The following is a 180,682-nucleotide window of genomic DNA, read 5'->3' as shown; positions in this document are numbered from 1 at the left end:
GCCGCTGTAAGTGATTTATTCTTACGACGAATTTTAATCGCTTAATAAGATTAAATTTTTGGGGATTCCTCAGCCCAAAGGGAGAGGAAAGCCCACACTACTGTGGCTTAAACTGCGGATTCGCCAGCATAAACCCACCGTCGACGATAAACGACTGCCCGGTGGTGTAGCTGGCATCGCTATCGCAAAGCCAGGCGACCAGGCTGGCAATCTCCTGGGTACGCCCCGGCCTTCCCAGCGGAATTTCCGGCATCGAACCCTCCTTGACCGCGCTCTCGTCCATGTCGTTCATCGGCGTGGCAATCGCGCCGGGCGCAACGGCGTTAACGAGGATCTTATGATGTACCAGCTCCATCGCCATCGATTTGGTTAAGCCGCCCAGGGCGTGTTTCGCCGCCGTGTAGGCGCTGGCGTCCGGCAGCGGCGTGTGTTCATGCACCGAGGTGATGTTCACGATCCGCCCCCCTTCCCCCTGCTTCACCATCTGACGGGCGGCAATCTGCGAGCAGAGAAACGCGCCGTCAACGTCCACGGTAAAAATGCTGCGCCACGCCTCGAACGTCATTTCGAGGAAAGGCGATTTGGTCATTGCGCCGGCGTTGTTCACCAGCACGTCCAGCCGCCCCAGCCTTGCGATCAGCGTTTCAATCGCGTTTGCGCCTTCAGGTAGCACGCTCAAATCCAGCTGGATAGCCTCCGCCCGCTGCCCGCGCGCTTCGACTTCGCGGCAGGTTTCCAGCGCCCCTTTTTCGTCGGAATGCCAGGTGATGCCAATATCAAAACCGCGCTCGGCCAGCATCAGCGCCGTGGTTTTGCCAATGCCGGAATCCGATGCGGTCACAATAGCCACTCGAGTCATGCTTACCTCCAGAAGAGTCACAAAGAGGTAAGTATAGATAATGCGTTTTTTTAGCCGTGGTGATAGCCGCCGCCGAGCGCGGAGGTGAGCTGGAGCGTGGCGTCAACGTACTGCCCTTTCAGCGTCAGCCCGGCGATCTGCTCCTGCAATGCAGGAATTTTCGCTTCGTTTACGCGCGACCCGGCAATCAGCCCGGCGTTAAACCGCGCCTGCGCCAGGGTCACCACCCGCGCCGCGTCGTGTTCGACCCGCTGCTGCTGCTGCGTTTTGGTCGCCAGGGTTTCGACTTCGCTGGCGGTGCGCGCCACCTGATTGACCGCCTCCACCACCGCTTTGTTGTAATCCGCTATCGACAGGTTGCTCTGCGCCTGAGCGATATCCAGCTGGGCGTTCAGACGACCGCTGTCAAACACCGGGAGCGTAAACCCGGCGGTGACGCCCATCTGCTGCGCGGAGTGGCGGAACAGATCGCTTAAGTGCAGCGCATCCTGCTGTAAAAAGGCCATCAGGTTGAAATCCGGGTAGAACGCGGCTTTCGCGGCGTCGACGTTGCTCATGGACGCCTCAATGACCCAGTGCGCTTCCTGCAAATCAGGGCGGCGCGCCAGCAGCGCGTAGCCGAGCGTGGACGGCAGCGAGGCCTCAACCGCCGGGAGATCGCGACGGGTCAGCTTCACCGACGCGGTGTTGGTCAGCGCCTGCAGGCGCGCCTCTATCGCCTTCATCTTGCCGTGAACCTCCGCGATGCGTTCGTCGGTTTTGCTGGCGTTAATGTCGGTTTCAACCCCTTCAACGGACGACGTAATGCCGTGCTGGTACAGTTCTTTGTCGGCGTCAATGATGGAGGTTTGATCCTGCTTAATGGTAGCGAGCACGCTGTCGATGGCGGCCTCCGTCTGCCACTCCCAGTACAGACGTGCGACGCCGGTGGCGAGCAGCTGGCGGGTCTGCTCCAGCTCGGCTTTTTGCGCGTTCACCTTGCCGATCCGCGCCTCAACGAGGTCGCGGTTTTTGCCCCACAGATCCAGATCCCAGCCCGCGCTGAGGCCGAAGGTGCCGTTGGTGTACCACGGCCCGGTGGTGCCCGCCGCCGGATCGGTAATGGCAAACGGCCCCATGACCCCCTCCGCGGACATTTTTTGCCGTTCGATATCGCCAGACAGCTCAACCTGCGGGCCGTCGGCGGCCATGGTGGCTTTGGCCTGGGCTTCGGCAAGGGTAATGCGCTGGCGGGCAATGTGCATGTCCGGCGCGTCGCGCAAGGCTTTGGCGATCAGCGAGGTGAGCTGCGGATCGTGATAGGCCGTCCACCAGTCGTTTTTCGGCCAGTCGGTGTGGCTAAGCCGCGTATTCACCGACGCATTTACGCTTTGCGTTTTTTCAGGTGACACGGTGGGATGCTGGGGGGCACAGGCCGCCAGAATTAACGCCAGCGGAGCACTCAGAGATAAAATAAGAGAACGTTTCATTACGCCATTCACACAAAAAATAAAGGCGCAAATTACGCCTGCCGCCGGGCCTTTTTTTAGTAACGCGTGGCAATCCGCAATTTGTCATACATTTATATATTCGGAAAATTATTCATGGCGAGAATGCGTTAATTCAACACATTCAAATTAATCATTAATTCGCTGCTACACTTAATCAGGACATACACGAGCAGGAGAAGGGAATGAAAATATTACTGTGGGCAATTTTGATTATATTTCTGATTGGGCTATTGGTGGTTACCGGCGTGTTTAAAATGATCTTCTGATGTTATTGCCCGGCTTAGCACCGGGCAACGTCACTTCTTTTACGGCTTCAGGGATGCGCCCTTCGTCGCAATCACCTCTTTATACCAGTGGAAACTCTTCTTACGGCTGCGCTCAAGCGTGCCTTTGCCGCTGTCGTCGCGATCGACGTAAATAAAGCCGTAGCGCTTGGACAGCTCCGCTTTTGACGCGCTCACCAGATCGATAGGCCCCCAGCTGGTGTAGCCCATCACCTCAACGCCGTCTTCGATGGCTTCCCGCACCTGCACCAGATGATCGTTAAGATAGCTAATGCGGTAATCGTCCTGCACCACCCCGTTCGCGTCCGGTTTGTCCTTCGCCCCGAGGCCGTTTTCGACTATGAACAGCGGCTTCTGATAGCGATCCCACAGCACGTTCAGCAGCGTGCGCAGGCCAACCGGGTCAATCTGCCAGCCCCACTCGGAGCTTGCGAGGTGCGGGTTAGGCACCATGCTCAGAATATTGCCGCGCGCCTGCTGGTTCAGGGCTTCATCGGTCGTCACGCACCCGGTCATGTAGTAGCTGAACGAGATGAAATCGACGGTCGATTTCAGCGCGTCGCGATCCGCGTCGGTGATGTCGAGCTCAATGCCGTTATCGCGGAAGAAGCGCAGCATGTAGCCCGGATACACGCCGCGGCACTGCACGTCGCCAAAGAACTGCCAGGTGCGGTTTTCCTGCAATGCTTCCAGCACGTCGTCCGGCTTGCAGGTGAGCGGATAAACCAGACCGCCCAGCAGCATATTGCCGATTCTGGCGTCCGGGATAATCTCATGGCAGGCTTTAACCGCCAGGGCGCTGGCCACCAGCTGGTGGTGGATCGCCTGATACACCTCGCCCTTGCTGCTGCTTTCCGGCAGCCCCACGCCGGTCAGCGGCGCGTGCAGGGACATGTTGATCTCGTTGAAGGTGAGCCACAGCTTCACTTTCTCTTTGTAACGGGCAAACACGGTGCGGGCGTAGCGGTCGAAGAATTCAATGACCTGACGGCTGCCCCAGCCGCCGTACTGCTTCACCAGCCCCCACGGCATTTCGTAGTGCGACAGCGTCACCAGCGGCGTGATGCCGTGCGCCGCCAGCTCGTCGAACAGCCGGTCGTAAAACGCCAGGCCCGCCTCGTTCGGCTGCTGCTCATCACCGTCAGGGAAAATACGCGTCCAGGCAATAGACACGCGCAGGCAGCTAAAGCCCATTTCGGCGAACAGCTTAATGTCCTCCGGATAGCGATGATAGAAGTCGATCGCCACGTCCTTGATGCCGCTGTCGCCCGCCACGCGCTCCACCACAGGGCCAAACACCCCCTGCGGCTGCACGTCAGAGGTGGACAGCCCTTTGCCATCGTCCAGATAAGCCCCTTCTACCTGGTTTGCGGCAACCGCGCCGCCCCATAAAAAATCATCCGGGAAAGTCTTCATCACGTTCTCCTGTTATTGATGGCTGACGCTGAGCAGCGGGGCTCCGGCGCTGACGGACGTTGCCGCCACGGTCACCACCTCGCGGTACTCATCGCTGTTACTGATAATAATCGGGGTCGCCAGGTCGTATCCGGCATCGATAATCGCCTGACGGTCAAACTCCAGCAGCAGGTCGCCCGGCTGCACTCGGTCGCCCACCTTCACGTGGGCGGTAAACGGCCTGCCGTCGAGCTTCACGGTGTCGATACCCACGTGGATCAACACTTCGATGCCGCTGTCGCTCAGCAGGCCGATGGCGTGTTTGGTCTGGAACAGCGAGGCCACCTCGCCCGCAAAGGGGGCAATGACTTTGTTATCGGAAGGAATAATCGCCGCGCCGCTGCCGAGCAGGCCGCTGGCAAAGGTGGTGTCCGGCACCTGGTCCAGCGCCAGCACGGTGCCGCTCATCGGTGACAGCACGTCGTTTTCGCCCACGGTCGCCGGCACAGCGGCATCTGACGCCGCGCGCTTTGGCATTCCGGCCACCAGCGTCAGGGCGCAGCTCAGCACCAGCGCGACGACGGTGCCGAGAATGCCGCCCCACAGGGTCGCATCCACGCCGCCCGGCGGGATCATCTGGGCGAAGGTAAAGATATTGCCGAAGCCGAAGGAGTAAACGTGGGTATCGCTGAAGCCGACAATCCCGCCGCCAATCGCCCCCGCCACGCAGCCGAAGATAAACGGACGGCGCAGCGGCAGGTTCACGCCGTACACCGCCGGCTCGGTAATGCCGAAAATCCCCGCCGTGACGGACGAGCCCGCCAGCATTTTCAGGCGCGCATCCCGGGTGCGCAGGAAGACCCCCAGCGCGGCGCCCACCTGGCCGAACACGGCCGGGAGCAGCATCGGCAGCATCGAATCATGACCCAGCACCGCCAGGTTGTTGATCATCAGCGGCACCAGCCCCCAGTGCAGGCCGAAGATCACGCACACCTGCCACACCGCACCCATCGCCGCGCCCGCGAGCCACGGCGCCAGGACGTAAATCGCCAGGTAGGCGTTCGCCAGCATCTGGCTGAGCCAAGTCGCCACCGGGCCAATCACCAGGAAGGTCAGCGGCACGGTAATTCCTAAGCAGATCAGCGGCGCAAAGAAGTTTTTCATCGACGACGGCAGCAGCGCCATGCTCTTTTTCTCCAGCCAGCAGCTGACCCAGGAGGCGAGAATGATCGGGATAACCGACGAGCTGTAGTTGAACCAGGTCACCGGAATGCCGAGAAAGCCGTCGGCTATCGCGCCCGGCTGCTGGCTGGCGTCGAAGGCGGCGATCATCACCGGGTGGGTGAGCGCGCCGCCAATCACCATGGTGATAAACGGGTTGCCGCCAAACTTTTTCCCGGCGGTGTAGCCCAGCACCAGCGGGAAGAAGAAGAACAGCGCATCGCTGGCGGCGAACCAGATTTTGTAGGTTCCGCTGTCGGTGGTCAGCCAGCCGCAGACCACGGCCAGCGCAAGCAGGCCTTTAAGGATACCGGAGGCCGCCAGGATGCCGATAAACGGCGTGAAGATCCCGGAGATGATGTCGATCAGGCTACCGAGCAGGCTGCTCTTTTCGCCTTTTTCGCTGCTGACAGGCGCGTCGTCCGAGAGCCCGCCTTCGCTGCGCACCGCCTGCCAGACGTCGTGAACGTGGTTGCCAATCACCACCTGAAACTGGCCGCCGCTTTCGACCACCATAATCACGCCGGGATTTTTCTTCAGCCCTTCCGCATCCGCTTTTTGGTTATCCTTCAGCTTGAAGCGCAGCCGGGTGGCGCAGTGTACAAGACTGACGATGTTCTCTTTTCCGCCAACGTGGCCGAGAATATCCTTTGCTAAAGCCTGGTATTGCATCTCGCTTTCCTTAACATCCGATGTCCGAAGACACCTGTTGACTGAGTTTAAAAATAAAAAAAACCCGAGAACGTCCTCCTTGCGAAGGCCGCGCTCAGGTTTTGCCTGCGTAGTGCAGTAACAATCCAGCGTTGGGGCTTAGCGCCCCTCTTTTCTTACCCGCTCAATATGAATGGCGAGGAACATAATCTCTTCGGTGGTCAGCTCGCGCTGATAGCTTTTCTGCAAATGCTGCGCGATTTTCTCGGCGCACTTCCAGGCCTTCGCGTAGTTGTCCTTCACCGCCGCATGCAGCGACACATCGTCGTCGTCCACCACGGTGCGGGTTAACATCCGCTGGGCGAAGAACTTCAGATGGGTGACAAAACGCTGGTAGCTCAGCGACTCCTCGTCGTACTCAAGATGCAGCTGATACTTCACCAGCTGCAGGATCTCCTGCATTACCCGGGTCACGTGCATCACCTCGGGCATTTCGCTGTTCAGCTGCGCCGTCACCAGATGTAGCGCGATAAACCCGGCCTCATCTTCCGCCAGCTCCACGTTCAGGCGCCTGGCGATAATCGCCCGCGCCTCCTGCCCCAGCTCGAACTCTTTGGGATACAGGCGCTTAATATCCCACAGCAGCACGTTTTTGATGGCCAGCCCTTTCTTCTGCCGCTCAATCGCAAAGTAGCAGTGGTCGGTCAGCGTGATGTACAGGCTGTCCTGCAGCTTGCCCAACCGCTGCGCCGCCAGCCCGATGATGCGGTCGCAGGTGGTCATCACCTCCAGCGGGATCTGGTTTAGCAGTTCCCCCAGGCGGCGCACCAGCTCATCGCTTTGCAGCGCGAAGACTTTTTCTATCAGCGCGGTATCCAGTGCCTCACCGACGCGCTTCTGGAAGGCCAGCCCTCGCCCCATCACCACCTGTTCGCGCCCGCGCTCATCCTGAACAACCACCACATTATTATTTAGAATTTTGGCGATTTTCATCGGAACCCCAGAAACAAAAAAACCTGACCTCCGGCGGATGCCAGAAAATCAGGTTTTGCCTGCCGAAGCAGTAACAATCCAGTGCCCGCACTGTATCAGTTTCGTTCGCAGCCTCAAGGTGCCATGAGTAAAAAACGTGACGCAGATCGTTTAACGTCGCCTATTTTGACTGGATCACCCGCGCAATCTCCGCCGAGGTTTGCAGCGTGCGGATCTCCTGAAAAAGCCCCAGCGCTTCAACGTATTCTTTACGCAAATAGCTCAGCCACTGTTTGATACGCGCGACGTGATAAAGCCCGGTATCGCCCTGCTTTTCCAGGCGGCTGTACTTTTGCAGCAGGGTGACCACGTCGGGCCAGGCCATGCGCGGCTCGTTGTACTTCACCACCCGGCTCAGGTTCGGCACGTTGAGCGCCCCGCGCCCAATCATCACCGCGTCGCAGCCGGTCTCTTTCATGCAGGCTTGCGCGCTGTCGTAATCCCAGATCTCGCCGTTGGCGATAACCGGAATGTTCAGCCGCCTGCGGATCTCGCCAATCGCCTGCCAGTTGATGCGCTCGGCCCGGTAGCCGTCCTCTTTGGTACGCCCGTGAACCACCAGCTCCGTGGCGCCGGCCTGCTGCACGGCGTCGGCAATTTCAAACTGTTTATCGCCGCTGTCCCAGCCCAGACGCACCTTCACCGTCACCGGCAGATGGGAAGGCACCGCTTCGCGCATGGCCTTCGCGCCGCGATAGATAAGCTCGGGATCTTTCAGCAGGGTCGCCCCGCCGCCGCTACCGTTGACCATTTTCGACGGGCAGCCGCAGTTGAGATCGACGCCGTAAGAGCCCAGCTCGACCGCGCGGGCGGCGTTTTCCGCCAGCCACTCGGGGTACTGGCCCAGCAGCTGAATGCGCACCAGCGTGCCGGAGGTGGTGCGGCTCTGACGATGCAGCTCCGGGCAGAGCCGGTAGAATGATTTGACTGGCAGCAGCATATCGACCACGCGCAAAAACTCCGTCACGCAGAGATCGTAATCGTTCACCTCGGTCAGCAGCTCGCGCACGAGGGAGTCGAGCACGCCTTCCATTGGGGCCAGTAAAACACGCATTCTGAGTACCTGTGAAAAAAGACGCGCTATGGTAGCCGCTCTCCAGGTATGTGGGAAGCCCGGCGTTACGCCGGGAGGCTCTCTTCCGGGCGCAGGGTTAGGACTTCAAAGCCGTCCGCCGTCACGGCAACGGTGTGCTCCCACTGCGCGGAGAGCTTTTTGTCCCGGGTGACGACCGTCCAGCCGTCTTTTTTGGTTTTGATGCGGCTGTCGCCCTGATTGACCATCGGCTCGATGGTAAACACCATTCCCTCTTTTAATACCGGGCCTTCGCCGGGCTTACCGTAGTGCAGCACCTGCGGATCTTCGTGCATCTCTCTGCCGATGCCGTGCCCGCAGTACTCGCGCACCACGCTGTAGCCGTTGCCTTCAACGTGGCTCTGAATGGCATGGCCGATATCCCCAAGCGTGGCGCCCGGCTTCACCGCCTTAATGCCCTTCCACATCGCTTCGTAGGTCTTTTTCACCAGCCGACGCGCCAGCGGGGAGACGTCGCCAATCAGGTACATTTTGCTGGAGTCCGCAATCAGGCCGTCTTTCTCAAGCGTAATGTCCACGTTCACAATCGAGCCGGTCTTCAGATGCTCGGACTCTTTCGGAATGCCGTGGCACACCACTTCGTTCACGGAGGTGTTCAGCACGTAGGGAAAATCGTACTGCCCTTTACTCGCGGGGCGGGCGTGCAGCTCGTCAACGATGAACGCTTCCACGCGGTTGTTAATCGCCATGGTGGTGACCCCAGGCTGGATAAATCCGTCTAACATTGTAAAAACAGAGGCTAAAAGCTCGCCCGCGTGACGCTGCTTTGCCAGCTCGTCGGCGGTTTTGATGATGATGGACGACATGGTCATCTCCTGCGTCGTTCTGCTTAATCGATTGATTCATATATAAATCAAATACTGGCATTTAAACGAACGCCTGTCCATTTGTGGAATTGCCAGACGTTCCATTCAGGAATGTCTGGTATGCTCAAAATTCATGATGTGATCCGTGGCACATTTCTGGGTTTAATTGTATGATGAATGCGTTTCATCAAGGACTTTCACCATGAGCAAATCATTGAATACTATCTGGCAGTATCTGCGCGCATTCGTCCTGATTTACGCCTGTCTCTATGCCGGGATCTATATCGCGTCACTTCTCCCTATCACCATTCCTGGCAGCATTATCGGCATGCTGATCCTCTTTGTTCTGCTGGCGCTTCAGGTGCTACCGGCCAAATGGGTTAACCCCGGCTGCTTCGTGCTTATCCGCTATATGGCGCTGCTGTTCGTGCCTATCGGCGTCGGAGTGATGCAGTATTACGACGTGCTCAAAGCGCAGTTCGGCCCGATTGTGGTCTCGTGCGCGGTCAGCACGCTGGTGGTCTTCCTGGTGGTGAGCTGGAGTTCGCATCTGGTGCATGGCGAACGTAAAGTGGTTGGGCAGAAAGGAACAAAACAATGATGGCCAATATCTGGTGGTCGCTGCCGCTAACGCTGGCGGTGTTCTTCGCCGCGCGTAAACTCGCCGCGCGCTTCAAAATGCCGCTGCTGAACCCGCTGCTGGTGGCAATGGTGGTGATAATTCCTTTCCTGCTGCTGACGGGGATCCCCTACGAGCGCTATTTCGCCGGCAGCAAAGTGTTAAACGACCTGCTGCAGCCCGCCGTGGTCGCGCTGGCGTTTCCTTTATATGAGCAGCTACACCAGATCCGCGCCCGCTGGAAGTCCATCATCACCATCTGCTTTATCGGCAGCCTGGTGGCGATGATAACGGGCACAACGGTCGCCCTGCTGATGGGCGCCTCCCCGCAGATTGCCGCCTCTATTTTGCCCAAATCCGTGACCACGCCGATTGCGATGGCGGTTGGCGGCAGCATCGGCGGCATTCCGGCCATCAGCGCGGTGTGCGTCATCTTTGTCGGTATCCTCGGGGCGGTGTTTGGTCACACCCTGCTGAACGCGATGCGTATTCATACCAAAGCGGCGCGCGGGCTGGCGATGGGTACGGCGTCCCACGCGCTGGGCACCGCGCGCAGCGCCGAGATGGACTATCAGGAAGGCGCATTTAGCTCGCTGGCGCTGGTGATTTGCGGGATCATGACCTCGCTTATCGCCCCGTTCCTGTTCCCGATTATTCTGGCCGTGGTGGGCTAAAATTTGCGATGCGTCGCGCAAATTTCATTTTGTTTTCATAAGTTGCATACATAATTTGAAGTGGATCACATATTAAGGCCCAGTGGCTCCGTACACTACCGATCCATTAACCTTTATGAGGCTTCGCCATGCACCCACGTTTTCACGCTGCTTACGCCCAGCTTGCCGAGAATTTGCAGTCAGCCCTGGCCCCGGTTCTGGCGGATGCGCATTTCCCCGCCCTGCTGACGGCAGAGCAAGTCACGACGCTTAAAACCGCGACGGGGCTTGACGAAGACGCGCTGGCCTTCGCGCTGCTGCCGCTGGCTGCCGCCTGCGCCCGCGCCGATCTCTCCCACTTCAACGTTGGCGCCATCGCGCGCGGCGTGAGCGGCACCTGGTATTTCGGCGCGAACATGGAATTCCTCGGTGCGACGATGCAGCAAACCGTTCACGCCGAGCAAAGCGCCATCAGCCACGCCTGGCTGCGCGGTGAAAAAGCGCTGAGCGCCGTTACCGTAAACTACACCCCGTGCGGCCACTGCCGTCAGTTTATGAATGAGCTGAACAGCGGGCTGGAGCTGCGCATCAACCTGCCGGGCCGCGAGCCGCATACGCTTGGGGATTACCTGCCTGACGCCTTCGGCCCCCGAGATCTGGAGATCAAAACGCTGCTGATGGACGCGCAGGATCACGGGTTTGCGCTTTCCGGCGACGCGCTGAGCGAAGCGGCGATTACGGCCGCGAACAAGAGCCACACCCCGTACAGCCATTCCCCAAGCGGCGTTGCGCTGCAGTGCCGCGATGGCCGCATCTTTATCGGCAGCTACGCCGAGAACGCCGCGTTCAACCCAACGCTGCCGCCGCTGCAGGGCGCGCTGAACCTGCTGAGTCTTAACGGTTACGACTATCCTGATATCCAGCGAGCGATTCTGGCCGAAAAAGCCGACGCGCCGTTAATTCAGTGGGACGCCACCGCCGCAACCCTGAAAGCGCTGGGCTGCACCAACATAGACCGCGTGCTGCTTGCATAACCCCTTCCCGGGCGGGCAGAAATGCCCGCCCATCTGATGAAAAAGCCCTCAGTTGAATCGCTGTTTCTTGCTCTTACCTGACGGGTACAGTAGCCTGAGTTAATTCTCATCTACGGAACGAGCCATCTGTATGTTAAAGCGCGTTTTTTACAGCCTGTCTGTCCTGGTCGGCATACTGCTGTTGATCGTGCTGGGTCTTGACCGCTGGATGAGCTGGAAAACAGCGCCTTACATCTTCGATGACCTGCAGGACCTCCCCTATCGCCAGGTGGGCGTGGTGCTCGGCACCGCAAAATACTACCGCACCGGCGTGATTAATCAGTATTACCGCTACCGTATTCAGGGCGCGCTGAACGCCTACAACAGCGGCAAGGTTAACTATCTGCTGCTCAGCGGGGACAACGCGCTGCAAAGCTACAACGAGCCGGTGACGATGCGTAAGGATTTGATTGCCGCAGGCGTCGATCCGGCGGATATCGTGCTCGACTACGCCGGGTTCCGCACCCTCGACTCCATCGTGCGCACCCGCAAGGTGTTCGATACCAACGATTTCATCATCATCACCCAGCGTTTCCACTGCGAGCGCGCGCTGTTTATCGCCCTGCACATGGGGATTCAGGCGCAGTGCTACGCGGTGCCTTCACCGAAAGATATGCTGAGCGTTCGCGTGCGCGAATTTGGCGCGCGTTTCGGCGCGCTGGCCGACCTCTACCTCTTCAAGCGTGAGCCGCGCTTTTTAGGCCCGCTGGTGCCCATCCCGACAATGCATGAAGTGCCCGAAGACGCGCAGGGTTACCCGGCGGTCACGCCTGAGCAGCTGCTGGAAATTCAGAAAAAAGCAAAATCCCAGACAAATTAACGCGTAATATTTCACGCATTAACCGCCTTCTCAGTTGCTAATGAGTAATAAACTACACATTAATTGCCGTACTGGTATTTAATGCGTAATATTGTACGCATTAGCGATTCGGGAGGCGAAATGGAAACCTTGACTGTACAGGCATATCTGGACGAGCAGTGGACGGATGTGGCGATCGTGACTTTTCCTGAAAGCGACGCTGGAAACTGGCAAACGACCCGGGTCGAATACCTCACCGAATATGCTATCGCTTTCCTCGACCGCGATGATAATCACGCCGTGTCAGTTAATTATCCCGTGTCTCTGTTTTTTGACGACCAGGGTCAGCCCGGCTGGCTGAGGTTTATCGACGACATTATCCCGAGCGGTGCAAGCCGCCGTTACTGGATTAATGCGCTGGATATCAGCGAACTTCCGGCCGGCCAGCAAAATTTTATTTTGCTGAAGTTTGGCACCATGTCGCCGGTGGGCAATCTGCGTATTAAAGAGTCCGTGCCGGAGTGGAGCGAATCGGCGAGCACAAAAACCTTCACGGTTGAGGATGTCATTAACAGAGCCGCGGACTTCCTGGATTATGCGCAGGAAAGAGGCGCCGCAGCGGGCGGGGCAACGGGCGCAGGTGGCGAAGCCCCAAAATTATTACTGCGCTGTAGCGATAGCGAGGCTATCTGGATCGATACCTGGCAAGACGATCCGGGCTGTCAGGATCGCTACTATCTGGTGAAATATCCCCGAGGCGGCAGAACGGAAGTTGACTGTAATATTCTCAGAGCCGAATACCACTATTACCATGAACTCACCGAAATGGGATTTTCTACCATCCCCACGGCCACAATGCGCCTCGAAGAGGGTCAACATTATCCTTCGCTGTGGCTGCCGCGATTCGATCTCAGACGAAACGAACAGGGGCAGCTGATCAGGCTGGGAATGGAATCGGTTTATTCAATCTTGCAGAAAGCGCCGGGTACGATGCTTGACCACGTAGCCACATTGCATGCGTTGATCGAAAAAATAGTGACCAGCAATACGGTCACCGAACAGGGATACCAGTTCGATGTGCAGGGCTTTGTGATCGAGTGGGTTCGCCGGGATCTGTTAAATATTATCTTTGGTAACAGCGATAACCACGGGCGAAACACGGCGTTTATCAGGGACGATGGCCAGATTAGGCTCTCCCCTATTTATGATTTTGCCCCAATGAAAGCCGATCCCGAGGGCATACCCAGAACGATAAAGTGGCCGTTAAGCTGTGAATCTGGCGGAGAGTATAATTTCCACGCGATTGCTCAGTCGCTATCTGAGTGGGTTCCGCCCGCGGTTTTGCTTGATGCACTGCATGACACAGCCACCCGGCTGGTCGACCTCCCGGAAAGGCTGGCCGCGCGCGGCGTTCCGGCGCAAATAATGGATATGCCCGCCATTGGTTTCAAATATGTTCCGGACAAACTCACACGCTGGGGACTGGTATGAAAGCACCCGAGAAAAAAGCGGAAATCTCCCGCGTAACCAGACAGCGGGTCTCACCCGGCCTGACCAGAGTGGCAACGCTGGATCGCCAGTCGGTCTTGCACGCGGTAATCCGCGATATTCTGCTGGGGGAAATAACTCAGGGAGAGGCCCTGAAAAAACTCAGGGTCGATGTGCTGGGGCTAAAGCAGGACCAGTACGCTGAACTGGTCAAGGTATCGCGCAAGACCTTGTCGGACGTGGAGAATGACAAAGGCAACTACTCCGTTGACGTTATCAACAAAATCTTTAAACCCTTCGGGCTCGAAACGGGCCTGGTGCCCACCTCAAAAACGCTGATGAGTTCACTTCTGGCATAAAAAAGCCCGCTACAAGAGCGGGCTTTTTCACGTCACGACGATTATTTCTTACGGGCGTATTTCAGCGAATCCAGCGCGACCGCGAAGATAATGATTGCGCCTTTGATGATGTACTGCCAGTACGGGTTCACGCCGATGTAGGTCAGGCCGTAGTTGATGACGGTGAAGATGATCACACCGGTCACCACGCCGAGCACCGTACCCACGCCGCCGCTGAAGGAGACACCGCCCACCACGCAGGCCGCGATGGCGTCCAGCTCGTACATGAAGCCGAGGTTGTTGGTTGCCGAGCCGATACGACCCGCTTCCAGCATCCCGCCGAAGGCGTAGAACACACCGGACAGCGCGTAAATCATCAGCAGGTTCAGGGCAACGTTAACGCCGGAGACTTTCGCCGCTTCCGGGTTACCGCCGATGGCGAAGATGTTTTTACCGAAGCGGGTTTTGTTCCACAGGATCCAGACGAAGGCCACCGCAATCAGCGCATAGAAGGTGATGTACGACAGGCGGAAGCTGCCCAGCGCGACAAACCCCTGCGTGAAGGTCGAGAATCCGCTGTCGAAGCCGGAAATGGGGGACGCGCCCACAAAGTCGTAGTACAGGGAGTTGATACCGTAAACGATGATCATCGTACCCAGCGTGGTGATGAACGGCGTCACGTTCAGGTAAGCGATGATAATACCGTTAATCAGGCCAATCACCGCGCCGATGGCGCACACGATCAGGATCACCACGAAAATCGGCATGGTCGCCATTTCCGGGAACACCTTGTTGGCGTTTTCCATCGACTGCAGCAATGTCGCCGCAATAACCGCTGCCAGCCCCACCTGACGACCTGCGGACAGGTCAGTACCCTGGGTGACGATAAGCCCCGCCACGCCCAGCGCAATGATGATACGCACGGAAGACTGGGTCAGAATGTTACTCAAGTTCAGCAGACTTAAGAACGTAGGATCCTGGAAAATAATGATGGCCAGTAATACTAAAAGAACAACGTAAATACCGCCTTCTTTCAGATAAGTGAGAAAACTTTTTTTATTTAACGCACTCATGAGGAGCCCCTGATCTTAAAGGTGCAAAGACGCAAGACGGAGAATTTCGTTTTGCGTTGTTGTTTTAGTGTCAACAATACCGGCAACGAGACCATTGCTCATAACCAGAATACGATCTGTGATCCCTAACAATTCCGGCATTTCGGAAGAAATAATAATGATCCCTTTATTCTTTTTCGCCAGCTCCGCAATCAGCTGATAAATCTCAAACTTTGCCCCCACGTCGATACCGCGGGTAGGTTCGTCCAGCATCAGAATTTCTGGCTGAGTTAATAACCAACGACCGATAATGACCTTCTGCTGGTTACCCCCCGACAGCGACCCGATTTGCGTGCGGTGGCCTGGCGTTTTCACGCGCATTGAGTCGATAACCCACTGGGTATCACTCTTCATGCGGGAATTATCCAACAGGCCGATTTTGCTTTTATAGTTGCGGATATTAGAAATTAACGAGTTAAAGTTAATATCCAGGTAGGCATAAATACCGGTCGAGCGGCGCTCTTCGGTCACCAGCGCAAAACCATTATTGATGGCTTCGTTGGCGTTGTGGTTATTAATTTTCTTCCCGTGCAGCGTAATGGTGCCGCCCGATTTTTCACGGATACCAAATAAGGTTTCCACGATATCGGTACGTTTGGCGCCCACCAGCCCGGCGATCCCCAGAATTTCGCCCTTGTGCAGGTCGAAGGAGACATCGCGAATAGAGGGCTGACGCAGGGACGTGAGGTTACGCACCTCCAGGATCACTTCCCCCGGCTTGTTTTCTTTATCCGGGAAGCGCTGGTTCAGGGAGCGACCGACCATCATGGCGATGATCTTGTCCATATCCAGCCCTTCAAGAGGCTGGGTGGCAATCCACTGACCGTCGCGCAGAATGGTGATTTCGTCGCACAGCTGGAAGATCTCTTCCATTTTATGCGAGATATAGACAATGCCGCAGCCGCGATCTTTCAGTTTACGGATAATAGTAAAAAGGTGATTCACCTCTTTTTCCGTTAATGAAGACGTGGGCTCATCCATGATGACAATTTTGGCATCATAGGAGAAGGCTTTCGCAATTTCGATCATCTGCATCTGGGAAACGGATAAGGTTCCCACGCGGGCGCGCGGATCGATATCAATATCCAGTTCGTCGAAAATTGCCTTGGTGTCGCGATACATTTTATCCTGATCGACGAAGACACCTTTGGTTGGGTAACGCCCCAGCCACATATTATCCATAACCGAACGTTGCAGTACCAGGTTCAATTCCTGGTGAACCATTGAGATGCCGTTTTCCAGTGCTTCTTTCGCGGAATGGAAATCGATCTCTTTCCCCTGAAAAAGGATGCTGCCAGAATCTTTTTGATAGATCCCAAAAAGACATTTTAATAATGTTGATTTACCCGCACCGTTCTCCCCCATTAAAGCGTGAATAGAGTGAGGACGGACTTTTAAATTAACGTTATCGAGTGCCTTAACACCGGGAAATGACTTGTTAATACCGCTCATTTCCAACAAGTATTCACCGGACGACTGAGTAGTTGTGCTGACCATAATTATACCTTGTTGGCCTCGCATATCGCGTTATAAAAGGGCGCAACGAATTGCGCCCAGTGAAGACATTTTTACCCGACATACTTCACGTTGCAGATGCGATGGCTACGCGAATTATTCAGGGTATCTGGCACTTATTTACCGATAAACTCAGCCAGGTTGGACTGGTCTACGCCCACGTAAGGTACGCGAACGATTTTGTTTTCAATTTTCCAGTTAGTGCCGTCTGCTGCACCTTTACCGTCGGCCAGGTTTTTCGCCAGGTCGAAGGTGGCTTTCGCCTGGTTGTTCGCATCGTTCAGCACGGTACCGGCCATTGCGCCAGATTTAACCAGCGCCAGCGCTTCTGGCAGGGCATCCACACCGAACACTGGAATGGAGGATTTGTTGTGCGCTTTCAGCGCTTCTACCGCACCCATTGCCATTGCATCGTTGTTGGCGATAACTACTTCGATTTTGTTCGCATTCGGGCCAGACAGCCACGCGTCCATCTTATCTTTCGCCTGAGCGGTGTCCCACATGGCGGTATCTAACGCCAGCTGCTGGGTTTTCAGACCTTTGTCGTTCAGCTCTTTGATAACGTAGGTGGTACGTGCTTCAGCATCCGGGTGACCGGGTTCGCCTTTCAGCAGAACGAACTGGATCTGACCGTCTTTGTTCAGGTCCCAGTTAGGGTTTGCCGCCCAGTGCTTCGCGATCAGATCGCCCTGGATAATACCGGACTCTTTAGAGTCGGTGCCCACGTAGAACGCTTTGTCATAGCTATCCAGCGCTTTACGGGAAGGTTCTTTGTTGAAGAAGACGATTGGCACGTTCTGCCCGCGCGCTTTCTCAATCACGGTGCCTGCTGCCGCCGGGTCAACCAGGTTGATTGCCAGCGCTTTCACGCCTTTTGCCAGCAGAACGTCGATCTGGTCGTTCTGTTTGGACTGGTCGTTCTGGGAGTCATTCATCAGCAGCTGAACGTCTGGCGCTGCTTTAGCATCTTTCTCGATAGCTTTACGCACAACGGACATGAAGTTGTCGTCGTATTTATAGATAGTCACACCGATGCGGGTATCCGCAGCGTGCGCTGCTGCACCAAAAAGCATACTTGCCATAACAGCGGACAGGGTCAACACCTTCTTATTCATGGTATCTCCGGTTTTTTTATGCAGGGTAGTTCTTGTGAATAACGGTCGGCGGGCAGGTGTTAATGAAACGTTACTGTCAGCCGAAGTTCACTTATAAAATTTCTATCTTCCGTGTTCGGTAACGCTCCAGAAATGCGTTTTATTGGTTGTTTGGGGCGTATTGGCTATGGTTAAAGTGATTAATCACCGTTACATAGCGTTTCAGCCCCTAAAACGCTGACATCATAGTAAGCGTCTTGTTAAGATACTGTGAATTTACTCACAGATTGAAAACGGTTACATCACCTCGTGTAATCAGTTAGTGATCGGAACCACAGTTTGCCGAATGGATACCGAATGACGACGCACTAAAGTCGGCATGAAACAGTGCGTTGCGCCGGGATCGAGCAGCCCTGCCGCGCCCTGTAACGCCAGCTCAGTGGCCAGCTTCGCCATTGAGGCAATCGGGTAGCGCACGGTAGTGAGCTGCGGGTCGGTGTAACGGGCAATGGGGATATCGTCAAAACCAATCAGCGATAAATGCTGCGGCACCGCAATGCCATTATCTTTCAGCGCCGTCAGCGCCCCTGCCGCCATGCTGTCGTTGTAGGCAAAGACGGCGGAAAGCTGCAGGTTGCGCCCGAGCAGTTCGACCATCGCCGCTTCCCCGCCCTGCATGTCCGGCGAGCCGGTGCCAATCCAGCTTTCAGATGCCGCAATGCCGTGCTCTTTCAGCGCTCTCTGCCAGCCTTCGCGGCGCATATCATCGTCTTCAATATGGTGGCTGGACGCCAGATACCCGATGCGCTGATGGCCGTTGTTGATGAGCATTCGGGTGGCCATCATCGCGCCGCTGACGTTATCCAGCCCGACGCAGCGGTGCGCGTAGCCCGGCACAATGCGGTTGATCAGCACCATGCCCGGGATCTGCTCCATAAAGCCGGCAAGCTCCTCATCGCTCAGGGCTTTTGAGTGAACAATCAGGGCATTACAGCGCTGGCGGATCAGCACCTCAATGGCATGACGCTCTTTTTCAGCCTCATGATAGCTGTTGCCGATCAGGACATATTTTTGATGCTGCTGGGCGACCACATCGACCGCCTTCACCAGCGCGCCAAAAAATGCGTCCGACACGTCCATTACCACCACGCCGATGGTGTCGCTCACCTGGGTGGCGAGCGCCTGGGCATTAGCGTTTGGCCGGTATCCGAGCTGCGTAACAGCTTTCATCACGGCTTCACGGGTATCAGGGCTGACCAGCGCGCTGTTGTTCAGCACGCGGGATACGGTGGCAACAGAAACACCCGCCTGGCGGGCGACGTCACGAATGGTGATCATATTCACCATCCTTCAAAGGATTGCAGCAACTCACAGACACCCCCTGTGTTAAGCAAGGTGGCTATTCTGGCAGCGAGAGAAAGGGGACTACGTGAAGAAGGTCACACAGATGAAAACGCTTACATCCGTTTTGTTAATGATTGTGATCCAGATCGTTATCTGGATGTATTATTCAATGATACACCCGAAGCATGTGCGGTTAATTGTCGCCAGAGCCATTCCAGCGGTCCCTGGCGGAAATAGCGCAGCCAGATAACGGAAAACGCCACGTTTACCGCCCACACCGGAACAACAAACGCCAGCAGCGCCAGCCGGTCGAATTTCATAAACAGACCAAACCGGTAGAAAAGCGTGGTGCATATCAGGGTTTGCAGCAGGTAATTGCTTAATGCCATCCGCCCGACGCAGGCAACGGCGTTAACGAGCCAGACGCGACACAGCTGCGGCCAGAAGCCGTAAATCAGCGCCGCATAGCCAATGGTCTGGAACGGCGCGCCCAGTTCGCGCGGCACCTGAAGCAGGAACGCGCACCAGCGGTAGTCCCAGTTGAGATGCCACTGGGCGATAATTGCCGGGAGATTAATCACCACGCCAGTCAGCACCAGCCCTGCCCCCACGCGGCGGTAGTGGCGCAGGCTAAATTCCCCCTTCAGCCAGCCGGTGCGCATCAGCGATGCGCCCATCAGCATCATGCCCGCCAGCTGCCAGCCGTACTGCGCCCCCAGCGCCAGCAGGTTATCCCCCAGCATATCGGCGCGATTGCTTATCGCCTCCGTACCGCCCTTGAGCTTCCAGAACTGCTCGTACTGAAGGTTGGCGGCGTCCGGGATCCACGACCGGTTAGTGGCGTCTCCCGAGATCGCACCCAGCAGGATCAGCACGCCAATGCCCATCAGATAGAGCATCGCGCCGGTATTAAAGAGGCTCTTGACGCTGTGCGCGTCGCGGATCAGCCGCCAGCAGATCAGCCCCACCAGCCCGTAGGCCAGCAGAATATCGCCGTCCCAGAACAGCAGGCCGTGGATAAAGCCGAGGATCACGAGCAGCGTCAGGCGCGACTGGATCCAGCGCGTGCCGCGCTTAAGAAGCAGCTGTAAACCTGCGCCAAACAGCAGCGCAAAGAGGGTCAGGAATTTAACCTGGGCGAAGAGATCAAGGATCGCCCATGTCCAGGCGTCGCTGCGGGTAATGTCGCCATACCACGCGGGATTAAGATAGGCGGCCTTCGGCAAGCCAAAGGCGCTGATATTGAGCAGCAGGATACCGAGAATGGCGACGCCGCGAACAAAATCGAGCGTGACGTTTCGCTCCATGGTCCCTGCCCTGCCTGATTAGTTGTGGTGACGTACCGCGCGCAGGAACTCCTGGCGAGTGTTCTGGCTGGATTTAAACAGGCCACCCAGCGAGGTGGTGGTGGTTGCGCTGGTGGCATCGCGCACGCCGCGCGCCTTCACGCAGTAGTGAACGGCATCGATAGAGACCGCCACGTTGTTGGTGCCAAGCAGCGTTTGCAGCGCGGTCAGGATCTGCTGCGTCAGGCGCTCCTGCACCTGCGGACGCTGGGCAAAGAACTGCACGATGCGGTTGATTTTGGACAGGCCAATCACCGTATCTTTTGGAATGTAGGCCACGGTGGCTTTACCGTCGATGGTCACAAAGTGATGCTCGCAGGTGCTGGTCAGGGTGATATCGCGAACCGTCACCATCTCATCCACCTTCATCTTGTTTTCGATGACGGTGATTTTCGGGAAGTTGGCGTAATCCAGGCCTGAGAAGATCTCGTCGACGTACATCTTGGCGATGCGGTGCGGCGTTTCCATCAGGCTGTCATCGCTCAGATCGAGATTCAGCAGTTGCATGATCTCGGTCATGTGCCCTGAAATCAGACGTTTACGTGTTTCATTGTCCATCTCATGAACCGGTGGACGCAGTGGCGTTTCGAGGCCGCGCGCAACCAGGGCTTCATGGACAAGGGCAGCTTCTTTACTGAGTGATGGCATTTTGTTCTCCTGCAGGTGTGGCTGTCTTTCGCCCTCGTTGTGGCAAAAGTGTGCGCTCATTGTGCGTGAGGCGGCGCACATAATCCAGTATTCACGACGATAATTATTGCAATTGATGCTGTCTTTCAGGATGGCGGTTCCAGACCAGCGCGCCCCCGATAAACAGCGCAATCCCCGCAAGGCCTAGCGCGGGTTCAAGCTGATGCATAAGCCAGGTGGATAATGCCGAGGTCATCGGGCCGACCAGCTGCCCAATGGCATAGCCCGTGGTCAGCAGTCCTGCCATATACCGCGTGTGGTTAGGGGCCAGCTCGCGGCCGTACAGCAGCGAGAGCTGCACGGCGCAGAGGAAGCCCCCGCCCACCAGCAATCCTCCCAGCAGCAGGCCCGCAATTCCCGGCACCAGCCAGGCGGCGAGCACGCCCACGCCCTGCAGCCAGAGAACCATCGCCAGCCTGCGGTTAGACGTTGAAATGTGGCGCAGCAGAATACTCAGCCCAATACCAACCACCGACGCCGCGCCGAAAATCGGCCAGACGAACTGGGCAAACAGGCTGCCGGGAAAACGCGCCACCGCCATTTGCGACAGAAACGTTGCCGGAAGGATGTAGCCGAAGCCCGCCAGGCTGTAGCTCCAGACCAGACGGCGCAGATCGGGCGTCAGCACCAGCGGCTCGGGCGCGGTGTCAGGCCGATGAAGCTGCCCGCCGCGAGGAAGATAGCGCGCCACCAGGGTAATTAAGACCAGCGCCAGCACGCCGTAGATTTGCCACGCCGCCCCGGCGGAAAGCGAACGCGACTGGATATACACCGCGAGCAGCCCGCTCAGGGCGATACCCGCGCCCGGCCCGGCAAACACCGCCGCGCTGAGGCCCGGTTTTCCCAGCTGCCCCAGCCGTTCGTTGGTCCAGGCGGCGATGAGCACCATCGACCAGCCGCTCATGCAGCCGATGACAAAGCGCATCAGGCCGTGAACCACGGCGTTATCCGCAGCGGCAGAGAGCAGCGTCAGCGCCACTGCGCCAGCAATTCCGAGCCACAGGCGCCCTTCCACAAAGCGGTGCGCCCGCATGGCGTCCCAGGCGCCCACCAGGTAGCCGAGATAGTTCATCGCCGCCACCAGGCCGGCGCTCGTCAGCGTAAGCTGTCCGGCGGCAATCATCAGCGGCACCTGAGGCGTAAAGGCGAAGCGCCCTATCCCCATCGCCACCACCAGAACCACAAATCCGCTGAGCGCAATACGCAGCGCCATGACCGCTCCAATTGTTAAAAATAAGTTAATTTATGATGCAGCATCTGACCGCCGAGCGAAAGTGAAAGTTACTCACAGGTAAATGAAAACTCTGTATTATGGCCTTAATGAATATCACTTCGTATAAGGAGCCTTGCATGGAACTGCTCGAAGAGCACCGTTGTTTTGAAGGTCGACAGCAGCGCTGGCGGCACGACTCCACCGTTCTCAACTGCGCCATGACGTTCAGTATTTTTCTGCCTCCCACCGCGAAAAACGCAAAGCCGCCCGTGCTCTTTTGGCTGTCGGGCCTGACCTGCAACGACGAGAACTTCACCACCAAAGCGGGCGCGCAGCGTATTGCCGCCGAGCTGGGCATCGCCCTGGTGATGCCGGACACCAGCCCGCGCGGCGATGAGGTTGCCGACGATGCCGGATACGATCTCGGCAAAGGCGCGGGCTTCTATCTGAACGCCACCGAACAACCCTGGGCCCGCCACTACCGCATGTACGACTACATTCGCGATGAGCTGCCCGCGCTTATCCAGGCGGAGTTCGCGGTGGGCGATCGCTGCGCCATCAGCGGGCATTCGATGGGCGGTCACGGCGCGCTGGTCATGGCGCTGAAAAATCCGGGTAAATACGTAAGCGTGTCGGCATTTGCGCCGATCGTGAACCCGACTCAGGTGCCGTGGGGACAGAAAGCCTTTACGCATTATCTGGGCAATGACGCTGAAAAATGGCAGGAATGGGACAGCTGCGCGCTGATGCTGGCGGGTAAAACGGAAGACGCGATCCCGATGCTTATCGATCAGGGCGATGCGGATCAGTTCCTCGCCGGACAGCTCCAGCCCGCAGTGTTTGCCGAAGCGGCGCGCCAGAAGGACTGGCCGCTGACGCTGCGCATTCAGCCGGGGTACGATCACAGCTATTACTTTATGGCGTCCTTTATTGAGGATCATCTCCGCTTCCATGCGGAGCATTTATTCGGCTAACGGCGGCCTTTCTTGCCCGGTGGCGCGTCGCTCACCGGGCGTGTCCCCTTTTGCAGGCCGGGTAAGGCGCTGCCGCCCCCCCGGCACGTTGCCGCATCAGAACCTGTAATCCACCGCAACAAAGTAACGACGGCCGTCTTCCGTATAGCTGTAGTCATCGCGGCTGAGGTCTTTATCCCCGAGGTTCAGCACGCCGGTGCGCAGCTTCACGCTCTTCGTGGCCTGCCAGGCCGCGCCCGCATTCCAGATAACGTAGCCGCCCACGTTTTTATCCGTCGCGCTGACGGCACGCTTTTCACCGGTATAGTTGCCTGAAACATAGAATGACCAGTCATCAAGCGGCTTCCAGTCCAGCGTGCCGTTGGCGGTGTGGAACGGCAGGGTTTCAAGCGGCTTGTTTCCGCCATCGCTCAGGTCGCGACCGTCGGTATACGTGTAGTTCAGCGACAGCTTCCACTCGTCGCTGAACGGCACTTTCAGCTCGGTTTCAACCCCGGTGATGCGCGCTTTGTTGACGTTGTAATAGCGGAACACCGGCACGCGTTTGCCGCTGCTGTTGGTGTACCAGCCGACAAAGTTCGGGTAGCCCGGCGCGGCGCTGGCGTCGGCGGTGCGGTTGATGTTAATCATGTCATCAACGTTGTTCTGGAAGGTGGTCACGCTGGCCTGAACGCCCTCGAGGATCCCCTCTTCACCGCTGTAGTACAGCCCCACTTCGAAGCTTTCGCTGGTTTCCGGTTTCAGGTCCGGGCTACCCACGATGCGGCAGGATCCGCGGCAGGAGTTGGTCGCCCAGTCCGGGCTGAGCTGCAGCAGCGATGGCGCCTTGAACGCGGTCGCCCAGCCCCCTTTCACCGTCACGGTATCCGTGGCGTTGTAGACCAGATACGCGCGCGGGCTCCAGTGATCGCCATAGGTTTCGTGGTCGTCCATGCGCACGCCGGTGGTCAGCGCCAGCGGCTCGAAGATCCGCCATTCGTCTTCTACAAACAGCGCGTACTGGCTGGCGGAGGTGTTGCTGCTGTTGCCGCCCGTCAGGTTAACTGGATCCTCAAGCTTATCGTGACGCCATTCGCCGCCGACGGTCAGAACCTGGTTAATAACGCCCAGCGGCAGGACATATTTGCCGTCAATCGCGTTGCTTTCAGAGGTGATTGTGCCGGCGTTTTCCGGGTTCTTGTTGTCGACCTTCTCGCCGTAGAATTTCAGCTCGCTGTTGCCCGTGCCCCAGCGGCCGTTGTGGCTCAGGGAGTAGTTCTGGCGCTCAAGGCGGTTTTGGTTCAGGGAGTCGGAATCGCGATCCTGACGATCAAACCCGTAGCCTGCCGTGAAGTCATGATTTTCCGACGGCGTCCAGGCGAATTCCACGTTAGCGTCGCGGCTGGTGAAGCCTTCAATGCGCGGCGTTTCCCCGGTGGCAGTGGTGGAGGACGTTTGCTGATCGTCTTTTTCACGCTTCGACAGGTTGCCGTAGGCCTTCAGCCCCAGCACGCCATCCACCAGCGGGCCGCTGGTATAGAACTGACCGTTGTAGGTATCACCGCGATCGCGATGCTCCTGAATAGTGCTGTCGGCGCTGAGGGTGCCGGTCCATTTCTGGCCGATTTTTTTGGTGATGATGTTCACCACGCCGCCCAGCGCATCGGAGCCGTAAAGCGATGACATCGGCCCGCGCACCACTTCGATACGCTCGATGGCATCTACCGGCACCCAGTTCAGATCGAAATCGTTATGGCGGAAGACGGCGTTGCGGGAGTTCACACGTTTGCCGTCGATCAGGATCAGGGTATAGCTGCTGTCCAGGCCACGAATACTTACCCCTTTGCGGTTATCCCCTTCGCTCGTGAGCTGCACGCCTGGTACATCCTGTAACACATCTTTCAGGTTCTGGACGGGTTTACGCTGCAAATCTTCCTGGGTAATGACGCTGATGCTGGCCGGGGCGTCTTTCAGGTTTTGCTCGGTCGCGGATGCCGTTACAACCAGTGTGTCGCCAGACTCCGCAGCGATGACGGGCAGTGCCAGGGACATAGCGGACGCGCACAGTCCTCCCCTGACGAAGGGATTCAACCTAAACATTCCATATCTCCATGAGGTAAATACAACTAAATCAAAAAATTATTGCTCAGATTGCTTTATTGCCCGCCTGCATCTCCGGCAGGTCTGGGGGTCTTTATTTGAGCGTAACGATAAAGCAAACGATAACCATTATCAATTTAATTGTTAAAATTTATATCCGTTTTGCATACTCAGGACATAAAAAAGCCCGCTCAACCGAGCGGGCTAAAAGAGAGGAAGTGCGTTTATTTTTTGAATCGTTCCGGGAAATCCATTTCGCTGTAGCGAACGAATCGGGTTCCTTTCGTCAGTTTGTAACCAAACCAGATGACCAGGAACAGCGGAATACCAATGTAGGTGGCCGTGACAGCGCCCCAGTCAATGGTGTCCGCAAGGAAAGCTTCATAGTTCTGTCCCAGGGTAATGATCAGGCACAGAATGAAGGCGAAAATCGGCCCCAGCGGGAAGAAGCCTGAACGGTACGGCAGGTTGTTCAGATCGTGCCCCTGCATTACGTAGCCGCGACGGAAGCGATAGTGGCTGATGGCAATCCCGAGCCAGGCGATAAAGCCCGTCATACCCGAGGTGTTGAGCAGCCACAAGTACACGGTCTGGTTGCCGAACATGGAGGTCAGGAAGCACAGACCCGCAATGACCGTCGTAGCGTACAGCGCGTTGCGCGGCACGCCGCCGCGGGACAGCTTAGCGAAAATGCGCGGCGCTTTGCCATCGCACGCCAGGGTGTAGAGCATACGGGTGGAGGCGTACATGCCGGAGTTACCCGCAGAGAGCACCGCCGTCAGGATCACGGCGTTCATCACCGCCGCCGCCGAGAGCAGACCCGCGTGCTGGAAGACCAGCGTGAACGGGCTGACGCTGATGTCTTTCACATCGTTACGCAGCAGGCTCGGATCGGTGTAAGGAATGATCAGGCTGATAATCAGGATAGCGAACACGTAGAACAGCAGGATTCGCCAGAACACCTGACGCACCGCGCGCGGAATGTTTTTCTCCGGATCTTCAGACTCACCCGCCGCGATACCAATCAGCTCGGTGCCCTGGAAAGAGAAGCCGACAATCATCGCCACGCCAATCATCGCCGATAGCCCACCGGCAAACGGCGCATCGCCTATCGTCCAGTTGCTCCAGCCCGCAGGCTCTGTGCCTTTGAAGATGCCGACAATCATCGCCAGGCCGACGACGATAAAGATAATGACGGTCGCCACTTTGATCAGGGAGAACCAGTATTCCGCTTCACCGAACCCGCGAACGGAGATGTAGTTCAGCAGGAAAATCACCGCCAGGAACAGGGCGCTCCAGATCCAGCCCGGCGTATCCGGGAACCACCAGTTCATCACCAGCTGTGCGGCCACGAGGTCAACGGCGATGGTCACCGCCCAGTTGTACCAGTAGTTCCAGCCCAGCGCGAAGCCGAAGCCTTCTTCAACGTATTTTTGACCGTAGGTAGAGAAAGAGCCGGACACTGGCATGTACGCCGCCAGTTCGCCCAGACTGGTCATCAGGAAGTACACCATCAGGCCAATCAGGATATAAGAGAAGAGTGCCCCGCCCGGGCCTGCTGCCGAAATCGTTGCGCCAGAGGCAACGAAAAGACCTGTACCGATTGAGCCGCCAATCGCGATCATCGTCAGGTGACGCGCCTTGAGTTCGCGACGTAGCGCGGGCGCTTCTGTGGTTTTAGTTTCTGAAACCATGTGAAAATGCTGTCCATTTAATAAATGAGGCGCGATTGTAGCAGACGATACGCGTTCCTTCCGGCAGAAATACCCAGTTATAAGAGAGCTTCATGACGCGGCCTGGATTATAAGTAAAGCATAAAAAGACGGGGCGAAAAGATCGCGTAGCCCCGGTAAGCGAAGCGCCACCGGGGAACAGATTTTGCTCATATCTCGCAATAGCGCAGAAAGCGCTGCAGCGAGCTGGAAAGGTGTTTCTGGCGATGATGAATGCACCACAGGGTACGCACCAGCTTCGGCAGCGGCACCGGTATTTCCACCAGCGTGCCGGACTCGAGCTGCTCCGCAATCACTCTTCGGGAGAGGCAGCTGATCCCTAATCCGTGGCGCACCGCGTGCTTGATGGCCTCGGAATTGCCGAGCTCCATCCCCAGCTGAAACTGCGGCAGGTGCGACAGCAGCAGGTAATCGACAATCTCGCGCGTGCCGGAACCCTGCTCACGCAAAATCCACTGCGCCTTCGCCAGCCGCTCCAGCGTCACCTCCCCCTGTAATAAAGAAGAAGCCGGAGACGCAAACACCACCAGCTCGTCCTCAAGCCAGGGCTCGGCAACCACATCGACGTTATGGCACGGCCCTTCGATAAGCCCGATGTCGACGCGAAAATCAATCACCGCGTTAATCACGTCCTGGCTGTTCCCCACGCTCATCTCCAGCGGCAGGGTCGGGAAATCGCGGCGATAGCGGGCGATCACTTCCGGCAGGATGTAGTTCCCGATGGTGCTGCTGGCGTACACGCGGATCGCGCCATTCTCTTCACGGAACAGCTGTTCTATCTCGGTCGCCTGTTCCAGCAGCGCCAGCGCGCGCGGGTAAAGCAGGCGGCCATGTTCGTTCACCACCAGGCGCTTCCCTACCCTGTCGAAAAGCTGAACGCCGAGCTGACCTTCCAGATCCGTTAACGCGGCGCTGACCGCAGACTGGGACAACGCCAGCATCTGCGAGGCCTGGGTTGTCGATCCGCATTTCAGCACTTCGGCAAAAACTTCCAGCTGACGCAATGTAATGTGCATGGTTTCTTACCACTTATTCAGATTAATTATAAATATATAATCAATTTTATTTTTAAGCCAGAGGGCCGTAACCTTTTAGCCAGAGAAAGGAGAAGGTTATGACAGATATCACCCTACACAATCATCGTACAGTGTGGCACTTCGTGCCCGGTCTGGCGCTCAGCGCCGTCGTGACGGGCGTGGCGCTATGGGGCGGCAGTATTCCCTCGGTCGCGGGCGCCGGTTTTAGCGCCCTTACGCTGGCTATTTTGCTCGGCATGGTGGTGGGTAACACCGTTTACCCGCAGATCTGGAAGGCCTGCGACGGCGGCGTGATTTTCGCCAAGCAGCACCTGCTCCGCCTGGGGATTATCCTCTACGGCTTTCGCCTGACTTTTTCGCAGATTGCGGACGTCGGCGTCAGCGGCATCGCCATTGACGTGCTGACCCTAAGCAGCACCTTTTTGCTCGCCTGCTTTATCGGGCAGAAGATCTTCGGCCTCGACAGGCAAACCAGCTGGCTGATCGGTGCGGGCAGCAGCATCTGCGGTGCCGCCGCGGTGCTGGCAACGGAGCCCGTAGTTAAAGCAGAATCCAGCAAGGTCACCGTGGCGGTCGCAACGGTCGTTATCTTCGGTACGCTGGCCATCTTCCTTTATCCGGCGATGTATCCGCTGGTCGCCCACTGGTTTACCCCGGAAACCTACGGCATTTATATCGGCTCAACCATGCACGAAGTGGCGCAGGTCGTGGCGGCCGGGCATGCGATTAACCCGGACGCCGAAAACGCCGCGGTGATTGCCAAAATGCTGCGCGTAATGATGCTGGCTCCGTTCCTGATTTTCCTGGCAGCGCGCGTTAAGCAGCTTGCCCCGGCGGGCAGCAGCCAGAAAAACAAAATCACCATCCCGTGGTTTGCCATTCTGTTCATCGTGGTGGCGATTTTTAACTCCTTCCACCTGCTGCCGAAAGCGGTCGTGGATATGCTGGTGACCCTGGACACGGTGCTGCTGGCGATGGCGATGGCGGCGCTGGGGATCACCACCCACGTTAGCGCGCTGAAAAAAGCCGGTGCAAAACCGCTGCTGATGGCGCTGGTGTTATTCATCTGGCTGATTGTGGGCGGGGGCGCCATTAACCTGGCCGTTCATAGCCTGCTGGCATAAACCATCTCGTCCTTCTCCTGTTAACCCGCTATCATAAGCGTTTCGGGTTAACAGGAGTTTTTTTATGAAATATGTTGGAGCGCACGTTAGCGCTGCCGGTGGCCTCGCGAATGCCGCCATTCGCGCCGCCGAAATCGAGGCGACCGCTTTCGCCCTGTTCACCAAAAACCAGCGTCAGTGGCGCGCGGCCCCGCTCACCGCGGAAGTGATTGATGATTTCAAAGCCGCCTGCGAAAAGTACCACTTCGGGCCTGGGCAAATTCTCCCCCACGACAGCTATCTGATAAACCTCGGCCATCCCGTTGAAGAGGCGCTGGAAAAATCCCGCGAAGCCTTCCTCGACGAAGTGCAGCGCTGCGAACTGCTGGGGCTGACGCTGCTGAACTTCCATCCGGGCAGCCACCTGATGCAAATCGACGAAGACGCCTGCCTGGCGCGCATTGCCGAGTCCATCAACATCACGCTGGACAAGACCAAGGGCGTGACGGCGGTGATCGAAAACACCGCAGGCCAGGGCAGCAACCTCGGATTTAAGTTTGAACATCTGGCGGCCATTATCGACGGCGTGGAAGACAAATCCCGCGTTGGCGTCTGCATTGATACCTGCCACGCCTTCGCCGCCGGGTACGATCTGCGCACCCCTGAGGCCTGCAAAGAAACCTTTGACGATTTCGAACGCATCGTGGGCTTCAAATACCTGCGCGGAATGCACTTAAACGACGCGAAAAGCGCCTTTGGCAGCCGCGTTGACCGCCACCACAGCCTGGGTGAAGGCAACATCGGCCACGATGCCTTCCGCTTTATCATGCAGGACCCGCGCTTTGACGGGATCCCGATGGTGCTTGAAACCATCAACCCGGATATCTGGGCCGAAGAGATTGCCTGGCTGAAAGCACAGCAGACTGAAAAGGCGGTTGCGTAATAATGAACGACAGAGAGAAGCAGATCCTCAAAATCCTGCGGCGTAACCCTCTGATCCAGCAGAACGAAATCGCCGATATTTTGCAGATCAGCCGCTCGCGCGTGGCGGCGCACATTATGGATTTAATGCGCAAAGGCGTGATCAAAGGCAAAGGCTATATCCTGACCGAGCAGGAATACTGCGTGGTGGTCGGCGCCATCAACATGGACATTCGCGGCGTGGCGGATATCCACTACCCGCAGGCGGCGTCTAATCCCGGCAGCATTCAGTGTTCCGCGGGCGGCGTGGGGCGCAACATCGCGCACAACCTGGCGCTGCTCGGTCGCGACGTGCATCTGATCTCTGCCGTCGGCAGCGATTTTTACGGTGAAACCCTGCTGGAGCAAACCCGTCAGGCGGGGGTGAATATCTCCAGCTGCATTCGCTTGCACGGGCACAACACCTCGACCTATCTGTCGATTGCCAACCAGCAGGAAGAAACCGTCCTGGCCATTAACGATACCCATATTCTGCAAAAGCTGACGCCGCAGCTGCTCAACGGCTCGCGGGATCTGATCCGTCACGCCGGCGTGGTGCTGGCCGACTGCAACCTGACGCCGGAAGCCATCGAGTGGGTCTTTACCATTGCCGATGATATTCCGGTGTTTGTGGATACCGTTTCTGAGTTTAAAGCCGAAAAAATCAAGACCTGGTATTCGCGCATCCACACCCTGAAACCGACGCAAAAAGAGCTGGAGATCCTCTGGGGTCAGCCGATTACCTCCGCTGACGAGCGTATCAAGGCGGTGAACTGGCTGCACGATCGGGGCATTGAGCACATCTACGTGTGCCTGAAAGATGAATCGGTGTTTTGCAGCCAAAAGAACGGCGAGCAGTTCCTGCTCTCCCCGCCAGCACACACGGTGGTGGACAGCTTTGGCGCCGACGACGGCTTTATGGCGGGGCTTATCTACAGCTTCCTGGAAGGGAGCGATTTTCGCGACAGCGCGAACTTCGCGATGGCCTGTGCCGCGTTATCCCGCGCCAGCGTCAGCATTAACAACCCGACCCTCTCCGCGGATAACGCGCAGTATCTGATCCAGACAGCCCAGGCATAGCGCCCGGGCTGCAGTTCATTACAACCCAATAAAGAAACCGGCTATCGTGGCGCTCATCAGGTTGGAGAGCGTCGCGGCGGCCAGCGCGCGCATGCCAAGCTGGGCAATTTCCGGCGCGCGCTGCGGCGCTATCGCGGAAAACGCCCCTACCACCACCCCGATGGAGCCGAAGTTAGCGAAGCCGCACAGGGCGAAAGAGATAATCGCTATCGTTTTGACGTCCAGCGCCCCTGCGGTTTGCAGATACGGTGAGAAGTTGAGGTACGCGACAAATTCGTTAATCGCCAGCTTTTGCCCAATCAGGCTTCCGGCAAGCGTTGCATCGCTCCAGTCAACGCCCATGATCCACGCCAGCGGTGCCAGCGCGTAGCCGAAGATGCCTTCAAGCGTTGCGTGACCAAACCCTAGCCAGCCGCTAACGCCGCCGATAATGCCGTTAATCAGCGCAATAATCGCAACGAACGCCATCACCACCGTGGCCACGCCCGCCGCGATTTTCAGGCCGGTCATCGCCCCGCTTGCCGCCGCTTCAATGATGCTTTTTGGCGGCGTTTCGGTGAACGACAGGTTTTCAAACGTGACCTGTGACGCTTCCGTTGCCGGACTGAGCATTCTGGCGAACAAGATACCGCCAGGAATCGCCATCAGCGACGCCGCCAGCAGGTAATCAATCGGCACGCCCATGCCCGCATAGCCGATCATCATCGACCCGGCGATAGAGGCCATCCCGCTACAGATAGCGGTGAACAGCTCGTTGCGGTTCAGGCGGTCGATAAAGGGTTTCACAATCGCCGGGATCTCGTTCTGCCCGAGGAAGATCGTGGTAACCGCGACAAAGGATTCAATCTTGCTGATGTTAAGCGCTTTCTGGAAAATCCCGCCAAGAATGCGGATCAGCAGCCCCATTACGCCGATGTAGTAAAGCAGGCTAATCAGCGCGGTGACAAAAATGATGGCAGGCAACACGCGGAAGGCGAAGATGAACCCCGCGCCGTCGAACAGCACGTCCATTTTTGGCCCCACCAGCGAACCAAAGATAAACGCGCTACCCGCATCGCTGTAGGACATGACCTTGTGAACCCCCAGCGCGGCCTGCTCTACCAGCCACTTACCCGGCGGGAAGTAAAGCATGATCCCGCCAATAGCGATTTGTAACACCAGCGCTGCGCCTACGGTTCTCAGGCTGATGCGCTTTTTGTTTACTGACAGCAGGAACGCAATTGCCAGTAATACCACCATCCCCACAACACTTCTTATGATGTCCATAATGAATTCCCTTCATGCCAGGAAACCCGGCGTAACCGCCAGGTTTTGGTATGTGTGACAGGCGTGGGCGACAGCTTTCTGCCCGACGGTTTTATCAGACGAGGCGTTGATACTCTTTCGCGATCTCGCAGGCCAGAATGGCGTTGTTGAACACCAGCTGAATATTGGACTTCAGGCTGTCGCCGCCGGTGAGATCCGCCACGCGCGCCAGCAGGAACGGCGTGCTCTCTTTGCCAACGATGCCCTGCTCTTCTGCTTCCTGCACCGCCTGGTCGATTGCCGCATTGATTTTCCCTTCCGCCATCGCGAACTGTTCCGGGATTGGGTTCGCCACCACCAGGCCGCCGTTCAGGCCGGTTTGCCACTTCACCGCCATCGCGCGGGCAATTTCTTCGGCGCTGTCCAGACGAATGCTCACCTCAAACGGGCTGGTACGGCAGAAGAAGGCCGGCAGCGCTTTGGTTTGATAACCAATTAGCGGCACGCCGAAGGTTTCTAAATATTCCGTGGTTAAACCGAGGTCGAGAATAGATTTCGCACCGGCACAAACGACGGTGACATTGGTGTGCGCCAGCTCCTGGAGATCGGCGGAAATATCAAAGGTATGTTCAGCACCGCGATGCACGCCGCCGATACCGCCGGTGGCAAATACCTTAATTCCGGCAAGGGCGGCAATAATCATGGTAGATGCAACCGTAGTGGCACCATTTTTCTTCGCGGCGACCACAAAGGGTAAATCACGACGGCTGACTTTGGTGACGCTATGCCCTTCACGACCCAGCAATTCAATTTCTTCTTTGCTCAGGCCAACTTTCATGACGCCGCCAATAATAGCAATCGTCGCCGGAACCGCACCGTGATTACGAATAGTTTGTTCAACTTCAATTGCCGTCTGCGCATTTTGCGGGAAAGGCATGCCGTGAGAAATAATAGTGGATTCGAGCGCAACAATTGGTTTATTTACTTTAAGCGCTTCCTGTACTTCCGGTGAAATTTGTAATAATTCAGCGTTCAGCATTAATTCAGACATTCTGTGTTCTCCACTAAGGATGTAACATTTTCAACAGATAAATCAGGGTTATTGGTATAATCACAGGCCAGCGCCATGGATGAACAACCCTGTGCAAATCGAACGGAATCAATAAACGAGCGGCCTTCAACCCAGCAGGAAACCAGCCCTGCCATCATTGCGTCCCCGGCGCCCGTGACGTTCACCACCTGGGTTTTAACCGGTAACGACCAGCCGCTTTCACCGTTTGCGTGGCTGTAATAAACCCCGTCGCCGCCCATACTCAGCACCAGACGCGTCAGCCCGTGTTCGTGGAACCAGGCGGCAACGTTCGCCACATCTTCCCGGCCAGAGAGGGTAATGCCGCTCAGCGTTTCGGCTTCAAGACGGTTCGGCTTCAGAGTGTGGATTTTGCTTAGCCGCTCGCGGATTTTGACGCACTTCCAGGCCGACACCGGGTCAACAAACACCGGCGCATCGCCCGCGTTTTCCAGTAGCCAGGCCAGCGTGTCTTCGCTGATATTACAGTCCGCCACGATAGCCGCCGCGCCGCGAATAAACGCCAGATGTTGTTCTAAAAACGCGACCGAAATATGTTCTGAAATTGACATATCGTTAATCGCCACCAGCATTTCGCCGGTATTATCGAGCAAGGATAAATAACAGGATGTGTTTTCCCCTGGCACCAGCAAACATTTATCAACATGCACGCCATGTTGACTGGTTTGTGCCAATAATGACTGACCGTAAAAATCGCTGCCCACCGCCGTAAGCAGCCATGAGTTTTTTCCAAGCAGCGCCAGATTATGTGCAATATTCCGCCCTACGCCGCCTGGCGTAAATTTTATTTTTCCGGGGTTTGAATCCGCATAATTTAATAAGGCATGAGAATATCCGGCAACATCCATATTTGCCGAGCCAATCGTTACTATGTATTCCTTTCCACGCATAGCACATCCTCTGGCAATAAAGCGCCATAACAATGAGTTCGTTAAGAATATTTACGACAACACCTAACAACTTTTAGAGCACGTGTTCACTTATGAACATGTGCTCATAATATGCGTGTTTTTAATAAAGTAAATCCGTCCGCAAGCGCGAAAGCGAATAGATATGAACAGAGTCACAATTTTTTAGAGATACAGTTCAGGCGGGGAAATAAAGTTGCGAGACAGTGCACAAAACGCAGGCATAAAAAAGGGCAGAGAAATCTCTGCCCTTAATGAGTGGGGTGAACTTAGGCGACTTTTGCCGCCGCAGCCGCGGCGTCCACTTCCGGACGTTTCAGTACGGCATAGGACAGGCCCGCCACCAGCGTACCGGCGATAATCGCCAGCAGATATCCCAGAACCGGCGTGATCGCGCCAGGGATCAGCAGAACGAACAGGCCGCCGTGAGGTGCCATCAGCTTCGCGCCAATCGCCATAGAGATAGCGCCGGTTACCGCGCCGCCAACGATGCAGCATGGCAGGACGCGCATTGGATCGCGCGCCGCGAACGGAATCGCACCTTCGGTGATGAAGCACAGACCCAGCACCAGCGCGGCTTTACCGCCTTCCTGCTGCGCTTTATCGAACTTACGGCGCGCAATGATGGTCGCCAGACCCAGTGCCAGAGGCGGCACCATGCCCGCAGCCATGATAGCGGCCATTGGCGCATAGGTTTGGGTACTCAGCAGACCCACGCCAAAGGCGTATGCCGCTTTGTTCACCGGGCCACCCATGTCGGTACACATCATGCCACCCAGGATTGCGCCCAGCAGCACCGCGTTCGCCGTGCCCATGGTTTGCAGCCAGTGGGTCAGACCTTCCAGAATGCCCGCAACCGGTTTACCAATCAGGTAAATCATGGCCAGACCGACCACCAGGCTGGAAATCAGCGGGATGATAAGGATAGGCTTCAGCGCTTCCATGCTCTGCGGCAGCTTCAGCTTCGAGCTAATCAGCTTCGCAACGTAGCCCGCCAGGAAGCCCGCAATGATACCGCCGATAAAGCCAGAGCCGGTGCTCACCGCCAGCATACCGCCGATAAGACCCGGGGTCAGACCCGGACGGTCAGCGATGGAGAAAGCGATAAAACCAGCCAGAACCGGCACCATCAGCGCGAAGGCTGAACCGCCGCCAATCTGCATCAGCGCCGCTGCCAGCGTGCCCTGCTCTTTGAAAGCTTCGATACCGAACGCGAAGGAGAGCGCGATACACAGACCGCCCGCCACCACCATCGGCAGCATGTAAGACACGCCGGTCAGCAGGTGACGATACGCGCCCGCAGACTCTTTCTTACCTTCGGTCGCCGTCTGGGCTTTGCCCGTTGCCTGATACGGCTTGGCTTCCGCCAGCGCTTTATCAAACTCCTGCGCCGTTTTCTTCAGCGCGAGGCCGGTTGAGGTGCGGTACATCGGCTTACCGGCGAATTTCGCCAGATCCACTTCGATATCCGCCGCCACGATAACCAGATCCGCTTCAGCCACTTCTTCCGGGGTGATGGCATTGCCAGCGCCCACGGAACCGCGGGTTTCAACTTTTACCCACCAGCCGCGTTTTTTCGCTTCGGTTTCAATGGCTTCAGCCGCCATAAAGGTATGGGCTACGCCGGTCGGGCAAGCCGTAACCGCCACCACGCGTTTCGGGCCAGCTGCCGCAGCCGGAGCCGCCGCCGCAGGGGCGCTGTAGACAGACGCATGGCCTTTGGCTTCGCTCAGGAACAGCTCAGGATGTGCCACCGCGCGATTGATATCGCCCAGCCACACTTTTTTGCCGTTCAGGGCGCTATCCGCAGGAATTTTATCGCCCAGCACGATCGCCATTTCGGCATCGCCCGGATTATCGATAAAGTCCAGATGTGCTTTGCTTGCAGCCGCTCCCAGTAAGGTCTTCGCCATATAGGCGCGGGCCTGTCCAAGACCGGAATCAATGATCAGCAGCGTTTTCATTGTGCCTCTCCTGCTGTTAGTTAAAAGGTTTCAAGTCAACGCGCGCCATCATCGCGGCCAACTGGGGACGATCGGTAATGCCGACATTGCTTTGGCTCACGGCCAGGGCTGCAACGGCGGTAGCAAGACGTAACGTGTGTTCGCTGGATTCACGCATCAGCAGGCCGTAAATCAGGCCGCCAACCATGGAATCCCCTGCGCCAACGGTGCTGACAACGTCAACAGACGGCGGCTTGGCAATCCACTCGCCAGAGGCGTTAACCCACAGCGCGCCTTCTGCGCCAAGAGAAATCACCACGTGCGCAATACCCTGCTCGCGCAGCGCATGGGCAGCTTCAATCACATCTTTTAATTCTGGCAGCTTACGGCCGGCCCAGATCTCCAGCTCGCGGCGATTTGGCTTAACCAGCCACGGAGACGCCTTCAGGCCGGCAACCAGCGCGTCGCGGCTGCTGTCGAAAATGATGCACGGACACTGGCTGCGCAGTCGCGTCATCCAGTCGGTGAAGGCTTCCGGGCTGACGCCGGACGGCAGGCTGCCGCTCACGCAAACCATGTCGAACTGGCCCAGCCAGGTGAGGGAGTCAGCGACAAAACGCTCCCAGTCAGCCGGGGTCACTTCGAAACCGGAGAAGTTCAGGTCTGTCACTTCGCCATCTTTCTCAGTCAGCTTAACGTTGATGCGGGTACGGCCCTGCACCACCTGGAAACGGTTAGCAATGCCCAGCTCGCTGAACAGCTGCTGAAAACCGTCCTGATTATCTTTGCCGAGGAATCCGCCTACGGTGACATCGATACCGAGATCCTTGAGGACTTTCGCGACGTTAATCCCTTTACCGGCAGCATGCAGGCCGGTGGTACGCACGAGGTTGACTTCGCCGCGCTCAATTTCCGGGCAAAAACCGACCAGGTCGTAAGCCGGGTTCAGCGTAATAGTCGCAACACGTCTGCTCATTATGCGCCCTCCCCAAGACCGGCGGCGATGGCATCGCCAATCGCTTTCAGCGCCTGTTCAGCATCGGCACCCTGCGCGGTGAAACGCAGACGGTGGCCTTTTTTCACGCCCAGGGCGACAACCTTCATCAGGCTGCGGCCGTTAGCCGGTTTGCCTGAACCATCGAGGTTGGTCACGGTGATTTCGCTCTGGAATTGCTTGATGGTATTGACCAGCATCGTACCCGGACGGGCGTGCAGGCCGTGTTCGTTACGCACCACGAATTCTGCGTTCAGCACATCGTCAGTAAGCGCATCGTCGCTGGTCAGCAGGGCCAGCACGGTTGCGGCATCGGCCGTCAGCAGCTTTTCAGCTTTGTTGTTCAGCAGCAGGTCGCTCAGGCGCTTCAGCACGGCTACCGGCTGGTCGTCGGTCATGGCAACGGTCACCAGCATCGCGGCGCGTTCGCCTTCAACGTCGAAAGCGGTCGCAGCACGGCTCACGGCCACGGCGCTGCGCAGGTTGCCTTCAGCGCTGTCGTTCAGCCAGATGCCCTGACCGAGGTTCAGCGGTTTATCGTTGATGACGTGCGCCACAAACGCCGCATCGACCGCGCCGGCTTCTTTCAGGCGGCCAGCGTTCAGCGCCTGCAGGGTGACTAGGTCGGACGCAGACGCGTCCAGCGTCAGCGTGTCGTTGTCGAGTTTCAGCGCTTCACTCTGTTTTTCGCCCATCAGCAGCGCGCGCAGCTCTTCTGCGGTGGTTGCGGATTTCAGCTGTTCTGCCACGGAGTCATCGCTCAGCACGTGCGTCAGCTGGCGCAGCAGGCCTAAGTGTTCGTCGCTGCTGGCGGCAATACCGATAGCCACGTAAGCCACCTGGCCTTCACCCCAGACCACGCCCTCAGGGAACTGGTAAACCTGAACGCCGGTTTTCAGCACCTGGTCGCGGGTGTCGGTGGTGCCGTGCGGAATGGCGATACCGTTGCCAAGGAAGGTAGAGGTTTGCTGCTCGCGGGCAAGCATCCCGTTGACATAGCCGTCAGCCACGTTGCCGGCCTGTACGAGCGCGGCAGCAACCTGGCGAATGGCCTCTTCTTTATTCCCGGCGCGTTCGCCCGGGTGGATATCCTGAACAGATAACTGGAACATGGTTCTCCTCTCCTGCTGAACTTGAATCGTTTCAGCTTAACTGAGAAAAAATGCGCTAACCTGCTCCGTCAGTTAAAACAAGATAGCGCTGAAACGTTTCAAGAAGTCTTGCGCTTTCTGCTGAAGCTTGCAAGAAAAGTTACAAACTGCTGTTCAGAATTTAGAAGTGCAGCACATTTCCACAACCGTTGAACAACATTTGCTGAATCTGCAACGACGTCAGCAGATAACTTTCAGCAAGGTTCAGCTTGCGTTTTTGTTTTGAAATGCCATTTTGATTTTTTGTGGCGAATTTGATCCCGCTATCTGTTTATTTTCTGACAAGCGGCGTACACTCCGCGACACTCAAGCAATCACTGATATAGAAACATGCACAACACCCCCGCTGCCGCCTCACCAAAGCCATTTGATTTGACGTCAACGGCGTTTTTGATTGTTGCCTTCCTCACCGGGATTGCCGGTGCGTTACAAACGCCAACGCTGAGTCTGTTCCTGACTAACGAAGTCCATGCCCGCCCGGCGATGGTCGGCTTCTTCTTTACCGGAAGCGCCATCATCGGCATCCTGGTGAGCCAGTTTCTGGCCGGACGCTCCGACAGAAAAGGCGATCGCAAAAGCCTGATCGTTTTCTGCTGCCTGCTCGGCGTCTTTGCCTGCCTGCTGTTTGCCTGGAACCGTAACTACTTCGTTTTGCTGTTTGTTGGCGTGTTTCTGAGCAGCTTTGGCTCTACCGCTAACCCGCAAATGTTTGCCCTCGCCCGCGAGCACGCCGACCATACCGGGCGCGAAGCGGTCATGTTCAGCTCTATTCTGCGTGCGCAGGTCTCTCTTGCCTGGGTGATTGGCCCGCCGCTGGCCTACGCGCTGGCGATGGGGTTTGGCTTCACGGTGATGTACCTGAGCGCGGCGATTGCCTTCGTGGTGTGCGGCGCGATGGTGTGGTTTTTCCTGCCGTCGATGCGCAAAGAGCCCAAAGTGGCGACCGGTACGCTGGAGGCCCCGCGCCGTAACCGTCGGGATGCGCTGCTGTTATTCACCGTCTGCACGCTGATGTGGGGCACCAACAGCCTGTACATCATTAATATGCCGCTGTTTATCATTGATGAGCTGCACCTGCCGGAAAAACTGGCGGGGATCATGATGGGCACCGCGGCCGGGCTTGAGATCCCGACCATGCTGATTGCAGGTTACTACGCGAAGCGCTTCGGGAAACGTTTTCTGATGCGCATCGCGGCGGTGGCCGGACTGCTGTTTTACGTTGGAATGCTGACGGTTCATACCCCTGCGCTGCTGCTGGCGCTACAGCTGCTGAACGCCATTTATATCGGCATTCTGGCCGGGATCGGGATGCTCTATTTCCAGGATCTGATGCCGGGCCAGGCGGGCTCTGCCACCACCCTTTATACTAATACCACCCGCGTGGGCTGGATTATTGCGGGTTCGATGGCCGGAATTGTCGCCGAAATCTGGAACTACCACACGGTGTTCTGGATTGCACTGGCGATGTGCGTCCTGACCCTTTCCTGTCTGGCCCGCATCAAAGACGTTTAAGGCGCGGTGAGCGACTCTAGCTCAAGAAGATAGATCATCGCCTGCGCCCGCGTGCTGCCGCACATTTCAGCCGAGGGCTGCAGCCCGGCGCACACTTTCGGGCGCAGCGGTGAGCCAAAAATCATGCACAGGTTGGTTTCAGAAAGCTGAACGCAGCGCGTATTGGCAGGCTTGCCGTCAGGCATCCCGGGAATGGGGCTGGAAATGGACGGTGCGGTGCAACATGCGCCACAGTCCGGGCGGCAATCCATACGTGTTCTCTTTTGGCGATGAATGCCCGTGCAGCCGGGCGTGTGGCGCACAGTAACACCTTTTATGTATTGATAGCAAAAGCCGCGAATTCCGCTTGCCTGAAAGCCCGCGCGCGAGTAATTTGGCGCGATATTTTTGACCTTCCGTAGACAGGATTACTGCAATGCCAAGAGCGAACGAAATTAAGAAAGGTATGGTACTGAATTACAACGGCAAGCTGCTGATTGTGAAAGATATCGATATTCAGGCCCCGAGCGCCCGTGGTGCAGCAACGCTGTACAAAATGCGTTTCGCCGATGTTCGTACCGGCCTCAAAGTTGAAGAACGCTTCAAGGGCGACGATATCGTGGATACCGTGACCCTGACCCGTCGCTACGTTGATTTCTCCTACATCGACGGCAACGAATACGTGTTCATGGATAAAGAAGACTACACCCCGTACATCTTCACCAAAGATCAGATTGAAGAAGAGCTGCAGTTCATTCCTGAAGGTGGGATGCCAGACATGCAGGTTCTGACCTGGGACGGCGTGCTGCTGGCGCTGGAGCTGCCGCAGACCGTCGATCTGGAAATCGTGGAAACGGCACCGGGCATTAAAGGCGCGTCAGCAAGTGCGCGTAACAAACCTGCGACCCTGACCACTGGCCTGGTAGTACAGGTGCCAGAGTACCTGTCAGCAGGCGAGAAAATTCGTATCCATATCGAAGAAAAACGCTATATGGGCCGTGCTGACTGATTACGGCATTTGCCCGGGGCGCTACGCTTACCGGGCTAACGAAAAAAACCGGCCTCAGGGCCGGTTTTTGTGTTTTTGTAGGCCGGGTAAGACGAAGCCGCCCGGCAATTCCGGTTACAGAAGTTCCGGATACTTCGTCATTTTCAGCGCCAGCTCAACGCCGCGCACTTCTGCCATCCCTTTCAGGCGGCCAATGGCGGAATAACCCGGGTTGGTTTTCTTACGCAGGTCGTCCAGCATCTGGTGCCCGTGATCCGGACGGAACGGAATCGGACGCAAATCGCCCGCCGCTTTACGGCGCTTCTCTTCGCTGAGGATCGCATCCACCACCGCCACCATGTTCACGTCGCCGTTCAGGTGAGCCGCTTCGTGGAAGGTTTTCGGGTTGTCCTCGCGGCACGTTGCGCGCAGGTGCGTAAAGTGAATACGGTCGCCGAAGGTTTCAATCATCCGCACCAGATCGTTATCAGCGCGCACGCCGTAAGAGCCGGTACACATGGTGAAGCCGTTATAGATGCTGTTAACGGTTTCTTTAAGCCACTGCATATCTTCGATGGTTGATACGATACGCGGCAGGCCGAGGATCGGACGCGGAGGATCGTCCGGGTGAACCGCCAGGCGCACGCCCGCCTCTTCCGCAACCGGCACAATCGCGCGCAGGAAGTGGGCCATGTTTTCGCGAAGCTGGTTTTTATCGATATCGCCGTATTCAGCGAGGCGCGCGCGGAACTGATCCAGCGTGTAGCCCTCTTCTGCGCCCGGCAGGCCGGCGATGATATTGCGGGTCAGTTTTTCAATGTCGGCTTCGCTTGCCGCGTTAAACCAGGCCAGCGCTTGCTGCTGCTCTTCTGCGGTGTAGTCCGCGTCAGCGCCTTCGCGCTTAAGGATGTGCAGCTCGAACGCCGCGAACGCGATCTGGTCAAAGCGCAGCGCTTTTGAACCGTCCGGCAGCTGATATTCCAGGTCGGTACGCGTCCAGTCCAGAATCGGCATGAAGTTATAGCACACGGTGTCGATACCGCAGGCCGCCAGGTTACGAATGCTTTGCTGATAGTTAGCAATCCAGGTTTCACAGTCACCGGAACGGGTTTTGATATCTTCGTGAACCGGGATACTTTCCACCACAGACCAGGTTAAGCCTTTCTCCGCAAGCAGCGCCTGACGCGCTTTGATCTCTTCCACCGGCCAGACCTGACCGTTAGGAATATGGTGCAGCGCCGTCACAACGCCCGTCGCGCCAGCCTGACGCACATCATCAAGAGAAACCGGATCGTTCGGCCCGTACCAACGCCAGGTTTGTTCCATAGCCCACCCTCTTAAGTTGTTATACCAATATGTGTTAGTGCAATGACGACTACCATACATGTTTAATATGGAGGGTCAATATCTCACGCCACATTGATTGATCAAACTCACAGAACGGGGATATTTACGGCTCACCAATTTAATTTGTTGTCATATAACTTTACACTGCCATTGTTAATTAATGGTTAATCAGGTGTGTACTTAATGAAGACTATAGCCTCCACTTCGCTCCCCGCCCAGGTTCAGCAACCGCGCTACGACCGCCAGCAGCTGCGTTCGCGCATTGTGCATTTCGGGTTCGGCGCATTTCACCGCGCGCATCAGGCGTTATTAACCGACCGCGTGCTGAATGCGAAAGGCGGCGACTGGGGGATTTGCGAAATCAGCCTCTTCAGCGGCGATGTGCTGATGAGCCAGCTGCGCGCGCAGGACCACCTGTTTACCGTTCTGGAAAAAGGGGCGGACGGCAATCAGCCGATTATTGTCGGCGCGGTACGCGAATGCCTGAATGCAAAGCTGGATTCACTGGCAGCCATTATTGAGAAGTTTTGTGAGCCGCAGGTGGCGATTGTTTCCCTGACCATCACCGAAAAAGGCTATTGCATCGATCCGGCAACCGGAAAGCTGGATCTGCACAACGCGCGCATTATTCACGATCTGGAGAACCCGTCCGAGCCCCATTCGGCGCCGGGCATTCTGGTCGAAGCCCTGAACCGCCGCCGCGAGCGCGGCCTGCCCGCCTTTACCGTGCTGTCCTGCGATAACATCCCCGACAACGGGCATGTGGTGAAAAACGCGGTGCTGGGCATGGCGCACAAGCGCTCCGCCGCGCTTGCCGACTGGATAAGCGCGCACGTGAGCTTCCCCGGCACCATGGTTGATAGAATTGTGCCCGCCGCCACCGAAGAGTCTCTGGCGGAAATCACCCGCGAGCTGGGAGTGGAAGATCCGTGCGCCATCAGCTGCGAGCCGTTTATTCAGTGGGTTATCGAAGATAATTTCGTCGCCGGTCGCCCGGCGTGGGAAGCGGCTGGCGTGCAGATGGTGCAGGACGTTTTGCCCTGGGAACAGATGAAGCTGCGGATGCTCAACGGCTCCCACTCGTTCCTGGCCTACCTGGGCTATCTGGCGGGCTATGCGCATATTAATGAATGCATGCAGGACGACGATTTTCGCGATGCGGCGCGCCGCCTGATGCTGGACGAACAGGCGCCGACGCTGCGCATCACCGATGTGGATCTGACGGCCTACGCCGACAGCCTGATCGAACGCTTTGCCAATCCGGCGCTACAGCACCGCACCTGGCAGATCGCTATGGACGGCAGCCAGAAGCTGCCGCAGCGCATGCTGGACGGCATTCGGGTGCATCTTCAGCGTGACAGCGCGTGGCCGCTGCTGGCGCTGGGCGTTGCGGGGTGGATACGCTACGTCAGCGGCGTGGATGACAGCGGTCGTGCGATCGACGTTCGCGATCCGCTCAGCGAAAAGATCAGCGCCATCGTTGAAGCCAGCAGCGATGAAAATCGCGTGGCCGCCCTGCTGACGCTTAATGAAGTGTTCGGCCAGGATTTAGCCCAGTCCCAACCGTTCGCTGACGCGGTCAGCCAGGCCTATCAGCGTATTGTTCAGCACGGCGCGCGTCAGGCCGTTATCGAAACGTTAAAAATTTAGCGATAGTTGCGTTTAAGGCGAACGGCAAACTGCTCCGTTCGCCCCCCCTCTTCTCATCGCGCTCTTTTTTCGTCAGGATGATGGATAATTGTTACAGCATCACACGATTATCTGGAGCGCACGTGACCAAAACCAACCTCATCACCGGCTTTCTCGGCAGCGGTAAAACCACCTCTATTCTTCACCTGCTGGCAAATAAAGATCCGGCGGAAAAATGGGCCGTACTGGTTAACGAATTTGGCGAGGTCGGCATCGATGGCGCACTGCTGGCCGACAGCGGCGCGATGATTAAAGAGATCCCCGGTGGATGCATGTGCTGCGTGAATGGTTTACCCATGCAGGTGGGGCTGAATACCCTACTGCGCCAGGGCAAGCCGGACAGATTGCTGATTGAACCCACCGGGCTTGGCCATCCAAAGCAGATCCTTGACCTGCTCACCGCCCCGGTTTACGAGCCGTGGATCGACCTGCGCGCTACCCTGTGCCTGCTCGACCCGCGCCAGCTGCTTGATGAAAAAGCCGTGAACAACGAAAACTTCCGCGACCAGCTCGCCTGCGCGGATATCATCGTCGCCAACAAGGCGGATCGCGCCACGCCAGAAAGCCAGGCCGCATTTGACGCCTGGTGGCAGCAGGCGGGCGGCGGGCGTCAGTATGTTCAAACCACTCAGGGCAATCTCGAGAGCGCCCTGCTCGATCTCCCGCGCCTGAACCAGACAGAACTCCCAGCCAGCGCGGCGCACAGCCACGGCAATAGCGTGAAGCAGGGCCTGGCGGCGCTGAGCTTGCCCGAGCACCAGCGCTGGCGTCGCAACCTGAACGGCGGCCAAGGCCATCAGGCCTGCGGCTGGATTTTTGATGCCGACACGGTTTTTGACACCATCGGTATTCTGGAATGGGCCAGACTCGCTCCGGTCGAGCGCGTTAAAGGCATTATGCGCACCCCGGACGGGCTGGTGAGGATCAACCGCCAGGGGGAAGACTTTTTCATTGAAACGCAAAATGTCGCGCCGCCGGATAGTCGTATAGAGTTAATTAGTGCGCTTAACACCGACTGGAACGCACTTCAGTCCAGCCTGTTGAAGCTTCGTTTAACTTTGGGCGGCTAACGTTGCCCCTGATTTCACTGCCTGCAGAATAATGATGACAACTCGATTTCCCCTGATTTTGCTGCTTAACGCCGCTGGCTTTGCGCTCTTTTTCTCCTGGTATCTGCCCGTGGATCATGGTTTTTGGTTCCCGCTGGACTCCGCGATTTTTCACTTCTTCAATGAAGCGCTGGTGAAAAGTCAGGCGTTTCTGTGGCTGGTGGCCATCACCAATAATCGCGCGTTCGACGGCTGCTCCCTGCTGGCAATGGGCGCATTAATGCTCTCTTTCTGGCTTAAAGAAGATAAAGCAGGCCGCAGACGTATTCTGATTATTGGTCTGGTGATGCTGCTTTTCGCGGTGATTATTAATCAGCTGGCGACCGCCATTATTCCGGTTAAGCGTTCAAGCCCGACGCTGTTTTTCACCGATATTCATCGCGTCAGTGAATTGCTGCATATTCCAACGAAAGATGCGTCCAAAGACAGTTTCCCGGGCGATCACGGCATGATGCTGCTTATTTTTTCCGCAATCATGCTGCGTTATTTCGGTAAAAAAGCCTTCGCCATAGCCCTGATTATTGTTGTGGTTTTTGCCTTCCCGCGGGTAATGATTGGCGCGCACTGGTTCACCGATATTGCCGTCGGCTCGCTTTCCGTTGCGTTGATTGCGCTGCCGTGGTGCCTGATTACGCCGCTGAGCGATCGTCTGATTGCCCTGTTTGACCGTTTTCTGCCGGGCAGAACGCAACAAATTAAAAACAAATAAATAACGTTAATTAACACCATCCATCAGGGATCATTTTCGATCCCTGCTGTTTTTTTCACTGTTTCCCGCCCGTGTTGTCATACTCCCGTCATCTTATTCGTGATAAAAATGAACGCGTTGCGCGATTTTTAACCTAAATTGACGGCATTTTGAGCAAATCGATTTATTCACTTTCTGTATCACTTTTTCTTATAAAAAAACGGTTATTTTTGCTCGCAATACCCCTTGCAATCGGTTACTCTCGAACTCGTTTTGCCCCATAGAGACAATTATTCTCACGGTGAATAAAATTGTGCGTTGTTCCACAAAATTGACCATAAAGAATTGTCTCATTGTGAACAGATAATTAGTCTCGTCACGTTTGGCATTTTTATAACGATATTTATCGTTAAGGACTTCAAGGGAAAATAAACAAAATGGTCAAATCTCAACCGATTTTGAGATATATCTTGCGGGGCATCCCGGCGATTGCAGTGGCGGTTCTGCTTTCAGCTTGTAGTACAACGAACACCGCGAAGAATATGCATCCTGAGACGCGTGTTGTGGGAATGGAAGATTCCTCTTCACTGCAAGCCTCTCAGGATGAATTTGAAAATATGGTACGTAATCTGGACGTGAAGTCCCGCATTATGGACCAGTATGCTGACTGGAAAGGCGTGCGCTATCGTCTTGGCGGCAGCACTAAAAAAGGCATCGATTGTTCCGGTTTCGTACAGCGTACATTCCGCGAGCAATTTGGGTTAGATCTTCCGCGTTCAACTTATGAACAGCAGGAGATGGGCAAGTCGATTTCGCGTACCAAACTGCGCACAGGTGATTTAGTCCTGTTCAAAGCCGGTTCTACAGGTCGACACGTTGGCATCTACATTGGTAACGACCAGTTTGTTCATGCCTCCACCAGCAGCGGTGTGACCATCTCCAGTATGAATGAACCTTACTGGAAGAAGCGTTACAACGAAGCGCGCCGCGTTCTGACCCGCAGTTAATCTGTCATGTTGCCGGTTATCCCTTGGCTGGTAACACGATAAAAAAAAGCACTGCTCCGGCAGTGTTTTTTTTTGCCTGTCACCCGAAATACGCTTAATGCTATTCCAGGCTATAGTCTTGTAATTACGTAAGTTTAGCCGTCCCGGCGGCGCAGATGGTAATCCAGGAACGACAACCTCTATGTTTACCCGCTACTTCTCCAGTAACCGCAAGATACTGACGCTCAGTATTCTCACCGGCTTATTCATCGCCCTTCTGCTCGGGACATTGCAGTTTTTCTGGAGCGACCACAAGCGGGAAGCCAAATTCGATGCGTTAATCCTCGATTTACGCGTGTACATGGAAAGCTATTTCGGCGAGCTGAAAACCTCTATCGATACCCTCCAGCCGCTGACGCTGAATAACTGCCACGACGTCAGCGCGGAATTAACCTCCCGCGCCGCCTTTAGCCTGAACGTTCGCGCTTTTTTGCTGGTGCGCGATAAGAATGCGTTTTGCTCCTCGGCCACCGGGGCGATGAACGTCCCGATGGAGGAGCTGATCCCCGAGCTGCACATCAGCAAGCCGGTTGATATGGCGCTTCTGCCCGGCACGCCCATGCTACCTAAAACGCCCGCCATCGCGATCTGGTACCGAAACCCGCTGGTGAAGGACGGCGGCGTGTTCACCTCGGTCAATCTCAACCTCACGCCGTATCTCATCTATACCGCGCGTCAGGACGAGTTCACCGGCATTGCGGTGATTATCGGCAAGTACGCGCTATCCACCAGCTCGGACGCGCTGGTGAACGCGCAGGATTTACATCAGGCCCCTGCCCGCACCGCCACCCTGAAGGACATCCCTCTTACGATTAACCTGTACGCCGAGCGGTGGACGACGGATGAGATCCTGTTTGCGATCCTCTTTGGCCTGGTGTGCGGGATTGCCGCCGGATCGCTGAATTTCTATATCCTGACCATCCGCCTGAATCCGGGTAAAGAAATTTTAACCGCCATTAAGCGCGATCAGTTTTACGTGGTCTATCAGCCGGTAGTGGATGCCAAAGAGCTTAAAATGCGGGGCGTTGAAGTGCTGATGCGCTGGAAACATCCGGTGATGGGCGAAATCCCGCCGGATGCGTTTATCAATTTTGCCGAAGCGCAGAAGCTGATTGTCCCGCTGACGCTGCACCTTTTCGATCTGATCATTAAAGACGCGCCGGTGCTGCAAACCCTGCTGCCGCCGGGCGCCAAGCTCGGCATTAACATTGCCCCTGGCCATCTGCATTCCGACGGTTTTAAAGAGGACATGCGCGCCTTTAACGCTGCGCTGCCGCCGGATCATTTCCAGACCGTGCTGGAAATCACCGAACGCGACATGATCCAGCAGCGCGAGGCCAACCAGCTTTTCGAGTGGCTCCATCGCGAAGGTTTTGAAATCGCGATCGACGACTTCGGCACCGGGCACAGCGCGCTGATTTACCTTGAGCGCTTCACCATGGACTACCTGAAGATTGACCGGGGCTTTGTGAACGCGATCGGGACCGAAACCGTCACCTCCCCGGTGCTGGACGCCGTGCTGACCCTGGCAAGGCGGTTAAATATGTACACGGTTGCTGAAGGCGTTGAAACGCCTGAACAGGCGGCCTGGCTGCGTGAGCACGGGGTTCAGTTCCTGCAAGGCTACTGGATCAGCCGCCCGATGCCGCTGGAGCAGTTCAAAAACTGGCAGCCGGACGTGCCGCCGGGCAGTGAATAATTTCACAACCGCGGCGGCGTCACTTATTATTCAGCTTAACAACGTGCGCCGAGGCGCATGATTCAGAATAAAAGAGGGAAACGCCGCGAGATGTTTATGCGCTCCGTACTGATGCTGCTGGCGCTGGTGAGTTTTTCCGGCCAGACGCAAACCATCAAAGAAAGCTATGCGTTTGCCGTGCTGGGCGAGCCGAAGTACGCCATTAACTTTACGCATTTCGACTACGTTAACCCCGCGGCGCCCAAAGGCGGAAACGTCACGCTGTCGGCCATCGGCACCTTCGATAACTTCAACCGCTTCGCCCTGCGGGGCGTGGCGGCGGCGCGCACCGAATCCCTTTACGATACGCTTTTTGTCACCTCTGACGATGAGCCGGGTAGTTACTATCCGCTGGTGGCAGAGAACGTCCGCTACGCCGATGACTTCTCCTGGGCTGAAATCGCGATAAACCCGCGGGCCCGCTTTCACGACGGCACGCCGGTTAAGGCCAGCGATGTCGCCTTTACGTTTCATAAATTCATGACCGAAGGTGTGCCGCAGTTCCGCCTGGTGTATAAAGGCGCCACGGTGAAGGCCATCGCCCCGCTGACCGTGCGTATCGAACTGACCGAGCCGAACAAAGAGAACATGCTCAGCCTGTTCACCCTCCCCGTCATGCCGGAGTCATTCTGGAAAGCCCACAAGCTGAGCGACCCCATCTCCACGCCGCCGCTGGCGGGCGGGCCCTATCGCATCACCGACTGGCGGATGGGACAGTACGTGGTCTATTCCCGCGTCAAGGACTACTGGGCGGCGGATCTGCCGGTAAACCGCGGGCGCTGGAACTTCGACACCCTTCGCTACGATTACTATCTCGATGACAACGTGGCGTTCGAGGCGTTTAAAGCAGGCGCCTTTGACATGCGCGTGGAAAGCAGCGCTAAAAACTGGGCCACGCGCTATATCGGGAAAAACTTTGCCAATGGCTACATCGTCAAGGATGAGCACAAGAACGCGTCGGCGCAGGACACGCGCTGGCTGGCGTTTAATATTCAGCGTCCGGTGTTCACCGACCGCCGGGTTCGCGAAGCCATTACCCTGGCCTTTGATTTCGAATGGATGAACAAAGCGCTGTTTTACGGGGCCTACAGCCGCGCTAACAGCTATTTCCAGAATACCGAGTATGCCGCGCGGGGCTATCCCGACGCCGATGAGCTGACCCTGCTCGCGCCGCTGAAGGCGGAAATCCCGCCCGAGGTGTTTACCCACGTCTTTGAGCCACCGGCCTCCGACGGTAAAGGCTTCGATCGCGAAAACCTGCTGAAAGCCAGCAGGCTGCTGGATGACGCGGGCTGGGTGTTGAAGAATCAAAAGCGGGTTAACGCGCAAACGGGCAAACCGCTCAGCTTTGAGCTGCTGCTGCCGTCGGGCGGTAATGACCAGTGGGTGTTGCCGTTTAAGCAGAATCTGAGCCGCCTGGGGATTAGCATGGAGATTCGCCAGGTGGATATTGCCCAGGTAACCAACCGCATGCGCAGCCGCGATTACGACATGATGCCGCGCCTGTGGCAGGCCATGCCGTGGCCGAGCACGGATCTGCAGATCTCGTGGGCCTCCAGCTACATTAATTCGTCCTATAACGCCCCCGGGGTAAAAAGCCCGGCTATCGACGCGCTGATCGCCAAAATCGTTGCGGCGCAGGGCGATAAAAGCAAGCTGCTGCCGCTGGGACGCGCCCTGGACAGGGTGTTAACCTGGAACTACTACATGCTGCCGATGTGGTACATGGGCGAAGACCGCCTTGCCCGTTGGGATAAATTCTCTCAGCCATCCGTGCGCCCCATCTATTCCCTGGGGTTCGATACCTGGTGGTATGACGTCAATAAAGCCGCAAAATTACCCGCAGAGCGGCGGTAAGGGATCGAGATGGGTGCTTACTTAGTTCGCCGTTTACTGCTGGTGATCCCCACGCTGTGGGCGATTATCACCATTAACTTTTTTATCGTGCAAATTGCCCCCGGCGGCCCGGTGGACCAGGCGATTGCCGCCATTGAATTTGGTCACCAGGGCGCGATGCCCGGCGGGGGCGGTGAAGGGCTGGGGGCAACCCACGCCAGAACCGGCACCAGAAACATCAGCGAAAGCAACTATCGCGGCGGCCGCGGCCTTGATCCGGAGGTGATCGCCGAGATCACCCACCGCTACGGCTTCGATAAGCCTCTGCACGAGCGCTACTTCAAAATGCTCTGGGATTACGTGCGCTTTGATTTCGGCGACAGCCTGTTTCGCAGCGCCTCGGTGCTGAGCCTGATCGAACAAAGCCTGCCGGTGTCCATCACCCTTGGGCTGTGGGGCACGCTGATTATCTATCTGGTGTCGATCCCGCTCGGGATCCGCAAGGCGGTGTACAACGGCAGCCGTTTCGATATCTGGAGCAGCACGCTGATTATCGTCGGCTACGCGATCCCGGCCTTCCTGTTTGCGGTTCTGCTGATCGTCTTTTTCGCGGGCGGGAGCTACTTCGACATCTTCCCGCTGCGCGGGCTGGTGTCAGCCGATTTCAGCAGCCTGCCGTGGTACAAAAAAATCACCGACTATCTCTGGCACATCACGCTTCCCGTGCTGGCAACGGTGATTGGCGGATTTGCCGCCCTGACGATGCTGACCAAAAACGCCTTTATGGATGAGATCCGCAAGCAGTACGTGGTGACCGCCAGAGCCAAAGGGGTGAGCGAAAAGCAGATCATGTGGAAGCACGTTTTTCGCAACGCCATGCTGCTGGTGATTGCCGGCTTCCCGGCGACCTTTATCAGCATGTTTTTCACCGGTTCGCTGCTGATTGAGGTGATGTTCTCCCTGAACGGCCTTGGCCTGTTGGGCTATGAGGCCACCGTGTCGCGCGATTACCCGGTGATGTTCGGCACGCTCTATATTTTCACCCTGATTGGCCTGCTGCTGAATATCATCAGCGATATCAGCTATACGCTGGTCGATCCGCGCATTGATTTCGAGGGTCGCTGATGTCGCGCTTAAGCCCCGTTAACCAGGCCCGCTGGGCTCGTTTTCGCCACAACCGCCGCGGCTACTGGTCGCTGTGGATCTTCGCCGTGGTCTTCGTCCTGAGCATGTGCTCAGAGCTGATTGCCAACGATAAGCCTCTGCTGGTCCACTTTAACGACCGCTGGTACGTGCCCGTGCTGAAAAACTACAGCGAGAGCGATTTCGGCGGCCCGTTCGCGACGCCGGCGCAATATCAGGATCCGTGGCTGCGCGACCAGATTGACCAGCACGGCTGGGCGCTGTGGGCGCCGGTGCGCTTTGGCGCCAACAGCATCAACTACGCCACCACCGCCCCCTTCCCTTCCCCGCCCTCCGCGCAAAACTGGCTGGGAACGGATGCCAACGGCGGCGACGTGCTGGCGCGTATCCTCTACGGCACGCGGATCTCCATTCTGTTTGGCCTGATGCTGACGCTCTTTTCCAGCGTGATGGGCGTAGTCGCGGGCGCGGTTCAGGGCTACTACGGGGGTAAAATCGACCTCTGGGGACAGCGCTTCATTGAGGTCTGGTCGGGCATGCCGACCCTGTTTTTAATCATCCTGCTCTCAAGCGTGGTGCAGCCTAACTTCTGGTGGCTGCTGGCGATTACCGTGCTTTTCGGCTGGATGGCGCTGGTCGGCGTGGTGCGCGCGGAGTTCCTGCGTACCCGCAACTTCGACTATATCCGCGCCGCGCAGGCGCTGGGGGTGAGCGATCGCGGGATTATCTTCCGCCATATGCTCCCGAACGCGGTGGTGGCGACCCTCACCTTCCTGCCGTTTATTTTGTGCAGCTCTATCACCACGCTGACCTCGCTCGATTTTCTCGGCTTCGGGCTGCCGCTCGGCTCGCCGTCGCTGGGCGAATTACTGCTCCAGGGCAAGAACAACCTGCAGGCGCCCTGGCTTGGCATTACCGCGTTTCTCTCCGTAGCAGTTCTGCTCTCGCTGCTGATTTTCATTGGCGAAGCCGTGCGCGATGCCTTCGATCCCAACAAGGCGGTATAAGATGACGCAGCCTCTACTCAGTATCGACAATCTGTCGATTGCGTTCTCCAGGCAGGGCGAAACCAATACCGTGGTCAGCGATCTGTCGCTGCACATCCAGCGTGGTGAAACCCTGGCGCTGGTGGGCGAGTCCGGCTCGGGCAAGAGCGTGTCGGCGCTCTCGGTGCTGCGCCTGCTGCCCTCCCCGCCGGTGAGCTATCCGCAGGGGGATATCCTGTTCCACGGCGCGTCGCTGCTGCACGCAGACGAACACACCCTGCGCGGCATTCGCGGCAACAAAATCGCCATGATTTTTCAGGAGCCGATGGTTTCCCTAAACCCGCTGCATACCCTGGAAAAGCAGCTGTACGAGGTGCTGTCGCTGCACCGGGGCATGCGCAAAGAGGCGGCGCGGGGGGAGATCCTCGACTGTCTTGAGCGCACGGGCATTAGCAACGCGGCAAAACGGCTGACGGACTTCCCGCACCAGCTTTCCGGCGGCGAGCGCCAGCGCGTGATGATTGCGATGGCCCTGCTCACGCGCCCGGAGCTGCTGATCGCCGATGAGCCCACGACGGCGCTGGACGTCACCGTGCAGGCGCAGATTCTCCAGCTGCTGCGGGAGCTGCGCGACGAGCTGAACATGAGCCTGCTGTTCATCACCCACAATCTGAGCATCGTGAAAAAACTGGCCGACAGCGTTGCCGTCATGCAAAACGGCCGCTGCGTCGAGCAGAACAGCGCCCGCACGCTGCTGGCCGACCCTCAGCACCCTTACACCCGCCGCCTGCTCGACAGCGAGCCGTCTGGCGACCCGGTACCTCTCCCGCCGGGCGGTGCGCCGCTGCTGCGCGTTGATAATCTGGCGGTGTCGTTCCCCATCCGCAGGGGCATCTTGCGGCGCGTGGTGGATGAAAATCCGGTGCTGAAGAATATTAGCTTCACCCTGCGACCGGGCGAGTCGTTGGGGCTGGTGGGCGAGTCGGGTTCCGGCAAGAGCACTACCGGTCTGGCGCTGCTGCGCCTGATCGCCTCGAAAGGGGACATTCTGTTTGACGGCATGGCGCTGCACAGCCGCAACCGCCGCCAGATGCTGCCCGTGCGCCCGCGGATGCAGGTGGTGTTTCAGGATCCGAACTCTTCGCTTAACCCGCGCCTGAGCGTGCTGCAGATTATCGAAGAGGGACTGCGCGTGCATCGCCCTGACCTTACGCCGCCGCAGCGCGAGCAGGAGGTGATGAGCGCGATGGAGGAAGTTGGGCTGGATCCGGGCACGCGGCATCGCTACCCCGCCGAGTTTTCGGGCGGCCAGCGTCAGCGCATCGCGATTGCCCGCGCGCTGATCCTCAAGCCGGAGCTGATCGTCTTAGACGAGCCAACGTCCTCGCTGGACAGAACCGTGCAGGCGCAGATCCTGGCGCTCCTGAAAGGACTACAGGAAAAGCATCGGCTGGCCTATATCTTTATCAGCCACGATTTACAGGTGGTGCGGGCGCTATGCCATCAGGTGATTGTGTTGCGGCAGGGAGAGGTCGTTGAGCAGGGAGAGTGCCGGCACGTGTTCGCTGCGCCGACGCAGAGCTACACGCGCCAGCTGTTAGCGTTAAGCTAGCGCCTAGAAGGGATATTGCCCGGAAAACGGCTCGGCAATCGCCACGCCAAAGTTTTTCAGACGGCAGGTCGCGGCGAATTCGTCCTGGCTTTTCACAAACAGGCACGGCTCGCCTTCGCACTCCAGCACGGAGCTATCCACTTCGATATCGGTCAGCGCCTGGCTCAGGCGTTCCATGACCGGCCATGCGTTTTCATCGCTCGGGCTCAGCAGCTTTAGGGCGACCAGACAATTCTCGCACCCGGCGCCGTTTTGCGGAATCGGTTCAACTTTTGAACCTGCAAAACCCGCCGACCAGCGATAGCTCTGGGGCAAGCGATGGACAATGGAGAGTTGTAATGTATTCACGTTCGATCCCCGGAAGCAAAATTTACTTCACAATTTATTTACATTTATAGTAACACATCATCGTTAACCTGCACTATTCGGCAGTTTTTATAGGCGTTACAGGCTGGCGTCGGCGCTATATGTACCCGTTTCTGCGATCTAACTCAACCTTTTTAAATACAATGACGTGACTTTTTACACAAATATATTTTACATAAAAGAAACAAACACAGGGTAAACGAACAACGCTTTGGTTGATGTGTATCAAGAAAAAAGGCCCGTTACGGGCCTTTTGATGCGCTAGCGTGCCGTTTTACGCGGCCGGCTGGCGTACAGGTAGAAGAGGATCGAGCTGGTGGCGCAGAAGGCGATGGCCCACAGCATCGGCCAGGCGGTGTTGAAGGTTGCCATCGAGAGCAGCGCACCAACAATCGCGCCGATACCAAACCGGAACGTCCCGGCCAGGGATGACGCCGTTCCCGCCATGTGCGGGAATTCATCCAGAATAACCGCCATCGCGTTGGATGAGATCATCGAAACGCATCCCACAAACGCCGCCACGCCCAGCACCAGCGTCCAGAACCCCACGTCGAACCAGGCCGTCACCACCAGCCAGATAGCCATCACAAACTGGATCCACAGCCCGGCGCGGAACATGTTCAGCGCCCCCACCCGCCGGACAAAGCGGCTGTTGATGATGGTCAGAATAAACAGGAACACAATGTTTAGCGCAAAGTAATAGCCGAAGTGCTGCGGCGAAACGTGGTTAAGCTCGATGTACACAAACGGCCCGGCGCTCAGGAAGGAGAACATCCCGGCAAAGCTAAAGCCGCTTGCCAGCATATAGCTCAGCACGCGCTTGTGGCGAAACAGCGAGGCGAAATTCCCCATTGTGGTACGAATGTGGAACTTCTGACGCCGCTCAACCGGCAGGGTTTCATCAATAAAGAAGAAGATCATCGCCGACGCCAGCAGCGCGGCAAGCGCCAGGATCCAGAAAATCGCGTGCCAGCTAAACCACACCAGCACCGCCCCACCCGCCATCGGCGCAATCAGCGGCGCGATGGTGGTGACCAGCATGACGAACGACATCATGCGCGAAAACTCTTCTTTCGGATAAATATCGCGCATCAGGGCGTTGATCACCACGCTCGCCGCCGCAGCCGCCAGGCCGTGGAAAAAGCGCATGATAATCAGATGATCGATAGTCTGCGCAAGGGCACAGGCCACCGCCGCGCCCGCGAACACCAGCGTTCCGCCCAGAATCACCGGCTTACGCCCGAGGCTGTCGGCCATGGGGCCATACAGCAGCTGGCCAATCGCAAAGCCGAGAATATAGGTGCTGAGCGTCATCTGCGCGCTGCCCGCCGGAACGCCAAACTGCTCGGAAATCACCGGCAGCGCGGGCAGATACATATCGATGGAGAGCGGCATCAGCATGGCCAGCAGGCCAAGAATGAAGACGATTTTGAACGACGAGTGTGGCCTGGTGGTCACAGAGTTCTCCTGAAATTAGCGCGAAGGGAGTCCGACGCTGGCGATTTCTTCTTCCGTTAATGGGCGGTATTCACCTGGCTCCAGCTCCGGATCGAGTTCAATCGCGCCGATACGTTCACGGTGTAAGCCGACTACGTGGTTTCCCACCGCCGCAAACATGCGTTTTACCTGGTGGTAGCGCCCTTCGCTGATGGTCAGACGCACTTCGGTCGGGGTGATGACTTCGAGCACCGCCGGTTTGGTGAGGTCTTTCTCATTATGCAGCTGAACGCCGTTGGCGAATTGTTCTGCCGTGTCATCGGCAACCGGGGATTCGAGGGTCACCAGATAGGTTTTTTCGCAATGATGGCGCGGAGAGGTAATGCGGTGCGACCACTGACCGTCGTCGGTCATCAGCACCAGACCGGTGGTGTCGATATCCAGACGTCCCGCCGCGTGGAGCTTATGGGCAACCGGTTCGTCGATAAAATAGAGCACCGTCGGGTGATCCGGGTCGTCCGTTGAGCAGACGTAGCCTTCCGGCTTGTTGAGCATGAAATAGCGCGGGCCATGCTGCTGGGTCAGCGGATTGCCTTCGTACTCGACCTGATGTTCAGGCTGAAGTTTGAAAGAGGTGTCTTTTACAATGTCGCCATCCACGGTAACGCGGCTGGCGCGAATTTCACGCCCGGCAATAGCGCGGCTAACGCTGAGTTGCTGAGCGATAAACTTATCAAGTCGCATGAAATCTTTTTAGCCTTAATGGTGCTGGAAGTCGGACGACGCGTCCGTAAAAAAAGAAGCAGTCAAGAACGGTTCAGTATAATGGTCTGGTCGCGCCACTCAAGGGAAAAAGTTTCGTGGCATACTATGTGCGAGTTAACCAAACTGAGAACCCATGACTTTTACACTTCGCCCCTATCAGCAGGAAGCCGTTGACGCCACCCTCGCCTGGTTTCGCAAACACACAGAGCCCGCGGCCATCGTGCTGCCGACCGGCGCAGGCAAAAGCCTGGTCATCGCCGAGCTGGCGCGCGTGGCCCGCGGGCGCGTGCTGGTGCTTGCTCACGTGAAAGAGCTGGTGGCGCAAAACCACGCTAAGTATTGCGCCCTGGGCCTGGAAGCGGATATCTTCGCCGCCGGATTAAAGCGTAAGGAGAGCCACGGCAAAGTGGTGTTCGGCAGCGTGCAGTCGGTGGCGCGGAATCTGGAGCACTTTCGCGGCGAGTTTTCGCTGCTGATCGTCGACGAATGTCACCGCATCAGCGATGACGACGACAGCCAGTATCAGCAAATCCTCACTCACCTGAAAGAGGTGAACCCTCACTTACGTCTTCTGGGGCTGACCGCCACGCCGTTTCGCCTGGGCAAAGGCTGGATTTATCAGTTCCACTATCACGGGATGGTGCGCGGCAATGAGAAGGCACTGTTCCGCGACTGCATTTATGAACTTCCGCTGCGGTACATGATCAAGCACGGCTACCTGACGCCACCGGAGCGCCTGGATATGCCGGTAGTGCAGTACGATTTCAGCCGCCTGCAGGCGCAGAGCAACGGCCTGTTCAGCGAAGCAGACCTTAACCACGAGCTGAAAAAGCAGCAGCGCATTACCCCGCACATCGTCAGCCAGATTGAAGAGTTCGCCCAGACCCGCAGGGGAGTGATGATTTTTGCCGCCACCGTGGAGCACGCCCGGGAAATCACCGGGCTGCTTCCCGCCGATGACGCGGCGCTGATCACCGGCGAAACGCCGGGCCCCGAGCGCGACCGGTTAATTGAGGCCTTTAAGGCGCAGCGATTCCGCTATCTGGTGAACGTATCGGTATTAACGACCGGGTTTGATGCGCCGCACGTTGACCTGATTGCGATCCTGCGCCCGACCGAATCGGTCAGCCTGTACCAGCAAATTGTCGGGCGCGGACTACGCCTGGCACCGGGCAAAACCGACTGTCTGATCCTCGATTACGCCGGGAACCCGCACGACCTTTACTCGCCGGAGGTCGGCACGCCGAAAGGCAAAAGTGACAACGTGCCGGTGCAGGTGTTCTGCCCCGCCTGCGGGTTTGCCAACACCTTCTGGGGCAAAACCACCGCCGACGGCACGCTGATTGAGCACTTTGGCCGCCGCTGTCAGGGCTGGTTTGAAGATGACGACGGGCATCGCGAGCAGTGCGATTTTCGTTTCCGCTTTAAAAACTGTCCGCAGTGTAATGCGGAAAACGACATCGCCGCGCGTCGCTGCCGGGAGTGTGACACGGTGCTGGTTGACCCGGACGACATGCTCAAGGCGGCGCTGAAGTTAAAAGACGCGCTGGTGCTGCGATGTTCCGGTATGGATCTGCAAACGGGGGCGGATGAAAAAGGCGAGTGGCTAAAAATCACCTACTACGATGAGGATGGCGCGGACGTGAGCGAGCGCTTTCGCCTGCACACGCCCGCCCAGCGCACCGCGTTCGAGCAGCTCTTTATTCGCCCGCACACCCGCACGCCCGGCGTGCCGCTGCGCTGGATCACCGCGGCGGATATCCTCCATCAGCAGGCGCTGCTGCGCCATCCCGATTTCGTGGTCGCCCGCATGAAAGGCCAGTACTGGCAGGTGCGCGAGAAGGTTTTCGACTACGAAGGACGTTTTCGCCGGGCAAATGAATTGCGCGGTTAGCGGGACTTTTCGTTGATGTGAGGGGCATTTGAGTATAAAATGCCGCCCGCTTCACATCCGTGAGGCAGAACATTCACCTGCTGCTGGGTCGCCTGTAGTGGGGTCTTAAATACAGAGAGAAATCAATGTTTACTATCGAAGCAGAAGTACGTAACGTGCAGGGTAAGGGTGCGAGCCGCCGCCTGCGTACCGCTAACAAGTTCCCGGCTATCGTTTACGGTGGCGAAGCTGCTCCAGTTGCAATCGAACTGGATCACGACAAAGTGTGGAACCTGCAGACTAAAGCTGAATTCTACAGCGAAGTTCTGACTATCGTTGTTAACGGTAAAGAAGAAAAAGTGAAAGTTCAGGCTGTTCAGCGTCACGCGTTCAAGCCAAAACTGACTCACATCGACTTCGTTCGCGCGTAATCGCAAACCTGTCGAGAAAAACCCCGCTTCTGCGGGGTTTTTTTATGGCTGCTATTTACCACCCGACGAGCGGCGCTGCAGCTGATCGCGCAGGTTCGGCGGCGTGCCCTTAATCGTCAGGGTGTCGGTCGCCGGATCCCAGAAGATGCGTTCGCCCAGCAGCATGGCATCAAAGTTAATCGTTAAGCCACCGCCGCTACCGGCAAACTTCGTCAGCTGACGCAGCGTACTGCGATCCGCCGGGAAGCTCTCTTCCAGCTCGTAGCCTTTCTCGGCAGTGAATTCCTGGAAGCTCACTTCGCTGACGCCCGCCAGCTCTTTGGAGAGCGACTCCAGCTCAATCTCTTCGCCCGCCTGCAGCTGCTCGTTGCAGTAGCTGTAAACCTGCTGACGCACGGTCTGGCGCTCTGATTTGTCGAGCTGCGCTTCGGCGGTGAAGTCATCAACCGCCTGCAGCAGACCTTTGTTCTGCGCCTTGGCGTTCAGACCTTCGCTCGCGCCGAGGAAGTCCATGAAGAAATCAGCCACCTTGCGCCCAACGCGCCCTTTCAGGAAGGTCAGGTAGCGCGTGGATTCCGGGTTGGTTTCCCACTCGGTTAAATCAATACGCGCCACGATATCGGCATGGTTGATGTCCAGATAGTGCGTGGAGCTGATATCCAGCTGCTCATTCACGCGCATACTGCTTAAATTGTTCAGCACGGTAACCAGCAGATATTCCACCGCCAGATAGCGATACTGGCAGAACAGAACAATGCCGCCGTCCGCAAACGGGTATTTCGCCAGCTCATCGCGCAGACGCCCGGTTGCCGCGCGGCTGAACGCCAGAAAATCTTCTTCGCCCTGGCGCTGAAGGCGCAGGCTATCCGCCAGTTCGCTCTCTTCGCTAAACAGGCCGTAGGCTTTATTTTTAGCGCTATAGACGCGATGCAGTTCCGCCATCATTTCTACAACGGTCGGCGTTGGTTCAAGTAACGAATCGCGCAGCACCACTTCAAGGGTTTGCTCATCACGCTTGATAAGCTGGTGCAAGGCAATCTGGTTGATATCCAGACTCATGATAAACTCTCCTTTTAGACCGGGCGGTATTCAACCACCACCAACGCATGTGTGCAACACAGAGATAAAAAAGGGGAAAAAAAGCTGTTGCTACGGTAATATGTTGCCCTTTCATCCACGAACTGATTTTGATTTATGCCACAACATTCCCGCTACAGTGATGAACACGTTGAACAACTGCTCAGTGAGCTGGTCAACGTACTGGAAAAACATAAAACGCCAACCGATCTTTCCCTGATGGTGTTGGGAAATATGGTTACCAACCTTATCAATACCAGCGTTGCTCCGGCTCAGCGTCAGGCGATCGCCAAATCTTTCGCCCAGGCCCTGCAGTCATCCGTAAGCGACGACAAGGCTCATTAAGGGAAACGAACAACAGTTTATGGTGACGAATCGTCAGCGCTACCGTGAAAAAGTCTCCCAGATGGTTAGCTGGGGGCACTGGTTTGCCTTGTTCAACATTCTGTTGGCCATGGTGCTTGGCTGCCGTTATCTGTTTGTGGCGGACTGGCCGACCACGTTAACCGGGCGTATCTACTCCTGGATGAGCGTCGTCGGGCACTTTAGCTTTCTGGTTTTCGCCACCTACCTGCTGATTCTGTTCCCCCTGACGTTTATCGTCATGTCGCAGCGCCTGATGCGGTTCTTGTCCGCCATCCTCGCGACGGCTGGCATGACGCTGCTGCTGATCGACAGCGAAGTCTTTACCCGTTTTCACCTCCATCTCAATCCCATCGTCTGGGAACTGGTGATTAACCCCGACCAGAACGAAACCGCCCGAGACTGGCAGCTGATGTTTATCAGCGTGCCGGTGATCCTGCTGATTGAGATGCTGTTTGCGACCTGGAGCTGGCAAAAGCTCCGCAGTCTGACCCGACGTCGCCACTACGCGAAGCCCGTCGCGGCGCTGTTTTTCGTTTCGTTTATTAGCTCGCACATCATGTACATCTGGGCGGATGCGAATTTCTATCGCCCGATTACCATGCAGCGCGCCAACCTGCCGCTCTCTTACCCAATGACGGCGCGCCGCTTCCTTGAAAAACACGGCCTGCTGGATGCGCAGGAGTATCAGCGTCGTCTGGTGGAGCAAGGCAATCCGGAAGCGGTTACCGTTCAGTATCCGCTGAGCGACCTGCGCTACCGCGATATGGGCCGGGGTCAAAACGTTCTGCTGATCACCGTCGATGGCCTGAACTACTCGCGCTATGAAAAGCAGATGCCAGCCCTTGCTGAGTTTGCGAATCAGAACGTGTCATTTACGCAGCATATGAGTTCAGGCACCACCACCGATGCCGGGATCTTTGGCCTGTTTTACGGTATTTCTGCTGGCTATATGGATGGCGTGCTGTCGGCGCGTATCCCTGCCGCGCTCATTACGGGCCTGAACCAGCAGGGTTACCAGCTAGGTCTGTTCTCTTCGGACGGCTTTAACAGTTCCCTGTATCGTCAGGCGCTGCTCTCCGACTTCTCGCTGCCTGCGGCCCAGAGCCAGTCCGACCAGCAGACCGCGAACCAGTGGATAAACTGGCTCCAGCGCTACGCGCAGGAAGATAACCGCTGGTTCTCCTGGGTTGCCTTTAACGGCACGACGCTCGACGACAGCAACCAGAAAGGGTTTGCCCGCCGCTACAGCCGCGCTGCAGGTGATGTTGACGCGCAAATTTCCCGCGTGCTGGCCGCGCTGCGCGAGTCCGGCAAGCTGGATAACACCGTGGTCATCATTACCGCCGGTCACGGCGTGCCGCTGGGTGACGAAAACAAGAGCATGAGCTGGTCGCGCCCTAACCTGCACGTCCCGCTGGTGATCCACTGGCCGGGCACGCCGGCGCAGCAAATTAGTATGCTGACCGACCATAAAGACGTCATGACCACGCTGATGCAACGCCTGCTGCACGTAAGCACGCCAGCGAACGAGTATTCGCAGGGGCAGGATCTGTTTAGCGCAACCCGTCGCCACAACTGGGTGACCGCCGCCGGGAACAACACGCTGGCCGTTACCACGCCGGAGCTGACCCTGGTGCTGAACAGCAACGGCAATTACCAGACGTACAACCTGCAGGGCGAGAGATTGCGCGATCAAAAACCGCAGCTCAGCCTGCTGCTGCAGGTGCTGACGGATGAGAAGCGCTTTATCGCTAACTGATTAATTTTAAATCAGTTAGCGCGGACTTCCCTTGCAATCAAAAACGAATCGAGTAGTATTCTTTTTATGCGTCGGCACGTAGCGCAGCCTGGTAGCGCACCGTCATGGGGTGTCGGGGGTCGGAGGTTCAAATCCTCTCGTGCCGACCAAAAATATAAAAAAAGCCAACCTCAAGAGTTGGCTTTTTTGTTTTGAACGAATACTCAGTGCTTATCGCGCCCACCAAGGAAAAATATCCCCAGCGGGATAGCCAGCAGAACGGTAAACACCAGGCTGTAAACGAAGATCATCGCGGATTGCAGGACGTACATGCTGGTCGTCCACTGGGAGAGTGGAATGTTGTACTGCTCGATGACGCCGACGATGGTTGCTCGCCCTACTCCTGCGGCAGCAATCATAAACACAACGAACAGCGCCAGTAAAAACTTACGGCCTTCAGGTGTTTTCAGTTTTGCGCGAACCATGTCTCTCTTTCCTTTACAGATGAATAACATTATTAAGCGCTAACACTAACACGATCTCCCCTTCGACTCCACACCAGCATTATCAACCAGCTTTATTCCTAAAAAGCAGTTTATTTAACTGAATGAAATGAAAATCTAGGTAAATCCATCCAACCATTCACCTGCATTATGCTAATCTTCTCAGGATCGTTTTGACATAAAGGAATGACTGTGAAAAACGCACCTAAATTTGCTCTTGCCCTGATTGCCGCCGCGTGCGTTAGCACCAGCGCCTTCGCCGACCAAACGCCCGTGCAGCCGCTGGAAAAAGTGGCGCCTTATCCGAAAGCGGAAAGCGGGATGAAACGTCAGGTCATTCAGCTGCCGGCCCAGCAGGATGAAGCGAACTACAAGGTTGAGCTGCTGCTCGGGCAAACGCTGGAAGTCGACTGTAACCAGCACCGTCTGGGCGGTCAGCTGGAAAGCAAAACCCTGGAAGGCTGGGGCTATGACTACTACGTCTTCGACAAAGTGACCTCTCCGGTATCGACCATGATGGCGTGCCCGGACGGTAAGAAAGAGAAGAAATTTATTACCGCGTATCTGGGCGACAATAGCCTGCTGCGCTACAACAGCAAGCTGCCAATCGTGGTCTATACGCCGGAAAACATCGACGTGAAATATCGCGTGTGGAAAGCGGAAGATAACGTCCAGCAGGCGACAGTACGTTAATACGGCATTCTCTGCCCACCTCTCTTCCACGCGGGAGGGAGCAAAAAAAAACGGTAACCGAAGTTACCGTTTTTTTTATTACAGGGCGATATCCGCAACCGGTTTGTTTTCCGGCTGAGGCTTAAGCTCTGCCTTCGGTGCTTCGTCCACAGCCTGCGGCTTCACGTACTGCAGCTGCAGAACGCGGCTGGTGTATTCCAGCTCTTGCTCCGTCGCGGCCACGTTGCCGTTCAGCTTCGTACCGTAGGATGGAATGATGGTTTTCAGCTTCGCCTGCCATTCCGGGCTGGCGACTTTATCTTTAAACACTTTTTCCATCAGGTGCAGCATGATTGGCGCCGCGGTGGATGCCCCCGGAGAAGCCCCCAGTAGCGCAGCAATGGTGCCTTCTTTATCGCTCACCACCTCGGTACCCAGACGCAGCACGCCGCCCTCTTTCGGATCGCGTTTGATAATCTGCACGCGCTGGCCCGCCTGCCACAGACGCCAGTCTGCTTTCTTCGCCTGCGGGTAGTACTCCTTCAGCGCTTCGAAGCGATCGTCATCTGAGAGCATCACCTGGCTAATCAGGTATTTCACCAGATCGAAGTTATCCAGCCCCACGTTCACCATCGGCTTGAAGTTAGAGGTGGTTGTCGCACTCAGCAGATCGAACAGAGAGCCGTTTTTCAGGAACTTGGTGGAGAAGGTCGCGAACGGCCCGAACAGCACCACGCGCTTACCGTCAAGAATACGGGTATCGATGTGCGGAACCGACATTGGCGGTGCGCCAACGGAGGCCTGACCGTACACTTTCGCCAGATGACGATTCACCACTTCCGGGTTGTCAGACACCAGGAACTGACCGCCCACCGGGAAGCCCGCGTAGTCGTCGGCCTCAGGAATACCGGACTCCTGCAGCAGCTTCAGCGCCGCGCCGCCCGCACCGATAAAGACGAACTTCGCCTTGATGACATGTTCGGCTTCGTTGTTTTTCAGGTCGGCAACCGTCACGCTCCAGCTGTTGTCCGCGTTGCGCTTAAAGCCGCGCACTTCGGTGCTGAGCTGCAGGTTAAAGTTCTCTTTTTTCTTCAGCGCGCCCACCAGCTGGCGGGTGATTTCACCGTAGTTCACATCGGTGCCGATTTCAGTGCGGGTCGCAGCCACTTTCTGATTCGGATCGCGCCCTTCCATGACCAGCGGCGCCCACTCTTTGATCTGCGCATGATCTTCAGAGTATTTCATGCCGCGGAACAGGGTGCTCTGCTGCAGGGCGGCGTAGCGCGCGCGCAGGAAGTTCACGTTTTGATCGCCCCACACGAAGTTCATGTGCGGCACGGTATTAATGAAAGAGTGCGGATCGTGCATCACGCCGCTGTTGACCTGGTGTGACCAGAACTGACGGGAGATCTGAAACGCTTCGTTGATCTCTACCGCCTTCTCGATACTAATGGAACCGTCCTTCTTCTGCGGCGTGTAGTTCAGTTCCATCAGTGCCGAGTGCCCCGTACCGGCGTTGTTCCAGCCGTTAGAGCTCTCCTGCGCGACGCCGTCCAGACGCTCGACCATGGTCATCGACCAGTCCGGCTGCAGCTCTTGCAGATAGGTTCCCAGCGTGGCGCTCATGATGCCGCCGCCAATTAAAAGGACGTCCGTTTCCTGCTCTTTTGGTGCGTCGGCTTTCGCTGCCATAGGGATAGCGTTCAGCCCTACCGCCAGAGAAAAGAGCATGGCAGTCATTTTTTTCATAATTTATGCCTTAGTTGAAAAGTGCTTTATGCGTGGAAATTGCAGGTGAAAAAAGCTGCGGGGGGAACGGTAGCAACTTTTAAATATTGTTTAAAGGTTACGAAATTATTGTAATTGTGAAATTTAATGATGGATTGTTTGTAGGGAATTACCCCGCTGGCTGGCAAAACAGGGGTTTTCTGGCTACTATGCTGCACTTTGTGATCGCGCGCACGGAAGCCTGCCCTAACCTGCGAATTGTTATGTCATTACCACACTCTTCTCTACCCCATGAAGGCCAGGTCGCCGCAGTCCTGCGCTCCCCAAAACTGTTTATGCGCGAAACGCTGGCGGGCGTCATCACCGCCCTGGCGCTGATCCCGGAAGTGATCTCGTTTTCCGTGGTGGCGGGCGTTGATCCGAAGGTGAGCCTGATCGCCTCCGTGGTGCTGTGCCTCGTGCTTTCCGTGCTGGGCGGCCGCCCGGCGATGGTTACGGCCGCGGCGGGCTCCGTTGCGCTGGTGATTGGCCCGATGGTGCACCAGCACGGCGTACAGTACATTTTGCCCGCCGTTATCCTGGCGGGTGGCATTCAGATCCTGTTTGGCGCGCTGGGGATGGCGCGGCTGATGCGCTTTATTCCGCAGTCGGTCATGACCGGCTTCGTGAATGCCCTCGGCATTTTGATTTTCTTTGCCCAGGTGCCGCACTTCTGGAGCAAAAGCCCGCTGATTGTCGGCCTGTTCGTGCTGACGCTGCTGATCGTCCTGTGGGTGCCGCGCGTTGTGAAAAGCATCCCGTCGCCGTTAATCGCTATCTTGCTGTTAACCCTGTTTACCGTCGCCAGCGGCCAAATCCTGCCGACCGTCGGCGATGAGGGCTCCATGAGCGGCGGCCTGCCGGGCTTTACCGCGCTGCTGGTGCCGCTGAATTTACATACCCTGAGCATTATCTGGCCGTGCGCGCTAAGCATTGCCTTTGTCGGGCTGCTGGAGTCGCTGCTGACGGCGAAACTGGTGGATGAACTGACCGCCACGCCGTCGAGCAAGCGCCGGGAGAGCATCGGGCTTGGCATCGGCAATATCATGGCTGGCTTCTACGGCGGGATTGCGGGCTGCGCGATGATAGGCCAGACCATCGTAAACGTGGAGATGGGCAAGGGCCGCAGCCGCATATCGACCATTGCCGCAGGCGTGGTGCTGCTGGTGCTGGTCACGGCCCTTAGCGAGGTAATGGCAAAAATCCCGATGGCCGTGCTGGCGGGGATCATGGCGATCGTGGCGGTGAAGACCTTTAGCTGGCACAGCATTCAGCCTGCCACGCTGAAAAGCGTTCCCCTCGCCGAAACGGTGGTGATGCTGGTGACCGTTGCCGCGACGGTCACCACGGGCAACCTGGCGATTGGCGTACTCGGCGGGATAATTATTACCCTCATGGTGCCCGCGCGGCTGAAGCGCAGGCATGAACCTACATCAGAAACACCGTCGCCAGCCCCAGAAAAATAAAGAAGCCGCCGGTATCGGTAATGGCGGTAATCATCACGCTCGACCCCACCGCGGGGTCGCGCCCCAGCCTGGTCATGGTCAGCGGAATGATGACGCCCATCATCGAGGCCACCAGCAGGTTCAGCACCATCGCCAGCATCATCACCCCGCCTAAGGCCATGTCGTCATAAAGCCACCAGGTGATGCCGCCCATAATGCCGCCCCACACCAGACCGTTAATCAGCGCCACGCCCATCTCGCGTAAAATCAGAAACGTGAAGTTGCCTGGCTGAATGTTCTCCAGCGCCAGCGCGCGGACAATCATGGTGATGGTCTGGTTGCCGGTGTTGCCGCCAATCCCCGCCACGATAGGCATCAGCGAGGCCAGCGCCACCAGCTGGGAGATGGTGTGTTCGAAACCGTCAATCACGCGGGAGGCGATAAACGCGGTGCAGAGGTTAATGGCGAGCCACGCCCAGCGGGTTTTCACCGCCTTGCCAACGGAGGCATGCACGTCGTCTTCGGCGCTGATCCCGCCGAGAGCACGCAGGTCGTTGTCGGTCTCTTCGTAAACCACGTCAACGATCTCATCGATGGTCAGACGCCCCATCAGTTTGCCCACGGAGTCCACCACCGCCGCGCTGACAAGGTCGTCACGTTCGAAGGTACGCGCGGCTTTCTCCGCATCATCCTCCGGGGAGAAGACCATCGGCTCCGTTTCCATCACTTCACTCACCCGCTTCTGGGCGCTGTTCAGCAGGATGGTTTTCAGCTCAAGCTCGCCCAACAGCGTTTTGTCGCGGGAGGTGACGAAGAGTTTATCGGTGTTGTCCGGCATTTTGCCCAGACGGCGCAGATAGCGCTGCACGGTGCCGAGCGTGACGTCCGGACGCACCATGATGACGCCAAACTCCATGATCGCGCCGACGCTGTTTTTCTCGTAGTGCATCACCTGGCGCACCCGGGCGCGCTCGTCGGCTGGCAGCGAGGCCAGCAGGCGTCCGGTCAGGTTTCGCGGCAGGTGCTGGACGAGGTAAATCTGCTCGTCGATATCCAGCGTCTGCACCGCGTCGAGAATATCCCGGTCGCTCATCTCATCGATAAGGTCATCCCAGACGTTTTCCGAAGCTTCAAGCAATACCTGCCCGCGCTCGTGATCCTGCACCAGACGCCAGAGGGCGTGACGCTCCTCCGAGGGCAGCGCTTCGAGGGTATCCGCCAGATCCGGCGGAGGAAGATGAGCAACCAGCGCACCTACCTCAGCAATATCGTCGGATAAAGTGCCGACATCATATTGCTCAGCCAGGGTCAGTTTACCGAGTAGTGCAGAGGTGACCGCTTTATCGGTCGTGAGAAGCCAGATGAGCCGCGCGCGCTCCTGATCGCGCAACCGTGCGCTGTTTTTGGTTAATACCGACATCAGTCATAAATCCATCAAATAAGATGGCATTAAGCATAGCGCGGGGATATGTAAATAAGAATAAACAACGGGGCGGGATGGATAAAAAAGCGGCATATCGTACAAATCATTGTGCCCGGCGGCGCGACGCTTGCACGGGCCAACAAAATCGTAGGCCGGGTAAGGCGAAGCCGCCACCCGGCACATTGGCATCAGGCCGTCCGCGCCACCGCATCACGCGACGCCGCATCGCGCTCCTCTCCGGTCAGCTCGGTGAGGGTACCGTTGCGCATCTCCAGCAGACGATCGGCGTGAATAAAGTAGTGATCGTCGTGGCTGATGGCAAAAATAGTCTTGCCCATCTCCTGCATTAATGGCAGCAGCACCTGATAGAACTCGCGGCGGAAATGCGGGTCCTGATCGGCTGCCCACTCGTCAAGCAGGATAATGTCGCGCTCTTCCGCCAGCGCCAGCAGCAGCGCCACGCGCTTTTTCTGCCCTTTGGAGAGCTTGAGGTTGAGGATTTTGCCGTCCTGCAGCTCCAGCTTGTGCGACATCTGTAAATGCGTCAGCCACTTCTCCACCAGCGCCGGGTTGGCCTGCTGCCCTTCCGGCCCCAGCAGCTGGTCGAACAGCCAGACGTCGGTAAACACCGCCGAGAACAGCTTGCGGTAATCTTCCGGTTTCTCTGCGTTCAGCGCCCTCCCGTCGAGGAGGATCTCGCCGGACTGCGGCTGATACAGCCCGGTCAACAGCATCGCCAGCGTGGATTTCCCGCTGCCGTTGCCGCCGATCAGAAACAGCAGCTCACCGCGGTGGATGGTCAGATTCACCGGCCCCACGGAGAAGGCGTTATCCTGGTAGCGGAACGACACGTTGCGCAGCTCCAGAGTTTTCCAGTTCGGGAACGCCTGGGGACGCGGGAACTCGGCCTTAAACGGGGCGAGGTCGAATTTCTTGAGCTTGTTGAAGGCCACCTGGGCGCTCAGCAGCGTCGGCAGCGCCCCCACCGCGGAGAGAAGCGGCGTGCGCAGGAACAGCAGCGTCAGCGAGTAGGTTGCCGCCACGTTGGTGTCGGCCCAGCCCAGGCTGTTTGCCATCCAGAACACCAGGCCGATGGCGCCGAGCATCATAATGTTCGACCAGTTCACCGCGCTCAGGTGGAAGGTATCGGCGCGAATAATGTGGTGGCGATACTCGCGCGCGTCCGGAATATAAAGGTTGTTGAAGATGTGCTCGGCGCGCTCGCGGTTCAGCGTCAGCTCTTTGCGCCCTTCCAGCACCGTCTGGTAATCGTTGTAGAGCTTATCTTCCGTTTCGCGCAGCACCGCCATGTGTTTATACACGCGGGAGACAAGCAGATAGCCGCCCCAGATCGTGACCACAATCCACAGCGCGGTCACCGCCAGCATCTTGGTGGAAAGCCAGGCCAGATACGCCGCCGAGCCGAAGGTGAGGATGATCCCCTGCACCAGCTCCGGCAGACGCACAAACGCAATGGTGATCGCCCGGACGTCGCTGGTCAGCCCCGCCAGCAGCGACGCGCTGCCCAGCTGCTCCACGCGCTCTACCTGGGTATCGAGGATCCGCTTGATGAATTCACTGCGCAGGCGATAAACAAAGTGGTGTCCGAGCATGGTAAGGGCCAGCTGGGAGCCCAGCGTCACCGCCATCAGCAGCAGCAGCAGCCCGAGAAACTCCGGCAGCACCGACAACGAGGTGTCGACCATCTCTATCAAACGCACGTTGATAAACGCGATCAGGCCAATGCCCAGCGCGGCGCTGGCAAGGCTTAAGGCCATCACGGCAATAAAGGGCCAGCGGTACTGACGCCAGACGAGAAGAAGTAGTTGCATGCAAAGCAATCCGGGCAATAAAAATCAGCCAGCAGTTTAAACTGCCCTGCGCTCACATCAAGAATAATTCTTATTTTTATTCGCTATACGATGCCTGACGGAAGGTCAGGTTATAGCGAAATTCTTGCGTCAGCGGGTGAAAGCCCGGCTTGAGCGGCTGAATGCCGTGATAGTACAGGCGCGATTCACCGCCCCACACCACCACATCGCCGTGTTCCAGCAGCAGGCGCGTGAGCGGATCGTTACGCCTCAGGCCGCCAAACTGGAAAATCGCGGGCAGCCCTAAAGAGACCGACACGATCGGCGCGCGCAAATCAGGCTCGTCTTTATCCTGATGCAGCGACAGCTTCGCGCCCACGGCGTAGCGGTTGATCAGACAGGCATCGGGGACAAAGTCGGGATAACCTGCCGCCACCGCGGCGTCGTGGCATAACGCCTGAAACGCATCGGGAACGGGCGGCCAGGGATGACCGGTGAGCGGATCGTGTGCGGCATACACATACCCCCGCGCGTCCGTGGCCCAGCCGAGCGTACCGCAGTTGGTCATTGCCACCGACATGGTGTAGCCGCCCGGCGTCACCATGTGGCGAAACGGCGCGCGGGCCGCCACGGAGGCAATCCCCTCCAGCAGCTGCGGGACGCGGGAGAGTGCAAAGCGGCGCAGAACAGTCGCCCCCGGCGCAAGCGGCTCCTGCCAGGGTTCAGACTCTGCGAAAAGATCGAGCATTACGCCTCCTGAGTTTTGGCCTCGCGCCGAAGCAGCAGCGACTTGCGCCCGGTGCCCCAGCGATAGCCGGAGAGCGCCCCGTCGTTACGCACCACGCGATGGCATGGAATGATAATCGCCAGCTTATTCGCCGCGCAGGCGCCCGCCACGGCGCGAACCGCATTCGGTTTACCGATGGCGTTTGCCACCTGCTGATAGCTGGCGGTTTCGCCGCAGGGTATCGCGCGTAGCGCCTGCCAGACCTGCTGCTGAAAGGCCGTTCCGCGAATGTCCAGAGGCAGCGCCAGCGGCACGCCGTTGTCTTCGATGCTGTCTATCACCTGCCGGACGCGCAGGGCGAACGCGCCATCCGTCGGTTCAGGGCGAGCGTGGGGGAACAGCGTCAGCAGCTCGGCCGCCAGCGCCGGGTCATCATCACCCAGCAGAATGGCGCAAATGCCCCGCTCGCTTTCCGCCACCAGGCAGCGGCCCAGCGTGCAGTCGCTGATGGCGTAGCGCACGGCGGCTTCGCCTTTGCGGTACTGTCTGGCGGTCATGCCCAGCGCGCTGTCGGCCCTGCGGTAGTAGGTGCTGCTGTCCGGGAACCCGGCGGCCAGCACCGCCTCGGTAACGTTTTCCCCCTGAGCCAGGGCGCTGCGCAGGCGGCGCTCCCGGGCGGCCTGCTGCCAGGCTTTGGGGGTCATCCCGGTGACCGATTTAAACAGGCGATGAAAATGAAACGGGCTCATCGCCACCTCCTGCGCCAGCGCTTCAAGGGTTATCGACGATGCCTGCTCCAGCAGACGGCAGGCTTTTTCGACGCGCGCCAGCTTCTGCGCCTGAGGATCAGGCCTGTCCGGCAGACAGCGCTTGCACGGGCGAAATCCGGCCTCCCCGGCGCGTTCGGCATCGGGATAGAAGCGGACGTTTTTGCGCAGCGCGCGGCGGGCGCGGCAGGATGGGCGGCAAAAGATGCCGGTCGTCTGGACGGCGAAGACAAACTGATTATCCGCCTGCGGATCGCGGGCAACCACGGCCTGCCAGCGATCCTCATCGGTATTAAAGGTTGGTTTTTTCATCATCGGCTCCTCTTACAAGCATACTCATACCTTGCCCGAGCGCCAGCGAACAAAAACCCGCAACCTTGCTTTTTAATTCTGTTCGCTCACCAGGAAGCTGCGGAACTGCGGCGAGCTCCAGGTTTTAAACCCGTCGCCCTCTTTCGTTATCATGTACACGGCCAGCCCTTCCTGACGCACCACCTCTTTGGCTTTTTCAGGGCCGAGCACCATCAGCCCGGTATCCCAGGCATCGGCTTCCAGCGCCGTCGGGGCGATCACCGTCACCGAAACCAGATTGTGCTGGATCGGGCTTCCCGTTTGCGGATCGATAACGTGGGAAATGCGTTTCCCGTCAAGCTCGTAATAGTTGCGGTAGCTGCCGGAGGTGCTGATGCCGTGGCCGTTGATATCCACCACCGCCTGCACCGCGTTTTGCCGATCCGTTGGCTTCTGGATCGCCACGCGCCACGGTTTGCCGCTGGCGTTCATCCCCCGGCTGACCAGCGCGCCGCCGACAGAGACCAGATAGCGCGAAATGCCCTCTTCGGTCATCAGCGCCGCCAGATGATCCGCCGCGTAGCCCTCGCCGACCGTGGAGAGATCGACAAACAGATCGGGGATGTCTTTTTGCAGATACTGCTGGCCGTACTGATTAATCACCGTCAGGTGCTGCAACCCGGTGCGCGCGCGGGCGTCGTCGATAGCGGCCTGGTCGGGCGTTTGCACCGGCTGCTTGTTCGGGCCAAAGCCCCACAGGTTCACCAGCGGACCCACGGTGATATCCATCGCGCCGTTGGTTTTGTAGCCCACGCGCATCGATTCGGTGACGATATCCGCCATCGCTTCGCTTACCGGCCAAAGCGAGGTGCTTTTGGAGAGGTTAAAGCGCATCAGCGCGGAGTCATTTTTGTAGGTCGAGAGCAGCTGGTCGTCTGCATCAAGCTGTGACTGAATTTTGCCGCGAAGTTCATCCGCCCGCGCGCTGTCGAGGTTCATCACGCTGACGCGCCAGAAGGTGCCCATCGTTTTGCCTTCAAGCACCGTCGCCGCAGGCGCGTCAGGTTTCGCCGCAGGGGTGGAAGAGTCACATGCAGTCAGGAAAAAAAGGCTAGCCAGAAAGCTGGCGCGTAAAAAAGTCATATCCATTCGTTATTATCCTCATGCCAGGGCGGCAAGAGTACACCAAAAACAGGGGATTGTAAGACCCCAAAAAATGACAAAAAAAGGGGCCAGATGGCCCCCTTTGCAATACTGACTGGCGATTAGAACTGGTAAACCAGACCCAGCGCTACGATATCATCAGTACCGATACCCGCTTTTTTGGTGAAGTCGTTGTCATCCAGCAGGTTGATTTTGTAGTCCACGTAGGTAGACATGTTTTTGTTGAAGTAGTAAGTCGCGCCAACGTCAACGTATTTCAGCAGATCCTGGTCGCCGTAACCTTCGATGTCCTTACCTTTAGACTGGAGGTAAGCCACGGAAGGACGCAGGCCGAAATCGAACTGGTACTGAGCAACCACTTCGAAGTTCTGCGCTTTGTTTGCGAAACCGTAGATCGCATCAGCGTCGTCAGTTTTGGAATCACCGAAGCGCGTTGCGTTATAGGTCTGAGAGTACTGCGCTGCCAGATAGATGTTGTTCGCATCATATTTCAGGCCACCGGAGTACACTTCTGCGTGGTCGCCGTTGCCTTTCAGCTGCAGATCGGAAGTGTCGTTCTGGTCAGCAGTACGCTTGGAAGAAGACATTGCACCACCGATGCTGAAGCCTTCGCCCAGGTTGTAGGTCAGGGATGCACCGTAGCCGTCACCGTTCTGTTTCAGAGTGCTACGACCGGTGTCGTTTTCGCCGCTTACGCTGCCGTTTTTGCCCTGGTACTGCAGAGCGAAGTTCAGACCATCAACCAGACCGAAGAAGTCCTGGTTACGGTAAGTTGCCACGCCGTTAGCACGAGACTGCAGGAAGTTGTCAGAACCGTAGGTGTCACCGCCGAATTCTGGCAGTACGTCAGTCCAGGAGGTTACGTCGTAGATCACGCCGTAGTTACGACCGTAGTCGAAAGAACCGGCTTCAGCGAACTTCAGACCTGCGAACGCCACACGGGTCCAGGACTGGTTGCTGCTGCTTTCCGTGTCGTTTGCCTGGATGTTGTATTCCCACTGGCCGTAACCGGAAATCTGGTCGTTAACCTGAGTTTCGCCTTTGAAGCCGAAACGCACGTAGGTCTGGTCGCCATCAGCGCCGTCGTCATCAGAGAAATAGTGCAGGCCGTCTACTTTGCCGTACAGATCTAATTTGTTGCCGTCTTTGTTATAAATTTCAGCCGCATTTGCTGCGCCCGCTACCAGCAGTGCTGGTACCAGGAGGGACAGTACTTTAACTTTCATTTTATTAACCCTCTGTTATATGCCTTATTATTACCACTGCTTACTGGTTAACCCTCTTAACCAATCGGCAATTTCATTCTCCTCAAAAATACAGAATAATCCAACGGGAATATGATACGAAAACTTTGAAGATGTTTCATTTATCCACCAAGATGTTTCAGCATGTAAACAAAGTGGAACTTTTACAAAGCACGAAGCGCTTAAAAATAGCGCACGTATAATCAAACGAAATTATGATTATTGTAAAATCAATAACTTATATGAATAATCCTTACAGCACTGAATGACAAAACAAATTTCCTTGAGATCACTAAAATAACTCTCGCTATCATCATTAACTTTATTTATTACCGTCATTCAGCTTTGAATGTCTGTTTATCCCTAATTCTACCGAATGCTAAGCATTCGGTTTTTTTTTACCTTTCTTTACGTAAATATAATCTCGTTGTGCTACCGCCCGGAAATCATAACGACTATTAATTAAACTCCCCTGAAATCATATCGTTGTATTCACAATTGCCCTGAATCTTAATTTCTTGTTAATTCGTGCTATTTTCCTGGGCTAACCGCGCTTTATTTGTACAACCCGGTACTGTTTGTACATCTTTACTCCACTCACCCGGCGGCTATTCCCCCTGCAAAAAGTCAGCTATTCACCGGTATCGACGCTGGAAATTCAGGTATTACCCTTTATACTGCCCTATCGTCCTTACAGTGCGGCCACAACGGGTTAACAAATCAATGAGTCAGACTGAAACTACCGCCCCGAGCAAATTTTCCCTTCTCCCCGGGAGCATCACCCGTTTCTTTCTTTTATTGATCGTCGTGCTGTTAGTCACGATGGGCGTGATGGTTCAAAGCGCGGTTAACGCCTGGCTGAAGGATAAAAGCTATCAGATCGTAGATATCACCCATGCGGTGCATAAGCGCATTGATACCTGGCGCTACGCCACTTGGCAGATTTACGACAACATTGCTGCAGCGCCTTCCACCTCGTCGGGTGAGGGTTTACAGGAAACGCGCCTTAAGCAGGACGTCTACTACCTGGAAAAACCGCAGCGCAAAACCGAAGCGCTTATTTTTGGCTCCCACGACAGCGCCACGCTTGAGATGACCCAGCGTATTTCGTCGTATCTCGACACCCTGTGGGGCGCTGAAACGGTGCCGTGGTCGATGTACTACCTGAACGGCCAGGACAACAGCATGATCCTGGTCTCAACGCTGCCGCTAAAGGATCTCTCGTCAGGGTTTAAAGAATCCACCGTGGGCAACATCGTGGATTCGCGCCGCGCGGAAATGCTCCAGCAGGCCAACGCCCTGGATGAGCGCGAGAGCTTCTCCTCCCTGCGCCGCCTGGCCTGGCAAAACGGCCACTACTTTACCCTGCGCACCACCTTCAACCAGCCCGGACATCTGGCGACCGTGGTCGCGTTTGACCTGCCGATCAACGATTTGATCCCGCCGGATATGCCGCTGGACAGCTTCCGTCTGGATCCGGATAACAGCACGCAGAATATGCGCACGCCGCCGGACAAAGAAGGAGCCGAAAGCGTTGCCATCTCCTTTAACGGCTCGAAGATTGAGATTGCCTCGTCGCTAAACTCCACCGGGATGCGCCTGGTATGGCAGGTGCCGTTCGGCACATTGCTTCTGGATACGCTGCAAAACATTCTTCTGCCGCTGCTGCTGAATATCGGCCTGCTGGCGCTGGCGCTGTTTGGCTACAGCACCTTCCGTTTCCAGCCGGGTCGTCAGAGCGAAACGGCCTCCGTTTCCGCAGGAACCAGCAACGAGCTGCGCGTCCTCCGGGCGCTGAATGAAGAGATTGTGTCCGTGCTGCCGCTCGGCGTGCTGGTTCACGACCAGGAGGCAAACCGCACGGTGATGAGCAACAAGATTGCCGATCACCTGCTGCCGCATCTGAATTTACAGAACATCACCACCATGGCGGATCAGCACCAGGGGGTGATTCAGGCCACCATCAATAACGAGCTGTACGAAATCCGACAGTTCCGCAGCCAGGTCGCCTCCCGCACGCAAATCTTTGTTATTCGCGATCAGGATCGCGAAGTGCTGGTGAATAAAAAACTCAAGCAGGCGCAGCGCCTGTACGAGAAAAACCAGCAGGGTCGCGCCGCGTTCATGCAAAACATTGGCGAGGCGTTCAAGGCGCCGCTAAAAGCGCTGGCAAATCAGGCTGCAACGCTCAGCACGCCGGAAAGCCACCAGCTGGCAAGCAAAGCCGATACGCTGGTGCGTCTGGTGGATGAAATTCAGCTGGCGAACATGCTGGAAAATGACACCTGGAAAGGCAGCTCTACCCTCTTCTCAATTCAGGATTTGATCGACGAAGTGGTGCCTGAGGTACTGCCGGTTATCAAGCGCAAAGGGCTGCAGCTGCTGATCAACAACCACCTGCCGGCCAACGATGAGCGCCATGGCGATCGCGAAGCGCTGCGCCGCATCCTGCTGATGCTGATCCAGTATTCCGTCACCACCACGCAGATTGGCAAAGTCACGCTCGAAGTCAGCACCGACGAATCCGCAGACGATCGCCTGACGTTCCGCATTATGGATACCGGCGAAGGGGTGACGGCGAGCGAAATCGATAACCTGCACTTCCCTTTCCTGAACGACACTCAGGGCGATCATTACGGCAAAGCTAACGCCCTCACCTTCTGGCTGAGCGATCAGCTGGCGCGTAAGCTGGGCGGGCATCTGAATATTAAAGCGCGCGAGTCGCTCGGCACCCGCTATTCTCTGCACGTGAAAATGGCGGCGAATCCGCAGGAAGAAGATGAAGAGCGCCTGCTGGACGAAGTGACAATCATGGTGGATGTGACCTCAAACGAGATCCGCAACATTGTGGTTCGCCAGTTAGAAAACTGGGGCGCGTCGTGCATCACGCCGGATGAAAGGCTCACGAGTCAAGAATTTGATCTCTTTTTAACTGATAATCCGTCTAATCTTACTGCCTCGGGCTTGCTTTTAAGCGATGATGAGCCAGGCGTGCGAAAAATCGGCCCAGGCCAGATGCGCGTCAACTTTAATATGAGCAATGCGATGCAGGAAGCTGTACTACAACTTATAGAAGAACAGCTGGCGCAAGAAGAAATCCTGGAGTCCCCTCTGGGCGGTGACGAAAATGCCGAACTCCATGCCAGCGGCTACTATTCACTCTTTGTTGATACAGTACCAGATGATGTTAAGCGGTTGTATACTGAGTCCGCCGCAAATGATTTTGCAGCGCTGGCGCAGACAGCACACCGGCTTAAAGGGGTGTTTGCCATGCTTAATCTGGTTCCCGGCAAGCAGTTATGTGAAACGCTGGAACATCTAATTCGTGAGAAAGATGCCTCTGGCATTGAAAAATACATCAGCGACATTGACGCTTACGTCAAAAGCTTGCTGTAGCAAGGTAGCCTTATACATGAACAATATGAACGTAATTATTGCCGATGACCATCCGATTGTACTGTTCGGTATTCGCAAATCACTTGAACAGATCGAGTGGGTGAATGTAGTCGGTGAATTTGAAGACTCCACAGCACTGATCAATAACCTGCCAAAACTTGATGCCCACGTGCTCATTACCGATCTCTCCATGCCGGGAGATAAATACGGTGATGGGATCACGCTCATCAAATATATTAAACGTCACTTCCCGGATATTTCGATTATCGTTCTGACCATGAACAACAACCCGGCTATTTTAAGCGCCGTGTTGGATCTGGATATCGAAGGGATCGTCCTGAAACAGGGCGCACCAACCGACCTGCCAAAAGCGCTGGCGGCCCTGCAAAAAGGCAAGAAATTTACGCCGGAAAGCGTGTCCCGTCTGCTGGAGAAAATCAGCGCGGGTGGCTACGGTGATAAGCGTCTGTCGCCAAAAGAGAGTGAAGTTCTGCGCCTGTTCGCAGAAGGTTTCCTGGTCACCGAAATCGCCAAGAAGCTGAACCGCAGCATCAAAACCATCAGTAGCCAGAAGAAATCAGCAATGATGAAACTGGGCGTGGATAACGATATTGCGCTGCTGAACTACCTCTCATCCGTTACGCTGAGCGCGACGGACAAGGATTAATCCCCGGCGGGTGTGCGGCCTGATGCCCTCACCCTGCCCCTCTCCACAGGGAGAGGGAGAACAAACAAAAAGGCCCTTGCGGGCCTTTTTTATATTCTCGTTTTCCTGACCCTGTCCGCGTAAACGGATAGCGTCTGCTTGAGAACGTCCAGCGTTACCGGCTTCGACAGGCAGCTGTCCATGCCGGATTCCAGGCAGCGCTGCTTCTCCTCCGCCAGCGCGTTCGCCGTCACGCCCACCACCGGCAGCGTGAGGCCAAGCTGGCGGATGCGCTGCGTCAGGCGATAGCCGTCCATGTTCGGCATGTTCACGTCGCTGAGCACGATATCGATATGGTTCTTGCTCAGCACATTCAGGGCATCCACGCCGTCGTTGGCGGTTTTGCACTGATAGCCCAGCGAACCAAGCTGGTCGGCCAGCAGCCGGCGGTTAATCGGATGGTCATCCACCACCAGAATCATCATATCGTCGTTAAGCGACGCCAGGGCGTCCGGTGACGGCAGCGCCGTCGCGCCGCTGTTCTCTTCCAGCTCGACGCTGTAAATTCGCGCCAGCAGCCCCAGCAGCTCGTGCGGCGTGGCCACGCTGTGTACCCACTCGCCCGGTGAACGCTCAAGGGGAATGCCAATGTGACGACGGCAGAAGGTCACCACGCCTCTTCCCGGCCACGCCTGCTCCAGCTCGCCGTCGGTTATCAGCATATCGTCAGCGTCAGGCGTCTGGCCCTCGTAGTTCGACACGCGCATTCCGCTATTGCCCAGAAGCGAGGTGAGGAAATCATTCAGCGACGCGTTGTGAACCGCCAGCCAGCAGCGCTTGTCGTTCAGCCCGTCGACGGTCGATTTCACCGGATACTGCGCCGAATAGAGCGGAATACGGATGGTGAACTGGCTGCCCATGCCGGGCTCGGTATCCACCGAGATGTCCCCGTCCATCATGCTGATCAGCTTTTCACAAATCGCCAGCCCCAGACCGGTGCCCTGGAAGTTGCGCTGCACGCCGGTGCCGACCTGGAAGAACGGATCAAACAGACGCACCACCTCTTTCGCCGGAATGCCGACGCCGGTATCGCGCACGCGAATGCTCAGGTAATCCCCCGCCCGGCAGACGTGCAGAACGATACAGCCGATGTCGGTGAATTTAATGGCGTTGCTGAGCAGGTTGGAAATCACCTGCTGCAAACGCATCGGATCGCCGTGCAGGGTAAGCGGCACGTCCGGCTCGATAAAGCAGTACAGGCCAAGCTGCTTGCGCACCACCAGCGGCATGTAGTTGGCGCTGATGTGGTTCATTACCTCGCGCGGGGAGAACTCGCGCGGCTCGATTTTCAGCTGCTCGGACTCAATTTTCGAGAAGTCGAGAATGTCGCTGATGATTTTCAGCAGCAGGCTCGACGAGTTGTTCATGGCCGTCACCAGGCGCTCAACGCCGTTCGGCAGCTCCTTGGTTTGCAGAAGATCCAGGTTACCGATGATGCCGTACAGCGGGGTGCGCAGCTCGTGGCTGACGGTGGCAAGGAACATCGATTTCGACTGGCTGGCCTGCTCCGCCGCCTGCGCCATCTCCTGTAGCGACTCTTCCATCTTCACGCGCGCCGAGACGTCCACCAGCACGCAAATCGCCACGTTTTCATTGCGATAGCGGGAGTGCACAAAGCTGATTTGCAGGTTGGTGTGGGTACTGGTCAGCACATCGACAAAGTTAACCTGCTGCCCGCAGATGATTTGCGTCAGCCGCTGGCGGTCTTCGTGGGTCAGCATGTTCAGGTAGTTGTGGGCCAGCTCGTTACTCAGGATGTTGGTGCCGTCCTGGGTACGTAAAATACAGATCCCGACGGGCGCGGAGGCCACAATCTTGCGGTTAAACTGCTCGTGCTCTTCCAGGCGCTGGGCGTCGGTTTCCGCCGGAATAAAGATCCGGCGCTCGTACATTCGCGCCAGGGTGAACAGCGCAATCCCGACCAGCACGTTAAGGATGATGGCGTTCAGGATAAGAATGCGAATGCGCTCCAGCACAAGATCCACCGGCACCGAGTAGACAATGCTAAGTGACGACGGCGGCAAGCTTTTCTTGAGCACCAGCTCGCGGAAGCCGGAGGTATAGCCAAACCACGAGCGCTCCTGCATCCAGTGGGAGTCAACTTTTAAGCGGTTTTCCGGCCCGGTCAGGGAGATCAGCGTGTGGCCGTTTTCATCCAGCACGGTGACGCCCATCGGCAGGCTGCCTGGCGTGAAGAAGTTCTCCATGCGGATGGTTTGCTCAATGCCCAGCAGCGCCTGCAGGCGATTGCCGAGGTAGACCGGCGTCAGGGCATAGAAATAGCCCACGCCCATGCGCGGCCCCTGGCTTATCCAGAAGAGGTTGTTGCCGCGCTCATCCTGCGGCGCGTTGCGGTACTTAACGATGCGCTCGTGCAGGCTTTTCAGGGCATCGTCGCGCTCAACCGGAATGTCCCGCAGGCCGAAATCGGCCATGCAGAGGTTGTCGCTGCCAATCAGGAACACGCGGTTGAGATCGTAGGCGGCAGAGAAATTATCGCGCCAGTAGCGCATGAACCAGGCCAGGGATTCCAGCGAGCCGCGCCAGGTGCTGCCCATTGCCGAGCAGTCCGAGTCCGGAAACAGCGGCTCGAAATCCGGCACTTCGGCTTTGTCATTGCGCCCGCGCGTGGCGAGCACCCCGTTCTCCGCCGTCAGGCGGTTCTCAGCGATGTACTTCAGCTCTTTCATCACATCCGAGGTGCGCTGGATATAGCGCTGAGCCTGATCGGAGCTGAGATTAAATTCCTGGCGGATCTCGGACTCTTTCTGGTGCAGCGCGTTAACGATGTAAAACACCGAAAACAGCGCCACCAGCAGCCACAGCAATAGCGCCAGCGCCCGAAACAGATAGCGAGAAACTTTTAGCGTAGTACGGAAAGAAACGAGGTATTTCAAAGGGGCGAGGCTCCGCCGTCGGGGTCAAAAAGAATGAGGTTTAAGGTAGCGGTAAACGCGCCTTGTCGCAACGTTCACTTATCTGCAACTGCAAAAGAAAAGGGCCGGAATCCGGCCCTTTTTGCATCAGGAGACATTACTCGTCAGCGTCGTCCGCTGCGTCGTCGTCGGTGTCCGCTTCCGGCGCGATTTCATCATCGCCTTCCGCCACGCTACCGTCGATCGAGTCGAGCTCTTCGTCGTCTACGGGTTCAGCAACGCGCTGCAGACCCACAACGTTTTCGTCTTCCGCGGTGCGGATGAGGATAACGCCCTGGGTGTTACGACCCACCACGCTGATCTCGGATACGCGAGTACGCACCAGCGTACCAGCATCGGTGATCATCATGATCTGGTCGGTGTCATCTACCTGCACCGCGCCAACAACGGAACCGTTGCGCTCGGTCACTTTGATAGAGATAACGCCCTGCGTGCCGCGGGACTTGGTCGGGTATTCGCTTTCAGCGGTACGTTTACCGTAGCCGTTCTGCGTCACGGTCAGGATTGCACCTTCGCCGCGCGGAACGATCAGGGAAACCACCGCGTCTTCACCCGCCAGTTTGATACCGCGAACGCCGGTCGCTGTACGACCCATCGCGCGCACCGCGTTCTCTTTGAAGCGCACCACCTTACCGGCAGCAGAGAACAGCATGACTTCATCGGAGCCCGAGGTCAGGTCAACGCCAATCAGCTCGTCGCCTTCGTTCAGGTTAACCGCGATGATACCGGCAGAGCGTGGACGGCTGAACTCGGTCAGCGCGGTTTTCTTCACCGTACCGCTGGCGGTCGCCATGAAGACGTTCACGCCTTCTGCGTACTCGCGTACCGGCAGAATAGCGGTGATACGCTCGTTCGGCTCAAGCGGCAGCAGGTTGACGATTGGACGACCGCGCGCGCCACGGCTCGCTTCCGGCAGTTGATACACCTTCATCCAGTACAGACGACCGCGGCTTGAGAAGCAGAGGATCGTGTCGTGGGTGTTGGCCACCAGCAGACGGTCAATAAAGTCTTCTTCTTTAATACGTGCCGCAGATTTGCCTTTACCGCCACGGCGCTGTGCTTCGTAGTCGGTCAACGGCTGATACTTCACGTAGCCCTGGTGAGACAGGGTCACCACAACGTCTTCCTGGTTGATCAGGTCTTCGATGTTGATGTCCGCCGTGTTGGCGGTGATTTCAGTGCGACGCTCATCGCCGAACTGATCGCGAACCAGCTCCAGCTCTTCACGGATCACTTCCATCAGGCGGTCTGCGCTACCCAGGATATGCAGCAGCTCTGCGATCTGCTCCAGCAGCTCTTTGTACTCGTCGAGCAGTTTTTCGTGCTCAAGGCCGGTCAGTTTCTGCAGACGCAGATCCAGAATCGCCTGGGCCTGCTGTTCAGTCAGGTAGTACTGACCGTCACGCACGCCGAACTCAGGCTCCAGCCACTCAGGACGCGCAGCGTCGTCGCCAGCACGTTCCAGCATCGCAGCCACGTTGCCCAGATCCCACGGACGTGAAACCAGGGACGCTTTCGCTTCTGCCGGCGTTGGCGCGCGGCGAATCAGCTCGATGATAGGATCGATGTTTGCCAGCGCTACGGCCAGTGCTTCAAGGATATGGGCACGGTCGCGGGCTTTACGCAGTTCGAAGATGGTACGGCGCGTCACCACTTCACGGCGGTGACGAACGAACGCGCTCAGGATCTCTTTCAGGTTCATGATCTTCGGCTGACCATGGTGCAGTGCAACCATGTTGATACCGAAGGACACCTGCAGCTGGGTCTGGGAGTACAGGTTGTTCAGCACAACCTCGCCCACCGCGTCGCGTTTGATTTCAATCACGATGCGCATACCGTCTTTATCAGACTCGTCGCGCAGCGCGCTGATACCTTCAACGCGTTTCTCTTTCACCAGCTCGGCGATTTTCTCAATCAGGCGCGCTTTGTTCACCTGATACGGAATTTCGTGAACGATGATGGTTTCACGGCCGGTTTTCGCGTCCGCTTCCACCTCCGCGCGGGCGCGGATATAAATTTTGCCACGACCGGTGCGGTACGCTTCTTCGATACCGCGACGACCGTTGATGATTGCCGCTGTCGGGAAGTCCGGGCCCGGGATGTGTTCCATCAGCCCTTCAATGCTGATGTCTTCATCGTCGATATAGGCCAGGCAGCCGTTGATCACTTCCGTGATGTTGTGCGGCGGAATGTTGGTCGCCATACCTACGGCGATACCGGACGAACCGTTCACCAGCAGGTTAGGGATTTTCGTTGGCATCACGTCAGGGATTTTTTCCGTGCCGTCATAGTTATCAACGAAATCAACAGTCTCTTTTTCCAGATCGGCCATCAGTTCATGGGCAATTTTCGCCAGACGGATTTCCGTATAACGCATTGCCGCGGCGGAGTCGCCGTCGATAGAACCAAAGTTACCCTGACCATCTACCAGCATGTAGCGCAGCGAGAATGGCTGCGCCATACGGACGATGGTGTCGTACACCGCGGAATCACCATGAGGATGGTATTTACCGATTACGTCACCAACGACACGGGCAGATTTTTTGTAGGCTTTATTCCAGTCATTGCCCAATACGTTCATGGCGTATAGTACGCGACGGTGTACCGGCTTAAGGCCATCGCGGACGTCCGGCAGCGCACGGCCAACAATGACCGACATCGCATAGTCCAGATAGGAGCTCTTCAGCTCTTCCTCGATGTTGACCGGTGTAATTTCTCTCGCAAGGTCGCTCATCTAACCGCTATCCCTCTACTGTATCCCGGATTCAAAGGTCGCAAATTATAACACAGCCGCAGAGGTTTAAACTAATTTGCTTTATTATCCTGATATACTTCCCCCGTCTTTAAATAACGGAGTAAAAGCGTCCATGAATGCCGAAAAATCCCCGGTGGCTCACAACGTTGACCATGAAGAGATTGCCAAGTTTGAAGCGGTGGCGTCCCGCTGGTGGGATCTCGAAGGTGAGTTTAAACCCCTGCATCGCATTAACCCGCTGCGTCTGGGCTATATCGCGGAGCGTTCCGGCGGTCTGTTCGGTAAAAAAGTGCTCGACGTTGGCTGCGGCGGCGGCATCCTGGCCGAAAGCATGGCCCGTGAAGGCGCAACCGTCACCGGGCTGGACATGGGCTTTGAGCCTTTACAGGTCGCACGCCTGCACGCGCTGGAATCCGGCGTTCAGGTGGAATACGTCCAGGAAACCGTCGAGGAGCACGCGGCAAAACACGCGCATCAGTACGATGTGGTGACCTGCATGGAGATGCTGGAACATGTGCCTGACCCGCAGTCGGTGGTCAATGCCTGCGCCAAACTGGTAAAACCGGGCGGCCAGGTGTTCTTCTCCACCATCAACCGTAACGGCAAAGCCTGGCTGATGGCGGTGGTCGGCGCGGAATATGTGCTGCGCATGGTGCCGAAAGGCACGCACGACGTGAAGAAATTCATCAAGCCTGCCGAACTGCTGAACTGGGTTGACCAGACCTGGCTAAAAGAGCAGCACATGACCGGCCTGCACTACAATCCGGTGCTGGATAAATTCAAACTCGCACCGGGCGTAGATGTTAACTATATGTTGCACACAACCGCCAAAAACGACTAACGTCATTCGTTATTCTTATAAAGATTGCGCGACATCATGTTGCGCAATTCTGACCTCCCGTTGAAGAAATCAGCACTCGATCAAATTTTCGATTTTTTTTGCGAAATATTGACATCTCGTCCAGGCCTTACGATACGTGGACTTAGCCTTTATCACGCTTTAGCAACCTGAATTTAACGTCAAAATCAACTCTTGTACTCAAAAGAATCCTTACTAGAATACTCACCATCTTGCGTTAATCTTATCGTAGAACCCCTATATGTAGTATTTATCCACAACAACCTGTGGATAAGCGGGGGATATTTTTTTATTTCACGGACAGGTAAAAACCCACATGAATCAGAGTCTGCTGGTGACAAAGCGCGACGGTACTACCGAGCGTATCAATCTGGACAAAATCCATCGAGTTCTCGACTGGGCAGCAGAAGGACTGAACAACGTATCTATCTCCCAGGTTGAACTGCGTTCTCACATTCAGTTCTACGACGGCATCAAAACGTCTGATATCCATGAAACCATCATCAAAGCGGCGGCAGATCTGATCTCCCGCGAAGCGCCGGATTATCAGTACCTCGCTGCGCGTCTGGCCATCTTCCACCTGCGTAAAAAAGCCTACGGCCAGTTTGAGCCGCCAGCGCTGTATGACCACGTAGTGAAAATGGTTGAGTTAGGGAAGTACGACACGCATCTGCTGGAAGACTATACGGAAGAAGAGTTCAAGCAGATGGACGGGTTTATCGATCACTGGCGTGATATGAACTTCTCCTACGCGGCGGTGAAGCAGCTCGAAGGTAAATATCTGGTGCAGAACCGCGTGACGGGCGCCATCTACGAGAGCGCACAGTTCCTGTATATTCTGGTCGCCGCCTGCCTGTTCTCTAACTACCCGCGTGAGACGCGTCTGTCCTACGTGAAGCGTTTCTACGATGCGGTGTCGACGTTTAAAATTTCTCTGCCTACGCCAATCATGTCCGGCGTGCGCACCCCGACCCGTCAGTTCAGCTCCTGCGTACTGATCGAGTGCGGCGACAGCCTGGATTCCATCAACGCCACCTCCAGCGCCATTGTGAAATACGTGTCCCAGCGTGCCGGTATCGGCATCAACGCCGGTCGTATTCGCGCGCTGGGTAGCCCAATTCGCGGCGGTGAAGCGTTCCACACCGGCTGTATCCCGTTCTATAAACACTTCCAGACCGCAGTGAAATCCTGCTCTCAGGGCGGCGTGCGCGGCGGCGCGGCAACCCTGTTCTACCCGATGTGGCACCTGGAAGTGGAAAGCCTGCTGGTTCTGAAAAACAACCGCGGCGTGGAAGGCAATCGCGTGCGTCACATGGACTACGGCGTACAGATCAACAAGCTGATGTACACCCGTCTGCTGAAAGGTGAAGAGATCACCCTGTTCAGCCCGTCAGACGTCCCGGGCCTGTACGACGCGTTCTTCGCCGATCAGGACGAGTTCGAGCGTCTGTACACCAAATACGAAAAAGACAACAGCATCCGCAAGCAGCGCGTAAAAGCCGTGGACCTGTTCTCTCTGATGATGCAGGAACGTGCTTCCACTGGCCGTATCTACATCCAGAACGTTGACCACTGCAACACCCACAGCCCGTTCGACCCGGTTGTAGCGCCTGTTCGCCAGTCTAACCTGTGCCTGGAAATCGCCCTGCCGACCAAGCCGCTGGAAGATGTGAACGACGAAAACGGTGAAATCGCGCTGTGTACGCTGTCCGCGTTCAACCTGGGTGCGATTAAGAGCCTGGACGAGCTGGAAGAGCTGGCGGTGCTGGCGGTTCGTGCGCTGGATGCCCTGCTGGACTACCAGGATTACCCAATCCCGGCCGCAAAACGTGGTGCAATGGGCCGTCGTACCCTGGGTATCGGCGTGATCAACTTCGCCTACTGGCTGGCGAAAAACGGCAAGCGTTACTCCGACGGCAGCGCCAACAACCTGACGCACCAGACGTTCGAAGCGATTCAGTACTACCTGATGAAAGCCTCCAACGAGCTGGCGAAAGAGCAAGGCGCGTGCCCGTGGTTCAACGAAACCACCTATGCGAAAGGCATTATGCCGATCGATACCTACAAGAAAGACCTGGATGCGATCGTCAGCGAGCCGCTGCACCTCGACTGGGAAGGTCTGCGCGAGTCCATTAAAACTCACGGCCTGCGCAACTCCACGCTCTCTGCCCTGATGCCGTCCGAGACCTCCTCGCAGATCTCCAACGCCACCAACGGTATCGAGCCGCCGCGCGGCCACGTCAGCATTAAGGCGTCGAAAGACGGCGTGCTGCGCCAGGTTGTGCCGGATTACGAAACGCTGGGCAGCAACTACGAGCTGCTGTGGGAAATGCCGAACAACGACGGTTACCTGCAGCTGGTGGGTATCATGCAGAAGTTTATCGATCAGTCGATCTCTGCCAATACCAACTACGACCCGACGCGCTTCCCGTCCGGCAAGGTTCCGATGCAGCAACTGCTGAAAGACCTGCTTACCGCCTATAAATTTGGCGTGAAAACCCTGTACTATCACAACACCCGTGATGGTGCGGAAGACGCCCAGGACGACATGGTTCAGTCCATTCAGGACGACGGCTGCGAAAGCGGCGCATGTAAGATCTAAGCACTTCGCCGGGTGGCGCTTCGCTTACCCGGCCTACGGTTTTGTAGGCCCGGCAAACGCAGTGCCGCCGGGCAATAAAATCTCAACAGGACTCACCGCAATGGCATACACCACCTTTTCACAGACGAAAAACGACCAGCTCAAAGAGCCGATGTTCTTCGGCCAGCCGGTCAACGTGGCACGCTACGATCAGCAAAAATATGACATCTTCGAAAAGCTGATCGAAAAGCAACTCTCCTTCTTCTGGCGTCCGGAAGAAGTGGACGTTTCCCGCGACCGCATTGACTTCCAGTCGCTGCCGGATCACGAAAAGCACATTTTCATCAGCAACCTGAAATACCAGACGCTGCTGGACTCCATTCAGGGCCGTAGCCCGAACGTGGCGCTGCTGCCGCTGATCTCCATTCCGGAGCTGGAAACCTGGGTTGAGACCTGGGCGTTTTCAGAAACTATTCACTCTCGCTCTTACACCCATATCATCCGCAACATCGTCAACGATCCGGCGGTGGTGTTTGACGATATCGTTACCAACGAGCAGATCCAGAAGCGTGCGGAAGGCATCGCGCACTACTACGACGAGCTGATCGAGATGACCAGCTACTGGCATCTGCTGGGCGAAGGCACGCACAACGTGGACGGCAAAACCGTGACCGTGAACCTGCGCGCGCTGAAAAAGCAGCTGTACCTGTGCCTGATGAGCGTGAACGCGCTGGAAGCGATTCGTTTCTACGTCAGCTTCGCCTGCTCCTTCGCCTTTGCCGAGCGCAAGCTGATGGAAGGTAACGCGAAAATCATCCGCCTGATCGCCCGCGACGAGGCCCTGCACCTGACCGGCACCCAGCACATGCTGAACCTGCTGCGCAGCGGCGTGGACGACCCGGAGATGGCGGAGATCGCCGAAGAGTGCAAGCAAGAGTGCTACGACCTGTTCGTACTGGCCGCTCAGCAGGAGAAAGAGTGGGCAGACTACCTGTTCCGCGACGGCTCCATGATTGGCCTGAACAAGGACATTCTGTGCCAGTACGTTGAGTACATCACCAACATCCGCATGCAGGCGGTCGGTCTCGATCTGCCGTTCCAGACCCGCTCCAACCCGATCCCGTGGATCAACACCTGGCTGGTGTCCGATAACGTGCAGGTTGCCCCGCAGGAAGTGGAAGTGAGTTCTTACCTGGTCGGTCAGATTGATTCCGAAGTCAATACTGACGACCTGAGCAACTTCCAGCTCTGATGTCCCGCGTAACCCTGAGTCTTTCTGGCACACAGGTGCTGTGCCAGGAAGAGCACCCTTCTCTGCTGGTGGCGCTTGAAGCCCATAAAGTGGAAGTGGAGTACCAGTGTCGCGAAGGCTATTGCGGCTCCTGTCGCTGCCGTCTGGTCGCAGGCCAGGTGGACTGGCTGACCGAACCGCTGGCCTTTATCAGCGAAGGTGAAATTCTGCCCTGCTGCTGCCGGGCAAACGGCGATATCGAAATCGAGATGTGATGGTGTCCTTATCCCCTCGCCCCTTTGGGGAGAGGGCCAGGGTGAGGGGAACATACGGCTGTAGTGGTCATTCCGTTCACCTTACGTTTCCTGCTTCTCTGTCACCACAAGGGCGGCTCAGTAGGTCCCCTCTCCCCATGGGAGAGGGTTAGGGTGAGGGCATCAGGCCGCAGAAACTGACTGTCGGGTGGCGGCTTCGCCTGACCCGACCTACAAACCTACTTCCGGTGGATGAATTCGACCGCTTTATCCGGGAAATCCGTAAACAGTCCGTCCACGCCCGCCTGGTTATACAACACGTCGTAAAGCTGATTCACGTCCGTCGCATACTCCGGCAGCTGATCGGCACGCACCGTGTACGGATGCACCTGCATATGGCTTGCGTGGGCTTCTTTCACCATGGCCGTCAGCTTCACGTGGCCCGGGGTTGAGCCTTCCGCCACCAGCATGTGGTAGTCCGGCCCGATGCCGTCGGCGTACTGCGCAATCTGCTTCATCGCGCCAGGCTTGAACATCCAGTCGTAGCTGTAGTTCACCCACTTGCCGTCAGGCTTTTTCTCCTGGGTTTCGTTCCAGTCGGTGTAGGCAATCAGCTGCACCAGATTGAGGTTCATCCCCATCTTCGGCTCCAGCTCGTTCTTAATGCGCTTGAGCTCTGCCGCATCAAAACACTGCAAATACACCTTGTCCTGCTTGCTGGTGTAGCCGTACTGCTTCAACACCTCGAGCGTTTTCGCCGCGATGTCTTTGCCTTCCTGATGGTGGAACCACGGCGCTTTGATTTCCGGGTAGATGCCGATATTTTTGCCGGTGGAGTGGTTCAACCCCTGAACAAACTCGATCTCTTCCTGGAAGGTATGAATGCGGAAGTCAGACTTGCCCATCGGGAAACGCCCCTGATAGACCTGCACCTTCTTGCCGTTTTCAATTTCAAAGCCTTCGGTAAATTTCAGCGAGCGGATCTCCGCCAGCGTGAAATCAATCGCGTAGTAACGCCCGTCCTGACGGGCGCGATCCGGGAAGCGTTCCGCCACATCCGTCACACGGTCAAGGTAGTGGTCATGCAGGACGACCAGCTGGTCGTCCTTCGTCATCACCAGATCCTGCTCAAGATAGTCCGCGCCCTGGGCATAGGCCATCGCTTTCGCCGGGAGCGTGTGCTCCGGCAGATAGCCGCTGGCGCCGCGGTGGGCGATAACAATCTTCTCGGCCGCCAGCGCGGAGCCGGTCAGTAAACCGGCCAGCAGCAGGCCGGTGGCTAATTGCGTTAATTTCATCCCAATGCTCCTTATTGACGACGCGCCTGCACTTCGGCGTGATGGCGTTTTTCACCGATCATGACCACAATCAGCAGCAGTACCGCCAGCACGCTGCCGCCGATCATCACCATAAAGCCGCCGTCCCAGCCGAAGAAGTCAACGGTGTAGCCCACAATGGCGCTCGCCGCGACCGAGCCGCCCAGGTAGCCGAACAGACCGGTAAAGCCTGCCGCCGTGCCTGCCGCCTTCTTCGGTGCCAGCTCAAGGGCGTGAAGGCCAATCAGCATTACCGGGCCGTAAATCAGGAAGCCGATAACGATCATGCAGGCCATGTCCACGGACGGGTTGCCCGGCGGGTTGAGCCAGTACACCACGGTGGCGATAGTCACCAGCGTCATGAAGAACACGCCGGTCGCGCCGCGGTTGCCCCTGAACACTTTGTCCGACATCCAGCCGCAGATCAGCGTCCCGGGAATGCCCGCGTATTCATACAGGAAGTAGGCCCAGGAGGACTTATCCAGCGCGAAGTGCTTCACCTCCTTCAGGTAGGTCGGAGACCAGTCGAGGATGCCGTAGCGCAGCAGGTAAACGAAGACGTTCGCCACCGCGATGTACCACAGCAGCTTGTTCGGCAGAACGTATTTCATGAAGATCTGCTTAGCCGTCAGCTCCTCTTCGTGCTGCTCGCTGTAATCGTCCGGGTAATCGTTTTTGTACTCTTCAATCGGCGGCAGACCGCAGGACTGCGGGGTGTCGCGCATCAGGGCGAAGGCGATAATCGCCACCAGAATGGCGCCAAACGCAGGCATATACAGCGCGGCGTGCCAGTCGTTGAACCAGGCCATCCCCAGCAGGAACAGCAGCGGCGGAATACCGCCGCCCACGTTGTGCGCGCAGTTCCACACCGACACAATGCCGCCGCGCTCCTTCTGCGACCACCAGTGCACCATGGTACGTCCGCACGGCGGCCAGCCCATACCCTGGAACCAGCCGCAGAGGAACAGCAGCACAAACATAATGGCAATGCTGGACGTCGCCCAGGGCACAAAGCCCATAAACAGCATTACCGCCGCCGCCAGGATCAGCCCGGCAGGCAGGAACACGCGCGGATTAGAGCGATCCGACACCGAGCCCATAATGAATTTAGAGAAGCCGTAGGCAATCGAGATCCCCGAAAGCGCAAAGCCTAAGTCACCGCGCGAAAAGCCCTGCTCCACCAGATACGGCATGGCGAGCGCGAAGTTTTTACGTACCAGGTAGTACGCCGCGTACCCGAAGAAGATCCCCAGGAAAATTTGCCAACGCAGACGGCGGTAGAGCGGATCGATTTCTGCCTCTGGCAGACGCGCCCGATGCGGCGCAGGTTTGAAGATACTGAGCATGACAGCCTCCGTGGCCAGATTGAATTTTCAGGGGGGTTAACGGCCCCCAAACTCCAGAGAGGCGGCGATGTTAAAAAATCACGGTGATTGTTACTGTGAATCAACGCACAGATTGTTACAGAAATATGACAGAATGCGCAAAAAGGCGCATGAAATCACGTTTCACTTTCGGTTTTCGCTCGTTTGTGTTCGAAATCAAACAAACCACAAAATTCTTGTGGCTAAATGGTAAAAAAACGAACACGAGGGAAGACAATGACAATTCACGATCCCCGCTACAGCGATGTGATTATCATTGGCGGTGGCGCAACCGGTGCGGGCATTGCGCGCGACTGCGCCCTGCGCGGGCTGAAGGTCACGCTGCTGGAGCGCCACGATATCGCCACCGGGGCGACCGGACGCAACCACGGCCTGCTGCACAGCGGCGCACGCTATGCGGTGACGGACGGCGAATCCGCCCGCGAGTGCATTGCCGAAAACCAGATCCTCAAGCGCATCGCCCGCCACTGCATTGAGCCCACCGACGGCCTGTTTATCACCCTTCCTGAAGACGATCTCGCGTTCCAGCAGACCTTTATCAGCGCCTGCCGCGCCGCCGGAATTCAGGCCGAAGCGCTCGATCCCGCGCTGGCGCGTCGGCTCGAGCCCTCCGTTAACCCGGCCCTGATCGGCGCCGTGAAAGTGCCCGACGGCACCGTGGATCCGTTCCGCCTGACCGCCGCCAACATGCTCGACGCCCGCGAGCACGGGGCGCGTATCCTCACCGGGCACGAAGTGACCGGGCTTATCCGCGAGGGTGACAGAGTGAGCGGTGTGCGGGTGTTCGACCCGCAATACAATGAGTTCAGCGAGCTGTATGCCCCCGTGGTGGTGAACGCGGCGGGGATTTGGGGACAGCGCATCGCCGAATATGCCGACCTCTCCATCCGCATGTTCCCGGCCAAAGGCTCGCTGCTGATCCTCGACCATCGCATCAACAACCATGTGATCAACCGCTGCCGCAAGCCTTCCGACGCCGATATCCTGGTGCCCGGCGACACCATTTCACTGATCGGCACCACCTCCACCCACATTGACTACCGCGACATTGACGACAACCGGGTGACCGCCGATGAGGTGGATATCCTGCTGCGCGAAGGCGAGAAGCTGGCGCCGATAATGGCCCAGACCCGCATCCTGCGCGCGTATGCCGGGGTGCGCCCGCTGGTTGCCAGCGATAACGACCCGAGCGGGCGCAGCGTCAGCCGGGGCATCGTGCTGCTTGACCACGCGGAGCGCGACGGGCTGGAAGGGTTTATCACCATCACCGGCGGCAAGCTGATGACCTACCGCCTGATGGCGGAGTGGGCCACCGACGCCGTGTGCCGCAAGCTCGGCAACTCGCAGGCCTGCGTCACGGCGGAAAAAGCGCTGCCCGGCTCGCAGCAGTCCACGGAAAAAACGCTGCAAAAAATCATCTCGCTGCCTGCGCCCCTGCGCGGCTCGGCGATTTACCGTCACGGCGATCGCACCCCGACGTGGCTCGGCGAAGGACGCCTTAGCCGCAGCCTGGTGTGCGAATGCGAAGCCGTCACCGCCGGGGAAGTGCAGTACGCGGTGGAAAACCTGACGGTCAATAACCTGCTCGATTTACGCCGCCGCACGCGCGTCGGGATGGGCACCTGTCAGGGCGAGCTGTGCGCCTGTCGCGCCGCGGGGCTGCTGCAGCGTTTTCATGCCACCACGTCAACCCAGTCGCTCGCGCAGCTGAGCGATTTTTTAAACGAGCGCTGGAAAGGCATTCAGCCTGTCGCCTGGGGCGATGCCCTGCGCGAAAGCGAATTCACCCGCTGGGTCTACCAGGGGCTTTGCGGTCTGGAGAAGGAACCACACGATGAAGTTTGATACCGCGATTGTTGGCGGCGGGCTGGCGGGCCTGCTTTGCGGGATTGCGCTCACCCGTCAGGGGCTGCGCTGCGCGATCGTTACCCGGGGCCAAAGCGCCCTGCACTTCTCGTCCGGCTCGCTGGATCTGCTGGGCGCACTGCCGGACGGCACGCCCGTTGATTCCCCGCTGACGGCGCTCGCAGGTCTGCCGCCGGAACATCCCTACAGCCTGATCGGTGCAGAAAACGTGGCGCGCTTCGCCCATCAAACCGAAGCGCTATTGACGATCTGCGCCGCGCGCTTGCAGGGCTGTACGCAGCATAATCATCAGCGGGTCACGCCGCTCGGCACCCTGCGCTCCGCCTGGCTCAGCCCGGAAGAGGTGCCCGTTGCGCCCTTTGCCGCCGCGCGCGTGCGGGTGGTGGGGATTAGCGGTTTTCTTGATTTTCAGCCCCATCTCGCCGCCGCGTCGCTCGCCCGGCAGGGCATTCAGGCGGAAACGGCAGAGATCGACCTGCCGGAGCTGGACGTGCTGCGCGAAAACCCGAGCGAGTTCCGCGCGGTGAATATCGCCCGCCTGCTTGATAACGAGGACAGCTGGCGGCTGCTGCTTGATGCGCTCAAGCCGCTCGGCGAAACCTGCGACGCGCTGTTTATGCCCGCCTGCTTTGGCCTGGCGGACAACCGACTGTGGCGCTGGCTGTCGGATCGCCTGCCGTGCACGCTCGGTTTACTCCCGACGCTTCCACCATCGGTGCCCGGCATTCGCCTGCACCAGCAGCTGCAGCGCCAGTTTATCGCCCAGGGCGGCGTGTGGATGGCGGGGGACGAAGTGAAAAACATCACTCTGGCCGGCGGCAAAGTCCGCGAGATCTGGACGAGAAACCATGAGGATATCCCGCTGCGCCCCCGCTTCACGGTGCTCGCCAGCGGCAGCTTCTTCAGCAACGGGCTGTTGAGCACCCGCGAGGGCATTCGCGAGGCGATCCTCGGGCTGGACGTGCGCCAAAGCGCCTCCCGCGCGGACTGGTATCAGAGCGATTTCCTCACGCCCCAGCCGTGGCAGCAGTTCGGCGTCATTGTTGATAACGCCCTGCGCCCGCAGATTTCCGGGGCGTGCATCGACAATCTTTACGCCATCGGGTCGATTCTCGGTGGATACGATCCCATTGCTCAGGGCTGCGGCGGCGGCGTGTGCGCCACCACCGCGCTCAGCGTGGCAGAACATATTTCTAAGCGCGTGGAGGCAGAACAATGAACGACACCCGTTTCGAAAGCTGTATCAAATGCACGGTCTGCACCACCGTCTGCCCGGTCAGCGGCGTCAATCCGGGCTATCCCGGGCCGAAGCAGGCCGGGCCGGACGGGGAGCGCCTGCGCCTGAAAGACGGCGCGCTCTACGATGAAGCGCTGAAGTACTGCATCAACTGCAAGCGCTGCGAGGTGGCCTGTCCGTCGGACGTGAAGATTGGCGATATCATCCAGCGGGCCCGGGCGCGCTACAGCCGTCAAAAGCCTACCCTGCGCGATGCGATCCTCAGCCACACCGACCTGATGGGCACCGTCTCCACACCCTTCGCGCCGCTGGTGAACGCCGCGACGTCCCTTAAGCCGGTGCGCCGGCTGCTGGACGCAACGCTGAAAATCGACCATCACCGCAGCCTGCCGAAATACTCCCACGGCACCTTTCGACGCTGGTACAAATCCGTGGCGGCAGAGCAGGCGCAGTTTGCTGACCAGGTCGCCTTCTTCCACGGCTGCTACGTCAATTACAACCATCCGCAGCTTGGTAAGGATCTGGTGAAAGTGCTGAACGCGATGGGGACCGGGGTGCAGCTGCTCAGCAAAGAGAAGTGCTGCGGCGTGCCGCTCATCGCCAACGGCTTTACCGATAAGGCGCGTAAGCAGGCCAAAAGCAACGTCACCTCGCTGCGCGAGGCCATCGTCGACAAGGGGATCCCGGTGCTGGCGACCTCCTCCACCTGCACCTTTACCCTGCGCGACGAGTACCCGCACCTGCTGGACGTGGATAACAGCGGCCTGCGCGAGCACATTGAGCTGGCGACGCGCTTCCTGTGGCGCAGGCTGGACGACGGACAGACGCTGCCGCTGGGCAACCTGCCGCTGAAGGTGGTGTATCACACGCCGTGCCACATGGAAAAAATGGGCTGGTCGCTCTACACGCTGGAGCTGCTGCGGCTGATCCCCGGCCTGGAGCTGACGGTGCTGGACTCCCGCTGCTGCGGGATTGCGGGAACCTACGGGTTTAAGCGGGAAAACTACGGCACTTCGCAGGCGATTGGCGCGCCGCTGTTCCGCCAGATAGAAGAGAGCGGCGCGGATCTCGTGGTGACCGACTGTGAAACCTGCAAGTGGCAGATTGAGATGTCCACCAGCAAGCGCTGCGAACATCCGATAACCCTGCTCGCGCGGGCGCTGGGATAAAACCTGCCGGGGCGGGAATGCCCCGGCGATGTGTTATTCGATAAACAGCGATTCGACGACGTTTATCCAGCCGTGCTCGCTGGCAACCGCTTTGCCGTTCAGCCAGCGGCGCAGCATGTTCAGCGCCATCATGGCGCACACTTCCTGACGCACCGCCACGCTGTGGCGGGTAATGCTCATCTTCACCCGCTGCGCGTGCGTCCCTTCCGGGGTGGAAAGCGCGAGGTTAAGGTGCTCATCGTCCACGCCGCCCACGGCCAGCGCCAGCCCGGCAAAATGGTTAACCCTGCGCTCGGACGCCCAGCGCGCCGTTTGCGCCAGCGTTTCCTGCTGGAACGGCACCACTTCGCTGGCCAGCAGCGGCGCGCTGGCCCGTGAAAGCTGCAGCGCCAGCAGCCCGCCGGTGAACTGCTCGCTCAACGTCAGGCTCAGCTGCCGGGATTGCAAATGCTGCGCAATCTGCGCCGGCAGCCCTTCGGTGCCTTCGAAGATCAGGCTCTCCCCCGCCACGCGCTGCACTTCCGGCCACAGGGCCAGCATCGCGTCCTTCTGCGTGGCCGGGCCGGTCAGCTTGAGTTCAATGATCGGCATGGACGAGCGATAGCCCATCGACACGCCGGGAGGCAGCTCAAGGCTATCGAGGCTCTGGGCGAGATCGCTTTCAGAGCGACCAAACGTGGTCAGGCGCAGGCACAGCGGCGGCTCGGGCAGGGTAAAGTTCGCGCGCAGGCGCGGCATGATTTGCTGCTCGACCATCACTTTAAATTCAGAGGGGACGCCCGGCGTGAAGAACATCAGGCAGCGGTTAAGCTTGAGGGCAAACCCGCAGGCGGTGCCGACCGGGTTATCCACCAGCTCCGCGCTGGCGGGGATTTCTGCCTGCTTGCGGTTGCTCGGCGCCATTACGCGGCCGCGATCGCTGAAGAAACGCTCCATCTGGGTCAGCCAGGCTTCATGCAGCACCAGCCCTTCCCCTTTCGCGGTGGCGGCGGCCAGCGCGCTCAAATCATCGCTGGTGGGGCCAAGACCGCCGTTAACGATCAGCACGTCCGCATGTTCACTGCGCTCGCGCAGGATAGCGACCAGCGATTCCAGGTTATCGCCCACCGTATTGCGCCGGGTTAACGGCAATCCTTGCTCAAAGAAAAAGTCGGCCAGCCAGGCGGCATTGGTATCGATGATTTGACCATGCAGCACTTCGTCGCCGGTGGATAGCATTTCCACGTTTATCATTGTGTTCTCCCACTTCTATGGTCGAAACACTATAGCGCAATCAGCGAGGGGAAGAGGAAAGAAACTGGCGCGGCAGGACGCCGCGCCGAAGCGATTAGAAGCCTGCGCTCACGCCAACGTACGGGCCATCGGCCAGCGCGTTGTCGCGATTGCCGTCTTTACCGGCCAGGTTCAGATAGCGATAGCCCGCTTCAATCGTGATCGGACGCATGATAGTCCAGCGCGCACCGGCGTTGGCTTCTTCATAGCTTTCGATACCGCTGGAGAGGGAGTCCGGAGAGTAGTAGTACTCGCCGAACAGGGCGAAGCTGTCGCCGATTTTCCACTGCAGGCCGCCGCCCACTGCCGCCGCGTAGCCTTCGTCACCGTCGTTCGGGTTGGTGTAGATACCTTTACCGCCCACGGTTGCCAGGAACGGGCCGAGAGGCACGTTCAGACCCAGACCCAGGCTTGCCGCATCGCCGTCGTCATCGTTATGCGTCCAGCCGCCGGTCATTGCCAGGCCGGAGGTTTCCGTGCCCAGGCCAAAGCCCAGGTGGGTGTAATCCTGACCCGCCGAGCCGTTGAAGCTAATCGCGTTAGCCGCCGCAGAAACAAACATCAGGCCTAAGCCCGCTAATGCCACTTTTTTCATTGTCGTGATCCCGCACAATTGAGTAGAGATGTCCCAAAACCGCGAGATTTTAACCTGAGGCGGCACGGGATCAATGCTCTCAGCGCGTTCATGACAATTAGTTTGTAACGATATGATTCTTCCGCGAAAACAGGCGGCAGCGTTTTAGCGCTTGAGCGCGGCGTTAACCCACTGCTGTAACGCCCTGCGCGAGATTTTGATCCCGCCGGTTTTCAGCTCTGCGGGGAGAATGAGCCAGTGAACCGGCTGCTCAAAACGCGCCAGCCTGTCGCGTATCCATGTCGGAAATTGCGTAACGTCGGTGCCGGGCTCGCACTCCACCACCGCCACCGGGCGCTGGCCGAACTCCGCGTCATCCAGCGGAACGACAAACGCCTGATGTATCTGCGGATGGGTCGCAATCACCCGCTCCAGCGATTCCGGCTGAATGCCTTCTCCGCCGCTGAAAAACAGATTATCCATGCGCCCCAGGATGGTCAGACGTTCGTGATGCAGCTCTCCGCGGTCGCGGGTGGCAAACCAGCCCTGCGCGTTCACCAGCGGGATCAGCGCCCCGTCACGCCAGTAGCCCGACGCCATGCTTTGCGCGCGGATCCACACCTCGCCTTCTACCACCTGCACTTCCCTGCCCGGCAGCGCGCGGCCCACGTCCGCTTCGCCATCGGCCTCTTTCGCGCAGACGGTAGAGGCAAACTCCGTCAGGCCGTAGCCGCAGAAGGTGCGAACGCCCTGCTCGCGCGCCCGCTGGGTTAATTCGACGGGGATCGCCGCGCCGCCCAGCAGCACCGCTTTTAGCGCAATCGGGCTTTCGCCGTTTAGCAATCGCCAGAGCTGGGTTGGCACCAGCGAGGCGTGGGTACAGCCCCGCAGCGCCTGCTCCAGCGGCTGTTTTTCGCGCACGGTTAAGCGCGCCCCTACCAGCAGCCAGCGCCACAAAATCCCCTGACCGGAGACGTGGAACAGCGGCAGCGACAGCAGCCAGTCGTCATCGCCGCCGTAGGGCATTAATGAGAGCACGCCCTGCGCGCTGGCAAGGTGCGCGGCGCAGGTATGCACCGCGGCTTTCGGCAGCCCGGTCGAGCCGGAGGTCAGCGTCATGGACGCCAGCCGTTCGGGCCGCCACGCCGCCGCGTGGTGTCCTGGCTGCGCGTCCATCTTCAGCGCCGCCAGTCCGTTAAAGGTCCCGTTCAGCACCAGCGCGAAGCGCAGGGTCATCTGCGGGATCAGCACGTCCAGCAGCGGCGGCGGGAGCTGCGGGTTAACGGGCAGGATGCGCGCGCCGCACTGCAGCAGCGCCAGCCAGGCGAGCAGGGTTTGCGGGTGATTATGGGCGAGCAGCATCACGCCGTCGCCCTCCTTCAGCCCCTGCTGATGAAAGCCGCTGGCGAGGCTATCGATGCGTTCGCACAGGCTTTCCCAGCTCAGGGTTTGCGCATCGACGCGCAACGCCGGTTTGTCCGCGTGCTGCACGCGCCAGTGCCGCCACGGCCAGTCGGTAAAACTCATAGCAGCGGCTCCAGCGCCTCTGCGCCGAGGCGCGGCAGCGGGCTTTGCGGCCACGGGCGAATAAGCTGCGCCTGCATCAGACTGAGCGTGTCGAGGCCGGGGATCGCGTCCGGCGTGAGCCAGGCGGCAATGCGGGCCAGCTGCGTGAGGCCGAGGCTGGATTCAATGGACGAGCTGATCACCGCCGTCATTCCCAGACGATGCGCGGCAGCAACCTGCTCGCGCACCCTGTCGAGGCTCCCGGTCAGGGTCGGCTTAATCACCACGGCGCTGACGCCCGGCTCGGCGATAAACGCGAAATCAGGCTCGCGCAGGCTCTCATCCCAGGCGATGGCGATGCCGGTTTCCTGAGAAAAGGCGCGGGAGTCGTCGCGGGTTTTGCACGGCTCTTCGAGGAAGGCGATGCGGCTGCGGTACGCCGGATTGACGTATTTGGCAAACTGCTGCGCCTTGAGCGGCGTCCAGGCGCGGTTGGCATCCAGACGCAAGCGCAGGTCAGGGATCGCCTCCAGCAGCAGGTTGACCACCATGCCGTCGCGCACGGCTTCGTAGAGGCCGACTTTGATTTTGGCCACCTTCTCACCCGGCATCGCGGAAAGCAGTGCAAAGAGTTCGTCGGGATCGCCGGTACACAGCGGCGCCGCGCGGGTGTTCGCCTCGTCGGGCAAGCTGCCGTCAAGCTCCGCCAGCGCACAGCTGATGCCGAAGGCGGCGGAAGGAACATCCGGCAAAACGGGCTCTCCGCCGTCGCGCCACGCGCTCGCCCAGGCCACCAGCGCGGCCTGAGCGTCTTCAAGCGACTCCAGGCTAAAGCCCGGCAGGGGCGACACTTCGCCCCAGCCTTCACGCTCGCCCTGCTGCAAATGCACGAAGAGCCCGTCGCGGGTTTTTAACCGCCGCTCGCGCAGCACCACGCCCGCGTCCATCGGTATCTGCCAGCGGTAAACCTGTGCGCGGCGCATTACGGGTTCCGTTTGTATTTGCTGAAGTCAGGCTGGCGTTTTTCGTTAAACGCGTTGCGCCCTTCCTGACCTTCTTCGGTCATGTAGAACAGCATGGTGGCGTTACCCGCCAGCTCCTGCAGACCCGCCTGACCGTCGCAGTCGGCGTTGAGGGCCGCTTTCAGGCAGCGCAGCGCCATCGGGCTGTTTTGCAGCATTTCGCGACACCAGCGCACGGTCTCTTTTTCGAGGTCGGCAATCGGCACCACGGTGTTCACCAGCCCCATGTCCAGCGCTTCCTGCGCGTTGTACTGACGGCACAGGAACCAGATTTCGCGGGCTTTCTTTTGCCCAACGATGCGCGCCATGTAGGATGCGCCCCAGCCGCCGTCGAAGGAGCCGACTTTCGGGCCGGTCTGACCGAAGATGGCGTTTTCCGCCGCAATGGTCAGGTCGCACATCATGTGCAGCACGTGGCCGCCGCCGATAGAGTAGCCCGCCACCATCGCCACCACCGGTTTTGGACAGGTGCGGATCTGGCGCTGGAAGTCGAGCACGTTCAGGTGGTGCGTGCCCGCGTCGTCCTGGTATCCGCCGTAATCGCCGCGCACTTTCTGATCGCCGCCGGAGCAGAACGCTTTGTCGCCTTCGCCGGTGAGCACGATAACGCCGATGTTATCGTCATAGCGGGCATCCGCCAGCGCCTGAATCATCTCTTTCACGGTTAACGGGCGAAACGCGTTACGCACCTGCGGACGGTTAATGGTGATTTTGGCAATGCCGTCGGCGGACTTGTGGTAGCGAATGTCCGTGTAACCTTCGGAGCAGTCTTGCCATTCAACCGGTGCGTAAAGCATGTGTTCATCAGGATAGATCATAGAGTGTCCTTTGTTCGAAGACGCAGTATCTGAGCCAGACTCGCCGCCGCGGCGGCCGGGTTTTCCCGGTGGGCGTTGTGTCCGGCGTTGGGGATCACATGGCAATCGGCATCAAGCTCGCGGGCAATGGCCGCGAACCTGGCGTCACGTTCACCATACATATAGTAAAAAGGCGTACCGACGGCGCTCAGCGCCGCGCGTAAATCAGGCTGTACCGCAAGCGAGGTGGCTTCCAGCATCCCGGCCAGGTGCTCGCCGCTGTTCTGGCTGCGCAAGGCCACCAGCTCCCGGCGCTGGGCGGCGGTCAGCGAGGCGAAAACGGGCTGCTGATACCAGTCTGCAAATACGCTTTCGAGCGGTTCATGACGAAAGCGCACGCTCCAGCGCCAGTCCGACTGGCGACGCGCGTCGCGCTCGGCGGGGGTTTGCAGCCCCGGATGTCCGCCTTCCACAATCAGGCCATACAAACCCGTCGGGCGCTGGCAGGCGTGGAACATCGCAATGCGGCCGCCGAGGGAGTACCCCACCAGCCAGTAGTTGAGTATGTTGTAACTAAGCAGCGTTTTTTCCAGCAGCGCGTTCACTGCGGCAAAATCGGACACGCCGAGCTGCGCGGAGCCGCCGTGTCCGGGCAGGTCGAGGTACAGGCGGGGATAGTCGCTAAGCGCCTCACCGACCGTCTGCCATTCCCGACCGTCGCCGGAAAAACCGTGCAAAAAGACCAGCCAGGGATAGCCTGGCTTTCCGGCCCGCTGCACGCCCGCGAGGATCACAGGTGGCTCACCTGCGCCAGCAGGTTTTGCAGCTTCTGCGCGCCGTCGGCATAGTTCACCACCATCTCAATCACCGTCGCGCTCGGCTGACGCCAGGCGGCGTCCAGCGCCGTTTCCAGCGCGTCCCAGCTTTCCGGGCGATGGTATTTGAGGCTGAACATCGCCGCCGCGTGCTCAAACTGCACGTTTTGCGGCATCAGATAAAACTGCTCGCGCTCGCTCTGCGGCGTGGGCAGCAGCGAGAAAATCTGCCCGCCGTTGTTGTTCACCACAATCAGCACAAACGGCGCGGAGGCCTGACGCAGCAGCGCCAGCGCGTTAAGGTCGTACAGCGCGGAGAGATCGCCGACAATCGCCAGCGTCGATTTGGCGCTGGCGCGCTGCACGCCCGCCGCGGTGGAGATCAGCCCGTCGATGCCGCTCGCGCCGCGGTTGCTGTAAACCGGATACCCGGCAGGCAGCTTCGAGAAGGCGTCAATCAGGCGCACCACGAGGCTGTTGCCGACGAACAGCTGCCCCTGCTCGGGCAGATACTGGCGAACACGGTGCGCCAGCTCCGCCTCGCCGAAACCTTCGCACTGCTGACTGGTCAGTTCCCACGCCTGACGGGAAAGCGCCGGGATCTCAACCGCCCAGGGCTTACGTTTTTCAGCCGGATGCAGCGCAAGCCAGGCCTCAACGTCGCTGACCAGACGGCGGCCGCGATGGTGCGCCGGGTCGAGCCGCCCTTCCAGCGGGTCGATCAGCCAGTACTCTTCCGGCGTGCAGGTGGCCTGCCATTGCAGCACGCGTTTTCCCGTGAGGCTCGCGCCAATCTGCACGACGATTTGCGCCTGCGCCAGCTCGGTCACCGCCTTCGCGTTCCCCAGCCAGAGATCGGCGCACGGCAGCGGCTGCCCGGTCTGTGAAAGCACATCGCCAATCAAAGGCCAGCCGAGGGTTTGCGCCCATTCCGCCACCAGCTTGCCTTCGGCGGCGCTCATGCGTCCGGCCAGCACCACGCCGCGCTTCTGTCGCCAGAAGAACCAGTCGCGCTGCTTCGCGCTTTCAAGGTGGGTTTGCTCCCGCAGCCAGGTTTTCTCGCTGTTCCACCAGTCGCCGAGGGTCTGCTGCCACGCCAGCCCGGTGTCGTCGAGTTCGCCGTACAGCGGCTCGGCGAACGGGCAGTTAATATGCAGCGCCCCGCTGCGCAGCGAACCCATCGCGTGATCGAGGGTAGACACCAGCCAGCTTGCCGGAATGTCCTGGGTCGGGCGCGGCAGCGCGATGGCCTGAGAAGGATGAGAGGCAAAAATACCCGGCTGGCGGATCGCCTGATTCGCGCCGCAGTCAATAAGCTCCGGCGGGCGGTCTGCGGTCAGCAGGATCAGCTTTTCGCCGGTTAATCCGGCCTCGATAATCGCCGGATAGAGGTTCGCCACCGCCGTACCGGACGTGACAATGACCGCCACGGGCGCTTTGCTGACCTTTGCCAGCCCCAGCGCCAGATGGCCTAAACCCCGTTCATCGAAATGGGTGTGACGAATAAATGCCCGGTTTTCCGCCGCCGCCAGCGTGAGCGGCGTTGAGCGAGAGCCTGGAGCAATGCACACGTGCCTGACGCCGTGGCGGGTCAGGGCTTCGAGGATCACCGTCGCCCAGCGTCGGTTGAAAGAACTTACTGACATGAGTTTGTCCGGTATCAATATTGCGACACAGTATAAATAATAGAAAAAGATGAGATTTTGATATGAATCGGGAATGCGCGACTCAGTATTAATCCCTAAGGAGCAGAGAGCGCAGCCCCGCGGCTTTATTTTCTATCTCCAGCCACTCCTGCTCCGGGTCGGAGCCGCTGACAATCCCGGCCCCGGCGTACAGCCTCAGCTCGGCATCCTGCACGCGCGCCGAGCGAAGCGCCACGCAGAACTCGCTCTGCTCGCGGGATAAATACCCGGCGGAGCCGGCATACCACTCGCGATCGAACGGCTCATTATTCTGGATAAAGTCCCGGGCGGCCTGACGCGGCAGGCCCGCCACCGCCGCGGTGGGCTGCAGGACGTGCAGGCACTGCGCGTCATCCGCCTGTTTTAACGCCGTCCAGATGCACCGGCGCAGATGCTGCACCTTGCGCAGGCGCACAATCTGCGCAGGCAGAACGTCCAGCGTTTCGGTGTAATGCTGCAGGCGCTGGCAGATGTCTTCCACTACCAGCATATTTTCCCGCTGATTTTTATCGTCGTTCATCAGCCAGTCGCCCAGACGCTGCGCCTGTTTATCATTCGCGTGGCTGGCGACCGTGCCGGCCAGCGCCTCGGTGCGCAGCAGATCGCCCCTGCGCCGCCACAGCCGCTCCGGCGAGGAGCCAAGAAACGCCCGGCTGGCGTCAAACGCCATGCAGAAGTGATAGCAGTTGAAGTTCAGCGCGCGGCTGGCGGCCATCAGGGCGACGGCGTTAACCGGCCGGGTAAACTGCAGATCCGTCGCCCGCGCGAGAACCACTTTCTCGAAATCGCCCCGGGCGATGGTGTCGGTGGCCAGGCGCACCAGGCGCAGCCATTCGGGCTTGTCGGGCTGGTGCGTTTCGCGCTGGATGTGTGCCGACAGCGTCGGGATCGGCGCGGATTCGCGCAGCTGCTGCAAGAAATCCAGCGCCTGACGGGCATCGTCCTCGAGGGAGAAGTCGCTCCACAGCTGCAGGCGGAGCGTGGCCATTCCTGCGTGACGCAGCCACAGCAGGCGCGGCAGAAACAGGCTGCCCTGCTGCGGATTAAAGGCGTTGAGCCCGCAAATGCGGGTGGTGGCCGGCGCATCCTCCGCGTTTAAGAACCGCGAGGCGGCGTCAAGGGAAGAAAAATGCACCACCGCACCGAGCGCGGCGAGCTCTTCATCGCCGTTGCGCTGCTGCCAGTAGAATTGGGGATAGCACGCCTGTGCGCCAATCCACGCAAGGGGGTCGAAGGCGTCGTTTAACGGGAAAGAGACATCGAAATGACGTAAACCGGGCGTCGCCGGTAGCGCCTGAGCAAGCTGAATACGCAGATGTTCCAGCGCGAGGAAAATCGATTGCACGCGAACCTCTCCCTGTTAAAACCTCGCATTATACGGGGTACTGCGGATAAAAAGCAGTACCCACGTATAGGGAGTGGTTAAGCGTCTGCGTCAGAGGATTAACGACGTGCGAGCAGAAGCCCTAATACCAGACCCGCCGCCGCGCCAATCCCGATGCCCTGCCAGGGTTTTTCGTGGACATAGTCGTCGGTGCGATAGACCGCGCGCTTGGCGCGATAGTAGTAGGTGTCCGATGCCTGGCTGATGCGGGACTGCACATCGCGCAGGGCCTGTTCGGCACGCTCTTTTAGCTCAATATACTTTTGATCGGCAGGATCGCCTGATGAACGCAGCACCTCTTCCAGCGTGTCGCTCAGTAAAGCCAGGTCGTCGTCGATACGGGTTTCCCACGAATTAAATGACATATTCTTCTCCATGTTAGTAAACCAGTCCGCTAACTATAGACAACGGCGACGCATTACGCCTGTTTCGCTTCCCGCGCCATGCCGATGTGCGGAATGCCGTCTTCGTCGTAAACCTCGGTCACCGGCGTAAAGCCAAAGTGGGCGTAGAACGCCTGGAGATGCGCCTGCGCGCCCAGGTATAACGCCTTGTCCGGCCACTGTTTTTCGCACGCCGCCAGGGTTTGCTCCATCAGGCGATAGCCGAGCTTTTCGCCCCGCGCCCTGCCGCTGATGATGACGCGGCCTATCACCACGGGCTCGAAATCGTCTTCACTTTTCAGAATCCTCGCATACGCGACCAGCTCGTTATCTTTCCAGCCGAGGATGTGGCGGTTTTCCCCCACCAGGTCATCCCCGTCGATATCCTGGTATGGGCAGGTTTGTTCAACGACGAACACTTCGCAGCGCAGCTTGAGCAGCGCGTAAAGCGACGGAATCGTCAGCTCACTATGGTGTAAATCTTGCCACTGGATCATGTCAGGCTCCTTCTTGGGGTTCATCACGTTATACTAAACACCCTCCTGTTCAGCAAAGGGCTGATTGCGTTATGGAACTGATTTTTCTGGGGACATCTGCCGGGGTGCCAACCCGCTCACGAAACGTCACGGCGATGCTGCTGGATTTGCAGCACCCGACCCGCGCCGGGCTGTGGCTGTTTGACTGCGGCGAAGGCACGCAGCACCGGCTGTTACACACGGCGTATCACCCGGGCAAGCTGGATAAAATCTTTATTACGCACCTGCACGGCGATCATCTGTTTGGCCTGCCGGGACTGCTGTGCAGCCGCTCGATGGCGGGGAACGCCAGTCCGTTGACTATCTACGGCCCGGCGGGCATTCGCGAGTTCGTTGAAACCACGCTGCGCCTGAGCGGCTCGTGGACCGATTACCCGATGGAGGTGGTTGAAATCACCGAAGGCGTGGTGTTTGAAGACGCGTTTTATACCGTGACGGCCGAGCCGCTAAATCATCCGGTGGAGTGCTACGGCTACCGCGTGGACGAGCACGACCGGCCCGGCGCGCTCGACGCCGCCGCGCTGATTGCCGATGGTATTAAGCCCGGGCCGCTGTTCCAGCGCCTGAAGCAGGGCGAGACCGTCACGCTGGACGACGGGCGCGTGGTCAAGGGTCAGGACTATCTTTCCGCCCCGCTGCCGGGCAAGAAGCTGGCGATTTTCGGCGATACCGCCCCCTGCCCCGGCGCGCTGCGGCTGGCGCAGGGCGTGGATGTGATGGTGCATGAGGCGACGCTCGAAACGGCGATGGAAGAGAAAGCCAACGGCCGGGGCCACAGCTCCACGCGCCAGGCGGCGCAGCTTGCCCGGGATGCAGGCGCCGGGAAGCTGATTGTGACCCACGTTAGCTCGCGCTACGACGCCCGGGGCTGCGCCAGCCTGCTGGCAGAGTGCCGCGAGGTGTTCGCCAACTGCGAGCTGGCGGAAGATTTCGCGCAGGTGAGCGTTTAGTCCTTCACTTTTCCCTCGGAATGCCGATAACGATTAAAAGGTCAGCATTTTAGTTGAGGGTAGAATGGATAATTTCCAGAAAGACATTGATGACAGGGCAAATTTGACCCTGTCGAACCGCTTTGAGCTGCTGTTGTTCCGTCTCGGCACGTCGCTTAACGAAAACAAATCCGAGCTGTTTGGCATTAACGTGTTTAAGCTGCGCGAAATTGTGCCGATGCCGGAATTCACCAAACCTGCGGGGATGAAGTCGCCGCTGATGGGGATGGTGAATATTCGCGACCAGGTGATCCCGGTGATTGACCTGGCCGCGGTGGCGGGGTGTAAACCGACGACCGGCCTGAATATTTTGCTGATCACCGAATACGCCCGCAGCGTGCAGGCGTTTGCCGTGGAATCCGTCGAGAACATTATGCGTCTGGACTGGAAGCAGGTTCACGCCGCGGAGACCGCCGTCAGCGGGCGCTACATCACCAGCATTGCCTGTCTCGATGAGAAGACCGACACCAACGATCTGGCGATGGTGCTGGACGTGGAGCAGATCCTCTATGACATCACCCCGGCTAACCACGATCTGCACGCCACCAACCTGAAAACCACCAAGTTCAACATCAAACCGGGGTCGGTTGCCATCGTGGCGGAAGACTCCAAGGTCGCGCGTTCGATGCTGGAGAAAGGGTTGCAGGCGATGGAGATCCCGGCGCAGCTGCATATCACCGGGAAAGACGCGTGGGAGAAAATTGGCGTGCTGGCCGCCGAGGCGCAGGCCGAAGGTGTGCCGATCACCGATAAAATCGCCCTCGTGCTGACCGACCTCGAAATGCCGGAGATGGACGGTTTTACGCTGACGCGCAAAATCAAAACCGACCCGGTGCTGAAGGATATTCCGGTGGTGATCCACTCGTCGCTTTCCGGCAACGCCAACGAAGACCATATCCGCAAGGTGAAGGCCGACGGGTACGTGGCGAAGTTTGAGCTGAACGAGCTGTCGTCGGTGATTGAGGAAGTGCTGGACCGCTCGATGAAGAAGATTGACGGGCCGCTAATTAGCCGCAAGCAGCTGGCTTGAGTCTGGTGCGGGCGGGTGCCCTCACCCCGGCCCTCTCCCACAGGGGGAGGGAGTCTCAGTAACATTGGCCTTTCGAAGCAATTCCCTCTCCCCTTGGGAGAGGGTTAGGGTGAGGGGAACATACGGCTCTGATGGTCAGGGCGGCTTCCGGCAAGAAAATTGCCGCTTCACGAGGATCCCTTAGCCCGCACTGAGCGGGAGAAAACCATAAAAAAACCCGCCGAGGCGGGTTTTTAGTTCGGTGCGGTCTGGTGCCCTCACCCCGGCCCTCTCCCACAGGGAGAGGGAGAAAATCATTCTGTGCGGGCGGGTGCCCTCACCCCGGCCCTCTCCCACGGGGAGAGGGTGCAACCATAAAAAAAACCCGCCGAGGCGGGTTTTTTACTTTTACCTTACTTACATCAGCGGCATCGCGTGCTGCACGATGGTGATGAGCGGCTGCGGGTAGATACCGAAGATCAGCACCAGCAGTGCGGAAATCAGTACCACAATACCGCCCGCGCTGTACTGCCAGTTGCCTGGCGCATCGCGGTTGAGCTGCTGAGGTGCGCTCAGGTACAGGCTCACGGCAACGCGCAGGTAGTAGTACAAACCAATCGCAGAGCCGATAACCACGCCCGCGGTCAGCCACCACAGACCCGCCTGCACACCGACGGCCAGTACGTAGAACTTACCGATGAAGCCCAGCGTCATCGGGATACCCGCCAGAGAGAGCATCATCACGGTCATCACCGCAGACAGGATCGGACGGTGCCAGAACAGACCACGGTAGGAGAACAGTGAATCGGCATCCGGGCCGCGGTACGGGCTGGACATCAGGCTCACCACGCCGAACGCGCCGAGGCTGCTGAACAGGTAACCGGCCAGATACACGCCCACGGTTTCCATCGACATCTCACCGCTTTGCAGCGCAATCAGCGCCACCAGCAGATAGCCCAGATGGGAGATAGACGAGTAGCCCAGCAGACGTTTGATGTTGGTCTGGCTCAGCGCCATCAGGTTACCGAAGATGATGGACACGAACGCGATAATGCCGAGCACCACGCGTACCGCTTCGCTGTCACCCACCGGCGCGTACAGGAACAGACGCATCACCACGCCGAAGATAGCGATTTTGCTCGCCGTCGCCAGGAAGGTGGAAACCGGAGCCGGAGCGCCCTGGTATACGTCTGGCGTCCACAGGTGGAACGGCACCAGAGAGAGCTTAAAGCCGAGGCCTACAATCATCATGCCCAGACCCGCCAGCAGCAGCGGCTCGTGCAGCATACCGTCGCCGAGGCTCTTGCCGAGCGCCACGAAGGAGAGGTTACCGGACTGTGCGTACAGCAGCGCAATACCAAACAGCAGGAACGACGACGCCGCCGCTGACAGAATGGTGTATTTGATCGCCGCTTCCAGAGAACGCTTCTGGCGGAAGGCGTAGCCAATCAGGCCGAACAGCGGCAGAGAGATAAGCTCAATACCGAGGAACAGCGCGGCCAGGTGGTTCGCATTCGCCAGCAGAATGCCGCCCAGTGCGGCAATCAGAACCAGCAGGTAAAACTCTTCTTTGTTGTCGTTGTAGCCTTCGAGCCACGGGTACGCAAAGGTACAGGTTGCCAGACTCGCCAGCAGAACCAGACCCGTATACAGCATGGCGTAGCCGTCAACGCGCATCAGCGGCGTGACGTCCATCGTCCCCGCCTGGCCAACAAACCAGAGAGAAACTAACGCAGCGTTCAGTCCGATGACCGACAGCGTGGCATTCAGGAAGTGATTGCGTCGCCACGCAATGGAGAGCATCACAACCACCACCGTCAATCCGACGATCAGCAGCGGTAGCAGCGCGATCAGTTGTTGTGGAGTTATTGTCATGGCGAATTACGGCCTTGTAGTAGAAGCAGAATTAACAAACCACTGCTGGATATTACCCATCGCGGAGTGCGAGGTATCCAGAATCGGCTGTGGATAGAAGCCCAACAGCACCAGCAGTACGACCAGCAGCAGGATGATGAACAGCTCACGCAGCGACATCCCAGGCAGCTGTTGTGCGGCAATTTCGCTCTTCGCTTTACCGAAGTAGGCGCGATGCAGCATCGCCAGGGAATAGACGGAAGCGAACACCAGACCAAAGGTGGAGATCACGGTAATCACCGGCACCACTTTGAAGCTGCCGAACAGAATCATAAATTCGCCGACGAAGTTACCGGTGCCTGGCATACCCAGGGTCGCCACCGCGAAGAACATCGACAGCGCTGGCAGCCACTTCATTTTGCCCCACAGGCCGCCCATCATGCGCATGTCGCGGGTGTGCAGACGTTCGTACAGCTGACCACACAGAATGAACAGACCCGCCGCAGACAGACCGTGCGCAATCATCTGGATAACCGCACCCTGGTACGCGAGCTGGCTGCCGGTGTAGATCGCAATCAGCACGAAGCCCATGTGGGAAACGGAGGTGTAGGCAATCAGACGCTTGATGTCGTACTGGGTAAACGCCATCCACGCGCCGTAGAAGATGCCGATCACGCCGAGCCACATGGCGATTGGCGCGAACTCAGCGGAAGCGTTCGGGAACAGCGGCAGCGCAAAGCGCAGCAGACCGTAGGCCGCGGTTTTCAGCAAGATACCGGCCAGGTCAACGGAACCCGCGGTTGGCGCCTGGGAGTGCGCGTCCGGCAGCCAGCCGTGCAGTGGAACCACCGGCATTTTCACCGCGAAGGCGATGAAGAAGCCCAGCATCAGCAGATATTCCACGCCGTGGGACATCGGGGTCTTCAGCAGCTCTTCATAGTTGAAGGTCCAGACGCCGGTCGCGTTGTAGTGAACAAACACCAGCGCCAGGATGGCAATCAGCATCACCAGACCGCTCGCCTGGGTATAGATGAAGAACTTGGTTGCCGCCGTGATACGCGTTTTACCGTCGGACGCCTTATGGCCCCACAGCGCGATCAGGAAGTACATCGGCACCAGCATCATTTCCCAGAAGAAGAAGAACAGGAACATGTCGATGGCAAGGAACACGCCGATAACGCCGCCCAGGATCCACATCAGGTTCAGGTGGAAGAAGCCCTGGTATTTTTCGATTTCTCGCCAGGAGCAGAGTACCGCCAGAACGCCGAGCAGACCGGTCAGCACCACCATCAGCAGCGACAGACCGTCAATCGCCAGGTGAATCGTGATACCGAAACGCGGGATCCACGGGAGAATGAACTCATCCTGCCACTGCGGAATGCCCGCAGACTGGGTCAGTGAGTAGCCACCCTGCAACCACAGTTGCAGACCAAGCGCGAGCGTCAATCCCATGGTGATCAGCGCGATCCAGCGCGGCATCTTCACGCCAAAGCGTTCAGTCTGCCAGCACAGGAAGCCGCCGATGAAGGGAATTAATATTAGCCAGGGTAATAACATGGCGATTTTTATTCCTTGTTAAAGTCCCTAAGGGACCGATTTTCAACAAATTCGACAAAATTCACGCGTTAGTGCGGTTTGTGGTGTCGGGTGGCGCTCACGCTTACCCGACCTACGGTCTCGTAGGCCCGGTAAGCGCAGCGCCACCGGGCAAAACCACTATCGCAACACCATCAGCAGCGCCAGCACGACAACCGCACCGATGCTCATGGACGCCACATACCAGCGCAGGTAACCGTTCTCGCTTAACAGCAGGCCTTTACCTGCAAAGCGGGAGAGGATCGCCGGGATATTCATCATGCTGTTCATCGGGTCGCGCTTCAGCAGCCACGCAATGCCCAGGAACGGCTTAACGAAGATCATGTCGTACAGCCAGTCGAAGCCCCACGCGTTGTACCACCAGGTACCCAGCAGGCGGCCCGGCGCACTGTTGGCAACCGCGGTCACCAGCGTGCGTTTACCCAGCCACAGCCATGCGGCAATCAGGATGCCCGCGATAGCGACCACACCGGAGGTGATTTCAAGCGTCAGAACGCGACCGTGCTCAAGCTCGGTAGTGGCCGGCAGTACGCCCTGCAGCGGTGGCACAATCATCGCGCCAACGAAGGTGGAGAGTACCAGCAGCACAATCAGCGGCAGGTGGTGGGTAATCCCCTTCCCTGCGTGAGCGTGAATTTGTTCTTTACCGTGGAATACGATGAAAATCATACGGAAGGTATACAGGGAGGTCATGAACGCACCGACCAGACCCGCAACCATCAGATTGATATGACCATTCGCCATGGCACCCGCAAGGATTTCGTCCTTACTGAAGAAGCCCGCGGTAATCAGCGGCAGTGCCGCCAGCGCCGCGCCGCCCACCAGGAAGCAGACATAGACCAGCGGGATGGACTTACGCAGTCCGCCCATCTTGAAGATGTTCTGCTCGTGGTGGCAGGCCAGGATCACCGAACCGGATGACAGGAACAGCAGCGCTTTAAAGAACGCGTGCGTCATCAGGTGGAAAATGGCCGCGTCCCACGCCTGAACGCCCAGCGCCAGGAACATATAGCCAATCTGGCTCATGGTGGAGTAAGCAAGAACGCGTTTGATGTCGGTCTGTACCAGCGCGGCAAAGCCTGCCAGCACCAGCGTGACCGCACCGACGATACCCACCAGATGCAGGATTTCCGGGGTCATCAGGAACAGACCGTGGGTACGCGCAATCAGGTAAACGCCCGCGGTTACCATGGTTGCCGCGTGGATCAGCGCGGAGACAGGGGTTGGACCCGCCATCGCGTCGGCCAGCCAGGTCTGCAACGGCAGCTGCGCGGATTTACCCACGGCGCCACCCAGCAGCATCAGCGTTGCCCACCACAGCATGTTGTTGCCTGCTTCGAAGTGCGCCGGCGCCAGTTCCACCATTTCGCGGAAGTTCAGCGTGCCCAGTTCGTTGTAGAGAATGAACAGCGCGAAGGCGAGGAACACGTCACCCACGCGGGTCACGACGAACGCTTTCATGGCCGCTGCGCCATTCTTCGGATCGGTGTAGTAGAAACCGATCAGCAGATAAGAACACAGACCCACGCCTTCCCAGCCCAGATACATCAGCAGCAGGTTATCGGCCAGCACCAGAACAACCATGCTGGCGATAAACAGGTTGGTGTAGGCGAAGAAGCGGGAGTAACCCTCTTCACCGCGCATATACCAGGAGGCGAACATGTGGATCAGGAAGCCCACGCCGGTCACCACGGAGAGCATGGTCAGGGACAGACCATCCAGCACCAGGTTGAAACCGATGTTGAAATCACCGACCGACATCCAGGTCCACAGCGGTACGCTGAACGGCTGGCGTCCGCTGTTTAAGAAGTCGATACCCGCATACGCTGTGACCAGCGCAGCCAGACCGATAGAGCCAATGCCCACGGTTGCGGACAGATTCTCAGACCAGCGGCCGCGAGAAAACGCCAGCAGCACAAAGCCAATCAGCGGAAAAATAATGGTTAAGGCAAGCATGTTCATCCACGCAACTCACTTACTGAATCGATGTTCAGGTTCTGGCGGCGACGATGGAGCTGCAGCAACAGCGCCAGGCCAATACTCGCTTCGGCAGCCGCGAGGCTGATGGCGAGAATGTACATCACCTGACCATCGGTCTGGCCCCAGTAGCTTCCGGCGACCACGAAGGCCAGCGCGGAGGCGTTAATCATGATTTCCAGACCGATCAGCATAAACAGCAGATTGCGGCGGATAACCAGTCCGGTTAAGCCCAGAACGAATAAAATCGCAGCAAGGATCAATCCATGTGTTAAGGGGATCATGCGCGTTCCTCCGTTTTTCTTTTCGCGCGGTCGTCAGTGCGGTTGCTCAGCACCTCACCGGCACGCTCTTCGCGGCCAACGTGGAATGCCACAACCAGACCTGCCAGCAACAGCATCGACGCCAGTTCTACCGCCAGAACGTACGGTCCAAACAGGGTGATACCCACGGCTTTCGCGCTGATCGGCGTGCCGTCAATGCCCTGGTCGTTCACGCCCAGAATGGCGTAAACAATCACCACCAGCATGATGGCCGACAGGATCGCCGGGCCAATCCACACCTGCGGTTTTAACCACTGACGTTCCTGTTCGATTTCAGAGCCGCCCAGGTTCAGCATCATCACCACGAAGACGAACAGCACCATGATGGCCCCGGCGTACACGATGATTTCAAGCGCACCGGCAAAGTGTGCGCCCAGCGCAAAGAACACCCCGGAAATAGCCAGCAGCGAAATGATTAAATAGAGCAGCGCATGCACCGGGTTGGTGTGCGTAATCACTCGCAGCGTAGCCAGGATGGCGATCAGGCCACAGATATAAAAAGCGAATTCCATTGCCCCTCTCCTTACGGTAACAGGCTCTTGACGTCGATAGGCTTAGCTTCGTTCTCTGCTTCGCCCTTATCTTTGCCGTCGATTGCCATACCCGCCATCCGGTAGAAGTTATATTCCGGGTATTTGCCCGGACCGGAAATCAGCAGATCCTCTTTCTCGTACACCAGGTCCTGACGCTTGTACTCACCCAGCTCGAAGTCTGGAGTCAGCTGAATCGCCGTGGTTGGGCACGCTTCTTCACACAGACCGCAGAAGATGCAGCGTGAGAAGTTGATGCGGAAGAACTCAGGGTACCAGCGACCGTCTACCGTCTCGGCTTTTTGCAGAGAGATACAGCCGACCGGACAGGCCACCGCACACAGGTTACAGGCCACGCAGCGCTCGGAACCGTCCGGGTCGCGCGTCAGCACGATACGGCCACGGTAGCGCGGCGGCAGATATACCGGCTCTTCCGGGTACATCTGGGTTTCGCGTTTGGCAAACGCGTGCAGGCCGATCATCCAGATACTGCGTACCTGGGTGCCGAAACCTACCAATAATTCTTTTAAGGTCATGGTCTAAAGCCCCTTATGGCTGCTGCCAGAGAATGACAGCCGCCGTTACCAACAAGTTGACGAGCGTCAGCGGCAGGCACACTTTCCAGCCGAAGGACATTACCTGGTCATAACGAGGACGCGGTAACGACGCACGAATCAAAATGAACATCATCATGAAGAACGCGGTTTTCAGCGCGAACCAGATGAACGGCGGTAAGAACGGGCCATGCCAGCCACCAAAGAAAAGCGTTACCATCAACGCGGAAATGGTGACGATACCGATGTACTCGCCCACGAAGAACAGACCGAATTTCATACCGGAATATTCAATGTGGTAACCGTCGGCCAGTTCCTGTTCGGCTTCTGGCTGGTCAAATGGGTGACGGTGACACACCGCCACGCCCGCGATAGCAAAGGTAACAAAACCAAAGAACTGCGGGATGACGTTCCAGATGTCGGCCTGGTTGTTGACGATGTCGGTCATGTTGAATGAACCGGCCTGCGCCACCACGCCCATCAGGGACAGCCCCAGGAACACTTCGTAGCTCAGCGTCTGCGCGGAAGCACGCATCGCACCCAGCAGCGAGTATTTGTTGTTACTGGACCAGCCTGCGAACAGCACCGCGTAAACCGCGAGGCCTGCCATCATCAGGAAGAACAGAATGCCGATGTTCAGGTCAGCCACAACCCAGGTCGGGCTGACGGGAACGATAGCAAACGCCAGCAGCAGCGAGGTAAAGGCGATCATCGGTGCCAGAGTAAAGATCACGCGATCCGAGAAGCGCGGGATCCAGTCCTCTTTAAAGAACATTTTGATCATGTCCGCCACCAGCTGGAGTGAACCACCCCAGCCTACGCGGTTCGGCCCGTAGCGGTTCTGGAACAGACCGAGCAGACGACGTTCACCAAAGCTCATGAACGCGCCGCAGGTGACCACCACCAGCAGAATGACGATTGCCTTAAGGATGCTAAGCAGAATGTCGATAAGATCCGGCGTTAACCAACTCATGCTTTAGCCTCCTGCAAATTATCAAGACGCGCACCCGCCAGTACCGGCGCGATGCCAGGCATACCCATCGGCAGACCCACCTGCCCTGCGCTCAGACCTTCAGAGATAACCAGCGGCAGGCTGATTGTCTGACCTTCATAGCTAAAGGCGATGTTCGCACCCGCGTTGACGCCAAGCTTCGCGGCGTCTGCCGGGTTGAGCTTGATGTACGGCTGCGGCATACGGGTCTGGAAGACCGGTGAACGCTGAGACAGCTCGTCGCTGCCGAACAGGTGATAGTAAGGCGCGATACGCCAGCTACCGTCCTGCGCTTCGAAGCGTGCCGGAACCGAGGTAAAGAACTCGAGACCGGTGTCGGACGCTTCAATCAGGCGCACGCCCGGATCACCGTGACGCAGAGAACCGCCCACTTCAGCCTGGAACTTGTTCCATGCCTGCGGGGAGTTCCAGCCCGGTGCCCATGCGAACGGAACCTGAGAGCGCGGCGCGGACGGCTGGTTGTTCCCTTCCATCGAGAAGGCGAACATCGTGTCTTTGTCCTGCGGCTGGCGCGGTTCGTGAACGCTGATGTTGGCACGCATTGCGGTACGACCGCTGTAACGGTGCGGTTCACGCGCCAGCTTCTGACCGCGAATGCGGAAGCTTGCGTCAGGGGCTGCATCTTTGATGCCCGCCAGCTGAGGCAGCTTCTCGACGACCGCGTCGATAACGTGGTCGAGCTGCGTCCAGTCCACTTCACGGCTCTGCACGGTGCTGTGCAGGGAGTGCAGCCAGCGCCAGCTTTCCAGCATTACGGTGTTGCTGTCGTAATACGCCGGGTCATACACCTGGAAGAAGCGCTGCGCGCGGCCTTCGTTGTTGATAACCGTACCGTCGCTTTCCGCGAAGCTTGCCGCGGAGAGCACCAGGTGCGCTTTGTCCATAATCGCGGTGCGCTGATGGTCGATAACCATCACCAGCGGCGCTTTCGAGAGCGCTGCGTCAACGCGTGCCGCAGAAGCGTGGCGATGCAGGTCGTTTTCCAGCACCACAACGGCGTCAGCGGAACCGGATTCCAGTTCGCTCAGCGCAGCTTCCAGCGAGCCGCCGCCAATCATGCCCAGACCGATGCTGTTAACCGCACGGGCAATCATGGTCACGCCGACGTCCGCACCGCGGCCTTTCAGCGCTTTGGCAACGTTCGCCGCCGCCTGAATGATTTCGGCGCTGCCGGCGTTTGTCCCGGAGATAATCAGCGGCTTTTTCGCCCCTGCCAGCGCCTGAACGATCACGTCGACCTTGTTTTGCAGGTCGCGATCCAGTTCAACGGCCGGAGAGCTGTTGTCCAGCGCGTGGGCGATGGCGAAACCAAGACGCGCCTGATCTTCAACCGGCGCACGGTAGGTCCACGCGGCGATATCGTCCAGACGGGTATTGTCGATGTTGGTCACGAACAGCGGATGCTTCGCGCGCTGGCCGATGTTAAGGATTGCCGCAATCTGCCAGTCAGCCACTTTCTGGGCCGCCGCCATTTCGCGCGCTTTACCTTTCACCGCCTGGCGAACCGCCAGAGCCGCACGTGCGCCGGTCTGCGTGAGGTCTTCACCCAGCACCAGAACCGCATCGTAAGATTCGATTTCGCGCAGCGCAGGGGTATGAATACCGCCTTCGCGCAGCACTTTCAGCACCAGTTGCAGACGTTCCTGCTCGCCTTCGGCGATACCGGTGTAGAAGTTTTCCGCCCCAACCAGCTCGCGCAGCGCGAAGTTGCTTTCAACGCTGGCGCGCGGGGAGCCGATACCGATTACTTTCTTCGACTGGCGCAGAATGTCTGCCGCGCCCTGCATCGCCTGTTCGGCGTTCAGGGTGATAACGTCGTCGCCACGGCGCTGAACCGGCTGACGCGGACGGTCTTTCAGGTTCACATAGCCATAGCCGAAACGACCGCGGTCGCAGAGGAAGTAGTGGTTAACGGTACCGTTATAGCGGTTTTCGATGCGACGCAGTTCGCCGTAGCGTTCACCCGGGCTGGTGTTACAGCCGAGGGAGCACTGCTGGCAGATGCTTGGCGCAAACTGCATGTCCCACTTACGGTTGTAGCGCTCGGAGTGCGTCTTGTCGGTGAATACGCCGGTCGGGCAGATTTCAACCAGGTTACCGGAGAATTCGCTCTCCAGCGTACCGTCTTCCGGACGACCGAAGTAGACGTTGTCATGCGCGCCGTACACGCCCAGATCCTGACCGTCTGCGTAGTCTTTGTAGTAACGCACGCAGCGGTAGCAGGCGATGCAGCGGTTCATTTCGTGAGAGATGAACGGCCCCAGATCCTGGTTGCGGTGGGTACGCTTGGTAAAGCGATAGCGACGGAAGCTATGACCAGTCATTACGGTCATATCCTGAAGGTGGCAGTTACCGCCCTCTTCACACACCGGACAGTCGTGCGGGTGGTTAGTCATCAACCATTCCACAACGCTTTCGCGGAACTGTTTAGCTTCTTCGTCATCGATAGAAATAAAGGTGCCTTCGGTCGCTGGCGTCATACAGGACATCACCAGGCGACCACGCGTGTCTTCCGCGTTTTGATATTGCTTCACCGCACACTGGCGGCAAGCACCGACGCTGCCCAGCGCCGGATGCCAGCAAAAATACGGAATATCAAGGCCGAGCGACAGACAAGCTTCCAGCAGGTTGTCCGCCCCGTTGACCTCGTATTCTTTGCCGTCTACATGAATCGTAGCCATTAGCATGCTTCCAGTTGTCTCAGTCGAAACCGAGCGTTAATCAAAATTCTTGTCGTTACCAGCGCGCTTTCAGCAGGTTCGGCTGAATACCATTGATTGAATGGGTATTGCTGAACGGCTGCTTGATGCCAGCTTCGAATTCGTCGCGGAAATATTTAATCGCGCTCTGCAGTGGCTCTACGGCACCCGGTGCGTGGGCGCAGAAGGTTTTACCCGGGCCCAGGAATCGACACAGTTGCTCAAGTGTCTCGATATCGCCCGGCTGGCCTTCGCCACGCTCGATTGCGCGCAGGATCTTCACGCTCCACGGCAGACCGTCACGGCACGGTGTACACCAGCCGCAGGACTCACGGGCGAAGAACTCTTCCAGGTTACGCACCAGCGATACCATGCCAATCTCGTGGTCAACGGCCATCGCCAGCGCCGTACCCAGACGGCTGCCCGCTTTACCGATGCTTTCGAATTCCATTGGCAGGTCAAGGTGCGCTTCGGTCAGGAAGTCAGTCCCTGCGCCACCCGGCTGCCAGGCTTTGAACTTCAGGCCATCGCGCATGCCGCCAGCGTAGTCTTCAAGAATTTCGCGCGCGGTAGTGCCGAACGGCAGTTCCCAGACGCCAGGGTTTTTCACGCGACCGGAGAAGCCCATCAGCTTGGTACCGGCATCTTTGCTTGAGGAGATGCCCTGATACCACTCCACGCCGTTGGCGAGGATAGCCGGAACGTTACACAGGGTTTCGACGTTGTTTACGCAGGTCGGTTTACCCCACACACCGGAGCTTGCCGGGAACGGTGGCTTGGAGCGCGGGTTCGCGCGGCGGCCTTCGAGGGAGTTAATCAGCGCGGTTTCTTCACCGCAGATATAGCGCCCTGCCCCGGTGTGAACGAACAGTTCGAAGTCAAAACCGGTGCCGAGGATGTTTTTGCCAAGCAGGCCCGCTTCGGTCGCTTCGGCAATCGCGCGACGCAGGTTTTCTGCCGCCTCGATGTACTCGCCGCGCAGGAAGATGTAGCCACGGTAGGCTTTCAGCGCAAACGCGGAGATCAGCATGCCTTCCACCAGCAGGTGCGGCAGCTGCTCCATCAGCAGGCGGTCTTTATAGGTGCCCGGCTCCATTTCATCGGCGTTACACAGCAGGTAACGGATGTTCATGGATTCGTCTTTAGGCATCAGGCTCCACTTCAGACCGGTGGAGAAGCCCGCCCCGCCGCGCCCTTTCAGGCCAGCGTCTTTAACCGCGTTAACGATTTCATCCGGCGCCATGCCGCCCAGGGCTTTACGCGCACCGGCATAGCCATTTTTGCTCTGGTATTCGTCAAGCCATACCGGCTGTTTGTCATCGCGCAGACGCCAGGTCAGCGGATGAGTTTCAGCAGTACGAATTACAGTTTTCATTTGTACTGCTCCAGCAGGTCAGGAATGGCTTCCGGCGTCAGATGGCTGTGAGTGTCCTCATCAATCATCATGGTCGGCCCCTTGTCGCAGTTACCCAGGCAGCAGGTTGGCAGCAGAGTAAAGCGACCATCAAACGTGGTCTGGCCCGGCTTGATATTGAGCTTCTTCTCAATCGCAGCCTGAATGCCCTGATAACCGGTGATGTGACAGACAACGCTGTCACAGTAGCGGATCACGTGGCGGCCCACCGGCTGGCGGAAGATCTGGCTGTAGAACGTTGCCACCCCTTCCACGTCGCTCGCCGGAATACCCAGCACTTTTGCGATCTCGTAGATCGCGCCATCCGGCACCCAACCACGCTGTTTCTGTACGATTTTCAGCGCTTCAATGGACGCCGCACGCGGGTCTTCGTAGTGGTGCATCTCGTGCTCAATAGCGGCACGCTCTGCTTCACTCAGCTCAAAAGCCTCGGTTTGTGGTTGTTGATTCTCGTGCATAATTAGCGGTCCACATCTGACATAACAAAATCGATACTACCCAGATACACAATCAGGTCGGAGACCAGACTGCCGCGGATGGCGGCCGGGATCTGCTGCAGGTGCGCGAAGCTTGGCGTACGCACGCGGGTACGGTAGCTCATGGTGCTGCCGTCGCTGGTCAGGTAGTAACTGTTGATACCCTTGGTCGCTTCAATCATCTGGAAGGATTCTTGCGCCGGCATGACCGGGCCCCAGGAAACCTGCAGGAAGTGAGTGATCAGGGTTTCGATATGTTGCAGCGTGCGCTCTTTCGGCGGCGGCGTGGTCAGCGGGTGATCCGCTTTGAACGGGCCTTCTGGCATGTTGTTGAGGCACTGCTCAAGGATGCGCAGACTCTGGCGCAGCTCTTCTACTTTCAGCATCACGCGGGTATAGCAGTCGGACACGCCGCCGCCAACCGGGACTTCAAAGTCGAAGTTCTCGTAGCCAGAGTAAGGACGGGCTTTACGCACGTCGAAATCAATACCGGTTGCACGCAGGCCAGCACCGGTGGTGCCCCACTCCAGCGCTTCTTTCGCGCCGTAGGCAGCAACGCCCTGGGAACGGCCTTTCAGGATGGTGTTGCGCAGCGCGGCTTTCTCGTAAGAGGCCAGGCGTTTCGGCATCCAGTCGAGGAACTCACGCAGCAGACGATCCCATCCGCGCGGCAGATCGTGTGCCACACCGCCGATACGGAACCAGGCCGGGTGCATACGGAAACCGGTAATCGCTTCCACCAGATCGTAGATTTTCTGACGGTCGGTAAAGGCGAAGAACACCGGGGTCATCGCGCCGACGTCCTGAATGAACGTGGAGATGTACAGCAGGTGGCTGTTAATACGGAACAGTTCAGACAGCATCACGCGAATCACGTTAACGCGATCCGGGGTGGTGATGCCTGCCAGCTTCTCAACGGCCAGCACGTATGGCATTTCGTTCACGCAGCCGCCGAGGTACTCGATACGGTCGGTGTACGGAATATAGCTGTGCCAGGACTGGCGCTCGCCCATCTTCTCAGCACCACGGTGGTGGTAGCCGATATCCGGTACGCAGTCGACAATCTCTTCGCCATCAAGCTGAAGAATAATACGGAAAGCACCGTGTGCAGACGGGTGGTTCGGGCCGAGGTTGAGGAACATGAAGTCCTCGTTTTCGGTACCGCGCTTCATGCCCCAGTCTTCCGGCTTGAAGGTCAGCGCTTCCATCTCCAGATCCTGCTTGGCTTTGGTCAGCTCAAACGGATCGAATTCGGTGGCACGAGCCGGGTAGTCTTTACGCAACGGGTGACCGGTCCAGGTCTGCGGCATCATGATGCGCGTCAGGTGCGGGTGGCCGTCGAAGGTCATGCCGAACATTTCCCAGGTTTCGCGCTCATACCAGTTGGCATTCGGGAAAAGTTTGGTGATCGTCGGCAGATGCATGTCGTTTTCGGACAATGCCACCTTGAGCATGATATCCGTGTTGCGGTCTATTGAGATCAGGTGGTAGAAAACGGAAAAATCCGCGGCAGGGAGACCCTGGCGGTGCGTTCTCAGACGTTCGTCCATGCCGTGTAAGTCAAACAGCATGACGTAAGGTTTTGGTAATTTCTTGAGGAAATCAACCACTTCCAGTAATTGCTCACGCTTCACCCAAACAACGGGTACCCCGGTGCGGGTGGCCTGAACAGTAAAGGCATCCGGCCCTAAACGGTTGCGCAGTTCGCCAATGACGGGGTCATCCAGATGATCCCTTGTCTGCCAGGCGGCTTCTTGCGCGGTTAAGTCGGTCATATTGTTCACCATTGCAAATGGTCCGTGGTGACTGTTGGGCGTGGCTTCGCGCTATTTGAGTAGTGATATGCGAAGGTTTACTCCATGCCCACAGGCGCAAATTAAATTTCGTCAGGCGTACGCAGGTTGGTTACTGCAATACGTTCGCCGCGTTTACGCTCGCGCTCAGACTGCATGTTCGCGCGGTACACACCCTGATCGCCTACAACCCAGGAGAGCGGACGGCGTTCTTTACCGATGGACTCCTGCAGCAGCATCAGCGCCTGCATGTAAGCTTCCGGACGTGGCGGGCAGCCCGGGATGTACACATCCACAGGGATGAACTTATCAACGCCCTGCACAACGGAATAAATGTCGTACATACCGCCGGAGTTTGCACATGCGCCCATGGAAATAACCCATTTCGGCTCAAGCATCTGGTCATAAAGACGCTGAATCACGGGTGCCATTTTGGTAAAGCATGTACCGGCAACCACCATCAGGTCAGCCTGACGCGGGGAAGCACGCAGTACCTCTGCCCCAAAACGCGCAACGTCATGCACCGCAGTGAATGACGTCACCATTTCAACGTAGCAGCAAGAAAGGCCAAAGTTGTAAGGCCAGATGGAGTTCTTACGACCCCAGTTGACCATATCGTGCATGGCATGTTCGAGCTTGCCCATGTACACGCTTTTATTGACTTCTTGCTCCAGGGGGTCGGTTACGATCTCCTGTTTTTGCAGGGGGTAACGGTCATTCTCACCGTTAGGATCTATGCGGGTGAGCGTATAATCCATCTTATTGCCTCGCTGTTACTGCTGACGATTAGAGATACTGTTTTCCGGGTTGATGTGTTCACGGCGTGAACGCACAGGTGTCCAGTCCAGCGCGCCAATACGCACCAGATAAACCAGACCGGCCAGTAACACTAAAATGAAAATTGCGGCCTCGACAAAGCCCACCCAACCACTTTCGCGGATGGAAGTAGACCATGCGAAAAGGTAAAGCGCTTCCACGTCGAAGATGACGAAGAACATGGCTACCAGATAGAACTTGGCAGACAGGCGTAAGCGAGCGGTACCTACTGAATCAATACCTGATTCGAAAGGTGTGTTTTTGTGCCTTGCGCGGGCGCGACCGCCCAGGAACCAGCCGCCGACTAACATCAGGCAGCACAGGCCAATGGCTACAATAAGAAAGATTGCGAATGCCCAGTGATGAGCGATGACTTCTGTGGATGTTGACATACTCATTGCTTACTCATCAAAAGTGATACCAGTGACACTGCTCTTGCTGGCAGATGGGTATCACATCGATTCATGGGGAGGAACAAATAACCTTACACTAACTGTCGGAAATGAGGCGTAGACAGCAAAATGATGTGGTTTTTTACTCCTTTCTATAACCTTTTGTCAACTTTAACAAAGGTTTCTTCACATTAAATTACATCGAGCGATTCTCATTAACAATTCATGCCCTTTAACCCTGGTGGGTGTCTGACTTTACGTCAAATGCATGTTGTTGAATCGTGTCCGTTTTGGAAGTAAAAAAAATAACCCTCCTATTTTGACAGGATTCTCCAACGATTCCTCCCCCCAAATAGGAGTATTTTCTTGATCTGCGACACGCTTTTGTTAATTCAATCAAAAAAACGGCAACATATTTCCTGTTTTTTTAACATGAACCGGGGATGCAGGCTGTGAGAACAGAAATCGTTTAAATTTTAAACCATTCCATGCATCTTGATGATATATAACAAGTAAAGGTTTAACCCGCGTCAGCGGGAAGGTTATTTGTGGCAAAAAAAAACCACTCCGCTGAAAATTCGCGCGAGTGGCCTTTTTTTACACTTACAAATTGTTACCAGTTTTTTGAGCTATCGATCACTCAAAATCACCTTCGACGATCAGGGAGTCATCCCCCCCTTCGGGAGTAACGTGCTCGTATTGCCATGGATTGTGGTAATTCTCCATCGCCTCGAACACCACCTTCGCCAGCTCGTTATTGCTTGCTGAGTTATGGCAAAGCAGATACTCCGTGTCCGGCAGCGCAGGAAGGCCATCGGCCTTGCCCAGCACGCGCAGATCCGGGCTCATCATCTCCACCGGACGGGCGGTAACGCCAAGCCCCGCCTTCACCGCGGCGCGCACGGCGGGCAGCGTCGATGCGACATACGCCAGACGCCACGGAATATTGGCTTCATTCAGCGCGGCGATCACCATATCCCGGAACGGGCTTGGATCGTCGAGCAATACCAGCGGAATGGGTTCGCCTTTTTGCAGAACATATTCCGCCGCGCAGTACCAGTGCGTGGGTGAGGTACGCAGCGTCAGGCAATCAAACTGCCCCGGACGGTGCGTGGTCACCACCAGATCCACCTCGTTCTCTTTCAGCATCTCAACCATAAAGGCATTACGCTTTACGCTGACATCCAGCGCAAGTTTCGGATAAACCGAACTAATTCGATTGAGCAGGAAAGGCAAAATGGTATCAGCGGATTCATCAGAGGCCCCTAATGTTAACACTCCCTGGAGATTGCTAAACATTAATGACATACATGCTTCATCATTAAAGCGAAGTATTTTCCTGGCATATCCTAAAAGCTGAATACCGTGTTCAGTTAAAAGTTTATTCCGCCCGTGTCGGGCAAATAGCTCTTTACCGACCAGTTGCTCCAGCCTTTGCATTTGTTGGCTAACGGCTGACTGGGTACGACAGACTGCGGCAGCAGCTGCTGCAAAAGTGTTGAGATCGGCGACCGCAACAAACGTTCTCAGCAGATCGAGGTCGAGATTCATTATCGGACGATTTGCATTTATCATATCTATTCACTTACAGGTTGCTCGTGCGGAGCTGCCCGGGTTGAAGCTGTGTGTAACAGTTAAACAATTCCTTCTGAAGGATTTCCCTCGCATCCCGGCCCGGCAGACTGCCTGACAGATAGTTATTGTGCTGGTGTATATCAACAGTCAGAAATCACGTTTCATGACGATATTTTTATTCTCTAAAACGTTCAGGATATTTAGATGAATGCAGATTTTATGTAAATTCCATTAAAGGAATCACAGGGTATCTGCCATCTTTATCGCAGCGCTGTCAACTTAGCAGGATGTGGTTCACACATTCACGTAAGAGATAACTCTAACAATAACAATCAATTAATGCAGAAAAGCAGGTTCGGATATACCACTCTGGTCTACTTTTCCGAAAGACATCTTAACCCAAATCCACTTTATTTATAAGTATTATTGCAATATTGAAGATTTAACAGTGTTGATAAGCGGCTAAACTAATTTTATTAAAATTAACGAAAGTTGCATTTTCGTCGGCAATAATAAATAAATTTTAATTTAGATTAAGTGTATTCATTAATAACACTTAACATTAAATTTACATGGGCAACTTTTATCCAGAAGGATTTATTCACATAAACTATAACAAAGGACTCAGGTTTTACGAAAAGTCACTTATGGCAACTGATCTTCTTCTCTTCCTCGCCCTGCGCCGCCATTTTTATTTACTCCAGCACAAAATTCAACAATAACGGCGTTGGACAGCACAATAAACGCAAACCCACATTTAAAGCATTACTTTAAAGCAGAAAAAACGCTCATGAATAGCGGAATAGATTACAAAGATTTTATGCCATTGAGCAAAATCTTCTTCTGTATGCCCTTCAAAACGCAGCGATGTGGGAGTACATTGTTCCGTGCTGACTTCCACGGCAGGGAGTGGCGATAATAGCAAAAGGTTAAAGGTTCATGTCCCCTATCGAAAAATCCAGCAAACTCGACAACGTCTGTTACGACATCCGCGGCCCGGTTCTGAAAGAGGCCAAACGCCTTGAAGAAGAAGGCAATAAGGTTCTGAAACTCAACATTGGTAACCCCGCGCCATTTGGTTTTGATGCGCCGGATGAGATCCTGGTTGACGTGATCCGCAATCTGCCAACCGCGCAGGGTTATTGCGATTCAAAAGGCCTTTATTCCGCCCGCAAAGCCATCATGCAGCATTATCAGGCGCGTGGAATGCGCGATGTCACCGTTGAAGATATTTATATCGGCAACGGCGTTTCCGAACTGATCGTGCAGGCGATGCAGGCGCTGCTGAACAGCGGCGACGAAATGCTGGTTCCGGCCCCGGATTACCCGCTGTGGACGGCGGCCGTGTCGCTCTCCAGCGGCAAAGCGGTGCATTATCTGTGCGACGAGTCGTCCGACTGGTTCCCGGATCTGGACGATATCCGCGCGAAGATCACGCCCCGCACCCGCGGCATCGTGATTATCAACCCGAACAACCCAACCGGCGCGGTTTATTCGAAGGAGCTGCTGATGGAGATCGTGGAGATCGCCCGCCAGCACAACCTGATCATCTTTGCCGACGAAATTTACGACAAGATCCTGTACGACGCCGCGCAGCACCACTCGATTGCCGCTCTGGCGCCTGACCTGCTGACCGTGACCTTTAACGGCCTGTCAAAAACCTACCGCGTGGCGGGCTTCCGTCAGGGCTGGATGGTGCTTAACGGCCCGAAAAAGCACGCCAAAGGCTATATCGAAGGGCTGGAAATGCTGGCCTCGATGCGTCTGTGCGCAAACGTACCGGCGCAGCACGCGATCCAGACCGCGCTTGGCGGCTACCAGAGCATCAGCGAATTCATCACTCCTGGCGGGCGTTTGTACGAGCAGCGCAACCGCGCGTGGGAGCTGATCAACGATATTCCCGGCGTGTCCTGCGTGAAGCCAAACGGCGCGCTCTACATGTTCCCGAAAATTGACGCTAAACGCTTTAATATTCACGACGACCAGAAAATGGTGCTCGACTTCCTGCTGCAGGAAAAAGTGCTGCTGGTTCAGGGAACCGCCTTTAACTGGCCGTGGCCGGATCACGTGCGCATCGTGACCCTGCCGCGCGAAGACGACCTCGAAATGGCGATAAGCCGCTTTGGTCGATTCCTCTCGGGTTATCACCAGTAATCTTAAAATCAGGCTACTTCGGTAGCCTGATTTGCATCTTGCCTCCCCTCCCCGCACAATGAAGTCCGTCGCAGTGAAGACAGAAGGTAACCCATGAGTCAGAGCCATTTTTTTGCCCACCTCTCCCGCCTAAAACTCATCAATCGCTGGCCGCTGATGCGCAACGTGCGTACCGAGAACGTGTCCGAGCACAGCCTCCAGGTTGCGATGGTCGCTCACGCGCTGGCAGCGATTAAAAACCGCAAGTTCAACGGACAGGTCAATCCCGAGCGAATCGCGCTGCTGGCGATGTACCACGACGCCTCAGAAGTGCTGACCGGCGATCTGCCCACCCCCGTGAAATATTTCAATTCGCAAATCGCCCAGGAATATAAGGCCATCGAGAAGATTGCCCAGCAAAAGCTGATCGACATGGTGCCGGACGAGCTGCGCGATATCTTTGAACCGCTGATTGATGAGCACAGCTATACCGAAGATGAAAAATCGCTGGTTAAACAGGCGGATGCGCTTTGCGCCTACCTGAAATGTCTGGAAGAGCTGTCTGCGGGGAATAACGAATTCTTGCTGGCAAAAACGCGGCTGGAAAAGACGCTTGAAACCCGCCGCAGCGCGGAGATGGATTATTTCATGCAGGTGTTTGTGCCGAGCTTCCATTTGTCTCTGGACGAGATAAGCCAGGATTCGCCGCTGTAATTTTTTGCCGGGCGGCGGCTTCGCCTTACCCGGCCTGCGTTTCTACGCTCACGCTTAAAACGGGAACAGCACCGGAATCAACACCACGCACACCACCATCACCAGCACGGTGAACGGCACGCCAATCTTCACGAAGTCGCTGAATTTATAGTTACCCGGCCCGAGCACCAGCGTGTTGACCGGCGAAGAGACGGGCGTCATGAACGCCGCGGACGCGGCCATCGCCACCATCATGGCGAACGGATACGGCGAAACGCCCATTGATTTCGCCATCGCCAGCGCGATAGGCGCCATCAGCACCGCCGTTGCGGTATTGGAAATAAACAGGCCGATGGACGCGCACATCACGAACAGGCAGACCAGCATCAAGTAAGGGCCGTAGCCGCCGCCGATGTCCATCAGCCCTTTCACCACCAGATCCACACCGCCGGTCTTCTGCAGCGCGAGGGCGAACGGCATCATCCCGACAATCAGAATAATGCTCGGCCAGTGAATCGCTTTATAGGCGCTTTCCGCGTCGATGCAGCGGAATTTGCCCATCAGCAGGCAGGCTATGATCGCGGCGATTGGGTTCGGGATTTCGTCGGTCAGCATCAGGGCGACCATCAGCACCAGACAGAAAATCGCGTGCGGCGCCTGGCTGTGCGCGGGCGAGGCGTCGCTCTCCTCAACCGGCATATTGAGCACCACAAAATCGCGGCCTTTTTGCCCGAGCTGGCTGATAAGCTTCCAGTTGCCCACCACCAGAAAAATATCCCCAAGCAGGATCGGCTCATCCACCACCGCCCCTTCCAGCGCCACGCCGTCGCGCTTTAACCCGACAACGTTGAGGCCATAGCGGGTGCGAAAACCCATTTCCCGCACGGTTTTGCCCAGCAGCTCGGATTCCGGGATCAGCGAGACTTCGGCCATCCCGACGTCCAGTGCCTGATCGGAGAAATACTCCCCGCGCAGCACCATTGGCTCAAGCAGCTGTTCGCTGCAAAACTCGCGCAAATCGACGTCCGCCGTGGACATATCGATCAGCAGCACGTCCCGCGCGCGGAATTCCGACACCCCGTTAACGTTCACAATCACCCGGCGAAAACGACGCCAGCGCTCCACGCCGATTACGTTCGCCCCGTAGCGCTCGCGCAGTTTTAAATCATCAAGGCGTTGACCGATCATCGGCGAACCCGGGCGTATTGCCAGACGGCGCGCCCGCCCGGTCAGGCGGTACTCTTTAATCAGATCCCGGAAGGTGCGGCGCTTCCAGCCGTCTTTCGCTTTATCCTGCTTTTCCCCCTGCAGCGCAAAGCGGGTCAGGAGCATGTAAATGACGCCCATCACCAGGATCACCAGTCCGAGCGGCGTGACGCTGAAGAAGCTAAACCCCTCCAGCCCTTCCCGGATCAGCTCGCTGTTCACCACCAGGTTTGGCGGCGTTGCCACCAGGGTCATCATGCCGCTGATAAGCCCGGCGAAGCTGAGCGGCATCATCAGGCGGGAGGGCGAGGTTTGCATCCGCATTGAGACGCTTAACACCACCGGAATAAAGATGGCGACCACGCCGGTGGAGCTCATAAAGGCCCCCAGCCCGGCGACGGTCAGCATCAGGTAAACCAGCATCTTGGTTTCGCTGTTGCCCGCTACCTTCACCAGCCAGGAGCCCATAATGGTCGCCACGCCCGTGCGCACCAGCCCGTCGCCGATGATAAACAGCGCGGCAATCAGAATTACGTTCGGGTCGCTAAAGCCGGAGAAGGCTTCAGGAAGTGTAAGCGTGCCGCTTAATACAAAGGCGACGATGACAAACAAGGCCACCGCATCCATGCGAACCTTGCCCGTGGCAAAGAGAATAATGGCGATAAAAAGCAGGCTGAGTACCCAAATCAGTTCACCGTTCACAACGTATCCTTGTCAGAGGAATCAGGGAGAGAAAAGAGTCTGCCATAAAAAAGCCCCAACAATGTGGGGCTAAATCATGGGATTACATTTTCAGCGAGACGGTTACAATTCCGTCCGGCGATTTAGAAACGGCGAGCGCCGTGAGCGAACTCAGCACAAAATCGGCTTCGTTCAGTCGGGGTGAATCGGCAGGGACGTTCACCGCAATCACGTGGCTTCCGGCATTCAACCCCGCCAGCACGCCTGCCGCCGCATCTTCAACCACCACGCACTCCGCTGGCGCTAACCCCAGCAGCTCGGCGCCGAGTAAAAACGCGTCCGGTTCGGGCTTTCCGCGCTTCACGCGCTCTGCGGTGATAAACACTTCGGGTTCAGGCAAACCCGCAGCCTTGTGGCGGGCGTGAGCAACGGGAACAGAGCCGGAGGTCACAATCGCCCACGGGATCTGCGCGTCGTTCAGGTGCAGGAGCAGCTCGCGCGCGCCCGGCAGCGCGGTGATACCGTCGGTGTCGGTGGCTTCAATCTGCTCAAGGTATTTGAACTCGGCCTGGATCTCTTCCTCAGCGCGCCCCGCCAGGAAGTGGCGTAAAGAGGTAATGGCCTGTTTGCCGTGGATAAAATTCAGTACTTCCTGATGGTCGATGCCATGCCTGTCGGCCCAATGGCACCACGAGCGCTCCACAACCGGCAGCGAATCCACCAGCGTACCGTCCAGATCAAACAGAAAACCTTTACACTGCACACGCACCTCCGTCAGGCATTAATGATTTGTTGAATTTCGTTGCTGCTTAAATGGTACTGGCGCGGGCAAGCGTGCCAAACGCTTAACATGCGCTGATATTTTTCCCACATTGGGGTCTGCGCGTTAAAGCCGTGGGTGCCCGCGTCGAAGTGGGTGTAACGCCCTTCGGTGTTCACCATAAAGCGGACATAGCTCAGATAGCGGGATTCCGTTGCGGCATCGAAGCCTAAGAAGGTCACGCGGCGCTCGTCGATGGTCTGGGGATCTTTCAAATTGGTCCAGGAAACGTGCAGCGCGTGGTACATCTCCATGATGTCGATAACGATGCGGCAGGTTTCTTCTTTAAGCTCGCCGAACTCGCGGTCCAGTTCGCGCATCTGCAAACCAAATCCACGTTCGACGATAGTCTGCAAGCGGCTGTAGCGCGCAGCGTTGTCGGGATCAAGCATTGTCATCATCTTGTACTGGTTAGACAAAATCAGACGTTGAGCATGGGTCATTTCCATCTTTCGACTCCTGTAGCGCTTTGCACTTGAAAAAAAAGACACGGTAACGGCCTGTTACTGTGCCCTCTTTTAATAGTCGTTTCGATGATCAATCACAAATCATCGAGGAATGTTTTATCAAGTTGTTTAAAAGCCCGCTTAAGGGTGTCTGCCAGTGCCTGGTAATCCGGCTTGCCTTCAACCGGGGCTAACGCCTGCCCCGCCTCTTCAAGTTTTCCACGCACTTCATAAAACCAGTGTAAAATTGTTGGTGGCAGCGGCGTGACAGAACGCTTCCCTAACCACCACAGCCCCTGCATTGGAAGGCTAAGCGCAAACAGCGCGGTGGCAACCGCGGGGCCCAGCTGACCGCCGAGCGCGATTTGCCAGCACAGGGTAAATATGGCGAGCGGCGTCATAAAGCGGATCGCATAGCGCGTGGCGCGGATGACGCGGTTCTCAATGAACATGGGCGCAAGGCGCTTTTCTAAGGGCCACGTCTTTGCGTAGTGCTGGCCCCGACGAAACAGGCTGAAAAAGCTCACGGAGGGGATCTCAGGTGTCGACATGGCTGTACCTCAACTTCACATATAAAAATTAAAATTTTCGTGCAAAACCACAACAAGCTATGACAACGTTCAAAATATTTTGTCATCGCTACCCAGTATCGGGTATTCTGTGCCAGCCTCATAGGGCCGTAGACGAGAATCGTTAAGTCGTCAAATTATCGCATATTATGCCATTGCCTGAAAAATGTTCAAAATGGCGTAAAATCAGATGTATTTCTTCCATCATGCCAGAATGTACGTTCGGCATGATGTTAATCATAAACGTCCAGGTCTGATTGCGTTACGCTTCACGACTCACTGACGTTTTTTTAGCCACGTATCAATAATAGGTACTTCCATGTCGAGTAAGTTAGTACTGGTTCTGAACTGCGGTAGCTCCTCACTGAAATTCGCCATCATCGATGCGCTCAACGGTGACGAGTACCTCTCTGGTTTGGCCGAATGTTTCCACCTTCCAGAAGCACGTATCAAGTGGAAGATGGACGGTAGCAAACAAGAAGCGGCTTTAGGTGCAGGCGCCGCTCACAGTGAAGCGCTGAACTTTATCGTTAACACTATTCTGGCACAAAAACCAGAACTGTCTGCTCAGCTGACTGCGATTGGTCACCGTATCGTCCACGGCGGCGAAAAATACACCAGCTCCGTAGTGATCGACGAATCCGTGATCCAGGGCATCAAAGACTCTGCCTCTTTCGCACCGCTGCACAACCCAGCTCACCTGATCGGTATCGCTGAAGCACTGAAATCCTTCCCGAATCTGAAAGACAAAAACGTGGCCGTGTTCGACACCGCGTTCCATCAGACCATGCCGGAAGAATCTTACCTCTATGCCCTGCCGTACAGCCTGTACAAAGAGCACGGCGTTCGTCGCTACGGCGCACACGGCACCAGCCACTTCTATGTGACTCAGGAAGCCGCAAAAGTTCTGAACAAGCCGGTTGAAGAAGTGAACATCATTACCTGCCACCTGGGTAACGGTGGTTCCGTTTCTGCAATCCGTAACGGTAAATGTGTGGATACCTCCATGGGTCTGACCCCGCTGGAAGGTCTGGTGATGGGTACCCGTTCCGGTGACATCGACCCGGCTATCATCTTCCACCTGCACGACACCCTGGGCATGAGCGTTGACGACATCAACAAAATGCTGACCAAAGAGTCTGGCCTGCTGGGTCTGACCGAAGTCACCAGCGACTGCCGTTACGTTGAAGACAACTACGAATCCAAAGCCGACGCTAAGCGCGCAATGGACGTTTACTGCCACCGTCTGGCGAAGTACATCGGTTCTTACACTGCACTGATGGACGGTCGTCTGGACGCGGTTATCTTCACCGGTGGTATCGGTGAGAACGCGGCAATGGTTCGTGAACTGTCCCTGGGTAAACTGGGCGTTCTGGGCTTCGAAGTTGACCACGAGCGTAACCTGGCTGCCCGCTTCGGCAAGTCTGGCTTCATCAACAAAGAAGGCACCCGTCCTGCTATCGTTATTCCAACTAACGAAGAGCTGGTCATCGCGCAAGACGCGAACCGCCTGACTGCCTGATTCCACACCGCCAGCAATGCTGGCGGTGCTGTTTTGTAGCCCGCCCAACGTCGGCGGTAACGAAAGAGGATAAACCGTGTCCCGTACTATTATGCTGATCCCTACCGGAACCAGCGTCGGCCTGACCAGCGTCAGCCTCGGCGTGATCCGTGCTATGGAACGCAAAGGCGTTCGTCTGAGCGTCTTTAAGCCAATCGCCCAGCCGCGCGCCGGTGGCGATGCGCCAGACCAGACCACCAGCATCGTTCGTAAGAACTCCAATCTGCCGGCGGCTGAACCGCTGAAGATGAGCCACGTTGAGTCTCTGCTCTCCAGCAACCAGAAAGACGTGCTGATGGAAGAGATCATCGCCAACTACCACGCGAACGCGCAAGACGCGGAAGTTGTACTGGTTGAAGGCCTGGTCCCGACCCGTAAACACCAGTTTGCCCAGTCTCTGAACTTCGAAATCGCGAAAACGCTGAACGCGGAAATCGTCTTCGTTATGTCTCAGGGCACTGACACCCCAGAACAGCTGAAAGAGCGTATCGAACTGACTCGCAGCAGCTTTGGCGGCGCAAAAAACAGCAACATCACCGGCGTTATCGTCAACAAACTGAACGCCCCGGTTGATGAGCAGGGCCGCACTCGCCCTGACCTGTCCGAAATCTTTGACGACTCTTCCAAAGCGAAAGTGGTTAAAGTTGACCCGGCTAAACTGCAGGAATCCAGCCCGCTGCCGGTTCTGGGCGCGGTGCCGTGGAGCTTCGATCTGATTGCGACCCGCGCAATCGACATGGCGCGTCACCTGAACGCGACCGTGGTTAACGAAGGCGACATCAACACTCGTCGCGTGAAGTCTGTCACCTTCTGTGCGCGCAGCATTCCGCACATGCTGGAACACTTCCGCGCAGGTTCCCTGCTGGTAACCTCTGCTGACCGTCCTGACGTGCTGGTTGCAGCCTGTCTGGCTGCGATGAACGGCGTGGAAATCGGTGCCATCCTGCTGACCGGCGCTTACGAGATGGACCCACGCGTAAGCAAGCTGTGCGAACGCGCGTTCGCCACCGGCCTGCCAGTGTTCATGGTGAACACCAACACCTGGCAGACCTCTCTGAGCCTGCAGAGCTTCAACCTGGAAGTGCCGGTTGATGACCACGAGCGTATCGAGAAAGTTCAGGAATACGTTGCAGGCTACATTAACGCAGACTGGATCGAATCCCTGACCGCAACCTCCGAGCGCAGTCGTCGTCTGTCTCCGCCAGCCTTCCGCTACCAGCTGACCGAGCTGGCGCGTAAAGCGGGCAAACGCGTTGTTCTGCCAGAAGGCGACGAACCGCGTACCGTTAAAGCAGCGGCTATCTGTGCAGAGCGCGGCATCGCGACCTGTGTGCTGCTGGGTAACCCTGACGAGATTAACCGCGTCGCGGCTTCTCAGGGCGTTGAGCTGGGCGCTGGCATCGAAATCGTTGACCCGGAAGTGGTTCGCGAGAGCTACGTTGCCCGTCTGGTTGAGCTGCGTAAGAGCAAAGGCATGACCGAAGCCGTTGCGCGCGAGCAGCTGGAAGACAACGTGGTGCTGGGTACGCTGATGCTGGAGCAGGACGAAGTTGACGGCCTGGTTTCCGGTGCGGTTCACACCACTGCGAACACCATTCGTCCACCGCTGCAGCTGATCAAAACGGCTCCGGGCAGCTCTCTGGTTTCTTCCGTGTTCTTCATGCTGCTGCCTGAACAGGTTTACGTTTACGGCGACTGCGCGATCAACCCGGATCCAACCGCAGAACAGCTGGCTGAAATCGCTATCCAGTCTGCTGACTCCGCGATTGCCTTCGGTATCGAACCGCGCGTTGCGATGCTCTCCTACTCCACCGGCACCTCTGGTGCGGGTAGCGACGTAGAGAAAGTGCGTGAAGCCACCCGTCTGGCGCAGGAAAAACGTCCTGACCTGATGATCGACGGCCCGCTGCAGTACGACGCCGCCGTTATGGCTGACGTTGCGAAATCCAAAGCGCCGAACTCGCCGGTTGCAGGTCGCGCTACCGTGTTCATCTTCCCGGATCTGAACACCGGTAACACCACCTACAAAGCCGTTCAGCGTTCAGCTGACCTGATCTCCATCGGGCCAATGCTGCAGGGTATGCGCAAACCTGTGAACGACCTGTCCCGTGGCGCGCTGGTTGACGACATCGTCTACACCATCGCGCTGACCGCGATCCAGTCTTCACAGCAGCAGTAATGTATTGCCGGATGGCGCTTCGCTTATCCGGCCTACAAAACCGTAGGCCCGGTGAGCGCTAGCGCCACCGGGCAACAAAAAGGCGACCACCCGGTCGCCTTTTTTATTTACAGCAGCTCTCTCGCCGCCGACACGATGTCGTGTGCCGTCAGGCCGTACTCTTTTTGCAGGAAGTCCTGCGTCCCCACCTGACCATAGCGCTCCTTCACCCCCACCCGGCGCATGGGCACCGGACAGGTTTCCACCAGCACTTCCGCCACCGCCGAACCCAGCCCGTTATGAATGCTGTGGTTTTCGCAGGTCACGATGCGCCCGGTTTTCTCGGCGTAGTTTTTCACCAGCATCCGGTCGATAGGCTTGAGGGTGAACATATCAATCACCGCGGCGCTCACGCTCTCCTGCTCCAGTTGACGCGCCGCTTCCAGCGCTTCCGCCACCATAATGCCGTTGGCAATCAGCGTGATGTCGCTGCCTTCGCGCAGCACGTTGCCCTTGCCGATGGTAAAGGTCGAGCCCGGGGCATAGACGCTCGGCGCCTGCTTGCGAATGGTGCGCACCCAGTAAAAGCCCTCAAGATCCATCAGCTGGCGCAGCACGTCCTCAAACATCACCGCGTCGGTCACTTCCAGCACCACGGAGTGCGCCAGCCCGCGCACAATGCCCATGTCCTCGAACGACATGTGGGTACCGCCGTTGTGACAGGCCGTGACGCCCGCATCCGAGGCAATCACCTTCACGTTATTGCGCTGATAGTCCAGGGACATAAACAGCTGGTCAAAGCAGCGGCGGCTGGCAAAGGCCGTAAAAGTATGCACGAAGGGTTTGCGCCCGGTGAGGGACAAGCCCGCCGCCGTGCCGATGACGTTAGCCTCCATGATGCCGCAGTTGATGACGTGCTGCGGGTAATCTCGCGCCACGCCGTCCATCGCTATCGAGCTCATCAGATCCGCCTCCAGGGCGATGATTTCGCTGCCGGCCTCAATCTGCTTCGCCACAAACCCGGCGTAGACCTTACGCATCTCAACGGCATCTTTTTGTCCTGCGGGTGCAACCTTAATCATGTGAAGCCTCCAGTTGGCGAATTGTCTCGTTAAGCGCCGCTTTGCTCTCCTCGGTCAGCCGCAGGTGGTGCGAGTTGCCGAGCTGCTCCAGATACGGCACCCCCTGCCCTTTAATGCTGTCGAGGATGACGACCAGCGGGCGGGCATCGGCTTCCGGCACCAGCGAGGTCACCTCCAGCAGCGCCGGGATGTCGTCCCCTTTCACCGTCACCACGTCAAAGCCGAAGGCGCGGAATTTACCTTCCAGGTCGAACGCGCAGATGATGTCGTCCAGCTCGCCGTCGAGCTGCTGTTTGTTCCAGTCCACGAACACCGTCAGGTTGTTCAGACGATGGTGGGCAATAAACTGGAACGCTTCCCAGCACTGCCCCTCGTTCAGCTCGCCGTCGCCGACGATGCAGAAGACGCGGTTAGGACGGCCAGCCAGCTTGTGGGACAGCGCCATGCCGCCCGCGATGGAGATCCCCTGCCCCAGCGACCCGGTTGTGGCATCCACCCCGCGGGTTTTCAGCCTGTCCGGGTGGCTCGGCAGCCGCGTACCGTTCTGGTTCAGCGTGCTCAGCTCTTCCACCGGGAAGTAGCCCTTGATGGCGAGGGTGCTGTACAGCGCCGGGCCAGCGTGGCCTTTCGACAGGACAAAGTAATCCCGCTCCGGCCAGTCCGGGTCCGCCGGGTCAATCTTCATCACCGCGCCGTAGAGAACGGCCAGGGTTTCCACCACCGACATACTGCCGCCGTAGTGGCCAAAGCCAAGGTCCGTCAGGGATTTCAGGGTGGCCACGCGGATATCCCGCGCCAGCCGGGTAATTTCAGTTACGTTCATGATTTGGCTCCGGTATTTTCCTGCGCGTTACTTCCCGCAGATTTGTTTTTAGCGAACAGGTTCCAGGCCACCAGCAGCGCGAACAGCGCGACAACCAGCCCGGTGATGGCAAGCGGAGACAGGAAGCGCGCCAGGTTGCCCAGCACAATCCCGACGGCGCCGAAGTCAGCATCCGAGAAGGTGGTGTTAGCAAAGCCAATCGCCCCCAGCACCGGCAGCAGCAGAACCGGCAGGAAGGTAATCAGCAGGCCGTTGGCAAACGCACCGATCATCGCCCCGCGACGCCCGCCCGTGGCGTTCCCAAACACGCCGGCGGTCGCCCCGGTGAAGAAGTGCGGCACCACGCCCGGCAGGATCAGCACCCAGCTGAACTGACCGCAGATGAACAGCCCGACCAGACCGCCTAGGAAGCTGAACAGGAAGCCAATCAGCACCGCGTTAGGGGCATACGGATACACCACCGGGCAGTCCAGCGCAGGACGCGCGTTCGGCACCAGCTTTTCCGAGAAGCCGGTAAACGCAGGAACGATTTCCGCGAGGATCAGACGCACGCCCTGGAGGATGATGAACACCCCGGCGGCGAAGGTGATGGCCATGATGATGGCGTAGACCAGGTAGTTCTGGCCGCCGGAGAAGGTCGCTTCGACATACTCGCGCCCGGCGCTCACCGCCATGATCAGGTAGATAATCATCATGGTCAGCGAAATAGAGATTGAGCTGTCGCGCAGGAAGCTCAGGTTTTTCGGCAGGTTCATCTCTTCGGTAGAGCGCGAGCCTTTGCCGAACTTGCTGCCAATCCAGCCGGAAAGCACATATCCCAGCGTACCGAAGTGGCCAAAGGCGATATCGTCATTGCCGGTAATGCGCTTCATGTAGCGCTGGGCAATGGCCGGGAAGAAGGCCATTACCAGGCCGAGGATCAGCGAGCCGGTAAATACCAGTCCTACCCCTTCAAAGCCGGCAACCGTCAGGATCACGCCAATCATGCACGCCATATAGAAGGTATGGTGCCCGGTCAGGAAGATGTATTTCAGGCGGGTAAAGCGCGCGACGATAATATTCGCCACCATCCCGAAGGCCATAATCAGCGCCGTGGACGCGCCGTATTTTTCCAGGGCAATAGAAACAATCGCTTCGTTATTCGGGATGATGCCCTGAATAGTAAACGCGTGTTCAAACATACCGCCAAGGGGATTTAGCGAGCCCACCAGCACGGTGGCGCCGCCGCCCAGCACAATAAAGCCGAGAATGGTTTTAATGGTGCCTTTGACGACATCCGAAAAGGCTTTCTTCTGCGCAACCAGGCCAATTAAGGCAATTAACCCCACTAATACCGACGGGACCTTTAAAATATCAACAACGAAATTCAGCGTTTCAAGGATAAACATATCCACCTCGCCTAATCAGGGTTATTGTTTGTCGAACCATGCGCGCAGCTGCGCTTCGAGTTCATTGATATCGATGATGTTGTTGATCACCACCAGCTGGCTTTCCGGCACGCTGGCGCTGGCGGCGATATCCTTCGCCATCACAAAGAGATCTGCCGCACCCGGGGTGGCCGAAGAGAGATCCGAGTGTTCCACTTCGGCCTCTATTTCGAGCTTTTTAAGCACCTTTTTAATATTCATTTCGACCATAAAGCTGCTGCCGAGGCCTGAACCGCAAATAGCCATGATTTTCATTGTTATCCCCTTTTTTGAGTAGAGTACGTCCCCACCACGCTCGCGCGTAATGTAGTGACTTATCGGTTTAAAATAATTAAATCAGAAGCGGTCGATAATCGTTTTAATTTCCTCCAGCGTCTTCGCCTGATGTAATTGTTCCATATCCTCATCGCTGGAAAATAATTCCGCCAGCGCGGAGATCGTTTCGATATGGCTGTGTTTATCCGGCGCCGCCAGCATAACGATAATATCGACAGGGTCGAATTCACCGGCGCCAAATGACACTCCCTGCTGTAGTTTTAATAATGACAGGCCAAGTCCCTTTGCCCCCTCTTCTGGCCGCGCGTGCGGCATGGCCAGCCCTGGTGCCAGCACATAGTACGGGCCTAGCTTGTGATGCTGTTCGACGATGGCCGTCACGTATTCGGGCGCAATCACCTGCATGTCCAGCAGCGGTTTTGCGCATATTTCCAGCGCCTGCGGCCAGCTTTCAATGCTGTCCTGAAGGGTGATGGTTGTATCATATATCCATTTTTTGAGCACTTTTCACTCCCCGTCTGACGCCTAAGATGTGCAAACTTTATTCAACACATCAATCATTGACTGCGATCAGGATCACAAAGATAGCGCTACCAACGGTTAACATTCAGTTTTGTGATAGCGCTATCAAATTGCAATCAGGGCGTGAAATCACAGCAAAAAAAGGGATTTAAGGCGTATACTGCGTTTCACGTGAAGCGAAGGATGATAAGAAAAACGCGTCTGATCTGCAGGAAGGTGTATGTCCCTAACACGAAAACGACGTAGTACCGGTAAAGTAACGCTTGCCGATGTCGCACTGCTTGCGGGTGTAGGCACGATGACGGTGTCTCGTGCATTGCGCACACCTGAACAGGTTTCCGATAAACTGCGTGAAAAAATTGAAGCTGCCGTACAGGAGCTGGGTTACATGCCCAATCTGGCCGCCAGCGCACTGGCATCGGCCTCCTCCTGGACGATTGCCATGGTTGTTCCCAATCTTTCAGAAGCCGGCTGCTCGGAGATGTTCGCCGGGCTACAGCAGGTGCTACAGCCCGCCGGGTATCAAATCATGCTGGCAGAATCGCAGCATCGTCTTGAACAAGAAGAGAAGTTACTCGAAACGCTGCTGGCATCGAACATCGCGGCCGCCATTCTGCTCAGCGTCGACCATACCGACACCGTGCGCCACTGGCTGAAAAACGCCTCGATCCCGGTGATGGAAATGGGGGCGATGCGCGCCGATCCGCTCGATATGAACATCGGCATCGATAACGTTGCCGCCATGTACGAGCTGACGGAGATGCTTATCCAGCGCGGCTACCAGAACATCGGCCTGCTGTGCGCCAGCCAGGAGCAGTGGATTTTCCAGCAGCATCTTCAGGGCTGGTACAAAGCCATGCTGCGCCACCACATGTCGCCAAACCGGGTGATTAACGCCGCCGTTCCGCCCAACTTCTCCACGGGTGCGGCGCAGCTACCCGAGTTTTTACTCGCCTGGCCGGAGCTGGACGCGCTGGTCTGTGTGTCGGACGAGCTGGCCTGCGGCGTGCTTTACGAGTGTCAGCGTCGGCGTATTAAGGTGCCGGACGATCTGGCGGTGGTAGGATTTGGCGATAGCGACGTGAGCCGCGTCTGTCAGCCGCCGCTCACTACAATGGCGGTGCCGCACCGTAAGATTGGGATTGAAGCCGGGAAAGCGCTGCTGGCGCGTCTGAATGAGGGAGACTGGAGCGATGGGAAACCTATCGCCTCCAGCCTGTGTATGCGAGAGAGTTGCTGAGGCTTATTCGGCCTCTTCCTCTTTTTCCGCTTTGCTTTCCGGCTTAGCGGATTCGTTTTTGGCGTTGCGGGTCATCCACAGCGCCAGCGCTTTTAACGAGTCCGGCGTGAACTCATCGCAGCGGGCGGTGATCTCTTCCGGCGTCATCCAGCTGACTTCACTGACCTCTTCTTCCTGAAGCGCAAACGGCCCGTGGGAGACGCAGCTGAACAGCCCGCCCCAGACGCGGCAGTGTTCGTCTTCAAAATAGAACTGACCGTGCTCAGCAAACGGCACGCCTGCAATGCCGAGCTCTTCTTCCGCTTCGCGGCGGGCGGAATCCAGCAGCACTTCGTCTGCCTGAACCACGCCGCCCGCAGTGGCATCCAGCATTCCGGGCAGAAAATCTTTTGTGTCCGTGCGGCGTTGAACCAAAATTTTACCCATACCGTCATGAACAACGATATACGTTGCACGGTGGCGCAGCCGTTCGGCACGCATCTGTTCGCGGCTCGCCTGCGCTATCACTTCATTGTCTTCACTGACAATGTCTACCCATTCTGTACTTGCCAAATGACTCTGCTCCACCATCGGGAAACCTTCTCGTCTAAGCGCTCTTTCGGCGCGTTTGCAGTTGTGGTGTAACTTACGGATTAATCGTTACCTGCGCAATAACTTGCTGATCATTAAGTGCGATAACGCTTAGGGTATTATCGACAAGCATGCCGTAGCTGGCGGCAAATCCCCCTTTCGGGATGCTCACCGAACCGGGGTTAAAGTGATAAATCTCCCCGCGTTTTTCAGCGACCGGAATATGAGTATGACCATAAACCAGCACATCGCCAGCGGCGAGCGCCGGGAGATTGTCCGGGCTAAACAGATGACCGTGGGTCAAAAACAGGCGGCTTTTTTCGAGCAGCACCTGCTGCCACGGGGCGGTAATCGGGAAATGCAGCAGCATCTGATCCACTTCGCTGTCGCAGTTACCGCGAACGGCAATAACGCGCCCGGCAACCGCGTTCAGTTTCTCCGCCACCTGTGCCGGGGCATAGCCTTCCGGCAGGGCGTTACGCGGGCCGTGATTTAGCATATCGCCCAGGATAACCAGCCACTGCGCGCCGCTTTGTTCAAACAGAGACAACACGCGCTCTGTGGCGGGCAGCGAGCCGTGAATATCCGACGCAAACATCAGTTTCATCAGTCACTCCTCAGTAAAACAGACTGCCCTAATGATACCTCAAGCGGCTGCGCTTATCAGCCCGCGCGCCGGGCGGAGAGCGCCACAAAACGCTGCACCGAGGCACGCTGCCACTGGAAGTTGGCATAGTCCACCAGCAGCTGCGGCACCTCGTCGCCATTGAGAACCAGGCGGTTGAGCATCAGCGCCAGATCGACATCAGCGATGCACCACTCGCCAAACAGGTTTGGATTGCCGTGGGCAAGCAGCGACGATGCGGTGTCGATAAGCTTGCGGGCGCTGGCCTGCCCCTCTTCGCTCAGCGGCGGTTTTTTCACGCCTGCGAACACCACGTCGGTTGAGCGTTCAACGCGGATCGGCACCAGATCGCTGCGCAGCCACGCCTGGATCTGACGCGCACGCGCGCGCTTTTGCAGATCGTGAGGATAGATGCGCTCCCACTCCGGCGGGGAAAATCGCTCTTCGAGGTACTCCGTAATTGCCGAGGATTCGCTCAGCTCGAAGCCGTCAATTTCCAGCACCGGCACGCGGCGGGTCAGCGCGTAGCCCTTCCAGTCGGGTTTGAGGTGCGCACCGCTGTCCAAATCCAGGGTTTTCAGTGTCACCGATAGCCCCTTTTCTGCCAGCGCGACATACACGCTCATGACGTAGGGGGAAAAGAAATTGCTGTCTGACCACAGCGTTATTGCAGGTTGGTTCATAACGTCCTCATCGACTGGCGGGTTTTCACTCAACATATAATCTCTTTGCGTCGCTGTCACTTGATGAAAACTCACGATTTACAACAAGCACCTATACTCGTTTTATCGCCTCACCATTTGCCTGAACTGGAGATGAGAATGATAGACCTCTACTACGCCCCAACCGCTAACGGTCACAAAATCACCCTCTTTCTTGAAGAAGCAAACCTGGACTATCGAATCATTCGGGTCGATATCAGCAAAGGCGATCAGTTCAGGCCCGATTTTCTGGCGATTTCACCCAACAATAAAATTCCGGCTATTGTCGATAACGCGCCAGCCGACGGCGGCAGGCCGCTAAGCCTGTTTGAGTCCGGCGAGATCTTGCTGTATCTGGCGGAAAAAACCGGGCAGCTGCTGAGCGGGGAACTGCGCGAGCGCCACCACACGCTGCAGTGGCTGTTCTGGCAATCGAGCGGGCTGGGGCCGATGCTTGGGCAGAACCACCACTTTAACGCGTTTGCGCCGCAGCTTATCCCCTACGCCATCGAGCGCTATCAGGTGGAAACCCAGCGTCTTTACGGCGTGATGAACCGCAGGCTGGAGAAAACGCCGTGGCTGGGGGGCGATCACTACAGCATTGCCGATATCGCCTGCTGGCCGTGGATTAACACCCACGAGCGGCACCGTATTGATTTAGCCAGCTACCCGGCGGTGAACAACTGGTTCGAGCGGATCCGCACGCGTCCGGCCACCGAGCGCGCCATGCTTAAAGCCCAGCAGATTTAACCCTGCGCCCGGTTGGGCGCGGGTTATCTCCTCATGTATCATGGAGGAAATAACGACACGGAGAAGACCTGCAATGTCACAGCATGACGCTATTATTCGCATTAAAAACTTACGTTTACGCACCTATATCGGTATTAAGGACGAAGAGATCGCCAACCGCCAGGATATCGTGATCAATGTGGTTATCCACTACCCGGCGGACAAAGCGCGCGCCAGCGAAGATATCAACGACGCGCTGAACTACCGCACCATTACCAAAAACATCATCCAGTATGTTGAGAGTAACCGCTTCTCTTTGCTGGAAAAATTAACCCAGGATGTGCTCGATATCGCACGCGAACATCATTGGGTCACCTATGCTGAAGTAGAGATCGATAAACTTCACGCCCTGCGCTACGCCGACTCGGTTTCCATGACGTTAAGCTGGCAGCGCCAGGCGTAAACCTGGAGGTTGTATGAAGATTCTGCTGACTGGCGGCACCGGCCTGATTGGTCGTCATCTCATTCCACGCTTGCAGGCGCTGCATCACGACATCACCGTGGTGTCGCGCAGCCCGGAGAAGGCGCGTCAGGTGCTCGGTACCGGGATCGACATCTGGAAAGGGCTGGCGGAGCAGCACAATCTTGACGGCTTTGACGCCGTTATCAACCTCGCCGGCGAGCCGATTGCGGACAAGCGCTGGACGCAGGAGCAAAAGCAGCTGCTGTGCAACAGCCGCTGGGGCATTACCGAAAAGCTGGTTGAGCTTATTCGCAACAGCGCCACCCCGCCGTCGGTGTTTATCTCCGGTTCCGCCGCCGGGTATTACGGCGATCTTGGCGAAGTGGTGGTAACCGAAGAGGAGCCGCCGCACAACGAGTTCACGCACAAGCTTTGCGCCCAGTGGGAGCGCATTGCCTGCGCCGCGCAAAGCGATGATACCCGCGTCTGCCTGCTGCGCACCGGCGTGGTGCTGGCGCCAAAGGGCGGCATTCTGGCGAAGATGCTCCCGCCGTTCCGCCTTGGCCTTGGCGGGCCGATTGGCAACGGTCGCCAGTATCTCGCCTGGATCCACATCGACGACATGGTCAACGGCATTATCTGGCTGCTGGATAACGACCTGCGCGGGCCGTTCAATATGGTGTCGCCGTATCCGGTGCGCAACGAACAGTTCGCCCACGCGCTGGGCCACGCGCTGCATCGCCCGGCGGTACTGCGCGTGCCGGCCACGGCGATTCGTCTGCTGATGGGGGAATCGTCGGTGCTGGTGCTGGGCGGCCAGCGCGCATTGCCGAAGCGGCTCGAAGCGGCGGGCTTTGCGTTCCGCTGGTACGATTTAGAAGAAGCACTACAGGATGTGGTAGGCTAAAGCCCGCCCGCTGAATATGGTAAGGTTGTTCGCCACAATCCTTCGCACGGCAGCGTAATCATGGCAACGATTGACACACCCCGGCTTCACCTCACCCCTTTCGAACCCTCTGACTGGGCGTTTTTCCGCACCCTGCGTGAAGACCGCTCCGTCATGCGCTATATGGCCGCCATCGCTCCGGAAAAAGAGACGCGCCGCGTGTTCGCCGCACGGCTGACCGCCGCGCACGTGTTTGTGATCCGCCAGCACGACGATGCCACCCCGCTTGGCGACATAGGCCTGCAAATCAGCGCGGAAAACCGCGAAGAGGCGGACATCGGCTATACGGTGGTGCCCGCCGCCCAGGGAAAAGGGATCGCCAGCGAAGCGCTGCGGGCGGTGTGCGAGTACGCGTTTAACCAGAGGGGCGTGAAGGCGATAAACGCCTACGTGCTGGCGGACAACGGCGGGTCGGTGCGGGTGCTAGAGAAGGCGGGATTTGTGCGCACGCAGGTGCTGGAAAAGGCGTACGAGATTGACGGCGTGCGGTATGACGACTGGGTGTATCGGCTGGAGAGCAGTGCGGGCTGATGCCCTCACCCCGGCCCTCTCCCACAGGGAGAGGGGGAACCCCCATCCCGTAGGCCCGGTAAGCGCAGCGCCACCGGGCGATTGGGCTGTACTGCCGCCTGATGCCCTCCCACAGGAGGAGGGAGAAAGGCAAAAACTACTTCAACGATCCCTTCAGGAACTGCTGCAAACGCGGGCTTTGCGGATTCGCTAACACCTCGTCCGGGTGCCCCTGCTCCTCGATTTTCCCCTGATGCAGGAAAATAACGTGGTTGGAAACGTTACGGGCAAAGCCCATCTCGTGGGTCACCACCACCATCGTTTTCCCCTCTTCGGCGAGCTTCTGCATAATGCGCAGCACTTCGCCGACGAGCTCCGGGTCAAGCGCAGAGGTCGGTTCGTCGAACAGCAGCACTTCCGGCTCCATCGCCAGCGCGCGGGCAATGGAAACACGCTGCTGCTGACCGCCGGACAAATGCACCGGGTATTTCATCTGCTGGCGCTCGTCGATACCCACTTTCGCCAGGTATTTCACCGCGCGCTCGCGGGCTTCCTGCTTGCTTAAGCCCAGCACCTGCACCGGCGCTTCCATCACGTTCTCCAGCACCGTCATGTGGCTCCAGAGGTTGAAGTGCTGGAACACCATCGTCAGGCGCGTGCGCAGCAGGCGCAGCTGGTTTTTATCCGCCACCTTCAGCTGGCCGTCTTTATCGCGCACCAGGTTGATGTTCTGCCCGCTGACCACAATCGAGCCTTCGCTCGGTTTTTCGAGGAAGTTAATGCAGCGCAGGAAGGTACTTTTTCCCGAGCCGGATGAGCCGATAATACTGATCACGTCGCCTGCATTAGCCTGGAGCGACACCCCTTTCAGCACTTCATGTTCGCCGTAGCGTTTGTGCAAATCGATAACGTTTAGTTTGTTCTCAGCCATCATAATTCTCAATGCGTCGAAGGTTTTACATGCTGCAACCAGCGTTTTTCAGCCTTGCGGAACAGGCTGATCAGAACATACGAAATAATCAAATAGAGCACCGCCGCAATGCCAAACGCGGTAAACGGCTGATAGGTCGCGGAGTTAATGTCGCGGGCGATTTTGAGCAGATCCGGCACCGTGGCGGTAAACGCCAGCGCGGTGGAGTGCAGCATCAAAATCACTTCGTTGCTGTAGGCGGGCAGCGCGATGCGCAGCGCCGACGGCAAAATGATGCAGCGGTAAAGCTTCACTGACGAGAAACCGTAGGCGCGCGCGGCCTCTATCTCGCCGTAAGGCACCGAGCGAATGGCGCCCGCGAAAATCTCGGTGGTATAGGCGCAGGTATTCAGCGTGAGCGCCAGCACCGTACAGTTCAGCCCGCTGCGGAAGAAGGCGTTCAGCATCTCGGTGCCTTTCACGATCTCCAGGGTGTACATGCCGGAGTAAAACACCAGCAGCTGCACGTACAGCGGCGTCCCGCGAAACACGTAGGTGAACAGCCAGATAGGGAAGCGGATAAATTTGTTATTCGACACGCGGCCAATGGCGAGAAACACCGCCAGAATGCCGCCCATCACCACGGACGAAATCAACAGCCACAGCGTGATCGCCACGCCGGTAAAGCGATAGCCATCCGTCCACAGCAGCGATTTCCAGTATTCCTGAATAATCTCAATCACAGGTCAGCCCTCTTCACACCCACGGAGTAGCGACGTTCGAGCAGAAGCAGCACACCATTGGAGACGGTCGTAAAGACCAGATAAATAACGCCACACACGACGGCGAAGTAGAACGGCTCCCAGGTACTCTTACCCGCAAGCTGCGTGGCTTTGACCACGTCTTCCAGCCCGAGCAGCGACACCAGCGCGGTGGCTTTGAGAATAACCTGCCAGTTGTTGCCGATACCCGGAAGGGCAAAGCGCATCATCGCCGGGAACATGATTCGGCGGAAGGTCTGTGAGGAGGTAAAGCCGAAGGCGGTCGCCGCTTCGATATGCCCTTTCGGAACCGCCATGTAGGCGCCGCGGAAGGTCTCGGTGAAGTATGCACCGTAGATAAAGCCCAGCGTGATGATACCGGCCACCATCGGATCGATATCAATTTGCTCCATCCCAATCGCGTCCGTCACGCCGTTCAGGGCGATTTGCAGGCCGTAAAAAATCAGCAGCATCAGCACCAGATCGGGAACACCGCGAATAAGCGTGGTATAGCCTTCAAAAATCAGCGCCAGCGGTTTGTTGGCCGACAGCTTCGCACCCGCGCCCGCCAGGCCTATCAGCACGGCCAGCACCACCGAGCTGAGAGCCAGCTCAAGGGTGACCAGCGCGCCTTGTAAAATAACGCCAGAAAATCCGTACAGCATACCGCGTGCCCTGTCGTATCGTGAGTAGTGAAACCGTGTCTTTTCCCCTCCCGCGTCGGGAGGGGCCGCACGTTATTTGACGGGGCGATTAGCCGCCGTAAACGTTGAAATCAAAGTATTTTTTCGCCAGCTTGTCGTAAGTACCGTCAGCACGCATTTCCGCGAACGCCTTGTTCAGCGCTTCACGCAGCTCGTTGTCTTCTTTGCGCAGGCCCATACCGGTGCCGACGCCGAAGAGTTTCTCATCCTTAATGGACGGGCCGCCGAACTTGTAATCTTTACCGACAGGCTGCTTCAGGAAGCCTTCGCTCGCGGCAACTTCGTCCTGGAACGCGGCATCAATACGGCCAGCGGTCAGGTCGGCGTAGATATTTTCCTGGCCCTGGTAAGAGACAATTTCGATGCCCTTAGGCGCCCAGTGTTCGTTGCCGTAGGTTTCCTGCGTGGTGCCCTGCAGCACGCCGACGCGTTTGCCTTTCAGCGACTCGAGGGTTGGCTGGATATCAGACGCTTTCGCCACTACCAGACGGGAATCCGCGGCGTAGAGTTTGTCGGTGAAGGCAATCTCCTGCTGGCGTTTTTCGGTGATGGAGAGGGAAGACATAATCACGTCGATTTTTTTCGCTTTCAGCGACGGGATCAGCGCGTCCAGCGGGTTCTCAACGTAGGTACATTGCGCTTTGATGCGTTTGCACAGCTCGTTGGCCAGATCGATGTCAAAACCAACCAATTCCCCCTTCGCATTCTTCGATTCGAATGGAGCATAGGTTGGATCGGTACCAATACGAATTTTTTGCGGAATGGCAGCAAAAGCCGCGCTCGCGCTGGAAACGGCCAGCACCAGAGAAAGGGACAACATCAGTTTTTTCATATCTATCCTCAACAGACTGGATTCTTACGGGATTTTGACGACGACGGGGTGCCGTTAATGTGCCATTAATCCCCTTATCAAGGCAAAAGATAATGCCTCCACAATGGGATTTTTTGCATCATCAGTGCTTAACTATGCACTGCATGCGCAATAAATGAGCGCAAACGCACCGTTTTGGTGAGCCAACACCCGCAACGCACCATGACGGCTCCCCGTCATGGTGCATTCCCGTCAGCAATGATTAGTCGCCGTAGACGTTGAAGTCGAAGTATTTCTTCGCCAGTTTGTCGTAGGTACCGTCCTTGCGCAGTTCGGCAAAGGCTTTGTCGAACGCCGCTTTCAGCTCGGTATCGTCTTTGCGCAGGCCAATACCGGTGCCGTCACCGAAGTATTTTTTGTCTTTCACAGACGGGCCGGCAAAGGCGTAGTCTTTACCCGCAGGCTGCTTCAGGAAGCCTTCGCTCGCGGCGACTTCATCCTGGAACGCCGCGTCCAGACGCCCGGCCGCCAGGTCAGAGTAAATCAGATCCTGGTTCTGGTAGGCCACCACGTCCACGCCCTTCTCGCGCCAGTTCGCATTGGCGAAACCTTCCTGAGTCGAGCCCTGAAGTACGCCCACGTGCTTGCCTTTCAGCGAGTCGATGGTGGGCTGAATCGGGGAGCCTTTCGCCGCAATCAGACGCGAGTCAGCCGCGTAGAGCTTGTCAGAGAAGGCAATCTCCTGCTGGCGTTTTTCGGTGATGGAGAGAGAGGAGATAATTGCGTCGATTTTCTTGGCTTTCAGTGACGGGATCAGCGCGTCGAAGTCGCTGCCCACCCATGTGCATTTCACGGCAATGCGCTTGCACATCTCATTTCCCAGATCGATATCAAACCCAACGAAATCGCCTTTCGCATCCTTGGAAGAGAATGGCGCGTAGGTTGCGTCTGTACCGATACGTACCGTCTGTGGAAGCGCCGCGTAGCTACCTGCTGCTGCACTTAACCCCACGAGCAAAGACAGAGCCAGAACCGTCTTCTTCATACATTTACCCTCAAGAACCGTGATTTTATTATGTATTGTGTTGTGTGTTGTGTTGCAGGCTTCTCTTGCAGGTCTTATGCCACATTGCCGTCTGGTCAAAAATTCGACGTTAAATATGTTAATAAAACGTTGCGATATTGCCTTAATGGTGAAAGATAGCAGGTCTGCCGAACGAACCGGAGAGAGAAAAAGGGAAAAAGCGAATTAAATGTCGAGGATATGATCGCGCTTGCAGAATTGCCCTGAAACAGGGCAACTTGACTTCTCATGCACTCAGTTTGTGCACAGACTCAGGCGCCCTGCCAGCGGGTAAAGAGGTCTTCGGGCAGGTCGATATCGAACTGATCCAGCACGCGGTTAACGGTTTGATTTATCACATCATCCAGCGTCTGCGGGCGATGATAAAACGCCGGAACCGGCGGCATGATCACCGCGCCCAGCTCGGCCGCCTGGGTCATTAAACGCAGATGCCCCAGATGCAGCGGGGTTTCGCGCACGCACAGCACCAGCGGGCGCCGCTCTTTTAACACCACGTCCGCCGCGCGGGTCACCAGCGTGTCGGTGTAGCTGTTAACGATGCCGGACAGGGTTTTGATTGAGCACGGCAGTATGACCATCCCGGCGGTTTTGAACGAGCCGGAAGAGATGCTGGCGGCGATATCGCGCGCATCGTGAACCACGTCGGCCAGAGACTGCACGTCGCGCAGGGAGAGGTCGGTTTCAAGCGAGAGGGTCTGGCGCGCCGCCTGGCTCATCACCAGATGGGTTTCCACGTTCGCCACGTCGCGCAGCACCTGCAGCAGGCGCACGCCGTAAATCGCGCCGCTGGCACCGCTAATCCCTACTATGAGTCGTTTCATGATGTTCGCCCTTGCTGTTTTCAGGGCTGACTGTGCCGGAATTTACGGAGGGTTGCAAGTGAGGGCCGAAGCCCCCACCGGCGAAGGCGTTAACCTTCGTTGTGCATCTCTAAGCTTTCGAGATCGTTTTGCAGCTGAACGGCTTTCGCATCGTCGTTACGCAGCGAGTCGAGGTAGTCGAGATACTGCTGATCCACGTCTTTGGTCACGTAAACGCCGTTGAAGACCGAGCATTCGAACTGCTGAATGTCCGGGTTCTCGGCGCGCACCGCGTCGATCAGATCGTTCAGATCCTGGAAAATCAGGCCGTCGGCACCGATGATCTGGCGGATTTCATCCACTTCGCGGCCGTGTGCAATCAGCTCGTTCGCGGTTGGCATATCAATGCCGTACACGTTCGGGAAGCGGATTTCCGGCGCCGCAGAGGCCAGGTAAACCTTCTTCGCACCGGCTTCGCGCGCCATCTCGATGATCTGTTCAGAGGTGGTGCCGCGCACGATGGAGTCATCCACCAGCAGCACGTTCTTGTCGCGGAACTCGGCGCGGTTGGCGTTCAGCTTGCGGCGCACGGACTTACGGCGCAGCTGCTGGCCCGGCATGATAAAGGTACGGCCAACGTAGCGGTTCTTCACGAAGCCCTGACGGTACGGTTTATCCAGAATGCGGGCGATTTCCAGCGCGATGTCGCAGGAGGTTTCCGGAATAGGAATGACCACGTCGATATCCAGATCGTCCCACTCGCGGGCAATCTTCTCACCGAGCTTCGTCCCCATGTTCACGCGGGCGCTATACACGGAAATTTTGTCGATGAAGGAGTCCGGACGGGCGAAGTAAACGTATTCGAACAGGCACGGGTTGGTGACCGGGTTATCCGCGCACTGGCGGGTAAACAGCTGGCCCTTCTCGGTGATGTACACCGCTTCGCCCGGCGCGACGTCGCGCAGGAACTCAAAGCCCAGGGTATCCAGCGCCACGCTTTCGGAGGCAACCATGTATTCGGTACGGCCATCGCCGAGGTCGCGCTTGCCGAGCACCAGCGGACGAATGCCGTTTGGATCGCGGAAGGCAACCATGCCGTGACCGATGATCATCGCCACACAGGCATACGCGCCGCGGATCTGGCGGTTGGTGGCGGCAACGGCAGCAAAAATGTTGTCTGCTTCCAGCGGATAGTGGCGGAAGTTATCCAGCTCGCTCGCGAAGATGTTGAGCAGGATTTCAGAATCAGAAGTGGTGTTAATGTGGCGACGTTTCTCTTCGAACAGCTTTTTACGCAGCTCATGGGCGTTGGTCAGGTTGCCGTTGTGAGCCAGCGTGATGCCATACGGTGAGTTGACGTAGAAAGGCTGAGCCTCGGAGGCGCTGGAGCTGCCAGCAGTAGGATAACGAACGTGACCAATCCCCATATTACCTTGCAGACGCTGCATATGGCGGGCTTCAAACACATCGTTTACCAGGCCGTTAGCCTTACGTAAACGGAAGCAGTTGTTTGCATCAATGGTGATGATACCCGCAGCATCCTGACCACGGTGTTGAAGCACCGTTAACGCGTCATAAATAGATTGGTTAACCGGCATGAAACCGGCGATACCGACAATACCGCACATTCGTCTTTTCCTCGTTAAGCCCTGGGCAAGAAACTCGACGAGCTTTGCAGATAGTCAAAGAACCATCTGATGATGAAGCTGAACTCTGGTATCAGCTGCGATTTCTGCCAGTCTTCGCTTTTTGAGAACCCGGTAAAGGTGTCAAGGAAGAACAGTATCGCGGCGACAATCAACACGCCTCTCAGCGCGCCGAAACAGATGCCGAGCACCCTGTCCGTTCCTGACAGACCGGTTTTCTCGACCAGCTGGCCTATCACGTAATTCACGATAGCGCCGACAATCAGCGTCGCGATAAACAGCACCGCGATAGCGATTCCATTTCGGACCAGTTCATCTTCAAAGCCCGTGAACCAGACAGACAGGTAAGTGTAGTAATGACTGGCAACAAAGAAAGCACAACCCCATGTCACCAGCGATAACGCTTCACGAACAAAGCCACGGATCAGGCTAACCAGACAGGAAAAACCAATCACCGCAATGATGGCGTAATCAATCCAGACCATATGTGTCCCACGATTAAACGCCCTGTCATCCAGTTCGGGGCGAATTCTAACAGAAAAAGAAAACGTTTGCGTAGGGATTTCCTTCCCGCGCGTAAATAAAAAAGGCGCTGAAAAAATGTTCAACGCCGTTGCTTTCCGCCCTCTCTCTTTCAGGGAAAGGGTCGGTGTGTAGACCTACTTAGTTCGCACTGTAGTTCATCACCACACCGCTCAGACCGGAGATCTGCTTCAGCTCGCCGAGGGAGCCTTTGAGCTTATCTTTAGACGCTTCCGGCCCCACCAGGATGCGGGTAATTTTACCCTGCACCGGCGTGGAAGGTGAAGTGTAAACACGATATCCCGCACCGCGCAGCTTGCTCACGACCTCGTTGACCTTATCGGCATTTTTAAGCGCGCCGAGCTGAACAACGTAGGCTTTACCCGCGGGCGCGGCATCTGGCTGATTCGCTTTCGCCGGAGGCGGCGTTTCTGATGCTGCCGCGAGCTGGTCAGCGGTTTTATCGCGCTGCGGCTTCGGCTGCGGCTTCTCAACGGCTTTTGGTTTTTCGACAGGCTTAGGCTGCTCTACCGGAACCGGCACAGGATCGATATCGCTGTTGCTGGTAACCGCCAGGCGAGAAGGATCGAGGGAAGGCGCTGCGGCGTCCCCTGCGCGCACCTCTTCAGCCGCCCCTTCCGGAGGCTGAGCAGGCAGCGCCTGTGTCGCCGCCGGCGACATGTCGGGCTCATCGCGGTCGCCCGGTTTTGGCACCAGCGGAATAGCCGCGAATTCGTCCTGGTAATGCTTTTTCTGCCCGTCGAGCAGGCCGGGGAGAATGATCACCCCGAGCGCAACAAGCACAATGGTTCCTGTTAAACGGTTCTGAAACTTACTCGCCACCGGTTCTCCCCGCGTCCATCACTTCCATGACATGTGCAACGGTGTGGAACGAGCCACACACCAGCACGGTATCTTCTGGTTTAGCATCCGCCATCGCAGCGTGCCAGGCCTGCGCCACGCTTTTATAGCTTTCGCCCGTGCCGAGATGTTCCATCAACTGTTCAGCAGAGGCGCCGCGCGGCCCTTCCAGAGGAGCACAATACCAGCAATCGACCACAGTCTCCATGCAGGCCAGCGTTCCGCCGATATCTTTATCGTGCAGCATACCGATAACCGCCAGCACGCGCCCGGTTTTTGGCAAGGATTTAAGACGCCCGGCAAGATAGGCCGCCGCGTGCGGGTTATGCGCCACGTCGAGGATCACGCGCGGTGACTCGCTGACAATCTGAAAACGCCCGGGCAAAATCGCATGCTGAATGCCGTCGCGGATGGCCTGCTCGCTCACATTCAACCCGCTGGCACGCAGCGCCGCCAGCGCGGTGGCGGCGTTGGGCTGCGGCACCTGCGGCAGAGGCAGGTTATCCAGCGCGCCCGCGGCGTCGCTAAAGCGCCAGCCGTCTGCGTTGACCTCATACTGCCAGTCTACGCCGCGGCGCAGCAGCGTCGCGCCCTTCTCGCTGGCGACATCGGCAATGGTGTGCGGCATATCCGGCTCGCCCACCACGGCAGGACGACCGGCGCGGAAAATACCGGCCTTTTCACGGCCAATGCTTTCGCGATCCGGCCCCAGCCAGTCGGTATGATCCAGCGCGATGCTGGTCACAACCGCCACGTCGGCGTCCACCAAGTTGGTGGCATCCAGACGCCCGCCCAGACCGACTTCAAGGATCACCACGTCGAGCTGCGCCTGCTTAAACAGCCACAGCGCGGACAGCGTGCCGTATTCAAAATAGGTTAAGGAGATCTCACCGCGCGCCGCTTCAATCTCAGCAAACGACGCCGCGTGCGCCGATTCCGGCAGCTCGGTGTTCTGAATGCGCACGCGCTCGGTATAACGCACCAGATGCGGTGAGCTGTACACGCCAACCTTGTAGCCGGCGGCCATCAGCACGGACTCCAGCGTGCGGCAGGTGGTGCCTTTACCGTTTGTTCCCGCGACGGTAAACACGAAAGGCGCTGGCTTTAACACGTCCAGACGCGCGGCGACCTGGCCTACGCGCTCAAGCCCCATGTCGATGGTTTTACTGTGCAGGTTTTCCAGATAAGAAAGCCACGCGACCAGGGGCGACGTGGCTTGGGGAATGCTTTTATTTTCCATGATGCCCGGCTGTCATTAACGGTGAGAAAGAAAAAGGGCAGCGCCAGTTGGCCCTGCCCTTTTCAGTTATCAGGCCTCGGGTTCCTGATCCGGTACGACCACGCCTTCGCGCGGCTCATCCGGGTTAGGCGCCGGCAGATTCATCAGCTTCGCCAGGATGCTGGCCAGTTTCAGGCGCATTTCCGGGCGGCGAACGATCATGTCGATGGCGCCTTTTTCGATGAGAAACTCACTGCGCTGGAAGCCCGGCGGCAGCTTTTCACGAACGGTTTGTTCGATAACGCGAGGGCCGGCAAAACCGATCAGCGCTTTTGGCTCTGCGATGTTCAGGTCGCCCAGCATCGCGAAGCTTGCAGAGACACCACCCATGGTTGGGTCGGTCAGTACGGAGATGTACGGCAGACCGCGCTCCTGCATTTTCGCCAGCGCCGCAGAGGTTTTCGCCATCTGCATCAGTGACATAAGCGCTTCCTGCATACGTGCGCCACCGGAGGCGGAGAAGCAGATCAGCGGACAGTTGTCTTCCAGCGCCTGCTCAACGGCACGCACGAAGCGCGCGCCCACAACGGAGCCCATTGAGCCGCCCATAAAGGAGAACTCAAACGCCGCAGCCACAACCGGCATTTCATGCAGGGTGCCTTTCATGACGATCAGCGCGTCTTTCTCGCCGGTCTCTTTTTGCGCAGAGGCCAGACGATCTTTGTATTTTTTGGAGTCGCGGAACTTCAGCACGTCTTTTGGCTCAAGCTCGCTGCCCAGTTCTACCAGAGAACCTTCGTCCAGCAGGCTATGCAGGCGGTTGCGCGCCGACATACGCATGTGGTGGTCACACTTAGGACACACCTCGAGGTTGCGTTCCAGCTCTGCGCGATACAGAACCTGGCCGCAGCTATCACACTTCGTCCATACCCCTTCAGGAATGCTCGCTTTGCGCGTTGGGGTAATGTTGCTTTTAATTCGTTCAATCCAGCTCATTGATAACCTTTCTGCCTGAACCTGGTCGTATGCCAGTTTTGCTATAAGAGGCGAATAATGCCATTTTTGCCTCCAACAGACCATGAATGTTGCACATTAAAACATAACAGCCCGAAACTTTGGATAAAAAAGTGGTCGAACCGCGAATGCGCTTTTACTTCACCTGCTTAGCCGCCGCGCGTCGGTGACGAATCACTTCGATAACGCCGGGCAGGATGGAGAGCACAATAATGGCTACAATCAGTAACTTAAGATTTTCCTGAACCACAGGAAGATCGCCAAACAGGTAGCCCGCGTAGGTGAACAGCAGAACCCACAGCAGCGCGCCCGCAACGTTATACAGGGCAAAATGACGATAGGACATATGTCCCATTCCCGCCACAAACGGCGCAAATGTACGCACAATAGGCACAAAACGCGCAAGGATAATGGTTTTGCCGCCGTGACGTTCGTAGAACGCGTGGGTTTTGTCTAAATAGCTGCGGCGGAAAATTTTGGAATTCGGGTTACTAAATAACCGTTCCCCAAACACGCGCCCTATGGTGTAGTTGACCGCGTCCCCCACGATGGCGGCGACGATCATCAGCATGACCATCAGATGCACGTTCAGATCGTTAGTGGGCAGTGCGGATAACGCCCCGGCAACGAACAGCAGCGAATCGCCCGGCAGGAACGGCGTGACCACCAGCCCGGTTTCACAGAACAGGATCAGGAACAGAATGGCATAGACCCAGACGCCGTACTGCGCGACCAGCTCTGCCAGGTGAACATCGATATGCAGGATGAAATCAATAAGAAAACGTATTAAATCCATGTTGTCTAAGCCTTAATTGCACCTTTGTTTAGTCCGCTAAAAACAGCGGGCCCATTGGCGGTTTAGGCAGATCGAAGCGTTCCGGATAATCAACCGCTACCAGATACAGCCCTTCTGCTTTCGCCGTTGCTGCCGCAAGCGTTCTGTCCTTCGCCGCCAGCAGTTCTGCAATCCAGCTCTCCGGCTGGTGTCCGGCGCCTACTTCCATCAGGCTGCCCACAATATTCCTAACCATATGATGTACAAAGGCATTGGCTTTGATATCCACCACCACATACGCGCCATGACGGCTGACGTGAATGTGCATGACGTTACGCCACGGCGTGCGGGACTGACACTGCACCGCACGAAACGACGTAAAGTCATTTTCACCAATCAGGGACTGCGCTGCCCGGTGCATACGCTCTGCATCCAGCGGTTCATAAAAATGCGTCACGCCCTGACCTAGCACTGCCGGACGCAGACGCTGGTTATAGATAACGTAGCGGTAGCGGCGCGCGGTGGCACTGAAGCGCGCGTGAAAATCATCCGGCACAGCTTTTACCCAACGCACCGCAATGTCACCAGGCAAATTCGCATTTACGCCCAGCGTCCAGGCGGCGTCTTTACGCACCGCCGTGGTTTCGAAATGCACCACCTGCCCGGTGCCGTGAACGCCGGCATCGGTACGGCCGGCGCACAGGACGTTAATCGGCTCGTTCGCCACCTGAGAGAGCGCTTTCTCCAGCTTTTCCTGGACGCTGCGCACCTCATTCTGACGCTGCCAGCCATAATATTTACTGCCGTCGTACTCAATACCGAGGGCAATTTTATGAACCGGCTTTTGTTCCACTTCCGACATCAGTACAGGTACTCCTGCACCAGTTTTTCGGCAATTTTCACCGCCATCAGCGCGCCGCCGAAGCGAACGTTATCGGCCACCGACCAGAACTGAACCTGCTCCGGCATCCCGTAGTCGTTACGCACGCAGCCAACGGACAGGTGCGCGCTGCCGGTGGCGTCGCCCACCTGGGTCGGGAACTCGCTCTCTTCGGACAGCACGATATCTTCGCCGCGGCCAAACGCATCGCGCGCCTCTTCTGCCGCCAGCGGACGCAGCGCCTCAAAGCTCACCATCTGCGCGTGGCCGTAGAAAACAGGCGACTGCACAACGTTGGCGGAGATCATCAGGCCGTCGTCCTGCAGAATTTTGCGCGCTTCATCAACGATGCGGCGCTCTTCGCGCACTGAGCCTTCGCGATCGGGCAGCAGCGGCAACATATTAAACGCCAGCTGACGACCAAAGTAGTCATCTTCGTCGATGGGGATACCATTCAGAAGTTTCGCACTTTGCCCGGCGAGCGCGTCGACGGCTTTTTTGCCGTGTGCGGAAGCAGAAAGCAGGCTGGTCACGGCAATGCGCGACAGGCCGCCGTCGTCAATCAGCGGTTTCAGCGCGGTCAGCAGCTGGCTGGTGAGGGCATTCGGCACGGCGATAATGTTACGGTTGCGGTAGTCCGCCAGCACGAACGGGTTCACGTCTGGCACTACCAGCGGCACGTCCGGCTCCAGCGCAAACAGGCCGCTGAGATCGATCACCAGACAGCCTGCGTTGGTGGCTTCTTCCGCATAGGCCGCAGAGGCTTCAACGCCTGCGGCGAAGAACGCCAGCTGCGCCTGCGTCCAGTCGAAATCGGCCGCGTCTTTCACCATGACGGATTTACCGGCAAAACGCAGATGTTCACCCGCGCTGTCGGTGCGCGCCAGGGCGTAAATTTCTCCCACCGGGAACTGGCGCTCGGCAAGGGTTTCGAGCAGGGCTTCGCCCACGGCGCCGGTGGCACCTAAAATGGCAATGTTCCAGCCTTCAGACATGGTGGTTTACTCCAGAAATAAAAAAGCGTCCCTGCCGGATTATTCGACAGGGAGCATTAAGAAGACATTAACGCGCCGGATGATGAACGGCGTTAAAACCCAGCTGATGCAGTAGCGTTGCAGCCGCTGCGTCATCGCACATTACGTACAGGGAAGACCATTCGCGGCGCTCAAGATAATTCTTGCGCAGCTTGTCAAATTCACCCGGAATACCCGCCACTTTTCGCAGCAGGGCGTCATCGCGGCGCACATCATACACTAAATGCACCAGCCTTTTCAGCGTAGCCTGATCGAGCGAGCCGTGCAGCGTGATGCGGCCAAACTCCGGGGCGGGCAGCAGCATGTCGAGAGCAACCTGCTGCGGCTTGCCGATAAACGCGCTATAGGCTTCAAAGACTTGCGTAGTGCCGCGCGCCTTGCCCTCCAGGGTGTAGCCTGCGATGTGCGCGGTAGCCACATCGACCTTAGCCAGCAGGTCGACGTTAAGATCCGGCTCCGGCTCCCAGACGTCCAGCACCACGCTCAGCGCCTGCCCTTCTTCCAGGCATTTCAGCAGCGCGGCGTTATCCACCACCGGGCCGCGGCAGGCGTTGATCAAAATGGTGCCCGGCTTAAGGCGACGGATCAGCGCCTCATCGGCCAGGTGCAGCGATTTATACGGCCCCTCTTTGAACAGCGGCGTGTGGAAGGTTAAAACGTCGCACTGCGCCACCAGCTCGTCGAGCGGGCGGAAATCGCCTTCGTCGCCGCTGTCTTTACGCGGGGGATCGCACAGCAGCGTGCGAATGCCTAAGGCTTCCAGACGCTTTTGCAGGCGCCCGCCCACGTTGCCCACGCCGACGATGCCCACGGTGCGATCCTTCAGGGCAAACCCGTCGCGCTCGGCCAGCATCAGCAGGGAGGAGAAAACGTATTCCACTACGGCAATGGCGTTACAGCCCGGGGCGGCGGAAAAACCGATCCCCGCCTGGCTAAGCCATTTGTCATCCACATGATCGGTCCCGGCGGTAGCCGTGCCGACAAATTTCACCGCTTTGCCGGACAGGAGCGCCTCATTTACTTTGGTCACCGAGCGCACCATCAGCGCGTCGGCATCGTCCAGTTCATTCACTGGGATCGGGCGACCCGGGACAGCCTTAACGTCACCGAGGCGGCTAAACAGCTCGCGGGCGTAAGGCATATTTTCATCAACGAGGATTTTCACGTCTGAGTACCTGTTTGAGAGGAAGAAAACCCGTCAAGTGTGCCATAATCTCGCCGCCAGGCATATATGAAACCTGGTTTACGGTGAGTAATGACTTTAAGGATTTTTGACGATGCATCCCATTTCAGGCACGCCGCCACGCCCTCCGGGTGAAGGCCCCGTCACGCCCAACATTGCAGGCGAACAACCGCTCTCCACGCAGCAGCGTACGGTGCTGGAGCGCCTGATAACGCGCCTGATTGCGCTCACTTCGCAGCAGAATGCCGAAGTCTGGGCCGGGGTGAAGCACGATCTGGGGGTCAGAAACGACGCGCCGCTTCAGTCGCGCCACTTCCCCGCCGCCGAGCAAAACCTGAACCAGCGCCTGACCACCGCGCAGCAGAATCACACCACGCGGCAGGTTATCTCGCAGCTCACCGAGCTGTTAGGCCAGGGGAATAACCGCCAGGCGGTGAGCGATTTTATTCGTCAACAGTACGGCCAGACCGCGCTGAGCCAGCTTACGCCGGAGCAGCTCAAAACCGTGCTGACGCTGCTGCAAACCAACCAGCTGGCGATCCCGCAGCCGCAGCAGCGCCCGGCCACCGAGCGCCCGCTGCAGCCCGCCGAGCACAACACGCTCAATCAGATGGTGACCAAACTCGCGGCGGCAACGGGTGAATCGCCAAAGCTCATCTGGCAGTCGATGCTGGAACTTTCCGGGGTGAAGGATGGCGAGCTGATCCCGGCAAAACAGTTTACCCATCTGGTAACCTGGCTACAGGCGCGCCAGACGCTGAGCACCCAGAGCGCCCCGACCCTGCACACGCTGCAGGCTGCGCTAAAGCAGCCGCTTGAGCCGCGCGAGTTCGAAGCCATTCGGGATTACGCCCAGCAGAGCTGGCAGGCCACGCCGCAAACGGTGCTGACCACCGCGCAGGTGCAGGATTTACTCAATCAGATCTTTACCCGCCGCGCAGAGCGCGAAGGCGGCGTTCCGGAAGCGCGCAACGTTCAACCTATATACAGCCCGCTGTTCGCGCCGGTGGTCGAAACCTTCAGAAACCTCTCTGCCCGTCCAGGGCTGATGTTTATCGCGCTGCTGATTGCGCTGGCGATTTTCTGGCTGGTCGCGTAACGCTGCCGGGTGGCGGCTTCGCCTCGGTTCGTGCGATTAGAGGTCCGGTAAGCGAAGCGCTACCGGGCAAAAACTACGATCGGCGAAACGCCACCAGCGTCACCACAATCCCCACGACCGCAGAAACCGCCCCCGCAAGAAATACGGACGGGTAACCAAACGAGGTGGCCAGCACGCCCGCCAGCGGCCCGGTCACGCCGTAGGAGATGTCCTGAAACGCGGCATAGCCGCCCAGCGCCGTACCGCGCACCTGCGGCGGCACGCGCTTCACCACTTCCACGCCGAGCGCCGGGAAAATGAGCGAGCAGCCGCAGCCGGTCAGCGCCGCGCCGAGTAAGGCAACGGACGCCACGGGCGCCTGCCAGAGCATCACCAGCCCGATGGTTTCAATCACCAGCGACGCCACCGCCACTTTTACCCCGCCGAAGCGATCCGGCATCCAGCCGAACAGCACGCGCATCAGCACGAACGCGCCGCCGAACGCGGTCAGGGTAAAGCCCGCCATCGCCCAGCCGCGGCTCATAAAGTAGAGCGAGACAAAGGTGCCAATCACCGCAAAGCCCACGCCCTGCAGGGCAAGCCCCAGGCCAGGCTGCCAGATTTTCCCGACCACGCTCAGCAGTGACGGACGCTCGCCTTTGTGCGCGGGCACTTTTCGCACCGAGCCGTTAAATGCCCAGGCCAGCAGTGGCAGGACCATGGTGGTTGCGGCCAGGGCGGCAAAGCCAAAGTGGCTATTGATCAGCAGGCCCAGCGGCGCCCCGGCGGCCAGCGCGCCGTAAATCGCCATTCCGTTCCAGGACATCACCTTGCCGGATTTCGCCGGGCCGACCAGCCCCATTCCCCAGGTTAGCGTCCCCGTCAGAAGCTGGCTTTCACCGAAACCTAAAATCAGACGCCCGAGGATCAGCAGCCCGAACCTGTAGATAGCCTCAATCGGCAGCAGCGCCGCCAGCAGCCACGCGCCGCCCGCCAGCGCGCAGGCGAACATCCCCTGCAGCGCCGAGCGCTTCGCGCCGTGCTGATCCGCCAGGCGCCCCGCGTAGCCGCGGGTCAGAACGGTTGCCAGAAACTGAATGCCCACCGCCACGCCCACCAGCGTATTACCGTAACCCAGCTCCTGGTGAACGAACAGCGGGATAACCGGCAGCGGCAGGCCAACGGTCATGTAGGTGAGAAATACCGCAAAGGCGATGCGAAACAGCGAGACATTATTAGAAGAAGCGTTCTCTGCAGGGGTGGCGACAGTCATGCAAACTCCGAATCCAGGCATAAAAAAAGGGAGCCCTCAGGCTCCCTTCTACTATACATTCAAAAGCTTAAGCTTTCAGCTTGCGCATAACCAGCGTGGCGTTGGTGCCGCCAAAGCCGAAGCTGTTAGACATGACGGTCGTCAGCGTTGCGTCAGTTGGCTGAGTCACGATGTTCAGGCCAGCAGCCTGCTCGTCCAGCTCTTCCACGTTGATGCTTGGGGCGATAAAGCCGTGTTCCAGCATCAGCAGAGAGTAGATAGCTTCCTGCACGCCCGCCGCACCCAGAGAGTGACCGGTCATGGCTTTGGTTGCAGAGATAGCCGGGCTGTTGTCGCCGAACACTTCGCAAATTGCACCCAGCTCTTTCACGTCGCCGACCGGAGTAGACGTACCGTGGGAGTTCAGGTAATCGATTGGGGTATCAACGCCCTGCATCGCCATCTTCATGCAGCGAACGGCGCCTTCACCGGATGGTGCAACCATGTCTGCGCCGTCGGACGTTGCGCCGTAGCCAACGATTTCAGCGTAGATGTGCGCACCACGTGCCAGAGCGTGCTCCAGCTCTTCAACCACAACCATACCGCCGCCGCCTGCGATAACGAAACCGTCGCGGTTGGCGTCATAGGTACGGGAAGCTTTTTCTGGGGTTTCGTTGTATTTGGTGGACAGCGCGCCCATCGCATCAAACTCACAGGCCATTTCCCAGCCCAGCTCTTCGCCGCCGCCAGCAAATACGATGTCCTGTTTGCCCAGCTGGATCTGCTCAACCGCGTTACCGATGCAGTGTGCGGAAGTAGCACAGGCGGAGCTGATGGAGTAGTTCACGCCGTGAATTTTGAAAGGCGTTGCCAGGCAAGCGGAAACCGCGGAGCCCATCGCTTTGGTCACCACGTATGGACCTACCGCTTTCAGACCGCGCGGGCTACGCATTGCGTCAGCACCGAACACCTGTGCTTTAGACGAGCCGCCGGAACCTGCAATCAGGCCCACGCGCGGGTTGTTCTGGTAAACCTCAGGGGTCAGACCGGAATCAGCAATCGCTTCCTGCATGGAAAGATAAGCATAAATAGAGGCATCGTTCATGAAACGAACCACTTTGCGGTCAATCAAACCGGTGGTGTCCAGTTTGACGTTACCCCATACGTGGCTACGCATACCTGAATCTTTAAACTCTTCAGAGAAAGTGATCCCGGAGCGTCCTTCACGCAGAGATGCCAGGACTTCCTGCTGGTTATTACCGATGCTGGAAACGATGCCCAGGCCAGTAATCACTGCACGTTTCATTCAATACCTCTGTAAGTCGCACTATATTAAGTTTCGAGTCGCACAATAGCGTACACTTGTACGCCGAACAAGTCCGATCAGCGAATTTCTGCGGAAATTTGCACCAGCGGACTCACATCGTTAAGATCGTGCCACTGCCTGCCAGACGAGTAACTTACGTGAAACAAAACGCTATACAACCCGCCAACCTCGAATTCAACGCTGAGGGTACACCTGTTTCCCGAGATTTCGATGACGTCTACTTTTCTAATGATAACGGACTGGAAGAAACGCGTTATGTTTTCCTCGACGGAAACCACCTCAGCGCCCGTTTTCCCGTTCATCCGCGCAGCCTGTTTGTGGTGGGCGAAAGCGGATTTGGCACAGGGCTTAACTTCCTGACCCTCTGGCAGGCGTTTGACGCGTTTCGCGCTGCACACCCCGACGCTACCCTACAAAGATTACATTTCATCAGTTTTGAGAAATTCCCGCTCACCGCGCACGACCTGAAGCAGGCGCATCGGCACTGGCCGGAGCTTGCCCCGTGGGCAGAGCAGCTTCAGGCCCAGTGGCCGCCGGCGATCGGCGGCTGCCATCGCCTGCTGCTGGACGGCGGGCGCGTGACGCTGGATCTGTGGCTCGGGGATATCAACGAGCTAACCGACAGGCTCGACGATTCAATGCGCCAGAAGGTGGACGCCTGGTTCCTCGACGGCTTTGCCCCGGCGAAAAATCCGGACATGTGGAGTCAGCACCTGTTTACGGCGATGGCGCGCCTGGCGCGTCCCGGCGCGACGCTCGCGACCTTTACCTCGGCCGGTTTCGTGCGCCGCGGGCTGCAGGAAGCGGGCTTTACCATGCAAAAGACCAAAGGCTTTGGCCGCAAGCGCGACATGCTCGTCGGGACGATGGAGCAAACGCCAGAGAATCCCGCCCTTGCCCCGTGGTTTGCCCGTCCCGCCAGCCGCTCGCGCGAGGTCGCCATCGTTGGCGGCGGGATTGCCAGCGCCCTGCTCTCGCTCGCGCTGCTCCATCGCGGCTGGCAGGTCACGCTGTACTGTGCGGACGCCGCCCCGGCAACGGGCGCATCCGGCAACCGTCAGGGCGCGCTCTACCCGCTGCTGAGCGCGCACGATCCGGCGCTGAGCCAGTTTTTCCCGGCGGCGTTCACCTTTGCGCGCCGTCTGTATGACATACTGCCGGTGACCTTCGACCACGACTGGTGCGGCGTAACGCAGCTCGGCTGGGACGAAAAGAGCCAGCAGAAAATCGCGCAGATGCTGTCCCTCGGCTTACCGCAGGAGATCGCCCGGGCGGTGGACGCGCGGCAGGTGGCGGAAACCGCGGGCATAGAAAGCGGCTGCGACGGTATCCAGTATCCGCTCGGCGGCTGGCTGTGCCCGGCGGAGCTTACGTCGGCGGCAATCGCGCTTGCGCAGTCCCGCGGGCTGACGGTGCACTACTCCCGCAGCGTGGCGAGCCTGGCGCATGAAACCCGGTGGACGATAGCGTTCAGCAATGGCGGGCAGGCGCAGCATGACTGCGTGGTGCTGGCAAACGGGCATCATATTAGCCAGTTTGCCCAGACGGAAAAGCTGCCGGTCTATCCGGTGAGCGGCCAGGTAAGCCACATCCCCACCGCCCCGCAGCTCGGCAATCTGCGCCAGGTGCTCTGCTACGACGGCTACCTGACGCCGCAAAATCCGTCAAACGGCCACCACTGTATCGGGGCGAGCTATCGCCGCGGGGAAACGGACGTGCAGTATCGCGAAGACGATCAGCAGCAGAACCGCCAGCGGTTGATTGACTGTTTCCCGCAGGCCGACTGGGCGAAAGAGGTGGATGTGAGCGCAGGAGAGGCCCGCTGCGGGGTACGCTGCGCCACGCGGGATCACCTGCCAATGGCGGGCAGCGTGCCGGACTATGAGGCCACGCTCGCGGCCTATCAGGATCTGGCGGACAACAAAGAGTCAGCGGTAACCGCGCCGGTTTATCCGGATCTGTACATGCTGGGCGGACTGGGATCGCGCGGGCTGTGTTCGGCGCCGCTGCTGGCGGAAGTGCTCGCCGCGCAGATGAGCGATGAGCCGATACCGCTGGACAGCACTACCCTGGCGGGGCTTAACCCAAATCGGCTGTGGGTGCGTAAGCTGCTGAAAGGGAAAATGGTGAAGTAGGGTGCGGCATGGTGCCCTCTCCCACAGGGAGAGGGATTTACAATCTTACTGCGCGCTGGCGCGCTGGAACAGGCTATCCCACATCCCCATCACGAGCGTCTGGTCGCGCGGAGAGAGTTCACCGGCCTGAATCGCTTTTTCCAGGCTGCGGGTCACTTCGTCGTGCACCGCCTGGGCAGAGTGATCGTCCCCGGCCTCTAGCTCGGCAACCGCCAGCGTCAGGTGACCACGCAGATAACCGCTGGCGAACAGCTCATCATCACTGGCGTGTTCCACCATGTCATCAATTAACGCCAGAATGCGTGATTCAAATTCTGCGATCATCTTCTTTCCTCTGTTAAAGATCTTCCGGCCACGGGAAGCATTCCGCCGTGATGTCCGGCGTGTGGTAATAATTCTGTAAGGCCTTGATAAAGCGCGCCGGACGTTCCGGGATGCCCTTCTCAAGATATTCCATTACCTGAGCGTGAACGCGGCGCTGGAACACAATACGGTCTGGCTCGAAGTCGCCCTCGAGGTTGTCGCAGCTGACGTTAAACGGATACCCCGCCGCCACGCAGAACAGCCAGTCAAACGCCTGGGGCTTCACCTCAACGTCCTCAAACTGCCCCTGAGTCGCGGCGTCGCGCCCGTCCGGGCAATACCAGTAGCCGAAGTCCACTAGCTCACGACGCGCTTTCCCGGCAATGCACCAGTGCGAAATTTCGTGTAGCGCGCTGGCATAAAAGCCGTGGGCGAACACGATGCGGTTGTAGGGCACCTCTGCATCAGCAGGAAGATAGATCGGTTCGTCGTCGCCTTTAATCAGACGGGTATTAAAATCATCGGCAAAACAGCCGTCGAAGATTTCAATCAGCTGTTCATATTTATGCGTACTGTTCATTAGTTCATCCCCAACCAGTGGAGGATCTCCTGTCCGTGGCTGTCATAAAGTAGCTTGGCACTCATCACCGCCGACACGATGACGATCATCGGACGGATCAGCTTCTGCCCCTTGCTTAATACCAGACGCGAGCCTGCGCGCGCGCCCAAAAATTGTCCCGCCATCATCACAAACCCGGTCGCCCAGATGACCTTTCCGCCGATGATAAACAGCAGCAGGCCGCCCACGTTCGAGGTGGCGTTGAGCACTTTGGCGTGAGCGGTGGATTTAGCGAGGTTAAATCCGGCCAGCGTGACAAACGCCAGCGCATAGAACGACCCGGCTCCCGGGCCGAAGAAGCCGTCGTAAAAACCGACGCAGCCCCCGGCAATCAGCGCAAACGGCAGGCCGTGCAGGCGACGCTGGCGATCTTCTTCCCCGAGCTTCGGCATCAGTAAAAAATAGAGGCCGATGCAGATAACCAGAATCGGCAGGATCTGGCGCAGGATGTCCGACTGGACGTGCTGCACCAGCAGCGCACCCGAGGTGGAGCCGATAAAGGTCATCAGGATATTGAGCTTCTGATCGGCGAGGTTTACCACCTTGCGGCGGATAAAATAGAGCGATGCCGACAGCGAGCCGCCGCAGGCCTGGAGCTTGTTGGTTGCCAGCGCCTGAGCCGGGCTCATACCGGCGGCCAGCAGCGCCGGGACGGTCAGCAGACCGCCCCCGCCCGCCAGCGCATCAATAAAACCGGCAAGCATGGCGACGAAAAACAGCACCACCAGCAGCAGCGGGGAAACCGTAAAGAGTTCGACGAAATTATCCATCAGAGTACGTGCTCATCCAGTAGCGCCTGGCAGGAAGGCGGCAGCGGAGGCGGTGTCTTCTTCTCAGGCTTGGTGGTTCCAGGTTTAGCGGGTTCAAACCAGCTTTGCAGCTCCGCGCCGCAGCCATCGCCCGGCGGCGGTAGCGGCTGATCTTCACACTCCAGGCTGTTCGCCGGGCAGCGTAAACGTACGTGCATATGCGCGCGGTGCTGGAACCACGGGCGCACTTTGCGCAGCCAGTCGCGATCGGTTCCCGCATCCAGGCACAGCTGTTGCTTAATCGCCGGGTTCACAAAAATGCGCGTAACGTCGTTATCTTTCGCCGCCAGCTTGATCATGCTCGAGACATCCTGCGTCCAGAGCGTCGGCACAACGCTTTTCCCGTCGCGTGCGACCAGATCCAGCGCCTGAGGCTTCAGCAGCTGCGACGAACTCCAGCGGGTTTTAGGCAGCTGCAGGAAGATATCGACATCCAGTCCGGTCTGGTGGCTGGCGTGGCCGCCGTTAAAACGCCCGCCCGCGGGCATGCCCATATCGCCAATCAGCATCGTGCCCAGCCCCAGGTTGTGCACCTGGTTCCCCAGACGCTGGATAAACAGCACCAGATCCGGATGGCCGAAGTAGCGGCGCTGGTCGGTACGCATCACCTGATAGGTATCGGACTGCAGCGGCAGCCCCTCTGCGCCCACGATACAGCCGTTGGAAAACGCGCCAATGGATTGCGCGCTTCCCGCCACGGGATGGGTGATTTTTTGCCACGGGGTGGCGGCCAGACTGGCTCCACTGGCGAGCAGCGCCAGCAGAGCAATTGCGGTTTTTTTCATGTTTACCAGCGTGGAATGGTGGTCGTCACGTCTGCATTCTGCGCGCGCTGGCGCAGGAAGTGATCCATCAGCACGATCGCCAGCATCGCTTCGGCGATCGGCACCGCGCGGATCCCCACGCACGGATCGTGACGTCCTTTGGTGATCATCTCAACTTCTTCACCAGAGCGGTTAATCGTGTGGCCCGGCACGGTAATGCTTGAGGTCGGCTTCAGCGCGATGTTGGCAACAATTTGCTGCCCGCTGCTGATGCCGCCAAGAATGCCGCCCGCGTGGTTGCTCTGGAAACCCTGTCTGGTGATTTCGTCGCGGTTCTGGCTGCCGCGAAGCTGAACCACGTCAAAACCGTCGCCAATCTCAACGCCTTTCACCGCGTTGATGCTCATCAGCGCATGGGCAATGTCCGCATCCAGACGGTCGAACACCGGTTCGCCCCAGCCCGCCGGCACGCCGTCGGCAACCACGGTCACTTTGGCACCGATTGAGTCGCCCTCTTTTTTCAGGCCGCGCATCAGCTCGTCCAGCGCCTCAAGCTTTGAGGCATCGGCGCAGAAGAACGGGTTCTGCTCAACCTGATCCCAGTCTTCGATCGCCAGCGGAATATCGCCCATCTGGGTCAGACAGCCGCGGATCAAGATGCCAAACTTTTGCGCCAGGTATTTTTTAGCGATAGCCCCTGCCGCCACGCGCATTGCGGTTTCACGGGCGGAAGAACGTCCGCCGCCGCGATAGTCGCGGAAACCGTATTTTTGCTCGTAGGTGTAATCGGCGTGGCCCGGACGGAACACGTCTTTGATGGCGCCGTAATCCTGGGAGCGCTGGTCGGTGTTCTCAATCAGCAAGCCAATGCTGGTGCCGGTCGTGCGGCCTTCGAAAACGCCGGAGAGAATTTTGACCTGGTCCGGCTCGCGACGCTGCGTGGTGTAGCGAGAGGTGCCTGGGCGGCGGCGGTCAAGATCGTGCTGTAAATCGGCCTCTGTCAGTTCGATGCCTGGCGGGACGCCATCAACGATACAACCCAGTGCCAGCCCGTGCGACTCACCGAAGGTGGTCACGCGGAATAATTGTCCAATACTGTTTCCTGCCATCACGGCTCCGCTGTCGTTATTGTGTTTGAGCGTTGTGAAACGGGCCGAAGCCCGCTGGATTAATCTTTGTAGATGCTGAAGTGTTCGCGCGCGTCGAGAAGCTGCGCTTTGGTCAGCATAAAGACGCCGTCACCGCCGTTATCGAACTCAAGCCAGGTGAACGGCACATCCGGGTACTGCTCTATCAGATGTACCATGCTGTTGCCCACTTCACAAATCAGAACGCCGTCGTCGGTCAGGTAATCCGGCGCGCAGGCCAGAATGCGGCGCGTCAGCTTCAGGCCGTCCGATCCCGATGCCAGACCCAGCTCCGGCTCGTGGCGATATTCGTTTGGCAGATCCGACATGTCTTCCGCGTCCACGTAAGGCGGGTTGGTGACGATCAGATCGTACTGTAGGGTTGGCAGGTCGCGGAACAGGTCAGAGCGAATCGGCGTCACGTGATGGATCAGGCCGTGCTCTTCGATGTTGTGCTCGGTAACCGCCAGCGCGTCGGTGGAGATGTCTACCGCGTCCACTTCCGCTTCCGGGAAGGCGTAGGCGCAGGCAATCGCGATGCAGCCGCTGCCGGTACACATATCGAGAATGTGCTGCGGCTGATGGTTAATCAGGCCGTCAAAATGGTTGTTGATCAGCTCGCCAATCGGTGAGCGCGGCACCAGCACGCGCTCGTCCACGTAGAACTCGTGGCCGCAGAACCAGGCTTTATTGGTCAGGTAGGCAACCGGAATACGCTCGTTAACGCGGCGAATCACGCGCTCGACGATACGGTGTTTCTCGCTTGAGGTCAGGCGCGCGGTGCGCATGTCTTCAGGAATATCGAGAGGCAGATAGAGCGAAGGCAGAACCAGCTGTACCGCCTCATCCCACGGGTTATCCGTGCCGTGGCCGTACCAGATATTGGCGGCGCTGAAGCGGCTAACGGACCAGCGCAACATGTCCTGTATGGTATGCAGCTCGTTTACTGCTTCATCGACAAAAATTTTATCCACTCTTTCCTCCAGGGCACGCTCGCATAATTTTCGGCGGCTAGTTTGCCATGAAGACGGCGATAAATCAGCATTCACGCTTGCTGCTTGAGGTTAAAAAATGCGTTTAGTCAGGTACACTATTCGAAATCAGAGATGAGACAGGCTAATGAAAAAGAAAACGACGCTCAGCCAGGAGGATCAGGCGCTCTTCCGCCAGCTTATGACCGGAACGCGTCAAATTAAGCAGGACACCATTGTCCACCGCCCGATTCGCAAGAAAGTCACCGAAGTGCCGGTCAAACGTTTATTGCAGGAGCAGGCCGACAACAGCCACTATTTTTCAGACGAATTTCAGCCGCTGCTGAACACCCAGGGCGCGGTGAAATACGTGCGCGAAGACGTCAGCCATTTTGAGCTGAAAAAGTTGCGCCGCGGGGATTATTCGCCGGAGCTGTTTCTCGATCTGCACGGCTTAACCCAGATGCAGGCGAAACAGGAGCTGGGCGCACTGATCGCCGCATGTCGTCGCGAACACGTCTTTTGCGCCTGCGTGATGCACGGGCACGGTAAACATATTCTCAAGCAGCAAACGCCGCTGTGGCTGGCTCAGCACCCACACGTGATGGCGTTTCATCAGGCACCAAAAGAGTACGGCGGAGATGCCGCATTGCTGGTGTTGATTGAAGTAGAGGAGTGGCAGCCGCCAGAGCTGCCCTGACAGACTGGCGGGAGGCCCCGCCAGCAAGCGCGTTACGTCAGATAGCTTTCGCCATTTTCAGATTGCACGGGCTCATTTGCCAGTTAAAGACCCCTTTGCCCGCTTCGTCGAGGGTGACGTTAGCAATGGCGGAGGTCGTAAACATCGGTGGCGTTTCGCCAGGGCACAGTTCAGATACCAGATAGCCAACCAGTGGCAGGTGGGAAATGACCAGTGCTGAGGAGATACCTTCATTGCACAACGCCTGAAGGTATGCGCTCACGAGGCCAACATCGCCGCACGGCGTAAGTTCCGGGAGAACATCCACACTGGTCGGCAGGTTCATGCACTCCCCTACCACGTCCAGCGTCTGTTCTGCACGCAGGAACGGACTCACCAGGACACGTTCAATGTCCACTTTTTGACCTTTAAGCCACGTTGCCATCTGACGAGATTCGTCGCAGCCACAGTTTGTTAAAGGACGTACTGAGTCACTGGCGGCATCGAGTGCCGCGTCGCCGTGACGCATGATAAAAACTTGCATATTGCACCGCTTTTGTTAACCAGAATCACCAGCGCTGACTGCCTGCGATGACATCCGGGGGCAGGAACCTGGTGGCCGGGCATTGTGCCTGATCCATTCGGTGAATGAAACGCTGTTTTTTACCTCAATGGCGTAAGTATAGTCAATCTCTGTTTACAATTTCGCCATTACAGGTTCATTCACCTCGGGATTTACCCTTCTTTGACCTTAACTTACAAGGACAGTTTCCCTTGATGGCCAAAATGTTTGGCCGCGTTCCGCCATCTGCAATAATTCGTCACAGGGTGTAAACCGCGAACCGTACTGCGTGGCAAGACGTTGCAGAATAGCAACCACTTCACCCGCGCCGAGGGAATCCATATACCGGAACGGGCCGCCCAGGAACGGCGGGAAACCAATACCAAATACGGCGCCGATGTCGCCATCGCGCGCGCTTTTGATAACCTGCTCACCGTAGCAGCGCGCCGCTTCGTTGAGCATCATCATTACACAGCGTTCAGCACACTGAACTGCCGACAGTTTTCCCTGGTCGGTCGCGGAAATAAGCCCATAAACCGAAGGGTCGACCTGTTTCTTGCTTTTACGCCCTTTCGTCGCGTAAAGATAGAAACCGCGTCCATTTTTTCTGCCTTTGCGATCGTCCTTCAAAATTGCGGAAACAATGTTTGCAGGCGGGCTAAAACGATCTCCATACGCGGCTTCGAGCACAGGTATAATTTTAGTGCCGGTGTCGATTCCCACCTCATCCAAAAGTTGGATTGGGCCAACGGGGAAGCCAAACTTCACCAGCGCCTCATCAACGTGCTCGATCTTCTCCCCTTCCGTCAGCAGCCGCATCGCCTCATTTATATAAGGTGCGAGAATACGGTTGACGTAAAAACCGGCTTTATCCGCCACCACGATCGGCGTCTTGCCCTGCTTTTTCGCCAGCTTCACCACGGTGGCGACGGTCTGCGGGCTGGTTGCGGCGTGTGGAATGACCTCCACCAGCGGCATTTTTTCAACCGGGCTAAAGAAGTGCAGCCCTATTACCTGCCCGGGACGCGCCGCGCTGGCGGCGATGTCGCCAATCGGCAATGACGACGTGTTCGAGGCAAAAATAGTGTGCGGCGCGCAGTGCTCTTCGACTTCCGCCACCATCTTTTGCTTAAGGGCTAAATCTTCAAACACGGCTTCAATCACGATGTCGCGATGGCGAAAACCGCTGTAGTCGGTGGTGCCGGAAATCAGCGCCAGCTCTCTGTCACGCTCGCTGGCCTTGATATGGCGGCGCCTGACCTTTTGATCAAGGAGCTGCCAGCTATATTGCAGCGCGTGGTTAATGCCTTTCGGGTTGATGTCCTTGATACGCACGGGCAATTTGCCTTTGCTGGCGGTGACAAAAGCAATGCCGCCCCCCATCAAACCGCCGCCCAGCACGCCGACCGCGCGAAGCGGTGCGGGCTCGGCGTCGCTGCCCGGATCTTTTTTGACCTCCGTACTGGCGAAGAAAATGCTGCGCAGGGATTGCGACTGCGGCGTCATCGCCAGCTCGCCAAAGGCTTTGGCTTCGGCGGCGTAGCCGCTGCTGGTGCCGTGCGCCAGGCCGGTCTGGATCACGTCGATAATGCGGGTCGTGGCCGGATAGTTACCTTTGGTTTTCTGCTCGGTTTTTTTACCCACCATGCTGAACAGCAGCGCGCGACCAAGCGGCCCCGCCAGAACGCGCTCGCGCACCGGCAGCTGGCGTTTCGGCTGACGGCCTTTCAGCGCCCGCTCTGCGGCCGCCTCCAGCAAAATAGAATGCGCCACCACCTCGTCCACCAGCCCCGCTTTCAGCGCCTGACGCGCGCGAAGCTGTTTGCCGGTTAAGATCATCTCCAGCGCCGTACTAACCCCCACCAGGCGCGGCAGGCGCTGCGTCCCGCCGGAGCCTGGCAGCAGGCCGAGCTGCACTTCAGGCAGGCCTAAAACGGTTTTCGCATCGTCGGTACAAATTCGGCTATGACAGGCCAGAGCAAGCTCCAGGCCGCCGCCGAGACAGGCGCCGTGGATCGCGGCAATGACCGGGATCGGCAGAGCGTGGATCTCCGCCATGACCTGCTGCCCCTGACGCGCCAGATCTTCGGCCTCTGCGGCGCTTTGCGCCCGGGCAATCATGTTGATATCCGCCCCGGCGATAAAGTTGTCCGGTTTGGCCGAGATAAAGACCAGGCCCTTGAGATCTTTGTTTTCGCGGATTTGCTTGAGCATCGCGCGAACCTGAACGCCAAATTCGGCCTTCAGGGTGTTCATCTTTTCGCCCGGAACGTCAATGGTCACAACCGCCACGTTATCGGGGCGAACGGTGAGCGTAAACGCAGATGTCATTTCCATTATTCAGCCTCCAGAACCATTGCTGCACCTAATCCGCCCGCCGCACAGGCGGTGACCAGGCCGAACCCGCCGCCGCGGCGCTGCAATTCATGAAGGGTTTGGGTGATCATGCGCGCCCCCGTCGCCGCAAACGGGTGTCCGTAAGCGATGGAGCCGCCGAGCACGTTAAATTTGCTCTCATCCACCTCGCCCGTGGCCTGGGAACGCCCGAGCACCTCGCGCGCGAACCTGTCGCTCGCCAGCAGCTGGACGTTTGCCAGCGTCTGCGCGGCAAAGGCTTCGTGCATATCAATGAGGGTTAAATCTGCAAGGGTCAGCCCCGCGCGCTCCAGCGCCAGCGGCGTGGACCAGGCCGGGCCGAGCAGCATGTCCTGCCAGACGTCAATCGCCGTAAACGCGAAGCTGCGCAGGTAGCCCAGCGGCTTAATGCCGAGCTCTTTGGCGCGGGATTCGGTCATCAGGATCACCGCCGCGGCGCCGTCGGTGAGCGGCGTACTGTTGGCCGCCGTTACCGTGCCGTGCTTGCGGTCGAACGCCGGGCGCAGTTTGGCGTAGTCCGCCAGCGTCGACGTCCCGCGAATGTTGTTATCTTCCGCAAAAGGCTCGCGGTAAGGGGGAACGTAGGCGGTCATCACCTCGTCGGCGAGCTTGCCTTCTGCCCAGGCTTTGGCGGCCAGCTGATGGGAGCGGTGCGCCAGCGCGTCCTGCTGTTCACGCGTAATGGCGTAGGTTTTCGCCATCTGTTCAGCGGTATCCCCCATGCGCAGGCCGGTGGAATACTCTGCCACGGCAGGCGGAACGGGCATGAGATCGCGCAGGCGAAGTTGAGAAAAAAGCTTGAGCTTTTGGCTGGTGGTACGGGCTTTATTGGCGTCCACCAGGATGCGCGCGAGCTTTTTGCTCACCCCGATTGGCAGTACGGAAGAGGAGTCTGCGCCTCCGGCAATCCCGGCGCGGATCGTACCCGTCATCAGGCTTTCCGCTACGTTAGCCACCGCCTGGAAGCTGGTCGCACACGCGCGGCTCACGCTGTAGGCATCGGTATGCACGTTCATGCCGGTGCCGAGCACGATTTCACGCGCGATGTTCGGCGCTTCCGGCATCTGGACGACCTGGCCGAAAACCAGCTGCTCAATGACCTCGGGCGGTATTTCGCTGCGCGCCAGCATCTCCCCCACCACCATTTTGCCGAGATCGACCGCGGGTATACCGTGGTACGCCGTCGCCTGGCGTGCAAACGGCGTGCGCAGCCCACTGACGATGGCGATGCGATCGCCCTGTCGGGTGATAAGCGGTAATGCCTGACTCATAACACTCCCCTGTAATTAAATGCTTAGCGCATAAAAGTGGTCTGACCTGATAACAGTCTTAACCATTTTTTTACATTCAGCCAATTGGGGAAACGAAAAAATGCGATGTAAAACACAGAGAAGAAAAAGAAAATGCCCCTGAGGGTCAGAGGCATTTGTGCGGTTTATTGCCGGGAAAAGATTAACGCAGGCCCAGCTGGAAAATCAGCGTTTCGGCTTCGCAGGCGAACACGAAATCGATATCCAGCTTCACGCCGCCGTCCACTTCGGTGAACGTCGATTTGATCTCGCACGGATCGGACTCAACGTCGCGCGCGCGTTTGGTCAGCGCAGCCAGGGTTTCGTCGGCTTCCGCACGGTTAGTGAACACACGGCTGTAAGAGGCGGTGCAATCGGTGTTGTCCATGATGGTACCAACATCCATACAGCAGCAAACCGGGGTTTCATCAGCACTGCATTTACTCATAGTAACTATCCTCAGTATTCGCGCCGGGCGCGAGCTAAACACGTTGCCGATATTTTACGCCCCGATGCTGAGGGGCTCCAGCCGTTAATGGCGCAAAATGAGAGAAGTGACCGATATCACACTTAAAAATGATCCAGAACAAAAATCACCATTTTGGGTGAACCGCTTTGGTCACAATTTTGCCAACCAGATCCCGTTTCGCGAAACATGTTTGAAAATATTAATAAACAAACTTGCAACATTCTAGCTGGTCAGACCTATACTCACGCCACTGGTCTGATTTGTATGTAATACCGCAGACCCTACACTTCGCGCTCCTGTTACGGTATGTAACAATTATTGAATAAAAATAACTCAATGAGGTTATGGTCATGAGCCAGAAAACCCTGTTTAAAAAGACTGCATTAGCAGTTGCAGTGGCAATAGTCTCTACGTCCGCCTGGTCAGCGGGCTTCCAGCTTAACGAATTTTCTTCCTCTGGCCTTGGCCGTGCATATTCCGGGGAAGGCGCCATCGCTGATGACGCAGGTAACGTAAGCCGTAACCCTGCCCTGATCACGATGTTTGACCGTCCCACTTTCTCTATCGGTGCCGTGTATATCGATCCCGATGTGAACATCACCGGTAAATCAGCGTTAACCGGACAGAGCGCAAACCAGGACAACATCGCGCCAAGCGCGTGGGTGCCTAACATGCACTTTGTGATGCCAATTAACGACCAGTTCGGTTGGGGTGCGTCCGTTACCTCTAACTATGGCCTGGCAACCGAATTTGGCGAAAACTACGCGGCCGGTATTTACGGCGGCAAAACCGACCTGGAAACCATTAACCTGAACCTGAGCGGTGCGTACCGTCTGGACAGCAACTGGAGCTTCGGCGTTGGCTTTGATGCGGTTTACGCAAAAGCGAAAATCGAGCGCTACGCGGGTTCTCTGGGCCCAATGCTGGCAGGCCAACTCTCCGGCATGGTGCCGCCTTCTTATCTGAACGGTATTGATTCCGCAGATGACCAGATCGCTCACCTGAAGGGTGACGAGTGGGGCTTCGGCTGGAACGCCGGTATCCTGTATGAGCTGAATAAAGACAACCGCTGGGGTCTGACCTACCGCTCCGAAGTGAAAATCGACTTCGACGGCGACTACAAGAGCTCCATCAACCCGAACCTGAGCACCATTCTGGGCAACATGGGTCTGACCGGTCTGCCGGCAGGCACCGGCGGCAGAACCGAGAACGGCTCGCTGTCTCTGCACCTGCCAGAAATGTGGGAAGTGTCCGGCTATAACCGCGTTGCGCCGCAGTGGGCTATCCACTACAGCCTGACCTACACCAGCTGGAGCCAGTTCCAGGAGCTGAAAGCCACTGGCGACAACGGCCAGACGCTGTTCTATAAAGATGAAAGCTTCAAAGACGCTTATCGTATCGCGCTGGGTACCACCTACTACTACGATAAGAACTGGACGTTCCGTACCGGTATCGCGTTTGATGACAGCCCGGTCCCGGCCGACAAGCGCTCCATCTCGATTCCGGATCAGGACCGTCTGTGGCTGAGCGCCGGTATGACCTACGCCTTTAACGACGACGCGTCTATCGACGTTGGTGCGTCTTATATGCACGGTCAGAACGTCAGCTTCACCGAAGGCGAAGGCCCTGCGGCTTATACCTTCCACTCTGACGGTAAAGCCTGGCTGTTCGGTACGAACTTTAACTACGCGTTCTAATCGCGCAGAAATAAAAAAAGGTGAGCATTGCTCACCTTTTTTATTTATTCCGAATCGATATCTTTTAATTCGTTTTCGATTGCCTTCGCGTTCGGATTCTCTTCCGGCTTCAGCTTGCCGCCGTTGGCGATAAAGTCGTGGTTCTGGAAGTAGGCTTCACGCACCATGATGTACGGATCCGAAGACTGGCGCAGCAGGCCGTCGGAATCCAGCAGCTGAGCACGCGTTTCAATCCCTTCAACCGTCCACTTCCCTATCGAGAGCGGCCACGTCAGCCACGACAGCACCGGATAGAGCGTATCGACCATGTCGCCGCCATCGTCGCGGATGGTGAAGCTGCCGTAGAACGGTAGCTGCATGTACGGGCCGTAGCCCACGCCATAGCTGCCCAGAGTACTACCAAAACGGTGCGGTTGTTCGCGCTGGAGTTTTTGGTTTGCCATACCGGCAACGTCAATAAAGCCGCCCATACCCAGAATGGTGTTCAGGAAGAAGCGCGTAAAGTGCACCATCCCCTGATAGGGATCGCCCTGCAGGAAGAAGTTCACCATCACCGCCGGCTCTTCCAGGTTGCTGGTGAAATTGCTCAACCCGTTACGGGCAGGCTGGGGAACATAATCGCGCCACGCAACCGCAACCGGACGCACTACGTAAGGATCCAGCACGTTGTAGTTGAAGTTATACATGGTGCGGTTGAACCCTTCTAAAGGATCGGAGCGCCCTGTCTGCTCACCTGAGCTTGCGCAGCCCACGAGCAACGTGGTGCCCAGCGCAAGCGCCGACAGCCGAAGTTTCATAAATATCTCCCTGTTCAGTATGGCTATCGTTGATTGCCATCCGTAACGGAGCGCCTGACGCTCCGTCTGTAAACGTGTAAGCGATTGTATCAGCACGTTTAGCGATGTCTACGTAGACGATGACGGGCAGCAAACACCGTCACTCTAATCTCAGCATAGCCTGGCTTTTTGTTTTCGTTTCGCCAGCAATTTTATAGTGGCTTTGAATGTGATGTATCGCCTTTATTGCCTTTGGCGGGAATTTAAGAGCATCCCCACGGGGAAATGGCGAAAAGTCGCTACGCTTAATAGCACGATCACCCAGCCCGGAGTTGCTATGAAGGAAATCAGTGAAGAAAAAATTGGAGGAAATGATGAAGAGCGAGAAGTGGAAAGCGAGGAGAAACGCCGGGGCGAAGAGATAGAAGTGGATGAAGACAGGCTGCCCTCGCGGGCGATGGCCATCCATGAACATATCCGTCAGGATGGGGAAAAGGAGATGGAGCGCGATGCCATGGCCCTGCTGTGGTCGGCCATTGCCGCCGGTTTATCGATGGGGGCATCGCTGCTGGCAAAAGGGATCTTTCACGTCCAGCTTGATGGCGTGCCGGGGAGCTTTTTACTGGAGAACCTCGGGTACACCTTTGGCTTTATTATCGTGATTATGGCGCGCCAGCAGCTGTTTACCGAAAACACCCTTACCGCCGTGCTGCCGGTTATGCAAAACCCGACCCTCGGCAACGTCGGCCTGCTGATGCGTCTGTGGGGCGTGGTGCTGCTGGGCAATATCATCGGCACGGGGATAGCGGCCTGGGCATTCGAATATATGCCGATATTCGATGAAGAAACCCGCGACGCGTTCGTGAAAATTGGTATGGATGTGATGAAAAATACCCCGTCCGAGATGTTCGCCAACGCGATTATCTCCGGCTGGATCATCGCCACCATGGTCTGGATGTTCCCCTCTGCGGGCAGCGCAAAAATCGTCGTCATTATCCTGATGACCTGGCTTATCGCCCTCGGCGATACCACGCACATCGTGGTGGGCACCGTTGAAATTCTCTATCTGGTCTTTAACGGGACGCTGCACTGGAGCGATTTTTTCTGGCCGTTCGCCCTGCCAACCCTTACGGGCAATATCTGCGGCGGAACCTTTATTTTCGCCCTGCTGAGCCACGCGCAAATCCGCAACGATATGTCCAACAAGCGTAAGGCGGAACTCAAGGCACGGGAAAATGATTATAAATCGACAAAAAAAACGGACTGACTGGTGACTCTTTGAGCAGTCAGGCGGCAACGAGCTTAACGCAAAGTGTAAATAAGGCTATACTCGTGCCGCTTCGTCCCCTTAGTTAAATGGATATAACGAGCCCCTCCTAAGGGCTAGTTGCAGGTTCGATTCCTGCAGGGGACATTCCCGCTTTACACCATCCCGTATCTTCTCGTCACTTTTCTCAGTTCTCCCTGAGGCGACTTAAATGAAACAAATTACCGTTAGCGATATGAAGCAGCAAAGCGAAGCGGCGGCGAACTCTCCGCGCCTGCGTGCCCACCGTAATTTTCACCCTGAGCTGAGCGACCCCGTGCAGCGTCTTGCGATTGCCATGGAGCCGGGCACCTACGTGCGACCGCACCGCCACCCGCACACCTTTGAGCTGCTGGTTCCGCTAAGCGGCCGGTTCGTGGTGCTGAATTTTGACGACAGCGGAGCCGTTACGCGCCGCGTGGTGTTAGGGGAAGAGTGCAGGGTTCTGGAGATGGCGCCAGACACCTGGCACGCGGTGCTGTCGCTGGACAACGGCGGGATCATCTTCGAAGTCAAACAGGGTGCCTATCAACCGGTTGCAGCTGAAGATTTTGCAGCCTGGGCGCCCGCAGAGGGCGAAGCCGGCACGGCAGAACTGATGGAGTGGTACAAGCACGTCCAGCCCGGCGATGGCCCTTATCGTCGCTAACTGATAAATCCTATAAATGAGTGAGCAGATACTATATAAAATCTGCTCCTGTTTATAAAAACAGCCAAATCAACGCCCTTCTCATCTGCCGCTTTTTTAATCAAAAACCAGACATAGCACATATCGTATAACGGTGCTACATTACGCCGCCAGCCAATATTGGCAGTGGACAGGTAACGCCGTAAAGATCGGTAAAGCCTGAAACCATCACCTCAAATTCTGGTCTTATCGGCACGACGTATCGCGATGTCTGCGCTACCTTTTCTGGCTCCACAAAGGTTTTTATATTGTCTGAATCCACTTTTAAACGCGCGTTTTTACACCCGCGTTACTGGTTTACCTGGTTTGGCCTTGGCGTTCTCTGGCTGTTAGTTCAACTTCCTTATCCCGTACTTCGTTTACTGGGTTCGAAACTGGGCAGCGCATCACGTCACTTCCTCAAACGTCGTGAATCCATTGCCCGCAAAAATATCGAGCTGTGCTTCCCTCAGTACAACGAGCACGAGCGCGAAAAACTGATTTCTGAAAACTTCAAATCCATCGGGATGGCGTTACTGGAAACGGGCATGGCCTGGTTCTGGCCCGACGAGCGCGTGCGCAAATGGTTTGACGTCGAAGGCCTGGAAAACCTGAAACGCGCCCAGGCGCAAAACCGCGGCGTGATGGTGGTCGGCGTTCACTTTATGTCGCTGGAGCTGGGCGGCCGCGTGATGGGGCTTTGCCAGCCAATGATGGCAACCTATCGCCCGCACAACAACCCGCTGATGGAGTGGGTGCAAACCCGCGGACGTATGCGCTCCAACAAGGCGATGATCAGCCGTAATAACCTGCGCGGCATGGTTGGCGCCCTGAAAAAAGGCGAAGCCGTCTGGTTCGCGCCGGATCAGGATTACGGCCGCAAGGGCAGCAGCTTTGCCCCGTTCTTTGCGGTGAAAGACGTTGCCACCACGAACGGCACTTTCGTAATTTCGCGTCTGTCCGGCGCGTCTATGCTGACCGTGACGATGGTGCGTAAAGCAGATAAATCAGGCTATCGCCTGCACATTGCCCCGGAGATGAGCAACTACCCGGAAAAAGAGTGCGAAGCCGCGGCGTTTATCAACAAGGTAATCGAAAGAGAAATCATGCGTGCCCCGGAGCAGTATCTGTGGGTGCACCGTCGGTTTAAAACCCGCCCGCTCGGCGAATCCTCGCTCTATATCTAAGCCATTCCTGAAGGTTAGTTTCGCAAAGAAACTAACCTTTTCAATCACCTGTAATCACGCCGTGTAACTGTTTTTCGACCGTCGCCGAACGGGAATTTATTGCGTACTGAAATCAAACTGTCGCCGTTCCACGACACTCGTAAGTGTCAGAAATTATTTAAAAAAATCCCTCTTGTCACCCCACTTTTTTAAGCGTACATTAGCGCCGTCTGGCAACAGGAAAGCACAGAATTCTGAGCGGGAGTCAGCGGCATCTGGCCCAACTTCAGCTCTCTATCATC

The 180,682-nt window shown here is 57.5% G+C and carries 160 protein-coding genes and 2 tRNA genes; 57 read left to right on the top strand and 105 right to left on the bottom strand.

From position 1 onward, the window contains the following. Nucleotides 1–97: 97 nt before the first annotated feature. The gene (locus tag AB6V08_RS06205) at nt 98–859 is read right to left on the bottom strand and encodes an SDR family oxidoreductase (protein WP_368541855.1); all 762 of its coding nucleotides are present in this window, start codon (nt 857–859) and stop codon (nt 98–100) included. A gap of 50 nt (nt 860–909) precedes the next feature. Next, on the bottom strand, nt 910–2,328 hold the full coding sequence (gene mdtQ / locus AB6V08_RS06200; RefSeq protein ID WP_368541854.1) for a multidrug resistance outer membrane protein MdtQ: 1,419 nt from the start codon (nt 2,326–2,328) through the stop codon (nt 910–912). A 203-nt stretch (nt 2,329–2,531) separates the two neighbouring features. On the opposite strand from mdtQ, the gene yohP reads away from it, so the two are divergent. Continuing rightward, nucleotides 2,532–2,615, top strand: coding sequence for a small membrane protein YohP (gene yohP / locus AB6V08_RS06195; protein ID WP_000698460.1), 84 nt, complete (start codon nt 2,532–2,534; stop codon nt 2,613–2,615). A gap of 39 nt (nt 2,616–2,654) precedes the next feature. Here the strand turns inward: yohP and AB6V08_RS06190 are convergent, their stop codons facing one another. The 5 genes from AB6V08_RS06190 to map form a co-directional block, all read right to left on the bottom strand. Next, complete coding sequence (locus AB6V08_RS06190) at nt 2,655–4,049, bottom strand: glycoside hydrolase family 1 protein (protein ID WP_368541853.1); 1,395 nt, start codon at nt 4,047–4,049, stop codon at nt 2,655–2,657. Between the two features lie 12 nt (nt 4,050–4,061). Next, nucleotides 4,062–5,921, bottom strand: a complete 1,860-nt coding sequence (gene bglF / locus AB6V08_RS06185) for a PTS beta-glucoside transporter subunit IIABC (RefSeq protein WP_368541852.1) — start codon at nt 5,919–5,921, stop codon at nt 4,062–4,064. Nucleotides 5,922–6,059: 138 nt separating this feature from the next. Then, nucleotides 6,060–6,893, bottom strand: a complete 834-nt coding sequence (gene licT / locus AB6V08_RS06180; RefSeq protein WP_368541851.1) for a BglG family transcription antiterminator LicT — start codon at nt 6,891–6,893, stop codon at nt 6,060–6,062. A 160-nt stretch (nt 6,894–7,053) separates the two neighbouring features. After that, nucleotides 7,054–7,986 (bottom strand): tRNA dihydrouridine(16) synthase DusC, encoded by a 933-nt coding sequence (gene dusC / locus AB6V08_RS06175; RefSeq protein ID WP_368541850.1) that lies wholly within the window; start codon nt 7,984–7,986, stop codon nt 7,054–7,056. A 65-nt stretch (nt 7,987–8,051) separates the two neighbouring features. Beyond that, nucleotides 8,052–8,831, bottom strand: coding sequence for a type I methionyl aminopeptidase (gene map / locus AB6V08_RS06170; RefSeq protein WP_368541849.1), 780 nt, complete (start codon nt 8,829–8,831; stop codon nt 8,052–8,054). 202 nt (nt 8,832–9,033) lie between these two features. Here map and AB6V08_RS06165 point away from each other — a divergent pair, with 202 nt between their 5' ends. The 6 genes from AB6V08_RS06165 (at nt 9,034) to AB6V08_RS06140 (ending at nt 13,822) form a co-directional block, all read left to right on the top strand. Next, nucleotides 9,034–9,432: a CidA/LrgA family protein gene (locus AB6V08_RS06165; protein WP_368541848.1), complete on the top strand. Its 399-nt coding sequence runs from the start codon at nt 9,034–9,036 to the stop codon at nt 9,430–9,432. After that, nucleotides 9,429–10,124, top strand: coding sequence for a CidB/LrgB family autolysis modulator (locus AB6V08_RS06160; protein ID WP_368541847.1), 696 nt, complete (start codon nt 9,429–9,431; stop codon nt 10,122–10,124). Before AB6V08_RS06165 ends, AB6V08_RS06160 begins: the two co-directional genes overlap by 4 nt. Nucleotides 10,125–10,252: 128 nt before the next feature. Beyond that, nucleotides 10,253–11,137, top strand: a complete 885-nt coding sequence (gene cdd, locus AB6V08_RS06155) for a cytidine deaminase (RefSeq protein ID WP_368541846.1) — start codon at nt 10,253–10,255, stop codon at nt 11,135–11,137. Between the two features lie 130 nt (nt 11,138–11,267). Next, nucleotides 11,268–11,996 (top strand): outer membrane permeability protein SanA, encoded by a 729-nt coding sequence (gene sanA, locus AB6V08_RS06150; RefSeq protein ID WP_368541845.1) that lies wholly within the window; start codon nt 11,268–11,270, stop codon nt 11,994–11,996. Between the two features lie 120 nt (nt 11,997–12,116). Further along, entirely contained in the window at nt 12,117–13,466 is a 1,350-nt protein-coding gene (locus AB6V08_RS06145; RefSeq protein WP_368541844.1) for a type II toxin-antitoxin system HipA family toxin, read from the top strand. Further along, entirely contained in the window at nt 13,463–13,822 is a 360-nt protein-coding gene (locus tag AB6V08_RS06140) for a helix-turn-helix transcriptional regulator (RefSeq protein ID WP_368541843.1), read from the top strand. Before AB6V08_RS06145 ends, AB6V08_RS06140 begins: the two co-directional genes overlap by 4 nt. Nucleotides 13,823–13,863: 41 nt before the next feature. Here the strand turns inward: AB6V08_RS06140 and mglC are convergent, their stop codons facing one another. From mglC to AB6V08_RS06105, 7 genes are all read right to left on the bottom strand, one after another. Next, entirely contained in the window at nt 13,864–14,874 is a 1,011-nt protein-coding gene (gene mglC, locus AB6V08_RS06135) for a galactose/methyl galactoside ABC transporter permease MglC (RefSeq protein WP_003859318.1), read from the bottom strand. A 15-nt stretch (nt 14,875–14,889) separates the two neighbouring features. Beyond that, nucleotides 14,890–16,410 (bottom strand): galactose/methyl galactoside ABC transporter ATP-binding protein MglA, encoded by a 1,521-nt coding sequence (gene mglA, locus AB6V08_RS06130; protein WP_237425187.1) that lies wholly within the window; start codon nt 16,408–16,410, stop codon nt 14,890–14,892. A 134-nt stretch (nt 16,411–16,544) separates the two neighbouring features. Further along, entirely contained in the window at nt 16,545–17,543 is a 999-nt protein-coding gene (mglB, locus tag AB6V08_RS06125; protein WP_063143782.1) for a galactose/glucose ABC transporter substrate-binding protein MglB, read from the bottom strand. Nucleotides 17,544–17,837: 294 nt separating this feature from the next. Continuing rightward, nucleotides 17,838–18,860: an HTH-type transcriptional regulator GalS gene (gene galS / locus AB6V08_RS06120; RefSeq protein ID WP_368541842.1), complete on the bottom strand. Its 1,023-nt coding sequence runs from the start codon at nt 18,858–18,860 to the stop codon at nt 17,838–17,840. A 155-nt stretch (nt 18,861–19,015) separates the two neighbouring features. Then, nucleotides 19,016–20,173, bottom strand: a complete 1,158-nt coding sequence (gene yeiB / locus AB6V08_RS06115) for a DUF418 domain-containing protein YeiB (RefSeq protein ID WP_368541841.1) — start codon at nt 20,171–20,173, stop codon at nt 19,016–19,018. A gap of 18 nt (nt 20,174–20,191) precedes the next feature. Then, a complete protein-coding gene (gene folE / locus AB6V08_RS06110; RefSeq protein ID WP_368541840.1) occupies nt 20,192–20,860 on the bottom strand; it encodes a GTP cyclohydrolase I FolE in 669 nt (222 codons plus the stop codon). Between the two features lie 103 nt (nt 20,861–20,963). Continuing rightward, entirely contained in the window at nt 20,964–22,112 is a 1,149-nt protein-coding gene (locus AB6V08_RS06105; protein ID WP_368541839.1) for a YbfB/YjiJ family MFS transporter, read from the bottom strand. A gap of 137 nt (nt 22,113–22,249) precedes the next feature. Between AB6V08_RS06105 and fghA the strand changes: the two genes are divergently transcribed. Next, nucleotides 22,250–23,086: an S-formylglutathione hydrolase gene (gene fghA, locus AB6V08_RS06100; protein ID WP_368541838.1), complete on the top strand. Its 837-nt coding sequence runs from the start codon at nt 22,250–22,252 to the stop codon at nt 23,084–23,086. 96 nt (nt 23,087–23,182) lie between these two features. Here fghA and cirA read toward each other — a convergent pair whose 3' ends face one another. The 3 genes from cirA to yieE all read right to left on the bottom strand — a co-directional run bounded on the left by cirA (nt 23,183) and on the right by yieE (nt 27,914). Next, the gene (gene cirA, locus AB6V08_RS06095) at nt 23,183–25,165 is read right to left on the bottom strand and encodes a catecholate siderophore receptor CirA (protein ID WP_368541837.1); all 1,983 of its coding nucleotides are present in this window, start codon (nt 25,163–25,165) and stop codon (nt 23,183–23,185) included. Nucleotides 25,166–25,389: 224 nt separating this feature from the next. Then, complete coding sequence (locus AB6V08_RS06090) at nt 25,390–26,859, bottom strand: amino acid permease (RefSeq protein WP_368541836.1); 1,470 nt, start codon at nt 26,857–26,859, stop codon at nt 25,390–25,392. A gap of 188 nt (nt 26,860–27,047) precedes the next feature. After that, nucleotides 27,048–27,914 carry a DNA-binding transcriptional regulator YeiE gene (yieE, locus tag AB6V08_RS06085; protein WP_368541835.1) on the bottom strand — a complete coding sequence of 289 codons (867 nt, stop codon included), beginning with the start codon at nt 27,912–27,914 and terminating at the stop codon, nt 27,048–27,050. Nucleotides 27,915–28,012: 98 nt separating this feature from the next. Here yieE and AB6V08_RS06080 point away from each other — a divergent pair, with 98 nt between their 5' ends. The 3 genes from AB6V08_RS06080 to AB6V08_RS06070 all read left to right on the top strand — a co-directional run bounded on the left by AB6V08_RS06080 (nt 28,013) and on the right by AB6V08_RS06070 (nt 31,078). After that, nucleotides 28,013–29,059 (top strand): YeiH family protein, encoded by a 1,047-nt coding sequence (locus AB6V08_RS06080; protein ID WP_368541834.1) that lies wholly within the window; start codon nt 28,013–28,015, stop codon nt 29,057–29,059. A gap of 64 nt (nt 29,060–29,123) precedes the next feature. Continuing rightward, the gene (gene nfo, locus AB6V08_RS06075; protein WP_368541833.1) at nt 29,124–29,981 is read left to right on the top strand and encodes a deoxyribonuclease IV; all 858 of its coding nucleotides are present in this window, start codon (nt 29,124–29,126) and stop codon (nt 29,979–29,981) included. 2 nt (nt 29,982–29,983) lie between these two features. Continuing rightward, on the top strand, nt 29,984–31,078 hold the full coding sequence (locus AB6V08_RS06070; protein ID WP_368541832.1) for a sugar kinase: 1,095 nt from the start codon (nt 29,984–29,986) through the stop codon (nt 31,076–31,078). Nucleotides 31,079–31,096: 18 nt separating this feature from the next. On the opposite strand, the gene AB6V08_RS06065 is transcribed toward AB6V08_RS06070, so the two are convergent. The 6 genes from AB6V08_RS06065 to fruB form a co-directional block, all read right to left on the bottom strand. Further along, nucleotides 31,097–32,344, bottom strand: coding sequence for a NupC/NupG family nucleoside CNT transporter (locus AB6V08_RS06065; RefSeq protein ID WP_368541831.1), 1,248 nt, complete (start codon nt 32,342–32,344; stop codon nt 31,097–31,099). Nucleotides 32,345–32,438: 94 nt separating this feature from the next. Beyond that, entirely contained in the window at nt 32,439–33,374 is a 936-nt protein-coding gene (locus AB6V08_RS06060) for a pseudouridine-5'-phosphate glycosidase (protein ID WP_368541830.1), read from the bottom strand. Then, the gene (locus AB6V08_RS06055; RefSeq protein WP_368541861.1) at nt 33,362–34,303 is read right to left on the bottom strand and encodes a pseudouridine kinase; all 942 of its coding nucleotides are present in this window, start codon (nt 34,301–34,303) and stop codon (nt 33,362–33,364) included. The genes AB6V08_RS06060 and AB6V08_RS06055 overlap by 13 nt, the downstream gene beginning before the upstream one ends. Before the next feature lie 287 nt (nt 34,304–34,590). Then, nucleotides 34,591–36,285, bottom strand: coding sequence for a PTS fructose transporter subunit IIBC (gene fruA, locus AB6V08_RS06050; RefSeq protein ID WP_368541829.1), 1,695 nt, complete (start codon nt 36,283–36,285; stop codon nt 34,591–34,593). A gap of 16 nt (nt 36,286–36,301) precedes the next feature. Next, entirely contained in the window at nt 36,302–37,240 is a 939-nt protein-coding gene (fruK, locus tag AB6V08_RS06045) for a 1-phosphofructokinase (RefSeq protein WP_368541828.1), read from the bottom strand. Continuing rightward, nucleotides 37,240–38,370 (bottom strand): fused PTS fructose transporter subunit IIA/HPr protein, encoded by a 1,131-nt coding sequence (fruB, locus tag AB6V08_RS06040; RefSeq protein WP_368541827.1) that lies wholly within the window; start codon nt 38,368–38,370, stop codon nt 37,240–37,242. Before fruB ends, fruK begins: the two co-directional genes overlap by 1 nt. A 369-nt stretch (nt 38,371–38,739) precedes the next feature. Between fruB and setB the strand changes: the two genes are divergently transcribed. Continuing rightward, on the top strand, nt 38,740–39,921 hold the full coding sequence (gene setB / locus AB6V08_RS06035) for a sugar efflux transporter SetB (protein WP_368541826.1): 1,182 nt from the start codon (nt 38,740–38,742) through the stop codon (nt 39,919–39,921). On the opposite strand, the gene AB6V08_RS06030 is transcribed toward setB, so the two are convergent. Then, the gene (locus AB6V08_RS06030; RefSeq protein WP_368541825.1) at nt 39,918–40,172 is read right to left on the bottom strand and encodes a YkgJ family cysteine cluster protein; all 255 of its coding nucleotides are present in this window, start codon (nt 40,170–40,172) and stop codon (nt 39,918–39,920) included. The two genes, setB and AB6V08_RS06030, sit on opposite strands and share 4 nt — an antisense overlap. A gap of 164 nt (nt 40,173–40,336) precedes the next feature. On the opposite strand from AB6V08_RS06030, the gene yeiP reads away from it, so the two are divergent. Continuing rightward, nucleotides 40,337–40,909, top strand: a complete 573-nt coding sequence (yeiP, locus tag AB6V08_RS06025; RefSeq protein ID WP_023615955.1) for an elongation factor P-like protein YeiP — start codon at nt 40,337–40,339, stop codon at nt 40,907–40,909. Between the two features lie 114 nt (nt 40,910–41,023). Here the strand turns inward: yeiP and uxuA are convergent, their stop codons facing one another. After that, nucleotides 41,024–42,214, bottom strand: a complete 1,191-nt coding sequence (gene uxuA, locus AB6V08_RS06020) for a mannonate dehydratase (RefSeq protein ID WP_368541824.1) — start codon at nt 42,212–42,214, stop codon at nt 41,024–41,026. A gap of 204 nt (nt 42,215–42,418) precedes the next feature. Here uxuA and AB6V08_RS06015 point away from each other — a divergent pair, with 204 nt between their 5' ends. The 9 genes from AB6V08_RS06015 to yejF all read left to right on the top strand — a co-directional run bounded on the left by AB6V08_RS06015 (nt 42,419) and on the right by yejF (nt 54,082). Further along, nucleotides 42,419–43,885 carry a mannitol dehydrogenase family protein gene (locus AB6V08_RS06015; RefSeq protein ID WP_368541823.1) on the top strand — a complete coding sequence of 489 codons (1,467 nt, stop codon included), beginning with the start codon at nt 42,419–42,421 and terminating at the stop codon, nt 43,883–43,885. A gap of 122 nt (nt 43,886–44,007) precedes the next feature. Further along, entirely contained in the window at nt 44,008–44,994 is a 987-nt protein-coding gene (locus AB6V08_RS06010; RefSeq protein ID WP_368541822.1) for a GTP-binding protein, read from the top strand. Nucleotides 44,995–45,028: 34 nt separating this feature from the next. Next, nucleotides 45,029–45,742 (top strand): phosphatase PAP2 family protein, encoded by a 714-nt coding sequence (locus tag AB6V08_RS06005; RefSeq protein WP_368541860.1) that lies wholly within the window; start codon nt 45,029–45,031, stop codon nt 45,740–45,742. A gap of 416 nt (nt 45,743–46,158) precedes the next feature. Beyond that, nucleotides 46,159–46,728, top strand: a complete 570-nt coding sequence (gene mepS, locus AB6V08_RS06000; RefSeq protein ID WP_368541821.1) for a bifunctional murein DD-endopeptidase/murein LD-carboxypeptidase — start codon at nt 46,159–46,161, stop codon at nt 46,726–46,728. Nucleotides 46,729–46,909: 181 nt separating this feature from the next. Continuing rightward, a complete protein-coding gene (locus AB6V08_RS05995) occupies nt 46,910–48,466 on the top strand; it encodes a cyclic di-GMP phosphodiesterase (RefSeq protein WP_368541820.1) in 1,557 nt (518 codons plus the stop codon). A gap of 90 nt (nt 48,467–48,556) precedes the next feature. Then, on the top strand, nt 48,557–50,362 hold the full coding sequence (locus tag AB6V08_RS05990) for an extracellular solute-binding protein (protein ID WP_368541859.1): 1,806 nt from the start codon (nt 48,557–48,559) through the stop codon (nt 50,360–50,362). A 9-nt stretch (nt 50,363–50,371) separates the two neighbouring features. Next, nucleotides 50,372–51,466 carry a microcin C ABC transporter permease YejB gene (locus AB6V08_RS05985; protein WP_368541819.1) on the top strand — a complete coding sequence of 365 codons (1,095 nt, stop codon included), beginning with the start codon at nt 50,372–50,374 and terminating at the stop codon, nt 51,464–51,466. Continuing rightward, nucleotides 51,466–52,491: an ABC transporter permease gene (locus AB6V08_RS05980; protein ID WP_368541818.1), complete on the top strand. Its 1,026-nt coding sequence runs from the start codon at nt 51,466–51,468 to the stop codon at nt 52,489–52,491. Before AB6V08_RS05985 ends, AB6V08_RS05980 begins: the two co-directional genes overlap by 1 nt. A gap of 1 nt (nt 52,492) precedes the next feature. Next, a complete protein-coding gene (gene yejF, locus AB6V08_RS05975) occupies nt 52,493–54,082 on the top strand; it encodes a microcin C ABC transporter ATP-binding protein YejF (RefSeq protein ID WP_368541817.1) in 1,590 nt (529 codons plus the stop codon). A 3-nt stretch (nt 54,083–54,085) separates the two neighbouring features. Here the strand turns inward: yejF and AB6V08_RS05970 are convergent, their stop codons facing one another. From AB6V08_RS05970 to rsuA, 3 genes are all read right to left on the bottom strand, one after another. Further along, nucleotides 54,086–54,430, bottom strand: a complete 345-nt coding sequence (locus AB6V08_RS05970) for a YejG family protein (RefSeq protein ID WP_368541816.1) — start codon at nt 54,428–54,430, stop codon at nt 54,086–54,088. Between the two features lie 279 nt (nt 54,431–54,709). After that, nucleotides 54,710–55,906, bottom strand: coding sequence for a Bcr/CflA family multidrug efflux MFS transporter (locus AB6V08_RS05965; RefSeq protein ID WP_368541815.1), 1,197 nt, complete (start codon nt 55,904–55,906; stop codon nt 54,710–54,712). 15 nt (nt 55,907–55,921) lie between these two features. Continuing rightward, entirely contained in the window at nt 55,922–56,629 is a 708-nt protein-coding gene (gene rsuA, locus AB6V08_RS05960; protein ID WP_368541814.1) for a 16S rRNA pseudouridine(516) synthase RsuA, read from the bottom strand. A gap of 154 nt (nt 56,630–56,783) precedes the next feature. Between rsuA and AB6V08_RS05955 the strand changes: the two genes are divergently transcribed. Next, nucleotides 56,784–58,544 carry a DEAD/DEAH box helicase gene (locus AB6V08_RS05955; RefSeq protein WP_368541813.1) on the top strand — a complete coding sequence of 587 codons (1,761 nt, stop codon included), beginning with the start codon at nt 56,784–56,786 and terminating at the stop codon, nt 58,542–58,544. Between the two features lie 125 nt (nt 58,545–58,669). After that, complete coding sequence (gene rplY, locus AB6V08_RS05950) at nt 58,670–58,954, top strand: 50S ribosomal protein L25 (protein ID WP_368541812.1); 285 nt, start codon at nt 58,670–58,672, stop codon at nt 58,952–58,954. 51 nt (nt 58,955–59,005) lie between these two features. Here the strand turns inward: rplY and yejK are convergent, their stop codons facing one another. Continuing rightward, nucleotides 59,006–60,013 (bottom strand): nucleoid-associated protein YejK, encoded by a 1,008-nt coding sequence (gene yejK / locus AB6V08_RS05945; RefSeq protein ID WP_368541811.1) that lies wholly within the window; start codon nt 60,011–60,013, stop codon nt 59,006–59,008. 135 nt (nt 60,014–60,148) lie between these two features. On the opposite strand from yejK, the gene AB6V08_RS05940 reads away from it, so the two are divergent. The 3 genes from AB6V08_RS05940 to AB6V08_RS05930 all read left to right on the top strand — a co-directional run bounded on the left by AB6V08_RS05940 (nt 60,149) and on the right by AB6V08_RS05930 (nt 62,305). Further along, entirely contained in the window at nt 60,149–60,376 is a 228-nt protein-coding gene (locus AB6V08_RS05940; protein ID WP_112012582.1) for a YejL family protein, read from the top strand. A gap of 19 nt (nt 60,377–60,395) precedes the next feature. Next, on the top strand, nt 60,396–62,156 hold the full coding sequence (yejM, locus tag AB6V08_RS05935) for an LPS biosynthesis-modulating metalloenzyme YejM (protein WP_368541810.1): 1,761 nt from the start codon (nt 60,396–60,398) through the stop codon (nt 62,154–62,156). Between the two features lie 72 nt (nt 62,157–62,228). Continuing rightward, a tRNA-Pro gene (locus AB6V08_RS05930) sits at nt 62,229–62,305 on the top strand. Between the two features lie 54 nt (nt 62,306–62,359). Here AB6V08_RS05930 and AB6V08_RS05925 read toward each other — a convergent pair. Further along, nucleotides 62,360–62,620, bottom strand: a complete 261-nt coding sequence (locus AB6V08_RS05925; RefSeq protein ID WP_368541809.1) for a DUF2534 family protein — start codon at nt 62,618–62,620, stop codon at nt 62,360–62,362. A gap of 210 nt (nt 62,621–62,830) precedes the next feature. On the opposite strand from AB6V08_RS05925, the gene eco reads away from it, so the two are divergent. Next, nucleotides 62,831–63,331 (top strand): serine protease inhibitor ecotin, encoded by a 501-nt coding sequence (gene eco / locus AB6V08_RS05920; RefSeq protein ID WP_368541808.1) that lies wholly within the window; start codon nt 62,831–62,833, stop codon nt 63,329–63,331. A gap of 78 nt (nt 63,332–63,409) precedes the next feature. Here the strand turns inward: eco and mqo are convergent, their stop codons facing one another. After that, on the bottom strand, nt 63,410–65,059 hold the full coding sequence (gene mqo, locus AB6V08_RS05915) for a malate dehydrogenase (quinone) (protein ID WP_368541807.1): 1,650 nt from the start codon (nt 65,057–65,059) through the stop codon (nt 63,410–63,412). Nucleotides 65,060–65,247: 188 nt separating this feature from the next. Here mqo and AB6V08_RS05910 point away from each other — a divergent pair, with 188 nt between their 5' ends. After that, complete coding sequence (locus AB6V08_RS05910) at nt 65,248–66,543, top strand: SulP family inorganic anion transporter (protein ID WP_368541806.1); 1,296 nt, start codon at nt 65,248–65,250, stop codon at nt 66,541–66,543. Here AB6V08_RS05910 and mgtE read toward each other — a convergent pair. The 6 genes from mgtE to AB6V08_RS05880 all read right to left on the bottom strand — a co-directional run bounded on the left by mgtE (nt 66,506) and on the right by AB6V08_RS05880 (nt 73,931). Continuing rightward, nucleotides 66,506–67,942, bottom strand: coding sequence for a magnesium transporter (gene mgtE, locus AB6V08_RS05905; RefSeq protein ID WP_368541805.1), 1,437 nt, complete (start codon nt 67,940–67,942; stop codon nt 66,506–66,508). The genes AB6V08_RS05910 and mgtE overlap by 38 nt on opposite strands. 191 nt (nt 67,943–68,133) lie before the next feature. Next, nucleotides 68,134–69,777 (bottom strand): multidrug ABC transporter permease/ATP-binding protein, encoded by a 1,644-nt coding sequence (locus AB6V08_RS05900; RefSeq protein ID WP_368541804.1) that lies wholly within the window; start codon nt 69,775–69,777, stop codon nt 68,134–68,136. Nucleotides 69,778–69,853: 76 nt separating this feature from the next. After that, nucleotides 69,854–70,504 carry a DNA oxidative demethylase AlkB gene (gene alkB, locus AB6V08_RS05895; RefSeq protein WP_368541803.1) on the bottom strand — a complete coding sequence of 217 codons (651 nt, stop codon included), beginning with the start codon at nt 70,502–70,504 and terminating at the stop codon, nt 69,854–69,856. Beyond that, on the bottom strand, nt 70,504–71,562 hold the full coding sequence (gene ada, locus AB6V08_RS05890) for a bifunctional DNA-binding transcriptional regulator/O6-methylguanine-DNA methyltransferase Ada (RefSeq protein ID WP_368541802.1): 1,059 nt from the start codon (nt 71,560–71,562) through the stop codon (nt 70,504–70,506). The genes alkB and ada overlap by 1 nt, the downstream gene beginning before the upstream one ends. 72 nt (nt 71,563–71,634) lie before the next feature. Further along, nucleotides 71,635–72,690 (bottom strand): FAD:protein FMN transferase ApbE, encoded by a 1,056-nt coding sequence (apbE, locus tag AB6V08_RS05885; protein ID WP_368541801.1) that lies wholly within the window; start codon nt 72,688–72,690, stop codon nt 71,635–71,637. Nucleotides 72,691–72,806: 116 nt separating this feature from the next. Further along, on the bottom strand, nt 72,807–73,931 hold the full coding sequence (locus AB6V08_RS05880) for a porin OmpC (protein ID WP_368541800.1): 1,125 nt from the start codon (nt 73,929–73,931) through the stop codon (nt 72,807–72,809). Nucleotides 73,932–74,672: 741 nt separating this feature from the next. Here AB6V08_RS05880 and rcsD point away from each other — a divergent pair. Together rcsD and rcsB are read left to right on the top strand one after the other, a co-directional pair. After that, nucleotides 74,673–77,345, top strand: a complete 2,673-nt coding sequence (rcsD, locus tag AB6V08_RS05875; RefSeq protein WP_368541799.1) for a phosphotransferase RcsD — start codon at nt 74,673–74,675, stop codon at nt 77,343–77,345. Between the two features lie 16 nt (nt 77,346–77,361). Continuing rightward, nucleotides 77,362–78,012 carry a response regulator transcription factor RcsB gene (gene rcsB / locus AB6V08_RS05870; protein ID WP_003859405.1) on the top strand — a complete coding sequence of 217 codons (651 nt, stop codon included), beginning with the start codon at nt 77,362–77,364 and terminating at the stop codon, nt 78,010–78,012. A gap of 89 nt (nt 78,013–78,101) precedes the next feature. Here rcsB and rcsC read toward each other — a convergent pair whose 3' ends face one another. Both rcsC and gyrA read right to left on the bottom strand, forming a co-directional pair. Next, nucleotides 78,102–80,948, bottom strand: a complete 2,847-nt coding sequence (rcsC, locus tag AB6V08_RS05865; RefSeq protein WP_368541798.1) for a two-component system sensor histidine kinase RcsC — start codon at nt 80,946–80,948, stop codon at nt 78,102–78,104. 136 nt (nt 80,949–81,084) lie between these two features. Next, nucleotides 81,085–83,721 (bottom strand): DNA topoisomerase (ATP-hydrolyzing) subunit A, encoded by a 2,637-nt coding sequence (gene gyrA / locus AB6V08_RS05860; protein ID WP_368541797.1) that lies wholly within the window; start codon nt 83,719–83,721, stop codon nt 81,085–81,087. 133 nt (nt 83,722–83,854) lie between these two features. Between gyrA and ubiG the strand changes: the two genes are divergently transcribed. From ubiG to yfaE, 4 genes are all read left to right on the top strand, one after another. After that, nucleotides 83,855–84,583 (top strand): bifunctional 2-polyprenyl-6-hydroxyphenol methylase/3-demethylubiquinol 3-O-methyltransferase UbiG, encoded by a 729-nt coding sequence (gene ubiG / locus AB6V08_RS05855; protein ID WP_368541796.1) that lies wholly within the window; start codon nt 83,855–83,857, stop codon nt 84,581–84,583. 334 nt (nt 84,584–84,917) lie between these two features. Then, nucleotides 84,918–87,203: a class 1a ribonucleoside-diphosphate reductase subunit alpha gene (gene nrdA / locus AB6V08_RS05850; RefSeq protein ID WP_368541795.1), complete on the top strand. Its 2,286-nt coding sequence runs from the start codon at nt 84,918–84,920 to the stop codon at nt 87,201–87,203. Between the two features lie 100 nt (nt 87,204–87,303). Next, a complete protein-coding gene (nrdB, locus tag AB6V08_RS05845) occupies nt 87,304–88,434 on the top strand; it encodes a class Ia ribonucleoside-diphosphate reductase subunit beta (protein WP_368541794.1) in 1,131 nt (376 codons plus the stop codon). Then, nucleotides 88,434–88,688 (top strand): class I ribonucleotide reductase maintenance protein YfaE, encoded by a 255-nt coding sequence (gene yfaE / locus AB6V08_RS05840; RefSeq protein WP_368541793.1) that lies wholly within the window; start codon nt 88,434–88,436, stop codon nt 88,686–88,688. Before nrdB ends, yfaE begins: the two co-directional genes overlap by 1 nt. 218 nt (nt 88,689–88,906) lie before the next feature. Here the strand turns inward: yfaE and glpQ are convergent, their stop codons facing one another. Beyond that, complete coding sequence (glpQ, locus tag AB6V08_RS05835; protein WP_368541792.1) at nt 88,907–89,965, bottom strand: glycerophosphodiester phosphodiesterase; 1,059 nt, start codon at nt 89,963–89,965, stop codon at nt 88,907–88,909. 11 nt (nt 89,966–89,976) lie between these two features. Then, on the bottom strand, nt 89,977–91,329 hold the full coding sequence (glpT, locus tag AB6V08_RS05830) for a glycerol-3-phosphate transporter (RefSeq protein ID WP_368541791.1): 1,353 nt from the start codon (nt 91,327–91,329) through the stop codon (nt 89,977–89,979). A 255-nt stretch (nt 91,330–91,584) separates the two neighbouring features. On the opposite strand from glpT, the gene glpA reads away from it, so the two are divergent. From glpA to glpC, 3 genes are read left to right on the top strand one after another with little or no spacing between them, the layout of a single operon-like run. Beyond that, complete coding sequence (glpA, locus tag AB6V08_RS05825) at nt 91,585–93,213, top strand: anaerobic glycerol-3-phosphate dehydrogenase subunit A (RefSeq protein ID WP_368541790.1); 1,629 nt, start codon at nt 91,585–91,587, stop codon at nt 93,211–93,213. After that, nucleotides 93,203–94,453 carry a glycerol-3-phosphate dehydrogenase subunit GlpB gene (glpB, locus tag AB6V08_RS05820; protein WP_368541789.1) on the top strand — a complete coding sequence of 417 codons (1,251 nt, stop codon included), beginning with the start codon at nt 93,203–93,205 and terminating at the stop codon, nt 94,451–94,453. Before glpA ends, glpB begins: the two co-directional genes overlap by 11 nt. Beyond that, nucleotides 94,450–95,640, top strand: coding sequence for an anaerobic glycerol-3-phosphate dehydrogenase subunit GlpC (gene glpC / locus AB6V08_RS05815; protein WP_368541788.1), 1,191 nt, complete (start codon nt 94,450–94,452; stop codon nt 95,638–95,640). The genes glpB and glpC overlap by 4 nt, the downstream gene beginning before the upstream one ends. A gap of 33 nt (nt 95,641–95,673) precedes the next feature. On the opposite strand, the gene AB6V08_RS05810 is transcribed toward glpC, so the two are convergent. The 10 genes from AB6V08_RS05810 to AB6V08_RS05765 all read right to left on the bottom strand — a co-directional run bounded on the left by AB6V08_RS05810 (nt 95,674) and on the right by AB6V08_RS05765 (nt 105,575). Next, the gene (locus AB6V08_RS05810; protein WP_368541787.1) at nt 95,674–96,873 is read right to left on the bottom strand and encodes a nicotinamide mononucleotide deamidase-related protein YfaY; all 1,200 of its coding nucleotides are present in this window, start codon (nt 96,871–96,873) and stop codon (nt 95,674–95,676) included. A gap of 94 nt (nt 96,874–96,967) precedes the next feature. Next, complete coding sequence (locus tag AB6V08_RS05805) at nt 96,968–97,507, bottom strand: YfaZ family outer membrane protein (protein WP_368541786.1); 540 nt, start codon at nt 97,505–97,507, stop codon at nt 96,968–96,970. A 144-nt stretch (nt 97,508–97,651) separates the two neighbouring features. Next, on the bottom strand, nt 97,652–99,013 hold the full coding sequence (gene menE / locus AB6V08_RS05800) for an o-succinylbenzoate--CoA ligase (protein ID WP_368541785.1): 1,362 nt from the start codon (nt 99,011–99,013) through the stop codon (nt 97,652–97,654). Then, nucleotides 99,010–99,975 carry an o-succinylbenzoate synthase gene (gene menC / locus AB6V08_RS05795; protein WP_368541784.1) on the bottom strand — a complete coding sequence of 322 codons (966 nt, stop codon included), beginning with the start codon at nt 99,973–99,975 and terminating at the stop codon, nt 99,010–99,012. Before menC ends, menE begins: the two co-directional genes overlap by 4 nt. Beyond that, nucleotides 99,975–100,832, bottom strand: coding sequence for a 1,4-dihydroxy-2-naphthoyl-CoA synthase (gene menB, locus AB6V08_RS05790; RefSeq protein ID WP_080328564.1), 858 nt, complete (start codon nt 100,830–100,832; stop codon nt 99,975–99,977). The genes menC and menB overlap by 1 nt, the downstream gene beginning before the upstream one ends. Further along, nucleotides 100,829–101,605, bottom strand: a complete 777-nt coding sequence (gene menH / locus AB6V08_RS05785; protein WP_368541783.1) for a 2-succinyl-6-hydroxy-2,4-cyclohexadiene-1-carboxylate synthase — start codon at nt 101,603–101,605, stop codon at nt 100,829–100,831. Before menH ends, menB begins: the two co-directional genes overlap by 4 nt. Then, on the bottom strand, nt 101,602–103,272 hold the full coding sequence (gene menD / locus AB6V08_RS05780) for a 2-succinyl-5-enolpyruvyl-6-hydroxy-3-cyclohexene-1-carboxylic-acid synthase (RefSeq protein ID WP_368541782.1): 1,671 nt from the start codon (nt 103,270–103,272) through the stop codon (nt 101,602–101,604). The genes menH and menD overlap by 4 nt, the downstream gene beginning before the upstream one ends. 88 nt (nt 103,273–103,360) lie before the next feature. Continuing rightward, the gene (gene menF / locus AB6V08_RS05775) at nt 103,361–104,656 is read right to left on the bottom strand and encodes an isochorismate synthase MenF (protein WP_368541781.1); all 1,296 of its coding nucleotides are present in this window, start codon (nt 104,654–104,656) and stop codon (nt 103,361–103,363) included. Nucleotides 104,657–104,754: 98 nt separating this feature from the next. Further along, nucleotides 104,755–105,060, bottom strand: coding sequence for a stress response protein ElaB (elaB, locus tag AB6V08_RS05770; protein WP_368541780.1), 306 nt, complete (start codon nt 105,058–105,060; stop codon nt 104,755–104,757). A gap of 53 nt (nt 105,061–105,113) precedes the next feature. Beyond that, on the bottom strand, nt 105,114–105,575 hold the full coding sequence (locus AB6V08_RS05765; RefSeq protein WP_368541779.1) for a GNAT family N-acetyltransferase: 462 nt from the start codon (nt 105,573–105,575) through the stop codon (nt 105,114–105,116). Between the two features lie 71 nt (nt 105,576–105,646). Between AB6V08_RS05765 and rnz the strand changes: the two genes are divergently transcribed. Next, on the top strand, nt 105,647–106,564 hold the full coding sequence (gene rnz / locus AB6V08_RS05760; protein ID WP_368541778.1) for a ribonuclease Z: 918 nt from the start codon (nt 105,647–105,649) through the stop codon (nt 106,562–106,564). Nucleotides 106,565–106,628: 64 nt separating this feature from the next. Then, nucleotides 106,629–107,633: a chemotaxis protein gene (locus AB6V08_RS05755; protein ID WP_368541777.1), complete on the top strand. Its 1,005-nt coding sequence runs from the start codon at nt 106,629–106,631 to the stop codon at nt 107,631–107,633. Nucleotides 107,634–108,029: 396 nt separating this feature from the next. Here the strand turns inward: AB6V08_RS05755 and nuoN are convergent, their stop codons facing one another. From nuoN to lrhA, 14 genes are all read right to left on the bottom strand, one after another. Beyond that, the gene (gene nuoN / locus AB6V08_RS05750; RefSeq protein ID WP_368541776.1) at nt 108,030–109,487 is read right to left on the bottom strand and encodes an NADH-quinone oxidoreductase subunit NuoN; all 1,458 of its coding nucleotides are present in this window, start codon (nt 109,485–109,487) and stop codon (nt 108,030–108,032) included. Between the two features lie 6 nt (nt 109,488–109,493). Continuing rightward, entirely contained in the window at nt 109,494–111,023 is a 1,530-nt protein-coding gene (nuoM, locus tag AB6V08_RS05745) for an NADH-quinone oxidoreductase subunit M (RefSeq protein WP_368541775.1), read from the bottom strand. A gap of 159 nt (nt 111,024–111,182) precedes the next feature. After that, complete coding sequence (gene nuoL, locus AB6V08_RS05740) at nt 111,183–113,024, bottom strand: NADH-quinone oxidoreductase subunit L (RefSeq protein WP_368541774.1); 1,842 nt, start codon at nt 113,022–113,024, stop codon at nt 111,183–111,185. Further along, on the bottom strand, nt 113,021–113,323 hold the full coding sequence (nuoK, locus tag AB6V08_RS05735) for an NADH-quinone oxidoreductase subunit NuoK (protein WP_003861496.1): 303 nt from the start codon (nt 113,321–113,323) through the stop codon (nt 113,021–113,023). The genes nuoL and nuoK overlap by 4 nt, the downstream gene beginning before the upstream one ends. Further along, nucleotides 113,320–113,874, bottom strand: a complete 555-nt coding sequence (gene nuoJ / locus AB6V08_RS05730) for an NADH-quinone oxidoreductase subunit J (RefSeq protein ID WP_063450387.1) — start codon at nt 113,872–113,874, stop codon at nt 113,320–113,322. Before nuoJ ends, nuoK begins: the two co-directional genes overlap by 4 nt. An 11-nt stretch (nt 113,875–113,885) precedes the next feature. Beyond that, a complete protein-coding gene (nuoI, locus tag AB6V08_RS05725) occupies nt 113,886–114,428 on the bottom strand; it encodes an NADH-quinone oxidoreductase subunit NuoI (protein WP_010433353.1) in 543 nt (180 codons plus the stop codon). Between the two features lie 13 nt (nt 114,429–114,441). Beyond that, nucleotides 114,442–115,419 carry an NADH-quinone oxidoreductase subunit NuoH gene (gene nuoH / locus AB6V08_RS05720; protein WP_152081705.1) on the bottom strand — a complete coding sequence of 326 codons (978 nt, stop codon included), beginning with the start codon at nt 115,417–115,419 and terminating at the stop codon, nt 114,442–114,444. Beyond that, complete coding sequence (gene nuoG, locus AB6V08_RS05715) at nt 115,416–118,139, bottom strand: NADH-quinone oxidoreductase subunit NuoG (RefSeq protein ID WP_368541773.1); 2,724 nt, start codon at nt 118,137–118,139, stop codon at nt 115,416–115,418. The genes nuoH and nuoG overlap by 4 nt, the downstream gene beginning before the upstream one ends. Before the next feature lie 55 nt (nt 118,140–118,194). Further along, nucleotides 118,195–119,532 carry an NADH-quinone oxidoreductase subunit NuoF gene (gene nuoF, locus AB6V08_RS05710; protein WP_063450389.1) on the bottom strand — a complete coding sequence of 446 codons (1,338 nt, stop codon included), beginning with the start codon at nt 119,530–119,532 and terminating at the stop codon, nt 118,195–118,197. Continuing rightward, nucleotides 119,529–120,029, bottom strand: a complete 501-nt coding sequence (gene nuoE / locus AB6V08_RS05705) for an NADH-quinone oxidoreductase subunit NuoE (RefSeq protein ID WP_006176513.1) — start codon at nt 120,027–120,029, stop codon at nt 119,529–119,531. The genes nuoF and nuoE overlap by 4 nt, the downstream gene beginning before the upstream one ends. 2 nt (nt 120,030–120,031) lie before the next feature. Beyond that, nucleotides 120,032–121,834, bottom strand: coding sequence for an NADH-quinone oxidoreductase subunit C/D (gene nuoC / locus AB6V08_RS05700; protein ID WP_368541772.1), 1,803 nt, complete (start codon nt 121,832–121,834; stop codon nt 120,032–120,034). An 89-nt stretch (nt 121,835–121,923) separates the two neighbouring features. Beyond that, entirely contained in the window at nt 121,924–122,598 is a 675-nt protein-coding gene (gene nuoB, locus AB6V08_RS05695) for an NADH-quinone oxidoreductase subunit NuoB (protein WP_003861482.1), read from the bottom strand. A 15-nt stretch (nt 122,599–122,613) separates the two neighbouring features. Beyond that, nucleotides 122,614–123,054: an NADH-quinone oxidoreductase subunit NuoA gene (gene nuoA / locus AB6V08_RS05690; protein WP_003861475.1), complete on the bottom strand. Its 441-nt coding sequence runs from the start codon at nt 123,052–123,054 to the stop codon at nt 122,614–122,616. A 630-nt stretch (nt 123,055–123,684) separates the two neighbouring features. Continuing rightward, nucleotides 123,685–124,623, bottom strand: a complete 939-nt coding sequence (gene lrhA / locus AB6V08_RS05685; RefSeq protein WP_368541771.1) for a transcriptional regulator LrhA — start codon at nt 124,621–124,623, stop codon at nt 123,685–123,687. A gap of 939 nt (nt 124,624–125,562) precedes the next feature. Between lrhA and alaA the strand changes: the two genes are divergently transcribed. Both alaA and yfbR read left to right on the top strand, forming a co-directional pair. Next, nucleotides 125,563–126,777, top strand: coding sequence for an alanine transaminase AlaA (gene alaA, locus AB6V08_RS05680; protein ID WP_368541770.1), 1,215 nt, complete (start codon nt 125,563–125,565; stop codon nt 126,775–126,777). Between the two features lie 93 nt (nt 126,778–126,870). Then, nucleotides 126,871–127,470, top strand: a complete 600-nt coding sequence (gene yfbR / locus AB6V08_RS05675) for a 5'-deoxynucleotidase (protein ID WP_368541769.1) — start codon at nt 126,871–126,873, stop codon at nt 127,468–127,470. Nucleotides 127,471–127,524: 54 nt separating this feature from the next. Here yfbR and AB6V08_RS05670 read toward each other — a convergent pair whose 3' ends face one another. From AB6V08_RS05670 to yfbV, 4 genes are all read right to left on the bottom strand, one after another. Beyond that, the gene (locus tag AB6V08_RS05670; protein ID WP_368541768.1) at nt 127,525–129,357 is read right to left on the bottom strand and encodes an SLC13 family permease; all 1,833 of its coding nucleotides are present in this window, start codon (nt 129,355–129,357) and stop codon (nt 127,525–127,527) included. An 82-nt stretch (nt 129,358–129,439) separates the two neighbouring features. Beyond that, nucleotides 129,440–130,099: a sugar phosphatase gene (locus tag AB6V08_RS05665; RefSeq protein ID WP_368541767.1), complete on the bottom strand. Its 660-nt coding sequence runs from the start codon at nt 130,097–130,099 to the stop codon at nt 129,440–129,442. Nucleotides 130,100–130,110: 11 nt separating this feature from the next. Beyond that, a complete protein-coding gene (locus AB6V08_RS05660) occupies nt 130,111–130,605 on the bottom strand; it encodes a YfbU family protein (RefSeq protein ID WP_368541766.1) in 495 nt (164 codons plus the stop codon). A 92-nt stretch (nt 130,606–130,697) separates the two neighbouring features. After that, a complete protein-coding gene (yfbV, locus tag AB6V08_RS05655; protein WP_368541765.1) occupies nt 130,698–131,153 on the bottom strand; it encodes a terminus macrodomain insulation protein YfbV in 456 nt (151 codons plus the stop codon). Nucleotides 131,154–131,490: 337 nt separating this feature from the next. Between yfbV and ackA the strand changes: the two genes are divergently transcribed. Continuing rightward, nucleotides 131,491–132,693, top strand: a complete 1,203-nt coding sequence (ackA, locus tag AB6V08_RS05650; RefSeq protein WP_368541764.1) for an acetate kinase — start codon at nt 131,491–131,493, stop codon at nt 132,691–132,693. A 76-nt stretch (nt 132,694–132,769) separates the two neighbouring features. Continuing rightward, entirely contained in the window at nt 132,770–134,911 is a 2,142-nt protein-coding gene (gene pta / locus AB6V08_RS05645) for a phosphate acetyltransferase (protein WP_368541763.1), read from the top strand. A 107-nt stretch (nt 134,912–135,018) separates the two neighbouring features. Here pta and AB6V08_RS05640 read toward each other — a convergent pair whose 3' ends face one another. The 5 genes from AB6V08_RS05640 to AB6V08_RS05620 form a co-directional block, all read right to left on the bottom strand. After that, nucleotides 135,019–135,972, bottom strand: coding sequence for a transketolase family protein (locus tag AB6V08_RS05640; protein ID WP_368541762.1), 954 nt, complete (start codon nt 135,970–135,972; stop codon nt 135,019–135,021). Then, nucleotides 135,965–136,795: a transketolase gene (locus tag AB6V08_RS05635; protein ID WP_368541761.1), complete on the bottom strand. Its 831-nt coding sequence runs from the start codon at nt 136,793–136,795 to the stop codon at nt 135,965–135,967. The genes AB6V08_RS05640 and AB6V08_RS05635 overlap by 8 nt, the downstream gene beginning before the upstream one ends. After that, entirely contained in the window at nt 136,792–138,183 is a 1,392-nt protein-coding gene (locus AB6V08_RS05630) for a PTS ascorbate transporter subunit IIC (RefSeq protein ID WP_368541760.1), read from the bottom strand. The genes AB6V08_RS05635 and AB6V08_RS05630 overlap by 4 nt, the downstream gene beginning before the upstream one ends. Before the next feature lie 21 nt (nt 138,184–138,204). Then, on the bottom strand, nt 138,205–138,477 hold the full coding sequence (locus AB6V08_RS05625; RefSeq protein ID WP_368541759.1) for a PTS sugar transporter subunit IIB: 273 nt from the start codon (nt 138,475–138,477) through the stop codon (nt 138,205–138,207). 81 nt (nt 138,478–138,558) lie between these two features. Next, the gene (locus AB6V08_RS05620; protein WP_368541758.1) at nt 138,559–139,002 is read right to left on the bottom strand and encodes a PTS sugar transporter subunit IIA; all 444 of its coding nucleotides are present in this window, start codon (nt 139,000–139,002) and stop codon (nt 138,559–138,561) included. A gap of 238 nt (nt 139,003–139,240) precedes the next feature. On the opposite strand from AB6V08_RS05620, the gene AB6V08_RS05615 reads away from it, so the two are divergent. Further along, the gene (locus tag AB6V08_RS05615) at nt 139,241–140,260 is read left to right on the top strand and encodes a LacI family DNA-binding transcriptional regulator (RefSeq protein ID WP_368541757.1); all 1,020 of its coding nucleotides are present in this window, start codon (nt 139,241–139,243) and stop codon (nt 140,258–140,260) included. 3 nt (nt 140,261–140,263) lie between these two features. Here the strand turns inward: AB6V08_RS05615 and yfcD are convergent, their stop codons facing one another. From yfcD to yfcF, 3 genes are read right to left on the bottom strand one after another with little or no spacing between them, the layout of a single operon-like run. Continuing rightward, on the bottom strand, nt 140,264–140,830 hold the full coding sequence (gene yfcD, locus AB6V08_RS05610) for an NUDIX hydrolase YfcD (RefSeq protein ID WP_368541756.1): 567 nt from the start codon (nt 140,828–140,830) through the stop codon (nt 140,264–140,266). A 55-nt stretch (nt 140,831–140,885) separates the two neighbouring features. Further along, nucleotides 140,886–141,437 (bottom strand): phosphodiesterase, encoded by a 552-nt coding sequence (gene yfcE, locus AB6V08_RS05605; protein WP_368541755.1) that lies wholly within the window; start codon nt 141,435–141,437, stop codon nt 140,886–140,888. A gap of 56 nt (nt 141,438–141,493) precedes the next feature. Beyond that, nucleotides 141,494–142,138: a glutathione transferase gene (gene yfcF / locus AB6V08_RS05600; RefSeq protein WP_368541754.1), complete on the bottom strand. Its 645-nt coding sequence runs from the start codon at nt 142,136–142,138 to the stop codon at nt 141,494–141,496. A 138-nt stretch (nt 142,139–142,276) separates the two neighbouring features. On the opposite strand from yfcF, the gene yfcG reads away from it, so the two are divergent. From yfcG to AB6V08_RS05580, 4 genes are all read left to right on the top strand, one after another. Next, nucleotides 142,277–142,906, top strand: coding sequence for a GSH-dependent disulfide bond oxidoreductase (gene yfcG / locus AB6V08_RS05595; RefSeq protein ID WP_368541753.1), 630 nt, complete (start codon nt 142,277–142,279; stop codon nt 142,904–142,906). 73 nt (nt 142,907–142,979) lie between these two features. Next, complete coding sequence (folX, locus tag AB6V08_RS05590; RefSeq protein WP_368541752.1) at nt 142,980–143,348, top strand: dihydroneopterin triphosphate 2'-epimerase; 369 nt, start codon at nt 142,980–142,982, stop codon at nt 143,346–143,348. A gap of 13 nt (nt 143,349–143,361) precedes the next feature. Further along, nucleotides 143,362–144,255, top strand: coding sequence for a TIGR01777 family oxidoreductase (locus AB6V08_RS05585; RefSeq protein ID WP_368541751.1), 894 nt, complete (start codon nt 143,362–143,364; stop codon nt 144,253–144,255). Nucleotides 144,256–144,315: 60 nt separating this feature from the next. After that, entirely contained in the window at nt 144,316–144,825 is a 510-nt protein-coding gene (locus AB6V08_RS05580; RefSeq protein WP_368541750.1) for a GNAT family N-acetyltransferase, read from the top strand. A gap of 136 nt (nt 144,826–144,961) precedes the next feature. Here AB6V08_RS05580 and hisP read toward each other — a convergent pair whose 3' ends face one another. The 15 genes from hisP to pdxB form a co-directional block, all read right to left on the bottom strand. Next, nucleotides 144,962–145,735, bottom strand: a complete 774-nt coding sequence (hisP, locus tag AB6V08_RS05575) for a histidine ABC transporter ATP-binding protein HisP (RefSeq protein ID WP_028016220.1) — start codon at nt 145,733–145,735, stop codon at nt 144,962–144,964. An 8-nt stretch (nt 145,736–145,743) separates the two neighbouring features. Then, on the bottom strand, nt 145,744–146,457 hold the full coding sequence (gene hisM, locus AB6V08_RS05570; RefSeq protein ID WP_368541749.1) for a histidine ABC transporter permease HisM: 714 nt from the start codon (nt 146,455–146,457) through the stop codon (nt 145,744–145,746). Further along, on the bottom strand, nt 146,454–147,140 hold the full coding sequence (locus AB6V08_RS05565; RefSeq protein ID WP_368541748.1) for a histidine ABC transporter permease HisQ: 687 nt from the start codon (nt 147,138–147,140) through the stop codon (nt 146,454–146,456). The genes hisM and AB6V08_RS05565 overlap by 4 nt, the downstream gene beginning before the upstream one ends. 88 nt (nt 147,141–147,228) lie before the next feature. Next, a complete protein-coding gene (gene hisJ / locus AB6V08_RS05560) occupies nt 147,229–148,011 on the bottom strand; it encodes a histidine ABC transporter substrate-binding protein HisJ (protein ID WP_368541747.1) in 783 nt (260 codons plus the stop codon). A gap of 241 nt (nt 148,012–148,252) precedes the next feature. Beyond that, on the bottom strand, nt 148,253–149,035 hold the full coding sequence (gene argT, locus AB6V08_RS05555; RefSeq protein ID WP_014071135.1) for a lysine/arginine/ornithine ABC transporter substrate-binding protein ArgT: 783 nt from the start codon (nt 149,033–149,035) through the stop codon (nt 148,253–148,255). 290 nt (nt 149,036–149,325) lie between these two features. Then, the gene (locus AB6V08_RS05550; RefSeq protein WP_368541746.1) at nt 149,326–149,895 is read right to left on the bottom strand and encodes a UbiX family flavin prenyltransferase; all 570 of its coding nucleotides are present in this window, start codon (nt 149,893–149,895) and stop codon (nt 149,326–149,328) included. 89 nt (nt 149,896–149,984) lie between these two features. Continuing rightward, entirely contained in the window at nt 149,985–151,502 is a 1,518-nt protein-coding gene (gene purF / locus AB6V08_RS05545; protein WP_368541745.1) for an amidophosphoribosyltransferase, read from the bottom strand. Between the two features lie 14 nt (nt 151,503–151,516). Continuing rightward, nucleotides 151,517–152,005, bottom strand: a complete 489-nt coding sequence (gene cvpA / locus AB6V08_RS05540; protein WP_000262116.1) for a colicin V production protein — start codon at nt 152,003–152,005, stop codon at nt 151,517–151,519. Between the two features lie 178 nt (nt 152,006–152,183). Next, complete coding sequence (dedD, locus tag AB6V08_RS05535; RefSeq protein WP_368541744.1) at nt 152,184–152,885, bottom strand: cell division protein DedD; 702 nt, start codon at nt 152,883–152,885, stop codon at nt 152,184–152,186. Next, complete coding sequence (gene folC / locus AB6V08_RS05530) at nt 152,875–154,143, bottom strand: bifunctional tetrahydrofolate synthase/dihydrofolate synthase (RefSeq protein ID WP_368541743.1); 1,269 nt, start codon at nt 154,141–154,143, stop codon at nt 152,875–152,877. The genes dedD and folC overlap by 11 nt, the downstream gene beginning before the upstream one ends. A gap of 69 nt (nt 154,144–154,212) precedes the next feature. Continuing rightward, complete coding sequence (gene accD, locus AB6V08_RS05525) at nt 154,213–155,118, bottom strand: acetyl-CoA carboxylase, carboxyltransferase subunit beta (RefSeq protein ID WP_003861408.1); 906 nt, start codon at nt 155,116–155,118, stop codon at nt 154,213–154,215. 154 nt (nt 155,119–155,272) lie between these two features. Continuing rightward, nucleotides 155,273–155,932 (bottom strand): DedA family protein, encoded by a 660-nt coding sequence (locus tag AB6V08_RS05520; protein WP_368541742.1) that lies wholly within the window; start codon nt 155,930–155,932, stop codon nt 155,273–155,275. Between the two features lie 28 nt (nt 155,933–155,960). Further along, nucleotides 155,961–156,773 carry a tRNA pseudouridine(38-40) synthase TruA gene (gene truA, locus AB6V08_RS05515; protein WP_368541741.1) on the bottom strand — a complete coding sequence of 271 codons (813 nt, stop codon included), beginning with the start codon at nt 156,771–156,773 and terminating at the stop codon, nt 155,961–155,963. Continuing rightward, on the bottom strand, nt 156,773–157,786 hold the full coding sequence (locus tag AB6V08_RS05510) for an aspartate-semialdehyde dehydrogenase (protein WP_368541739.1): 1,014 nt from the start codon (nt 157,784–157,786) through the stop codon (nt 156,773–156,775). Before AB6V08_RS05510 ends, truA begins: the two co-directional genes overlap by 1 nt. A 67-nt stretch (nt 157,787–157,853) precedes the next feature. After that, the gene (gene pdxB, locus AB6V08_RS05505) at nt 157,854–158,990 is read right to left on the bottom strand and encodes a 4-phosphoerythronate dehydrogenase PdxB (protein ID WP_368541737.1); all 1,137 of its coding nucleotides are present in this window, start codon (nt 158,988–158,990) and stop codon (nt 157,854–157,856) included. A gap of 112 nt (nt 158,991–159,102) precedes the next feature. Between pdxB and flk the strand changes: the two genes are divergently transcribed. After that, nucleotides 159,103–160,107 carry a flagella biosynthesis regulator Flk gene (flk, locus tag AB6V08_RS05500; protein ID WP_368541735.1) on the top strand — a complete coding sequence of 335 codons (1,005 nt, stop codon included), beginning with the start codon at nt 159,103–159,105 and terminating at the stop codon, nt 160,105–160,107. Nucleotides 160,108–160,180: 73 nt separating this feature from the next. Here the strand turns inward: flk and AB6V08_RS05495 are convergent, their stop codons facing one another. Then, a complete protein-coding gene (locus AB6V08_RS05495) occupies nt 160,181–161,359 on the bottom strand; it encodes an MFS transporter (RefSeq protein WP_368541734.1) in 1,179 nt (392 codons plus the stop codon). 67 nt (nt 161,360–161,426) lie between these two features. Next, entirely contained in the window at nt 161,427–162,644 is a 1,218-nt protein-coding gene (gene fabB, locus AB6V08_RS05490; protein ID WP_368541733.1) for a beta-ketoacyl-ACP synthase I, read from the bottom strand. A gap of 158 nt (nt 162,645–162,802) precedes the next feature. Here fabB and mnmC point away from each other — a divergent pair, with 158 nt between their 5' ends. Continuing rightward, complete coding sequence (mnmC, locus tag AB6V08_RS05485) at nt 162,803–164,800, top strand: bifunctional tRNA (5-methylaminomethyl-2-thiouridine)(34)-methyltransferase MnmD/FAD-dependent 5-carboxymethylaminomethyl-2-thiouridine(34) oxidoreductase MnmC (RefSeq protein ID WP_368541732.1); 1,998 nt, start codon at nt 162,803–162,805, stop codon at nt 164,798–164,800. 45 nt (nt 164,801–164,845) lie between these two features. Here the strand turns inward: mnmC and AB6V08_RS05480 are convergent, their stop codons facing one another. From AB6V08_RS05480 to prmB, 6 genes are read right to left on the bottom strand one after another with little or no spacing between them, the layout of a single operon-like run. Next, nucleotides 164,846–165,124 (bottom strand): YfcL family protein, encoded by a 279-nt coding sequence (locus tag AB6V08_RS05480; RefSeq protein ID WP_368541730.1) that lies wholly within the window; start codon nt 165,122–165,124, stop codon nt 164,846–164,848. Between the two features lie 13 nt (nt 165,125–165,137). Further along, nucleotides 165,138–165,683, bottom strand: coding sequence for an elongation factor P hydroxylase (locus tag AB6V08_RS05475; RefSeq protein ID WP_368541729.1), 546 nt, complete (start codon nt 165,681–165,683; stop codon nt 165,138–165,140). Beyond that, nucleotides 165,683–166,492, bottom strand: a complete 810-nt coding sequence (locus AB6V08_RS05470; RefSeq protein ID WP_368541728.1) for a sulfite exporter TauE/SafE family protein — start codon at nt 166,490–166,492, stop codon at nt 165,683–165,685. Before AB6V08_RS05470 ends, AB6V08_RS05475 begins: the two co-directional genes overlap by 1 nt. Then, the gene (gene mepA / locus AB6V08_RS05465) at nt 166,492–167,316 is read right to left on the bottom strand and encodes a penicillin-insensitive murein endopeptidase (protein WP_368541727.1); all 825 of its coding nucleotides are present in this window, start codon (nt 167,314–167,316) and stop codon (nt 166,492–166,494) included. Before mepA ends, AB6V08_RS05470 begins: the two co-directional genes overlap by 1 nt. Before the next feature lie 2 nt (nt 167,317–167,318). Then, nucleotides 167,319–168,404, bottom strand: a complete 1,086-nt coding sequence (gene aroC, locus AB6V08_RS05460; RefSeq protein WP_368541726.1) for a chorismate synthase — start codon at nt 168,402–168,404, stop codon at nt 167,319–167,321. A gap of 59 nt (nt 168,405–168,463) precedes the next feature. Continuing rightward, complete coding sequence (gene prmB / locus AB6V08_RS05455) at nt 168,464–169,396, bottom strand: 50S ribosomal protein L3 N(5)-glutamine methyltransferase (RefSeq protein ID WP_010433217.1); 933 nt, start codon at nt 169,394–169,396, stop codon at nt 168,464–168,466. Between the two features lie 145 nt (nt 169,397–169,541). Between prmB and smrB the strand changes: the two genes are divergently transcribed. Next, nucleotides 169,542–170,093 carry an endonuclease SmrB gene (gene smrB / locus AB6V08_RS05450; protein ID WP_368541725.1) on the top strand — a complete coding sequence of 184 codons (552 nt, stop codon included), beginning with the start codon at nt 169,542–169,544 and terminating at the stop codon, nt 170,091–170,093. Between the two features lie 37 nt (nt 170,094–170,130). Here smrB and sixA read toward each other — a convergent pair whose 3' ends face one another. From sixA to AB6V08_RS05430, 4 genes are all read right to left on the bottom strand, one after another. Further along, complete coding sequence (gene sixA, locus AB6V08_RS05445) at nt 170,131–170,616, bottom strand: phosphohistidine phosphatase SixA (protein ID WP_368541724.1); 486 nt, start codon at nt 170,614–170,616, stop codon at nt 170,131–170,133. 207 nt (nt 170,617–170,823) lie between these two features. After that, nucleotides 170,824–172,971 (bottom strand): fatty acid oxidation complex subunit alpha FadJ, encoded by a 2,148-nt coding sequence (fadJ, locus tag AB6V08_RS05440; protein WP_368541723.1) that lies wholly within the window; start codon nt 172,969–172,971, stop codon nt 170,824–170,826. Then, on the bottom strand, nt 172,971–174,281 hold the full coding sequence (fadI, locus tag AB6V08_RS05435; RefSeq protein ID WP_368541722.1) for an acetyl-CoA C-acyltransferase FadI: 1,311 nt from the start codon (nt 174,279–174,281) through the stop codon (nt 172,971–172,973). Before fadI ends, fadJ begins: the two co-directional genes overlap by 1 nt. A 181-nt stretch (nt 174,282–174,462) precedes the next feature. Further along, complete coding sequence (locus AB6V08_RS05430) at nt 174,463–174,747, bottom strand: YfcZ/YiiS family protein (RefSeq protein ID WP_368541721.1); 285 nt, start codon at nt 174,745–174,747, stop codon at nt 174,463–174,465. A 371-nt stretch (nt 174,748–175,118) separates the two neighbouring features. On the opposite strand from AB6V08_RS05430, the gene fadL reads away from it, so the two are divergent. Next, nucleotides 175,119–176,465 (top strand): long-chain fatty acid transporter FadL, encoded by a 1,347-nt coding sequence (gene fadL, locus AB6V08_RS05425; RefSeq protein ID WP_368541720.1) that lies wholly within the window; start codon nt 175,119–175,121, stop codon nt 176,463–176,465. A 44-nt stretch (nt 176,466–176,509) separates the two neighbouring features. Here fadL and mlaA read toward each other — a convergent pair whose 3' ends face one another. Then, nucleotides 176,510–177,262, bottom strand: a complete 753-nt coding sequence (mlaA, locus tag AB6V08_RS05420; protein ID WP_368541719.1) for a phospholipid-binding lipoprotein MlaA — start codon at nt 177,260–177,262, stop codon at nt 176,510–176,512. Nucleotides 177,263–177,578: 316 nt separating this feature from the next. On the opposite strand from mlaA, the gene AB6V08_RS05415 reads away from it, so the two are divergent. From AB6V08_RS05415 to lpxP, 4 genes are all read left to right on the top strand, one after another. Beyond that, entirely contained in the window at nt 177,579–178,508 is a 930-nt protein-coding gene (locus AB6V08_RS05415; RefSeq protein ID WP_368541718.1) for a formate/nitrite transporter family protein, read from the top strand. Nucleotides 178,509–178,583: 75 nt separating this feature from the next. After that, nucleotides 178,584–178,655: transfer RNA gene (locus tag AB6V08_RS05410), tRNA-Arg, on the top strand. 64 nt (nt 178,656–178,719) lie between these two features. Next, on the top strand, nt 178,720–179,196 hold the full coding sequence (locus AB6V08_RS05405) for a WbuC family cupin fold metalloprotein (protein WP_368541717.1): 477 nt from the start codon (nt 178,720–178,722) through the stop codon (nt 179,194–179,196). Nucleotides 179,197–179,483: 287 nt separating this feature from the next. Next, nucleotides 179,484–180,401, top strand: a complete 918-nt coding sequence (gene lpxP / locus AB6V08_RS05400; RefSeq protein ID WP_439649858.1) for a kdo(2)-lipid IV(A) palmitoleoyltransferase — start codon at nt 179,484–179,486, stop codon at nt 180,399–180,401. Nucleotides 180,402–180,682 lie beyond the last annotated feature (281 nt).

It is taken from the genome of Enterobacter soli, assembly GCF_964208575.1.
GTDB lineage: Bacteria > Pseudomonadota > Gammaproteobacteria > Enterobacterales > Enterobacteriaceae > Enterobacter > Enterobacter soli_A.
The sequence above is the reverse complement of the archived record's forward strand: the minus strand, read 5'-3'. Positions and strand labels throughout refer to the sequence as shown.

Coding starts and splice junctions, on each gene's coding strand:
- cvpA (WP_000262116.1), bottom strand. CDS start 152,005: ATGGTCTGGATTGATTACGCCATCATTGCGGTGATTGGTTTTTCCTGT.
- nuoN (WP_368541776.1), bottom strand. CDS start 109,487: ATGACAATAACTCCACAACAACTGATCGCGCTGCTACCGCTGCTGATC.
- elaB (WP_368541780.1), bottom strand. CDS start 105,060: ATGTCATTTAATTCGTGGGAAACCCGTATCGACGACGACCTGGCTTTA.
- mepS (WP_368541821.1), top strand. CDS start 46,159: ATGGTCAAATCTCAACCGATTTTGAGATATATCTTGCGGGGCATCCCG.
- AB6V08_RS05880 (WP_368541800.1), bottom strand. CDS start 73,931: ATGAAAGTTAAAGTACTGTCCCTCCTGGTACCAGCACTGCTGGTAGCG.
- AB6V08_RS05995 (WP_368541820.1), top strand. CDS start 46,910: ATGTTTACCCGCTACTTCTCCAGTAACCGCAAGATACTGACGCTCAGT.
- glpT (WP_368541791.1), bottom strand. CDS start 91,329: ATGCTCAGTATCTTCAAACCTGCGCCGCATCGGGCGCGTCTGCCAGAG.
- nuoE (WP_006176513.1), bottom strand. CDS start 120,029: ATGCACGAGAATCAACAACCACAAACCGAGGCTTTTGAGCTGAGTGAA.
- flk (WP_368541735.1), top strand. CDS start 159,103: ATGCATCCCATTTCAGGCACGCCGCCACGCCCTCCGGGTGAAGGCCCC.
- mgtE (WP_368541805.1), bottom strand. CDS start 67,942: ATGTCGGTATTAACCAAAAACAGCGCACGGTTGCGCGATCAGGAGCGC.
- AB6V08_RS05990 (WP_368541859.1), top strand. CDS start 48,557: ATGTTTATGCGCTCCGTACTGATGCTGCTGGCGCTGGTGAGTTTTTCC.
- sixA (WP_368541724.1), bottom strand. CDS start 170,616: ATGCAAGTTTTTATCATGCGTCACGGCGACGCGGCACTCGATGCCGCC.
- alkB (WP_368541803.1), bottom strand. CDS start 70,504: ATGCTCGATCTTTTCGCAGAGTCTGAACCCTGGCAGGAGCCGCTTGCG.
- nuoF (WP_063450389.1), bottom strand. CDS start 119,532: ATGAAAACTGTAATTCGTACTGCTGAAACTCATCCGCTGACCTGGCGT.
- smrB (WP_368541725.1), top strand. CDS start 169,542: ATGAAAAAGAAAACGACGCTCAGCCAGGAGGATCAGGCGCTCTTCCGC.
- dusC (WP_368541850.1), bottom strand. CDS start 7,986: ATGCGTGTTTTACTGGCCCCAATGGAAGGCGTGCTCGACTCCCTCGTG.
- gyrA (WP_368541797.1), bottom strand. CDS start 83,721: ATGAGCGACCTTGCGAGAGAAATTACACCGGTCAACATCGAGGAAGAG.
- rcsD (WP_368541799.1), top strand. CDS start 74,673: ATGAGTCAGACTGAAACTACCGCCCCGAGCAAATTTTCCCTTCTCCCC.
- AB6V08_RS06005 (WP_368541860.1), top strand. CDS start 45,029: ATGACAACTCGATTTCCCCTGATTTTGCTGCTTAACGCCGCTGGCTTT.
- AB6V08_RS05910 (WP_368541806.1), top strand. CDS start 65,248: ATGCTGCACTTTGTGATCGCGCGCACGGAAGCCTGCCCTAACCTGCGA.
- apbE (WP_368541801.1), bottom strand. CDS start 72,690: ATGGATATGACTTTTTTACGCGCCAGCTTTCTGGCTAGCCTTTTTTTC.
- AB6V08_RS05900 (WP_368541804.1), bottom strand. CDS start 69,777: ATGCAACTACTTCTTCTCGTCTGGCGTCAGTACCGCTGGCCCTTTATT.
- yeiP (WP_023615955.1), top strand. CDS start 40,337: ATGCCAAGAGCGAACGAAATTAAGAAAGGTATGGTACTGAATTACAAC.
- menB (WP_080328564.1), bottom strand. CDS start 100,832: ATGATCTATCCTGATGAACACATGCTTTACGCACCGGTTGAATGGCAA.
- mdtQ (WP_368541854.1), bottom strand. CDS start 2,328: ATGAAACGTTCTCTTATTTTATCTCTGAGTGCTCCGCTGGCGTTAATT.
- bglF (WP_368541852.1), bottom strand. CDS start 5,921: ATGCAATACCAGGCTTTAGCAAAGGATATTCTCGGCCACGTTGGCGGA.
- fadI (WP_368541722.1), bottom strand. CDS start 174,281: ATGAGTCAGGCATTACCGCTTATCACCCGACAGGGCGATCGCATCGCC.
- AB6V08_RS05580 (WP_368541750.1), top strand. CDS start 144,316: ATGGCAACGATTGACACACCCCGGCTTCACCTCACCCCTTTCGAACCC.
- nuoG (WP_368541773.1), bottom strand. CDS start 118,139: ATGGCTACGATTCATGTAGACGGCAAAGAATACGAGGTCAACGGGGCG.
- AB6V08_RS05510 (WP_368541739.1), bottom strand. CDS start 157,786: ATGTCTGAAGGCTGGAACATTGCCATTTTAGGTGCCACCGGCGCCGTG.
- argT (WP_014071135.1), bottom strand. CDS start 149,035: ATGAAGAAGACGGTTCTGGCTCTGTCTTTGCTCGTGGGGTTAAGTGCA.
- AB6V08_RS05565 (WP_368541748.1), bottom strand. CDS start 147,140: ATGCTGTACGGATTTTCTGGCGTTATTTTACAAGGCGCGCTGGTCACC.
- yejF (WP_368541817.1), top strand. CDS start 52,493: ATGACGCAGCCTCTACTCAGTATCGACAATCTGTCGATTGCGTTCTCC.
- nuoA (WP_003861475.1), bottom strand. CDS start 123,054: ATGAGTATGTCAACATCCACAGAAGTCATCGCTCATCACTGGGCATTC.
- AB6V08_RS05625 (WP_368541759.1), bottom strand. CDS start 138,477: ATGAAAATCATGGCTATTTGCGGTTCAGGCCTCGGCAGCAGCTTTATG.
- alaA (WP_368541770.1), top strand. CDS start 125,563: ATGTCCCCTATCGAAAAATCCAGCAAACTCGACAACGTCTGTTACGAC.
- yeiB (WP_368541841.1), bottom strand. CDS start 20,173: ATGGAGCGAAACGTCACGCTCGATTTTGTTCGCGGCGTCGCCATTCTC.
- mglB (WP_063143782.1), bottom strand. CDS start 17,543: ATGAATAAGAAGGTGTTGACCCTGTCCGCTGTTATGGCAAGTATGCTT.
- ada (WP_368541802.1), bottom strand. CDS start 71,562: ATGAAAAAACCAACCTTTAATACCGATGAGGATCGCTGGCAGGCCGTG.
- AB6V08_RS05480 (WP_368541730.1), bottom strand. CDS start 165,124: ATGATCGCAGAATTTGAATCACGCATTCTGGCGTTAATTGATGACATG.
- AB6V08_RS05415 (WP_368541718.1), top strand. CDS start 177,579: ATGAAGGAAATCAGTGAAGAAAAAATTGGAGGAAATGATGAAGAGCGA.
- AB6V08_RS05980 (WP_368541818.1), top strand. CDS start 51,466: ATGTCGCGCTTAAGCCCCGTTAACCAGGCCCGCTGGGCTCGTTTTCGC.
- AB6V08_RS05550 (WP_368541746.1), bottom strand. CDS start 149,895: ATGAAACGACTCATAGTAGGGATTAGCGGTGCCAGCGGCGCGATTTAC.
- glpQ (WP_368541792.1), bottom strand. CDS start 89,965: ATGAAATTAACGCAATTAGCCACCGGCCTGCTGCTGGCCGGTTTACTG.
- yfcG (WP_368541753.1), top strand. CDS start 142,277: ATGATAGACCTCTACTACGCCCCAACCGCTAACGGTCACAAAATCACC.
- fadL (WP_368541720.1), top strand. CDS start 175,119: ATGAGCCAGAAAACCCTGTTTAAAAAGACTGCATTAGCAGTTGCAGTG.
- AB6V08_RS05755 (WP_368541777.1), top strand. CDS start 106,629: ATGGATAATTTCCAGAAAGACATTGATGACAGGGCAAATTTGACCCTG.
- fruK (WP_368541828.1), bottom strand. CDS start 37,240: ATGAGCAGACGTGTTGCGACTATTACGCTGAACCCGGCTTACGACCTG.
- hisJ (WP_368541747.1), bottom strand. CDS start 148,011: ATGAAAAAACTGATGTTGTCCCTTTCTCTGGTGCTGGCCGTTTCCAGC.
- licT (WP_368541851.1), bottom strand. CDS start 6,893: ATGAAAATCGCCAAAATTCTAAATAATAATGTGGTGGTTGTTCAGGAT.
- AB6V08_RS05495 (WP_368541734.1), bottom strand. CDS start 161,359: ATGACTGTCGCCACCCCTGCAGAGAACGCTTCTTCTAATAATGTCTCG.
- nfo (WP_368541833.1), top strand. CDS start 29,124: ATGAAATATGTTGGAGCGCACGTTAGCGCTGCCGGTGGCCTCGCGAAT.
- fruA (WP_368541829.1), bottom strand. CDS start 36,285: ATGAAAACGCTGCTGATCATTGATTCCGGTCTTGGACAGGCCCGCGCC.
- yohP (WP_000698460.1), top strand. CDS start 2,532: ATGAAAATATTACTGTGGGCAATTTTGATTATATTTCTGATTGGGCTA.
- AB6V08_RS06080 (WP_368541834.1), top strand. CDS start 28,013: ATGACAGATATCACCCTACACAATCATCGTACAGTGTGGCACTTCGTG.
- mglA (WP_237425187.1), bottom strand. CDS start 16,410: ATGGTCAGCACAACTACTCAGTCGTCCGGTGAATACTTGTTGGAAATG.
- mqo (WP_368541807.1), bottom strand. CDS start 65,059: ATGAAAAAAATGACTGCCATGCTCTTTTCTCTGGCGGTAGGGCTGAAC.
- aroC (WP_368541726.1), bottom strand. CDS start 168,404: ATGGCAGGAAACAGTATTGGACAATTATTCCGCGTGACCACCTTCGGT.
- mglC (WP_003859318.1), bottom strand. CDS start 14,874: ATGAGTGCGTTAAATAAAAAAAGTTTTCTCACTTATCTGAAAGAAGGC.
- sanA (WP_368541845.1), top strand. CDS start 11,268: ATGTTAAAGCGCGTTTTTTACAGCCTGTCTGTCCTGGTCGGCATACTG.
- AB6V08_RS05475 (WP_368541729.1), bottom strand. CDS start 165,683: ATGAACAGTACGCATAAATATGAACAGCTGATTGAAATCTTCGACGGC.
- nrdB (WP_368541794.1), top strand. CDS start 87,304: ATGGCATACACCACCTTTTCACAGACGAAAAACGACCAGCTCAAAGAG.
- yfaE (WP_368541793.1), top strand. CDS start 88,434: ATGTCCCGCGTAACCCTGAGTCTTTCTGGCACACAGGTGCTGTGCCAG.
- AB6V08_RS06060 (WP_368541830.1), bottom strand. CDS start 33,374: ATGTCTGAATTAATGCTGAACGCTGAATTATTACAAATTTCACCGGAA.
- AB6V08_RS06140 (WP_368541843.1), top strand. CDS start 13,463: ATGAAAGCACCCGAGAAAAAAGCGGAAATCTCCCGCGTAACCAGACAG.
- purF (WP_368541745.1), bottom strand. CDS start 151,502: ATGTGCGGTATTGTCGGTATCGCCGGTTTCATGCCGGTTAACCAATCT.
- yfbR (WP_368541769.1), top strand. CDS start 126,871: ATGAGTCAGAGCCATTTTTTTGCCCACCTCTCCCGCCTAAAACTCATC.
- rsuA (WP_368541814.1), bottom strand. CDS start 56,629: ATGCGACTTGATAAGTTTATCGCTCAGCAACTCAGCGTTAGCCGCGCT.
- nuoC (WP_368541772.1), bottom strand. CDS start 121,834: ATGGTGAACAATATGACCGACTTAACCGCGCAAGAAGCCGCCTGGCAG.
- rplY (WP_368541812.1), top strand. CDS start 58,670: ATGTTTACTATCGAAGCAGAAGTACGTAACGTGCAGGGTAAGGGTGCG.
- folE (WP_368541840.1), bottom strand. CDS start 20,860: ATGCCATCACTCAGTAAAGAAGCTGCCCTTGTCCATGAAGCCCTGGTT.
- cirA (WP_368541837.1), bottom strand. CDS start 25,165: ATGTTTAGGTTGAATCCCTTCGTCAGGGGAGGACTGTGCGCGTCCGCT.
- AB6V08_RS05765 (WP_368541779.1), bottom strand. CDS start 105,575: ATGATCCAGTGGCAAGATTTACACCATAGTGAGCTGACGATTCCGTCG.
- map (WP_368541849.1), bottom strand. CDS start 8,831: ATGTCGTCCATCATCATCAAAACCGCCGACGAGCTGGCAAAGCAGCGT.
- AB6V08_RS05520 (WP_368541742.1), bottom strand. CDS start 155,932: ATGGATTTAATACGTTTTCTTATTGATTTCATCCTGCATATCGATGTT.
- yejK (WP_368541811.1), bottom strand. CDS start 60,013: ATGAGTCTGGATATCAACCAGATTGCCTTGCACCAGCTTATCAAGCGT.
- fghA (WP_368541838.1), top strand. CDS start 22,250: ATGGAACTGCTCGAAGAGCACCGTTGTTTTGAAGGTCGACAGCAGCGC.
- rnz (WP_368541778.1), top strand. CDS start 105,647: ATGGAACTGATTTTTCTGGGGACATCTGCCGGGGTGCCAACCCGCTCA.
- truA (WP_368541741.1), bottom strand. CDS start 156,773: ATGTCGGAAGTGGAACAAAAGCCGGTTCATAAAATTGCCCTCGGTATT.
- ubiG (WP_368541796.1), top strand. CDS start 83,855: ATGAATGCCGAAAAATCCCCGGTGGCTCACAACGTTGACCATGAAGAG.
- yfcE (WP_368541755.1), bottom strand. CDS start 141,437: ATGAAACTGATGTTTGCGTCGGATATTCACGGCTCGCTGCCCGCCACA.
- menC (WP_368541784.1), bottom strand. CDS start 99,975: ATGCGCCGCGCACAGGTTTACCGCTGGCAGATACCGATGGACGCGGGC.
- AB6V08_RS05615 (WP_368541757.1), top strand. CDS start 139,241: ATGTCCCTAACACGAAAACGACGTAGTACCGGTAAAGTAACGCTTGCC.
- uxuA (WP_368541824.1), bottom strand. CDS start 42,214: ATGGAACAAACCTGGCGTTGGTACGGGCCGAACGATCCGGTTTCTCTT.
- AB6V08_RS06055 (WP_368541861.1), bottom strand. CDS start 34,303: ATGCGTGGAAAGGAATACATAGTAACGATTGGCTCGGCAAATATGGAT.
- AB6V08_RS05630 (WP_368541760.1), bottom strand. CDS start 138,183: ATGTTTATCCTTGAAACGCTGAATTTCGTTGTTGATATTTTAAAGGTC.
- menD (WP_368541782.1), bottom strand. CDS start 103,272: ATGTCAGTAAGTTCTTTCAACCGACGCTGGGCGACGGTGATCCTCGAA.
- cdd (WP_368541846.1), top strand. CDS start 10,253: ATGCACCCACGTTTTCACGCTGCTTACGCCCAGCTTGCCGAGAATTTG.
- yfcD (WP_368541756.1), bottom strand. CDS start 140,830: ATGGTGGAGCAGAGTCATTTGGCAAGTACAGAATGGGTAGACATTGTC.
- glpB (WP_368541789.1), top strand. CDS start 93,203: ATGAAGTTTGATACCGCGATTGTTGGCGGCGGGCTGGCGGGCCTGCTT.
- AB6V08_RS05430 (WP_368541721.1), bottom strand. CDS start 174,747: ATGAGTAAATGCAGTGCTGATGAAACCCCGGTTTGCTGCTGTATGGAT.
- yfcF (WP_368541754.1), bottom strand. CDS start 142,138: ATGAACCAACCTGCAATAACGCTGTGGTCAGACAGCAATTTCTTTTCC.
- AB6V08_RS05955 (WP_368541813.1), top strand. CDS start 56,784: ATGACTTTTACACTTCGCCCCTATCAGCAGGAAGCCGTTGACGCCACC.
- AB6V08_RS06065 (WP_368541831.1), bottom strand. CDS start 32,344: ATGGACATCATAAGAAGTGTTGTGGGGATGGTGGTATTACTGGCAATT.
- yejM (WP_368541810.1), top strand. CDS start 60,396: ATGGTGACGAATCGTCAGCGCTACCGTGAAAAAGTCTCCCAGATGGTT.
- AB6V08_RS06165 (WP_368541848.1), top strand. CDS start 9,034: ATGAGCAAATCATTGAATACTATCTGGCAGTATCTGCGCGCATTCGTC.
- AB6V08_RS06015 (WP_368541823.1), top strand. CDS start 42,419: ATGAAGACTATAGCCTCCACTTCGCTCCCCGCCCAGGTTCAGCAACCG.
- AB6V08_RS06105 (WP_368541839.1), bottom strand. CDS start 22,112: ATGGCGCTGCGTATTGCGCTCAGCGGATTTGTGGTTCTGGTGGTGGCG.
- ackA (WP_368541764.1), top strand. CDS start 131,491: ATGTCGAGTAAGTTAGTACTGGTTCTGAACTGCGGTAGCTCCTCACTG.
- accD (WP_003861408.1), bottom strand. CDS start 155,118: ATGAGCTGGATTGAACGAATTAAAAGCAACATTACCCCAACGCGCAAA.
- fadJ (WP_368541723.1), bottom strand. CDS start 172,971: ATGGAAATGACATCTGCGTTTACGCTCACCGTTCGCCCCGATAACGTG.
- fabB (WP_368541733.1), bottom strand. CDS start 162,644: ATGAAACGTGCAGTGATTACTGGCCTGGGCATCGTTTCCAGCATCGGT.
- mlaA (WP_368541719.1), bottom strand. CDS start 177,262: ATGAAACTTCGGCTGTCGGCGCTTGCGCTGGGCACCACGTTGCTCGTG.
- AB6V08_RS05660 (WP_368541766.1), bottom strand. CDS start 130,605: ATGGAAATGACCCATGCTCAACGTCTGATTTTGTCTAACCAGTACAAG.
- menE (WP_368541785.1), bottom strand. CDS start 99,013: ATGAGTTTTACCGACTGGCCGTGGCGGCACTGGCGCGTGCAGCACGCG.
- AB6V08_RS05640 (WP_368541762.1), bottom strand. CDS start 135,972: ATGATTAAGGTTGCACCCGCAGGACAAAAAGATGCCGTTGAGATGCGT.
- AB6V08_RS05985 (WP_368541819.1), top strand. CDS start 50,372: ATGGGTGCTTACTTAGTTCGCCGTTTACTGCTGGTGATCCCCACGCTG.
- setB (WP_368541826.1), top strand. CDS start 38,740: ATGCACAACACCCCCGCTGCCGCCTCACCAAAGCCATTTGATTTGACG.
- AB6V08_RS06090 (WP_368541836.1), bottom strand. CDS start 26,859: ATGGTTTCAGAAACTAAAACCACAGAAGCGCCCGCGCTACGTCGCGAA.
- AB6V08_RS05940 (WP_112012582.1), top strand. CDS start 60,149: ATGCCACAACATTCCCGCTACAGTGATGAACACGTTGAACAACTGCTC.
- nuoK (WP_003861496.1), bottom strand. CDS start 113,323: ATGATCCCCTTAACACATGGATTGATCCTTGCTGCGATTTTATTCGTT.
- nuoL (WP_368541774.1), bottom strand. CDS start 113,024: ATGAACATGCTTGCCTTAACCATTATTTTTCCGCTGATTGGCTTTGTG.
- AB6V08_RS06160 (WP_368541847.1), top strand. CDS start 9,429: ATGATGGCCAATATCTGGTGGTCGCTGCCGCTAACGCTGGCGGTGTTC.
- nuoJ (WP_063450387.1), bottom strand. CDS start 113,874: ATGGAATTCGCTTTTTATATCTGTGGCCTGATCGCCATCCTGGCTACG.
- hisP (WP_028016220.1), bottom strand. CDS start 145,735: ATGGCTGAGAACAAACTAAACGTTATCGATTTGCACAAACGCTACGGC.
- AB6V08_RS05805 (WP_368541786.1), bottom strand. CDS start 97,507: ATGAAAAAAGTGGCATTAGCGGGCTTAGGCCTGATGTTTGTTTCTGCG.
- AB6V08_RS05585 (WP_368541751.1), top strand. CDS start 143,362: ATGAAGATTCTGCTGACTGGCGGCACCGGCCTGATTGGTCGTCATCTC.
- AB6V08_RS05405 (WP_368541717.1), top strand. CDS start 178,720: ATGAAACAAATTACCGTTAGCGATATGAAGCAGCAAAGCGAAGCGGCG.
- glpA (WP_368541790.1), top strand. CDS start 91,585: ATGACAATTCACGATCCCCGCTACAGCGATGTGATTATCATTGGCGGT.
- yieE (WP_368541835.1), bottom strand. CDS start 27,914: ATGCACATTACATTGCGTCAGCTGGAAGTTTTTGCCGAAGTGCTGAAA.
- AB6V08_RS06070 (WP_368541832.1), top strand. CDS start 29,984: ATGAACGACAGAGAGAAGCAGATCCTCAAAATCCTGCGGCGTAACCCT.
- AB6V08_RS06030 (WP_368541825.1), bottom strand. CDS start 40,172: ATGGATTGCCGCCCGGACTGTGGCGCATGTTGCACCGCACCGTCCATT.
- nuoI (WP_010433353.1), bottom strand. CDS start 114,428: ATGACCTTAAAAGAATTATTGGTAGGTTTCGGCACCCAGGTACGCAGT.
- AB6V08_RS05925 (WP_368541809.1), bottom strand. CDS start 62,620: ATGGTTCGCGCAAAACTGAAAACACCTGAAGGCCGTAAGTTTTTACTG.
- AB6V08_RS06145 (WP_368541844.1), top strand. CDS start 12,117: ATGGAAACCTTGACTGTACAGGCATATCTGGACGAGCAGTGGACGGAT.
- yfbV (WP_368541765.1), bottom strand. CDS start 131,153: ATGTCGACACCTGAGATCCCCTCCGTGAGCTTTTTCAGCCTGTTTCGT.
- nrdA (WP_368541795.1), top strand. CDS start 84,918: ATGAATCAGAGTCTGCTGGTGACAAAGCGCGACGGTACTACCGAGCGT.
- folC (WP_368541743.1), bottom strand. CDS start 154,143: ATGGAAAATAAAAGCATTCCCCAAGCCACGTCGCCCCTGGTCGCGTGG.
- galS (WP_368541842.1), bottom strand. CDS start 18,860: ATGATCACCATTCGTGACGTCGCCCGCCAGGCGGGTGTTTCTGTTGCC.
- AB6V08_RS05810 (WP_368541787.1), bottom strand. CDS start 96,873: ATGATAAACGTGGAAATGCTATCCACCGGCGACGAAGTGCTGCATGGT.
- AB6V08_RS06205 (WP_368541855.1), bottom strand. CDS start 859: ATGACTCGAGTGGCTATTGTGACCGCATCGGATTCCGGCATTGGCAAA.
- glpC (WP_368541788.1), top strand. CDS start 94,450: ATGAACGACACCCGTTTCGAAAGCTGTATCAAATGCACGGTCTGCACC.
- lrhA (WP_368541771.1), bottom strand. CDS start 124,623: ATGATAAATGCAAATCGTCCGATAATGAATCTCGACCTCGATCTGCTG.
- mepA (WP_368541727.1), bottom strand. CDS start 167,316: ATGAAAAAAACCGCAATTGCTCTGCTGGCGCTGCTCGCCAGTGGAGCC.
- nuoM (WP_368541775.1), bottom strand. CDS start 111,023: ATGTTATTACCCTGGCTAATATTAATTCCCTTCATCGGCGGCTTCCTG.
- nuoB (WP_003861482.1), bottom strand. CDS start 122,598: ATGGATTATACGCTCACCCGCATAGATCCTAACGGTGAGAATGACCGT.
- folX (WP_368541752.1), top strand. CDS start 142,980: ATGTCACAGCATGACGCTATTATTCGCATTAAAAACTTACGTTTACGC.
- fruB (WP_368541827.1), bottom strand. CDS start 38,370: ATGTTCCAGTTATCTGTTCAGGATATCCACCCGGGCGAACGCGCCGGG.
- AB6V08_RS05470 (WP_368541728.1), bottom strand. CDS start 166,492: ATGGATAATTTCGTCGAACTCTTTACGGTTTCCCCGCTGCTGCTGGTG.
- AB6V08_RS06190 (WP_368541853.1), bottom strand. CDS start 4,049: ATGAAGACTTTCCCGGATGATTTTTTATGGGGCGGCGCGGTTGCCGCA.
- nuoH (WP_152081705.1), bottom strand. CDS start 115,419: ATGAGTTGGTTAACGCCGGATCTTATCGACATTCTGCTTAGCATCCTT.
- AB6V08_RS05635 (WP_368541761.1), bottom strand. CDS start 136,795: ATGAACGTAACTGAAATTACCCGGCTGGCGCGGGATATCCGCGTGGCC.
- rcsB (WP_003859405.1), top strand. CDS start 77,362: ATGAACAATATGAACGTAATTATTGCCGATGACCATCCGATTGTACTG.